At 62.7% G+C, this 229409-nt stretch carries 217 protein-coding genes and 9 pseudogenes (1 of these 226 running past the window's edge); 116 read left to right on the forward strand and 110 right to left on the reverse strand.

The features are described from left to right. Positions 1 to 298 precede the first annotated feature (298 nt). Together DV733_RS09285 and DV733_RS09290 are read left to right on the forward strand one after the other, a co-directional pair. Positions 299 to 1012: a 3-keto-disaccharide hydrolase gene (locus DV733_RS09285; protein WP_079979527.1), complete on the forward strand. Its 714-nt coding sequence runs from the start codon at positions 299 to 301 to the stop codon at positions 1010 to 1012. Positions 1013 to 1280: 268 nt separating this feature from the next. Continuing rightward, positions 1281 to 1481 (forward strand): hypothetical protein, encoded by a 201-nt coding sequence (locus DV733_RS09290; protein ID WP_136342319.1) that lies wholly within the window; start codon positions 1281 to 1283, stop codon positions 1479 to 1481. A 250-nt stretch (positions 1482 to 1731) separates the two neighbouring features. On the opposite strand, the gene DV733_RS09295 is transcribed toward DV733_RS09290, so the two are convergent. Both DV733_RS09295 and DV733_RS09300 read right to left on the reverse strand, forming a co-directional pair. Continuing rightward, a complete protein-coding gene (locus DV733_RS09295) occupies positions 1732 to 3087 on the reverse strand; it encodes a hypothetical protein (protein WP_049994960.1) in 1356 nt (451 codons plus the stop codon). 615 nt (positions 3088 to 3702) lie between these two features. Beyond that, positions 3703 to 4416, reverse strand: a complete 714-nt coding sequence (locus DV733_RS09300; protein ID WP_049994959.1) for a DUF429 domain-containing protein — start codon at positions 4414 to 4416, stop codon at positions 3703 to 3705. Between the two features lie 229 nt (positions 4417 to 4645). On the opposite strand from DV733_RS09300, the gene DV733_RS09305 reads away from it, so the two are divergent. Beyond that, complete coding sequence (locus DV733_RS09305) at positions 4646 to 5329, forward strand: hypothetical protein (RefSeq protein WP_049994958.1); 684 nt, start codon at positions 4646 to 4648, stop codon at positions 5327 to 5329. 208 nt (positions 5330 to 5537) lie between these two features. Next, positions 5538 to 6770, forward strand: coding sequence for a hypothetical protein (locus DV733_RS09310; RefSeq protein WP_049994957.1), 1233 nt, complete (start codon positions 5538 to 5540; stop codon positions 6768 to 6770). Between the two features lie 127 nt (positions 6771 to 6897). On the opposite strand, the gene DV733_RS09315 is transcribed toward DV733_RS09310, so the two are convergent. Together DV733_RS09315 and DV733_RS09320 are read right to left on the reverse strand one after the other, a co-directional pair. Then, a complete protein-coding gene (locus DV733_RS09315; RefSeq protein ID WP_049994956.1) occupies positions 6898 to 7944 on the reverse strand; it encodes a PDDEXK family nuclease in 1047 nt (348 codons plus the stop codon). 120 nt (positions 7945 to 8064) lie between these two features. Beyond that, positions 8065 to 8784, reverse strand: coding sequence for a DUF429 domain-containing protein (locus DV733_RS09320; RefSeq protein WP_161569345.1), 720 nt, complete (start codon positions 8782 to 8784; stop codon positions 8065 to 8067). A 300-nt stretch (positions 8785 to 9084) separates the two neighbouring features. Between DV733_RS09320 and DV733_RS17865 the strand changes: the two are divergent. Both DV733_RS17865 and DV733_RS09330 read left to right on the forward strand, forming a co-directional pair. After that, positions 9085 to 9338: pseudogene (locus tag DV733_RS17865) on the forward strand (calcium-binding protein). Positions 9339 to 9472: 134 nt separating this feature from the next. Continuing rightward, positions 9473 to 10753, forward strand: coding sequence for a PDDEXK-like family protein (locus tag DV733_RS09330; protein WP_049994953.1), 1281 nt, complete (start codon positions 9473 to 9475; stop codon positions 10751 to 10753). Between the two features lie 456 nt (positions 10754 to 11209). Here the strand turns inward: DV733_RS09330 and DV733_RS09335 are convergent, their stop codons facing one another. Next, positions 11210 to 12517: a hypothetical protein gene (locus DV733_RS09335; protein WP_049994952.1), complete on the reverse strand. Its 1308-nt coding sequence runs from the start codon at positions 12515 to 12517 to the stop codon at positions 11210 to 11212. Positions 12518 to 13030: 513 nt separating this feature from the next. On the opposite strand from DV733_RS09335, the gene DV733_RS09340 reads away from it, so the two are divergent. Continuing rightward, positions 13031 to 13672 carry a hypothetical protein gene (locus tag DV733_RS09340; protein WP_136342320.1) on the forward strand — a complete coding sequence of 214 codons (642 nt, stop codon included), beginning with the start codon at positions 13031 to 13033 and terminating at the stop codon, positions 13670 to 13672. 611 nt (positions 13673 to 14283) lie between these two features. Here the strand turns inward: DV733_RS09340 and DV733_RS09345 are convergent. The 10 genes from DV733_RS09345 to dndC form a co-directional block, all read right to left on the reverse strand. After that, a complete protein-coding gene (locus DV733_RS09345) occupies positions 14284 to 15078 on the reverse strand; it encodes a hypothetical protein (RefSeq protein WP_049994950.1) in 795 nt (264 codons plus the stop codon). Positions 15079 to 15578: 500 nt separating this feature from the next. Further along, positions 15579 to 16346: a homing endonuclease associated repeat-containing protein gene (locus DV733_RS09350; protein ID WP_136342321.1), complete on the reverse strand. Its 768-nt coding sequence runs from the start codon at positions 16344 to 16346 to the stop codon at positions 15579 to 15581. 59 nt (positions 16347 to 16405) lie between these two features. Beyond that, positions 16406 to 16708, reverse strand: coding sequence for a hypothetical protein (locus DV733_RS09355; protein ID WP_136342322.1), 303 nt, complete (start codon positions 16706 to 16708; stop codon positions 16406 to 16408). A 173-nt stretch (positions 16709 to 16881) separates the two neighbouring features. Next, on the reverse strand, positions 16882 to 18804 hold the full coding sequence (locus tag DV733_RS09360; protein ID WP_079979524.1) for an AAA family ATPase: 1923 nt from the start codon (positions 18802 to 18804) through the stop codon (positions 16882 to 16884). Then, the gene (locus tag DV733_RS09365) at positions 18794 to 18982 is read right to left on the reverse strand and encodes a CxC ATPase DNA modification system associated small protein (protein WP_049994947.1); all 189 of its coding nucleotides are present in this window, start codon (positions 18980 to 18982) and stop codon (positions 18794 to 18796) included. The genes DV733_RS09360 and DV733_RS09365 overlap by 11 nt, the downstream gene beginning before the upstream one ends. 9 nt (positions 18983 to 18991) lie before the next feature. Continuing rightward, positions 18992 to 20938: a DEAD/DEAH box helicase family protein gene (locus tag DV733_RS09370; protein ID WP_079979523.1), complete on the reverse strand. Its 1947-nt coding sequence runs from the start codon at positions 20936 to 20938 to the stop codon at positions 18992 to 18994. 83 nt (positions 20939 to 21021) lie between these two features. Beyond that, the gene (locus DV733_RS09375; protein WP_049994945.1) at positions 21022 to 22221 is read right to left on the reverse strand and encodes a cysteine desulfurase family protein; all 1200 of its coding nucleotides are present in this window, start codon (positions 22219 to 22221) and stop codon (positions 21022 to 21024) included. Continuing rightward, on the reverse strand, positions 22218 to 22622 hold the full coding sequence (gene dndE / locus DV733_RS09380; protein WP_079979522.1) for a DNA sulfur modification protein DndE: 405 nt from the start codon (positions 22620 to 22622) through the stop codon (positions 22218 to 22220). Before dndE ends, DV733_RS09375 begins: the two co-directional genes overlap by 4 nt. Beyond that, positions 22615 to 24678, reverse strand: a complete 2064-nt coding sequence (gene dndD, locus DV733_RS09385) for a DNA sulfur modification protein DndD (RefSeq protein ID WP_079979521.1) — start codon at positions 24676 to 24678, stop codon at positions 22615 to 22617. Before dndD ends, dndE begins: the two co-directional genes overlap by 8 nt. Positions 24679 to 24685: 7 nt before the next feature. Continuing rightward, positions 24686 to 26179, reverse strand: coding sequence for a DNA phosphorothioation system sulfurtransferase DndC (dndC, locus tag DV733_RS09390; RefSeq protein WP_049994942.1), 1494 nt, complete (start codon positions 26177 to 26179; stop codon positions 24686 to 24688). 136 nt (positions 26180 to 26315) lie between these two features. On the opposite strand from dndC, the pseudogene DV733_RS17690 reads away from it, so the two are divergent. From DV733_RS17690 to rdfA, 6 genes and pseudogenes are all read left to right on the forward strand, one after another. Continuing rightward, positions 26316 to 26687: pseudogene (locus tag DV733_RS17690) on the forward strand (IS6 family transposase); the annotation flags it as partial. A 1001-nt stretch (positions 26688 to 27688) separates the two neighbouring features. Further along, positions 27689 to 28615, forward strand: a complete 927-nt coding sequence (locus tag DV733_RS09405) for a hypothetical protein (protein ID WP_202594324.1) — start codon at positions 27689 to 27691, stop codon at positions 28613 to 28615. Then, positions 28612 to 29502, forward strand: coding sequence for a hypothetical protein (locus tag DV733_RS09410; RefSeq protein ID WP_237560523.1), 891 nt, complete (start codon positions 28612 to 28614; stop codon positions 29500 to 29502). The genes DV733_RS09405 and DV733_RS09410 overlap by 4 nt, the downstream gene beginning before the upstream one ends. Positions 29503 to 29592: 90 nt before the next feature. Then, a complete protein-coding gene (locus tag DV733_RS09415) occupies positions 29593 to 30528 on the forward strand; it encodes a hypothetical protein (RefSeq protein ID WP_049994939.1) in 936 nt (311 codons plus the stop codon). Next, positions 30528 to 31187 carry a 3'-5' exonuclease family protein gene (locus tag DV733_RS09420; protein WP_049994938.1) on the forward strand — a complete coding sequence of 220 codons (660 nt, stop codon included), beginning with the start codon at positions 30528 to 30530 and terminating at the stop codon, positions 31185 to 31187. The genes DV733_RS09415 and DV733_RS09420 overlap by 1 nt, the downstream gene beginning before the upstream one ends. Positions 31188 to 31441: 254 nt before the next feature. Beyond that, positions 31442 to 32071 (forward strand): rod-determining factor RdfA, encoded by a 630-nt coding sequence (rdfA, locus tag DV733_RS09425; RefSeq protein WP_136342323.1) that lies wholly within the window; start codon positions 31442 to 31444, stop codon positions 32069 to 32071. Between the two features lie 104 nt (positions 32072 to 32175). On the opposite strand, the gene DV733_RS09430 is transcribed toward rdfA, so the two are convergent. From DV733_RS09430 to DV733_RS17110, 3 genes and pseudogenes are all read right to left on the reverse strand, one after another. Further along, on the reverse strand, positions 32176 to 35892 hold the full coding sequence (locus DV733_RS09430; protein WP_049994936.1) for a tetratricopeptide repeat protein: 3717 nt from the start codon (positions 35890 to 35892) through the stop codon (positions 32176 to 32178). Positions 35893 to 35948: 56 nt separating this feature from the next. Next, positions 35949 to 36185: pseudogene (locus tag DV733_RS09435) on the reverse strand (IS6 family transposase); the annotation flags it as partial. Positions 36186 to 36422: 237 nt separating this feature from the next. After that, positions 36423 to 36569: a hypothetical protein gene (locus DV733_RS17110; RefSeq protein WP_154019536.1), complete on the reverse strand. Its 147-nt coding sequence runs from the start codon at positions 36567 to 36569 to the stop codon at positions 36423 to 36425. A 264-nt stretch (positions 36570 to 36833) separates the two neighbouring features. Here DV733_RS17110 and DV733_RS09445 point away from each other — a divergent pair, with 264 nt between their 5' ends. Next, a complete protein-coding gene (locus DV733_RS09445; RefSeq protein ID WP_161569346.1) occupies positions 36834 to 38543 on the forward strand; it encodes a S9 family peptidase in 1710 nt (569 codons plus the stop codon). Between the two features lie 674 nt (positions 38544 to 39217). Here the strand turns inward: DV733_RS09445 and DV733_RS09450 are convergent. Both DV733_RS09450 and DV733_RS09455 read right to left on the reverse strand, forming a co-directional pair. Beyond that, on the reverse strand, positions 39218 to 39892 hold the full coding sequence (locus DV733_RS09450) for a hypothetical protein (RefSeq protein WP_136342325.1): 675 nt from the start codon (positions 39890 to 39892) through the stop codon (positions 39218 to 39220). A gap of 71 nt (positions 39893 to 39963) precedes the next feature. Continuing rightward, positions 39964 to 41754, reverse strand: coding sequence for a transposase (locus DV733_RS09455; RefSeq protein WP_161569347.1), 1791 nt, complete (start codon positions 41752 to 41754; stop codon positions 39964 to 39966). An 80-nt stretch (positions 41755 to 41834) separates the two neighbouring features. Here DV733_RS09455 and DV733_RS09460 point away from each other — a divergent pair, with 80 nt between their 5' ends. After that, on the forward strand, positions 41835 to 42524 hold the full coding sequence (locus tag DV733_RS09460; RefSeq protein WP_049994932.1) for a hypothetical protein: 690 nt from the start codon (positions 41835 to 41837) through the stop codon (positions 42522 to 42524). Between the two features lie 55 nt (positions 42525 to 42579). On the opposite strand, the gene DV733_RS09465 is transcribed toward DV733_RS09460, so the two are convergent. Then, a complete protein-coding gene (locus DV733_RS09465) occupies positions 42580 to 43623 on the reverse strand; it encodes an HNH endonuclease (RefSeq protein WP_049994931.1) in 1044 nt (347 codons plus the stop codon). 45 nt (positions 43624 to 43668) lie between these two features. Continuing rightward, complete coding sequence (locus DV733_RS09470; RefSeq protein ID WP_049994930.1) at positions 43669 to 44925, reverse strand: MBL fold metallo-hydrolase; 1257 nt, start codon at positions 44923 to 44925, stop codon at positions 43669 to 43671. Positions 44926 to 45110: 185 nt separating this feature from the next. Between DV733_RS09470 and DV733_RS09475 the strand changes: the two genes are divergently transcribed. Both DV733_RS09475 and DV733_RS09480 read left to right on the forward strand, forming a co-directional pair. Continuing rightward, positions 45111 to 45302, forward strand: a complete 192-nt coding sequence (locus DV733_RS09475; RefSeq protein WP_049994929.1) for a hypothetical protein — start codon at positions 45111 to 45113, stop codon at positions 45300 to 45302. Then, on the forward strand, positions 45292 to 45990 hold the full coding sequence (locus DV733_RS09480) for a recombinase family protein (RefSeq protein WP_079979520.1): 699 nt from the start codon (positions 45292 to 45294) through the stop codon (positions 45988 to 45990). Before DV733_RS09475 ends, DV733_RS09480 begins: the two co-directional genes overlap by 11 nt. A gap of 41 nt (positions 45991 to 46031) precedes the next feature. On the opposite strand, the gene DV733_RS09485 is transcribed toward DV733_RS09480, so the two are convergent. Further along, complete coding sequence (locus DV733_RS09485) at positions 46032 to 46796, reverse strand: hypothetical protein (RefSeq protein ID WP_049994928.1); 765 nt, start codon at positions 46794 to 46796, stop codon at positions 46032 to 46034. 21 nt (positions 46797 to 46817) lie between these two features. Continuing rightward, positions 46818 to 47429 carry a hypothetical protein gene (locus tag DV733_RS09490; RefSeq protein ID WP_049994927.1) on the reverse strand — a complete coding sequence of 204 codons (612 nt, stop codon included), beginning with the start codon at positions 47427 to 47429 and terminating at the stop codon, positions 46818 to 46820. Positions 47430 to 47622: 193 nt separating this feature from the next. On the opposite strand from DV733_RS09490, the pseudogene DV733_RS09495 reads away from it, so the two are divergent. Beyond that, a pseudogene (locus DV733_RS09495) lies at positions 47623 to 47994 on the forward strand (MBL fold metallo-hydrolase RNA specificity domain-containing protein); the annotation flags it as partial. On the opposite strand, the gene DV733_RS09500 reads toward DV733_RS09495, so the two are convergent. Then, positions 47995 to 48696, reverse strand: a complete 702-nt coding sequence (locus tag DV733_RS09500; RefSeq protein WP_049994925.1) for a type 1 glutamine amidotransferase — start codon at positions 48694 to 48696, stop codon at positions 47995 to 47997. Positions 48697 to 48894: 198 nt separating this feature from the next. On the opposite strand from DV733_RS09500, the gene DV733_RS09505 reads away from it, so the two are divergent. Next, a complete protein-coding gene (locus tag DV733_RS09505) occupies positions 48895 to 50007 on the forward strand; it encodes a glutamate-cysteine ligase family protein (RefSeq protein WP_079979563.1) in 1113 nt (370 codons plus the stop codon). A 275-nt stretch (positions 50008 to 50282) separates the two neighbouring features. After that, entirely contained in the window at positions 50283 to 51005 is a 723-nt protein-coding gene (locus DV733_RS09510; RefSeq protein ID WP_049994923.1) for a hypothetical protein, read from the forward strand. A 29-nt stretch (positions 51006 to 51034) separates the two neighbouring features. Here DV733_RS09510 and DV733_RS09515 read toward each other — a convergent pair whose 3' ends face one another. The 4 genes from DV733_RS09515 to DV733_RS09530 all read right to left on the reverse strand — a co-directional run bounded on the left by DV733_RS09515 (position 51035) and on the right by DV733_RS09530 (position 54065). Then, positions 51035 to 51598, reverse strand: coding sequence for a hypothetical protein (locus tag DV733_RS09515; RefSeq protein WP_049994922.1), 564 nt, complete (start codon positions 51596 to 51598; stop codon positions 51035 to 51037). 94 nt (positions 51599 to 51692) lie between these two features. Further along, entirely contained in the window at positions 51693 to 52478 is a 786-nt protein-coding gene (locus DV733_RS09520; protein ID WP_049994921.1) for a sulfite exporter TauE/SafE family protein, read from the reverse strand. A 2-nt stretch (positions 52479 to 52480) separates the two neighbouring features. Then, on the reverse strand, positions 52481 to 53140 hold the full coding sequence (locus DV733_RS09525) for an HAD family hydrolase (protein ID WP_049994920.1): 660 nt from the start codon (positions 53138 to 53140) through the stop codon (positions 52481 to 52483). Between the two features lie 79 nt (positions 53141 to 53219). After that, positions 53220 to 54065 carry a hypothetical protein gene (locus DV733_RS09530; RefSeq protein ID WP_049994919.1) on the reverse strand — a complete coding sequence of 282 codons (846 nt, stop codon included), beginning with the start codon at positions 54063 to 54065 and terminating at the stop codon, positions 53220 to 53222. A gap of 104 nt (positions 54066 to 54169) precedes the next feature. On the opposite strand from DV733_RS09530, the gene DV733_RS09535 reads away from it, so the two are divergent. Next, on the forward strand, positions 54170 to 55501 hold the full coding sequence (locus DV733_RS09535) for a cytochrome P450 (protein ID WP_049994918.1): 1332 nt from the start codon (positions 54170 to 54172) through the stop codon (positions 55499 to 55501). On the opposite strand, the gene DV733_RS09540 is transcribed toward DV733_RS09535, so the two are convergent. Both DV733_RS09540 and DV733_RS09545 read right to left on the reverse strand, forming a co-directional pair. Further along, entirely contained in the window at positions 55502 to 56065 is a 564-nt protein-coding gene (locus tag DV733_RS09540; protein WP_136342326.1) for a DUF7504 family protein, read from the reverse strand. Positions 56066 to 56169: 104 nt separating this feature from the next. Further along, positions 56170 to 56991 carry a TrmB family transcriptional regulator gene (locus DV733_RS09545; protein ID WP_049994916.1) on the reverse strand — a complete coding sequence of 274 codons (822 nt, stop codon included), beginning with the start codon at positions 56989 to 56991 and terminating at the stop codon, positions 56170 to 56172. A gap of 234 nt (positions 56992 to 57225) precedes the next feature. On the opposite strand from DV733_RS09545, the gene DV733_RS09550 reads away from it, so the two are divergent. After that, positions 57226 to 58203 (forward strand): transcription initiation factor IIB, encoded by a 978-nt coding sequence (locus tag DV733_RS09550; RefSeq protein WP_049994915.1) that lies wholly within the window; start codon positions 57226 to 57228, stop codon positions 58201 to 58203. Here the strand turns inward: DV733_RS09550 and DV733_RS09555 are convergent, their stop codons facing one another. Together DV733_RS09555 and DV733_RS09560 are read right to left on the reverse strand one after the other, a co-directional pair. Beyond that, the gene (locus tag DV733_RS09555) at positions 58204 to 58398 is read right to left on the reverse strand and encodes a DUF7511 domain-containing protein (RefSeq protein WP_049994914.1); all 195 of its coding nucleotides are present in this window, start codon (positions 58396 to 58398) and stop codon (positions 58204 to 58206) included. Positions 58399 to 58463: 65 nt separating this feature from the next. Beyond that, positions 58464 to 59147 (reverse strand): SOS response-associated peptidase, encoded by a 684-nt coding sequence (locus DV733_RS09560; RefSeq protein WP_049994913.1) that lies wholly within the window; start codon positions 59145 to 59147, stop codon positions 58464 to 58466. A 122-nt stretch (positions 59148 to 59269) separates the two neighbouring features. On the opposite strand from DV733_RS09560, the gene DV733_RS09565 reads away from it, so the two are divergent. Further along, positions 59270 to 60025: a 2-phosphosulfolactate phosphatase gene (locus tag DV733_RS09565; RefSeq protein WP_049994912.1), complete on the forward strand. Its 756-nt coding sequence runs from the start codon at positions 59270 to 59272 to the stop codon at positions 60023 to 60025. Here DV733_RS09565 and DV733_RS09570 read toward each other — a convergent pair. The 3 genes from DV733_RS09570 to psmA are packed head-to-tail and all read right to left on the reverse strand — an operon-like array spanning position 60001 to position 62178. Beyond that, a complete protein-coding gene (locus tag DV733_RS09570; protein ID WP_049994911.1) occupies positions 60001 to 60906 on the reverse strand; it encodes a class I SAM-dependent methyltransferase in 906 nt (301 codons plus the stop codon). The genes DV733_RS09565 and DV733_RS09570 overlap by 25 nt on opposite strands. Before the next feature lie 18 nt (positions 60907 to 60924). Beyond that, positions 60925 to 61380 carry a hypothetical protein gene (locus tag DV733_RS09575; RefSeq protein WP_049994910.1) on the reverse strand — a complete coding sequence of 152 codons (456 nt, stop codon included), beginning with the start codon at positions 61378 to 61380 and terminating at the stop codon, positions 60925 to 60927. Positions 61381 to 61434: 54 nt separating this feature from the next. Continuing rightward, positions 61435 to 62178, reverse strand: a complete 744-nt coding sequence (gene psmA / locus DV733_RS09580) for an archaeal proteasome endopeptidase complex subunit alpha (RefSeq protein ID WP_049994909.1) — start codon at positions 62176 to 62178, stop codon at positions 61435 to 61437. A 186-nt stretch (positions 62179 to 62364) separates the two neighbouring features. Between psmA and DV733_RS17695 the strand changes: the two genes are divergently transcribed. Further along, positions 62365 to 62493, forward strand: a complete 129-nt coding sequence (locus DV733_RS17695) for a hypothetical protein (RefSeq protein ID WP_257217554.1) — start codon at positions 62365 to 62367, stop codon at positions 62491 to 62493. 25 nt (positions 62494 to 62518) lie between these two features. On the opposite strand, the gene pth2 is transcribed toward DV733_RS17695, so the two are convergent. Continuing rightward, a complete protein-coding gene (pth2, locus tag DV733_RS09585; RefSeq protein ID WP_049994908.1) occupies positions 62519 to 62857 on the reverse strand; it encodes a peptidyl-tRNA hydrolase Pth2 in 339 nt (112 codons plus the stop codon). An 89-nt stretch (positions 62858 to 62946) separates the two neighbouring features. Between pth2 and dcd the strand changes: the two genes are divergently transcribed. The 4 genes from dcd to DV733_RS09605 all read left to right on the forward strand — a co-directional run bounded on the left by dcd (position 62947) and on the right by DV733_RS09605 (position 65832). Continuing rightward, the gene (gene dcd, locus DV733_RS09590) at positions 62947 to 63534 is read left to right on the forward strand and encodes a dCTP deaminase (protein WP_049994907.1); all 588 of its coding nucleotides are present in this window, start codon (positions 62947 to 62949) and stop codon (positions 63532 to 63534) included. A gap of 74 nt (positions 63535 to 63608) precedes the next feature. Then, complete coding sequence (locus DV733_RS09595) at positions 63609 to 64505, forward strand: thiamine-phosphate synthase family protein (RefSeq protein ID WP_049994906.1); 897 nt, start codon at positions 63609 to 63611, stop codon at positions 64503 to 64505. A 2-nt stretch (positions 64506 to 64507) separates the two neighbouring features. Continuing rightward, positions 64508 to 65197 carry a class I SAM-dependent methyltransferase gene (locus DV733_RS09600; protein ID WP_049994905.1) on the forward strand — a complete coding sequence of 230 codons (690 nt, stop codon included), beginning with the start codon at positions 64508 to 64510 and terminating at the stop codon, positions 65195 to 65197. Beyond that, a complete protein-coding gene (locus tag DV733_RS09605; RefSeq protein ID WP_049994904.1) occupies positions 65197 to 65832 on the forward strand; it encodes a hypothetical protein in 636 nt (211 codons plus the stop codon). Before DV733_RS09600 ends, DV733_RS09605 begins: the two co-directional genes overlap by 1 nt. A gap of 25 nt (positions 65833 to 65857) precedes the next feature. Here DV733_RS09605 and DV733_RS09610 read toward each other — a convergent pair whose 3' ends face one another. Further along, positions 65858 to 66619, reverse strand: a complete 762-nt coding sequence (locus tag DV733_RS09610; protein ID WP_049994903.1) for a DUF7001 family protein — start codon at positions 66617 to 66619, stop codon at positions 65858 to 65860. A gap of 46 nt (positions 66620 to 66665) precedes the next feature. After that, positions 66666 to 68129 carry an outer membrane protein assembly factor BamB family protein gene (locus DV733_RS09615; protein WP_049994902.1) on the reverse strand — a complete coding sequence of 488 codons (1464 nt, stop codon included), beginning with the start codon at positions 68127 to 68129 and terminating at the stop codon, positions 66666 to 66668. A gap of 103 nt (positions 68130 to 68232) precedes the next feature. Between DV733_RS09615 and DV733_RS09620 the strand changes: the two genes are divergently transcribed. Beyond that, on the forward strand, positions 68233 to 69798 hold the full coding sequence (locus DV733_RS09620; protein ID WP_049994901.1) for a M48 family metalloprotease: 1566 nt from the start codon (positions 68233 to 68235) through the stop codon (positions 69796 to 69798). 1 nt (position 69799) lies between these two features. On the opposite strand, the gene DV733_RS09625 is transcribed toward DV733_RS09620, so the two are convergent. From DV733_RS09625 to DV733_RS09645, 5 genes are all read right to left on the reverse strand, one after another. Continuing rightward, complete coding sequence (locus tag DV733_RS09625; protein ID WP_049994900.1) at positions 69800 to 70273, reverse strand: HTH domain-containing protein; 474 nt, start codon at positions 70271 to 70273, stop codon at positions 69800 to 69802. Between the two features lie 292 nt (positions 70274 to 70565). Beyond that, positions 70566 to 72263 carry a glycosyltransferase family 39 protein gene (locus tag DV733_RS09630; protein WP_049994899.1) on the reverse strand — a complete coding sequence of 566 codons (1698 nt, stop codon included), beginning with the start codon at positions 72261 to 72263 and terminating at the stop codon, positions 70566 to 70568. Positions 72264 to 72488: 225 nt separating this feature from the next. After that, positions 72489 to 73415 carry a sulfide-dependent adenosine diphosphate thiazole synthase gene (locus DV733_RS09635; protein WP_049994898.1) on the reverse strand — a complete coding sequence of 309 codons (927 nt, stop codon included), beginning with the start codon at positions 73413 to 73415 and terminating at the stop codon, positions 72489 to 72491. Positions 73416 to 73988: 573 nt separating this feature from the next. After that, positions 73989 to 74669: a ribose-5-phosphate isomerase RpiA gene (rpiA, locus tag DV733_RS09640; RefSeq protein ID WP_049994897.1), complete on the reverse strand. Its 681-nt coding sequence runs from the start codon at positions 74667 to 74669 to the stop codon at positions 73989 to 73991. A gap of 42 nt (positions 74670 to 74711) precedes the next feature. After that, on the reverse strand, positions 74712 to 75095 hold the full coding sequence (locus DV733_RS09645; protein WP_136342327.1) for a hypothetical protein: 384 nt from the start codon (positions 75093 to 75095) through the stop codon (positions 74712 to 74714). Positions 75096 to 75213: 118 nt separating this feature from the next. Here DV733_RS09645 and DV733_RS09650 point away from each other — a divergent pair, with 118 nt between their 5' ends. From DV733_RS09650 to glmM, 3 genes are read left to right on the forward strand one after another with little or no spacing between them, the layout of a single operon-like run. Further along, the gene (locus DV733_RS09650; RefSeq protein ID WP_049994895.1) at positions 75214 to 75927 is read left to right on the forward strand and encodes an ABC transporter ATP-binding protein; all 714 of its coding nucleotides are present in this window, start codon (positions 75214 to 75216) and stop codon (positions 75925 to 75927) included. After that, on the forward strand, positions 75924 to 77174 hold the full coding sequence (locus DV733_RS09655) for an ABC transporter permease (RefSeq protein WP_049994894.1): 1251 nt from the start codon (positions 75924 to 75926) through the stop codon (positions 77172 to 77174). Before DV733_RS09650 ends, DV733_RS09655 begins: the two co-directional genes overlap by 4 nt. A gap of 42 nt (positions 77175 to 77216) precedes the next feature. Further along, positions 77217 to 78527: a phosphoglucosamine mutase gene (glmM, locus tag DV733_RS09660; RefSeq protein ID WP_049994893.1), complete on the forward strand. Its 1311-nt coding sequence runs from the start codon at positions 77217 to 77219 to the stop codon at positions 78525 to 78527. A gap of 34 nt (positions 78528 to 78561) precedes the next feature. Here the strand turns inward: glmM and DV733_RS17920 are convergent, their stop codons facing one another. Both DV733_RS17920 and DV733_RS09665 read right to left on the reverse strand, forming a co-directional pair. After that, a complete protein-coding gene (locus tag DV733_RS17920; protein ID WP_449267305.1) occupies positions 78562 to 78720 on the reverse strand; it encodes a DUF7563 family protein in 159 nt (52 codons plus the stop codon). A gap of 195 nt (positions 78721 to 78915) precedes the next feature. After that, positions 78916 to 79500 (reverse strand): DUF7090 family protein, encoded by a 585-nt coding sequence (locus DV733_RS09665; RefSeq protein ID WP_049994892.1) that lies wholly within the window; start codon positions 79498 to 79500, stop codon positions 78916 to 78918. 111 nt (positions 79501 to 79611) lie between these two features. On the opposite strand from DV733_RS09665, the gene DV733_RS09670 reads away from it, so the two are divergent. Beyond that, positions 79612 to 79929: a DUF5789 family protein gene (locus DV733_RS09670; RefSeq protein ID WP_049994891.1), complete on the forward strand. Its 318-nt coding sequence runs from the start codon at positions 79612 to 79614 to the stop codon at positions 79927 to 79929. A 36-nt stretch (positions 79930 to 79965) separates the two neighbouring features. On the opposite strand, the gene DV733_RS09675 is transcribed toward DV733_RS09670, so the two are convergent. Continuing rightward, positions 79966 to 80925, reverse strand: coding sequence for a transcriptional regulator (locus tag DV733_RS09675; RefSeq protein WP_049994890.1), 960 nt, complete (start codon positions 80923 to 80925; stop codon positions 79966 to 79968). Between the two features lie 176 nt (positions 80926 to 81101). On the opposite strand from DV733_RS09675, the gene DV733_RS09680 reads away from it, so the two are divergent. Then, on the forward strand, positions 81102 to 82367 hold the full coding sequence (locus DV733_RS09680; protein WP_049994889.1) for a tRNA(Ile)(2)-agmatinylcytidine synthase: 1266 nt from the start codon (positions 81102 to 81104) through the stop codon (positions 82365 to 82367). 244 nt (positions 82368 to 82611) lie between these two features. On the opposite strand, the gene DV733_RS09685 is transcribed toward DV733_RS09680, so the two are convergent. From DV733_RS09685 to DV733_RS09695, 3 genes are read right to left on the reverse strand one after another with little or no spacing between them, the layout of a single operon-like run. Continuing rightward, a complete protein-coding gene (locus DV733_RS09685; RefSeq protein WP_049994888.1) occupies positions 82612 to 83685 on the reverse strand; it encodes a pyridoxal-phosphate dependent enzyme in 1074 nt (357 codons plus the stop codon). A gap of 31 nt (positions 83686 to 83716) precedes the next feature. Beyond that, positions 83717 to 83920 (reverse strand): hypothetical protein, encoded by a 204-nt coding sequence (locus DV733_RS09690; protein WP_049994887.1) that lies wholly within the window; start codon positions 83918 to 83920, stop codon positions 83717 to 83719. Between the two features lie 43 nt (positions 83921 to 83963). Further along, on the reverse strand, positions 83964 to 84857 hold the full coding sequence (locus DV733_RS09695; protein WP_049994886.1) for an NAD-dependent epimerase/dehydratase family protein: 894 nt from the start codon (positions 84855 to 84857) through the stop codon (positions 83964 to 83966). Positions 84858 to 84947: 90 nt separating this feature from the next. Between DV733_RS09695 and htpX the strand changes: the two genes are divergently transcribed. The 4 genes from htpX to DV733_RS09710 all read left to right on the forward strand — a co-directional run bounded on the left by htpX (position 84948) and on the right by DV733_RS09710 (position 89513). Continuing rightward, positions 84948 to 85832 carry a zinc metalloprotease HtpX gene (htpX, locus tag DV733_RS09700; protein ID WP_049994885.1) on the forward strand — a complete coding sequence of 295 codons (885 nt, stop codon included), beginning with the start codon at positions 84948 to 84950 and terminating at the stop codon, positions 85830 to 85832. Between the two features lie 25 nt (positions 85833 to 85857). Further along, positions 85858 to 86469, forward strand: coding sequence for a PspA-associated protein PspAB (gene pspAB, locus DV733_RS09705; RefSeq protein ID WP_049994884.1), 612 nt, complete (start codon positions 85858 to 85860; stop codon positions 86467 to 86469). 132 nt (positions 86470 to 86601) lie between these two features. Further along, positions 86602 to 86757: a hypothetical protein gene (locus DV733_RS17115; protein ID WP_154019535.1), complete on the forward strand. Its 156-nt coding sequence runs from the start codon at positions 86602 to 86604 to the stop codon at positions 86755 to 86757. A 266-nt stretch (positions 86758 to 87023) separates the two neighbouring features. Beyond that, positions 87024 to 89513 carry a DNA topoisomerase I gene (locus tag DV733_RS09710; RefSeq protein WP_049994883.1) on the forward strand — a complete coding sequence of 830 codons (2490 nt, stop codon included), beginning with the start codon at positions 87024 to 87026 and terminating at the stop codon, positions 89511 to 89513. On the opposite strand, the gene DV733_RS09715 is transcribed toward DV733_RS09710, so the two are convergent. The 5 genes from DV733_RS09715 to DV733_RS09735 all read right to left on the reverse strand — a co-directional run bounded on the left by DV733_RS09715 (position 89510) and on the right by DV733_RS09735 (position 93936). Beyond that, positions 89510 to 90022 carry a DUF3368 domain-containing protein gene (locus DV733_RS09715; protein ID WP_049994882.1) on the reverse strand — a complete coding sequence of 171 codons (513 nt, stop codon included), beginning with the start codon at positions 90020 to 90022 and terminating at the stop codon, positions 89510 to 89512. The genes DV733_RS09710 and DV733_RS09715 overlap by 4 nt on opposite strands. After that, positions 90022 to 90312, reverse strand: a complete 291-nt coding sequence (locus tag DV733_RS09720) for a UPF0175 family protein (RefSeq protein ID WP_049994881.1) — start codon at positions 90310 to 90312, stop codon at positions 90022 to 90024. The genes DV733_RS09715 and DV733_RS09720 overlap by 1 nt, the downstream gene beginning before the upstream one ends. Positions 90313 to 90942: 630 nt before the next feature. Beyond that, positions 90943 to 91893 (reverse strand): electron transfer flavoprotein subunit alpha/FixB family protein, encoded by a 951-nt coding sequence (locus DV733_RS09725; RefSeq protein ID WP_049994880.1) that lies wholly within the window; start codon positions 91891 to 91893, stop codon positions 90943 to 90945. Further along, positions 91890 to 92675 carry an electron transfer flavoprotein subunit beta/FixA family protein gene (locus tag DV733_RS09730; protein ID WP_049994879.1) on the reverse strand — a complete coding sequence of 262 codons (786 nt, stop codon included), beginning with the start codon at positions 92673 to 92675 and terminating at the stop codon, positions 91890 to 91892. Before DV733_RS09730 ends, DV733_RS09725 begins: the two co-directional genes overlap by 4 nt. A gap of 67 nt (positions 92676 to 92742) precedes the next feature. Further along, entirely contained in the window at positions 92743 to 93936 is a 1194-nt protein-coding gene (locus tag DV733_RS09735; RefSeq protein ID WP_049994878.1) for a helix-turn-helix transcriptional regulator, read from the reverse strand. 163 nt (positions 93937 to 94099) lie between these two features. Here DV733_RS09735 and DV733_RS09740 point away from each other — a divergent pair, with 163 nt between their 5' ends. After that, positions 94100 to 95374: a DUF7094 domain-containing protein gene (locus tag DV733_RS09740; protein ID WP_049994877.1), complete on the forward strand. Its 1275-nt coding sequence runs from the start codon at positions 94100 to 94102 to the stop codon at positions 95372 to 95374. 32 nt (positions 95375 to 95406) lie between these two features. Beyond that, a complete protein-coding gene (locus DV733_RS09745; protein WP_049994876.1) occupies positions 95407 to 95868 on the forward strand; it encodes a type IV pilin in 462 nt (153 codons plus the stop codon). Between the two features lie 29 nt (positions 95869 to 95897). Here the strand turns inward: DV733_RS09745 and DV733_RS09750 are convergent, their stop codons facing one another. After that, positions 95898 to 96518, reverse strand: coding sequence for a methyltransferase domain-containing protein (locus DV733_RS09750; protein ID WP_049994875.1), 621 nt, complete (start codon positions 96516 to 96518; stop codon positions 95898 to 95900). Positions 96519 to 96620: 102 nt separating this feature from the next. Between DV733_RS09750 and ahaH the strand changes: the two genes are divergently transcribed. The 11 genes from ahaH to DV733_RS09805 all read left to right on the forward strand — a co-directional run bounded on the left by ahaH (position 96621) and on the right by DV733_RS09805 (position 107671). Then, on the forward strand, positions 96621 to 96953 hold the full coding sequence (gene ahaH / locus DV733_RS09755) for an ATP synthase archaeal subunit H (RefSeq protein ID WP_049994874.1): 333 nt from the start codon (positions 96621 to 96623) through the stop codon (positions 96951 to 96953). Continuing rightward, on the forward strand, positions 96940 to 99252 hold the full coding sequence (locus tag DV733_RS09760) for a V-type ATP synthase subunit I (protein WP_049994873.1): 2313 nt from the start codon (positions 96940 to 96942) through the stop codon (positions 99250 to 99252). Before ahaH ends, DV733_RS09760 begins: the two co-directional genes overlap by 14 nt. A 206-nt stretch (positions 99253 to 99458) precedes the next feature. Continuing rightward, the gene (locus DV733_RS09765) at positions 99459 to 99716 is read left to right on the forward strand and encodes an ATP synthase subunit K (protein WP_049994872.1); all 258 of its coding nucleotides are present in this window, start codon (positions 99459 to 99461) and stop codon (positions 99714 to 99716) included. A 26-nt stretch (positions 99717 to 99742) separates the two neighbouring features. Beyond that, the gene (locus DV733_RS09770; RefSeq protein WP_049994871.1) at positions 99743 to 100330 is read left to right on the forward strand and encodes a V-type ATP synthase subunit E; all 588 of its coding nucleotides are present in this window, start codon (positions 99743 to 99745) and stop codon (positions 100328 to 100330) included. Beyond that, complete coding sequence (locus tag DV733_RS09775; RefSeq protein WP_049994870.1) at positions 100327 to 101403, forward strand: V-type ATP synthase subunit C; 1077 nt, start codon at positions 100327 to 100329, stop codon at positions 101401 to 101403. Before DV733_RS09770 ends, DV733_RS09775 begins: the two co-directional genes overlap by 4 nt. Beyond that, positions 101400 to 101735, forward strand: coding sequence for a V-type ATP synthase subunit F (locus DV733_RS09780; protein ID WP_049994869.1), 336 nt, complete (start codon positions 101400 to 101402; stop codon positions 101733 to 101735). The genes DV733_RS09775 and DV733_RS09780 overlap by 4 nt, the downstream gene beginning before the upstream one ends. Then, positions 101732 to 103504 carry an ATP synthase subunit A gene (locus tag DV733_RS09785; RefSeq protein WP_049994868.1) on the forward strand — a complete coding sequence of 591 codons (1773 nt, stop codon included), beginning with the start codon at positions 101732 to 101734 and terminating at the stop codon, positions 103502 to 103504. The genes DV733_RS09780 and DV733_RS09785 overlap by 4 nt, the downstream gene beginning before the upstream one ends. Positions 103505 to 103506: 2 nt before the next feature. Further along, a complete protein-coding gene (locus DV733_RS09790) occupies positions 103507 to 104922 on the forward strand; it encodes an ATP synthase subunit B (protein WP_049994867.1) in 1416 nt (471 codons plus the stop codon). A 223-nt stretch (positions 104923 to 105145) separates the two neighbouring features. Continuing rightward, positions 105146 to 105874 (forward strand): bacteriorhodopsin, encoded by a 729-nt coding sequence (locus DV733_RS09795; RefSeq protein ID WP_049994866.1) that lies wholly within the window; start codon positions 105146 to 105148, stop codon positions 105872 to 105874. Between the two features lie 46 nt (positions 105875 to 105920). Then, entirely contained in the window at positions 105921 to 106655 is a 735-nt protein-coding gene (locus DV733_RS09800) for a lycopene cyclase domain-containing protein (RefSeq protein WP_049994865.1), read from the forward strand. Beyond that, positions 106643 to 107671 carry a Brp/Blh family beta-carotene 15,15'-dioxygenase gene (locus tag DV733_RS09805; protein ID WP_049995349.1) on the forward strand — a complete coding sequence of 343 codons (1029 nt, stop codon included), beginning with the start codon at positions 106643 to 106645 and terminating at the stop codon, positions 107669 to 107671. The genes DV733_RS09800 and DV733_RS09805 overlap by 13 nt, the downstream gene beginning before the upstream one ends. 24 nt (positions 107672 to 107695) lie before the next feature. On the opposite strand, the gene DV733_RS09810 is transcribed toward DV733_RS09805, so the two are convergent. The 3 genes from DV733_RS09810 to DV733_RS09820 form a co-directional block, all read right to left on the reverse strand. Further along, a complete protein-coding gene (locus tag DV733_RS09810; protein WP_049994864.1) occupies positions 107696 to 108565 on the reverse strand; it encodes an alpha/beta fold hydrolase in 870 nt (289 codons plus the stop codon). Between the two features lie 124 nt (positions 108566 to 108689). After that, positions 108690 to 109184 carry a KEOPS complex subunit Cgi121 gene (cgi121, locus tag DV733_RS09815; RefSeq protein WP_049994863.1) on the reverse strand — a complete coding sequence of 165 codons (495 nt, stop codon included), beginning with the start codon at positions 109182 to 109184 and terminating at the stop codon, positions 108690 to 108692. Continuing rightward, positions 109184 to 111472, reverse strand: a complete 2289-nt coding sequence (locus DV733_RS09820) for an ATP-dependent DNA helicase (RefSeq protein ID WP_049994862.1) — start codon at positions 111470 to 111472, stop codon at positions 109184 to 109186. Before DV733_RS09820 ends, cgi121 begins: the two co-directional genes overlap by 1 nt. Positions 111473 to 111556: 84 nt before the next feature. Here DV733_RS09820 and DV733_RS09825 point away from each other — a divergent pair, with 84 nt between their 5' ends. Together DV733_RS09825 and DV733_RS09830 are read left to right on the forward strand one after the other, a co-directional pair. After that, the gene (locus DV733_RS09825; RefSeq protein WP_049994861.1) at positions 111557 to 111802 is read left to right on the forward strand and encodes a ferredoxin; all 246 of its coding nucleotides are present in this window, start codon (positions 111557 to 111559) and stop codon (positions 111800 to 111802) included. A gap of 63 nt (positions 111803 to 111865) precedes the next feature. Beyond that, entirely contained in the window at positions 111866 to 112570 is a 705-nt protein-coding gene (locus DV733_RS09830) for a twin-arginine translocation signal domain-containing protein (protein ID WP_049994860.1), read from the forward strand. A 60-nt stretch (positions 112571 to 112630) separates the two neighbouring features. Here DV733_RS09830 and ilvA read toward each other — a convergent pair whose 3' ends face one another. The 3 genes from ilvA to citZ all read right to left on the reverse strand — a co-directional run bounded on the left by ilvA (position 112631) and on the right by citZ (position 115837). Then, the gene (gene ilvA, locus DV733_RS09835; RefSeq protein ID WP_049994859.1) at positions 112631 to 113842 is read right to left on the reverse strand and encodes a threonine ammonia-lyase; all 1212 of its coding nucleotides are present in this window, start codon (positions 113840 to 113842) and stop codon (positions 112631 to 112633) included. 182 nt (positions 113843 to 114024) lie between these two features. After that, a complete protein-coding gene (locus tag DV733_RS09840) occupies positions 114025 to 114414 on the reverse strand; it encodes a gamma-glutamylcyclotransferase family protein (protein ID WP_049994858.1) in 390 nt (129 codons plus the stop codon). A gap of 289 nt (positions 114415 to 114703) precedes the next feature. After that, the gene (gene citZ / locus DV733_RS09845; protein WP_049994857.1) at positions 114704 to 115837 is read right to left on the reverse strand and encodes a citrate synthase; all 1134 of its coding nucleotides are present in this window, start codon (positions 115835 to 115837) and stop codon (positions 114704 to 114706) included. A 217-nt stretch (positions 115838 to 116054) separates the two neighbouring features. Here citZ and DV733_RS09850 point away from each other — a divergent pair, with 217 nt between their 5' ends. After that, positions 116055 to 117266, forward strand: a complete 1212-nt coding sequence (locus tag DV733_RS09850) for a potassium channel family protein (protein WP_049994856.1) — start codon at positions 116055 to 116057, stop codon at positions 117264 to 117266. Between the two features lie 16 nt (positions 117267 to 117282). Here the strand turns inward: DV733_RS09850 and DV733_RS09855 are convergent, their stop codons facing one another. Beyond that, complete coding sequence (locus DV733_RS09855; RefSeq protein WP_049994855.1) at positions 117283 to 117546, reverse strand: DUF7536 family protein; 264 nt, start codon at positions 117544 to 117546, stop codon at positions 117283 to 117285. Positions 117547 to 117662: 116 nt separating this feature from the next. Here DV733_RS09855 and DV733_RS09860 point away from each other — a divergent pair, with 116 nt between their 5' ends. From DV733_RS09860 to DV733_RS09875, 4 genes are all read left to right on the forward strand, one after another. Further along, positions 117663 to 118619, forward strand: a complete 957-nt coding sequence (locus tag DV733_RS09860; RefSeq protein ID WP_049994854.1) for a succinylglutamate desuccinylase/aspartoacylase family protein — start codon at positions 117663 to 117665, stop codon at positions 118617 to 118619. A 211-nt stretch (positions 118620 to 118830) separates the two neighbouring features. After that, complete coding sequence (locus DV733_RS09865) at positions 118831 to 119958, forward strand: 60S ribosomal export protein NMD3 (protein ID WP_049994853.1); 1128 nt, start codon at positions 118831 to 118833, stop codon at positions 119956 to 119958. Between the two features lie 55 nt (positions 119959 to 120013). Then, positions 120014 to 120235 (forward strand): hypothetical protein, encoded by a 222-nt coding sequence (locus DV733_RS09870; RefSeq protein WP_049994852.1) that lies wholly within the window; start codon positions 120014 to 120016, stop codon positions 120233 to 120235. Positions 120236 to 120280: 45 nt separating this feature from the next. Beyond that, positions 120281 to 121336, forward strand: coding sequence for a class I SAM-dependent methyltransferase (locus DV733_RS09875; RefSeq protein ID WP_049994851.1), 1056 nt, complete (start codon positions 120281 to 120283; stop codon positions 121334 to 121336). A 292-nt stretch (positions 121337 to 121628) separates the two neighbouring features. Here the strand turns inward: DV733_RS09875 and DV733_RS09880 are convergent, their stop codons facing one another. Continuing rightward, positions 121629 to 122102, reverse strand: coding sequence for a hypothetical protein (locus DV733_RS09880; protein WP_161569348.1), 474 nt, complete (start codon positions 122100 to 122102; stop codon positions 121629 to 121631). Positions 122103 to 122144: 42 nt separating this feature from the next. After that, positions 122145 to 123917, reverse strand: a complete 1773-nt coding sequence (locus DV733_RS09885; RefSeq protein ID WP_049994849.1) for a helicase C-terminal domain-containing protein — start codon at positions 123915 to 123917, stop codon at positions 122145 to 122147. Between the two features lie 82 nt (positions 123918 to 123999). On the opposite strand from DV733_RS09885, the gene DV733_RS09890 reads away from it, so the two are divergent. Continuing rightward, a complete protein-coding gene (locus DV733_RS09890; protein ID WP_049994848.1) occupies positions 124000 to 125337 on the forward strand; it encodes a type IV pilin in 1338 nt (445 codons plus the stop codon). Between the two features lie 86 nt (positions 125338 to 125423). On the opposite strand, the gene DV733_RS09895 is transcribed toward DV733_RS09890, so the two are convergent. Together DV733_RS09895 and DV733_RS17335 are read right to left on the reverse strand one after the other, a co-directional pair. Then, on the reverse strand, positions 125424 to 125636 hold the full coding sequence (locus DV733_RS09895; RefSeq protein WP_049994847.1) for a DUF7561 family protein: 213 nt from the start codon (positions 125634 to 125636) through the stop codon (positions 125424 to 125426). 86 nt (positions 125637 to 125722) lie between these two features. Further along, a complete protein-coding gene (locus DV733_RS17335; RefSeq protein ID WP_237560522.1) occupies positions 125723 to 125896 on the reverse strand; it encodes a DUF5786 family protein in 174 nt (57 codons plus the stop codon). 123 nt (positions 125897 to 126019) lie between these two features. Between DV733_RS17335 and DV733_RS09900 the strand changes: the two genes are divergently transcribed. Next, positions 126020 to 126859 carry a M48 family metallopeptidase gene (locus tag DV733_RS09900; RefSeq protein ID WP_049994846.1) on the forward strand — a complete coding sequence of 280 codons (840 nt, stop codon included), beginning with the start codon at positions 126020 to 126022 and terminating at the stop codon, positions 126857 to 126859. Positions 126860 to 127251: 392 nt separating this feature from the next. Next, positions 127252 to 127677, forward strand: a complete 426-nt coding sequence (locus DV733_RS17120) for an RDD family protein (protein WP_049994845.1) — start codon at positions 127252 to 127254, stop codon at positions 127675 to 127677. Here the strand turns inward: DV733_RS17120 and DV733_RS09910 are convergent. Further along, positions 127661 to 128353: an RNA 2'-phosphotransferase gene (locus DV733_RS09910; RefSeq protein WP_049994844.1), complete on the reverse strand. Its 693-nt coding sequence runs from the start codon at positions 128351 to 128353 to the stop codon at positions 127661 to 127663. The genes DV733_RS17120 and DV733_RS09910 overlap by 17 nt on opposite strands. A gap of 86 nt (positions 128354 to 128439) precedes the next feature. On the opposite strand from DV733_RS09910, the gene truD reads away from it, so the two are divergent. From truD to DV733_RS09935, 5 genes are all read left to right on the forward strand, one after another. Then, positions 128440 to 129801, forward strand: coding sequence for a tRNA pseudouridine(13) synthase TruD (gene truD / locus DV733_RS09915; protein WP_049994843.1), 1362 nt, complete (start codon positions 128440 to 128442; stop codon positions 129799 to 129801). 83 nt (positions 129802 to 129884) lie between these two features. After that, positions 129885 to 130607 (forward strand): DUF2103 domain-containing protein, encoded by a 723-nt coding sequence (locus DV733_RS09920; RefSeq protein WP_049994842.1) that lies wholly within the window; start codon positions 129885 to 129887, stop codon positions 130605 to 130607. Positions 130608 to 131416: 809 nt separating this feature from the next. Beyond that, entirely contained in the window at positions 131417 to 131695 is a 279-nt protein-coding gene (locus tag DV733_RS09925; RefSeq protein WP_049995348.1) for a 50S ribosomal protein L37ae, read from the forward strand. 26 nt (positions 131696 to 131721) lie between these two features. Beyond that, on the forward strand, positions 131722 to 131856 hold the full coding sequence (locus DV733_RS09930) for a DNA-directed RNA polymerase subunit P (protein ID WP_049994841.1): 135 nt from the start codon (positions 131722 to 131724) through the stop codon (positions 131854 to 131856). A gap of 7 nt (positions 131857 to 131863) precedes the next feature. Then, a complete protein-coding gene (locus DV733_RS09935; protein WP_049994840.1) occupies positions 131864 to 132109 on the forward strand; it encodes a KEOPS complex subunit Pcc1 in 246 nt (81 codons plus the stop codon). Positions 132110 to 132128: 19 nt separating this feature from the next. Here the strand turns inward: DV733_RS09935 and DV733_RS09940 are convergent, their stop codons facing one another. Further along, positions 132129 to 133964, reverse strand: coding sequence for an ArnT family glycosyltransferase (locus DV733_RS09940; protein ID WP_049994839.1), 1836 nt, complete (start codon positions 133962 to 133964; stop codon positions 132129 to 132131). Between the two features lie 107 nt (positions 133965 to 134071). Here DV733_RS09940 and DV733_RS09945 point away from each other — a divergent pair, with 107 nt between their 5' ends. The 3 genes from DV733_RS09945 (at position 134072) to DV733_RS09955 (ending at position 135530) form a co-directional block, all read left to right on the forward strand. Then, a complete protein-coding gene (locus DV733_RS09945; protein ID WP_049994838.1) occupies positions 134072 to 134836 on the forward strand; it encodes an aldo/keto reductase in 765 nt (254 codons plus the stop codon). A 64-nt stretch (positions 134837 to 134900) separates the two neighbouring features. After that, positions 134901 to 135290 carry a prefoldin subunit beta gene (locus DV733_RS09950; protein ID WP_049994837.1) on the forward strand — a complete coding sequence of 130 codons (390 nt, stop codon included), beginning with the start codon at positions 134901 to 134903 and terminating at the stop codon, positions 135288 to 135290. Positions 135291 to 135293: 3 nt separating this feature from the next. Further along, positions 135294 to 135530, forward strand: a complete 237-nt coding sequence (locus tag DV733_RS09955) for a DUF3194 domain-containing protein (RefSeq protein ID WP_049994836.1) — start codon at positions 135294 to 135296, stop codon at positions 135528 to 135530. Here DV733_RS09955 and DV733_RS09960 read toward each other — a convergent pair. Beyond that, the gene (locus DV733_RS09960) at positions 135527 to 135775 is read right to left on the reverse strand and encodes a hypothetical protein (RefSeq protein ID WP_049994835.1); all 249 of its coding nucleotides are present in this window, start codon (positions 135773 to 135775) and stop codon (positions 135527 to 135529) included. The two genes, DV733_RS09955 and DV733_RS09960, sit on opposite strands and share 4 nt — an antisense overlap. Positions 135776 to 135932: 157 nt before the next feature. Beyond that, positions 135933 to 136568, reverse strand: coding sequence for a hypothetical protein (locus DV733_RS09965; protein ID WP_049994834.1), 636 nt, complete (start codon positions 136566 to 136568; stop codon positions 135933 to 135935). Positions 136569 to 136795: 227 nt separating this feature from the next. Here DV733_RS09965 and DV733_RS09970 point away from each other — a divergent pair, with 227 nt between their 5' ends. Beyond that, the gene (locus tag DV733_RS09970; protein WP_049994833.1) at positions 136796 to 137266 is read left to right on the forward strand and encodes a bifunctional nuclease family protein; all 471 of its coding nucleotides are present in this window, start codon (positions 136796 to 136798) and stop codon (positions 137264 to 137266) included. A 39-nt stretch (positions 137267 to 137305) separates the two neighbouring features. Continuing rightward, positions 137306 to 137980 (forward strand): HAD family hydrolase, encoded by a 675-nt coding sequence (locus tag DV733_RS09975; RefSeq protein WP_049994832.1) that lies wholly within the window; start codon positions 137306 to 137308, stop codon positions 137978 to 137980. A gap of 27 nt (positions 137981 to 138007) precedes the next feature. On the opposite strand, the gene carB is transcribed toward DV733_RS09975, so the two are convergent. Then, complete coding sequence (gene carB / locus DV733_RS09980; RefSeq protein WP_049994831.1) at positions 138008 to 141223, reverse strand: carbamoyl-phosphate synthase large subunit; 3216 nt, start codon at positions 141221 to 141223, stop codon at positions 138008 to 138010. A 161-nt stretch (positions 141224 to 141384) separates the two neighbouring features. On the opposite strand from carB, the gene DV733_RS17700 reads away from it, so the two are divergent. Together DV733_RS17700 and thiC are read left to right on the forward strand one after the other, a co-directional pair. Then, positions 141385 to 141507, forward strand: a complete 123-nt coding sequence (locus DV733_RS17700; protein ID WP_237560521.1) for a type II toxin-antitoxin system PrlF family antitoxin — start codon at positions 141385 to 141387, stop codon at positions 141505 to 141507. A 294-nt stretch (positions 141508 to 141801) separates the two neighbouring features. Next, positions 141802 to 143250, forward strand: a complete 1449-nt coding sequence (gene thiC / locus DV733_RS09990) for a phosphomethylpyrimidine synthase ThiC (RefSeq protein WP_049994830.1) — start codon at positions 141802 to 141804, stop codon at positions 143248 to 143250. 186 nt (positions 143251 to 143436) lie between these two features. Here the strand turns inward: thiC and DV733_RS09995 are convergent, their stop codons facing one another. The 6 genes from DV733_RS09995 to DV733_RS10020 form a co-directional block, all read right to left on the reverse strand. After that, on the reverse strand, positions 143437 to 144111 hold the full coding sequence (locus tag DV733_RS09995) for a LiaF transmembrane domain-containing protein (protein ID WP_049994829.1): 675 nt from the start codon (positions 144109 to 144111) through the stop codon (positions 143437 to 143439). A gap of 249 nt (positions 144112 to 144360) precedes the next feature. Continuing rightward, complete coding sequence (locus tag DV733_RS10000) at positions 144361 to 144951, reverse strand: DUF7504 family protein (RefSeq protein WP_136342329.1); 591 nt, start codon at positions 144949 to 144951, stop codon at positions 144361 to 144363. Positions 144952 to 145022: 71 nt separating this feature from the next. Then, positions 145023 to 145583: a YqaA family protein gene (locus DV733_RS10005; RefSeq protein WP_049994827.1), complete on the reverse strand. Its 561-nt coding sequence runs from the start codon at positions 145581 to 145583 to the stop codon at positions 145023 to 145025. Positions 145584 to 145634: 51 nt separating this feature from the next. Continuing rightward, positions 145635 to 146690, reverse strand: a complete 1056-nt coding sequence (gene mfnA / locus DV733_RS10010) for a tyrosine decarboxylase MfnA (protein ID WP_049994826.1) — start codon at positions 146688 to 146690, stop codon at positions 145635 to 145637. A 95-nt stretch (positions 146691 to 146785) separates the two neighbouring features. Next, complete coding sequence (locus DV733_RS10015) at positions 146786 to 147676, reverse strand: PhzF family phenazine biosynthesis protein (protein ID WP_049994825.1); 891 nt, start codon at positions 147674 to 147676, stop codon at positions 146786 to 146788. A gap of 39 nt (positions 147677 to 147715) precedes the next feature. Next, entirely contained in the window at positions 147716 to 148834 is a 1119-nt protein-coding gene (locus DV733_RS10020) for an alpha/beta hydrolase family protein (RefSeq protein ID WP_049994824.1), read from the reverse strand. Between the two features lie 124 nt (positions 148835 to 148958). Between DV733_RS10020 and DV733_RS10025 the strand changes: the two genes are divergently transcribed. Next, positions 148959 to 149684, forward strand: a complete 726-nt coding sequence (locus DV733_RS10025; protein ID WP_049994823.1) for a phosphoribosyltransferase — start codon at positions 148959 to 148961, stop codon at positions 149682 to 149684. A gap of 50 nt (positions 149685 to 149734) precedes the next feature. Here the strand turns inward: DV733_RS10025 and DV733_RS10030 are convergent, their stop codons facing one another. Beyond that, positions 149735 to 150301 carry an NUDIX hydrolase gene (locus DV733_RS10030; protein WP_049994822.1) on the reverse strand — a complete coding sequence of 189 codons (567 nt, stop codon included), beginning with the start codon at positions 150299 to 150301 and terminating at the stop codon, positions 149735 to 149737. A 184-nt stretch (positions 150302 to 150485) separates the two neighbouring features. Between DV733_RS10030 and DV733_RS17540 the strand changes: the two are divergent. From DV733_RS17540 to rtcA, 7 genes and pseudogenes are all read left to right on the forward strand, one after another. Next, a pseudogene (locus DV733_RS17540) lies at positions 150486 to 150910 on the forward strand (RNA-guided endonuclease InsQ/TnpB family protein); the annotation flags it as partial. Between the two features lie 240 nt (positions 150911 to 151150). Beyond that, positions 151151 to 152407 carry an RNA-guided endonuclease InsQ/TnpB family protein gene (locus DV733_RS10040; protein ID WP_174876526.1) on the forward strand — a complete coding sequence of 419 codons (1257 nt, stop codon included), beginning with the start codon at positions 151151 to 151153 and terminating at the stop codon, positions 152405 to 152407. Positions 152408 to 152518: 111 nt separating this feature from the next. Then, positions 152519 to 153301: pseudogene (locus DV733_RS10045) on the forward strand (RNA-guided endonuclease InsQ/TnpB family protein); the annotation flags it as partial. Between the two features lie 218 nt (positions 153302 to 153519). After that, positions 153520 to 154254, forward strand: coding sequence for a DUF5518 domain-containing protein (locus DV733_RS17125; protein ID WP_161569349.1), 735 nt, complete (start codon positions 153520 to 153522; stop codon positions 154252 to 154254). 116 nt (positions 154255 to 154370) lie between these two features. Beyond that, positions 154371 to 155351: an ABC transporter ATP-binding protein gene (locus DV733_RS10055; RefSeq protein WP_049994818.1), complete on the forward strand. Its 981-nt coding sequence runs from the start codon at positions 154371 to 154373 to the stop codon at positions 155349 to 155351. Further along, a complete protein-coding gene (locus tag DV733_RS10060; protein WP_049994817.1) occupies positions 155348 to 156181 on the forward strand; it encodes an ABC transporter permease subunit in 834 nt (277 codons plus the stop codon). Before DV733_RS10055 ends, DV733_RS10060 begins: the two co-directional genes overlap by 4 nt. 53 nt (positions 156182 to 156234) lie before the next feature. Next, complete coding sequence (gene rtcA / locus DV733_RS10065) at positions 156235 to 157254, forward strand: RNA 3'-terminal phosphate cyclase (protein ID WP_049994816.1); 1020 nt, start codon at positions 156235 to 156237, stop codon at positions 157252 to 157254. 27 nt (positions 157255 to 157281) lie between these two features. Here rtcA and DV733_RS10070 read toward each other — a convergent pair whose 3' ends face one another. Further along, on the reverse strand, positions 157282 to 157857 hold the full coding sequence (locus DV733_RS10070) for a flavodoxin domain-containing protein (protein ID WP_049994815.1): 576 nt from the start codon (positions 157855 to 157857) through the stop codon (positions 157282 to 157284). 174 nt (positions 157858 to 158031) lie between these two features. Here DV733_RS10070 and psmB point away from each other — a divergent pair, with 174 nt between their 5' ends. The 3 genes from psmB to DV733_RS10085 all read left to right on the forward strand — a co-directional run bounded on the left by psmB (position 158032) and on the right by DV733_RS10085 (position 159909). After that, positions 158032 to 158757, forward strand: coding sequence for an archaeal proteasome endopeptidase complex subunit beta (psmB, locus tag DV733_RS10075; protein ID WP_272913204.1), 726 nt, complete (start codon positions 158032 to 158034; stop codon positions 158755 to 158757). An 84-nt stretch (positions 158758 to 158841) separates the two neighbouring features. Further along, positions 158842 to 159474: a DUF998 domain-containing protein gene (locus tag DV733_RS10080; RefSeq protein ID WP_049994813.1), complete on the forward strand. Its 633-nt coding sequence runs from the start codon at positions 158842 to 158844 to the stop codon at positions 159472 to 159474. A 54-nt stretch (positions 159475 to 159528) separates the two neighbouring features. Beyond that, entirely contained in the window at positions 159529 to 159909 is a 381-nt protein-coding gene (locus DV733_RS10085; RefSeq protein ID WP_049994812.1) for a hypothetical protein, read from the forward strand. Positions 159910 to 159925: 16 nt separating this feature from the next. Here the strand turns inward: DV733_RS10085 and DV733_RS10090 are convergent, their stop codons facing one another. Together DV733_RS10090 and DV733_RS10095 are read right to left on the reverse strand one after the other, a co-directional pair. Further along, entirely contained in the window at positions 159926 to 160585 is a 660-nt protein-coding gene (locus DV733_RS10090; RefSeq protein WP_049994811.1) for a hypothetical protein, read from the reverse strand. Between the two features lie 874 nt (positions 160586 to 161459). Next, positions 161460 to 161873 carry an Lrp/AsnC family transcriptional regulator gene (locus DV733_RS10095; protein ID WP_049994810.1) on the reverse strand — a complete coding sequence of 138 codons (414 nt, stop codon included), beginning with the start codon at positions 161871 to 161873 and terminating at the stop codon, positions 161460 to 161462. Positions 161874 to 161975: 102 nt separating this feature from the next. Between DV733_RS10095 and carA the strand changes: the two genes are divergently transcribed. From carA to DV733_RS10120, 5 genes are all read left to right on the forward strand, one after another. Continuing rightward, on the forward strand, positions 161976 to 163022 hold the full coding sequence (gene carA, locus DV733_RS10100) for a glutamine-hydrolyzing carbamoyl-phosphate synthase small subunit (protein WP_049994809.1): 1047 nt from the start codon (positions 161976 to 161978) through the stop codon (positions 163020 to 163022). A 251-nt stretch (positions 163023 to 163273) separates the two neighbouring features. Beyond that, positions 163274 to 163765 carry a type IV pilin gene (locus DV733_RS10105; protein WP_049994808.1) on the forward strand — a complete coding sequence of 164 codons (492 nt, stop codon included), beginning with the start codon at positions 163274 to 163276 and terminating at the stop codon, positions 163763 to 163765. Further along, on the forward strand, positions 163758 to 164240 hold the full coding sequence (locus DV733_RS10110) for a type IV pilin (protein WP_049994807.1): 483 nt from the start codon (positions 163758 to 163760) through the stop codon (positions 164238 to 164240). The genes DV733_RS10105 and DV733_RS10110 overlap by 8 nt, the downstream gene beginning before the upstream one ends. 41 nt (positions 164241 to 164281) lie before the next feature. Further along, a complete protein-coding gene (locus DV733_RS10115; RefSeq protein ID WP_049994806.1) occupies positions 164282 to 165145 on the forward strand; it encodes an amidohydrolase family protein in 864 nt (287 codons plus the stop codon). A 579-nt stretch (positions 165146 to 165724) separates the two neighbouring features. After that, the gene (locus DV733_RS10120; protein ID WP_079979513.1) at positions 165725 to 171739 is read left to right on the forward strand and encodes a DUF7282 domain-containing protein; all 6015 of its coding nucleotides are present in this window, start codon (positions 165725 to 165727) and stop codon (positions 171737 to 171739) included. 562 nt (positions 171740 to 172301) lie between these two features. Here DV733_RS10120 and DV733_RS10125 read toward each other — a convergent pair. Then, positions 172302 to 173171, reverse strand: a complete 870-nt coding sequence (locus DV733_RS10125; protein WP_049994803.1) for a DUF63 family protein — start codon at positions 173169 to 173171, stop codon at positions 172302 to 172304. A 125-nt stretch (positions 173172 to 173296) separates the two neighbouring features. On the opposite strand from DV733_RS10125, the gene deoC reads away from it, so the two are divergent. Beyond that, positions 173297 to 173935 (forward strand): deoxyribose-phosphate aldolase, encoded by a 639-nt coding sequence (gene deoC / locus DV733_RS10130; protein ID WP_049994802.1) that lies wholly within the window; start codon positions 173297 to 173299, stop codon positions 173933 to 173935. Here the strand turns inward: deoC and DV733_RS10135 are convergent. From DV733_RS10135 to sugE, 3 genes are all read right to left on the reverse strand, one after another. Further along, positions 173932 to 175926 (reverse strand): hypothetical protein, encoded by a 1995-nt coding sequence (locus DV733_RS10135; RefSeq protein WP_049994801.1) that lies wholly within the window; start codon positions 175924 to 175926, stop codon positions 173932 to 173934. The genes deoC and DV733_RS10135 overlap by 4 nt on opposite strands. A 57-nt stretch (positions 175927 to 175983) precedes the next feature. Beyond that, the gene (locus DV733_RS10140; protein WP_237560519.1) at positions 175984 to 177528 is read right to left on the reverse strand and encodes a spermidine synthase; all 1545 of its coding nucleotides are present in this window, start codon (positions 177526 to 177528) and stop codon (positions 175984 to 175986) included. Between the two features lie 62 nt (positions 177529 to 177590). Beyond that, a complete protein-coding gene (gene sugE / locus DV733_RS10145; RefSeq protein WP_049994799.1) occupies positions 177591 to 177914 on the reverse strand; it encodes a quaternary ammonium compound efflux SMR transporter SugE in 324 nt (107 codons plus the stop codon). 676 nt (positions 177915 to 178590) lie between these two features. Here sugE and DV733_RS10150 point away from each other — a divergent pair. Continuing rightward, on the forward strand, positions 178591 to 179874 hold the full coding sequence (locus tag DV733_RS10150) for a tRNA (N(6)-L-threonylcarbamoyladenosine(37)-C(2))-methylthiotransferase (protein ID WP_049994798.1): 1284 nt from the start codon (positions 178591 to 178593) through the stop codon (positions 179872 to 179874). 83 nt (positions 179875 to 179957) lie between these two features. Here DV733_RS10150 and DV733_RS10155 read toward each other — a convergent pair whose 3' ends face one another. The 4 genes from DV733_RS10155 to DV733_RS10170 form a co-directional block, all read right to left on the reverse strand. Next, positions 179958 to 180425, reverse strand: a complete 468-nt coding sequence (locus DV733_RS10155; RefSeq protein ID WP_049994797.1) for a hypothetical protein — start codon at positions 180423 to 180425, stop codon at positions 179958 to 179960. 168 nt (positions 180426 to 180593) lie between these two features. Further along, entirely contained in the window at positions 180594 to 181559 is a 966-nt protein-coding gene (locus DV733_RS10160) for a PfkB family carbohydrate kinase (RefSeq protein ID WP_049994796.1), read from the reverse strand. A 42-nt stretch (positions 181560 to 181601) separates the two neighbouring features. Next, positions 181602 to 181982 carry a CBS domain-containing protein gene (locus tag DV733_RS10165; protein ID WP_049994795.1) on the reverse strand — a complete coding sequence of 127 codons (381 nt, stop codon included), beginning with the start codon at positions 181980 to 181982 and terminating at the stop codon, positions 181602 to 181604. 60 nt (positions 181983 to 182042) lie between these two features. Beyond that, positions 182043 to 182726 (reverse strand): RNA ligase partner protein, encoded by a 684-nt coding sequence (locus tag DV733_RS10170; RefSeq protein WP_049994794.1) that lies wholly within the window; start codon positions 182724 to 182726, stop codon positions 182043 to 182045. A 125-nt stretch (positions 182727 to 182851) separates the two neighbouring features. On the opposite strand from DV733_RS10170, the gene DV733_RS10175 reads away from it, so the two are divergent. Next, positions 182852 to 183982, forward strand: a complete 1131-nt coding sequence (locus DV733_RS10175; protein WP_049994793.1) for an RNA ligase — start codon at positions 182852 to 182854, stop codon at positions 183980 to 183982. A gap of 30 nt (positions 183983 to 184012) precedes the next feature. Here DV733_RS10175 and DV733_RS10180 read toward each other — a convergent pair whose 3' ends face one another. Continuing rightward, positions 184013 to 185740, reverse strand: a complete 1728-nt coding sequence (locus DV733_RS10180; RefSeq protein ID WP_049994792.1) for a site-2 protease family protein — start codon at positions 185738 to 185740, stop codon at positions 184013 to 184015. 156 nt (positions 185741 to 185896) lie between these two features. On the opposite strand from DV733_RS10180, the gene DV733_RS10185 reads away from it, so the two are divergent. After that, a complete protein-coding gene (locus DV733_RS10185; protein ID WP_049994791.1) occupies positions 185897 to 187504 on the forward strand; it encodes a GTPBP1 family GTP-binding protein in 1608 nt (535 codons plus the stop codon). A gap of 15 nt (positions 187505 to 187519) precedes the next feature. On the opposite strand, the gene DV733_RS10190 is transcribed toward DV733_RS10185, so the two are convergent. Next, positions 187520 to 188179, reverse strand: coding sequence for a helix-turn-helix domain-containing protein (locus DV733_RS10190; protein WP_049994790.1), 660 nt, complete (start codon positions 188177 to 188179; stop codon positions 187520 to 187522). 85 nt (positions 188180 to 188264) lie between these two features. On the opposite strand from DV733_RS10190, the gene DV733_RS10195 reads away from it, so the two are divergent. Further along, positions 188265 to 189287 carry an NAD-dependent epimerase/dehydratase family protein gene (locus DV733_RS10195; RefSeq protein ID WP_079979559.1) on the forward strand — a complete coding sequence of 341 codons (1023 nt, stop codon included), beginning with the start codon at positions 188265 to 188267 and terminating at the stop codon, positions 189285 to 189287. A gap of 3 nt (positions 189288 to 189290) precedes the next feature. Here DV733_RS10195 and DV733_RS10200 read toward each other — a convergent pair whose 3' ends face one another. Then, positions 189291 to 190196, reverse strand: coding sequence for a GNAT family N-acetyltransferase (locus DV733_RS10200; RefSeq protein ID WP_049994789.1), 906 nt, complete (start codon positions 190194 to 190196; stop codon positions 189291 to 189293). Between the two features lie 94 nt (positions 190197 to 190290). Between DV733_RS10200 and DV733_RS10205 the strand changes: the two genes are divergently transcribed. Further along, entirely contained in the window at positions 190291 to 190761 is a 471-nt protein-coding gene (locus tag DV733_RS10205) for a carotenoid biosynthesis protein (protein WP_049994788.1), read from the forward strand. Positions 190762 to 190789: 28 nt separating this feature from the next. On the opposite strand, the gene DV733_RS10210 is transcribed toward DV733_RS10205, so the two are convergent. Both DV733_RS10210 and DV733_RS10215 read right to left on the reverse strand, forming a co-directional pair. Then, positions 190790 to 191155 (reverse strand): hypothetical protein, encoded by a 366-nt coding sequence (locus DV733_RS10210; protein WP_049994787.1) that lies wholly within the window; start codon positions 191153 to 191155, stop codon positions 190790 to 190792. After that, the gene (locus DV733_RS10215; RefSeq protein ID WP_049994786.1) at positions 191155 to 191595 is read right to left on the reverse strand and encodes a DUF2240 family protein; all 441 of its coding nucleotides are present in this window, start codon (positions 191593 to 191595) and stop codon (positions 191155 to 191157) included. The genes DV733_RS10210 and DV733_RS10215 overlap by 1 nt, the downstream gene beginning before the upstream one ends. Positions 191596 to 191693: 98 nt before the next feature. Here DV733_RS10215 and DV733_RS10220 point away from each other — a divergent pair, with 98 nt between their 5' ends. From DV733_RS10220 to ppk1, 3 genes are all read left to right on the forward strand, one after another. Then, on the forward strand, positions 191694 to 192065 hold the full coding sequence (locus DV733_RS10220; protein ID WP_049995346.1) for a 30S ribosomal protein S8e: 372 nt from the start codon (positions 191694 to 191696) through the stop codon (positions 192063 to 192065). A 309-nt stretch (positions 192066 to 192374) separates the two neighbouring features. Further along, positions 192375 to 193082 (forward strand): metallophosphoesterase family protein, encoded by a 708-nt coding sequence (locus DV733_RS10225; protein WP_049995345.1) that lies wholly within the window; start codon positions 192375 to 192377, stop codon positions 193080 to 193082. Beyond that, on the forward strand, positions 193082 to 195457 hold the full coding sequence (ppk1, locus tag DV733_RS10230; protein ID WP_049994785.1) for a polyphosphate kinase 1: 2376 nt from the start codon (positions 193082 to 193084) through the stop codon (positions 195455 to 195457). The genes DV733_RS10225 and ppk1 overlap by 1 nt, the downstream gene beginning before the upstream one ends. Positions 195458 to 195485: 28 nt before the next feature. Here ppk1 and DV733_RS10235 read toward each other — a convergent pair whose 3' ends face one another. Continuing rightward, positions 195486 to 196490, reverse strand: a complete 1005-nt coding sequence (locus DV733_RS10235; RefSeq protein WP_049994784.1) for a phosphate signaling complex PhoU family protein — start codon at positions 196488 to 196490, stop codon at positions 195486 to 195488. A 336-nt stretch (positions 196491 to 196826) separates the two neighbouring features. Here DV733_RS10235 and DV733_RS10240 point away from each other — a divergent pair, with 336 nt between their 5' ends. The 5 genes and pseudogenes from DV733_RS10240 to phoU all read left to right on the forward strand — a co-directional run bounded on the left by DV733_RS10240 (position 196827) and on the right by phoU (position 203192). After that, a complete protein-coding gene (locus DV733_RS10240; RefSeq protein ID WP_049994783.1) occupies positions 196827 to 197903 on the forward strand; it encodes a PstS family phosphate ABC transporter substrate-binding protein in 1077 nt (358 codons plus the stop codon). Between the two features lie 78 nt (positions 197904 to 197981). Further along, entirely contained in the window at positions 197982 to 199070 is a 1089-nt protein-coding gene (gene pstC / locus DV733_RS10245; RefSeq protein ID WP_049994782.1) for a phosphate ABC transporter permease subunit PstC, read from the forward strand. Between the two features lie 1658 nt (positions 199071 to 200728). Further along, positions 200729 to 201523: pseudogene (gene pstA, locus DV733_RS17870) on the forward strand (phosphate ABC transporter permease PstA); the annotation flags it as partial. Beyond that, positions 201520 to 202455 (forward strand): phosphate ABC transporter ATP-binding protein PstB, encoded by a 936-nt coding sequence (gene pstB / locus DV733_RS10255; protein WP_394346228.1) that lies wholly within the window; start codon positions 201520 to 201522, stop codon positions 202453 to 202455. The pseudogene pstA and the gene pstB, both read left to right, overlap by 4 nt. 56 nt (positions 202456 to 202511) lie before the next feature. After that, entirely contained in the window at positions 202512 to 203192 is a 681-nt protein-coding gene (gene phoU / locus DV733_RS10260; RefSeq protein WP_049994781.1) for a phosphate signaling complex protein PhoU, read from the forward strand. A 211-nt stretch (positions 203193 to 203403) separates the two neighbouring features. Here phoU and DV733_RS10265 read toward each other — a convergent pair whose 3' ends face one another. Both DV733_RS10265 and radB read right to left on the reverse strand, forming a co-directional pair. Continuing rightward, complete coding sequence (locus DV733_RS10265) at positions 203404 to 204156, reverse strand: class I SAM-dependent methyltransferase (RefSeq protein WP_049994780.1); 753 nt, start codon at positions 204154 to 204156, stop codon at positions 203404 to 203406. Between the two features lie 55 nt (positions 204157 to 204211). After that, the gene (gene radB / locus DV733_RS10270; protein WP_049994779.1) at positions 204212 to 204895 is read right to left on the reverse strand and encodes a DNA repair and recombination protein RadB; all 684 of its coding nucleotides are present in this window, start codon (positions 204893 to 204895) and stop codon (positions 204212 to 204214) included. A 107-nt stretch (positions 204896 to 205002) separates the two neighbouring features. Between radB and DV733_RS10275 the strand changes: the two genes are divergently transcribed. Together DV733_RS10275 and DV733_RS10280 are read left to right on the forward strand one after the other, a co-directional pair. Further along, positions 205003 to 205731: a hypothetical protein gene (locus DV733_RS10275; protein WP_049994778.1), complete on the forward strand. Its 729-nt coding sequence runs from the start codon at positions 205003 to 205005 to the stop codon at positions 205729 to 205731. Positions 205732 to 205800: 69 nt separating this feature from the next. Next, positions 205801 to 206727 (forward strand): DUF726 domain-containing protein, encoded by a 927-nt coding sequence (locus DV733_RS10280; protein WP_049994777.1) that lies wholly within the window; start codon positions 205801 to 205803, stop codon positions 206725 to 206727. Between the two features lie 7 nt (positions 206728 to 206734). Here the strand turns inward: DV733_RS10280 and DV733_RS17705 are convergent. From DV733_RS17705 to DV733_RS10290, 3 genes and pseudogenes are all read right to left on the reverse strand, one after another. Continuing rightward, a pseudogene (locus DV733_RS17705) lies at positions 206735 to 206992 on the reverse strand (DUF952 domain-containing protein); the annotation flags it as partial. Between the two features lie 93 nt (positions 206993 to 207085). Further along, a pseudogene (larC, locus tag DV733_RS10285) lies at positions 207086 to 208540 on the reverse strand (nickel pincer cofactor biosynthesis protein LarC); the annotation flags it as partial. A gap of 61 nt (positions 208541 to 208601) precedes the next feature. Beyond that, positions 208602 to 209042 carry a hypothetical protein gene (locus DV733_RS10290; RefSeq protein ID WP_049994776.1) on the reverse strand — a complete coding sequence of 147 codons (441 nt, stop codon included), beginning with the start codon at positions 209040 to 209042 and terminating at the stop codon, positions 208602 to 208604. Positions 209043 to 209208: 166 nt separating this feature from the next. Between DV733_RS10290 and DV733_RS10295 the strand changes: the two genes are divergently transcribed. Further along, positions 209209 to 210303, forward strand: coding sequence for a DUF373 family protein (locus tag DV733_RS10295; protein ID WP_049994775.1), 1095 nt, complete (start codon positions 209209 to 209211; stop codon positions 210301 to 210303). An 18-nt stretch (positions 210304 to 210321) separates the two neighbouring features. Here the strand turns inward: DV733_RS10295 and DV733_RS17340 are convergent, their stop codons facing one another. After that, on the reverse strand, positions 210322 to 210495 hold the full coding sequence (locus DV733_RS17340) for a hypothetical protein (RefSeq protein WP_170178700.1): 174 nt from the start codon (positions 210493 to 210495) through the stop codon (positions 210322 to 210324). Positions 210496 to 210579: 84 nt separating this feature from the next. Between DV733_RS17340 and DV733_RS10300 the strand changes: the two genes are divergently transcribed. From DV733_RS10300 to DV733_RS10315, 4 genes are all read left to right on the forward strand, one after another. After that, positions 210580 to 211875, forward strand: a complete 1296-nt coding sequence (locus DV733_RS10300) for a M48 family metallopeptidase (RefSeq protein ID WP_049994774.1) — start codon at positions 210580 to 210582, stop codon at positions 211873 to 211875. Between the two features lie 93 nt (positions 211876 to 211968). Next, complete coding sequence (locus DV733_RS10305; RefSeq protein WP_049994773.1) at positions 211969 to 214656, forward strand: LEA type 2 family protein; 2688 nt, start codon at positions 211969 to 211971, stop codon at positions 214654 to 214656. 52 nt (positions 214657 to 214708) lie between these two features. Continuing rightward, positions 214709 to 215008: a hypothetical protein gene (locus DV733_RS10310; protein WP_049994772.1), complete on the forward strand. Its 300-nt coding sequence runs from the start codon at positions 214709 to 214711 to the stop codon at positions 215006 to 215008. Then, positions 215009 to 215515: a hypothetical protein gene (locus DV733_RS10315; RefSeq protein ID WP_049994771.1), complete on the forward strand. Its 507-nt coding sequence runs from the start codon at positions 215009 to 215011 to the stop codon at positions 215513 to 215515. It begins immediately after the preceding gene. On the opposite strand, the gene DV733_RS10320 is transcribed toward DV733_RS10315, so the two are convergent. Next, positions 215512 to 216501 (reverse strand): aldo/keto reductase, encoded by a 990-nt coding sequence (locus DV733_RS10320; RefSeq protein ID WP_049994770.1) that lies wholly within the window; start codon positions 216499 to 216501, stop codon positions 215512 to 215514. The genes DV733_RS10315 and DV733_RS10320 overlap by 4 nt on opposite strands. A gap of 171 nt (positions 216502 to 216672) precedes the next feature. On the opposite strand from DV733_RS10320, the gene DV733_RS10325 reads away from it, so the two are divergent. From DV733_RS10325 to DV733_RS10340, 4 genes are read left to right on the forward strand one after another with little or no spacing between them, the layout of a single operon-like run. After that, positions 216673 to 217905, forward strand: a complete 1233-nt coding sequence (locus DV733_RS10325) for a digeranylgeranylglycerophospholipid reductase (protein WP_049994769.1) — start codon at positions 216673 to 216675, stop codon at positions 217903 to 217905. A 42-nt stretch (positions 217906 to 217947) separates the two neighbouring features. Next, positions 217948 to 219225 (forward strand): purple acid phosphatase family protein, encoded by a 1278-nt coding sequence (locus DV733_RS10330; RefSeq protein ID WP_049994768.1) that lies wholly within the window; start codon positions 217948 to 217950, stop codon positions 219223 to 219225. Between the two features lie 53 nt (positions 219226 to 219278). Beyond that, the gene (gene mutS, locus DV733_RS10335) at positions 219279 to 221894 is read left to right on the forward strand and encodes a DNA mismatch repair protein MutS (protein WP_049994767.1); all 2616 of its coding nucleotides are present in this window, start codon (positions 219279 to 219281) and stop codon (positions 221892 to 221894) included. A gap of 33 nt (positions 221895 to 221927) precedes the next feature. Then, complete coding sequence (locus DV733_RS10340; RefSeq protein ID WP_049994766.1) at positions 221928 to 222641, forward strand: hypothetical protein; 714 nt, start codon at positions 221928 to 221930, stop codon at positions 222639 to 222641. Between the two features lie 12 nt (positions 222642 to 222653). Here DV733_RS10340 and nucS read toward each other — a convergent pair whose 3' ends face one another. The 4 genes from nucS to DV733_RS10355 all read right to left on the reverse strand — a co-directional run bounded on the left by nucS (position 222654) and on the right by DV733_RS10355 (position 224839). After that, on the reverse strand, positions 222654 to 223334 hold the full coding sequence (gene nucS, locus DV733_RS10345) for an endonuclease NucS (protein ID WP_049995343.1): 681 nt from the start codon (positions 223332 to 223334) through the stop codon (positions 222654 to 222656). A gap of 66 nt (positions 223335 to 223400) precedes the next feature. After that, positions 223401 to 223922, reverse strand: a complete 522-nt coding sequence (locus DV733_RS10350) for a DUF6735 family protein (RefSeq protein WP_049994765.1) — start codon at positions 223920 to 223922, stop codon at positions 223401 to 223403. Between the two features lie 86 nt (positions 223923 to 224008). After that, positions 224009 to 224179 (reverse strand): DUF7535 family protein, encoded by a 171-nt coding sequence (locus DV733_RS17130; protein ID WP_154019534.1) that lies wholly within the window; start codon positions 224177 to 224179, stop codon positions 224009 to 224011. A gap of 42 nt (positions 224180 to 224221) precedes the next feature. Next, positions 224222 to 224839 carry a hypothetical protein gene (locus tag DV733_RS10355; RefSeq protein WP_049994764.1) on the reverse strand — a complete coding sequence of 206 codons (618 nt, stop codon included), beginning with the start codon at positions 224837 to 224839 and terminating at the stop codon, positions 224222 to 224224. Positions 224840 to 224935: 96 nt separating this feature from the next. Here DV733_RS10355 and lysW point away from each other — a divergent pair, with 96 nt between their 5' ends. Both lysW and DV733_RS10365 read left to right on the forward strand, forming a co-directional pair. Then, positions 224936 to 225100 (forward strand): lysine biosynthesis protein LysW, encoded by a 165-nt coding sequence (gene lysW / locus DV733_RS10360; RefSeq protein WP_049994763.1) that lies wholly within the window; start codon positions 224936 to 224938, stop codon positions 225098 to 225100. Between the two features lie 108 nt (positions 225101 to 225208). Next, on the forward strand, positions 225209 to 226336 hold the full coding sequence (locus DV733_RS10365; protein ID WP_049994762.1) for a sensor histidine kinase: 1128 nt from the start codon (positions 225209 to 225211) through the stop codon (positions 226334 to 226336). A gap of 282 nt (positions 226337 to 226618) precedes the next feature. Here DV733_RS10365 and yciH read toward each other — a convergent pair whose 3' ends face one another. The 3 genes from yciH to DV733_RS10380 form a co-directional block, all read right to left on the reverse strand. After that, complete coding sequence (gene yciH / locus DV733_RS10370) at positions 226619 to 226912, reverse strand: stress response translation initiation inhibitor YciH (RefSeq protein WP_015761607.1); 294 nt, start codon at positions 226910 to 226912, stop codon at positions 226619 to 226621. A gap of 75 nt (positions 226913 to 226987) precedes the next feature. Beyond that, positions 226988 to 229153, reverse strand: a complete 2166-nt coding sequence (locus DV733_RS10375) for a transglutaminase TgpA family protein (RefSeq protein ID WP_049994761.1) — start codon at positions 229151 to 229153, stop codon at positions 226988 to 226990. After that, on the reverse strand, positions 229150 to 229409 hold the final stretch of the coding sequence (locus DV733_RS10380) for a DUF58 domain-containing protein (protein WP_049994760.1). It continues 757 nt past the right edge of the window; the window shows 260 of its 1017 coding nt (coding positions 758-1017); its start codon lies beyond the right edge, outside the window; it ends in the stop codon at positions 229150 to 229152. The genes DV733_RS10375 and DV733_RS10380 overlap by 4 nt, the downstream gene beginning before the upstream one ends.

The raw sequence follows: 229409 nt of genomic DNA on the forward strand, positions 1-229409 counted from the left end.
TGCACTCATTCCCCACGACTGGACCTCTTCGTTCTGAATGCTACCCGTATGCAACTACACGTGCAGCCTGCGGCGCCGATCTTGACCCGCTGTTTATTCCGGTTTGCTTCCACTGGACTTTCTCGACAGTCCCGACTCGGGCCGCGTATCTATCGGTCCAACAGAAGCGGAGAAAAACACTGTCCCCGCTTCTGGGTAGAAACAACACCTACGCGGCGTTGTGTCACCGCTGATGATATCACCTGAGACGGGGTGTTGTGGACAGCACGTTTAGGGCGGCTGCCGTGCACGTTGCTGTATGAGCGAGCAGCGTCCAGGCTTTACAGACACCCCATATCACCCTGACTCGGACTACCGCGTGCACGATCCTGCACGGCCGCATCCCTCCTCAGTGACGCCAGCCGGCCCAGTAACCCAGGCCCCGCCCTCGGATGCGACCCCACTATTCAATGGCACAGACCTCGCCGGATGGGACGCCGCCGACGGCAGCGACCCTGAGTGGACCGTCGCAGACGGGGAGTTAGTCGTTGAACCCGGCGCCGGCGATATCCGCACCACGACTGCGCTCGGTGACTGCCAACTCCACATCGAATGGGCCACCCCCGCAGACCCAGGCGACGCCGAGTACCCCGGCAACAGCGGCGTGTTCCTCGCGGATCGCTACGAACTCCAGATCCTGGACTGCTCACAGACCACGATTTACGCTGACGGCTGGGTCGGCGCCATCTACGGCCAACACCCGCCAAGCGTGGATGCCAGCCTCCCCTCAGGCGAGTGGCAATCATTCGACATCGTGTGGCGACGCCCACGCTTCGACGACGACACACTCACGGCTCCAGCACGCATCACCGCCTTCCACAACGGCGTCCTCATCCATCGTGAATCCGAGCCGTTCGGCCCGACAACCTACCGCGACTACCTTGACTACGAACCGCACGGCCCAGCACCGCTGCGCCTCCAAGACCACGGCTTCCGGGTTCGCTTCCGAAACATCTGGTCCCGCTCACTGTAACGTGGTTTCCTGCGACACTTATTCAAGCAGTTCTACAACTGTTTCTTCGACAGCATTCATCTCAATTGTTCCAATAGACGTTGTTGTCCCGAATTCCGGAAATCTAGTTATAGATGAGAAGTTTGAGAGGGAGACCCAAGGTGCTCGCTGCTGATGGTTCTGGTATGGACTGTCCAATTTGCGGTGCGTCGATCGGGGAGTCAACGTATCCGAACCAGGTGTGTGAGGCCTGCGACGAGCGAGCTGTGAACGCCGACGGCGACGACCCATGGCACGGCTGGCCACCTGGCGAACGCCCCGACGCAGAGGACGGAACGATCCAGATGCCGCCAGACCGCGGCGAAACCCCGTGTTCATCGACGGCCAGCAATGCTGGCGCCGATACCGCTTCGGCGGCTGGATCACCATGCTCGACGAACACGACTGCGACACCATCGAAGAGTTCTACGAGACGCACGACATCATGTAACTCCGCTGCCGATCGTGGTCGTATCGGTACATCTTAACGAACACAGACTCCAGATCATCTTCTCCGATCACAAGATCATGCCGTACCGACTACGTGGGTATACCGGCTTCAGCACTGACAACGGGATTGTTTCACCGCGTGCTCAGTACAGATGTCCCCGATGTCGAACCTCCGCAACCCTTTAGCCGTTTTCGCTGGCTTTGCGTTCGAAGGTACCCGACAGCTGTGGTGGAGTATGGAGTGCGGTGATTCAATCTCGGATGCGGCGTGTTCGGGTACTTGATGATTGGGATCCGTCGTTGTTTGTATAGGCTTTCCAGTGGCCTTCCAGCGTGAGGTCAGAGTGTTCTGGATGGGTGATGACGGTTTGACCGTCGTCTTGTTCAACGACGTCGTGGCGAGTTCCGTTGAGGTCCTCGAAGTTCGTCGCTTGTTTCATCTGAACGAAAAATATATCGCCTTGCCGGATCACTTTACGCCCTTCCTCACGGTAGTTTTGGACCTCAGCCGGCGTGATGAAGTCCAGTGCTTCATCGACGGTTTCATGCGTTGTGTAGACCTGCTGGCACCAGATTTGGTCGTCATCTTGACCGATCAGCCACGCGCGTTCTGACTTCCCCCGCATGGAGCTTCGATAGTAGCTGGCTTGCCCGAGATTGACCAAGAGCATCTGTCGCTCAGGGTCGAAGTCTCGGAACTCGGTCCAAGCTTTCACGTACCGGTTGCTGTACCCGCCATCACCAGACTGAAGCTTGATGATGTGAGCTTTCTCTTTGGCTTCACCACGCCCAATTGCAACGTCCAGTGCTTCCTTGTCCGAGGACGTGCAGGAGGCGTCTCGAGATTCGACTTCGATCAGACCGGCCTTTGCGGCGATCGTTTCTAGGGGCTGGTGGCTGAATGAGTAGCCCCCTGCATCGACAGTCAGGGTACCGGTTCCGTATCTGGATTCGATGGTGACCGTCGATTCGTCTTCGAGCACGTAGACATCAGGCTGCATGTACTTTCCCGGCAGTTTTCCGCTGTCGGTAGTGGCGTTTTCTATCGAGACGGTTGTGACTGGCTCTGACTCATCTTTTTCGCGCTGAGTGAATGTGCCAGCGTCTCCCTGCCACCAACGCTTTGTGACTGTCTCTCCAGGTTGGCCGAAGAATTCGGCCATGGTTGCGTCGGCGGTTTCATCTAGTTCTGTACTGGTCTCGGCGACGACCGAGTCTGCGTGGTCTTTGATTCGAGTCCTGAGTATCTCTCCGATGAATTCTTTCCGGCGTGCCGGGTGGAGCCGCTGGAGATCGTGTTCCTCCTGAAGGTTACGGACAGTTGATTCGTCGATTCCGACAGCGTCTTGTAGTGTTTTGAGTTCGGCTGTTGAATCGGTTGTCACGCTGAGAGATCCTCGGGCTCCGGCCGAAAGCGCGCTTGACTGGCTCGCGATAGTGTCGGCTTTTTGACTGGCGGCTTGCCGACGTTTGTCTTTCTCTAGGGCGTCGCGCACCCTCGCTCTGATATCGTCGATACTAGTCGTTGTGAGGGTGATTGGTACGTATTTCGCGTTCTGTTCTGCTTCGTCGGTGTTGTCGGCGTTTGGTTCGCTGATGTGTTCCATAGTTGTCACTACTTCTTCGAGCTTAGTTATCACTATGCCGATGCTTTGTCTGGGTTTTCCGTGACTCACCCACGGTCAGTCCGGGGCGGCCCGGACAGGGTCAACCACGGAGATGCATATTCTATAGTTCGCCGACGCCACCAATGAGAGGGCGCACAGCAGGTACCATGCGCATCCTCCAGCCGAGGTCAACGACGGCATCGGGTTGTATTCGGGGGATTAATAAAAGCATAAGCCAGGTTCTGGTCCTTCACTAAGATCCAACAATGAGAGCAGTGTCGATACAGTACTTCCCAAACAGTTTCATCTAATCACAATCTCATACCCCGACTCTAGTTCATCAACGCTAATTTGAGCCATGTAGCTCCTAATAAGCATAATTCCCGATATCATATTCGCCACAGCGCGAGGAAATGACAGGAATATATGACTAATCAAAAACAGCTGTCTGCTCGAAAAGTTGTCCGAAGTCGGTGAAAGTCGTTGATGGCGAAGGAGCTACATCCTAACCCGCTTTCCGCAACCAAGCAACACCTGTTGAATCCATGTCGATCGAGGTAACCGGTGGCACCACTGTCCGGTTCTCATCTCCACAACCGCTCCAACCCAGTACCACTACTCAACATCCACAGTTGCAACTCTGAACTCAGGAAAATAAATCCGCGGCTCATCCGAAGCAGGGTCAGATGGTGCCGTTCTCAGTGACGCACTTCGAGCAGCGTGGGCAAGCACCATCGAGTCCAAGATATCATCGCGACGCACCTCTTTGAGCAGGTATCTCTCTCGAGCCTCTTCATACAGCGCGCCCGCATCACGAAGTACCTCTGTCAAGAGATGCATCCGGACCCCGCGACCGAGGTCCGACGACTTGGGATACGCGACCGGTTGCCCGTTCAACGCCGCAAAACACAACTCCGGATGACTCTCCCTGATCAACCCGTCAAACCGATCGCCGACGACCGATTGGACCTCGATAATCTTCTCACTGATGGCGTATGCTTGCTGGGAAAGCCCGTGCTCCATTTTGTCCCGGTGCTCGTTGTTCGCACTCTCATAATCCGGTTTTGCCGCCGCTGTCTCACACGGTGGAAAAAACACTGACGACCCACGGCAGCCAAGCAACTCGCGCGCCTTCAGGTCACACCGGCGGCGCTCACCCTGGGGAAGACCGATTGGGATATCGACGAATATCTTGTCCGCATCGTCATTCGCTTGCTCTACCTCGCTGAAGGTCTCATAAGTTTTGATGGTAGGGCTGTGCTCATCGATCACGGTCACGACCCAGCCAACTGGACATGCATCAACGCCGACTCCGGTACCCTCGCTCATGCTCATAGGTAGCTCAACTTGGTTGGTGTAGCTATTGATCTCATTCCTTCGTTTGTTCCGGTACAGAGCAACCGGATTGTCCTTGCAGGTACGGTCCGCCCTGAGAATACTCCGGTCCGGTAGAAGCAAAAGAAATTCTGTAGAAGAGAGTGTCTAATTAGAGTCTACTCACGGATGACGGGTTCAACAGTGAGAGGGATATTTACTCATCTATCTGTATTTCCCTCTCATGTCACTCTCTTCAGCTATTACCCAGTTGGATACAGAATTTCAAGCTACACCGCTCAACTTCACTGTTGAGCAGTCACTGCAAGCCCGCCTCCAGCACCTCCTTCGACAGGAACTCGGCGAGACAATCCTCGCTCGAGGCGGCTTCGACCACGACGACACAACAAACTACAAAGAGAAATACATCCGTCGGCTTGCAGAACCACACGAAATCAGCTCTGTACAATCAGAAGTGAACTACGGCTCCCCGAACGCCAACAAACGCCTCGATATCGCCGTTCTGCAACCGGAATCAACCCCGCAGTATAGCGATCTTGACTATGTCCCTTCAGCTGAAACACCGAATCTCACAGTCCGGTTTGTTGACGGAACCAAGTATTTCCCGGCGGCAGCAATCACTCACGCAATCGAAATCAAATACATCAAGAACGTTGATATCGCTGGGTCTCGCCTCGAACGAGACAGCCTTGACGAGTGGCCGTACCTCAATAACGATCTGCGAAAACTCGCCGAACTCCCAGACACAGTCTCACGCCACCTCCTCATCTGCACCAACAAGAACCCATTCCAGCGCGGTGAAGAAGATGTCTACGGGACAACGAAAGCCCAGCGCCGATTTGAACGAGTGCAAACGGAATGTGATGCCCGGGACATCACGCTAACAGAAATCCATCCTCGAGAATGAACAGCATACAGCACAATCTACGAATTACAATAAAATCTGGATGCTTGAGCGCTGGCTGGCGCCTCCAACAAATCCCTCAGCACCGAGATACACAGTGATGTCCACGACCAAAGTGGACTGAGCCAGAATATTTCCTGCCCTAAGCGACTCTTCCGATCTTCACAATGTCCGGTCGTTTGATACCGATCGGCAGTGAACATCTTCAGCAATGGCCGCCACGCTTGCCGAACCCGCGGTGCTCGCTGCCGCAAAAGACACGCTTTACCCGGATAGCGGAAGCGAGACCGCGCAGTACGCCGTCACGGAAACCCAGTTCACCGCCCCGACCTGGGGCGGCTGGGACATCCCAGACAGGGTCCGGTCCCGGCTCGCACCGTACAACACGTTACGGCTTGCCAACGGAGAGCCGGACCTGCTCGGCATCGGCATGCCAGCCTCTGATGTGCTCGACGCTGACGCTGCAACAACCCCAGTTGCAGTCGTCGAAGCGAAAGGTCACAACACCGACCCCAGTGACGCCGACGTCCGCCGCGGCATCAATCAAGCCCACGCCCACCTTGGCGAAGTCAATCTCGGCTACGTTGCCGCACCGATGCCGAGCATCACCGACCACAGCCGCGCTCTTGCACGAGAGCTTAACGTCGGTGTCGTCGGTGTCGAAGGACCGCAGAGTGCGACACTGGTCGAACCAGCGCGCGTCACTGGTGCCGGCGACGTCTCGACAACGATCGACGCCGTCCGCTTTCAAGCCGCCACACATCGCCTCACCGAGGGCAGCTTCCCAGTCAACCACCCGAAGAACTACCTCGGATACCCGCTTGCGCTAACCGCCGACGCTGATACTCACGAGGTCTACGCCGACCACGTCATCAACACCGTGTCCGGCGGTCGTCGTGGGGCACGCCTCCTGAATTTAGTTACGAGTCAGCCGGACGGGGATGCGCTCACGCAGCTCGGCGCGGAAGTCGTTCGCTTTGCCCGTGACCAGCACGGCAGCGTCCCCGCAGCCCTCGACGAATTCGCCGCCTGGAAAGGACGAACCACTCCGTTTACCGAACTCGCGCCGCGGTGGGCACAACTCGCGCGCTCAGTCGCGATCCAGTACGACCCAACCCAGCTCATCATCGACGCACTCGAGCAGATCCACCACCGCGGCACCGACACTGCATCAATCGACACTGTCGCCCACGAAGCCTGTCGCATCAACCAACCACTCGCCGTCGAAGTCTTCTTCACCCAACACCGCCGCGATGATGTCCTCACCGCTGACGGCGACATTGACGAATCAGAGCTGGCTGACCCGACCGTGTACAAATCAGGCATCCACTTCCAATTCAAATACCACCTCTACCACATCGGTCTCCTCACAGACGGCGGAACCGACAACAAAGACGCCGTCCTCACCGACGACTGGGCACTCACCCACCCAGTCCACCCATAGCACGCCTCATACCCAACCCGCTGTGCTACACGATCTGGTCATTGACAAAATGCGTCGAAGATCGCAGCCTGATAACGGACTACAATTTCCTGATTCACTCCTCAATCGGTGTTGAATCGTCACGCTCTCAGTCATCAGCCGTCTCATCTGCTTCACGGAGGTTCAGCAGTGTCCGGTCCCCGAACTCGGGATGCGTCCAGTATGCATAGCCGTTGAGTGGCTTATTCTTGTCCCTGCCAACGAGTCGGTTGAGGATCTCACGCGTCAGGCCGGTAAACGAATACTGCTCACCATTTTCAAGCCACTCGAGGTTGTTTTGCTGCCCCGTCATTCCTGTGACTCGAGCTCGCCAGTACTCGGCCGATGGATCCCATTCACGTTCGCTCTCGTCCGGAACCTTACTCTCGTCAAAAACAACGATGTCGCCTTGCTCTACGACCCCGCGCTCTAACAGTGCCGGCAACGTGAAGGTAACCGATGACTGTTTTTGCTTTTCCTGCTTCTCACGCCGTTTCGTCAGGTACTGTTCAGCCTCTGGAATCGGGATCACCTGCTGACTATTCAAAATCACTCGATCCCGGTGTTCGTAGGCCTGAATCCGAGTGCACGTGATATCCATATCGTATTCCTCAATCAACCACATCACCGGCGACGTAATCTCCGGACCGAAACTCCCGGCCACTAACAGGATTCGAGGCGTATCATCAAGCTCGAAATTCGCCCACCCATCATCCATGTACGGCACCTCATCGATGACACTCTGATTCAGAAACTCGGCAAACGTCTCACCAACCTCTTCGGGTGTGAACTCGTCTTCATTGCGGTCGTTCCAGAAGTCCCGATAATCCTTCTGAATTTCCTCAGCGGTAAGCGTCGCACAATAGCTCGCATACTTGATCGCCTGCAAATCCGTCGTCTGATCAGCTTTATCACGTTTCAGCTCTGCAACTACCAACTTCCCATTCGGGTCAATCGCCAAAATATCGAGTCGTTCACGTAAATCGGCGAACTTCGCGTACTCAGACGTAATCACCAGCAATTCTTCTCCCAACACCTGCGGCTCCTCAATCGCCCACTCCTGAAAATCCTCTCGTTCGAGAATATCAAGCTCACTGAACTCCTCCTCGGGGAGCCGTTCGAGTTCATCGCTGTCTTGATCCACTGAGAAGATCATTCAGCGGAATTACCAACGCAACCACTATATTAGTTCGTTCGAATTGCCGGCGGTTCCTACATATCCCATAGCCACCATGAGTTCTCTCATTCAAGACTCACTCTAACCGGTACATCGTCACTACTCCACGGAGATCGATGGAGTTTCGAAACCAGGGTAGTAGATTCTCGGATCATCAGATACTGGCTCACTCGGGACCGTGTCCAAGGAGCTTTCACGGGCAGCGACGGCGAGCACCATCGAATCCAAGATATCGTCTCGACGAACCTGCTTGAGCAGGTACTCTTCGCGGGTGTTTTCATAGAGGTTTACGGCGTTCTCGAGTACTTCACTGAGCAGATGCATTCGTTGCCCACGTCCACGGGGTGACGATTTCGGGTACGCGATCGGCTGCCCGTTCAGTGCTGCAAAACAGAGTTCCGGATGGCTCTCACGGACCACTCCGTCGTAGTGATCACCAACGACATCACGGACCTCCCGAATCTTCGGACTAATGTTATGGGCTTGTTGCGAGAGGCCATGCCCGATGTGTTCTTGCTGAGCGTCATTGGCATCTTCGTAGTCCTTCAGATCGACTGCGGCCGTACAAGGTGGAAAGAACACTGATGATTGCCGGCACCCAAGAAGTTCACGTGCCTCCTCGTCGCAGGCCCGCCGCATTTTGTCCGGAAGACCGATCGGGACGTCTACGAGAATCTGATGCGCGCCACTGTAGCTTCCTGTTATTTCACTGAACTCCTTATGCGTCTCTATTGTCGTGGATTTCTCTCCGAGTACCGTCGCGACCCAGCCAGCTGGACACGCATCAACCCCGACAGCAACCACAGTATCTGTACTCACACCTACAGTATCGTATGAACGTATCTAAACTCTTGTCGAGAACCCCAGTAAACACATCCAACGACTCTCGAACACTCCAGTTTATACCGCTTCATTTCCACCGATGTTGCCGACCCACTCGCGGGAGTCGATGCGTATTCACCGGTCGGGAGCAACCGGAACAAACTAGCTCGCTCCGGTTCTCAGTCGGCATCCGCCGCGGACGGTTCGACGCCCCAGTAGTCACCGAACGCCGCGAAGTGTTCCTGAAGCTCAGCTCGCCCAGCGGCAAGGTCCGCAGCCGATGCCACTGGCACATACATGATCCCCGGCGCATTGTTGTACTTGATAGACTTTCCCTTCAAGGCGCGCTGTACCACTGACGCGAGGAATCCCCGCTGAAAGAAGGCGAAACGGTACGGGTTGTCGGGATGGCGTCAACGGAGCCGACACCCAGCCAGCAGTATGTGACCGTCGAGTGGATGGACCGCGAACTCGGGGTGCCACTGGAGCAACTGGAACCTCCCGATGTCAACGACGAAACGAAGCAAGCAATCGAAGACTGGCACTACTGACTCGAACGCTGACCTCGATGTAGCCGGTTTCTCGTCCGGCCCATGCAACAAGGGTCCGGGGGTGGAAATCAGTCGAGCCGATAATTTGGTCGAAGGGTGCCGTTTTTTCAGGCGGCGATGAGTATCGTGAGAGTATGGCGACCGGTGAAGAGTTGACAGACCGGTTTCGGGAACTCCGGACCTCGCTTGAAGCCTTGCCAGAGGTGACGGAACCACCGAAACCGATGCTCCGGATTCTCGGCTCCGCACGGGCCGAACAGAAGTGGAATACCTTGCTGGCCTACTTTCTCGACCCGTCCCAGCCGCACGGCTTCGGTGCCGACCTGCTCAAAGCCTTTCTCGACAAGGCGGGCCAGGTGACGAATGAGGAGATCGACTACTACCACCGCGACATCGAGCAAGTCTCGGTCGAAACGGAGGTCACATCGCAACAGAACAACCGGCTCGATATTCTGATTCGCGCCCCTGACGAGTGGTTCATCTGTATCGAATCGAAGGTTGACGCTTCCGAGGGGAACCGACAGACAACGCGGTACGTCGAAGACCCTCACATCGGCAACGAAGAGAAAAACGAGTATCCCGAAGACGGGCGATACTACTTGTTCCTCTCAAAAGAACACGCCCCCGACTCATCGGCCTCCGGATTCGAGGACATCTCGTGGCGAGATGTGGTCGAGGCGTTCCAGACAGAACTGAACCTTTCACACGGCCAGTATCCCGAACGGAGCGTCAGTCAACTCGAAGATTTCCTGTCCACGATAATCACGGTGACCAACATGGAAGAAAACGATTTCGAGCAGATACAGAAAGAGAAGGTCCAGCTTCTCAGCGAGTACCGAAACGACATAGACGAACTGTTTGAGGCGGCAGAGTCACTGCGGAAGCGTGCTGTCGAAGAGTGGGCCGAGCTATTCCGGAGTCAGGTTGAAGACGAACTCTGGACAGATGAGTGGACAACTCGTAGTGAACCCAGAGAATGGGGATGCATTTTCCGACATGGATGGTATCTGGACAACGCAAATCTTGAGCCGACAACCATACACGATGAAACGACTGGCAACCGAGGGTTTAGACTCCATTTCAATCACTTGATTAGAAAACAGGAGTCCTTCAGCAAGGGGCAACTAACCTACAGATTGCGCTCTCCGACAAGGGTGGCCCTGCGTGACGAGTTCCACCGGCTCTACAACAGTGACCGATGGCAAGACGAACTTGAGCCGTTACTGAATGAGCGTGGCATCACAAACAAGGGGAACAAGCAGGACTACATGCTCAAGACATACGATGTGGACCAATCAGGCCTTCCCGAGAGCTATTTCGAGACGCTTGCTGTCGCGTTCGAGGAACATATCCCGGTCGCGGAAGTCATAGACCGGATAGTCGAGGAGGCCGTTGCGAACGTCAAGGACAACTGAACAGCACGGTCTGTTTGGAAAGCATTGTGTACCTGAGACGCTCTCACTACCCACAGGCCGGTCTGACGCGCTGGTGTCCCGACGTTGAAGTACCGGGCAAGACTATTCATCAGCATGACGCGCCGCTCCGAAACATGCCCCAACTGCGGTCACAATTTCAGCTACAACGAAGCAACCGGAACCGGTCCGTCAGAGTTCATGAGTGAAGGCCAATGTCCGAACTGCGGCCATCACATCAGGACACCGCCCGGAACATAGGCCAGTCAGTCTGTCGTCCTGATGTGTATACCCTGTGTCTGAGTATACCTATTTCTCCGTCCCATCAGCCGCCGACATCCACACCGCCCACCAAACACTGCTCAACCACTTCTCAACCTTCGGCGATCAGTACGGGACAGAGATCAACACCACAGACAGTAGATCACAGTAGATAACTCTCCTCACCCACGGTGCGAATCAAGCCTGTTCTTCGTCAGTGTCGTGCTGGAGTTCGCTGACGGCGTCGTCATCAACGACATCCTCAATATCACCATCGAGGTCTGTGTATCCATACGCGGCCCCTGCTGCCCCACCGAGTATGCTCGCCCGACTAGGGTCGTGTAGCTCGCCAGTCTGTTCTGCATAGCGAGCAGCCACTCTATGCCCCTCCATGACGGATTCGATGTCGAGTTCCGACAGCCATTTCGCATATGCCTCATCTACACTGTCATGATCCTGCCGGCTCAAGTATTCGAGTGTGCCCAGCGCAGCACCGGTTCCGTGACCACCAGCTCCGGGAGTTGAATCAAGCTTCGACCCTCTTCTCTTGGCGTCCATAGCAAGGGAAAGTGGATCAATCTTCGCTGGCAGTGAGTTCGGATTGGTACTCGCATAAGCACCGGTAGCTGCACCTCCGGCTAACAGAGCAGCGACCCCAACTGTTGTGGATATTGGAGCCGATACCGCTGCCGTTCCGAATCCAAGTACTGCCCCTAACGAATACTTCCCCACGTCTTTCGGATCAGCACCACGAGCAGTTTGAGTGACTCGCTGTCGAAGTCCGGTCACATCGACTTCCGGAGTAGCTACCAAGGACCTCGATTGCGACTCCGACACTTTGGTGGTCGATTTCTCAATGCCTGGTATCGCAGCCATCTGTTGTTGCAACTCGTCAAGAGAGTCGGCCTCGGCGACTGCTTGGTCGAAGCGTGTCGTCTCAGACCGGTCAGCAAATAACTCCGCAATGGCGTACAGAGCTGATTCAGCATCATCTGCTGCGGCAACTTCGGCATCTATCTGATCAAGGAATTTTACTGCGCTGGAAGCTTCAGAGTCTATCGAGTCACTGAGGTTGTGAGTGATATCAGTAACTGCATCGAACGTATCTTGTTCAGTACTCAAGACGAACTCGTATCGGTATCCTTGTACATCTTCAATTCTGAGTTCGTCGGAGCGCCAGTTTGAGGACTCGCTAACTGATGTGCTATCGGTAAAAGAGATATCGATAAGCTGCGGCTGTTCATCTCTGGGAAAGATCGCAACGACGCGCTCATCAGTGACAACAAGATGCCCCGAGTCGAACATTCCAGCAGAAATTTTCCATGACGTCCCGTCCACGCCTTCGATAATGCACTTCTTTACGTCACAAATGATCTCGGGTTTCTCATCCGGTTTCAAATAACTCCCCAGCGGCCTATCGTAGGACTCGTGTTTCGAGCGAAGCGTGTCGAAAGAGACAGTGTCGTGCTGAGCATCAAGCGCGATATCAGAGAATTTTTGACTCATCACATGATCGTTGACATTCGCTGTTGAGACGGCTCCTAACGGTGAGCCACAATCTGGACAGTATCGTGACCGTGGCACAGTCTTTTCACACTCCTCACAACGAGACCCAGGCATAGTAGGCCATTATCGGCGTACTACTTGTAATTTCAGTAGAACACACCGTGAGTCGTTACCCCACTCAGCTACAAGCATCTCAATCGATGTCTGTTGAGGGCCCACATGTCTGGGTGACGTATCCTGCTGTGACACCACCGAGGATCTGACCGTGCTCATCGTGGCACTGATTGAGTTCTGATGTGCACTCAGCTAGGGTCACTGCATTGTGTCTGGTGTGGGCTTTCCCACGATTTAAGGAAGACGCTTGGTCGTGAAATCTTGAGGATAGTGGCTCTACAGGGCGTCTTCGATCCCTGTTGTTTTATGCCGGCCACTCCCAGCTCCGACAGACAAAATATATTAGATATTTGCCACTTGCCCTTTTAACGCCTCGGATAAGAACATACCCTTGCTTCCATGACAGTAGCAGAAACGGACACCGATACAGCAGCACAGACCGCGTGCCACGTAGCCGTGGCCGTCGAGAAAGACGGATCGTACGAACTGGAGACGACCGAAGCTGAACACCTCGGCGTAACCGGAGACCCAGTCATCCGCAGCGACGCAAAAGCCCGCCCCGTCAAATACGAACTCCATCGCCAACGAATCAACGGGGACACGATCTACATCCTAGTCAAAATCGCCCGATATCGAGAGGATGGACCAGTACGGATCATCATGGGCATCGGCGACCTCGAAATCACGGGGTGCGGAGTTCGCAAGCGCAAGCTCGAAGACCGCCCTGAGCTCACGGATGACGACATCGACCGAATCAACACCTGGGTGGCAGAATACGAAGAAGACTTAGCGGCCTCCCTTGACGAAGCACCGATCGCCGTCGAACCACGGCGCCTCACCATGTGGGAAGAGTACCCGCCCGCCAGCAAATGGCGCGAACTCCGAAGCGAAATCGAGGCCAACCTGACCGATGAGGACTGGGACTACCTCCGCTCCGAAATCAGATCCGCAATCACAGTCTACGACCCCAGCGTCCACATTCCGTACCAGGAATACCAGGCCAAAATCGAGTTCAATCCTGACCTCTTGCTAACCGCCTGAAGCGCCGTGAACGAACACTCCGTACCGAGGTCGCCACCTCTTACTGCACTTTCTCGTCGGAAATACGGCGGAGAGCCACAGCAAACGCCATCGTGTCACGGGTTGAAAAGTCGATACAGATTTGATATCACCGGATAGAATAGGGGTATGTCACGTGTGAGAACCCCTGCGGAAATTCGACACGGACTTCCAGAAGTACCCGGCGAAGTGGCTGGTGTTCCTACAACATACAGAGATACATACAAGCAATTACGAGAGTTAGGAACCCGCGCCTACGATACTCGAGAGATCATCTATTACCGGAAGACCCTGACACAGGCAGAGCTGAAAAACGAACTTCGGAAGTACGGATATCAAATACAGCAAGGCCAAACACACGGCCTCGGAGACATCCTAAAGGTACTTGAAGACATCACGAACGAAATCGAACGAACCGGAGCAAAAAACCAGACGCAGATTACATGGATCGGCGATCGCACTTCGTCGAAATCACCTTCCATCCCCACACCGCCTGGGCACACATAGCCACCCACGTTCAATATTCCGCGCACCCCAGAGTCATTACGACGTGTTCCCGACAAATCGGTCTACTACACTATTGAGCCGATTACTTACTCAGTCGGTTCGACCTCGTGAATCCGGACCGAGTACTGCTCGGGCAACGCCTCGATAAGCACCCGGATCTTCAGCACCCGTTCGTCTGCTGCTAACGCTCGCATGCCGTCAGCCTGCGATCGCTGGAACGACGCCTCCCCCGCCTTGATTTCACAGTAATACCGTTCAAGCACCTCACCGCCCCACCCATCCTTAGCTTCGACAACACAATCCGGAACCCATCCCCCAGTTTCTGGCGCCTCCGCAGCTGACCCCTTCCCGCCCCGATACACATCCACATTCAACCCCCAGTCCAGCTCAGCTTCGTCAATCTCCAAATCCTGCCGCACGAAATACGTAAGTGCAAACGGCTTCGGCCCGGCTAATAGGACAGCCTCTCCGAGCGCCCCGTACAGATTCGCGCCCACATCGAACGTCCACGTCTCCCCGTCCACCGCCGCCGGCTCCTGAACCGACGGATTATGATCCGCCAGCAAGTACGCATCGACATCTCTGGGCTCGTTCGCCGGCGCCGCCTGCACCCTGAGCGCCCCACCCGACGCCGACAGCTCCCGCGCATACGCCTCCGCTTCTTCCCGCGACCCGAACTCAAGCAGTCGCCCCCGCCTTTCGACGACATCACGCACCTCGCGATTCACCTCCAACGCCCCGTCTTTAACCTCAAGACCAAACCCCGTTCGCTCCCCTGGCTCGACTGGCACACGGTCTGACTCCTCATCCGCATTCTCCGACGCAACGACATCGCCATCCACAAACCGCAACTGAAACGACTCCGCATTTCCATCACTCATCACTCAATCACTCACCTATCCTTCTTCACCTGCAATCTTCATGACATTGTCCATCCTCATAGCCGATCACTTTGCTAGCCCCCCACTGGCTTCACCTCCCATTCACGGCACCGTGATTTCCGGGATCGAAGGCCACTCCTGAGCGGTTTAGCAGTTGGCGCCAGATACGGGTGGGCACCCACTCGAATGACCGACACAGCGTCGAGGGAGCTAGGAACGTACTTCAGGCAAACTGCAAAACGGCACGAACCCGGTCCATCTCACTCGCCCAATAGACGATTTCGTGGCACGCGCGTCCATGTGAACACGGAGAAAATGTAGCATCAGGTTCTTTCAGCCGGGTCGCTCACCACCGTGGGGTGGCAGCACGGCGCTTTTGACCGAGCGATACCACTTGCTTAACGAAGCGGAAGAGTGGCATAAATACATACACTCTTCCGCTTCGTTACCACCTTCAGAGCGACGCTATCCTACCGAAGTCACCGGATTCAACAGAGCAGTCATATCTTATCCTCCTCGATAGCCTTCCGAAGCCGATAAGCCACGGAAGAGGAAACCTGACCCAACTCATCAGAGCTACCACTTTTCGCGTCGTTGTCCGATTCAGACGGAGTACCGCTACCGGAAGCAGTCGGATCAATTGAACTTGTGTTGTTTGCTTTAGAGACCTCCTCCTTAGCCTCACTCCAACTACCGAAGAATTGAGCATACATCGTTGCACTGTATGCTCCCAAGTCGTTCATTTCCGACTGTGTTGGGAGTTCTCCGAGTTCGTCTTTGACTCGTTGAAGCTCAGTAAGTAGCTCTGTCCGCTTATTAATTCCAGCCGCAGCTAACGCCTCATTCCATGTTCCAAATTCGTCTTGATAATCAGCATGAGTGAATCGTGATCCGTGTCGCAGATCAGAGGGATACGGTAGTTTACCTTTGTCCGCGAAGATCTGATTAAGTTCTGCAATCATCTCATCACGAGTCGTCTCTTCTTCATTACCATGTGCCGAACCTACGGTCGTATTCTCATCCCCCTTTGTTGGAGAACCAGTTTGAAGTAACTCTGGTAGGTCCCTCCTCGTCGCCTCCTCCGGAAGAATCCCCGCGCTCTGGTATGCTTGAAAAAGATCTCCAAAGGCATCTCGGTAGTCCTGATGAGAGTATTCAGCATGTTCATTGATTTCGGCGGCGGTCAAAAGCCGATCAAATTGTTGGACAAGAGCTACTAATTCGATAACGAGATCCCGCTTTTGTGCATCGAAATCTGGCGAAGTCATATAATCAATCCAGATTGATGATTATCGTATCACTGTGCCTATCTGAGTACACTATTCGATCAGTATCCTTGATCAACTTCTAATAATAGATCATAGTACTGCTCGAGAAATTCACCGAGTTGTGGAGGAGCAGGAATCTCACTCCGGATGATTTTGAAACCACGCTCAGCATAACAATTCAGCACTGTAGCGCCGCGGTCTGAAAGACGGGTAACTGAGGTAGAATCAAGCATCTCAAGCATAAGGCCTTGAACCTCCTGTTCGTTTTCCCAAGGGATCCCTTCTCGCTCAATTTCAGCTACAATTAGCGCCCCGTAGATCTCATATTTCTGGTTATCGTAGTCTTGGATCACCTCAGTCATGAAGGGGTCCTCATCAGGTTCCTCACTTTCAGGAACCCTGCTTCGAGCCTTAATACCTACAAGGGCAGATAGATAGTATTGGTCCCAGAGTGTGTCGAAGGTTCCGCGGGTGCTATTTTTTTGTATTTGTCCGAAATACCGTCGAGCATCGGAGCTAAGTTTGAAAGGCATTGTTAGGCTTCAATTTCCTCCTCTTCCTCGGATTGGAATTCCATGAAAGTGTCTTCTGATGTGTGTTTTACAACTTCGCCGGGAGTATCGGTCTTGTGGACTGTCAGGTATTGGATATCATCTGAATCCAACTCGCTAACAAACCGTTCTCGTTCGGGTGAGATTACGAAGATCACCAGTTGATCAAATAAGTTCGATATTATATGTGCCACCTCTTCCCGTTTATCGTAGTCGATGCTCACGGCGGGACTGTCAATCACAAACGGAACATCAAGCTTTGAGTCCTCGAACAACGTAGAGAGGTATGCGTATGCGATTGATAGGCTCTGGCCTTCGGATGTTCCATCACGTCCTTCGACAATGATCGAATTGTCGATATCCTCCACTTGAACTCGTGAATATCCGAGAATTCGCTCAAGTTTGTGGTTGGTTTCCTCAATCTGTTTATTCTTTAAGGATTCAAGACAACGATCAATAAATTCATCGAATATCTCTTCAAGCAAGTCAGCCTTTTTGCCGAAATGGACTGTTCCGCTGGCCTGGCGAATCTGCTTTTCGTACTTATTTCGTGTATGCTTGCATAGTGGGATATTATCTTTCCAATCAAGGCCTAATTGCTCTTGTAACGCCTTATCATTCGTAGTCAACGCTTCCAGAACCTCTTCTTTCTCCTCCATTTCCTTCTGTTGCTTTTGTATTTTATTAGACAAATCTTCCAATTTCTCGTTTAGATCTTTATCATCAACATCTAGAGATCCACGTTCGTGCTGATAGCCAGCTAACTCAGAACGTTTTCCTTCTAATTTGTCAAATTCCTCCTCAAAATCTTTCGTATCGGGGATTGACCGGAGATGGTCTTTCAATGAATTTAGCACACCAATATCGTCTTCAGAGAGATATTGATCAGCATTCTCTCGGATTGCTTCACGCTCTTCCTCTCCAATCGGTCGGTTACAGATACATTGCGTACTTTCTGCTAGCTCAGTAAAAAATTCCTCAGATGTAGATTTGGGGAGTTGCATGATATTCATGTTCTCTAAAAGTTCCTCTAAATCATCGTTAATGTCTGGGTCCAACTGACTTGGATATCGCATCTCATCTAACAAGGTTTCAGTCCTCACCTCGAGTTCAGACTTGAGTTCGGTGATGTCTTCACCAAGCTCATTATATCGGTCAAGTTGCTCTTGATTCTCCGCTAAGATTTCTTTTCGTGTGGTTTCAAGTTCCTCTATATTTGAACCGTGTTCCTCAATCTCACTCTCTAACTTACGCTTTTGTCTCAGTAGTGCTTCCAATCTCTTCTCAGCATTCTCTAACCGAGTCTTGATATTTTTGAATCCTTTCTCTGTAGTGACGTTCTCGTCATCTTGTTGCTCCTTGACGACCTCTCGAATCTGGTCGCGTTGATCTTCGAGTCGATTGAGAAAGTTCACTATCTTAAGAGCGTTTTCAGCTTCATCACTACCATGCTGAATAAATTCCTCGGTGAGTTCACCATTGAATACGAATAAATCGACAAATGACTCAGTTATAGTATTCTCAAGTCCCGTGGGGAGGTAATGACCGGGGGTGTCACCACCACCAACTTCTTCCGGTTTGATATGTCGATAATCGAACTCGCCCATTTCATAGTCGAGTTCCAACCGTAGCGTAAACAGCTCGTCCTCAAACTCCAGATCGATTTCAAATGCACCCTCAATCGCTTCAAATTCGGGGGGTCGATAAGACCGAACTTCATCTGAAGAGAGATCAGCACCCAACAAGGTGGTTCGGATAAGCTTCATCGTCGTCGTTTTTCCGGTCCCATTAGGCATCTGAACCAACGAAATATGATGTGGTTCATCCCCCTCTGGCGAAAAATCTAATTCCAAATTTTCGAATTCTCGAATATTCTCGTATCGAATCCCCCTGATTTTAAGATTCATCGATTTTGTCCTCCTCGGGTAGTTCTACGTTATTGATGAGCCGTTTCAGTGATGTCTCGCCAATGTTGTTCTCAACAGTGTTCATATAGAAAGTCATGAACCGGTCTTTGAATTGCGCAGGTTGGTCGTATTCATCCATTACCTCGCCGGCAATTTGTCGGAGTTCGGTTTCATCCATGCTAGTATACTACTCCCTTGTTTTCACCTCACTTAAATCTGTCAGCCATTCGTATCGTCCTTTATCAGGTGGTTCGTGATCACTGTCGCTATCATCCTCGAGGTCACTCCCAACGACAAAATCAACAATTGTTGCCGTCTTGTTAGGGTTGTCAGGATCTGTCCTTAGAGCACGACCAATGCGCTGAATTGTTGTCCGTCGCGATCGGTCAGAGGTGAACAAGATTATGTTCTCGACTGACTTTATATCGATCCCCTCCGATATAGCACGACTTGAGACAAGCGTGCTGATTCGGCCATTTGAGAAGTCCTCCAGATTTTGCTCGTCATCAACCCCGTAATAGGTTCGGTAATCCCGAGTGTAGTTGTGAATGATTTCTTGAACTTCTTTTCCATATTCCATAGTCTCTACAAAAATCAGACAGTTTTCGAGGACCTCAGAATTCTTTTGGAGATATTCTCGGAAAACTGGGAGTTTTTCTCGCGATTGCTTGCGAACTCTGGCAAGCATCATGTAGAGGCGAGATTTTGGCGTTGCCGGATTTTCTTCTTTCAACGCTTTATATCGACCGAATGCATCTTTCTGCTTTTGTTTGTCCTCTTCAGAAAGTTCATACAAAAGAGGGTCGTACTCTAGTTCACACAGGATGCCACGTTGAATAGCATCATCCAACCCGAATTCGTAAACGACTGGTCCTACTTCTTCAAGCAAGAATTCATTTCGGGCCTCATCGTACGGATCTAGTGGTGTAGCACTGAGGCCGAGCCGATGGGGAAATACATCAAGCTCCCCCTCCAGAGCCTCCCGGCGAGTCTCTGATCCCATGTTATGGACTTCGTCGGCTATTAGAAGCGTGGAGCCAAGTTTCCCTTTTCGGTCACTTGCGATGCAATCACTGAGTTCGTCATATGAGATGATTAGCGCCTCTACTTTATTCTGATTAGGTGTTAGAAACGACCCCATCTGTTTTTCACCACCATACTGCTTGTAGATCCGCATTTCACTGGGCGAAAATCGGCTTAAGAGTGTTTCATACCACTGGTCAAGCAGATCGTTTCCATAGGTCGCAATAACCACGTTAGAAACGTTATCCTCGCGGAGCAATCGGTCGAGGATTTTTAAAGATGTTCGCGTCTTCCCGGTCCCTGTTGCCATATCAAGAATGCCGCGTCCTTCTTCCATGAAGCGGTCTACAGCGACTTCTTGGTGTCGCCAGCGGTAGGCACTTTGAAGTTTTGTTGATTCAGAAGGTTCTTGATATGGGCGATTCCTATCCCGGAGATCTGCGATTTCCAATGCAATGCTGTCCGGGAGTGAAAGACTATATACACCGCTCTTTTTGTTTTCCCATATTTTGTCAAATCGGTTCTCATGGAGAGTTACCCGCTCATCATCAACTTCTGCTGTCCAATCTTTGAAAATAGTGTACGATTCATAGTTTGCAAACGCCTGGCTGCTGTCATTCTGTGAGCCGTGGAATGCGATCCTATCACCGTGTTTGTCAACGATGATTCCCCACTTGTCATGAAAATCCCCCTGAGGATTCTCGCTTGGAAGAGCGATTCGTAATTCCAATAGCCCATCGGCGATCATCCATGCAATCGTGTTCTTTGTATCTTTCTCAAGCCCTTGTTCGATATCAGTGACCAGATGTGCAAGGCGGTCATATAATTCTTGATCCCGTTTCGCTTTCTCCCCCTTGTTCAGTGCTTCCCAATCTTCCTCCTCCAGATGGGGGCTAATAAGCCACTTCGCAGAGCCGCCGTTCTCTGCCAATCCTCGGAGACCTTCAGCAGCATATTTGAACCAATTGCTGGTAAAATACCCAACTCCTCGTTTATATTCGGTTGCGACACTCAAAACCGGATTATAGAATTCGTTTGCGAAGTCCACTTCAGAGGTTTCAATTATGTGCGGTAGATCAATATTTTGTAACCGCTGATATTCGTTTGACATTCACCAATAAGTCTCTGCCGTAGTTATTCAAGCTTTCCCACAAGAGTACTGGACAGCACTGGACGGGTCACTGGAGAAACCGATTAAAACAGAGATTCGGTTAAGTTCACTTCCTCTACAACAGTATCAGCCACATAATCAATGTCATCCGTTGTGAGATCCTTACCTAAGCCAAATCGTACAGCTCCCTCAATCCGATCCTTGTCGTCGCTGATCGCCTCTAAAACATGTGAGGTATCTTCTCCACTGGAGCACGCAGATCCAAGTGCTGCCATTACTCCATGGTCAGTTAATGACATCCTCACTAGTTCTCTTACATTTACTGTGGGGAAACTTACGTTCAAATTGTTCGGAAGGCGTTCCTCTGGATGACCATTCAATTCAATATTGTCTATTTCAGCTAACAGCTGCTCCCAAAGCCGATCACGAAGCATTTCAATGTGGGTAACACGTTCCTCACGATTCTCTACTGCGAGCTCAATCGCTTTTCCAAGCCCGACAATTCCGGGTACATTGGGAGTGCCTGAACGCTTACCGCTTTCATGGCCACCTCCAACAAGAAGCGGCTCGAGTTTGCCCTTCGTCTTCAGGTTTACGTATAGAGCACCGATTCCCTTTGGTCCATAGATCTTATGGCCGGATATTGACATTAGATCGATCCCCATCCCCTGAACATCGATATTAACGGCGCCGATCGCCTGCACAGCATCTGTGTGAAACCACAGATCTTCGTAATCCGATGCAATCTTTCCAATCTCTTTGATTGGATTGATCGTTCCGATCTCGTTGTTTGCAGCCATAATTGAGATCAAGAACGTCTCGTCACGAATGGCAGCCGCAACGTCTTCAGGATCCACCTGCCCATATTCATCGACAGGTAGGTATGTTACCTCAAATCCTTTATCTTCGAGAATTTTGCATGGTTCAAGGATAGCCTCGTGTTCGATCTCAGATGTAATGATATGTGTACCAATATCAGTCTTTTTTGCATGTTGAGCCAGTCCGCGTATCGCAAGGTTGTCGGATTCAGTGGCGCCACTCGTGAAGATGATCGACTTAGCTACAGGTTCTCCGCCGGCTCGTGCTCCAATCGCGTCTGCTACCGTCTCACGGGCCTGTTCCATCCGATTATTAGCTCTATGCCCGTAGGAGTGATTGGCCTTGCTCGCTGGATTGCCATAGTGTTCAGTAAAGAATGGCTTCATCTCTTGAAGGACTCGATCATCGACCGGCGTAGTAGCATGATGATCGAGATATACTTCTCGAGGTGGGTCCGAACTCATGCTTCTGTAGTAGCCTCGCTTTCTACTTTTAACTCCGAGGGCATAATATCGTAGAGGTCGGTGAGGTCACTAATTCGACCAGAGAGAGTCTCGATACCGCGATTGAGGTGTGCTAGGAAATAATCTTCTAACTGCGTTTCCGGATCATAGCCTTCGTTAATCATCCTTTTTTTAACGAGGGCAATATAGAGCGCGTCGTGCTCACCTAACAATGTATACCGGTTGAATTCTTTTCCGCCTGTATCATATTCCTCCATGCTCGGGGGTTGTTGTTCACCGAGAGAATATGTGAGTCCGATTCGTGCAATATAGTTAGGCGTCATGCCAGTCGCTTTTCCCAAGTTCCGCAGCTTGTAGCTAACACTTTCATCGATCCGGACACGGTTGATTTCGTTAGTCATTGTTGAACGGGAGTTCTGCCTGTTGTTCGACGGCGGTCTCTACCTCGTTGTCACCGGTATCTCTCTCGTCGGTCGTCCAGAAATAGCCTGGCGTGATTTCTGTTCGCCCAGTTTCCTCTTGCTGCTGGAGATGGTACTCATTTGCAATATCATTCTCAAGAATATTATAGTACTCCTCTGTAATCTCGGTGTCAGTGGAAAAGAGAAGAACTTGATGAGCCGCCTCTGGGAAGAATCCTTCGACAAGGTTCTGACGATGCTCCTGATCCAGCCGCCCGAGTGGAGTGTCGATGATGAAAGGAAGTGGACGATCCGAGATTTCTGCTAAGGCCCATAGAAGCGCAGTCGCGAAGATCTGGCGCTCACCTGCCGACAGCTGAGACTGTTCTTTCCGTTCTCCATTTATGGTCTCGATCTCAATCGTAATTTCTTCTGGATTAATTATGACGTTGTCGTAGAACCCGCTCTTGTTCGTAAGTCGGAGATAGCGTTCGGTAAGCGCATCTTCCAGCCGATCCAATTTCTCTCTGACCAGTTCATCGTGATATTCTTGAACCGCTTTCCTTGTGCGGCTCGCAAGTTCGGCCCGTTCGGAAACATCTTCCAAATCTTCTTGTTTCCCATACTTTTTCTCCAGTTCACTTTCCAAACGGCCAATTTTCGTCTCTAGTGTTTCCAGTCGCTCGACGTGATCTTCGATCTCACTCTTGAGTTTTCCCTGTTTCTCGTTTAGTTCATTGATTTCATCTAATATTGGGGATAGGACAGACTGTTCCGGGGCGCGTTTCAGCTGCTTGGTGACATCCTGGCGCTCCCGAGTCTTATCTTCCAGTTCTTCTGTTAGCTCACTAAGTCTCGGCGGTACTCTATGGAGTGCATCTTCAACCACACTGAACATCTGTTCTTGCTCTCGTTGTGAGAAGTCTTTTGAGAGACTTGGTTCCGGCACGTGCGTCTGAAGACTCTCAGAGAGCTTAACTTGCAACCGCTCAATGACCTCTTCGCTCGCGTCATCCGGAATATTAAGATCGCTCCAGACAGTTTCATCGTCGGTTAGTTCGTCAAGCTCAGAAACCACCCGGGCCTGTGCTGCGGCTTCTGTCTCGGCTTCTTGTTCCTCTTTCAGTTGCTCCACAACCTCTCGACAGAGTCCTGGAACGAGAGCAAAAGGATAGCTTTCACTGGCTAATTTCCGAATCTCTTCTCGCACTTCCTCAATCTCTTGGTCGAGGTCTCTTTTCCGCTCTTTTAGTGAGTCGCGTTCGCGAGCGAATCCGCCGCCTTCCTGTGCTAACTCAGTCTCTTTCTTATCTATCTCTTCGGATATTTTATCCACTCGTTGACGCTTCTTCTCGATTTTACTTTCCAACTTATCATATTCTACTTCGAGATCAGCCTTTTCATGGCGGAGCGACTCGATTTCTTCTGCCAGCTGTTCATGTCCACTCTCGTCGAGCTTGCTGGAGAGGTAAACGGAAAGATCAGCGTCAAGTCGCTCTACGAGATCTAGACCCAGCAATGAAAGTAACGATTGTTCGAATTCTTCACCTTTTTCAATTGCGCTCGCGAGCTTCTGGACTTTCTCACCATCGAAAAAGAATAACTGTGATATGCCTGGCGGGATAAGCTCCTTGAGAAAGTCCTGCCACTTATCTTCCTGAAGGTCTGAGAGCTTGCTCCCATTGCGCATGAGCATCAGTGTCTCTTCAATTGATTTCCCTCTATCTCTCCACTGGCGCTCGACGACATATTCCTCAGTATCACCCAGGTTCCCGTACTCAAACTCTAATCGGATCGACGCCTCCGTAGCTTTCTCGCCGTTGGACTCGTGAAGCTTGGATCTAATTCGGTTATGATACTCGCGCTCACTCACGCGCTCATCAAATGCACTCCGACCGTGCAGACAGAGCGGAATTGCATTGAATAGTGTTGTCTTTCCAGCACCGTTCGCTCCTCCAAAGAGCACAATCGGCTCTTCATGCGTAGTATTCAGATTGAATGCATTCTGACCTTTATACGGCCCGTAATTAGTGACGACTAGGCGATTTAATTTCATGAGTGATCTACTGCATCATCTCTTCGTATTTTACGTCGTATTCCCAACGTTCGGGATTTTCACCCTCGATATCGGCGGTGATCTCTTCGATCGAGCGCCAGTCTTCTCGGAATATTTTGTCGATCTCGTTGTAAATCGATGCACGACGTTTCATCCCGTGGTGTTGCAACTCAGTATCAAGTAGACGCTTGACTAGTTTGTCTGGCACATCGTGCTTCTCACAGACCCGCTCCAAGACTTTCGCTTCCTCAGTGCTGAACGACCCCAAATCATCACGAACCCAGTCTAGCTCATCGTCCATGACCTCATTGTAGATCTTCGGAACCGAATCCTCCCAGTCCGCCTCTTCTGTTCGCCAAAGACGGCGAATCTCTTTCAGCTCTTCATCTCGAATGAGGTCAAGATATTCGGCATCATCATCTCGGAGCTCGTTTACTTCTTTTTCAGTCTCAAGCAGTTTCCGGAGCAGATCTTTCCTGAACTCAAGCTTATATGCTCGCGGAATGATACCATCGCCGCCGTTGTTCTTTTCTTTTACACGGCCGTGTTGGCGCCCCTTCGGTTCCCTGTACTTAGGTTTGAGTTCAGGATCCTGAGTTGATTTGAGGAAATTCCTGAACTCCAGGAGTGGTTCCATCCACAAATCACCGCCGTCAACCATATTTTCCATGGCTTTGTCATCTTCAACGACTGTACAGGTCCAACAACCGAAGCGGCTGTTTCCACATGATGGCGTGCTCGTGTCTATCACCATCGGACACTCGTCATCGGCTTCATTATATAAGGCCGCCAGCTCATCATGATCTTTGCCCCATGGACAGTCAACATTCATAAGGTACTTCCAGACGTCCTTTGTGAGCCAGTCCTCAATTGGTGTGTAAACGAAGGCGTTCGCGAACTTGGAATGTCGGGCGAGATTGGTTCCGTCAATGCTGTGCAGGTTCATCACCTGTTCACGTGTCGCACTCTCGGCTTTCCGAGCACCCAGAATGACGACAACCTCACCGTGCTCGGAAACTTTGTCCATAATGAAGTTGTCAGCGGGATCTATCTTCAGGCGCTCTGTGCACCATCGGAATGTTTGATTCGGTGCAGGATATCCCCTGCCGAGAAGATTCACCCAGAAAGAATCACTGACGTCAGGATATACCTTCCTAGCATCAAATGGAAGATTCTCCTTTTCAGCGTATTCATTGACCTTCGCGAGAGATGAGGTAATGTGGTTTACAATTTTAGGAGTCTCAACTAAGGTATCACTTGAGATAACGTAGATCGGTTTATTTTGTTGTTCTTTAGGTAAATCACTAATAGCTACCCAAATGAGTTGAAGAACAGTGGTTGAGTCTTTCCCTCCGCTATAGCCGATGACCCAAGGACGATCATCTGATAGGTATGTCTGTCGGATTTCCTCGTAAATATCGTCTAGGTCTCGATACTCCCAGACAGATGTTTCGTGGGGATTCGACAATTCCTCTGTATCCCCGTCACTTCGAGTACCCATTGTCAAACCCCATGCTCCCCACCGTCTATAAGATTGGGGAAGCACGGTGAAAGTGTAACTAAAAAATCGGTTCCTATACTACATAACTATCAACGAGCACACGTATTTCCTGAAGACTCGACCCTGTTCGGGAGATTCAAGCATCGACACAGAATCGGATCTCTTGCTAAAGGTGGATGTGTTCAGCCGCCGTGGGATTGACCCCGCGGCGGCGTTCCTGCATCGGCTCACCGAGAAACACGATGTTGCCAAGACAGAGTTTCTCGTCGATGTTGACGGCTATCTGACTGTCCTTGCTCGGCACGGTCTGAGCGGTCACCTCGACTACTAAGATCGGAAACACATCGAAAAATGATTCCAGACAGTTTCGATGCAGATCGGCAACTTTCACTCCTTTTGGCGGAGTGGTCACTCCAGCGCAAAACGATGTCTGAGATGCTTCAGATACTACAACAACCGCCACCTAGAGACCCAAACGGGCCCATCTCCAGCTGAGGAGGTGCTGAACTATACAGTGCTATTTTCCCTGATCTCTATTCACCACTATATTCTCTTACTCAGGAATAGTCCAAACCAAGGAATTCCCGACCTTTCGGCTATTAACCCGGTCTTTGTTTTCAAGAGATTTGAGTCGTGTATATGCTGTTCGACGGGTGCATCCGATTTCATCAGCAATATCCGAAGTGCCAGCCATACCCCCTAATTGCTGAATAGCATCAATGAATGCAGAATCCGGATAAGTCGTGGTGTATTTCCCAGACTCCTCTTCTCGATCTTTCCCCGGCACAATAGGCATTTCGTGAACATGGTGTATGTAGGTGATGGGTTGGTCGATACTCCATCACCTATGTGGGTGATGGAAAGTTTTATGCCATTACACAGAATAGGAGATGGTGAAGAAGTCCGGCTCATCTGGGCATCTCAGTGTGAGAAGACGCCCGGGTGCTAGGGACACCCGAGCCGGGTTTCCCACGAAACGTGAGACCCCATGAAAGACTCAAAACTAGCGGTCCAAGAGAGTATCGATCGCGGTCTAATTGAAGACATACCACAAATATTGCAAATTGCGCTCGGGGAAGGGGCCGGGGTTTGCCAGGTGTGCGGCACCTTGCTTCGGGAAGGCAGGCGTGTTGCGGTGTATGCCTTCCGGGCGTGCAGACACACCCCGTGGCAAACGGGGCAGCTGCGCTGTGTTGACCACCCACCCTCGTTGCACTCGTTGGCGACGGTGGGTGTGCGTGAGGTTGTCGCCGAGGGTCGCGTGGGTCGGTGCGTGGATCAGGCGCTTCAGACGGAGTGGCCGGTGTTGCTTGAGCCCGAGATCCGAGAGGTGTCGCCGTGGCGGTCTGATGCGGTACTGGACGTGTCGGAGTTCGATGTCGCGCCACGGACGCGACCGACGACGTCGTCGCCATCTACGATGCGGGCGCGGTGCCGGTGGTGCGGGCCGGACGAGGCGATGACTACCAGCGGGGGTGAGTGGCGGTGACGGTGTTCGAGACGGGCGACATCGAGGTGGAATTTGAGTGCCCAGTGGATCCAGACGACCTCCTGTTCCCGAATGTCTATGTCGGGCTCGAGATCGATTTGCTGTCACCAGGTGACGGCGTCGTCACGGATCGCCACCATGCTTCCGCAGACCGGTACGAGGCAGACGACCCGATGAACCAAATTGGCGGGCAGATTTCGCCGTTCACATTGTCGGGGTGGCTCCGCCATGGGTGTGAAGCAGTCCTTCAGGAGGCGGGCGCGACAGCGTGCCACCCAGGTGAACCGAACGCCGACTACATGCGCGCGGAGACGTACGAACGCGACCTGGAGAGCGGGTATCACGAGAAAGGCGCGTGCACGGATGCGCACGATGCGGGCTGTGTCGTCTATGACCTGTTCGGCGGGTTCGGTGATCAGCCCGGCAAACTCCTGCGGCGGCCGGTGTCGTTTTCGCCGATCCGGCGGCAGGTGGATGTTCTCGACGGCGAGGCGGAAGCCCATTACCGGCAGCTGAGTTCACAGGTCAGGTCGCGGAACGACGAGGATGGCGGGCAGCCGCTGCGGCAGGCTGACCGGGATGTGCTTGGGAACGTCGAGGGGACGTGGAAGTTGACGCTGCGCGAGGTGAAGCCGGAGTTCGTCGGGTTGCTTGTCGAAGCCGTTTCGTTTCTTGACCAGCACAGTCACGAGTTCGCGTTCCAGGTCGGTGGGGCGCGGAATTTCGGGGCTGGGATGGCGGATGCCTGGGTCGTGAATCCGTTGTACAGTGAAGACGAGGTCCGGCGCGTGTTCAACCGGGCGCAGGATGCGACGCAGGCGATGGAGCGGAAGGATGAGATATGGCGGTCGGAGTGCCGGAACGCGTTCGTCCGCGCACTGCAAGCGCGGACGGCGGCGCGTGACGGTGACCTGCCGATGCCGGCCCAGGGCGGTGATGGGTCGTGAGTCAGGGCAGCGAGAGTGACGCGACGCGGCGAAGCGGCGTCAGTGACGGTGCCATCAGCAGCGGTGGCGATGGCGACAGTGGCAGTGACGGTGATACCTCCGAGGTAGCGCCGCTGCTGGCGGTGTACCGGCATGATACGCATAAGCTGCGGAAGCGGTCGCATGACGCGGCGGCTGACGAATTTGCCGGTGTCAGGGTGAACGAGGATGTGCCGCGCGGGGCGGACGCGGATGCGGCGTTGTTGAGTCGGCCGCGCGGGGAGCCTGAGCAGACGGTGGCGAACCATGCGTCGCCGTATCGGTTGTCGTTGCGCACCGGTGACACGGTTGTCGAGGACCGGGTCGGCGCAGGTGAGATGGATGCGGCGGTCCGTGAGTTGGTGTCGATCGCGGACGCGGAGGTGGCGCATCGGGCGTGGCTTCAGTGTGACGTGGCGGCGTGTTTCAACGAGTCGGTGTACTATCCGTACACGTCGGTGAAGTACCACGTGTTGCTGGCGGCCGCGTTGCTGTCGAATTACCGCGCCGGCGCGGGCTTCGACGAGCTGTCCTTCGTCGTTGACGACCCGGACGCGGCGGTGACGCCGCATCGGACGGTGTTTCACTCGGACCGGGTGTCGCTCAGGGTGACGTGTGAGCCCGGGGACAGGCCGGCGGCTGCATTGGGACAGGCGCCGGCGCGGTCGTTTGCGGATACGTGGTCGCGGGTGCCGCGGCGGCCGGCCGGTGTTGATCCGGACGAGCACCGGCAGTGGCGAATCCTGGATGCGCAGTTGCGCCGGATCCGGGCGTGGTCTACGGCGCTGCAATTCCTCGAGGACTCCCTCGCCGCGGTCGAGGCTGCCGGGTCGATGGGCGGTGTTGGAGGTGCTGGGGATGCGGAGTGATGATGCGTGCGGCGTCGGTGGTCGGCGACCCGAGCAAAGTATAATGATTAAACATGTCAATTGGTGCAGCCGAAATAAGGGGGTGTCGGCGTGACGCGGATCCAGCAAGTGTTGTTCGAGGTCGAGACACCGTACTGCGGGCATCCGTACTTCGTCTCCGGGCACGCGTTGTTCAACGCGGTTGCGCGTCGCGTGGACGACGCCGTGGCCCGGGAGCTGTGTGTCAGCACCGGTGTGTTCGTCCCGGGTGAGTACGGGTCGCTGCCAGAGTCGTGCTCAAACTCGGGGTTTGCGGGGAAGGTCGGGACGTCGCTGCCGGCCGTCGAGACCTACAGTGATCTGTTCCTGTTCCGGGACGCGGCGCAGCGCTGGCTGCTGGACTCGCGGCCCCGGGACGCCCACAACGTGCTGGACGTCCAGACGCATGGCGGCCGGCAGGTGTTCGCAGACAAGTGCTGGTTCGGGAAACCGGCTGCGCACCGGAACAATCGGCGGTCGGTGCAATGGTACGTCCATGCGTATCTGCACACGGGCCGCGGTGCCGAGGACGTGCTCCCGGTGTCCGAAGATGTGTTGGACGGGGTTCGGGTTGGCGGCGCGCGGAACTACGGGTTCGGCGCGTTGTCGGTGGCGGACACGCAGGTCGTTGAACTCGACGACCTGTCGTATGCGCAGCTGACGGACTGTGACGCGGTCCTGCTCGACGTGGTGTCGCCGTACGTCCTCGGAAGCGAGTACCCGGGTGCTGATGACCAGTCAGTGCCGTGGTGGTGGGACGTGCCGGACCACGGGGTGCGGCGCCGGCGTTCGCGGCTCGTGGTCGGCGACGAGACCTACGAGCTGACGGCCGTGGATCACGGGCAAGTCGTCAGGTACGCTGGCAAAGACGCGATGAAGACGGCGAAAAACGGGGTGCTGCGCGTCGGGACCCACGCGAAGTACGGGTTCGGCGAACTCCGAGTCCGACCGGCCGACACCGATCGTGTGCCGGAGCGCGCGGACGCAGTGACGGGAGGTGACGCGTAATGCTGGAGTTGGTGGCGTTCGACATTGAGACGACCGGGTTTGACGTCGGTGATGAAGTGACGGTGATCGGGTTTGCGGTGCCGATGGGGGTGCGGGTGTTCGCGCAGACCGGCGGCCGAGACGTCGGTGATGTTGCGGGCGAGGTGGGGGCGGCGACCGACACAGCGGTGCAGGTTTCGACGCACCGCTGTGAGCGCGAGGTATTGACGGCGGTCGCCGGGTTCGCGGCGGACCGGTTCCGCGACGAGGACGTGTTGTTGGCAGCGTACAACGGGGAGCGATTCCGCGGCGGATTCGACCTGCCGTTTCTCCGGACGCGGTACGCGACCCACGATGTGGCGTGGCCGTTCACGGACGTCGCGTACGCAGACGTGCTGCCGCTCGTCGCGAACCGGTTCAACACGACGGTAGACGGCGACGAGAGCAGCGATCTCGAAGCGGCGTACGACCTACTGTGTGACGGCGCGCACGGGGCCCTGGATCCGTTCGCAGACAGCGCAGAAGCCGTCGCCGCGTTCACCGAAGCGCGGCTCACGGATCTCGTGCTGCACAATGTGGCGGACGTGCTGCGGACGCGGGCGCTCGCCAGGGTCGCCCAGCGGTACTGTAGCAAGTCTGATTTCGGGGTGAAATCGTTGACACCGGTGGTGAGCGACTGAACCAGGCGGAGACGAGCGGGCTGTGCGACGGGCGCGTGCGGTATGCGGCTTGAAGCGATACACCACGGAGACACCGCATCGCGTCGGGCGAGAAATCACCGCGTTGCAGTCAGAGATCACAACGATGCAGCAACACAGTTCCAAGACGACGCACACGCACGGACCGGCGCAGTGCCGGAATGCAAGTACCCAGCAGCGGCGGGGCCGATGCGGAGTCGGCCAGCCGGGTGCAGCTGCCACCGGAGGTGGTGGCGATGTCTGAGTGCTGTAAGTGCGGTGCGGTCGCAGAGACGTACGGGCTCGAAGAGTACCTCGAGCGGGTTGAGCGGCGGTGGCCGCGGCGCAATGGGCCGTCGGTGCGCGACATCGAACGCGGCATCGCGAAGCGGGTGCTGCGCGACGAGCTCGCGGACGCGGGATCGATCCGGGTGGACGGCGCCGTGACGGCGCTGGTCGAGGTGTTGACCGGTGACCAAGACGGCGCTTCGGCCTTCGAATGGGAGCAGGCGCGGCACGACCTTCGACACCACGGCGTAGACCCGGACACAGTGATCGGTAACCTGCCGAGTTATCGGACGGTGCACCGGCATCTCACGGAGTGCTGCGGGCAGGAAGCCCCGGCGCCGACAGAGATCACGGCCGACCGCGGCGTCGTCGCCGCTGAAGACCGCATCAAGAAACTCGTGACGCGCCTCGAGCACGTCACGGACAAGACGCTGACGGAGTTGACGACTGCTGGCCACATCCCCGAACCCGGTGCCGTGTCGGTGACGGTGCAGGCCGAGTGCGGCGTCTGCGGCGAGGACCACGCCGTCGAAACCGTGATCTGCGGAGTATGCCCAACCCAAACCTCGACGACACCGCCGACGCAGCCACGGCAATGATGTGGCAGCGCTGACGAGGCGGTGACAGCGGAGCAACCACTCCGTTTCGGGGAGAGCGATAGACGGTGTAGTTGTGACGGTGTATTCAATGGAGCAGGTATAATTTAAGTATCTTCTATTAGTGACGCTGCATTATTTTTAATTTGCACAGCAGAATTGGCACCGATTCCTTTCACTTCTTGTAATTGTTTGGGAGTAAGGTGTTGTAAATCCTTGACTGACTGTACGCCAGCAGTTCGTAACCGGAAACCGATCTCTCGGCCGATTCCGTCAACTTGATACAGAGTGCAGATCGCGTCTGAGTCCGGCCGTTCCTCCAATGGTGACTCTGGGTCTGACTCGAAGGGAGAATCCTCCTGTGATTTCATTAACTCCTCAACAACGGTTGCAGATGCCAGTTGTTCAAGCGTTAGGAGCGGGGTCGATTTGAGGTCGTCAGGTGTCGGAACGAAATCTATATTTCGGGACGTTGATTCAGCGTGGTATCTGAGATCGCCAGGCCGGTAATCAACGTTGCCTTCCTGGAGATACTTCAGCCCCTGATATGGTTCATCAGAGGGGTCATGTGATTGCTTGGCAATCCAATCGAGAAGTTCTTCAGAATCGATCGTCGAGAACCCTAAGCGAGCAAGACAGACGATGTGGACTGCACCATCAACGATGTTCTGCCAAAGGTCATGGGACGAATCGAGTTGGGTTCGGTACTCAACGAGTGATTCTAGGAGATAGGCGCCGGTTTCGTACCGACGATTAATGAGCGAGCGATATGCCAGCATCTGGAGCAATAATGGTTTGGCATCCGCACTGATAACCAATTCCCCGTACGTTTTGAGGGCATGACCCTGTAGGGTTGGCTTATCCTTGGGGATCTTTCTAAGTAAATCGTTTGTCGCTTGGTGTGGTCCGTTCATCCAAGGCTCAGACAAGGGCGCTTGTATATACCAGCTGATGACTTCGCGCACATTCTGACGCATCCCCTCTTCGTCGAATTCGAAGTCAGGAAATTCAGTTGTGAAGTGGTCAAGGAGAAACTCGAGATGATTTTTCTTCAGATTCTGATCAACGGATGGAATGGCCCAGGTTTCACCTTCTAGGTGATCAGAATCGACTGGAATACCTTCAAACAGAATGCGAAGTTGAGTCATTCGGAGTTCGATATCCTCTGGCCGCCGAGTGATTGCTTTTTCATAGGCATCGACTGCGCCATTTGGGTTGTCGTCTTCTATTTCAAGACTCGCGAGACGGATGAATGGAGCTGCTTCGTCAGTGGTTTTTCCGGCAGTGATGTAGCTCTCTCTGGCTCTACTTAAGTTCCCCTTCTTCCTGTATAAATTCCCTAATTGTAACGCTGCGTAGCTATTGTCTTCGGAGTACTCAAGGGCCTGCTGGAACTGGCGGATGGCGTCCTCTATCTCACCCTTGGATTGTGCGAGCCTCCCCAACTCCACGTAGGCTCGTACATGCTCGGGATCGCGCTCGAGCGCCCTTTTGAACTTCTCTTGTGCGGTTTCTTGATCACCCGTTTTCAGAAGTGCTTCTCCCCAATAAACGAAGTCTTTCGCTGTAAGGGCGTGATCCAAACCAGCCCACCTATCGATATATTCGAATTTATCCAGAGCAGGTTCCCATCTTTTACTACGGGCTAACAATACAGCGTACTCAATGACAACATCTTCGTCGAGCCCCCACTCCGGATCGGGATTGAATGGTGTGTCTGGATCGATCGGGCTATGATAGCTTCCGATAACCTCGGCTAAATGCTGAGAAGCAATTTCAAGATTATTTTGAAGAAGATGAATAACACCAAGGTACGCCTGAGAGACAGTTGGCGGAGTCTCTGCTGACTCAATAACACTCTCCAGTTTTAGTTTTGCATCTTTGACTTCTCCTAATTGCATGAGATAGCGTGCTGCTATGGTCTGGGCTATCTGAGTTGTATCTGCCTGCTCGACAAACGCATCCAGACAGTCCCGAATCAGTTCCAATTCCTCTTGTGAATGATCCGATATCGGCGTAACATAACTTTCGAGTCGTTTGTCATTTGGATCGAATCGATAGTGCTTCCTTGGTTTCTGGGCGTTACTTTCCGATAAATAGTCTGACATCCTGTGATGTGAACTAATACGTTTCTGTGGAGGCCCCCCCACAAGATATTCGAGGAACTTGATCCTGACCGCAGATAGATACGATATTTGTGCTTTCCACCGCCATCGAGCGTCAACTTCTGTTTTTCGTAGCTCAGTGCTGCTGACATAGTTTCCAAGCGATTCAATTGCAAATGCGGCGAGCGGTTCATATATCGAATTAACTGGTTCCGGGATGGCCGCAAGTACGGCAGACGAAATATGGAACTTTTCTATATTCTCTGGGGGCGGAACTTCCCACTGCACAAGTGGTTCCCCACGCTGTATCCAACCCGCCTGTTCTAGTGCTTCAAGATGAGGTTCGAGACGATCGCCCGGATTGTCATAGCAAAACACTTCTCGATAGATACCTTCGATGAGGGGTACCGTAGGTGCAATTCCCAAGTCAGAGAGGATTCGAATCGCATCGAGGACGGCCGTTTGTTGTGGATCTCGGTCTCGGAGGTTCTGGTAGTGATAGGACCAGATATCGATATCTGCGGCGGTTACACCGTCATCATCGTCCGACTGAAGTTCTTGAAACTTTCTGACAATTGATAACGGTGTTGCGGAAGTATACCCGATAGACTGACTAGAGTCAACTTCTATGTCCAGTGATTCCTTGACGTGCATCCTGAACTCGCCGAGAGCGGCGTTATCTTGGAATTGCTGGAGTTGTATCTGCTCAAACTCTCTCCAGAACCCTTCCGGATCATTGACGTCACCGGGCATTTTTCGAAGTTGCTCCGATCTGGCGGTTATGAAAATACTGAGTGATGTTTTGGTATCCTTTAGTTGGTCATCGAGTTTTAGTACTGCATCCCTGACAACCCGATTATTTGTTGTTGGGTCTACGCCGTGAACATCATCCCAAACAAACATGATATGTCCTTCGAACGATTCGTCAACGAGCACATCTAGCTCGCTCGTATCGGTCAATGATGGTCGAGGAATGACAATCTGATCAACATCAGAGGACTGACGAATGAATTCGATGAGTGTCCTGGTTTTTCCGACTCCTTTCGGCCCAGTTATCAGTACCCGGTCACTCGGCGCTATCGGAGGGACGCCCTCACGGTCAAAATAGTCGATCTCCGGGAGCCCATCGGCCAGTACCCGAACCGCCCGCTCCTTGCCTCTCCTGTCACCGTCGAAAAGATGATAATATTTTGTTCGCTCGAGACGAGCCTGGATTCTCTCAATTTCAGCATCGACCTCTGAAACCTGGTCACGAAGGTTATCCATGGAACGATAACCGAGCAGGGTTGCTCTATCTGTCCCAGCGATACGGTTCTGAAACGTGTGAATCGCCTGAGCGTACGATTCAGAAACTGCCTGCATCAATTGACGGTGCAGGTCGGGGTGTTGCGCTGGGTCGATCCGATGCGCGCGCTCTATAGCGCCGACTATTTCCTCAACAGCGTCTGCTTCGTCCTCGAACATCACCTCATCAATATCATCTAGTTCCTCTGCGACGGGGGTCCAATCATCTGTAATTACCTCTAGTTCAGGGAATTGACTGTAGTCAATCTCTCTCTGTATCGACTTTTGTAGCGTTTGATTGAATTCAGTTCCAAGAGCTTCGATATCTCCAGAAAATTTCTCTTCTACAAGTTTCTCACGATACTTTTTGACACCCTTTTCTGCCCCCCGTTCCAATCCCGCTGAGGCGAGAGCGACAGCAAGTGATCCCAGCATGGTAATCTAACGGATATCCTCATATAAAAAACTCCACTCCATTGAAATGGTAGTGTTCAGATTAGCTGATTCCATGCGACGGCGAACGATCGAAACCAATCATCGGCTATCTCTGCTTCGCCGTTGCTGAACCAGTGTGAGAACGAAAAAGTACGTCGTTTTCACTCACGAAAGACACGTTCGACACTATTCCGATTTCCATGGCGTTCGTATCTGAAATCGAGGCCGTGTCGTGAGCAGGCGTCTTTCAGTGAGAGCGACCCGTCGATGAGAAACAGGGCGTCATTGACGTCGCGGAACGTAGCGGCGGTGAAATCTACGGCGACGAATTTCTGGTAGCCAATGGCGGCGTCGGTCAGGTCGGCGTTACGGAAGGAGACTTTAGAGAGGGTGTTTCCGGTACCGGTGAGGGTTGCGTGGATGAGCGCTGTGTCGTCGAAGGTGGCGCCGGTGAGCAGGGTGGATTCGAAGCCAGCCCAGTGGAGATCGGCGTCCTCGAAGACGGCGTTCTGTAGTGCTGTGTCTTGGAACTAGGCGTGGCGGCCGTCGATATCGGTGAGGCCGGCAGCTTCGAGTTCATAGTCGTGCAGCGTAGCGTGGAAGAGTGACTGCTTGGTGAGGTCGGCACCGTCATTGTGTCGGTGCAGGCCGAGTGCGGTGTCTGCGGGGAGGACCACGCCGTCGAAGCCGTGATCTACGGGGTGCGCCCGGCCCAGACGAATGCGGCGACGCTGGAGTCCTGAACGTCGTTGAGTGGGCTTTCTTTCGTTTTTTTGCAGCCGGTGACTGCCAGGAGGGGTTGTGGGTGGCTGTGTTTCGGTGGTGTTGGGTTGTGGTCGGTTGGTGGGTTGTTGTCGCGGGGGATGGTGCCCACCGGGAGTCAGGTGATAGTTGTCGTGAGCAGTATTTTGAAGTCAGTGACATGTGTGGTGTTGTCGTGTATGCCGGAGTCGATTGCGCAGTATATTGAACAGGTGGCGGGGACGCATCGGCCACGCGGGCACACCGTGTTGCCTGACGGGACAGTCGTGGTTGCAGTGTATCGGGACGGTGCGTACGAACTCTGGACGCCTGATGGGTGTCTCACAGACACTGATGAGGACGTTGTGTCACCGCGCTGGGATTCGAGTCGAGAGGTTTTGCTTGCGTTACGCGATGAGGAGGGTGCTGAACGATACGACTTGGTGGAAGTAGATCCGGAAACCGGCGCTGTCACGCCGATTTTGGCCGACGAATTTCTCGTGACGAATCCGCAGTCACAGCCAGCGAAAGGTGAGAAAATCGCGTTTGTGTCGAACCGAGATCAATCACTTGACCTGTACACGGTCGATCGCGACGCTGGAGGTGTCGTGAAACACTCCGAAACGGCCGAATCTGTCCGTGGATACGCGTGGGCGCCGGACGGCAAGCAGCTGGTGTATCAAGCTGGCCTGATCGACGGGGCGGCCTTGCGTCTCGTGGACCTGCGTGCAGGCACTGACGAGGTGTTGTTCGATGAACCAGAGTCAGAGCAGTCACTCGCGTATATTGACGGTGGCCGCGGTGCGTGGTCGGACACCGGGATTGTATTCACCACAAACCACGCGACTGGGTACCGGGAAATCGCGGTCGGTGACACTGACGGTAGCTACGATGTCGCGTTTACGAACGAACGGGATAAATACGACCCACGGTGGACCGCGACGGGGGACATCGCGTTTGTCGAAAGCCGGGGTGGGAATCGAGTACTGCGTCGGTTCAACGGCAGCGATGTCACGACACTTGAAGACCACGGGATGAATATAGATCTGACTGCCACCGCGGACGGCGTGTCGTATGTGCATCTCTGTACGGCGACAGCGGGAGATATTCGTCGGAACGGTGCTGTCCTGCGTGAAGATGAGCAGGTGACATTCCCGACAGCAACTCCGCAAGAGGTTACCTACGACACACGGGATGGTGTCGAGATTGCCGCACGGTTGTACACGCCAGCTGAACAAGCGGATGCGGCCATTGTCTTCCCGCACGGTGGGCCGCCTGCCCAGCACTACAATTGGCTGAATCCCGTGCCGCAAGCGCTGGTATACGCTGGGTTCGAGGTCTTGGCACCAGATTACCGCGGCAGTATCGGGTACGGACGTGCGTTCCGGAAAGCCAGCGACGGCGATCTCGGTGGCTGTGATCTTGACGATGTTGTGGCTGGCGCCGAGTTTCTGCGTGCCCGGGGTCACGACAGCGTCGGGATCGCTGGGATGTCCTATGGTGGCTACCTGACGCTGATGGGGGTTGGCGCGACCGACGCGTTCGATGCCGGGGCGAGTATCTGCGGCGTCGTCAACTGGGAAACCGCTGCTGAAAACGCTCGCCAATTTCTCGGTGACTACTTAATCCGGAAACTCGGCGGGACGCCTGCGGAGAACCCGGACCTGTACCGCGAGCGCTCACCGATCCACTACGTTGCCGAGATCCAGGATCCGTTGTTCATCGTGCAAGGACGCAACGATCCACGGGTCCCTGAAGGGCAGGCTGAAGAACTGGTGTCATCGCTCCGCGATCGCGATATTCCGCACGAGTACCTGCTATTCGAAGACGAGGGCCACGAAATCACGTGCACAGAGAACCGCGTCAAGATGGGTAATCAACTCGTCTCCTTCTTCGACGCACACCTCTGACACCAGTATCCAGCGTCACAGCCAGAGCAGACCGGATTTCCGCACGGTATTATAACCCCTGAACAAGCCTCAATCCCTCCTTCAGATTCGATCCCGGTCACCGCTGGAAGCCGGCCTTGTGAACCAGACGCAGTCACCGGTCGGTGCAGGCCGAGTGCGGGGTCTGCGGCGAGGACCACGCCGTCGAAACCGTGATCTGTGGAACGTGCCCGGTCCAAACCACGGCGGCGACGCCGACGCAGTCACGGCAGTGACGTAACCGCGCGGACACGGGGCTGACAACGGAGCAATCACTCCGTTTCGGGCGAGTATATCGAAGTTTGGCGATGTCGCCATGTGGATCTGCATCCGCGACATCCAAGATTTGTGTTGTTATTTTTTCATTATGTGGTCCGGATTCAGAGCTGTATCTGGTATGGAGTGCTCAATCATGGCCTAATCGGCGGCAGAAAGTTAGCTGTTCAAGTCTCTTATCCATATTGGTAGAGGAACTAATATTCTCGGAAAGGGGTCGAGATTAGTCTGTGAGAATCTTTCGTCGTGTCACTCGAAGGATGTGAATGTGTGCGACGGAGGTGGATTCAGGAATTCTAGTTGATGACACTGGGAGTCAAGAGATTCAGTGATTGCCCTGATGAGAGTTCCGATAGTACAGGGAGCAGGAAGGAAGGTAGCTATTTACTGCGCTGGTAGTGGTGTAGACTCCCGACATTGTTGCTGAAGCTATATCGGAATCCGATCAAATTCTCGTTGATAAGCAGTTCTATCTCGCCCACTGATGGGAATTTGCAAATCACTTCTGTGAGTGGATAGAGATTGTATACCTGCTCGGTTTCGGCACGATCTGGGGAGGAGGTTAGATACTTTGTAAGGTCAAATATCGCCTTTGTGGTTACTCCCTTTGTAACGAATTTCACCGTATGCTCACTGATTTTCAGTGTGAGTGGCCCCGACGGTGCTAGTTGGAAGTATTTCCGCAAGGTATCTGAGGGGATGGACGCTTTAAGTTTGATATCGTTCATCGGCAGGTACTGTTGTTTAAGAACGATATCTGGCGCCCCTATACTCTTCGACATATGATAACGAAGAGTGTCACTTTGGATTGTTATATGGTCTTTCTCTGGGTTGATTTTGATTCTGACGTCACGTCCATCGGTGCTAGCACCAAAGCCTCTAGTCTTGGGTACCTCAGTTAAGATATCAGGATGATTGCCACCGGTAGCTACGTTGGCATTCAACCGGACAACAGACAGCCTGGTCGGAATGGCTGGCGAATCTTGTCCATATAGCCGGATTTCTTCACCGATCTCCCATTTGATGTGGCCAGCGATACCCTCAGCTCGGCTCATCTCGGAGTAGACTGACAATGGCCGGATCATTCGTCGGTACGATGTCAGATCAAGTTTGGTGGTCATTGGGTTCATATGTGGGGCTGAGGGCGACGAGCAAACGTTGATTCAATGATGCCTGTTAACACGTCGTAGTGTTTTGGTTGAAGTGGCAGTCCAAGGTTTGGGGATACAGATTGGCTAATTATTTTATGTATATTATAAAATGCGGATGCTATATTGAGAATGAATGTCTGTTCCAGGCCGGACAGATGCGCCATCTCAGGTGAATGATCATGTTTTAATTGTCTGATGTGTGTTTCAGCTGACCATCGGTCAGGGTATTTTGCGGCAAGCTGAGAGATCGTTGTTTTATCCATCGGCATGCCGCTGATGAGCATAAATTCATCATCCTCTTCTTGTAACACATGTCTTTGACTATCTCTGTCAATCTCTTTCCAAAATGCGTTTACCTCGGATTTGTCGATCGAGATTACTGCTTGCCCGTCTTTTTGTAACTCGTGATATTCCTCTTTCTCGACGATGTCGCGGTGGTTTTTTAACCGAATAATCCATGTCTCTTCAGCAGCGGTGCGGAACAAATCGATGATTTCAGCGCCATTAAATTCCCTGTCAGCGAGAACCCACCCGATCTCCGAAACATCCTCTATGAGAGCTATCATCTCCCAAATAGACTTCGGTAGTGCCGACTTCTCGGTTAATAAATCCACCCCGAAGGATAGTCTCGACATCGGGGTGAAACTAACTCCTGTGGAGATGTAGAAGCCACCATTCTCCTCGACTTTGACAGTCCCCATCGCTCCTGGGACATCTTCCGGTTCAGCACCTTCATCGATTGGAATCCAAGTCGGATCGAAAGTAAGATCCAGCGGGGTCGAAAAGAAATCCAATTCTTCGTCAGCAAATTGGATCAGATTCTGGCATAGCTTTGTGCCGATACGATTAATTCTTTGTTTTGATTGATAGAAATCCCCTTTCGCAATATTGTCGCGGATTACCTGCCGGAAGCGACTATATGTTATGAGGTCATCTTGGAATTGTAATTGCGCGCGACGCTCACCTTTGTTGAAAGTCCCGTCTACAGCCCACTTTGCAAGTGCAGCAATAATCTCTCGAATTGAATACTTCGCATTTTCTGCCCTATTAAACGAGATATCCTCTGTCAGATGAGCTAATAGTAAGTCACAATAATTCACAAGTGCGCGGTATCGGAGATCATCGGGTAGGCTCTCTCCCAGAGGTATCGCTTGATTGACCGTGTACTCAGCGCCTGACAGGGTCTCTGTTAATAACCCGTTACGGTATAGAGCATGTTTGAGGCGGCGGATCGCGTTTTGTACTGATGGTTTATTTAGTCCGTATTGTGTGCGAGCCTTCGAGAGGGTGCTTTCACTGAGACCGTGATTGATATCGAGTCCATATGCTTGGCGTGAGCTGGGGTTATCTCTGAAATATTTGAGTAAATTCTTAGTCGATCCAAGTTCTCGTGTCTGCCCGAAGATCAACGCAGACACACGGGCAGCAAGGATCGGGTCTTCTGGCAGTGTTTCTTCCTCCTGCTCAAGATAGACCGGTATCACGTCTTTGATGGCTTCGTCTATCAACTCTCTGTCAATATCATCAACTGCATTGTGCGCAGCAAATTGTGACTCGATCAACCTAATGTCATCAAGTGAATTAATTGACTTCACTGGATACTCGATCTCGATGCAGTCACCGTACACGCGATTAATTTGACGGATATCTACTCTATCTCCTATCTCGTACAGCAAGTCAATCGATTGCTGTTGATCGATATCTACTGGGAGCTGAGAGACGATGGGATCGTGCTTGGTCGCAGGTACGCCAGTAGTCTGAGTCATCCGGAGTCGGTTATGTGATACATAGGGTTCGTAATCCATAATATTAATGTATTTAAAGAAGTTATGCCTCAGCATAACGCATGACCTTGCTCAATGCGACGGATCGTCCGAAAGGTGTCCTGACCACTGAGGACCGGCAGTACTTGTTCGGAGACCTCGATATGAGTTCGTACAGTGACCCCGAAAATGCAGTCAAACAACGACGCCATCGGATTCGGCGGCGACTCGAACACGCGCTCCTTGATTTAGTTGTAGTGAATAACCTGCTCTCAGGTCGCGACCAAGCCCAGATCTTCAACTCGATCCAAGAGTCAACGGAGCGAGAGCAGTTTGAACATATTATGAGTGAACTCTTCGACTTCTTATACGCAAACTTGCCGGTAGGCCACCGAGAGGCATGCGCATCACTTGGACTCGCTAAAGCGTATCACCGCGGGACTTTGATCGGGACTGGCGGCAATTTCAACATCCGTCCCACAGTCAACATCGAAATATCTGATCAGATGTCACCTGCTGAATTTGACCACGAAGCAAATATCGCCCGCTACCACGCTGACATAGAGCGGGTCTCGGAAGCCACCCCCAACGCTGTAGAGGCATCATCTGAGACACCTGAAAATGAAGAGGAACGTCAGAATTCTGCTGATCTATTTCGTTCACCAATGAAGAACCATGGGTATGACCCCGAAGAAGTACGCCATGACAATCGCGCGACGGTCTACCAACAGCGAATCGAATTCCTCGACGTCCTCGACAAGTGGCAGGTCTAAAATAACACCCAGATTCCGACTCCCTGTCTATTCGACTAAGTGAATCGATAGAACGTTACAGCCACGAAAGGCCAGTGTTGAGGTCCTCGAGGAATGATGCCCGGATCTGGGCGTCAGGGGGGAACGAGAGTTGGTCGCCGTCCCGGTCGAGGATGGTTTCGCGGAGGAAGGGATGTGCTGGGTCGAAAGAGGGGCTGGTCTGTATTCGGTAGTTGCTGTCGATAGTGAACAGGGCGGCGTCGAACGCGCGGTGATGCAGCGCGTTCAACACGAGGACGTTCTCAGGGTGTTCGGCTAACTCGGGGCGTTGACTCCGGGGAAGGACGTGCGCGAGATCCAGCAGGTCCGCTTCTTCGATCCCGGTCATGGTGCATGCGTGACCGTAGCGGTCGAAGGTGTCCGCTCTGAAGGCGTCACTCACGCCGGTCTCAGTAGTCTCGTAGCGGCGAACCCGACCGCTTTGCTCGAGGATCTCTCCGGTCGGCCACTGGGCGACGTCGCCTGTTTCGACCCAGCGCTGCCAGACAGCCGGGGCGCGATCATTGTCGTTCATTTGGGCGCGGTCATGCAGCCACGCGACCGGGACCGACTGGGTGTTTAGAACCGAGAAATGGAAGAGGTAGTTCGGAATCTGTGTGCCGGTGTCGTCCTGGTAGGAGCAGACCTCGAAGCGATCCGGGACGCACAGCCCGCAGAATTCGACGACGCCTGATTCCGGTTTCCGGAAGACCAGGACTGGCGGGACCTCCTCACGCTGACCGGCAGCGGCCCGGTCGAACGCGGACTTGATTTTCTGGTTGTTCGGGGAATCATCGTACGGGTTGTCAGCTTTGGCGTCGCCCCAATAGCTGATGTAGCCGGCGTTGACGGCCAAGGTATCCTCCCAGGGATCGTCGTGCTGGGAGATACCGCTGTCGTTCGAGATGAGCACGAGCGCCGCAGGGATCTCAGACCGATCCGCACCGAGGTCACGGATCCCGCCCGTGTTTTTGATGCCGCTGTCGAGTGAACCGCGAATCCATCGGAGGAATTGGTCATCAGGGTTCCGGTAGCTCCCGGTGTCGCGGTATTGCTGCCCCACTCGAAAGGCATGCTGCATGATACCACGTTATTTCGTCCGGCAGTAACTAATAGGTCGGCCCAGTTAGCACGTCCACGAGTCACGCAGGTTCCGTCGCCACGTCTCACCGAGGTCAGGTGCCATCGCATCGTAGCCTTTCTGGCGCAACTCCGCAGCGAACTCGTTGCAGCGGTCGCCGTGATTGACGAGGATCTCGGCGCTGCGGTAGTCATCCAGAAAACTCCGGAGCCCTCCGCGGTCAGCGTGCGCGGAGAAATCGTAGGATTCGACCTGCGCAGCGACAGGCATGTGGTGCCCATCAATCTCAGCAGACCCTGTATCGAGGAGTTCCCGGCCGGGCGTGCCTTCGACCTGATAGCCGGTGAGCGTGATTTTGTTCGTTGGTCGGTCAGCGATCTCCGGAATATAGCTCATGGCCGGACCACCGGATAGCATGCCGCTGGTCGTCACGATTGCTGTGTTCTCCTCGGCGATCCGCCGTCGCTGCCCATCCCGGCCGGAGACGAACCTGGCATGTGACTTTGCGCGTTGCAGCGCATCGGCGTCACGGACGAAACCCGGATACTGGCGCAACATCTGGGTCACCTGTTGTCCCATACCGTCAACGTAGCACGGGATATCGTAGCGATCGCAAATCAACAGCATCTCCTGCGTACGCCCAATCGCGAACGCCGGGATAACGACGGTCCCGCCTTCCCACAGCGTCGTCTTCGCACTTTCCGCGAATCGCTCTTCAACCACGCCTCTAGCATCGTGGTCAACGTCAGAATACGTGCTTTCACAGATCACGACGTCCGCGTCCGGACGGGCTGTCGTCCCTGTGACGAGCCGTTGGTCATCAGTGTGGAAGTCTCCGGTGTAGAGGAGTCGTGTTTCACCGTCATCGACGAGAACGTGTGCGCTTCCGGGGATGTGTCCGGCGTTGAAGAAGGTGATTTCGTGGCCAGCGGCCTCAAAGGAGTCGCCGTAGCCGTGGGGATGCGAAACTTCGCCGATTCGGTGGACATCTTCCTCAGTGAACGGGCACTGCATTGTCCCACCATGTAACTTCAAAGTGTCCCGAGCAAGCGTGCGCGTAAGATCACGCGTCGGTGGTGTCCAGTGAATCTCTGGCCGGTCGTCCCCCGAGAGCAATGTAGGGACCGCTCCGGCGTGGTCGAGATGCCCGTGGGAGACGACAACGGCGTCGGGAGCAACGTCGCCGACAGGATACTGGGTGGGCGTCTCGGTTTTCAGACCGTAATCCAGTAACAGCGAGTCGTTGACGAGAACGGCGCTCCGCCCGACCTCGCCGGCACCACCAAGGAACTGGATCTCCATCTGTGGTCACTAGCAGGCTGAAACGTTTGGCTTCGTCGGTACGATTCGACTCTCGAACCGACCCACTGCTGTGAGGAGCGAATTATTGCCTGTTACAGTTAGGTGGCTTTCCGTAACAGCATTTGAGTGGCCGATATAGTACTTATTGTAGCGCAACTATTAGTGCTAACTAGTGAGGACGACTCGTGCCCCGAACAAAGATCACCAAGACGGTCACAGAGCGTGACGATCGTGATGACATCGAACAGTATCGGACAACAGTCCCCAAGCAAGTCGTAGAACTACTCGATTTGGAGGGCGCCAGTCTCGACTGGGAGGCAAAATCTCGAAACCGGATCGAGCTCACGATCACTCGCAACGAGGACGATGAGCAGTGACAAACCAGTCGCCGCGGGATACGTTCGCCTCTCACAAGATGGCGAGAGCCTTCCGGACCAGCGCGCGGCCGTCAACGAATATGCAGAGGCTGAGGGGTTCCAGCTGGAGCTGTACGATGAAGGCCGGTGGGAAAGCGGATTTGATTCGGAGCGTGACGAATATCAGGAGCTTCTCGACGATGTGCGCAGCGGACGGATTGCGGCGATCATCGTTCCGAAGCTTGACCGACTGTCCCGCGATCGGAAAGACCGACTGCGGGTGCTCCTGGAAATGGATTCACTCGACGTTCCAGTACACTCGGTACGCTTAGGGCGCGCAGTAGATCTTGACGACGACCATGCGCTGATTGTCGAAGCTGCGCGAGCTACTGGTGATGACGTACAGAAGCGAGCCGAAATCGAAGCAGCGACAGCAAAAACCCAACAGCGCGTGGCACGGGGTGCTTGGCATGGACGGCCCCCGCACGGCTGCCGCGTCACTGCGAACGGGGAGAGCATCACTCACGGTGACGCTTGGAGCGAGACTGAAGAGATTCTCGCACTGCGCGAAGCCGGCCTTTCATACCGGGAAATCGAGGGAATCACAGGAGTGAATTACCAAACAGCACGACGAGTTTGTAGTCGATGGGGGATCCTATCGCTCCTGCGAGGACCACTTGAGGAGTATCGACCGGCGGTTGTGAAATAAGACCTACTGTCTGATGGTATCATAATATTGGTAATAATATTTCAGTTCCAGTACGCAAAGGAGTCGATATCTGCCACATTTATCTCGCGGGTTCCCTCGTCGGAATGAGGGAGTCGTAGAAGATTCTGTGCAAGCTCACGCTCTGCATCGCGGCGCTTAGTCCGAGCGTCGGTGACACACTCTTCTACAGCGGAAAGGCTGTAGTCGTCCGCTAGTTCAGCTGCTTCTTCAAGAGTGACTATTGTGCGCGAGTTCTGAATGCATTCTCGGAGCTCACGCAACTCTGTAGCTTTGGTATTTAACTTGGCTTCAGTTCCGACACCCATTGAGGCGGCAAGCTCCCGGGCAGATTCTCGAGAGTCGATGTCGTCAGCGAGAGCTTCGACTATCCTTTCTTTAAGATTCTGTGGATATTGCTGTCTGATTGCTACCTTTTGGACTGTAGCCTCGGCCGTGAGGTTAGATCCCGTCCCAGATTGATGTTCGTTTAGACGAGAGTTGAAAGCCTCTGTACGTCCGACGTAGTAAACAGTGTTCGCGGCGTCAGCGAATACCTTCCATGAGGGAATGTGCTCCCGTTTCTCTCTCGGTACGGCTGCGTCGTATACCGTCGCCTGGTGATAATATCGATGGCGAAATGCGTATTTCGGAACCTCAGTGAGGGGGTAATCTCTAGACTTCAACGAGAGACGGGGTTCGTACAGCAGGGGGAGTTGCCACTCAGGTTCGCACTTGAGCGCGTATACCTCGTAGATACAGTCGTCGAGCGTGTGCCGAAAGGTCGATCGAATGGACTCGACATTCATAGAAGCAGAAGCCACGAAAATTCACCCCTGGTTTTCGAATCCATGTTGGACTGATTCGACGAAATCGACGGTTTGTTTTGCCTGCTGGATTTTCGGCCGTACTTCGTTACTCATCTTCCCACCGTAGGTTCCCCGAGCAATCCGCATTCGGTCGGAAGCATCGTCCCACGTGTATCGGGGGTTTTCGGACAATACGAACGCGACGAATTCCCGAGGTGAAAGAACGGTTTCCTGTTGTAATCGACGAATCTCACCTCGGATGGCGCGGAGGTAAGCGTCTGCCCAATCGGAGAGGGCGTTCTCGTAGAACTCTTCTCGTGGATAATCCCCCGTGAGCCCGACCTCAAGATTCCCTGTCAATTGAGGTGGTTCGTCGCCGAAATCACGTAATGGATCAAGCTCGCGCATTTTGACGTATTCTTCTCCGAAATGTGAACCGTACGACGCTAGGTCGTCTTGGAGATTCTCGACGATGGGTTCGCCGTTCCAGAGCATGACGAGTTCCTCGTCTGCTTCCTTACGAGCATCTTCTTCGATGTCGCTCTTGACGTTCTTTGGGAGTGCTGCGAAGACGAGGTCCGCATCATAATTGCTCATATTGGTCGCCTCGTCCGCGTTGCCAGTCTCGATCATAGCACAGGTTTGGCTATGAACCAAACCAACTTTAGTTTTGCCCTGAGCAAAACCGCGTGGATTAGTGACCGTATCTAGATACCCGATCTCCAAACGCCCCCTTCGGGCTATGAGAGTGGCGCTTTCGGCCTAGAGAATAAAAAAGAAATCATATGAGAGGAAATAGCGATGTACTAGCAGATCTTCATTAGTGATGCTCTCGGGCGGCCCGGCGATGACCTACGTCCCCGAGATCGCGGACCGACCCGTGAACAAGATCGCCTTCACGGGCTACCAGGTCGAAGGCACGCCCGGCCGGGAGTTGCTCGATACGGGCAGCGCCGAGATCGACGGCCGTCGGATGCCGGTCGCGGCCCAGGTAGAATCGTACGACTTCTCGGCGCACGCCGATCGCGACGGACTGCTCGACTTTCTCGACGCCTATCGAAACGCAGAGATCCTCGTCAATCACGGGGATCGCTGCGGGGACTTCGCGGCCGAGTTACGTCAGAAGGGCTACGACGCGACGGCTCCGGAACTGGGCGAGACGTGGCGGCGGCGTTTCCGGGATTCCTGGACGTGCTGATCACTCGTTCACGACTGCTCGGCCCGGGTGAACCTGCTCGACGAACGCCAGGAAGTTGTCGAACAACTGTTTGGTCTCACAGGCTGCCCGGTAGTTTTCCCCGGTGATCCCCTCGAGGACAGCGTCGATTCGTTCGTCGTCGAGGTCTTTGCCTTCGGTGACAGTTCGTGCCATCTCCCTGTCGTACTCGGGATGGAACTGTACGGCGAAGACACGACCTTTCCGGAATCCGTGGATGCCGTAGTCGTTGCGTGCGAACACCGTCGCACCCGGCGGTGCTCGACGGACGTGGTCGGAGTGCGTCGTGAACGCGGTGAAGTCCTCGTCGATACCCGCAAGCAGCCGACTCTCGTCGGTCCGGTGGATCGTCCGGTAGCCAATCTCGTATTCGCCCATCGCCTCGACCTGCCCGCCGAGGACGTTCGCCAGTAGCTGGTGACCGTAGCAGATCCCGAGGAAGGGCAGGCCGGCCTCGACGGCCTCGCCGACCCACTCCTTCAGCCGTCCGATCCAGGGTTTATCCCAGTAGACGGAGGCACTCGACCCCGTGACGACGCAGCCGTCGAACGCGAACGACGAGGGAAGCTCTCCGCTGGGCGCGTGAAACTCGACGAGTTCGGCGTCGACCTCCCGCTCGAAGTTGCGCCGGGTGTCGGCTGCCGCGTGCGCGGCGTTCAGTAGAGCGATCCGCGGCTCGTCCATTGTTGGATGAATTTGGGGCTTCTGACTAATAACTTCGCAATCGTTCCGTTTCAGACACTTTCAGTTCGGCTTTGAACTGGAAAACGGTGCAATTTTTGCGCATCTCCCTATCTTCTTGTACCGCCTATCGAGATATCTGTGTGTAGTGATACCACACTTTCCCTGCCGACTGGGGGTGTGGTCGAACAACCGAGGTCGGTGTCAATGACCGAATCAGGACAGATCAGGCGGAGTGTCGAAGTCGAGTACTGGGTCGTCGACGACGACGGGCATCTCGTCGAACCGGGAGCACTCGTCGCCGCCACGGCCGGCGCCGAGCGTGAGTTCGTCGAGCCGATGCTGGAGATCAAGACCACACCGTGTGCCTCGACACGGGACCTCCGCGCCGAACTGCTGGATCGGCTCTCGGCCGTTCTCGACCGCGCCGAGGACCTCGGCAAGCACCTGGTCCCGCTGGCGACACCCATCCACGCCGACGAGATCGCCGAGATCCCCAGCGAGCGGACGCGGATCCAGAACGAGGTCGTCGGTGACGACTTTCGATGCGTCCGTCACTGTGCGGGCACACACATTCACGTCGAACAGCAACGGGGCCGAGCGATCGACCAGCTCAACACCCTGATCGCGCTCGATCCGGCACTCGCGCTCGTCAACTCCTCGCCGTACTTCGAGGGCCGACGACTGGCCGCCGGCGCCCGCTCGAAGCTCTATCGGTGGATGGCCTACGACACCGTCCCACATCAGGGGCGGCTGTGGCGTTATGCCCAGGATAGGGACGACTGGACGCGCCGGCTCGAACGCCGGTACGAGGATTTTCACACGGCGGCCAGTGAGGCCGGTGTCGACCGCCGAGCGTTTCACGCGGACTTCGACCCCGAGAGTACGGTCTGGACACCCGTCCAACTCAGAGCGGCCTTCGGGACCGTCGAGTGGCGCTCGCCCGACACTGCCCTCCCGAGTCAGATCCTTCGCCTGGCCGACGACATTGCCGGCGTCGTGGCCGGACTCGACGGCACCGAGGTCCGCATCGAGGGCGACCGCGGCTACCGGAGTGACACCGAGATCGTTCTCCCGGAGTTCGACGCCCTCGTCGAGTACGTCAACGCGGCGATCCGCGACGGCCTCGACTCGGTGGCGGTCCGGGCGTACCTCGACCGCATGGGTCTGGATATCAGTGCGTACGACCCGACCACGGCCGAGTTCGCTGGACGGGACGTCGTCTCCCCGGCGGCGGCTCGACAGCTTCGCCTGGAACACGCCCGCCGCCTCGAAGCCGACGTCCGCCAGCAGACGACCATCAGTGCGGATTGACGCTGTCATCGCCGGCTTCTGCGAACCTTATATTCCTTGTTCGGTCCCGGATGCCTATCGACCCTCTTAGGGGCAGATATAAATACAACAATCTGGAACGTATAGGTGTAATATGAGTTCGAAAGCAAAACCCAATGCCGATATCGAAACCGAATCGTCCGAAAAAGTCCTGTGTTTCTGGTCGAAGACGGATCCGGAATGGGCACACGAGTAACACATCTGTTTCTGCGCTTCGAATCGGACGCGTTATCCTCGCTGACGCCTGACAGCGGCGTGTGACTGACTGGCCGCCGCGTGACCCCACGGACGCCACCGAAATCGCCGAGCAGCGCGACGATCTCGTCGCGGCAGTTCGAGACCACGCCGGACAGATCGCCTACCAGCTCGCTCGGCTCAAAGGTGGCGACTACGGACAGGCCACGATCGAGACCGACCGCGGCGAGTGGACTGTCAAGTACGAGGGCGGGGATCTGGAGTATCTGCGGTTCGACCCGAAGCGGGGGTCCGAAATATACGTCGTCTCGACCAAGCAGCCGCCGGAACCCGATGCCCTGGCCGACGCGATGGTCGATTACGACGCGTTCGTCGCCGGGTTCGCTGACTACGTCGCCTCACTCTCGGGCGTGCTCGATGACGTCTCGACTGACTTTCCCGAGGTCGCGAGCACCGACACGGTCGTCGCCGAGCGCGACCGGGTGCTCGATCGAATCCGCGAGGTCTGTGATCGGATCGCTGGCGAACTCCACCGCTACGAGGGCGGCGACTACGGCACCTACACCACGCGAGTCGAGGGCACGCGCTGGGAACTGAAGTGGGACCGCGACGGCGTCTCCTATCTCCGTGTCGGCGGCACTGGTGGCGTCTACCTCCTCTCGCAGTACCAGCCACCACCGGCGGCCGAGATCCGCGAATACGCACCCCAGTTCCGTGAGTTCGTCGCCGCCTACAACGACCACGTGGCCGACCTCGAATCTGATCTCGCGACGATCGAGTTCTGATGGGGCCGGCTGACGGGTTCGCCGCCGACTCACCCGCCCCGCCTCGTCCTGATCACGCCGATCAGGAGTCTGTCGAGTGCGTACGCCGCCACGCCAGCGCCGACGAAGAAGCCGACCATCCAGAGAGCCTCTCCGACGGCGAACTCGCTGGTATCCTGGGTCGCGACGAGACGAATCGTCGACGCGAGCGCCGTCATCGCGCGTTCGAACGTCCAGGCCGCCAACAGGCCGCTGACGAGACTCACGGCGAGATACTGGATGGCGAGCCGATCCGAGAGCGTGGCCGGTCCGCTGGTGAACTGCCACCCTGGGTCGGCGTCCACGATTCCGAGCGCGGCCAGTTGTCGCCGGGTCTGGTCGATGATGGTCACCGCGAGGACGAACCACAGGAACGACGCCAGACCGAATCCGACGGCCGACGCCGATAGATCGGAGACGGCGTCGGTGAGCACGTCGACGACAGTCGGCGTCACGCGATCGAAGACTGCGTAGAAGACGACGAATCCGACGGCTGCCTCGATCGGCCCGTAGGCCGGCACGGCCGAACGGCGCTCGCGCACTCGGTACGTGCTGTCACTGGTCGGGATGCTCATGCTCACCAATACGTCGGCTCGGCGCTTGAACTAGCACCCCCGTTTTCAGACTCTGAGACTTTCTACTGTGTAGTCTGATGGGTGCTTCGCTCCCTCATGCGACTCCGAGGCCACCGACGACGAGTCGCACGCCGATCACCGTCAGGAGTCCGAGCACGACCGCACGTCTGTGGCGCTCGGTCACGCGCGAGCGGAGGCGGGAGCCGATTGCGACGCCGAGGACAGCGGGAATCGCCGCGGCGACGGACGCGAGCAACAGCGTCGCCGAGGGATACAGCCCGAGCGCGCCGGCCGCCAGCAGTCGGACGCCGTTGAGTCCGAGGAATATCATCGCGAGGATGCCGACGAACAGGCCGTCCGGGAGGTCCCGGCTCCGGACGTACGCGACGAACTGGACGCCGACGTTCGTCCCGCCGAACAGCGCGCCCGAGACGCCGCCGATAGCGACCATCGCCGGCGTCGTCTCGACGAAACAGGTCCGCTTGAGACGGTCGAAGCCGGGCAGGGCGACCGTCTGCTGGGCGGTGAGGACGAACGCCAGCGAGAGGAGACCGAGGCCGACTTTCAGCGGTGCCTGCGGTAAGCGATCGATCACGGCCAGTCCGAAGACGGTGCCCACGAGTGCGGCGCCCACGAGCGGCCCGAACCGCTTGCCACACGATTGCAGCTGCGAGAGCGAGAGTTCACGGACGAGCGAGACGTTCACCGCCAGAATCGGCGCGATCATGAACACGACCGCAGTCGGGGGATCGATCACCGTCGCCAGCGCCATCGTCCCGACCAGTGCGAATCCGAAGCCGGCGAGGCCGTTGACGGCCCCCGCGAGGAGGACGACCGCGACGAGGCCGACGAGCATGACGGGAGACGACGCGACGACCACGGTCAGTCGTCCAGCAACGCCGGCAACTCCGCGAGCGATTCGATGTGGAATCGCGGTTCTTCCTCGCCCGGTGTCGGGTCGCCGCTTCGCGTCAGGAGTGCGGCGTCGATTCCGGCACGGTGGGCGGCCTCGACGTCGGTTCGGCGGTCGCCGACGAACAGCGCGTCCTCGGCGCCGAGACGGTCGAGTTCGCCCAGCAGCAATCGGGGGTGCGGTTTGAGGTGGGCGAACTCCTCCAGCGTCGGGAAGCGACCGCGGACAGCGTCGACGGGCCACTCGAAGTGTGCGGCGACGAATCGAACTGTTCCGTGGCGATTGTTCGAGACGACGCCGATCGTGCAGTCTTCGGCGAGCGTTTCGAGGACGTCGGCGTCCGGAAACGCGGCGCGGTCGCCGGCGACGATGGATTCGTTTTCGATCGTCGTCGCCGCACGCTCGCGGTAGGCCCAGGCGGGCGCAGTCGGGAGGTCGAGGTCGTCACAGGTCGCCCGGATGTCCGCGACGGTGTCAGGCGCGACCAGATCCGGCGGCGGGTCACCGCCGTGGTCGATGCCGAAGTCCGCCAGCGTCGCCGCGGCGGCCTGTCGATACACGGCCCGGTCGGTGTGGTACCCTTCCAGCAGGACGCCGTCCATGTCGAACAGGATCGTCTCGTAGTCCACGGTCGCACTGCGGCCTCCAGCGCCGAGTAGTTATCGCCGGCCAGGGGAGAGCGCGACGTCAGCGGGAAAATCAGAACCGTCAGGCGCGCAGGGAGATTCCGCCCGAGGACTCGCCGTCGCCCTCGACCGAGATACCGTCCTCCTCGTCAGTGTTGGCACTCGACTCGGTGTCGGCGTCAGCGCCGGCGTCCGTGTCGGTTTCGGCAGTGGAAGCCGCCTCGGCGTCGCTGTCGGATTCGGCGTCCGCGTCACCGTCAGCGTCGGCGTCCGACTCGCCCTCACCGTCGGCGCTCGCTCCCCCGTCACCGTCCAACTCGGCCTCGGCGGTCGCGTCGGCGTCGCCATCCGACTCTGCGTCAGCGTCGAAGGCGAAGCCGAGGTCGAGCCCGAACAGGCCGTCACTGTCTTCGTCCGACTCGCCGTCTCCCTCGGCGCTGGCCGAGCCGTCCTCGGCGTCGGCTTCGAAGCCGAGGTCGATCGGTAGCCAGGCCTCGAACTGGGCTACGATACCGGCTTCGGCCTGCGTCTCGATCGTGACGGTCGTCTCGTACTCGCCCGTTTCGGGCGCCGTCAGCGTCACGACCCCTTCGCCCTCGACAGACTGGCTTTCGAGATCGACCTCGACAGTCGCCCCACCGTCGGGGACGGGCAGGCGAACTTCACCGTCGGCGTCGAGTTCGTACTGGCCGCTGCCCTCGTAGGTGGCATTCCCGACCGACTCGACGACGACCGAGCCGTTCGAGACGGCCTCACCGTCGCTCTCGACGGCGAGGACGGTCGCGTTCTCGGTCACTTCGACGTGGACTGTCGCCGAGGCGGCGGCCGATCTATCGGCCTCGCCGCCGGCGGCAGCGGTTGCTGGGACGACACTCCCGATCAGTAGCAGCACCGCCAGCGCGGCGGTGAGTCCCTTCTTTGCGAACATCGCACCTGCATGTGGCCGGGACTCTTCAAAGGGGATTCTGGCAAACTCGTCCAAACCTTTCGCTCGGGCTGGCGCTTATCCCGCTGGATCCCCGATAGACACTGATGGCTCCGAGTCCCCCTCGTCCGAAAGGTGACCCGCTGTTCGGGAACGCCCGCCAGTACGCCACCGACCCGTTTCGCTTTCTGACGGCCTGTGAGCGCGCCTACGGCGACGTGGTCCGTCTCGATCTGGGGCCGCTGGATACCTACATGCTGAGCGATCCCGACGACATCCAGCAGGTGCTGGTCGCCGACGCCGACAGCTACGTCAAACCCGATTTCCAGGACGACGCCATCGGCGACCTCCTCGGCGAGGGACTGCTGTTGAGCGAGGGCGACACCTGGCGCCGGCAACGTGACCTCGCGAACCCGGCGTTCGCGATGACCCGCCTCGGCGAGTTCACCGACACCATCGCCGGCCACGCCGAGGCGATGGTCGACGACTGGGCAGATGGCCAGCGCCGGGACGTCGAACTCGACATGACCCAGGTGACGCTTGACGTCATCTGTGACCTGATGCTCGACGTCGAACTGACCGACCGCCAGCGCGAGATTATCCGCGAGAACCTCGAACCGATCGGCGCGCGCTTCGAACCCGACCCGATCCGATTCATCACGCCCGACTGGGTCCCAACGCCCGAAAACCGGGAGTATCGGGCCGCTCTGGAGCAACTCGACGACGTGGTCGAACAGCTGATCGCGAGCCGCCGCGGGACCGAGGGCGACGAAGACGACCCCGAGAAACCGATGGACGTCCTCTCCATCCTCTTGCGCGCACGCGACCGCGGCGAACAGTCGTACCGCCAGCTCCGCGACGAGGTGGTGACGATGCTGCTTGCCGGACACGACACGACGGCGCTCACCCTGACCTACAGCTGGTACTTGCTGGCGAACCATCCCGAGGTCGAGCAGGCGGTGCAGGCCGAGGCCGACGCTGTCGAGGGACCCGTTACGTTCGAAACCGTCCGGGAGTTCGACCTGATCGAGCGCGTGATCCAGGAGGCGATGCGGCTGTATCCGCCGGTGTACGTCATCTTCCGGCAGCCGACCCGGGACGTCGAACTCGGCGGCTACGACATCCCGGAGGGGTCGGCAGTCATGCTCCCACAGTGGGCCGTCCATCGCTCGCCCGAGTGGTGGGACGACCCCGACAAGTTCGACCCCGATCGGTGGCTCGATCAGGGCGATCGGCCACGGTTCGCGTACTTCCCGTTCGGTGGCGGGCCGCGCCACTGCATCGGCAAACACCTCGCGATGCTCGAAGCACAGGTTATCCTGGCGACGGTCGCCCGCGAGTACAGCCTCGACACCGACCGTTCGGGGCGACTGCAGTTGCGTCCGTCGCTGACTGCCCACCCCCGTGACGGCATGCCGATGACACTCGCCGAACGATGATCAGCGGACTGAGACGTCCGAGCCGTCGGGACTGAGATCTATCACGCGGTCGGTGACCGTTCCGAGCAGCTCCACCGTCTCCTCGTCCTGGCTCGCGTCGAGGTGATAGTGGGCGTGTGCGTCGGCCGATTTGACTTCCTCGGCGAGCGTGTGGAGCAATTCGAGGGCGCGCTCGCGTTCGACGAAATCCAGGATGTCCGTCACCGAATGAAAACACATCGACGTCCGACCGTCGGCCGCTGTCAGCCGTTCGCCGACGGTCCGACCGAGCGTCGACAGGTCCGTCGGGTCCGCGACAGTCGTGATCTGTCGTGTCGGCTGTGTGTGTTCAGCGGCGCTCGCTGCCCGGGTGTCGGTATCGACGTCGACGAACTCGACGTCGAACTCCTCGAGCGAGCCGTGGTCGGTCCAGCGACGGCGGCGGTCCGACGGCGATTGGACGACCGACACGCCGAGGATCGAATCTGCCGGCTGGACGTCCGTCAACAGTCGCGTGCAGAGTTCGTCGGTGACGTCGCCCACGGCGGGCCCGACCACGAGTACGTTCTGGGCAGTTTCACTCACGGTAGCCCCCACCGTGGAACTCGCCGGTGCGTCTTCTCATCACTGTGCCTGCTCGGAAATACACACCGGCCGTAAAATGTCTTTCCGCTCGTGTAGTTCTGGGATCATCCACCTGCGGGGTCGACCGCCCGTGCGACCAGCGGCTGCATCATCTTCACGAGCGGTGCGCGCTCGCTGTCGGTCCAGACGGCTCGATGTTTGTTCACGCCCGGCAGCGAGGTCGCCGCGTCGGCGCTGACGAGCATCGACTGCCCGTCGACCAGCAACACCGCGCTGATCGCGCCCGGCCGGACGGGGTACTCCTCCCACCACGTCCAGGTCTCGACGACGCGGGCGGTCGCGGCCGTCTCGCCGACGCGCTCGCGGATCGGTTTCCCCGGCGAACCCACGACGACGTCCACACCACGGGCGGCCGCCGAATCCAGTGCGTCCAGTAGCGACTCGGTGAGCAGATCCTCGCTCGCCAGCGCCAGCAGCACCGCCTCGTCGGCCGCCGCGACCAGCTCCCTGAGGCGCTCGCTGACCTCCGTCGACCCTTCCATCACCCACACGTCCGCACCATCGCCCTCTCGAGTCGGCGATTCGAGCCGCGGGAACAGCTCACGGAGCCTGTCGAGTCGCCCCTGACAGCGCCGCTCCAGTGCCCCGACGGCTGCCTCCGTGTCGGCGGCGCGAAATCGACGCGGTTTGGACTGCTGGATCGAGACGATTCCCCTGTCGCTGAGCGTCTCCATGCAGTCGTAGACGCGGGCCTGGGGTATCCCGGCGACCTCGGCGACCTCTTTTGCCGTCCCACTCCCCAGCCGTGACAGCCCCACGAAACTCTTGGCCTCGTACTCGGTGAGTTCGAACGACTGTAACACCTCGACGCATTCTTCGACGATCGCGTCGATTCCGGCCTCGTTCGGCTGTATCCCTCTTGTCATTGCTATCTTCGGAACGGCTCCCGTTGATCTGCACGCCCTTTCGGAATTGATACCTAAAGTCGTTCGCCTTTTCGATCATTATCAAACGTATTCTATTCGGCGGGTTGCTCTCGCTCTTCCCTCGGCCCCAATCAGTTTGGTATGCAATTCTTGTAGTAGCACGTCTTTTTCTACGATAGTAAAAACACAACACCACCCGGGGCCCCGGCCCTGTGGTCCAGCGGCACTAACACAATGTCCGAAACCAACACGCGGTTCAGAACCCACGATCGCAGCCGAACAGCACCGACCGAGCCAGTCGCGGAAGAGACCGACGAGCTCACGTGCCCCGAGTGCGGTGCGGACGGCGTCACCGTCGAGAAGCGGGGTGAGACCGTCTGTGAGGCCTGTGGCGTCGTCATCGAAGACGACATGATCGATCACGGGCCGGAGTGGCGGGCGTTCGACTCCCGTGAGCGCGACCAGAAGTCCCGCGTGGGTGCGCCCTCGACGAACACCCTCCACGACAAAGGGCTCTCGACGAAGATCGACTGGCAGGACAGCGACGCCAAAGGGTCGGCGCTCTCGGCACGGAAACGCTCCCAGATGGTCCGCCTGCGGACCTGGGACGAGCGCTTCCGTGCCCAGAGTGCCCGCGAGCGCAACCTCAAGCAGGCACTCGGCGAGATCGATCGGATGGCCTCTGCCCTGGGGCTGCCCGAGAACGTACGCGAGACTGCCAGCGTCATCTACCGCAAAGCGCTGTACGACGACCTGCTTCCTGGGCGCTCGATCGAGGCGATGGCGACGGGGTCGCTGTACGCCGCCGCCCGGCAGGCCAACACCCCGCGGAGCCTCGACGAGTTCCAGCCCATCTCCCGGGTCGACCGCCAGGAGTACGCCCGTGCCTACCGCTATCTCGCCCGGGAGCTCGGCCTCGCTGTCGAGCCGGCCGACCCCGCGTCGTACCTGCCGCGGTTCGCCTCCGCACTCGACGTTCCTGAAGAGGTCGAACGCCGCGCTCGCGAACTGCTGAACGTTTCCAAGCCCAAGGGCGTCCACTCCGGAAAGTCGCCCGTCGGGCTCGCGGCCGGCGCGCTGTACGCCGCCGCGTTGCTCACCAACGAACAGATCACCCAGCAGACCATCGCCGAGGAGACCGAGGTCAGCGAGGTGACGATCAGAAACCGCTACCAGGAACTGCTGGAAGCCTACGACCAGGACGCAGCCTGACTACCGCATCTCCGCCAGATCACGGAAATCCGCGACGTCGGCGGTGAGCCAGTGCGTCGAGCGCGCGTCGTCGCTCATCCCCGGCGCGTCCAGAAAGAGCGTCGCCCGACCGCCGTCCCGTACCACCCGCACCGCGCCAGCCGACTGCTCGCTCTCGAACGACCCCTCCTGCGGTGCGTGGTGGATCTCGCTCATACTCGACTATCCTTCAGGAACTATGATAATAGTGTCGAAGTGCGTTCGCTCCAGTCCGACCGATGTCAAGCGAATTCGTCCAGCCCCGTCTGGGTATCGGGGTCGATCTCCTCGACGATACTTGGATCGTCGTTGCTCGGGTCGTTCACCCGGGCCGAGACCGGATAGGAGCGCCACTCCTCGGCGGGAGCAGGATCGAGCAACTCACGGTGGGTCTCTGAATCAGCATCCGACAGCCACGTCGCCGCTTCGTCTCGGTCGAGGACGACCGCCATCCGGTGGTGCAGTGGTTCGACGACGGCGTTCGGTTCGGTCGTGACAACCGTGACGGTCTCCGCTGTCTCACCGTCTCCCTCCCAGCGCTCGAACAGCCCTGCCATCGCGAACGGCGCCCCATCCGTACGCTCGACGCGGTAGGGCTGTTTGCCCCCGCGCGTCTCTTTCCACTCGTAGAAGCCGTCGGCGAGGACGAGACACCGCCGCTGCTCGAAGGCCTCTGCGAACGACCGTTTCGCCGTGACTGTCTCCGCGCGGGCGTTGATCGGCCGGGGCGCGTCGGCGGGATCGGCCCACGACGGGAGCAGCCCCCACTCTAGCAGGTCGATCTGTTCGGGTGAGTCGTTACGGATCACTGCGAGATCCTCCCGCGGTGCGATGTTGTACCGCGGCTCCAGCGGTTCGACTGCCGTCGCGTCGAAGCGCTCCTCGACGACCGACTGGGGCGCAAATAGCGATGTCCGTCCACACATGCGAACGCGTTGGCGGTCCGTCCCAATAGGGACACCGCCACTCAGGTTGTCAATTGTTCACACAGCATGGGTAATATATAGATTCTTGCGTGTCTCGATAGCCACTCCGAGTGAGGCCGCCCATGTCACGATCAACGCCGGTCGCCCCGTCCGAACTGGAGGTCTATCCGACAAGGGAGTCCCTCCCCCAGAATCCACCGGCGGGGACGTACGTGGTCGTGGACGTGATGTACTTCTCGACGACGGTCGTCGAGTTGCTCGCTGGCGGCGCGAGTTGCGTCCACGTCCCGCTGGCCGGAAGTGACCCGACGGCGTTCAAGCGGGTCAATCCCGAGGCACACGTCGGGGGCGAGGGGACTGGCGACGGTCGTCCGCTGGCGCGATACGACTTTTTCAATTCTCCCAGTGACACGCGTCGACTGGACCTCGCCGGCAGGCCAGTCAGCATGACCTCCGACAACGGGGGACGAACGGTCGCAGATCTTCGGACCGCCGACGGCTGTACCGTCCTGGTCGGATCGACCACCAACGCCGCGGCGGTCGGGAGCGCGCTCCGCCGTGCCGACGGCCCGCTCGCGCTCGTCTGTGCGGGCAGCGGCGGCGCGCACGCACCGGAAGACCACCTCGGCGCGCGCTTGATCGCCCACCACGCGACCGGCCACGGTGTCGACTCGGCCACGCGCGAGGCGTTTCGCGATCGTCTCACGGAGTTGCGTGGTCCGCTCGATTCACTTCCACGTGTCCGTCAGCGCGACATCCTCGAATACGTCGCCGCGATCGACAGCCGGTCGATCGTCCCCGAACTCGACGGCGACCGACTCGTCGACACCTCCGACCGCTTCGAGCGCGTCTGTCACTCGCCAGCGATACCTTCCTGATCGTCGAGTCGTGCCGTCACGACGTAGTGTCGCAGATCCGCGAGCGCGGGCCGTGTCGCTTCGACTTGCTCGGTCACGGCCGCGAGATCGACCCCGGCACGACCCAGCACGCGGTCGGCGACGGCTCCCAGTGGCGTCCGCGAAAGCGCGAGAAACAGCTCCGCCCAGAATCCGAACCGCCCGACGCTGTGGGCCGTCACGTCCTCGTATCGCCGGGCGACGAACCCACACTCGGGGACGACTTCGCGGTAGTGTTCGAGCGTCGTGAGCGGGGCCATATCCCACGTCTCCGTGAATCGCTCGACGGCCGTCGCGTCGGCGTCCTCGATCTGGAGGAGATCCGACATGGCGAGGACGCCGCCCGGTTCGAGCACGCGCGCGACTTCCGAAAGCAGCGCCTCTTTGTCACTGATATAGGGCGCGGCGTCGACGAGGACACAGACTTGCACGCTGTCGGTCGCGACCGGAAGCCGGGTTGCACTCCCGACGAGAAATCCGGCGTCCACCCTTTCGGTCGCGGCGGTCCGTCGTGCGAGTTCGACGTTGTGGCCGACGAGATCGACACCGGTCACATCGAAGCCGAAGGTCCGGAGGAGGTCGACGCTCGGCCCGCCGCGGCCACAGCCGACGTCGAGCAATTCGACTCCGGCGGTGTAGCCCAGGCGGTGGCCGAGACGGCGACCGAGCTGGAGGGCCATTCGACGCTGGCTCGACCCGACGGCGTGAGGGAGATACCACGGCGAGTATCCGAGATTCAGAAACCGCTCGGTGTCGAGCAGGAGGTCGAAGGCCTCCCAGATGGCTGCGGCGTTGCTCTCCCCGCTGGCAGTCCCCTCGCCGAACTGCGCCCGCAAGCGGTCGGCGCGCTCGCGATCAGTCATAATGGTCGCTGTACCGATTTACCGCTCCGACCGCCCGGCTCCGGGCGGTCGATCCGGAACAGACGTACAGCGACCACTATCATCCATCGTCGTCACCGCGGAGTAGCAGGACTCGCTCTCACAGAATCCCGCGGCGTCACAGTCCCGCGGCCGCTGATAGTCGATGTTTCGGTGACGTGCGAGGTAGGTCACGTAGCCGTCGTCGACCCGGTCCAGCTTCTCGTGACAGAGCCACTTCGCGCCGAAGCGATCCGCGCCGAGCCGTCGATAGGGACATCGAAAGACGGTGAGCTCGCGCTCGTCGACGGTCGTCGTGTCGGTGATCGTCACGCCCACGACCTGGTAGGCCCAGCGAAGCCGACTCACGACCTCTTCAGGGGTCTGTGCGCCGAAAAAGAGGACGTGAGCGGCGACGTAGCCGAAGGCGTGGAGGGCGCGTTCGACGATGCCGGTCGGCGGGTCTTCGGGAGCCATACCCGAGTGCTCGGCCGCCGGGGGCATAACGTTCGGGCCCTGTTGAGGTGCGCGCTACTCTTCGTTCTCGTCGCCGAGGCCGTGTTCCGCGATGTGTTCGGCGATCGCGTCCTCGGGGACCTGGCTGACGCGGCCGGACTCGACGTCGATCGTCGTCATCTCGATGCCGCTGGCTTCGAGGCCGTCCTCTGCGGGCTGGGCGAGTCCTTCCAGTGCGAGGCCGATGCCACCGTCGAGGTCCATCTCCGCCTCGTAGTTGTCTTCGAGGTAGCTCTGGATCTCGTCGCGGCCGCCGCCGATGGCCGTCGCCTTCCACTCGTAGGGCGTGCCCGAGGGGTCGGTCTCGAACAGTCGGGGCTCGCCGTCGTCGACGCCGCCGACGAGGAGCGCGACGCCGAACGGGCGGGCGCCGCCGGTCTGGGTGTACTCCTGAATGTGGTCGGTGACGGACTTTGTCAGTGCTTCGACGTCGATCGCCTCGTCGTAGCGGACGTGATCGACCTGCCCGCGGCGACGGGCGAAGTCGATCAACTGGCGGGCGTCGGCGACGTGGCCCGCGCTGGCGATGGCGACGTGATCGTCGATGCTGTGGATCTTCTCGATACTCTCGCGCTCGATCAACGTCGACCGGGCGCGTCGGTCGGCTGCCAGCACGACGCCGTCTGCGGTCCGGACGCCGACGCTTGCGCTGCCGCGTTTGACCGCTTCACGTGCGTACTCGACCTGATAGAGCCGGCCGTCCGGCGAGAAGATGGTGATCCCGCGATCGTAAGCCTGCTGTTCGTGATCTCCCTGCATTCTGTGTTCACTCCGGGTTAGGGGTCAGCGTATTTAAGCATTTTAGCAAGGCATAAGTATTTGGTTGGGTTGCGGTGCGGGCCGACGCGGAGAGTCGACGGTAACACACCACAACAGTGACAGGGGTTGCCCCGAGAGTAGTTGTCGACAGATGTCTCACGAAACCGCGAGCCGACGGAGGAACCGATGAGCTTCGACATCCCCGACGCCTGCCCGGAGTGTGGCGGCGACGTCGAATTGGCACAGGGCTTCGGCGGGACGAGCCCCTATGCGTGCGTCGACTGTGGACACAATTTCAGCAAGAGCGACACGTAGTGTCAGCCTGCGGTATCGTCGGCGTTCAGTACAGCGAGAGGTCGCCAGTGACGGCGTCGACGCGGTCGTCTGCCGCGGGACCGACCGCCAGCGCGGTCACGGTCCCGGGATCGAGCTGGGTGTGGCCGGCGTCCCTGACGATGGCGTGGGGGATTCCCTCGGTCTTGGCTTTCTCGGCGAGTGCGAACAGTTCGGACTCGCTGTTGGCCTCGAGGACGATCTTCTTCTGGCCGCTGCCCTGCCACTCCTTGCGGGCGCTGGTGCTCGCGTCCTGGAAGGCTTTGAGCGAGGCGTGGGCGACCTGGGCCGCCAGTTTCCCCTCGCCCATGCCGATGTCCGCGCGGGCGACGATGGCCTGTTTCATATCCCTGTCGAGGGTAGCGGGGCCTATATCGCTGGCTACTCGTGACCGGTTTCGGGACTCTTTAGACCACCGGGGTTCCGAATTGAGGTATGATCCTCTCGGACGCCGACATTCTCCGCCGCCTCGAGGAGGGCGATCTCGTCGTCGAGCCCCTGGATGACCCGGATATCCAGATCCAGCCAGCGAGTATCGACCTCCGTCTCGGGCGAGAATTTCTGGAGTTCCAGCGCACGAACATCCCCTGTATCCACCCGAATAGCGAGCAGGAAGTCGACGAGTACGTCGATTCGACTCACGTCGAGGAGGGCGAGGAGTTCATTCTCCACCCCGGGGATTTCGTGCTCGGGACGACCCACGAGCGCGTCGAGATTCCGCCGGACCTGATCGCCCACGTCGAGGGCCGCTCCTCGCTGGGTCGGCTCGCGATCGTGGTGCACGCCACTGCGGGGCTGTGCGATCCCGGATTCGAGGGGAAGATCACCCTGGAACTCTCGAACCTCGGGACTGCACCGGTCGCGCTCACGCCTGGGATGCGGATCTCGCAGTTGACCTTCACCGAACTCAAATCGCCGGCAGACCGCCCCTACGGGAAAGAGCGCGGCTCGAAGTATCAGGACCAGAAAGGGCCCCAGGCGTCGAAGATTCAGGGCGATCGGGAGTTCGGAGGCGACCAATGAGCGAGTCTCGTCTCGCGGGGATTTCGCCGAGAAACGACGTGGAATTTGGTGGTGACCAGTAGGAGGACAGTGTCATGCGCTTCATCGAAGAAGTCGTCGTCGACGAGTTTCTCCCCACGTTTCGATCACTACTTGCGGAAGCACTGCGCGAGCGCGGCCTGACTCAGAGCGAGGTCGCCGATCTGCTGGGGATCTCCCAGAGCGCCGTCTCGAAGTACGTTCACGGCGAGGTCGACCGCAACGCAACGCTGCTCGACGACGAGCGCCTGCACGAACTGGTCGAAGACCTCGCCGACGGCCTGGCCTCCGGGGACATGACGCCCGTGCAGGCACTGGTCGAAGTCGAGGTGTTCGTCCGGCGTCTCGAACGCGGAGACGTCCTCGCCAGTCTCCACGAAGCGGCCTTTCCGCCGCTCGCCGAGTACGAGGACGACTTCGACATTCACGACCCGGAGAGTCACCTCAGGCAGTCCGAACGCGTCCGTTCCTCGCTCCGACGTGGGCTTCGCGTCCTCGAAAATACGAGTGGATTCGCCGGCCTGATTCCGGCCGTGGGGTCGAACCTCGTCGAGTGTCTGCCCGACGCCGAGGGGATCGACGACGTCGCGGCGGTTCCAGGGCGAATTCTCGATCTGAAGGGGCGGGCACACGTCCCCGGCGAGCCGGAGTTCGGCGTCAGCGAACACGTCGCGGGGATGCTGCTGGCCGCTCGCGAGGCCGGTAGCGACGCCCGCGCCGCACTCGACGTCAGTTACACGCCCGAGACCATCGAGCAACTCGAAGCGCAGGGACTCACCACTGTCGAATTCGACGCCGAGGCCGACCCCGACGCAGCCGTCGCCGACGCACTCGCTGGCGGTTCCGACGTCGACGTGCTCTTTCAAACTGGGGGATTCGGCGTCGAACCGATCGTCTACGTCTTCGGCCCGGACGCCCCGACGGTCGCGGGCGTGATCCGGGACCTCCTCTAGGTATGCCCGCCGACGACTCCAGCGCAGTCACCGACTTCTACGACCGACTGGCCGCCCGCTACGATCTGCTCGCCACTGCGCCCGTGGTTCGAGGCTGGCGCGAACTGGCTGCCGACGCCCTCGAACTCGAATCCGGCGACACGGTCGTCGAAATGGGCTGTGGCACGGGCGCGAATCTCCCGTATCTTCGCGAACGCGTGGGCAGCGAGGGCCGGGTGGTGGGGATCGATCTCACTTCGGGGATGCTCGCGCAGGCGCGCCACCGCGTCGAGCGCGCGGGCTGGACGAACGTCGACCTCGTTCGTGGTGACGCCACCCGACCACCTATCGAGCGCGCCGACGCCGTGCTGGGCTCGTTCGTGGTCGGCCTGCTCGACGATCCGGGAGCGGCCGTCGATCGCTGGCTCGACCGTCTGACTCCAGGGGGTCGCGTGGCGATTCTGGAAGCGGGCCGGAGCGACCGTCTCGTGGCCGCACCGCTCAATCTCGCCTTCCGGGTGTTCGTCCGATTCTCTTCACCCGGCGGCTGGACGCGCGTCGACTCGCCCGCGAAGGAACTCGATCGCCGGATCGCGGCTGCACGGGCCGCGCTGAACGACCGGACGGTCGATCGGCGAGACGAGACGGCTGCACTGGGGCTGGTGCAGGTCGTCTCCGGGACGTATCCGCCCGATAATCCCTCGACTGCCTGATGGTCTCGACAATTCTGATGGTTTCTTACCGCAACAAGTCTGGATTCTCCCAGTACGCCACTGCACTGTACCACTACGGATTACTCTACTTCGAGAACCGGGTCGACGAGACGCAGTCGCTCCCGGACGTCTTCGACCGCGCGCCGCTGACCACCGAACAGCTGCTCCACAACGAGACGCCGGCGAGCGAGCCACGCACGCCCCTCTCGGTCTCGGTCGCGGGCGAGGAGTCGCTCTCGCGGTACGGGACCTACACGAATCGAGGGACCGTCGGCGAACTGTTCACCCGGATCGCGCTCGATCAGGAACTCGGCCGCGAGCGGGCGATCGAGGCCGCCGCCGGCTGGGGTAACGACACGCTCACCACCGTCGCAACGGACGACGGCCCCGGGTTCGTCTGGGTCACCCGCTGGGACGCTGCCGAGGACGCCGACCAGTTCGAGGCGGCCATCGAGGACTTCGGTGACCGTCGCCCGGAGACGGTGACGTCTGGTGATCGGTCGCTTTCCACGACGTTCGAGGTCGATCGCCCGTCTGCGGACGTCGTCGTGGTCTATATCGGTTCGGAATCGCTGTCCGAGACGCTGTCTGCCGACGCCGACGGGGAGCACGTAACGATCGACCCGCGCGACTGACCTCGACTCCCGAATTGCTCGTCCCCTACCGATACCGTTCGGCGTGTTCAGGACAGAACTCTGGCTCGGTCAGTTGGGCTTCGACGACCCCGGGCTGGCGGTGGGGGTTCGAGAGGCGGCAGCGATCGTCGTCACAGAAGTCTTCGCCCGTTTCGAGGTAGTGGTACGCTTGCAGGACGTACCCCTTCAGTGCGTCGGTGGTCCGGGGGTCGTTCTCGACGAGGAACTGCCCGTCGACCTGATTCTCCAGGACTTCGCGCGGTGGCGCGCCACCGCTGAGGAGGGCGTGTTTCTGCTGTTCTTTGTAGTACTGTTCGGGTTTGGCTGGGGCTTCGTACAATCCCGGAACAGACAGAAGGGCGGGTTGGCCCAGCACGTTCACGCGCTTGTGCCAGCGCCCGTCGTGCTCGCCCCAGGTCCCGACGACCCGGTCGAGCAGGGGAATGTGCAGGTGGTCCAGCCCGCGTTCCTCATCGGGAATTCGTCGGCTGAGGGCTTGCTGGACGGCGAGACCGTCGTAGATGACGCCACCGGCCCGCTCGGGATTTACCAGTGCCCGCTCCTCGTAGCGGACGATCCCCAACATGGCGTTGCCAGTCTCGCGGTCGTAGGGGTCGAGGACGCGCGCGGCGGCCAGTTCTTCGGGCAGGTCGTCGTCGGCATAGAGCGACAGAAAGCGGTCGCGAACCGTGACCGTCGCGTCGACCCGCTCGTCGAGCCACGCCGCGGTCTCCTCGGCGTCGGCCTCCGTCGTCGGCGCGCGGTAGAGCGTGACCTGGTCGACCATATTCGTCGGTTGTACTACGGGATAAAACGACTTGCGATCAGCGGGATCACTCCCAGACGCGCACGCCACCACCGGTGTGTTCGAACAGCGCGCCGTCGGCGACGCCGAACACACGGGCCTGATCGATTTCGGCGTCGGCTCCGAACGAGCCGCGGATCGCACCGTCGGCTTTCTCGATCACGTACCACCGGGTCTGTGCCCCTTCCGCCTCGTCTCCCAGCCCGAATTTGGCGTAGAGGTTGGTGTCGTCGACGACGAGATAGGGCCACACCTGGGCAGCAGTGCCGATCTGGGCGTCCCACTTCAGTGATCCGTCGGCGCGGTCCAGCGCGAGAAGATTCCGGCCGGTGTAGACGCTGTCTTCGAGACGGTCGCGGTCGGCCGACGACGCGTCCGGACCCAGAATCTGTGACGCTGTGGGATAGAACAATCCGGCGTAGACGGTGTCACTGTCGACCGCGACCGACGTCGTACCGCCGGCCATCGTCGGATCCTCGCTGGCGTCGACGTAGGTGTACGACCACTGTTCGCTGCCATCGCTGCCGTCGAGAGCGCGAATCCGACGCGCCGGAATCTCGCCCCGTATTCCGCCGAGCAGACTGATTCCGAATCCTTCGGCGACGAATATTGTTCCGTCGGCGACGCTCGGCAGCATTGCTGCCCCCCGGGTATCGGGCGTGGGAACCGACCATCGCTCACTGCCGTCCGAACGGTCGAACGCCGTCAGTTGCATCGTCACGTCTTCGTCACTTTCCCCGAATCCCTGGTTGTAGACGGCGACCACGTTCCGGCCGACGCTTGGGGCGCGCTGGTAGTACCTGAACCTCTCACTAGTCCAGCGGTCGCTCCCGTCTGCGGTCGCGAACGCTCGGAGGGCCCCGTCCATGAGCACGAACAGCGTGTCACCGCGGACGACTGGCTGGCGGGTATTGACATCCCACGTCTCGATCGAGCGGCTCCACTGCACGCTGCCGTCCGCGCGAGACCGGCGCTCGACGTGGTCCAGATAACCGTTGCCGCGCCCCTTGTCTTCGAGCCAGTAGACGTACAGACCCTCGGGACCGAGACACGCACGTGGCGGCTCTGTGAAGAACCCCAGATTCTCTTGGCCCTCTCTGATCGCGATCTCCCGCCGCCACATCTCGCGACCGTCTTCACGGGAACACTTGAACGCGTAGGCTCCGAAGGTGGGCGGCTCCGTGTCGTAGGGCTCGGCGGCTTTCCCGACGCCGTAGATTCCGTCCGCGCCGATCAGCGGCGCGGTGTTGCCGACGTTGATCCCGTTTCGGAACTCGGCCGTGAACTGTTGGGTCGCTTCGGGGCCCGGGCCGCCAGCACTGCTCTGGCCCGTCATCCCGGCCGTGCCCCGCAGTTGAGCCCAGTCTCGGGCTCCCTGCTGTCCGTCGTTGCTCCCTCCGTCACCGAGGAGCGGGATACTACACCCTGCCGTGGCGACGACACCGCCGGCCGCGACAGTCGTGAGAAACTGTCGACGTCCCGATCGTTCCATGAACTGTTCTTTTGATGTCCGTCCTCGGTAAAATATGTTCCCCACGAACCGGCGCGCTCAGGATACCGGGGCATTGAAATATTCCGCGTCGGTGCTCGACCGTATGGGGTTGGAATCGACGTCCAAGGGGTGGAGAGAGACGCTTGCGACGGTCTTGCTCGCGGTCGTGGCGATCGGATTACTCGGATTCGTGTTCTGGATATTTCGGACCGGTATCGAGTTGGTCGTGGCTACGGGTGCGACGCCGCTGGCGATCGGGGTAGCCGGCTCGATCGCGGTACTGGGGTTCGTACTCGGGCGTTCGGGCGGTCTCTCCGTGGGGCTACGAATCACCGCCTACCTGGCGGCGATCGCGTCGGTGTCGCTGCTGTTCGTCGGGTTCGTCTGGCTGCTCGCGGTCGTTCTGGTCGGGCTCACGCTCGGTGTCGCGACGGGATTCACGGTCGCCAACGCCCTCGCGCTCGGGATGGGCGGGCTGGCCGCGTTCGTCCTCCTCGGTGCGATCCTCCACGGCGATACCGCCGAGAGCTGGGCGCTGAACCTCCGCATGGTCGCCGCCATCGTACTGCTGTCGTTGTGTTCGATCGTGTTCTTCGCGCTCGTCTGGACCGCCGTGCTCCTGGTGGGGATGATCGTCTTCCCGGGCGACCTGGCCGCCGTGCTTGCGACGGTGGTCGCGACTGCGGTCATCGTCTGGGCCGTCTCCCGGGAGACGGGTCAGTCAGCACTGGAAGAACGGGCTGACGCGCGCACCGTCTCTGCCGAGGAGTATCCGGAACTCCACGATCGGGTCACGCGGGTCGCGACCCAGCTCGGAGTGCCGGTTCCGACAATCGCGCTCTCTGATCGCGACGCACCGGAGGCGATGGCCGTCGGCTTCAGACCGTCGACGGCACACCTCGTGCTCTCGACGGGGACGCTCGACGCCCTCGACGGCGAGCAACTCGACGCCGTTCTGGCGCACGAACTCGCCCACGTCAAGAACCGCGACGCGATGGTGATGACGCTGGTCTCGACACCAGTCGTCGTGCTCGATGGCATTCGGGCGAAGCTGCTCGGGAATCTTGAACGCTCGGACGGGACGTACAACGGATTGAGCGAGACCGAACTCTGGGGCGACGACGAACAGTGGCGCATCACCGAGCCCGGTCCGATCGAGCAGCGACTCTCGAATCCACGCGTGGGCGTCCTCGCCTGGCTGGCGGCGGCGGTCGGCGGCTGGATCGCGATCGTCACGTTCCGTGATGGTGAGACAGACAGTCGTGAGGGCTTGCTGGTGCGGCTCGTCGTGGCCGTGTTCGTCCTCGCGCTGCTGGTGACGTGGTTGGCGAGCCGCGCCATCGTCGCGGTGTTCTCTCGTGCTCGTGAGATCGTCGCCGATCGAACGGCTGCGGAGGTGACGGGATCGCCCGCGGCCCTCGTGAGCGCGTTGCAGGCTCTCGACGACCAGATCGAGGCCGCGCCGACCCGGGACCTTCGGCAGGTGTCGAGCGTCTCATCGCTGTCGATCATCCCGCTGGATCGGGGTGTGCTGGCTGTCACCCACGGCCAGACCGAAGCCCCGGACCTCGTCCAGCGTCTGCGGCAGAAACTGTTCGGGACCCATCCGACGACCGAGTCACGGATCCGGAAGCTGGAAGCGATGGATGCCGAGCAAGAAGCCGCGTGAGCTACACGCCCGGATCGACGACAGCTTCTCCCTTCGTTTCACATTGATCCAGAAACGCTTCGACGGTCACCGTCCGATCGCCGTCTGAACACGGGTAGACGCCCGCTAGCCCGTCCGCGTAGACGACCAGCGTTAGCATCGGCAGTGTCAGTACCTCACGTGACTCGCCGATCAGTGGCGAGACCGTCCGGCGCTCGAACGGGGGCCTGAGGCTCACTCCCTGCTCGCTCGCCCACTCTTCGAGGTGCTCGACGAGCCGTGGAATCGGCTCGTCTCCGTCGTCGAGGACGACTTCCTCGGGCCAGGTCTGGACTTCGAATTCCTCGATGATACCCTCAGACTGGAGGCGGCCCAGTCGATCGATGACGCTCGCTCGTGCACCACAGACTGGCCGTCTGGCCCACACCTGCACGGTCACTCCCTCGCTCGACTCCGGCTCGATTGTTTCTGACGTCCGTTTTGATATTCGGCTCATTGTGCTCGATCATGTGTGTTATTATCTCACAATCAGATATTTGATTATCAAACGGTAAGGTTTGCCAGTCAATACTATATTCTGCTCTCCTCACTGCTGTGGGCAGATTAGCATAGTATAGAACACATAACAACATCATGGATGGGCGTTTCGAGGTTTCAGATTCGTTTCTGTTCGTCGATCGAACGTTTCAGGAGTATTGCCGGCTGTTCGGGCTCGATCAGGTCGGTCTGGCGGGACGATCGGTGCTTGACTGTCCCGGCGGCCCCGGCTCGTTCAGTGCCGTTGCGAGTCAGCTTGCCGATCGCACTGTGGCCGTCTTCTCCGACGAGTACGCCTGGCGGCTGGCCTGATTCTGTCCGGACACGCGAACGAATCGTCGAGCATAGATCCCCTGTGAACGCACCGTTTCGACGGCTGTGTAGTTCAGCGATCGGAGGTGGTCGCCGAGCGTCGTCCGCCCGGTCCAGGAGCGAACGACCCAGACGCTTCCGCGATCGCCGACCGCCTCGCTGACGGTCTCGCGGGTCGCGAGACGCTCCATCCCGACGACGGTGTCCGGTGGGCGGCGGGCGTAGTACTGGTAGGTCGGGACGAGGTGTGACTTGGTGACGAGCACGAGATCACCCCGATCGCCCGACGATTCGATCGATTCGACGGCGTCACGCCACTGGCGCTTCTGATCGGACTCGTAGTAGCCCGACAGCGGAGCGACCAATCCCAGGAGTAGCACGCCGACCAGTGCGACCCGGACGGCGGCGGGCGCGTACGGCCGGAGTGTCTGTACGCCTCGCCCGACGAGCAAGAACAGCGCCAGCGACGCGCCGATGGTGTACCGAGCCACCATGATCGGCGCGACCACGTGCGAGAGGACGAACGGGACGACGATAGGCGTCAGCAACCACACCAGGAGGAGGAGTTCTCCCGACCCGGGCCGGCCATCGCCGGCCGCGAACAGGCCGGCTACTACGAGTCCGCCGGCCAGCACCATCACGAGGAGGAACGCCTCCGCCGGGATCGGGCTCACCGTCTCCGGGGCCCCACAGTAGTAGAAGTACCGCTTGAGAATCGACACGGCGCCGGCTGGCGTGGATTCCGGGATCCAGGTGATCCCCGTACATCCACCCGCCGATATGGTCGGCAACCGGACCGTGAGTGCCACCCACCATGGAGCGACCATCAGCGCCAGCAGCGCCTGGACGCGGAGCCAGCCCCGTAACGACGTCGCTGTCGTGCCGACCCGACCGATCACCGGCACGGTCCCACCCGACAGCGCCACGCGCGAGAGGAGGTACGCGTTCTGGGCGAGCACGATGAACGTCCCGAACAGGTGGGTGTACGCGAGTAACACCGTCGAGACGAGGTAACCGAGGACCGACAGCCGGCCGTGTGACTCCTCGTCCGCGATATCGACGAAGAAGTAGAACGAGACGACAGTCAGTGCCGTCATCAGCGTGTACATCCGTGCTTCCTGTGCGTAGTAGAGGTGAAACGACGAGACGGCGAGCAGGGCGGCCGCAATCGCGCCCGTCGACCGATCGAACACCTTCACGCCGAACAGGTACAGCAGTCCGACCGACGTGACGCCGAACACTACGGAGGGGAACCGGAGCGCGCTCTCGGACGCACCGGCGACCGACGTCCATAGGTCCATCAAGAGAAAGTACAGCGGCGGATGGACGTCCTCGAGCGGCAGGACGAACAGTATCTCGACTGTGGTGTACTGCTCGGTGACGCGGTACCAGGTCAGCGCCTCGTCGAGCCAGACACTCTCCTCGCCCAGGCGATAGAGACGAAGCACGGCGGCGACGACCAGAAGCGCGAGGACTGCCCAGTCAGCCCGCTCCAGCTGTCTCACGACACCACCGACGCGATCGAGCAGCCTTGCCCAGTGGCCGCGCACTCGCGCCGACCGGGACCGGCTGTCCCGACCGGCGGCTGACTGGCTATCGGGCTCGTTCGACTGGCCGGTTTCGGCGCGGTCTCCCATAGTCGCTACGTCTCCAACAGTCGACGTACGTAGCCCGGAAACAAGAAGCATATTGTGAGTGGTATTCACACCCACGAAATGTCGGAACTTGGTCGGTGTCAACCGCCGCTGAAAAACGCGGGATTCATAGGAAGTAGCGTAGCCGGTCGGAGGATGTCTCACTCTGACCGGGGGCCGGAAATCGATTTCCGCAGCGAACTCTATGGATGTCTACGCTAATCCCTATCAGTCGTCCGCGCTCGCGGCGGCTTCGCGACTCGTCAGGTCGACAGGGTCGGCCTCTACTTCGAGTTCGTCCAGCGCGACCTGTGCGGCCCGTTTCCCGGAGACGAGCATGGCACCGAAGGTCGGCCCCATCCGCGGGAGGCCGTAGGTGGTCGCGGTGGCCATGCCGGTCACGACGAGGCCGTCGTGGGCGAGGCCGGTGTGCTCGACGACGGCGTCTTCGGACTCGCCGACCCACATCGAGTCGTGGCCGGGCGAGTCGTGGCCGGGCGCGCCGTAGGAGTCGTCGCCGGTCTGGTCCATGCCGCTGGCCTCCTCCTCGAGACCGGGGGCGTTCAGGACGCCGCGCTCGTCGAGTTTCTTGACGGCCATCGCGTCGTGGCCGGTGGCGTCGATGACCAGGTCGGCTTCGACGGCGATGGGGTCGACGCAGGTGATCTCGCGGGGCAGTGCGTGGACCGGCGTCCAGTTCATGACGATTCCCCCCACTCTGTGGTCCTCGCGGATGACGATGTCGGTGAACTCGGTCATGTTCTGCATCTTCGCGCCAGCGTCACAGGCCGCCTTGATGAGGCCCGAACACGCCTCGGGGCCGTTGGCGACGTACAGTCCCTCGCTGTCTTTGGACTGCTTGTAGTCCACGTCGAGTTCGTCCAGGACCTGCTGGGCCGGGTCCCGGACGGTGACCTTGTTCATCAGGAAGCCGCCGAGCCAGAACCCGCCGCCGAGATAGTTGTTCTTCTCGACGACCATCGTCTGGACGCCCCGCTCGGAGAGTTCCTTGGCTGCCATCAGCCCGGAGGGGCCGCCCCCGACGATGATGACATCCGAATCGGAGAAGTCCATGAACTCCTCGGTCCACTCCTGGCCGATCGCTCTCGTTACTTCTGCCTCGCCGACGTCGCTGAACTTGTCGAACTCGCTCATACCACCTAGTGATACCACTCAGTAATTTATATAGGTTCTGGAACGATATTTCTCTCACTTCGCAGGTGAAAAGCAGTCTCAAGTTGGAACAACGCAAGAAAACCCTCGACCCGCTGGCGGTCGCTGAGCAGGATATCCTCACTACGTTCGGATAGGGCCTGCTCAGCGACCGCCACCGAGTCTCGCCCTTTCATCCACCAGGGGACAGCACAGCAGCCTGCCCTTCCCCGGGTCGCAGCATAAACGCTGCTCCCGGCCACTGCGGGGCGGTCAGGAAGCGTGTCGCTCGTCGAACGACGAGCGACCGGGGAGGAGTGGGGCCACAATATTGCGGTTGTGGTCGCGGGCCTGGCGGAATGAAAGGGCGAACCACGGTCGCGCCGGAGGGGAGTCGCCTGAGCGACCCCTATCCGAACGTAGTGAGGATATGTCGCTCAGCGACCGCGAGCGTGGTGAGGGCTTTCGAGGAGGTGGAATCACTAGTAGCTGCGGAATCGTTTCAGGCTCCTAGCGAGCGTGGTGAGGGCTTTCAAGAGCGGGTATTCGTTGCTTTAGAATCGATTCCTCCCCAAATCACAGAGTCTCAACCCGCACACCCTCGTCGGTCCCACAGTGAATCTCGTCGGCCAGACCGATGAACAGCCCGTGTTCGAGCACGCCCGGAATCTTCGATAGATCGGTCGCCAGCGCGCCCGGCTCGGCGATCGCGCCGAAGTCACAGTCCAGCACCAGATTCCCGTTGTCAGTCACCACGGGGCCGTCCTTGCGCTCGGCGGCACGGAGTTCGGGCTCACCACCGAGTTCCCGAACGGCGTCGGCCACCGTCTGACGCGCGTCGGGGATCGTTTCGACTGGAACCGGGTGATCGAGCACGTCCGCTTCCTTCGTCGGATCGACGACGACCAACAGCCGGTCGGCCGCCGCATCGACCACCTTCTCGCGAGCGTGTGCGGCCCCGCCACCTTTTACGAGCTGGCCGTCGGCCACTTGGTCCGCCCCGTCGATCGCCACGTCGGGCCTCGCGTCGTCAAGCGTCGTCAGTGGAATTCCCGCCTCCCGCGCCAGCTCTCGGGACTGGAAGGAGGTCGGAATACCCTCGATATCGAGGCCGGCGTCGACCTGCCGGCCGAGGTCGCGGATGGAGTGTGCGGCGGTGCTCCCGGTCCCGAGTCCGACGATCATGCCGTCGGAGACGGCCTCGGCCGCTGACTCGCCGGCGGCGCGTTTCGCGTCGTCAGATCCCCCGCGTTTCATGGCTGTAGGGGCGTGGGCCGGGCGTAAAAACCGTTCGCGTCGTCATCGCACTGTGCGCATCATTCGGACCCTGTCCTGCTCTACCATCACGTAGAGACCGACAGAATTCGATTCTGTCGTCCAGAACACTTTCGAGTTCGTACGATTCCCCACGGCGACAGTGACGTTGAACTCGCTCCCGTCGTCGAATCGAGTGTACTCTCTGGATTCGTTCCGTTCGAGGGTGAGTTGTTCCTCGTGGATGACGTCACCTGTCGTGTGATTTCGAACGAGTAGGTCGACCGTCGTCTGCGTATCGAGACTGTTGGCGATCGTGAGGTCCGCGATTTTCGTGGATTCGTCGCCCGAATCGCCAGGAGTACCGATCGCTACACACCCCGAACACAGAACCGCGAGACAACACAGGATCACCAGTAGAGTCCGCACATCGATGGGTTGTTCCGAAGACGTTTTTATTTTTCTCCCACGAATCCCCGATAGAAGCAGGATATGACGGGGCCCCCTTCTCGATACCCTTTTTGAGGAGCCGTCCTACCGTCCAGCCATGAGTGGGTCATCGAATAGTGAAGCGGCCGTCACACTCGAAGACGTCCGCAAGACGTACCAGGTGGGTGAGCCGGTCCACGCCCTGGACGGCGTCTCCCTGGAGATTCCCCGCGGCTCCTACACGGCGGTGATGGGCCCGAGCGGCTCGGGCAAATCGACGCTGATGAACCTCATCGGGTGTCTGGACACCCCTACGGAGGGGTCGGTCGTCGTGAACGACCAGGACGTGACGACGATCGGGGATCGAAAACGGACGAAGATACGCGGCGAGGAAATCGGCTTCGTCTTCCAGACGTTCAACCTCATGCCGCGGCTGAACGCCCGCGAGAACGTCGCCCTTCCGATGGTGTTTCGCGGTGTCGACCGAACTGAGCGCCGCGAGCACGCAGCGGACGTCCTCGACTCCGTCGGACTGGGCGACCGACTGGGTCACCTACCGAACGAACTCTCGGGCGGGCAGCGCCAGCGGGTCGCCATCGCTCGCGCGCTGGTGAACGACCCCGCCATCCTGCTGGCCGACGAGCCGACCGGCAACCTCGACACCGAGACGGGCGCGCAGATCATGGGGCTGTTCGAGGATCTCTACAACCGCGGGAACACGATCCTGATGGTGACCCACGAGCGCGACATCGCCGAACACGCCGAGCGGATCATCCACCTGCTCGACGGTGAGATCGAGGAGATCGAGGAGCTGTCGGGGGTGGGCGTATGAACCCCATCGAGAGCCTGCGGATCGCCTGGCGCTCGATCAAGGGCCACAAACTCCGGTCGACGCTGACGACCCTCGGGGTGATCATCGGCATCGCCGCGGTGATCACGTTCGTCACGCTCGGGGCGGGCCTGCAGGAGGGGATCATCGGCGACATCAGCCCGGACGACCAGCGCAACGTCTACGTCTGGTCTGCCCCACCGGAAAACGCCAATCAGGGGCCGCTATCGGGCGCTCAGCCGGTGTTCACACAGCAGGACGCGGCGGCAATCTCGAATCTCTCGGGCGTCGAGGACGCCTACGTCTACTCGCCAGTTCCGGCTCAGGGGGTGACATACGCGGGACAGACCTTGCCCAGACAGGACGGGATCATCGCGACTGGACCGGGGTATCTCGACGAGAGCGATCTCCGGGACGGGAGACAGTTCCAGAGAGGCGCCCGTGAGGTCGTCGTCAATCCCGCGATGGCGAGCCTGTTCGACTCGAACGTCACTCTCGGCTCGAACCTGACCATCACCGTCGTCGGCGGCCAGCAGGTGACCGCGACCGTCGTCGGCATCACCACTGACTCGGAGAGTTACAGTCCCTTCGAAGGCTTCGGGGCGTCACCCCGGCTCTATCTCCCGGCCGATCCCTACTACGAGCGCATCGCTCAGGGAGCGACCGAGCGCGCCCGGTACATCTCGCTGGTCGCCGAAGCCCCGACGAAGAACGCTGACGACATCGAGCGGGTCAAGAGCGTCACGAACGAGTACCTGAGCAGTGACCGCTCGGACGCGAGCGGGCCGGCCGAACAGGGCGGACTCACGTTCTTCCTCAAGACCAGTACCGAACTCCTGGGTCAACTGGAAAGCGTGCTCAGCCTCCTGCAGAACTTCATCGTCGGGATCGCGGCAATCTCGCTGCTCGTCGGTGCGATCGGCATCGCCAACATCATGCTCGTCTCCGTGACCGAACGCACTCGCGAGATCGGGATCATGAAAGCCGTCGGCGCCCAGCGCCGCGACGTCCTCGGGCTGTTCATCGTCGAGGCGGTCATCCTCGGATTATTGGGGGCGATCCTCGGGACGCTGCTCGGGTTAGGCGCGGGCTACGCTGGCGCGCAGTTCATCGGCATCCCCTGGGTGTTCCCCTCGACGTACGCCGCGATCGCGATCGTCGTCGGTATTCTCGTGGGCGTGCTCGCCGGACTGTATCCGGCCTGGAATGCCTCGCGAACGGACCCGATCGACGCGCTGCGCTACGAGTAAGCGACCGCCTCCTTTTTGGCGCTGCCCCGCGCCGCTTCGCGTATGTTCGGAACCAGCGGTATCCGCGGGCCGGTCGGCGAGGACGTGACAGCCGACCTCGCGCTCCGGGTCGGCCGCGCTCTCGGCGTCGAGACCGACCGAGTCGTCATCGGCCGGGACCCCCGCGAGAGCGGACACCACCTCCGGGACGCCCTCTCGGCCGCCCTGCGAGAGTCAGGAACGGACGTGATCGACCTGGGGATGGCCGCGACGCCGACGGTCGCCCGCGCTGTCGCCTGGAAGGACGCCGACGCCGGCGTCTCGGTCACGGCGAGTCACAACCCTGCGCCCGACAACGGGATCAAGCTCTGGCAACCGTCCGGGCAGGCCTTCGACGACCCCATGCAAGACCGCCTGGTCGAGCGTATCGAATCGGGCGAGACCGACCTGCAGCCGTGGGATCGACTCGGAACCGAGACGACTGTCGACGCGCGAACGCGCCACGTCGAGGCCCTCGCCGCGGCGGTCGAGATCGAGGACCCGCCCGAAGTCGTCGTCGACCTCGGCAACGGCGCGGGCGGCGTCAGCGTCGACGCTTTCCAAACACTGGGCTGCGCAGTCGAGACGCTGAACGCCCAGCCCGACGGGTCGTTCCCGGGACGGCCGAGCGAACCCACGGCCGAGAACTGTGAGTCGCTGTCGGAACTCGTCGGTGCTGGCGACGCCGAGTTGGGGATCGCTCACGACGGCGACGCCGACCGGATGCGTGCGGCCACGGGCGAAGGCGAGTTCATCTCGGGGGACGTTCTGCTGGCGATCCTCGCGCGGGACGCCGCAGAACCGGGCCAGCGGATCGCCGCGCCCGTCGACACGAGCCTCGCGGTCGACGACTATCTCGCCGAGATCGACGTCGAGGTGACGCGAACGCGGGTGGGCGACGTCTACGTCGCCGAGCGAGTGACCGATCCCGACGTGGCCTTCGGGGGCGAACCCTCGGGCGCGTGGATCTGGCCCGACGCGACGCTGTGTCCCGACGGCCCGCTCGCCGCGGTAAAACTCGCCGCGCTGGCGGGCGAGCGCTCGCTCGCCGATCGCGTGGCCGACGTCGAGACCTATCCGATCCAGCGCGACAGCATCGAGGTCGCGGACAAAGCGGCCGTCATGGAGCGGATCACCGACGCCGTGACCGACGAGTACGACGACGTGACGACGCTCGATGGAGTCCGAGTCGGTCTCGAAGACGGCTGGTTCCTGCTGCGGGCCAGCGGGACACAGCCGCTGGTGCGCGTGACCGCAGAAGCGCGCGACGCCGATCGCGCCGAGACACTATTCGAGACTGCGCGGTCGATCGTCGATCGGGTACGCCGAAGGTAAGAAGGGGAAACCGCTGGTCAGTGGTCTTGTACGCCTATCCGCGTCGGGTCGACCGGGCCTCGCGGACGTCTGCACCGTCACGGATCTTGTCTTCACACTGCGGACACACTCGGGGGTTTTCGAGCCCATTCGGTGTAAAAACACGCGCGTAGGCTGCCGTTACAAATGAGCCACAGTTCTGGCATTCCGGCATACACCCGTCTGTTAGTCTGACGCACCTTAACCATTGGTGGTTTGGTACAACCACTCATGCGTTGCTGGCGCGGGCCGATTCTCGTCCGTGCGTGACTGCGTCTCTCGGTCACGCGACGACCCGTCTGGCCCGGATACTGCTGCTGTATCCGGTCGCTTTCCGGCGTATCCACTGGTATGTGGTTTCTGACAGGAACTAGTCGTCGAAGGAGGCGTAGACCGTGCCGTCCTCGGCGAGGTCGATCACGCCGTCGAACAGGTCGCGGTAGCCGTCGACGACGGCCTCGTCGTGGACGCCCTCGGCCAGGTGGAAGAGACCGACGGCGTCGTGGTCGACGAGCAGTTCGAGCAGCGCTTCGACGGCTTCACGGGCGCGGTCCTCGTCGGCGTAGTAGGCCATCTCGGTGACCGAATCGATCGAGACCCGGAGCTTGCCGTCGTGTTCGGCGAGGAAGCGCTCGGTCTGTTCGACGATCTCGTCGAGATTATCGGGTGCGGAGACGTACCGGACGTTGTCGGACTGGCGGCGCGTGTAGCCGCGCTCGACCGACAGCGTGTCGAGGATCGTCGCTTTCGACTCGTCGACGGCGTAGTGTTCGAGCTTCTGCTCGACCTCGCGGGCCGTCGTCCGCGTCGAGATGATCAGCATGCGATCGGTGTCGGTGCTCAGAAAGTCCGTGTCGATTCGGTCGGTCTCGCCGGTGCTCGGGTGGACCAGAAGAATACCGGTGCCGCTCGGGATCGTCTCGGGCGCGCCCTCGATCGCCAGCGTGTACTCCATGCGTGGCTGGGAAAGCGGTGCAGACGCTCTTAAGCCTGCTGGGTTCGGACCCTCTAGTAATATAATGATTAATATGGTGGAATACTTGTGTGTGGGCTCGCCAGGTCACGTATGGCACTTCCGATCACCGATCGCGAACTGGGCGTGTACTTCGGCGACTTCGGAGAGACCCTCTCAGAGCAGGAGTATCCGATGACGGCACGGCGATTGCGCGAGAAGTTCGCCGATCAGGAACTGGAGATATCTGGTGAGTCGGTCAGTTTCGCGTCGTTGCTCGCGCCAATCGAGGAGACCTTCGAGTCGAGCGAGCAGTTGTTGGCGACGATATTGATGATGGTCGGGATGGACGCGGTCGGTCGCAAGCGCTACACTGACCGCGGCGGCTCGGCAGCGATCGATCAGGAGGTCGGCCCGCAGACGTCACTGTGAGGCGTCCGTTCTTCGTCAGTGAATCGTCCACCTGAATCAGGCGGGCTCGCCGCCGCGCTCGCGGATCAGGTCCCGGAGCTCGTCGGCGTCTTCGATCTCCTCTAGCTCGGCTTCCTCGATCAGTGCCGTCTCGTCGACGGACTCGCGGGTCGCGCGCTCGACGACGTAGACCGACGTGGTCTCGGTCACTTTCCCGACCGAGGACATGATCCGGGCGCGTTTCTCGGCGGTCTTGGTGAATTCGGAGTGGCCGGTCAGCATCTGCCGACGGCGGTCGGCGTTCTCGCTCACGGTTTTGAACGGTGCGCGCTCGGTCGGGTGGACGTCGAAGCCCACCCGGGTGAGCACTGTCACGATCGGCTCGTCTTCGGGGTCGACCGCTGGATCGTCGGGCGTCGGCTCGCCGTCTCTGACTTCGTCGGCTCCGTCGATGACGTCGACGGGCGAGGTCAGCGGCGCTTCGAACAGCTCTTCTAACTTCGCCGCCACCTCGACGGAGGCGTCCATGCCGTCCTCGTACTTCGAGACCGTTCGGCGAGAGACGCCCAGTTCGCTGGCGAGTTTGCCGAGACTCCACTCGCGGTCCTCGCGGGCGTCGGCGAGGATCTCGCTGTCGATGTTGACGTACAGCCCGCCGGGCGCGGCGTAGATCAGCGGCGGTACCTCCTCGACGAACAGGTCCATCGCGGTGTCCGGCGAGAGGACGGGCACGCCGTGACGGAAGTACACCACCCCGGGCTTGAGGTCCTCGTCCCGCGTTCTGAGGCCGATGACCATCGGCGTCGCCCGCAGATACTCGCCCAGTCGGCGCATCTCCGCGCCGGTCTGACCGTCGAAGGCGTCGATGTTCCCCAGAATCTTCACTAGAACCGTGTCCCGTCCGCGGCGGGCTGCCACGTCGAAACTCTTCGGGCGAATCGCACACCGCTCGCTGACGAGAAAGCCAGCGTCCTCTAGCATCGCGGTGACGTTCTCGACCAGTGCGGATCGGGACATCGCTAGTTCACTGTCATGGTAAGTACCTCATCGCATAAATGGTTTGCGGCGGCCGCACACGCCTCGTATTGCGGTTTCTCCACGATCGACCCCGTAAATTGATATAGAAGTACCGGTGCAGGTGGTGACAGTCGGTTTCGTAACGCGTTACTCCGCGCCGCTACGAGGGGGGTATAGTGACACTCGTCGGCCTCGACGACACCGACTCCCGCGAGCTGGGGATGTGCACGACCTACGTCGCCGCGCGCCTCGCCGAGCGACTGGAGTCGGCCGGCCACGCCGTCGAGCGGACGCTACTCGTGCGGTTGAACCCCGCTGTCGAACACAAGACCCGGGGTAACGCCGCGCTGGCGATCCACACCGACGCCGATCCCGGATCGGCGCTCGGACTCGCTCGCGACCTTCTCGATCTCGCCGAGGTCGACGATCCGCGAACGAATCCCGGCGTCGTCGTCGCCGACTGCGAGCCTGACGACGCTCCGCAGGCCGTCGCCGACTTCGCCCGTGCGGCCGTCCGGGACCACCACGAGATTTCGGCGGCCCGCGAACTGGCCGCCGAGTCGGGCTTCGAGACGCTCGCCCGGGGTAACGGCCGGGGGCTGATCGGCGCACTCGCGGCCGCCGGGGCCTGGCGAGCGTTCGGCGACTGGACCTACGAGCACATCGCCTACCGCGAGCGCGAGCGCTGGGGCACTGATCGCGAGATCGGTCTGGACTCGGTGTTCGACGCGGCCGAGGCGGGGTATCCCGAGGCCTGGGACACCGTCGACCGGGTCGAGGGCGAGGCGGTTTGCGTGCCGCACACGCCGTGTCCGATTCTCTACGGGATTCGGGTCGACGACCCCGACGTCGTGGGTGACGTGGCCGGGGCAATCGCGAGCGAGTCCGTCGCTCGCGAGCACCTGTTCGTGACCAACCAGGGCACCGACGCACACCTTCGCGACGGGACGGTCGAGAGCGTCGCCGAGGGCCGGGCCTACCGTCTCTCGGGGACGGTGCTCGCGGCTCCCGAGACGCGCGAAGGTGGACACGTCTTCTTCGACCTCGGTGACGACGACGCTCGGCTGGAGTGTGCGGCCTTCGAGCCGACCAAGCGATTCAGGGATCGGGTTCGGGCGTTGCGTGTGGGCGACGAACTCACTGTGTGTGGCGAGGTGAGTGCGGAGACGCTGAAACTGGAGAAGTTCGCCGTCCGGGACCTCGTAGAGACGGAGCTGGTGACGCCGGACTGTCCCGACTGTGGGCGGTCGATGAAGAGTGCGGGCCGGGACCAGGGCTATCGGTGTCGTGCCTGCGGGACCAGTGCTGGCGGGAAGGTCGAGCAGCCGATCGAGCGCGATCTGGAGCGTGGCTGGTACGAGGTCCCGCCGTGTGCCCGCCGGCACATCGCTAAGCCACTGGTGCGTGGGGGGTTCGACGGTGCTACGCACCCGGAGCGGTGAGACCTCACTGCGATACTGGTGACGCCTCCAGAACGCCGAAAGCCCCGGGCGCCCCTTTCGATCCCACCCACCGCACAGCCACGGCCAGCCACACCCTCCCAGCCGATTCCCTCGGTCGCTTCGCTCCCGTCAGTCATCCACTCAGAGAGCAAGCTCTCTCAAGCATTCGCTCGTTGGACTCGCGAAGACCTCGCGCGGCGCTGGCTCAGAATCGACGCTTCGCCAGCGCGCGCCGGTTCTCGAATCAGCCTTTCAGCCCGCTCCCGGTCAGCGCCACCACTACGTCGTCAGTGTCGTCGATCACGCCGCGCTCGCGAAACTGCCGGAGGGCCGCGGTCGCGGTCGCACAGGTCGGCTCGACGTGAAAGCCGGCCCTGGCGAGCCGGTCGTGCTCGCGCTGGGTGGCGGCTGTCGAGACGGCGACGGCGTCGCCGTCCGTGGCCTCGATGGCGTCGAGGATCTGTTTCATCCTGACGGGTTCGCTGATCTGGATGCCGTCGGCGGCGTCGTTACGACTCCCGCCTGGATCGCCGCCCAGGGCTTCGACGACGGGTGCGACGCCGGCGGCCTGGGCACCCAGAAGCGTCGGGATCGAGTCGATCCAGCCGGCCTTCTGGAGCGCCCGGAAGCCGCGATAGGCGCCGAGAAAGAGCGTCCCGTGGCCCAGCGGCGTCACGAACGCGTCGGGCGCGGTCCAGTCGCGCTGGGCGGCGACTTCCATCGCGGCGGTCGCGGTGCCGGCGAAGAAGGCGGGGTCCCAGGCGTGGCTGGCGTAGTAAGCATCAGATTTATTGACGGCTTCCACGCAGGCGTCGGTGACGTCCTGCCGTGAGCCCTCGATCTTCCGGAGGGTCGCGCCGGTTCGTTCGATCGCGTTCAGTTTCCCGGGTTTGGCGTCGGCGGGCACGAATATCTCGGCGTCGATCCCGGCCCGGGCGGCGTACGTCGCGATGGCGAGCCCGGCGTTGCCCGAGGAGTCTTCGACGACCCGGTCGACGCCCAGTTCGACCGCCCTGGAGATCGTCGCGGTCGCACCGCGGTCCTTGAAACTCGCGGTCGGAAAGAGCGATTCGAGCTTGAACTGGACGTCCCACTCGGGAGCGTCGACCAGCGGCGTCCATCCCTCGCCGAAGGAGACGCGACGCTCGACCGGCAGGAAGTCCGCGAACGCCCACAGCCCGTCGTCACGAGAGCCGATCGCCGGGGTGTCACTGTCGGGTAGCGGCTGTTCGGCGAAGTCCAGCGGATAGCCGCAGGTGCAGCGCCAGGGACTGTCGGCGGGATACTCGCGGCCACAGTCACGACAGACGAGTGTCATGCGCGAGGCTACAGCGGCCAGGTACACGGATCTATCGGCGTGGGGCCGCTTTTCGCGCTCGGAGCGTCCGCACCAGCGTCGCGCTCAGCAGACTCACGACGCCCGCGAGCACCAGGAACAGCATCCGCAGGGCAGGATTCGGGGGGACCAGCCACGGCTCGGCGATCGTCAGCGCCGCGGCGACTACCAACAGGACGCCGAGTTCCAGCCGATCGAACGGGGTCCCGAGAGCCATCGTCGGCTCTCACGGCTACGACGACAAGACCGTTTCGGCCCGCTCACGCCACCAGTTGCGGTGGCTCGACGGCTTCCTCGGACGCTGTTCGCCAGCCGTGCTCGGGCTCCCAGTCGAGCAGGCGGCCGGCCTTCTCGATCGACAGGGCCGACGCCTCCGAGTCAGCGGCCAGCGAGCAGTCCTCGGGCACTGTTCCGAAGTACTCGCGGACGGCCTCGACCGTCGGCCGGCCGAGGTAGTTGTTCGCGGCGGCGGCGTGGACTGCCTCGTGGCCGTCGACGTCGGCGGTCAGTGCTGCCGCGACCTGGGTGGCGATATCCCGGACGTCCACGTACGACCAGCAGTTGCCCGCCCCCGCGTCGAGACTCTCGTAGTCCAGACAATTGTACTCGCCGGGGTACTGGATCCAGGAGGGCCTGATCGAGACGACCGGGACGTCGTAGCGTCGCGCGACCATCTTCGCGACTTCCTCGCCGGCGACTTTCGAGACGCCGTAGGGGTCCTCGGGACGCATCGCGTGATCCTCGGTGGTCGGGAGCGCGTCCGGCAGTGGCGTCTCCTCGGCGAAGGCCATGCCGTAGGCGCTCTCGCTGGAGGCCCAGACGATTCGGGATCCGGCCTGTCCGGCCGCCACGAGCGCGTTGTACGTCGCGGTGACGTTAGTCTCGAAGACGCGCTGGCCGGCGTGGCGGACCGGTGCCGGAAGTGCTGCCCAGTGGACGACCGCCTCGGGTTCGATCTCGGCGATCAGTTCGAAGGTCTGGCCGGCGTCAGTGAGATCCACCGCTCGGAAGTCCACGCCTTCGCGCGAGTCGATCTCCCAGCCGGGGTGGTCCTGATCGACGCAGACGACCGTCCAGCCCTCGCTTGCGAGATGGTCGACGATCCAGCGTCCCGACCGGCCGCGGCCGCCCGTCACGACGACAGTTCGTGTCATGACTCGATGTTTGTCCGCACGGCTGAAAACGCCTCTCCTGCTGGCAGAGAGGGAAGTATATCAGCGTGAGGAACCTACGATCAGCTATCAATGCAGTGGAACGCAGACTGGGGACTCCGCTGGCGGATGCTCCTGACGATGATCTTGCTCGGCGTGCTGTACGTCTTCTTCATCGGCGCGCTTGCGACCGCTGGCGTCGGCCTGCTCGGAATCGTCGTCGTGATGGGGCTGTTCAGCTTCGTACAGCTCTTCTTCAGCGACAAGCTCGCCCTCCGGAGCATGGGTGCACACGTCGCTGACGAAGACGAGTATCCCGAACTCCACGACAGCGTGAGTCGGCTGGCCCAGCAGGCCGATCTACCGAAACCGCAGGTCGCGGTCGCCGACTCGCAGGTTCCCAACGCCTTCGCGACCGGGCGCTCGCAGAAGAACGCGACCGTCTGCGTGACGACGGGGATCATGGAGACGCTCGATCAGGACGAACTCGAAGGCGTCCTCGCGCACGAACTGGCTCACATCAAGAACCGCGACGTGATGGTGATGACCATCGCCTCCTTTCTGTCGACGATCGCCTTCATCATCGTGCGCTGGGGCTGGCTGTTCTCGGGTGGTCACGGCCACGGCCGGGGCAACAACCAGGCCCCGATCTGGGTCGCCATCCTCGTCTCGCTGGTCGTCTGGATCGTCTCGTTCCTGCTGATCCGCGCCCTCTCGCGGTACCGCGAGTACGCCGCCGACCGCGGCGGGGCGATCATCACCGGCCAACCCTCCGCACTCGCGAGTGCACTGATGAAAATTTCCGGGCGGATGGACAAAGTGCCCAAGGAGGACCTGCGTGAGCAGGCCGAGATGAACGCGTTCTTCATCGTCCCGATCACCAAGGGGTTCATCGGTAATCTGTTCAGAACGCACCCTGGCACCGAAAAGCGGATCGAGCGGCTGCAGGAACTAGAGCGGGAGATGGAAACTGTCTAACGCCCGGCGGCCGAGAATCTGAGACATGGGACTGCTGGACGGCCTGAAGCAGGCGCTCGGACTCAAAGCCGAGGCAGACGCCACCCGGGACGCCGATCCCGACGATCTGTGGGGGATGAGTACGGCTTACGTGACGATGGAGGCCGATCTGGATTACGAGCCGACCGGCCACGCCGCGCTGTGTTTCGCCGCCGTCGACAGCACTGACTTCACGGACGCGCTTCGGGAGGTCGAGGAGATCCTCGATGCCGGCGAGGTCGAGACTGGGACGACCGCGGTGTTCGTCGAGGACAGCCACGGCTACCACTGGGTCGTCCTCGAGGACGACACCTTCGAGGATCTGGTAACCTCGATCCACTTCGCGGCCGACACGCTCATCGAGCGCGGCTACGGCTCGCGGCTGCTCGCCGCCCTCTTTTCGTTCCAGCGCCCGAGCGCCGCCAGTGCGGTCTACTGGATCTACTCGTTCCGTCGGGGCGCGTACTATCCCTTCGCGCCGAAACCTGGCGAACGCGAACGCGACTCCGGTGCGGAGTTCAAACTCCAGAGCGTCCTCGACGGCGAACTCGGCATCGAGGACGACAAGGAGTTCTGGTATCCACTCTGGCCGGAAGACGACGGCCACCCCTGGGAGTAAGGTCTTTTCAGCCCGAGAAGGAAGCCGTATTCGGACGGTAGAGACACCGAAACTCGAATATTAGGCGCGTCACACCCACCAGGATAAACGGTCGCTCTGTTTTAAGTGGCCGGGCCGGGGAGTCACGACGTGATGGCAGATCTGTTCACAGTTGCGGGGGGATTGCTCGTCGCGCTCCTGATTGTCGGTGCAGTGCTCTATCTGACGATCGGTCGGGAGATGGAGTGGGACGAATCGACTGACAGCGATAATGGCGACCGCGTCAGTGAGTTCGGAACCGAAGACTGACTCGTGGTCGCTGGCATTCACGCCCTTCATTCCGTGCCGCGCTCTTCGTCGTGGTGTGCGTCATAGATCGACACAGTAGCGTCTGTCACAACCCGACAGTAATCGAGGACGGCGAGGACGTGGCAATGGCTGTTCACGCGTTCACACGCGTGGCGCACACGCGCCTTGTCCTGCCGCAGTCTTGCGGTTTCTCGCCGAAAGACTAATGAGAAGGTCGGGTCGTAGGGGGCCACAATGAGCTATCACGTTCGTCGGGGTGATCGGCGATGCAGTTGATCATCACCGAGAAGGACAATGCCGCGCGACGGATCGCCGAGATCCTCTCTGATGGCGGTGCCGACGCCGAACGACGCAACGGCGTCAACGTCTACAAGTGGGGTGGCAAGCGCTGCGTCGGCCTGTCGGGCCACGTCGTCGGCGTGGACTTCCCGCCCGAGTACAACGACTGGCGCGACGTCCAGCCGGCCGAGCTGATCGACGCCGACATAGTCAAATCGCCGACCAAGGAGAACATCGTCGCCGCCCTTCGGAGTCTGGCTCGCGAGGCCGACGAGGCCGTCATCGCCACCGACTACGACCGCGAGGGCGAGTTGATCGGCAAGGAGGCCTACGAACTCATCCGGGAGGAGACCGACGTCCCGATCCAGCGCGTCCGCTTCTCCTCGATCACCGAAAACGAGGTCAAGCAGGCCTTCGGAAACCCGGACGATCTGGACTTCGATCTGGCCGCTGCCGGGGAAGCGCGCCAGATTATCGACCTCATCTGGGGCGCCGCACTCACGCGATTTCTCTCGCTGTCAGCCCGGCAACTGGGCGACGACTTCATCTCCGTCGGGCGGGTCCAGTCGCCCACGCTCAAACTGATCGTCGACCGCGAGCGCGAGATCGAGGCCTTCGATCCCGAGGACTACTGGGAGATCGTCGCCGACCTCGCGAAGAACGGGTCGGGATTCGAAGCACAGTACTTCTACGACGATGACGGCAGCGAGGCCGAGCGTATCTGGGACGAAGCGGAAGCCGACCGGGTCTTCGAGGGGATCAGTGGGCAGGAGTCGGCGACGGTTACGTCCGTTCGTCGGCGGACCCGGACGGACGCCCCGCCTGCGCCGTTCAACACCACCGCCTTCATCCAGGCCGCGGGGTCGCTTGGCTACTCGGCCCAGCGGGCGATGTCCATCGCCGAGGAACTCTATACGGCGGGCTACGTCACCTACCCGCGGACGGACAACACGGTCTATCCCGACGACCTCGATCCGGAGGAACTGCTCGACGCGTTCGTCAGTACGAGCCCCTTCGGCGACGACGCGATGGCGCTGCTCGAACAGGACAGCGTCGAGCCGACCCGTGGCGAGACCGAGTCGACCGACCACCCACCGATCCACCCGACCGGGGAGTTCCCCGACCGCAACAACCTGAGCGAGGACGAGTGGGAGGTCTACGAACTGATCGTCCGGCGGTTCTTCGCGACGGTGGCCGAACCCGCCACCTGGGAGCACCTGCGCGTGGTGGCCGAGGCCGACGGTGCACAGCTGAAAGCCAACGGCAAGCGCCTGCTCGAAGCTGGGTACCACGAGGTCTACCCCTACTCCAGCGCCAGCGAGACCCACGTCCCCGACGTCGAAGAGGGCGAGCAGTTGCGGATCGACGACGTGGAGATGGAGGCCAAGCAGACTCAGCCACCGCGCCGCTACGGCCAGTCCAGACTTATCAGTAAAATGGAAGACCTAGGGATCGGGACCAAGTCGACCCGCCACGGGACCCTCGAGAAACTCTACGATCGGGGGTACATCGACGGCGATCCGCCACAGCCGACGGCGCTGGCAAAGGCGGTCGTCGACGCTGCCGAGGCGTTCGCGGACCTGATCGTCAGCGAGGAGATGACCGCCCAGCTGGAGGCGGACATGACCGCCATCGCCAACGGCGAGGCCACCCTGGACGACGTCACCGACGAGTCACGGGAGATGCTGGAACGAGTGTTCGCGGAACTGCACGACTCCCGGGAGGAAGTCGGCGAACACCTTCAGGAGTCACTGAAAGCCGACCGCACCATCGGTTCGTGTCCCGAATGTGGTGACGACCTTCTGATCCGGCGCTCGCGCCACGGCTCGTACTTCGTCGGCTGTGACGGCTACCCCGACTGTCGGTACACGCTGCCGCTGCCCTCGACCGGCGAGCCGCTCGTGCTCGACGAGGTCTGTGAGGACCACGACACCAAGCACGTCAAGATGTTGGCCGGTTCGGACACGTTCGTCCACGGCTGTCCACGCTGTCAGGCCGAGGCCGCCGACGAGAGCGAGGACGAGGTGATCGGCGAGTGTCCGGAGTGTGGTGAGGAGCACGGGGGCGAACTGGCGATCAAACACCTCCGCTCGGGCTCGCGACTCGTCGGGTGTACGCGCTACCCCGACTGTGACTACTCGCTGCCGCTGCCCCGTCGCGGCGACATCGAAGTGCAGGAGCAGCGGTGTGAGGAGCACGACCTGCCGCACATCCACATCCTCGACGGCGCGGACGACGACGATCCGTGGGAACTGGGCTGTCCGATCTGCAACTACGAGGAGTATCAGGCCAGAAACGCCGTCGAGGACCTGGAGGATCTGAGCGGCGTCGGTTCGAAAACGGCGGAAAAGCTCTCGGCTGCTGGTGTGGAGTCGCCGGACGACCTGGCCGCGGCCGAACCCGACGCCGTCGCCGAGCAAGTGCAAGGTGTGAGTGCGGATCAGGTTCGAGAGTGGCAGACTGATCTGGAAGCTTAGTCGTCGATCGAGTCCAGCTTCTGGACGATTTTCGTGTAGACGCTCGGTGAGCAGTACCACCCTTTTTCGACCATCGCGTCGATCGTCGATCGGGCCTCGGACACGTCGATCGCGCCCGATTTGGCGAGTGAGAGGACAAGATACGCCGTTCCCCTGGTCGTGATCCCTTCCACGTCGGCCACGTCGCGGCCGTAGGCTTCGTCCATGACGGCGACGCCGTCGTGTGCCGCCGCACAGATCAGTACTGCGACGTCTGCGTCGCTCAGATTTTCGTTCGCACGGAGGCGGTCGAACAGTTCCGTCTGCTGGACGTCGATGACCTCCAACAGTCCGTTCTCGACAGCGTGCTCGATTCGCCGAGCGTCAGGGTATCCCTCGTCGAGCCCGTCCTCGACGACCTCCTCGCACACCAGTTCGGGGACGACACATTGCTGGTCGAGTGCGTCGACGAGGTCGAGTCGATCTACTTTCGCGAGATAGATCAGCGGCGTCGCGTCGAAGACCCACATTATAGCTCGTCGAGGTCCGCTTCGAGGTGACCCTCGTCGACCCAGGTGACGTCGCGCTCATCGACGAGGCTCGCGAAGTCCCAGACTGACATCCCGGCCAGTTCGGCCGCCTTGCTGAACGTGACCTCACCCGCTTGCAGCCGTTCGAGTGCCTGGTCACGCCGCCACTCTTCGAGTCCCTCCCCGAGGAGCTTCCGAATCGCGGTACTCCGATCGAGTCGCTCGGCTTCGAGATAGGTCTCTAGCTCGTCTTCGAGTTCGTCCGGCACCCGCGCCGAGATCGTTCCCATGATGTTTGCTATGTTTTCATCGTATACAAACCCTTGGACCAGGACCGTCCCCGACTCGCTGGCTAGGAAACGGTGACAACAACGCGACCAAGCAGGGAAAGCCCTCGACTCGCTGGCGGTCGCTCTGCCGGATATCCTCGTTCGCTTTCGCTCCCTCGGATAGAGCCGGACAGAGCGACTCTCTTCCAGCGCCAGCGAGTCTCGCCCTTTCGATCCGCCAGGTACGCCCCCGCACAGCGGGCCTGCCCTTCCCCGGGTCGCGCCACGAGGGCGCTCCCGGCCACGGCAGGGCGGTCAGGAAGCGTGTTCCGCGCGATCAGCGCGGAACCGGGGAGGGGTGGGGCGACAACAATGCGGTTGTGGTCGCGGTCCTGGAGGACTGAAAGGGCGAACCACGGTCGCGCTGAACAGGGAGTCGCTATGTCGGCCACTATCCGAGGGAGCGGAGCGACTGAGGATATGCCGCGTAGCGACCGCGAGCGTGGTGAGGGCTTTCGAGGAAGTAGCTGCGGTGGTGACTGTTCCTAGCGAGCGTGGTGAGGGCTTTCGAGGAAGTAGCTGCGGTGGTGACTGTTCCTAGCGAGTGTGGTGTGGCTGTTCCAGAATTGTCGTCGAAAACGGAACGAGGACCTAGGAGAACTGTTCGGTCAGCGCGGGCACCACGTCGAAGAGGTCGTCCTGAATCCCGTAGTCGGCGATGTCGAAGATGGGCGCGTTGGGGTCGTTGTTGATCGCGACGATCGTGTCGGCCCCTTTCATCCCGGCGACGTGCTGGACCGCACCCGAGATTCCGATGGCGATGTAGACGTCCGGCGTCACCACTTTCCCGCTTTGCCCCACTTGCCGATCTTTCGGGAGCCAGCCGTTGTCGACGATCGGCCGGGAGGCCGACACCGTGGCGTCCAGCGCCTCGGCCAGATCGTGGATGATATCTAGATTGTCTTCCTCTTCGATCCCGCGGCCCACCGACACCAGCACGTCAGCGTCGCTAATGTCGATGTCGCCGCCGCCGACCTCCTGATAGCCCGTCACCGTCGACCGCACGGCCGACTCGTCGATGGCGGCGTCGAAAGCCTCGACTGTCGCGTCACCGGTCCCCTCGGCTTTGGGCCACTCGGCAGGTCGAACTGTCACGGCGGCCTGCGGAGCGTCGACGTCCATGGTGGTCTCGACCTTCGAGCCGTACATCTCCCGGGTCACGGTCAGTCCGTCGCCATAGTCGAAATCGACGGCGTCGGTTACGAGCGGGATGTCGAGTCGCTCGGCCACGGCTGGCGCGTAGTCCAGCCCGTTGACGCTGTTGGGTAGCAACAGGACCGTGGGCTCGACGGCCTCGAACAGCTGTTCGACTGCCTGGGTGTAGACGTCGTGGTTGAACTCCTCGCCGTCGGCAACGGTGTGGATCGCGTCGACGCCCTCACGATTCAGCTGGTCGGCGTAGCTCTCGACGTCCCCGCTCACGACCGCGACGTGAAGCTCCCCACCCGTGGCGTCGGCGAGCTGGCGACCCGCCGTGAGGAGTTCGAGACTGGCGTCCCGCAACTCGCCGCGGCGGTGCTCGGCGACCACGAGGACCGTCATTGTGCCACCCCCTGCTCCCGCAGGAGCTCTGCGAGGTCCGCGGCCGTCTCGTCGGCGCTGCCCTCGTAGATGGTGGCCTCGCCCTCGCTCTCGGGTTCGTACAGCGAGGTCTGCTCGATCGGCGAGTCGAGGACGTCCGAATCGAGCCCGACGTCAGCCAGCGACTGCACGGCCAACTCCTTCTGCTGAGCCTGGCGAATCCCCCGCAGACTGGCGTAGCGCGGATCGTTGATCCCGGTCTGGATCGTCAGCACGGCCGGCAGCTCGACGTCGGTGAGTTCCTCGACACCGCCTTCGAGTTCGCGGTGGACGGTCGCGACGTCGTCGCCGAGTTCGAGGTCGTTGACGACGGCGGCCCACTCCCAGCCCAATCGCGATGCAAGCGTCACGCCGGTCGCCCCGAAGGCGTCGTCACCGGCCTGCACACCGGAGAGGATCAGATCCGGCTCTTCGGTGGCGACGACTGCTTCCAGCAACTGGGCTTTCGTCCCCGGGTCGAGCAGGCCGGCCTCGGCGATCGCGTCGTCCCAGACCCGAATCGCCCGGTCGGCTCCCTTGGCCAGGGCCTGTCTGATGGTGTCCTCGGCGTCTTCGGGGCCGACGGTGACCGTGACGACTTCGACGTCCTCGCCCGCCTCGGCGATCTGGACCGCCTCCTCGATAGCGTACTCGTCCCACTCGTTGAGGTCGTAGGTCAGATACCGGTCGTCGATGGCGAGCCCGTCGACCTCGAACTCGTCGTCGACGGCGGCGACTTCCTTGACCGTTACCAGAATCTTCATGACAATTGATGACTGACGCTCGGCGCCCCGTTAAGCGTTTCCGAACTTCGAGTCCGTGGGTCGGCGTTTAGACGTCGGCGTCGTCGGATTCCTCGTCGGGGAACGAGATGAGGTTCTCGCGGCCGATTCTGAGTTTCTCGATGCGGCCGTCCTCGTCCATCGCCGACAGCAACTGCGAGACTTTGGCGTTGGACCACCCCGTTTCGGTGACGATGTTCGCCTGTTTCATCCGACCGCCGTTGGCTTCGAGCAGGCGCTCGACGCGCTCCTCGTCGCTCAGGAGTTCGACGTCGACCGGCTCCTCGTCCGCGGCGTCTTCGGACTGATCGTCCGCACTTGCGTCCCGTTCGGCCGCTTCGTCCGCACCCGTCGCTGTCTCTTCCGCTGTCGTCTCCTCGATGTCCGTCTCGGTCGCTGGTTCGTGATCGGGCTGTTCGGGGGCGGTGGGGGTCTCGTCTTCTGTGGATTCGTCTGCGGGAAGTAGCGGACCGTCCTGTCGGCGAACGACGTAGGCCACCGCGGCGAGCGCCCCGACGAGGACGATGCCACCGACCGCGTACAACATCGTCCCCGTTCCCTCGACGTCGCCGTTACTGGGCGTGTCGGGCGGCGGGATCGGCGTGAAACTCACGTACGGTTCGTTCGCGCCGAACGTGTACGGTCCGTCCCACCTGAGCACACCGTCCTGGATGTTGGTACTCGCGCTGTTGAACTGATAGCCGTCCGGTCGCGTGAGGATCAGTGTCTCGTCCGTTGCGAGCCCGGACAGCAGCCGGTCGTCCGTCCGGAAGACGTCGTCGACAAATAGCTGGTCGCCCTGTCGATAGCCGAAGTTCGTCCACGTGAACGAGAGGACGAGCCGGCCGCGATCGGCGGTGGTGTTGACGCTGCGGGTCACGTCCGTGATCCGCATCGGTCGTCCCGTCGTGTCGCTGATGCGACTGCTGACCTCCTCGAACGCCGTCACCGACAGGAACTCGCCCTGCTCGAATCTGTCGGCGACGACGTCGAAGCCCTCGCGCTGGGAGTCGTTCGCCAGCGGAAACGAGACGGCGATGCCCCAGTCGGCGTTTCCGTTGGCCCGCATGTCGATCTGATAGGTCGTGTTCGACTCGAACCCGACAGCCGTCTCGACCGTCGACGTGCTGCCGTCGGCGGCGGTGGCTGGCGGCGGGGCGACCGTCGTGGCCATCGCTGGCCCGACCGTGAGGAGGAACGCCACCAGCGCGACGGCGAGGGAAGCGCGGGACCACGCGGGCATGATCTACGCTGAAATCGACACCCCTGGCGGAAAACCCTTTCTATAAGTAAAACGGGCGATAGCGGCGGTAAAACAAGTATATATCCCTTTCTTACCGGGTCAGGCTGGGTGGGTGAAGGTAGGTGGATTTTTCCCCTCTCGGACAGTAGCGAGCCACACTAGGATGTCCCCCCACTCCGCGCGCCGCCCGCTCGCCCTCCTCGTCGGGATCGTCCTCGTCGTCGGCGCCGTGCCTGTGCTGAGCAGTGGTGCGCTCTCGCCGCAGCCCTCGGACGTGACAGCCGACCCTGCTGCGAGTGCGGTTCCGCCGTCGATCGCCCAGTCCAACGAGACGACCAACTACCTCCAGGTTCCCGATGGCGATGTCCGGACGAGTTCCATCGAGCGTGCGTCGGTCGACGTCACTGCAGCGACGCGGATCGGAGCCGACGAACTGGAAGTTCAACTGGCCGTCGAGACGTTCCGGGAGCGATTCGATAGCGCCGAAACCGAGGCCAACCGGACCGCGGCCGTCCGCGACCTCGTCCAGTCGCTCGATCGACAGACCGAACAGCTCCAGCGCACGCAAGCCACGGAGCTCGAACGCTACAACGACGGCGAGATCTCCAGCAAGCAATTTCTGAGCACGCTGGCTCGACTCGACGCGACCGCCGAGGAGATCCGCGCTGCCGCCGACGCGGTCGAGGCCGAAGAGGAGAACACGCTCGACTACACGACGCCGCCAGCGCTCGGCAATCGGCTCCGGAGTTTCGACGCTCGCCTGTTGCCGGTCGAAGGAAAGATCAGAAACGTCGAACTCCAGTCGGCCGTTCAGGGGTCCACGCAGTCGCCACCGTTGTACGTCGAAACTGGTGATCGCGGGGTCGTATTGGCGACGATCGTCAACAACAACTACGCCCGCGAGGCGTTCAACAGCACCGCGTTCAACCCCGGCGGGCAGTCGAACCTGACGATCTATCGCGACGCGCTCGACCGGATGGACGTCCTGTATCCGTGGACCATGGATCCCGCCAACCGCAACGGCGCGCCCCGAGTCGACACGCTCTGGAACACGTCGGTGTTCAGCGTCACGACCCAGCACCGCCACGGTTCGCTGAACGTCTTCCTCGACGCCTCGACGACCAACGTCTTCCGCGAGGACCAGACGCGCGACCTCGACGCCATCCCCTCCGAAACCGTCGCGACGAATACGTCCGTCATCGTCGAACTCTCGGTCAACACGACCCACGAGACGGGACCACTACGGGTCGATCTCACCCGGCCAGGCACGACCAGCCCCGTCGACGGTGAGGTCTACGTCGACGGAACCTTCGTCGGGACGACCGGGTCCGACGGGACGCTCTGGACCATCGACACCCGGGGCGAGACGACCGTCCGCGTCGAGACCGACGACGGCGTCCTCTCGGCACGGATCCCCGTCAACGCGACCGCGGGCTGAGATTCAAATACGATCCCGCCCCACCCGGGGGCGTGACCCGCGCACTCTCGCCCGTCCTCGGCACCGTCCTGTTGCTCGCGATCACCGTCGCCCTCGCTGGAACGGTTGGTCTCGTCGTCTTCGAGGACGCCGCCGCCGAACCGAGTCCACGAACGACCTTCTCGCTCAGTGCCGACGCCGCGGCCGATCGGATCGTCCTCACACACGAGGGCGGCGACACGCTCTCGACGACCGATCTCACGATTCGGGTAGCAGTCGACGGCGACCCCATCCACCATCAGCCCCCGGTTCCCTTCTTCGCCGCCAGTGGATTCCACGGCGGGCCGATCGGGCCGTTCAATCCCGCCACCGATCCCGAGTGGTCAGCCGGTGAGGACGCCGGATTCGAACTCGCGAGCACGAACGCGCCGTTGCTCGATCCGGGGGACGCGGTCGAAGTGACGATATCGAGCGAAGGGAGTGTGATCGCCCGTCTCGAGACGACTGCAACGTGAAACGATTCGCCCTGCTCGTCGTATGCTCACTATTCCGGGATCGTCGCCACCGTCGTGATCGCCCGCGGACTGCCTGGCCGCGCCTGCTGGATGTGGTGCTCGAACTCGGTGAAACCGGCCTCGCGGAACATCCGGTCGGCTTCCGCCTCGTCGTAGAACAGCATGATGGCGTCGGCCATCTTCTGGAAGAGGGTGTTGTTGGGGTAGTCGGGGCCGACGATCAGGACTCTCCCACCGGGTTTCGTGATGCGACGGATCTCTTCGAGGGCGTCGACGGGGTTGGGCCAGTACTCGATCGATCCAGAGGACCAGACCACGTCGAAGCTGTCGTCTCTGAACGGGAGTCGTTCTGCGTCCCCGCGATGGAACTTCACGGGACCGCCTCTCCCGAACTTCGCGTAGGCCTTTTCGAGCTGGTGAGCGCTCTGGTCGAGCCCGTAGACGGTGTCGACCTGTGCGAGCAGTCCCTCGGTGGCGAAGCCGGTGCCACAGCCGACGTCGAGAATCTTCTCGTCGCCGTCGAGTTCGAGCCAGCCGATGGCTTCGTCGCGCATCGCTTCGTTCCAGATGAAGGGGTTGATCCGGTCGTACACCTGCGAGAGGTACTTGTAGAAGATCCGTGCCCGACCCTTGTGTTCGAGGATGCCCATCGGGCACGACTTGGTGCTTGGGTGGCATAATCCCCCGGATTTGAGCGAGGGGACTTCGCAACTACCATATAGGCCCTGGCGTTACGAGCAGACGACTAGACAATGCCACGGGAACAGGTTCTGAGGGACATCAAGTCGGCCGAAGACGAGGCCGAGAAGATCGTCGCCAACGCCGAGGCCGACCGCGAGCAACGCATCGAAGAGGCTCGCGAGCGGGCCGAAGAGATCCGTGCGGAGGCCCGCGAGGAGGCCGAGGAGATGGCCGAACAGCGGCTCGCCGAGGCGCGCGAGGAGATCGAAGACGAGCGCGACCGCATCATCGAAGAGGGTGAGCAGGAGTGTGAGCGCCTCGAGTCGCGTGCCGAAGCGCGCGTCGACGAGGTCGTCGAGAACGTGGTGACACGCTTCGAGGAGGAGGTGCATGCTCAGACCTGAGCGGATGAGCCGGGTGTCGATCACCGGCTCACAACGCGTCATGGACGACGTGATCGAGGCCGCCCACAGCCTCGACCTGCTCCACATCAGTGAATACACCAACGAGATCGACGGCTTCGATCCCGGCAGCCCGATCGAGGGTGCCGACTCGGCTTCGAAGAAACTCGTGACGGTCCGCTCGCTCAAGAGTATCCTCGGAGTCGAGGAGGACTACGAGGGGCCGACACACGTCGTCGAGGACGACGAACTCGAAACGGAACTCGAAGACGTCCGCCAGGAGGTCAACGAACTCGACGACCGCCGCGACGAGATCGACGCCGAGATCCGCGAGATCGAAGAGGATATCGAACAGCTGGAAGTGTTCGTCGACCTGGGAATCGATCTCGACCTGCTCGCCGGCTACGACTCGCTGGAAGTCGCCGTCGGTGAGGGCGACGCTACCGAGGTCGACGCCGCACTCGCAGACAGCGAGATCGAGCAGTACGCCGTCGAGAGCGGCGAGGACGCGGTCGCTGTCTTCGCCCGCACCGACGATCGCGACCCCCTCGAAGAAGCGCTCGTGGGTGCGACGTTCGCTGCCGTCGAGATCCCTGAGGCGTCGGGTGATCCCGCGGCGTACATTTCCCAGCGCCGACAGCGCAAAGACGAGCTCGAAGACGAATTCGAAGACGTCGAGGACGAACTCGAAGACCTCGAAGAGGAGGTCGGCGGGTTCCTCCTGGCAGCCGAGGAACAACTCACGATCGACGTCGAAAAGCGCGAAGCGCCGCTGTCCTTTGCGACGACGAAGAACGCCTTCGTCGCCGAGGGGTGGCTGCCGACCGAGGACGTCGAGACGCTTCGGACCACCCTCGAAGAGGCTGCCGGTGGCAGCGTCGAGGTCGAGGAACTCGAGCGAGCCGAGTACGACGAGGACGGCCACGTCGAACACACCGAGGAGGTCGAAGGCGACTCGGGGTCGTCCGGTGGGCCGCCAGGCGGCGGTGACGTCGACCGGACCGACGGGCCGATCGCCCGGGAGATGGCCGACGAAGAAGAGCAGCCCGAAGCGGCGGCCGACGGCGGGTACGTCCCGCTGGCCGACGACAGTCCGCCGGTCGTTCAGGACAATCCGCGTGGCGTCAAGCCGTTCCAGGCGCTGGTCGACGTGATCAACCGCCCGAAGTACACGGAACTCGACCCCACCGTGGTCCTGTTCCTGACGTTCCCGGCCTTCTTCGGGTTCATGATCGGCGACGTCGGCTACGGAATCCTGTACCTCGGGATGGGCTACTGGATCGTCTCGAACTCCGAGAGCGACGTGGTCAAGAGCCTCGGCGGCATCGCGATGTGGGCAGGGGCGTTCACGGCCATCTTCGGCGTCCTCTACGGGGAGTTCTTCGGGTTACACCAGTTCGGCTACATCCTCTGGGGAACCGACAGCGCGACCGGTATCATCGACATCGGCGGCGCACCGATCCACAAGGGCTTGCAGCCCCACTACATCGCCTACGCCCAGGCGTGGCTGCTGGTGAGCGTCATCGCCGGCGTCCTCCACCTCGTCGTGGGTCGGGTCTTCGACTTCTTCAACAAACTCCATCACGGCGTCGTCGAGGCGTTCGTCGAGAGCGGTTCGTGGATCATGATGACCGCTGGGCTGTGGGTCTGGATCTTCAGCACCCATCTCACGGGTCCCAAGCCCGACTTCATGTTCTACGTGTTCTCCGCGAAGGAGACGACGATTCCGTTCCTCACCGATCCGGCGACGGGCGAAACGCTGGTGACCACCAAGGACATGGTGGCGCTTCCGCTCGGATTCACCGGTTTCCCCGAGACTGTCGGGTTCGTCGGGCTGGCGGCGTTCTTCGTCGGGCTCGCGCTGGCCATCTACGCCGAGGGCGGCATCGCGCTGATCGAGAGCGTCACCCAGGCGTTCGGCCACGTCGTCTCTTACACCCGGATCGCGGCCGTTCTGCTGGCGAAAGCCGGGATGGCGCTGGCGGTGAATCTGCTGGTGTTCGGAGCCTATCGAGAAGGCGGTGAGTTCCACCTCATCTTCTTCAGCGACGGCGTCCACGGCGACGTGCTCTTCCAGGGCCTGCTGAACCTCGACGGCCCAGTCGGGCTGGTCTTCGGTGTGCTCTTCGGAGTCGTCGTGCTCCTGTTGGGCCACCTGCTCGTGCTCGTGCTGGGGATCACCAGCGCCGGCCTGCAGGCGGTCCGCCTGGAGTACGTCGAGTTCTTCGGGAAGTTCTACGAGGGTGGCGGCACAGTCTACAACCCCTTCGGCTACGAGCGAACCTACACGGCCGAGGAGTAATCCGTCACCACCGGAAATTGTTGCACCAATTGGTGTGATATCTCTTCGCACGAGGTCGTGATAACTGGTCACATCCGGGGAGTCGAGACGCCGTAAAACGGCCGGACAGCGTGCTGACGAACTGTTTTGGGAAGCTTTATGGGGACTCTGTGGTGAGTAGCAACCGTTCGGATACGCGAACAGCGGTCGGAGGCACGAATCCAACCATGATTGAACCTACCCAGATACTGAGCGTTGCACTGCAGCTCCAAGGAAACCCTGAGCCAGCGATCCCCGGTGCCGCTGCCGCGGCGCTGGCCGTCGGACTCGCGGCACTGGGCGCCGGCTACGCCGAGCGTGGCATCGGTGCCGCCGCTGTCGGGGCGATCGCCGAGGACGACGACATGTTCGGCCGGGGCCTGATTCTGACGGTCCTGCCGGAGACACTCGTCATTCTCGCGCTCGTCGTCGTGTTCATCACATAATCGCCCCTCCCTCTCGTCACACATTCATGAGTCTAGACAGCGTAACAGAGGACATCAGAGAACAAGCCCGCGCACGTGCGGAGGAAATTAGATCCGAGGGCGAAGCCGAGGCCGAAGAGATCATCTCAGAGGCCGAGGCCGAGGCCGAAGAGATCCACGAGCAGCGCGAACGCGAGGTCGAACGCCAGATCGAGCAGGAGCGCGACCAGCGACTCTCCAGTGCGAATCTCGAAGCCAAACAGAAACGGCTGGCGACTCGCCGGGAACTGCTCCAGCAGGTCCGCGACGACGTCGAAGCCGCGCTGGTCGACCTCGATGGGGACACTCGAGAGGAACTGACACGCGAACTGCTGGCGGCGGCTGCCACCGAGTTCGAGGACGCAGATACCGTCGAGGTGTACGGCCGAGCCGACGACCAGGACCTCATCGAATCGATTCTCTCCGAGTACGAGAACTTCGAGTACGGCGGCGAGACTGACTGTCTCGGCGGTGTCGTCGTCGAGAGTGACGCCTCGCGCGTCAGAGTCGACAACACGTTCGACTCCGTGCTCGAAGATGTCTGGCAGGAATCGCTCCGCGAAATCAGTGCCGACCTGTTCGACGAGGAGCAATGAGCGCACGGTACGGCGACCGCACCGGCGAAGCGAGCAACTACGAGTACGTGACCGCTCGGGTCAGTGCTCGGCGAGCGGCGCTGTTCGACGAGGACGACTACCGGAAACTCGTCCGTATGGGAACCAGCGAGATCGCGCGGTTCATGGAAGAGACCGAGTACAAGCGTGAGATGAACGAACTCGGCTCGCGCTACGACGGGGTCGACCTCATCGAATACGCGCTGAATCGCAACCTCGCCAAGCACTTCAACGATCTCTTGCGGTGGGCCGACGGTCGGCTGTACGACTACATCGCCCGCTATCTCCGAAAGTTCGACGCCTGGAACGTCAAGACGGCGCTCCGTGGCATTTACTCGGAGGCCGGTGCAGACGCGATCAAGTCCGATTACATCCGGGCCGGTGAGTTCGACGACGAACTGCTGGACCGGCTGGCGGCTGCCGACTCGATCGAGGCAGCTATCGACTTGCTCGATTCGACGCTGTTCGGCGACGCCCTGGAGGCGGCCTACGAGGACTACGAGCAGACCGATCTGCTCGTGCCGCTCGAAAACGCCGTCGATCGGGTGTTTTTCGAGGACATCGACGAAGGGCTCCCGTCACGAGAGCGTGCCAGTCGGGCGACAGAGCTGTACATCGATTACATCACCGCCGAGATCGACTTCCGGAACGCACGGAACGCCCTGCGGATCGCCCGCAGTGGCGCCGACATGGATCCGGCGGCCTACTACATCGACGGCGGCGAGCTGTTCGACGCAGAGGAGCTTCGCCAGCTCGTCGCCAACCAGGAACAGCTCGTCGAGCACATCCGCCAGAGCAGTTACGGCGGGGAGCTGTCGGCGGCGCTGACGGCGCTCGAGGAGGCCGACGATCTGATCCAGTTCGGTCACGCGCTCGACGCCGCACTGCTGGAGTTCGCCGACACGCTGGCAAATCGCTATCCCACGTCGATCTGTTCGGTCCTGTCGTATATCCTCGCCAAGGAACGTGAGGTAGACAACATTCGGGCGATCGCTCGCGGCCGTGAGGCCGAGCTGTCGCCCGAGGAGATCGAGACGGAGCTGGTGATGCTATGAGCAAGGAGATCGCCGTCGTCGGCACACCCGACTTTACGACCGGGTTCCGGCTAGCTGGCGTCCGCCGTGCGGTCAGTCTCACTGACGAGGAGATGGAAGCGGAACTCGACGAGACGATCGGAGAGCTGCTGGCCGACGAGGAGATCGGGATCCTGGTCATGCACGACGACGATCTGGACTATCTGTCACGGAATACTCGACAGGCAGTCCAGCAGAGCGTCGACCCGGTGCTCGTCGCACTGGGCGGCGGTGCCGGCAGTAGCGGCCTGCGCGAACAGATCAAACGAGCGATCGGTATCGACCTAATGGAAGAAGACGAACAGCAACCATGAGTCAAGCAGACACATCCGACGTCCGTGAAGACGGCGTCATCGAGAGCGTATCGGGTCCCGTCGTACAGGCGGTCGACCTCGACGCCCGGATGAACGACGTGGTCTACGTCGGTTCGGAAGGGTTGATGGGCGAAGTCATCGAAATCGAGGGCAACATCACGACGATCCAGGTCTACGAAGAGACCTCCGGGGTCTCCCCGGGCGAGCCCGTCGAGAGCACCGGGCAGCCGCTGACGGTCGACCTCGGGCCGGGTATGCTGGACTCCATCTACGATGGTGTCCAGCGCCCGCTCGACGTCCTGGAATCGAAGATGAACAGCGCCTTCCTCGACCGCGGTGTCGACGCACCGGGGATCGACCTGGAGAAGACCTGGGAGTTCACTCCCGAGGTCGAGGACGGCGACACGGTCACCCGTGGGGACATCATCGGGACCGTCCCCGAAACCGAGAGCATCGATCACAAGGTGATGGTCCCGCCGGACGTCCTCGAAGAGGGCGAGACCGCCGAGATCAGCGCGATCGAGTCGGGCGAGTTCACCGTCGAGGAGGCGGTCGCCGAACTCGACGACGGCAGCGAGATCACGATGCACCAGGAGTGGCCGGTCCGTGAAGCGCGACCGGCCGCCGAGAAGGAGACCCCGACCGAACCGCTCGTGTCGGGCCAGCGCATCCTCGACGGCCTGTTCCCCATCGCGAAAGGTGGGACGGCCGCCATCCCCGGACCCTTCGGCTCCGGGAAGACCGTCACCCAGCACCAGCTCGCCAAGTGGGCCGACGCGGACATCGTCGTCTACGTCGGCTGTGGCGAGCGCGGCAACGAGATGACCGAAGTGATCGAGGACTTCCCGGAACTGGAAGACCCCAAGACCGGGAAGCCGCTGATGAGCCGTACCTGCCTCATCGCCAACACCTCGAACATGCCCGTCGCGGCCCGTGAGTCCTGTGTGTACACTGGGATCACTATCGCGGAGTACTTCCGCGACATGGGCTACGACGTCGCGCTGATGGCCGACTCCACTTCGCGGTGGGCCGAGGCCATGCGCGAGATCTCCTCGCGGCTCGAGGAGATGCCCGGCGAGGAGGGGTACCCCGCCTACCTCGCCGCGCGTCTCAGCGAGTTCTACGAGCGCGCCGGCTACTTCCAGAACGTCAACGGGACGGAGGGCTCCGTGTCGGTCATCGGGGCCGTCTCGCCGCCGGGCGGGGACTTCTCGGAGCCGGTGACCCAGAACACCCTGCGGATCGTCAAGACCTTCTGGGCGCTGGACGCCGACCTCGCCGAGCGTCGACACTTTCCCTCGATCAACTGGAACGAGAGCTACTCGCTGTATCGCGACCAGCTCGACCCGTGGTTCGTCGAGAACGTCGAGGACGACTGGCCCGAACAGCGCCAGTGGGCGATCGACACGCTCGACGAAGAGGCCGAACTACAGGAGATCGTCCAGCTCGTCGGGAAGGACGCCCTGCCGGACGACCAGCAGCTCACTCTGGAGGTCGCCCGCTATCTCCGTGAGGCCTGGCTCCAGCAGAACGCCTTCCACGACGTCGACACCTACTGTTCGCCCGAGAAGACCTACCTCATGCTCGAGGCGATCAAAGTGTTCAACGACGAGGCCTTCGACGCCCTCGATGCGGGCGTTCCGGTCGAGGAGATCACCGACATCGACGCCGCACCGCGACTGAATCGTATCGGCGTCCAGGAAGACTACGAGGAGTACGTCGCGGAACTCGAAGACGACATCGCGAGCGAACTCCGGGAGAAATACTGACCATGCAGAAAGAATACAAGACGATCACCGAGATCAGTGGCCCGCTGGTGTTCGCCGAGGTGGACGAGCCGGTCGGCTACGACGAGATCGTCGAGATCGAGACGCCCGACGGTAGTGTCCGTCGCGGGCAGGTCCTCGAGACCACGAGCGACCACGTCGCCATTCAGGTCTTCGAGGGAACAGGTGGAATCGACCGCAACTCGTCCGTCCGGTTCCTGGGCGAGACGCTGAAGATGAAACTTACCGAGGACCTGCTCGGGCGCGTGCTCGACGGGTCGGGCCAGCCGATCGACGGCGGTCCCGAGATCGAACCCGACGAGCGCCGAGACATCGTCGGCGAGGCGATCAACCCCTACTCCCGGGAGTACCCCGAGGAGTTCATCCAGACGGGTGTGTCGGCTATCGACGGCATGAACACCCTCGTTCGTGGCCAGAAGCTGCCGATCTTCTCCGGGTCGGGCCTGCCGCACAACGACCTGGCGCTGCAGATCGCACGTCAGGCGAGCGTGCCGGAAGAGGAAGAGGAAGGGGAAGACGGGTCGGAGTTCGCAGTAATCTTCGGCGCGATGGGGATCACCGCCGAAGAGGCAAACGAGTTCATGGACGACTTCGAGCGCACGGGCGCACTCGAACGCAGCGTTGTCTTCATGAACCTCGCGGACGACCCCGCCGTCGAGCGGACGATCACGCCGCGACTCGCGCTGACGACCGCCGAATACCTGGCGTTCGACAAGGGGTATCACGTCCTGACGATCCTCACGGACATGACCAACTACTGTGAGGCGCTGCGCGAGATCGGGGCCGCCCGCGAGGAGGTCCCGGGCCGCCGTGGCTACCCCGGGTACATGTACACCGACCTGGCGACGCTGTACGAGCGCGCCGGCCGGATCAAGGGCCGTGAGGGCTCTGTCACGCAGATTCCGATCCTCACGATGCCTGGTGACGACGACACCCACCCGATCCCGGACCTGACGGGATACATCACCGAGGGGCAGATCTACGTCGACCGCGACCTCAACAGCCAGGGCGTCAAGCCGCCGATCGACGTGCTGCCTTCGCTCTCGCGGCTGATGGACGACGGGATCGGCGAGGGACTGACCCGCGCGGACCACGCCGATGTCTCCGACCAGCTGTACGCCGCCTACGCGGAGGGTGAAGACCTGCGCGACCTCGTGAACATCGTCGGTCGCGAGGCTCTCTCGGAACGTGACAACAAGTATCTCGATCTGGCGGATCGCTTCGAAGAGGAGTTCGTCCAGCAGGGTTACGAGACCAATCGCTCGATCGACGAGACGATCGAGATCGGCTGGGATCTGCTGAGTACGCTCCCCAAAGAGGAACTCAACCGCGTCGACGAGGAGCTTATCGAGGAACACTACCGCGACGAGGACAGCGAACTCGTCGAACTCGACGCATAGCGCGCTGCTTTCGTCTTTTTCGAAGACGGAGGACTGCTCGAACTCGACGCCGATCAGTCGGTGTTCCGGTTTCGTCTCCCTGGCCCAGTTGGTCTAATCCTATTGCAGTTTACTTCGGGCCCCAACAGTTTGGGATATCGTATATTATCAATTCTTCCTTATGATATAATGTACCATGGCGCAAGGCAGCGAAACCACATGGCTCTGGATCGGTACGGCAGGAATGCTCCTGGGGATGCTGTACTTCATCGCCAGGGGGTACAACGTCAAAGACGAACGCAGACAGAAATTTTACATCGTAACGACGTTCATCGCAGGGATCGCGTTCACAAATTATCTGGCGATGGCGACCGGGTTCGGGGTGATCGATCTCACAGATATCGCGCCGTGGCTGGTCGGAACCGAGTTCCTCGGTGACAAAACCGAGTTGCTCATCTACTGGCCGCGGTACACTGACTGGATCCTGACGACGCCGCTGTTGCTGTACGACCTCGCGCTGCTCGCAGGAGCCGACCGTAACACGATCGCGACGCTGGTCGGGTTGGACGTGATGATGATCCTGACCGGTCTGGTAGCGACGTTGACGGTCTCGCCCGTCAACGACAGTATCGGTATCGGTGCCCACCGAATCATCTGGTGGGGGGTCAGCTGCGGGTTCTTCCTCGCGCTGATCTTCTACCTGTTCCGTGGGCTCGCAGACAGGGCGTCACAGCTGTCGGGGCAGACGAAGAGCACGTTCAACACGTTGCGGTACATGATCGTCGGGATCTGGTTCGTCTACCCGGTCTGGTGGATCGTCGGCACCGAGGGACTGGGTGTCGTCGGCCTGCCGATCGAGACGGCCGGGTTCATGGTGCTGGACCTGACCGCGAAGGTCGGCTTCGGCATCATCCTGCTGCGCAGTCACAGCGTCCTCGACGATGCGGGGACCTCACAGGCCGCGCCTGCGTAAGGCGTATCCCCACCCACTCGAATTGTGAGACGACGGTTCAACCGACATGGTAGGTTTCACGTACGCCGGTTTCCACGCCGTGTTCGTCGTTCCCGCGCTGGTCGCGCTCGCCGTCGTCGCTAGCCGGCGTCGTGGTGATCCGCGACAGGTCGTCCGCGCACTCCCGTTTTTCGCGATCGTCCTGCTGGCGCTGGTCTACACCACGCCGTGGGACAACTATCTCATCCATCGCGGCGTCTGGTGGTACGGCGAGGGAACGGTCGCCGGACGGCTCTGGCTCGCACCGATCGAGGAGTACCTCTTTATACTGCTGTTGCCGATCGTCGCGACGCTGTGGTTGGCGATCGTCTCGACGTCGTTCGAGTGGCCCGACGACGCCATCACGATGACGGTCCCGGATCGCTCGCTCGGCGTCCTGGCTGGAATCGCTGTCGGGACGGTCGGCCTGGCGATGCTCACGCGGGACGCCACCTACTACATGGGTGCGATCCTGGCGTGGGCCGGGCCCGTCCTCGCGCTCCAGTGGGCTGTCGGGTGGTCGTATCTGCTGGCTCGCTGGCGACTCGTTGCCGTCGGGACGCTCGTGCCAGCCATGTACTTCGCGGTCGCAGACCGCATCGCGATCGAAGAAGAGATCTGGACGATCTCTGAGCGGTACACGACCGGCTTGGCCGTCGGTGGGCTCCCGATCGAGGAGGGGGCCTTCTTCCTCGTAACGACGCTGTTCGTCGTCCAGGGGATCGTCCTCTATCCGTGGGTGATCGAACGATGGCAGCAGTGAACGTCCGCAGAGACGTCCGGGACCGCTTGCTGGAAGTGACGGCCCGACCGATCTGGGTCGTCCTCGCTACGGCCGCGGCCGTTCATCTTCTCGGCGTTCGACTCCCCACGGACGTCCAGTACGGTATTCTGCTGGCGACGGTCCTGCTCCTGGGACTCCCGCACGGCGCGCTCGATCACCTCACGCTCCCACGAGCGCGCGCGGAGTCGCTGACTGCCCGCCGGTTCGTGGTCTTCTGCGGCTGGTACCTGCTGCTCGCAAGTGCCTACGGGGTCGCGTGGCTCGTCGCTCCAACGGCGTCGTTCGTCGGGTTCGTCCTGCTGACGTGGTTTCACTGGGGGCAAGGTGATCGGGCACATCTCGCACTAGTCACCGACGCTGCGCATCTCGAGAACCCGTGGGTCAACCGCCTGACGCTGTTCGTCCGCGGCGGCCTTCCTATGCTCGTGCCCTTGATCTGGTTTCCCGACGCCTACGAGTCGGTCCTCGCGACCGTGGTCGGGTTGTTCGGGTCCAGCGGCGACTGGATCGCCTCGCTGTTCTCCTCGGAGGCTCGACTGGCGCTGGGCGTCGGGTTCGGCCTGCTGACGCTTGCCACGCTGGCGTGGGGGTATCGCGTCGCCGGCGATCGGCCGGCCTGGCGGATCGACGTCGTCGAAACTATCCTCCTGTGGGTGTTTTTCCTGAGCGTGCCGCCGATCCTGGCGATCGGACTCTATTTCGTCGTCTGGCACTCGCTGCGCCATCTCGCACGCCTGGTCGCGATCGACGACACCGCGGCGTCGGCACTAGCACGTGGGTCGACGACCGGCGTACTGACCCGTCTCACCAGGGACGCACTCCCTATGACTGCCGGTGCGCTGGTGCTGTTCGGTGCCATCGCAGTACTGGTACCCACCGAACCCGGCACGGTCGCAGACGTCGCCGGCGTCTACCTCGTGTTGCTGGCGGTCCTGACGCTCCCGCACGCGGTGGTCGTGACCGTCCTCGATCGGATCCAGGGCGTCTCGCCCTGAGGACCGATTTCGAGGCGGACCCTGCTAGTCGCTCGCCGGCCCATCGGTCGCGAGAAACGAGGCGAGCAGGCGGTTGACTTCCTCTGGTCGCTCCCTGGTCGGCCAGTGGCCGACGCCCGACAGCACGTGCAGATCGCTGTTCGGCAGGTGACGATGCGCCGCTCGCGACCACGACGGCGGCAACAGTGGGTCGTCCGCTCCGTGAATCAATAGCGCTGGGACGTCGAGCTCTTCCAATCGAGCCGAGTGGTCGGTCTTCAGCCCCGTGGGTTGGAACTCGCTGCGCTGCCAGGACCTCATCGCCCGCACTGTTCCGCGATCCTGGACGGCCTCGTAGACGTCGCCGACGAGCGCCTCGCTCGGCGTCCCGCCGACCAGGCCGGCGACGCTCGACCGGACCGACGTCTTCGAGGAGCCGACGCCGCTCCAGAGGTGTTGTCCGAGTCCGGGCGTCCACAGCACGCCGGTCGCCGCCGGTCGCCAGTAGGCGTCTCCGCCGAGTCCGTAACTGTCCAGCAACGCGAGTCGCTCTGGCGTGCCGCTGTCGAGTGCGTAGCCCAGCGCCACCGCACCGCCCATCGAGACACCGACCAGCGGTGCACTGTCGAGACCGAGATCACTGAGAAATGCGTCGAGCACGTCGACGAAGTAGTCGGTCGTGTACCGGGTCCGGGGCTTGTCGCTATCGCCGTGGCCGGGGAGATCGAGTGCATACACTGTCCGGTGGCCGGCGAGAGCAGGAATCGTATGTCGCCAGGAGACGTTCGCAGCGTCGAGACCGATCCCGTGGAGCAAGACGACCGGCGGGCCCTCGCCCGCCTGTAGATAGTTGACCGACACCGGATCGTGCCCGTCCGGCGTCAGATCGCGCGTTCGCGACTCGGCTTGGGTCATCAACCCTCTTTATGGACCCCGCCGCTATGACGTTTCGGGACTCATAATGGTTACTGTCGGTCTGTTCCACATCGACCCCCTGCCGTCGTTCGGTCGCAGTGGTACATCGCTACAGTAATCACTATCACTTCTCGACGACCAGCAAGGCCACTCGCTCGCGGACCAGTTCCGACAGGTCCGCCCCGGTCGCGAGTTCGGGCTCGCCGAGGTCGAACCACTCGCGGACGCGATCGGGGTCGTACTCGCCCAGCGTCGCGGCGGATTCGTAGACGTCGAGTCTTCGAATAGCGTCGGCGGCTGCCGCCTCGTCGCCTGCTCCGTCCACGACGACGACTGCCGGGCATTCCCCGGTGTCGACGCCGAGTTCGAGCGCGCGGTTGATCTGGCGCCGACCCGCGGCGTACAGCAGGATCTCGACGGCGCGGTCGTCAGCGATATTTTCACCGCGTTCGAACGCCCGATCGGTCAGTTCGACAGCTTTTTCGAGGTGTGCGCGGTCGACGACGTAGCGGGCGTCGAACGCCTGGATCGTGACACCGTGCTGGTCACCGATCTTCCCGAGTCGGGCGAGGAAGCCATCGAGATCGTCGACGTTCAGGATTCCGTCGACCAGCTCCATCAGAAATCACCCAGGCTGGCCTGGTCTTCCGCGGTGTCGTCTCCGGCGGCGTCCCCACTGTTCTCGACTACCGGTTCGGCATCGGGGTCCGGCTCCACGCCCTCCATCGAGGGATCGCGGTGGCCGACGTTCTCCAGGATGTTCTCGGCTGTCCCCTCCCGTCCGCGCAGCGCCGCGAGGACGATCGATTTGTCGGCCTCTCGGAGGTCCGAACGGTCCTCGATTCCGGCCTCGAACAGCCGCCGCGCGCGTTTTCGACCGACGCCGCGGACACCTGCCAGATCGATCAGCTCCTCCTTGACGCCGTCTTCGACCCGGGTACGAGCCTCGCGGATCGCCGGCGTCCACTCCAGCCCGAGTTCACCGGCCAGGGATTCGGCTGCGCCGAGCAACCACGAGGCGGCCTCGACCTTCCCGCGGATGTCGCCGGGCCCGACGCCGTAGCGCTCGGTGATCTGGTCCTCCTCTACCTCGCTGGCCCAGTCTTCGAGCAGGCGGGCGGTCTTCAGCGCCGACAGCCAGTCCTCGAAGCGATTGTCCTCGAACTCGCTGGGCATCGCTCCCAGAAACTCCGTCTCGCGCTCGTAGGCCAGCATCGTGTACTCCTCGTCCTCGCCCGAACGGAGGTAGAGCTGGTACATGTCCGGCGTCCGCGAGACGAGATGGTAGAGGCCGAGCGCACTCGGGCGCTCGTCGGCGGCCTCCAGCCCGTCGATGACTTCCGCGGCGCTCATCGGATCGAGGTAGAGTCTGGAGACGGTGTGACCGAGGTTCGTGGCCGTGAGCGTGTCTCCCTCCCGTTCGAGGAAGTCGTTCCGTTCCAGGTACTCGATCATCTCGTCCGCGACCGTCTCCAGGCGGCCGCCCTCGTCGGTCTGACTCGCGTAGAGGGTCGCCTCCAGAAATTCGAGCAGGCCCTCGCGCGTGCTGGCGAACCCGGAGGCCACGGTTGCGAGAATGTGCGTCCGCAGGGCGGGTTCGGCCGCCAGTTTCGAGCGCACGGGTTCGGGATCTGCCCAGACGTATCGGTCGAACAGCTCGTCCAGTTCGTCGTGACTGTTGGCGAGGAGGACGGCCTCGCCGTAGGGGTCCAGTCCGGGCCGGCCGGCACGCCCCATCATCTGGTGGACCTCCAGTACCGAGAGGGGCTGCATGCCACCGGCGGTGCCGTCGTAGCGTCGCCAGTCCCGGACGATGACCCGTCGCGAGGGGGTGTTGACTCCTGCAGCGAGGGTCGGCGTCGCACAGACCACTTTGAGCAGGCGGTCGCGGAAGGCCTCCTCGACGAGTTCGCGATGGCCTCGAGCGAGCCCAGCGTGGTGAAACGCGGCCCCACCTTCGACGGCGTCGGCCAGATCGTCGCTGGTCTCGGTATCGCTGACGTCGCGGATCTCGCTTGCGACCCCCTGCAACTCGGCACGCTCGTCGGGACCGAGGTGGTTCGCGACCGTGTTCGAGAGTCGGCCGGCCGCGGCTTCTGCGTTCCGGCGAGAGTTGACGAACACCAGCGAGGAGCCGCCCTCTTCGACCACGTTACCGTCGGCGTCGCGGTCGTCCTCCAGGGTGTCCCGGACGATGGCCGCCGTCGCTTTCTCGCCGTCGCGAACCCGGAGTTCGCGTTGGCTGCCGTCTTCGAGGTGGAGGGCCTGCCCGTAGTGGACGCCCTTCTTGAGGTCGATCGGCCGCCACTCCGAGTCGAGCAGTTCGGCGTCCAGCCACGCGGCGAGTTCGCCGGCGTTGCCGATCGTGGCCGAGAGCGCCACAGTCTGGAGATCGGGGTTGATCCGCCGGAGTTTCGCCAGCGTGACTTCCAGGGTGGGGCCACGTTCGGCGTCGTCGACCAGGTGGACCTCGTCGGCGACGACACAGGTGAGATCGTCCAGCCAGCCCGCGCCGTTGCGCACGAGTGAGTCGACCTTCTCACTCGTGGCGACGATGATGTCCTTGCCCGAGAGCCACCCGCCTTCCGACTCGTAGTTGCCGGTCGAGACGCCGACGTCGAGTCCGTACTGTTCGAACTGCTCGAACTCGGCGTGTTTCTCGCTCGCGAGCGCGCGCAGGGGGACGATGTAGAGAGCAGTCCCGCCGCGGGCGACGCTTGCGAGCATCGCCAGCTCCGCGATGAGGGTTTTGCCACTCGCTGTGGGAATCGACGCAACGAGGTTCTCGCCCTCGGTGACGCCGCTGTCGACGGCCTCGGCCTGCGGCGGGTACAGCGATTCGATACCCTCCGCTTGCAGGTGCTCGGGGAGCCACTCGGGGACCGCAGGGATGTCCGCGACGTCCATTGAACCGTCGTTGGGCCTTCTTGAGGTTTAAATTGTCGCACTCCGGCCCGCCAGTGCTTTGTGTCTCTCGGTCGAACGCCCGGTATGAAAGTCGAGTACGACTACGACACCTGTATCGGGATGTTCCAGTGTGTCGCCGAGTGGGACGCCTTCGAGCGAGACGAGGACGCCGGCAAAGCCGTCCTGACCGACAGCGAGGAAGTCGAGGAGGATCTGTTCGTCCGCGAGGTGCCCGACGGCACGGAACTCGACGCGAAGTTCGCCGCCCGGGCCTGCCCAGTCGACGCCATCACGGTCTACGACGACGACGGCGAGCAACTGATTCCCTGAACGGATCAAACGGCTATTTGAGCATACGTCGACACTTTTTGAATCCCGTGTGTCGGTACGAGTGTGAACCGACGCCACTTCCTGGCTGGTACGGCCTCGGCCGCCGCGCTCCTGGCCGGCTGTGCTAGCAGCGGCGAATCGCCTCCGAACACCGACGATCCGGCGACCGACGACCCACCGAGTAGTGATCCGACGACCGAGCCGCCGACCACCGAACCGCCGACGACAGAGCCGCCGACCACCGAACCGCCGACGACAGAGCCGCCGTCGGATCCGGCGGACGGTGCAGCGCTCGTCAACGGGAGCTTCGAGTCGGATCTGGAGGGCTGGACGAAGGGCAAGGATCTGCCGGCCGACCCCAACAACCCCGACCAGAAGGTCGATTCGGAGATCAAGGTGACGACCGACCGCGCCTCCGAGGGCGATACTGGCCTGTTCGGCTTTCTCGACGGCAGCGCCGACGACGGAACCATCTGGGTCCAGCAGGAGGCCGACCTCTCGGAGGTCTCGACGCTCAAGGTCGACGGCTACAGCGAGCAGGAGTCGTTCAACACGGTCCTGCAGGTCGCGACCTACGCCGGCCCCGTCCCCGAGGACGGCCTCGTCGAGAGGGACTTCGACCGCAGCAACTCGCTGTGGGACCACGAAGGATGGAAGACCTACGAGTACGACGTCGACCACGACGGCGAGGGCCTGATCGCCGTCGGCCTCAACATCGTCTGGGAGACCAACGCTGCGGGGGTCCTCGACAACGTGCGGCTGGAGTAGTCGCCCCGGAGAAAACCGACGGTAGCGGAGTCGACGAATCCATTGACATGGTCCCCCTTCTCACACCAGCACCTCCACCTCGTAGCCGTGTCTCTTCAGCGCGTCGATCAACTCATCGACGTGCTCCGGCCCCTTGGTCTCCAGATCGAGTTCGACCTCGGCGTCGTTCATCGCGATGTCCCGCGACGCGCGGTCGTGCTCGATCGCGTAGATGTTGGCCTGCTGCTCTGAGATCACTTCGACGAGCTGTTCGAGCGACCCCGGCCGATCTTTGAGCACCGTCTTCAGTCGGAGATACCGCCCCGTCTCGATCAACCCGCGCATGATCACCGTCGTCAGGACGTTCAGGTCGATGTTACCACCACAGAGCGCGGGAACGATCACCTCGTCCTCCTCGAAGTCGAACTTCTCGAACAGCACCGCCGCCAGCGGGACCGCACCCGCCCCCTCGACGAGGGTCTTCGAGCGCTCCAGCAGTTTCGTCAGCGCGACCGCAATTTCGGAGTCGCTGACGGTGACGACCTCGTCGACGCGCTCGCGGATAATCTCGAAGGTCTGGGTTCCGACCTTGCGGGTCGCGATCCCGTCGGCGATTGTCTCGACGCCCTCGCGCTCGACGACCTCGCCTTTCTCCAGGGACTGGGCGACGCTGGAGGCCCCTTCGGCCTGCACGCCGATCACGCGGATATCCTCGTCTTTGCCTTTCAGCGCCGTGGCGATTCCCGAAATCAGGCCACCGCCACCGATCGGGACGACGACGGTTTCGACGCCCGGCAGATCTTCGTAGATCTCCAGACCGATCGTCCCCTGACCGGCCATCACCATCGGGTCGTCGAAGGCGTGGACGTACGTCCGCCCTTCTTCGCGGGCGATCTCGTGAGCGCGCTCGGACGCGGCGTCGTAGTCTTCACCCGAGAGAACGACCGACGCCCCGTAGTTGCGGGTGGCCTCGATCTTCGAGATGGGGGCGTGCTCGGGCATGACGATCTTCGAGTCGACGCCCATCCGCGTGGCCGCCAGCGCGACGCCCTGGGCGTGGTTGCCTGCGCTCGCGGTGACGACGCCGGCGTCTTTCTCGGCCTCGCTGAGCGTCGCGATCCGGTTGGTCGCGCCCCTGATCTTGAACGCGCCCGTCCGCTGGAACGTCTCTAGCTTCAGGTGGACAGTCGCGCCTGTCATCGACGAGAACGTGTGTGAGTAGTCCAGTGGCGTGTGCCGGGCGGTCTCGGCGACCCGATCGCGCGCAGCCAGCACGTCCGAAAGCGACAGCATGGGGGAGAGTTGCGCCGCTGGGCTGTTAGGTGTGTGGGAAGGAGAGGGTGAAACGTGTGACAGCAAATAGAGACACTGCCGGGATGAACATAAACCCGATGGAAGCAGACTGAAAGTGAAAGTGCAAGACTGAAGTCGGATGAGGCACGCGTCAGACGCGCGGCGAACGGCCGTCTGATAGATCAATTAATCCTGATAGATGGCTCGCGGGAGTCGAGGTATCGCTCCACGCAATCCGGGAATGGCGCGGCGCTCGGCCAGTCGGCGTCAGCCGCGAGCGCGTCCGGGTCGCCGACGTAGACGGCGGCCCGCGTCGGTGTCTCGGCCCCCTCGACAGGCACCGAGACGCGGATGTAGAGTCCGCGATCGACACCCTCGTATGCGTCGAGGCGCTCGATCTCGTCGGTTTCGAGTAGCCGTCCGCCGACGCTGCCGCCGGGTGCGAGCGTCGGGTACTCGCCGTCGACGCGGTGGAGGCCCGAGAGGGTCGCGGTGCCGGCGTACGAGAAGTCGTCGAGAATCTGTGCGACGCGTCCGCTGTCGGTCAGCGTGCCGTAGACGAAGACGAGCATCCCCCTACCGTTCGTCGACGGGGACGAACTCGGCGTCGCTCGGGCCGGTGTAGCGCGCTCGCGGGCGGATGAGACGGTTATCTACCACTTTTTCCTCGTCGGGTATCCTCGCTCACTGTGTTCGCTCGCGGGTCACTTCGCTCCCCGCTCGCGCGTACGAGACTCTCACTCCGCTCGAGTCTCGCGCTCGCTGCGGGTACCACTCCTCGCAAAAACTTGGGGAAAAAGGCTGCCGTCTCACGCTGTTCGACGGCAGTGAACCGACGGCTTCGCCGTCGGATATCTTCCATTACCGTTCGTCGACGGGGACGAACTCGGCGTCGCTCGGGCCGGTGTAGCGCGCTCGCGGGCGGATGAGACGGTTGTCCTCCTGATATTCGAGGACGTGCGCGATCCAGCCGCCGGATCGGCTCATCGCGAAGATCGGAGTGAAGAGGTCGATCGGGATGCCCATCTGGTAGTACGTCGACGCCGAGTAGAAGTCGACGTTCGGCGCGAGGTCCTTGTTCTCGGCCATATACTGCTCGATGGCCTGACTCATGGAGAACCACTTGTAGTCGCCGGCAGCCTCGCCGAGGTCGCGGGACTTCTCGCCGAGGATCTTCGCCCGTGGGTCCTTGACGTTGTAGACGCGATGGCCGAACCCGGGGACGCGCCGGCCGTTTTCGAGCGCGTCGTCGACCCATTCGACCGCCGACTTCTCGCTGTCGTCGACTTCCTTGAGCATCCGCATGACGTTCTGATTGGCCCCGCCGTGGAGGCCGCCCTTGAGCGTTCCAATCGCACTCGTCACCGAGGAGTAGATGTCCGACATCGTCGAGGCGGTGACCATCGCGGCGAACGTCGAGGCGTTGATTCCGTGGTCAGCGTGGAGGACGAGGGCCATGTCGAACACCTCCGCGAGAGTATCGTCGGGCTCCTCTCCGTTGAGCATGTACAGGAAGTTCGCGGCGTGGCTCAGGTCTTCTCGCGGTTCGACGGGCGCTTCGCCGTCGCGCAGGCGTTTGTACGCGGCGACGATCGTCGGCATCTTCGCGGTGATCCGCATTCCGCGCGTGAGATCGGCCTCCCGGTCCCCGGGCTCATTGCCGGCGTCGTCGTAGGCCGAGAGCATCGACGTGGCGGTCCGGAGTGCGGCCATGGGGTTCTCTTCGGCCGCTGCGAGTTCCTCGACCGTATCGAGAACGCCGTCGTCGACGGCGCGGTAGCCGGCCATCTCCTCGGCGAACGTCTCCAGGTCGTCTGCGGCGGGCAACTCCCCGTGCCAGAGGAGATAGAGGACCTCCTCGTAGCTGGCCTCACGTGCCAGGTCCTCGATCGTGTAGCCCCTGTAGATGAGCCGTCCAGCGTCGCCATCGATGTCGCTCAGTGCTGATTCGGCGACGAGGACACCTTCCAGACCCTTCTTGAGGTCGTCTGACATACCTTCTAGGTCTCGACCTTGGGGGAAAAACATTGTCGTTCGCCCGTCTGGTGACTGTCTGTTTCGGATCGAAACTAACACAATTTCGGCTATTTCTCCGACGATCGGGCAGAATCGAGGGTGATATCTCGTCGAGTGGCTGGATTTGGCCGATTCTACCCCCCGATGCCGGCGTCCGGCCGAACGCTTTTTTCTACTGCCCGCGAATCGCCATCCTATGGACGAGGAGGTCGGTTACGAACCGGTCAGCGTCAAGGACGTGCTGGCCGAGATGAAAGACACCGCCGAGCTGCTGATCGATCTCTCCTACTCGGCGGTGTTGCTGGGCAGTGACGACATCGCCGAGGAAGTGCTCGACCTCGAAGCCAGGATGGACGTGCTCCACCTCCGCGCCCGGATGAGCCTCTTGATGGCCGCGCGCAATCCCGAGGACGCGGAGGCGCTCGCGCCCGTTCTCGGCGTCGTGGGTGCGGCCGAAAAGATCAGCGACGCTGCCGGCGATATCGCCAAGATCGTCCTCGAAGACATCGGCCTGCCCGAAGCGATGCGGGCTGCCCTTCCGGAGGCGATCGAGACACTCGTCCGGGCCACAGCCGTCGACGACTCTGCGTACGTCGGTCGAACGCTCGGAGCGATCAACCTCGAAACCGAGACCGGCGTCCGCGTTATCGCGATCCGCCGCGGCGGCGAGTGGCTACTCAACCCCGACGCCGAGACGACGATCGAGGCCGGCGATGTCGCGCTCTTGCGGGGACCTACCGACGGACTCGACAGGGTCTACACCGACGTGACCGGTGAGACCTACGAGACGCTCGAGCCGCCGACCGAGGAGTTCGACGACCTCGAACGCGCGGTCGACTCGATCGTCCTGATGAAGAACATGAGCGAACTCGCGGTCGATCTGGCTTACGGATCGGTCCTGTTCGACAGCGAGGCCGTCGCCGAAGAGGTCCGCGAGCTAGAGGCCGAGGTCGACGCCCTCCAGTCGCGCTTCGAGGCCTGGACCCTCCGCTCGGCGAGTCGTGTCGACGAGCCGATCAACCTCCGGGGGTTGGTCCACCTCGGCCGCTCGACCGAGGTCATCTCCGACGCCGCCCTGGAGATCAGCGAGGGCGTCCTCATGGGGATCGGCACGCATCCAGTCGTCGCCGCGGCCGTCGAGGAGAGCGACGAGGTGATCGTCCGGGTATCGGTCGAACCCGACAGTGACCTCGCGGGCACGACGCTGGGCGAGACGGCAGTCAAGACAGAGACGGGAATGCGTATCATCGCGGTCCGCCACGCCGGCCGCGAGAGCCAGCGCACCGGGCGCGAAGGTAGCGACTGGGTCATCTCGCCGACGGCGGCGACCGAGATCGAAGGTGGAGATATCCTTCTCGCGAAAGGCACTCGAAGCGGCGCGTCGCGACTCTCGGAACTGGCGTCGTAGGCGACGCTCGCTGCTATCAGAGATCTTTTGCCAGACGTCGCGCTCGGAGCGCGACCAGGATCGTCGTCACGAGCGCACCGAGCGCCAGCAACAACGACAGGGCGAGCCCGACGTACCAGACACTCGATCCGAACCCGGCCTCGCTGGGGAGGCCGACGAAGGTCGCGAAGACGACGATCGTGACGACAGTCGCGAACACGAATCCCTGAAGCGCGTGCTTGCGGACGTTCAGTGCGTCCAGAAAGCGTGCCCGACCTGACTCGGCTCGATCGTTCGACACGCCCGCTCGTAGGAGCGACAGCGTAAAAATCGCACCGATACAGCGTCCACGCGTGCTTGCAACCGCTACAGACGGAACCGAACCGCCTAAGACGGTCCGTCTGCCCAATTTTAGTAATGACGAGTCTCGGTACGGCGAGTGCGGCCCCGGGTGAGATGGACACGGGGCGGCTGTGGGTCGGCGAGACGCGCGACGGGACCGACGTCGGGCTGCCAGTGGCAGTGATCAACGGCGCTGATTCGGGCAAGACTCTCTACGTCCAGGCCGCCAGTGATGGCGACGAACTCAACGGCGTCGGCGTCCTCCAGCGGTTCGTCCCGCAGCTCGATCCCACGGAGCTGTCGGGGACGATCCTGATCACGGGGATCGTCAACTACCACGCTTTCCAGGTCGCCGAGCACCGCAACCCCATCGACGACACCAAGATGAACCGGGCCTACCCCGGTGACGCCGACGGGACGTCGACCGAGCGGATCGCCGCCGCGACCTTCGACGCCGCCACGCGGGCGGATCTGGTGGTCGACCTCCACCAGGGGTCGACCAGCCGGATGATCAACGAGGTCCGCGTGCGGTGTGGGCGGCGCCACCGTCGCCACCAGGCCTGTCTCGAACTTGCGAAGGTCTTCGACTGCGGCCACGTCCTCGATCAGAAAGGCCCCGACGGCCAGCTCGCCCGCGCCGCCCCCGACGAAGGAATCCCGACGATCGACCCGGAACTGGGCGGCTGTGTCGGCTGGGACGAACAGAGTATCCAGTACGGTGTCCAGGGGCTGTGGAACGTGCTCGACTACTACGATTTCCTCCAGGGAGAGGTCGAACTCACCACGCAAACGCGGGCCAGCGGCTTCGACCAGTACGGAGCGCCCGCCGGCGGGCTCGTCGACTTCAAAGTCGATCTCGGTGAGGAAGTCACGCGCGGCGATACCCTCTATACGATCACCGACGTCTTCGGCTCCAAGAAGGATGTCGTGACCGCCGACTCGAACGGGATTCTCTGGCGGACTCGGCGCCTTCCGCAGGTTGCGACCGGCGAGTACGTCTGTTCGGTCGGGACGAACGTGGACACCTACTAGACCACTTAGTTTCCACTTTTTACTGCGTCGGGTTCGAGTCCCGCCTCCGGCGCGCTCGAACCTCTCCTTGCAAAAACTTGGGGAAAAACGACCTGCTGACTCAGCCTTCGGCTTCGTCAGCAGTGAAACGCCGCCTCCGGCGGCGTATGCTGGTCCTGATGCCGCCAGCAGAACACGCCGCTTAAACGCGCCAGCCACGTACGACGGGCCAATGAGTCGATCGGGCGAGTTCTGTCCCCGCTGTGGCGACCCCATCGAGCGCGAGTCCGGGGTCGAGTTACCGGACAGCCCCGGCCAGCGCGACCCCGACAGCGTGCTCTGTGACGCCTGCTACTTCGACGAGTTCGACCTCGTGGACGCGCCCGACCGGGTTCACATCCGCGTCTGTGCCCGCTGTGGGGCAGTCCACCGCGGGAATCGCTGGGTCGACGTCGGAGCCGAAGACTACACCGACATCGCGGTCGAGGCCGTCTCGGAGGCCCTCGGAGTGCACGTCGACGCCGAGAGCGTCTCCTGGCAGGTCGCCCCCGAACAGGTCGACGCCACGACGATCCGGATGCACTGCCAGTTCTCGGGCGTGATCCGCGAGACGCCGGTCACCGAGGAGGTCGTCGTGCCCGTCAAGATCGCCAAGGAAACCTGCAAGCGCTGCGGGAAGATCGCCGGCGGCTCGTTCGCGAGTATCGTCCAGATCCGCGCCGACGAGCGCACGCCCACGAGCGATGAACTCGAACGCGCCCAGGCGATCGCCGAGGCCTACGTCGCCGAACGCGAGGAGACCGGTGATCGGGACGCCTTCATCACCGAGGTCGGCGAAGTCGAGGAGGGCCTGAACATGAAAATTTCGACCAACAAACTCGGCCAGGGGATCGCCCAGCACGTCGTCCGCGAACTCGGCGGCTCGTTTTCGGACTCCGAGCGGCTGATCTCCGAGGACAGCGACGGCAACGAACTCTACCGGGTGACGTACGCCGTCCGCCTGCCCAGATACCGCTCGGGCGAGATCATCGACCCCGAAGACGGCGACGGTCCGGTGCTCGTCAAGAGCGTTCAGGGGAATCTCAAGGGGCTTCGACTGGCCTCGGGCGAGCAGTACGAGGCCTCCTTCGAGGACGAGGACGCGCCTGATGCCGAGCGCCTGGGGATGGTCGAGGATGGCGTCGAGACGACGCTCGTCGCGGTCGAGGACGACCACGCCGTCCAGGTGCTCGATCCCGAGACCTACGAGACGAAGTCGATCCCCCGACCGGACTACCTCGATACCGAGGCCGATCAAATTCCGGTGCTGAAGAGTCGTGCTGGACTGCACGTGCTCCCAGCTGACGACTCGACGGTCTGAGTCGGGCCCGAATCGACCCGCCATGATTTAGTACTGAGCCGATCGTTCTGGTACTATGGCAGAGAATCCGATAGAACAGGGCCTGCTCACGCGGACGATCTTCGGTCTCGTCATTATCTTCCTCATCTCTCTCGGTGGCGGGACTGTCGCGACCGTGTTCCTGGAGTGGGACGTCCCGTACGGTGCGTGGATCGGCGTCGTGGTCGGCGGTGGGCTGGTTCTGATCGCGTTTGTGATACTGTACAATCGATACGATGCCCAGTTCGAGAGCCAGTAGTGCCGTATCGAAACCGTTTCTCTCTGTGATCCCGTTGGACCGATAATGAACGACGACCGGCTGGCGATCGTCGTCGCCAAGCCCCGCGCTCAGGACGTCATCGACGCCCTGCAGGAGGAGGGCGTCTACGACGCCGACCGCAGCGTCGCCGAACACGGCGCGGACGCCGTCGCGATCCCTGTGACGGAAGCGCCCGAGACCGTCGCTTACCGCGAGGTCGTCCAGCAGGTCGGCCAGCCCCGCCTCCGCACGCTCGAAGACCACCTTCGAGAGCGGGGCTGGACCGACGAGGAACTCGACACTGCACCCGGGTCCTGGGCGGTCATCGGCTCTGTGGTTCTGGTCGACATCGGCGACGCACCCCGACCCGAGGAGGTCGGCGCGGCCCTCCTCACGATGCACGGCGAGGCCGACACGGTGCTGGCTCGCGGCCCCATCTCGGGCACCCACCGTGAACCCGACGTCGAGGTCTTGGCTGGGGAGGGCGACACCCAGACTGTGCACCGCGAGCACGGGATCGCGTACGGACTCGACCTCGCCGAGGTCATGTTCTCGCCGGGCAACAAGGCCGAGCGCAAACACATGGGCGACACAGTACGGAAGGGTGAGCGCGTCCTCGACATGTTCGCGGGAATCGGCTACTTCACGCTCCCGATGGCCGCCGCGGGCGCGGAGGCGATCGCCATCGAGCGCAATCCGACAGCGTTCCAGTTTCTGCTCGAAAACGCGATGCGAAACGGGGTTCAGGACCACGTGCAGGCGTACCGCGCGGACAACCGCGACGTCCTCGCGGAGGGGCTCGACTCGTTCGGCGAGGCTTCGACTGTGGATCGGATCGTCATGGGCTACTACGACGCGACGGAACCGGACGACGAGGGCGGCTACACCTATCTCGATCCCGCCATCGACGCGCTCGCACCCGGCGGGATCATCCACGTTCACGAGGCGACGCCCGAGACTCTCGTTTTCGAGCGCCCGATCGAACGGATCGAGGCGGCCGCTACGGCCCAGGACCGAACTGTGGAGGTTCTCGATACCCGCCGCGTCAAAGGCTACAGCGAGGGCGTCGCCCACGTCGTCGTAGACGCTCGACTGGAGTGACACTGAGCGCGAGGCTTCGTGTCGTCGCGAAAAACCTAATTGTGCTGCTCTCGGACTGCCCGTATGGACCGTCAACAGATCGTCGCGATCGTTCTGGTCGTGCTCATGCTCGGCTCGTCGATCGCGTACGCCGTGACCCTGATCTGACACTGCTCGACGAACTCGGGCTGGTTTCGAGTTCCGATTCATCTCGGATCGGAATTATCGTCCTCCGGTTCGCGACTCCACTCCCGTCTGACCAGAATCCGGCCTTCTTCGACGCGATCCTCGAACAGCGATCGATCCTCCTCCCTCAGAACAGTCCAGCGACGCCGCTGAGGACGGCTCCAAGCCCGAACAGCCCGACGATCGCTCCGACGCCGAGCGCGAGCTTCTGCCAGCGCGTCCACCGGAACAGTTCCGACTCCGAGAGCGTCGAGACGACGAACAGCCCGTCACCTTCGGGTGGCTGGATCACGCCGTCCGACGGTCCCGTGACCGTTCCGCCCTCGGCCGTCGGGTGCACGTCGCCGAGGACGTACACCGAGTCGCCGTCCTGAACCGTCCCCTCGTAATAGCGCCGGTCGCCGTCCTTGTTGCCCATATCGACACCGACCGACTGGTCGAACTGCGGCCGGAGATTCGGCTGCTGGACGACGAAGTCCTCGATGTGATCCGGCGTCGACTTGATCGCACGTGCCACCCGGAACTTCCCGTATCCATAGTACCCGATTCCACCCCCGATCAGGAGCAGCACACCACCGATAACGATACTTGCAACAGACACGCCTGTGAGCATTCGGTCCCCGGACGTGAACGTTTCTGTTCGCTACTCCGTGTCCCAGACGTCGGCCATCGGGCTCCGTTTCGAGCGACTTCCCGACCGTGACGAGCCACCCGAACTGGAGGATTGCGATCGCGTCCGCGACTGCCCGCGTGAGCGTCGCGACCGCGTGCTCGTCCCGGCCGTCGCTGCACCGGGATCGAACTGGGGGAGATCCGGGGCCGTCATGCGGTCGACCTGCTCGGCGAACCACTCGGGCATGTCCGTTCGAGCGCGCTCGAACAGGTCCAGCAGCGAGTCGTCCCCGAGGTATGTCGCCCCGTAGTCGTCGGGCGCACGAACGACCCGTCCACAGGCCTGGATCACGGTTCTGAGGGCCGAGCGGTAGTACCAGCCCCACTGGCCGTCTTCCAGTCGCCGGGCGACTCTTGAATCCCGGGTGTTCGGATAGGGGGCCTTGCAGAGCAGTTGCCAGCGACAGAGATCACCCTCCAGGTCCAGGGCTTCTTCCATCTTCACCGAGAGGAAGACGTCGGGGTCGTCGCTGCGCTGCCAGGCCGCCAGTTGCCCGTCCCGGTCTTCTTTCTCGTGGCTTCGAATCCGTGAGCCGACACCGAACTCCGACAGCAGGCGCGCCAGTTCGTCTTTGATCGCGTAGGAGTGGCAGTGCACCAGCCCTTTCTCGTCGGGGTGGTGGGCCATGATCCGCACCAGAACACGAGCGATCTTCGGCAGCGTCTCCTCGCGGTGTTCGTAGGTCATCTTTCCCTGGGTGACGTCGTACAGCGGCCGGTTCTCGACGGGGAAGGTGTGGGGAACGTCCACCAGCGCAACGCGTTCGGGATCGAGCCCGACGTTCCGGCAGAAAGCGTCCTTGTTGAGGATCGTGGCAGAGAGGAGTGCGAATTTGTTGCCACGATCCCAGACAGTATGGCCCAGGAAGCGCTCGGGGTCGAGTGGTTTGATCGTTACTGACGATCCTTCGCCGTCGGGCTGGTCGACGACCCACGTCGTCGCGGCCTCGGGGTCGCGATACTCCTCGCGGAACCACTTCAGGTCCGACCGCAACTGCTGGAGGCGGTCGCGTTCTGCGGCCTCTTCGGGGTCGATCTCGGCGTTGCCTCTGAGTTCGGAGAGCCGGCGGTCGGCAGCTTGAATCAACCCTTGCGCGTAGGCGGCGGCGTCCTCCAGATCCTCGACGTTCGGGGGTTTGCGGGCGTCCCACACGGGAACGGTATCGGGTCGCAGGTCGATGGTGGCGTACATCTCGGCCCACTCGCCCAGACCGTGGGCCTCGTCGATGACGACGACGTCGCGGGTGCCGAAGACATCGCTGCCGGCGGTCTGCATGAAATAGGCGAGGGTCATCGCCGCGATCCGGCGGTTGGCCGCGATCGCCCTGTCAGAAAAGTACGGACAGCGGTGCTTGACCTGACAGTCGAACTCCCGCTCGCGGACGCAGGGTGCCTGGTCGACGGGAGTGTCGGTCTCTCCCGGCAGAATACAGTCGTAGTTGTTCTTCCCGCGGATGATCGACAGATCGTCGAGCAGCGAATCGGAGGCCACGTCGTCCAGTTGCGAGACCTGCGGCGTCGTGTAGAAGGCGTCGATCGGCTGGCTCGCGGAGGCCTGACTGCCCTCACGAGCACAGCCGGCGATGGCCCGCGCCAGGAGGGACTTGCCGCTGCCGGTCGGTGCGCGAACGAGGACGACGTCGTTGCCGGCCTCGAACGCCGCGCGGATGTCCGACAGGGCCTGTTTCTGGGCTCCGCGGTATTCGGGCGCAGGGAAGGCTTCCTCGATACGAGACGGGTCCACACTCAAGTGGGAGAGCGGGGCCGCCCTAAACGTAGCGGTCGTCGGCGTAACAGTTTTATTCCTACTCCGGGCTGCTTCTTGTATGGCAGAACGACGCGTAACGAGGCGGACAGCACTCAAGACTGGGGCCGGAGCAGGCCTTCTCACGGCACTGACTGGCTGTCTGGACAGTGGGTCGAGCAGCGACAACGGCGACGGCCCGAGTGGTGGTGGCGGCGGCAGCGTAGACGTCGTCCCGTCGAACGCGAGCGCGGTCGTCTCTCTCGACACCGGGGCGTTGCTCGACGGCGAACTCGTCCGCCGGAGCTTCGACCGGGCACTGGAACTCGTCCAGCAGCAGCGCTCGGCCGAGCTCCCGATCGAGAGTTACGAGCAGGCGCTCTCGATGGCCGAGTCGGAGATCGGCCTCGATCCCAGGGGTCTGCAGTGGGCGCAGTTCTTCTCGGATCCGTCTGGATCGACTGCCGGACTGCTCTTCGAGGCCGACTGGAGCGAGGAGGAGATCGTTACGGCTGTCGAGAGTGAGGGGCCCACGCTCACCAGTCGCTCCGAGAGCGGTCATACGATCTACGCCGACGAGGAGGGGAGCGAGGGGATGGTCGCGCTCGCCGACGGCCGCTTCCTGCTGGCCGAGAGCGCGACGATCGACTCGGTCCTTGCGGTCCTCGCAGGTGACGCCGAGCCAGTCAGCGGGGCGCTCGCGGACGCCTACGCCGACACCGCTGGGATGATGCGTTTTGCGGCTGACGTCAGTGACGCCGATCTCGGTGGGGACGAGCAGCTGTCCGCGGTCGACGACGCAACGATGGTTTCGGGCTCGCTCACCGCCAGCGGTGACACGCGAACGTTTCGGATGGACGTGTCGATGGCCGACTCGGATTCGGCCGCCCGGATGGCCGAGCAGGCCAACGCCGCGCTCACGCTCGCCGAAGGGCAGCTCGACCAGTACCCGGAAGTCGAGCAGTACATCGAGAACCCAGAGCAGCACCTCGATGCAGTCGGGGTTACACAGTCGGGCTCGACCGTGACGGTCACCTACGGCGGGAGCGTCGACCTGGTCGCCGAAGGTGGGATGCTCATCCTCGCGGCCGTCGTCGGCTCGTTCGTGCTGGGGATTGGCGAGAGCACTGCGCCCGTCGCTCCGCAAGCGTCGTTCAACTGGGACTACGACGGCGAGTCCGTGACCATTACTCACCAGGCTGGCGACGTGATCGACGGTCCGAATCTCTACGTCCGCGGATCCACCGGGAACGGAACCATCGACAGGTCGTGGGCAGCGTACGGCGTGACCGAGGTCTCCGCGGGGACGAGCGTTACCGTCGAGGACGTTTCCGACGCGTACGAACTCATGCTCGTCTGGGTCGGTGATAGCGATGGGAATTCTGCAGTTCTCTCCGAGAACCTGGGCCCCGACGCCTGATAGTGATTATTGTAGGTCTGTTCCGGATCGATCGCCCGACAGCGGACGGTCGTACCGGTAAATCGTTACAATAATCACTACGACCACTACTCGACTGTCAGTGCTTCGACGTCCGCGGCGGTCGCCTCGCGGTCGTCGGGCAGTCGCTCGACGCAGTCGAAACAGAGGAAGTGCTCGCTGCCGTCGGCCAGTTCGAGGTCGACGCCCCCGCTGGAGCCGCCGGCTTGACTCCAGAAGTCGCTGATTCCGCCGGCAATACGGGTCCGCTCGTCACAGCCGTCACAGCGCTGTGTCGACATTCGGACGTGCTTGGCGCTGGGAGTGGAAAAGTCTTCTTCGCGGGTAGTGTTGCCACTCACGAACTCGGGCCGAGACCGAATTCCCGTCAGGACGATTTGATCTCTTCGAACTGATCGAGGAGGTCCTCAGTCGACTCGCCGCTGTCGTACTCGACTTTGCCGTGGTAGGTCGTCCGCTCGTCGTCGAAACTCGCGTCGACCTCGCTGTTTTTCCGCTCACGGCGTTCGTATTCGTCTTCGTCGAATGCACCCATCGACATAGTGTACCACACTCACGCTTGTTCGTTCTCATTTATGAATGTAACGCCCACTCATGGCTATTGTTGGCACACCACTGCCGATGCCACGAAATTTATACGGGTCAGCGCCCAACCCCCGGTACAATGAGACATCCAGGCCTGAAACTCCGAATGGCGGTCGTCGGATCGATCCTGTTCGGATTCTACGCCCTCGTTGCAGGGTTGCTCTACCTGACCTTCGGTGGGACGATGACCGTTCTCGCGGCCGTCCTGGTGGGCAGCGTCCTGCTGATCGGTGCACAGTACAAGATCGGCAAGTGGGGCGCCCTCAAGAGTGTCGGGGCACAGGACATGCCGGAAGACGACCCGCGCTTCCGTGAGATCCACCGGACCGTCGAGGAGCTGAGCGACGAGATGGGGATCGACAAGCCCCGGCTGATGATCGCGGACATGGGCGTCCCCAACGCCTTCGCCGTCGGTCGAAAGGGTGCCGGCGTCGTCGTCGTCTCCTCACAGCTCATCCAGTTGCTCGACAAAGAGGAACTCGACGGCGTGATCGCCCACGAACTGGCCCACATCAAGAACCGCGACGTCGTGATGATGGTCATCGGCCAGGGGATCGCGACGATCGTCGGCCTCGTGGCGCAGTTCGCCGTGATGTTCGCCGGCGACAACGACATCGCCGACCTCTTCCTCGGTATGATCGTCGGGAACATAGTTCAGTTCCTCGTCATGTTGTTCGTGCTGGCGATCTCGCGCTACCGCGAGTACGTCGCCGACAGTGACGCTGCCGGTGCGATCGGCCAGGGCGACCCGCTCGCCCGCGCGCTCGAGAAGATCAGCAACACCGACCACAGCCGGAGCAAGGTCAGTGAGGAGGCCAGCGCGCTGTGTATCTTCGGCGAATCGAAGAGCTTCCTCTCGAAGATCGTCTCGACGCACCCGCCGACCGAAAAGCGGATCGAGAAACTCCGTTCCTACTAGGAACCACTTTTTCCGCCTCGGGTTTCCTCGCGCGCTTTGTAGAGCGCGCTGCGGGAACAGCGTTGCGGCTTCGCCGCAACGGCATTCGGTCGCGGGCGTCGCCCGCGACCCGCGGCGCAAAAACTTGGGGAAAAAAGCCGGAATCGCCTTGGGAGGGCGATTCCGGAGAAACGGCGACTCTGTCGCCGTATGCTGGCCAACTCTACAGCAGCAGGCCTGCCCTTCCCCGGGTCGCGCGCTCACGGGTCACTGCGTTCCCCGTTCGCAATCGAGACGCTCCCTGCGGTCGCGTCTCGCACGCGCTCCCGGCCACCGCTGGCAGTCGGACGTGTCGAGGGCATACCCTGGCGTCCGGCGTCACGTTCAAATCGTTGCGGTCCCCCGTCAGAGACGTGTCCGAGACACCGTCGCCAGCACCGTTTCTCCCGCGGACGGCCGCGTTTCTCTGCGATCAGGTCGTCGTCCTCGTGCTCGTCGTCGGGCCACTCGCCGTGGCTGGCGTCGATGTCCTCGCACCCGCGAATCGGACGCCGATCTTCCTCGCGCTAATGGGCGCGGCCTTTACCTATCACTTCCTGCTAGAGTGGCTGTTCGGGACAACCCTCGGCAAACGGGGATTCGATCTCAGAGTCGTCGCCGACGACGGTCAGCCGCTCGGACTCTGGGGCTCGTTCGTCCGGAACGCCCTCAGACTGATCGACGGCCTGGGCTACTGGACGGTCGCGACAGTGATCCTCTTCTATCGCGGTGACGGCAAGCGTCTCGGGGACGTGCTCGGGCGGACGCTGGTCGTTCGAGCGACTACCGACGCTCGATGAATCTCGGGGGGACGCGATCGGTCGTGAACACCTCGCGGCCACGCTTCGTAATCTCGTGACCCGTTTCCTGCATCGCGGCCGCGTCCACTTCCAGAATCACGGGCTCGTCGGCGTGTCTCGACCCCACTTCTCGGGCCGCTTCGACCGTCCCAGAGAGGTGGACCTGCTGGCGATTCATCGGCTTGAGTCCCTCGGCGAAGATCGCATCGAGGTTCCGCGGTGCGGTCCCGTGATAGAGCGTTTCGGGAACGGGCATCTCGCCGGCTTCGAGATCGACCGCGACGGAGTGGCCGTAGGCGGCGCGGATTCGATCGTCGCTGCTCACGGGCCGGCGCGCTCCCCGTTCGCGATCGCGGTTTCTCGCGCCGCTCGAAACCGTGCCTCGTTCGAATCGCCCTTTCGGATCGGTGGTGACGACCGCCCGGACTGCCGCTCTGTCGGCCCAGTCGTACTTGCGCTCGACGGCCGCCACCAGCGAGTCCGAGTCGGTCCAGCCGCCCTCGTCGAGTTCGATTCCGACATCGTCGGGGAAATGTCGGAGTGCGCCGCTGAGGAACTTCGAGAGCTGTCGTCTGCGAGCGCCCGAGAGTACGGGCTCGAGCGATCGCTCACAGACGGGACACGTTTCGCCCTCGCAGGGGCCATGCTCGGGACAGACGGCGACGGGACTCGTCATTCGGGGGAGCGTTTCGGGTCGAACGGGAAAAGCCGTTCGTGACGACAGGGCTTTACTCCTCGCCCGGCAGGGTTTGACCAACGCAGATGCGCGAGGCTCATCCACTGGAGCAGGCCGTCGGGATCGACTACTACGTCAGCGACGCCGACGGGATCGGCGGGCGTCTCCGGCAGTCGCCCGAGGACTTCCGCGTCGAGGAGATCGAAGCCTTCGAGCCCGAACCACTCGACAGTGATCCCGGCGGGTATCCGCACGTCCTCCTGCGGGTGACCCTCCGGAGGTGGGACACCAACGACTTCGCGAGCGCGCTCTCGGATCGGCTGGGGATCAGTCGCGAGCGCGTCGACTGGGCCGGCACCAAGGACAAGCACGCCGTCACGACCCAACTGTTCACAGTTCGAAAAGCCGATCCCGACGCCATCGCCGCCGTCGATCTCGACGGTGCGGACGTCGAGATTCTGGGGCGCACAGGTCGCAATATCCAGTTCGGCGATCTGGCGGGCAACCGATTCGAGATCACCGTCACAGGGCCCGACCAGACCGAGACGATCGAATCTATCACCGCCGATCTCCGGGCGTTCGGTGGCGACGAGGATTCGGGTGGTGAGGACGAGCGAGTGGGCGTGCCCAACTTCTTCGGCCAGCAGCGCTTCGGCAGCCGGCGTGCGGTGACTCACGAGGTCGGACTGGGGATCGTCCGCGAGGAGTGGGAGGACGCAGTACGAACGTACGTCGGCAATCCGAGCGAGCGCGAACGTGAGAATACTCGCGAGGCCAGAGCGACCGTCGAGGAGTTGTGGGACGACCGGGAGTGGCAGGACGCTCTGGAGACGATGCCGAGCTATTTGGGCTACGAGAACGCGATGCTCCAGCGACTCGTCGAGAACGACAGCGACGACCCCGAGGACTTCCGGGACGCCCTGGAGACGCTGCCCTCGAATCTCCAGCGGCTGTTCGTCAACGCCGCTCAGTCGTACGTGTTCAACCGGATCTGTTCCGAACGACTTCAGCGGGGGCTGCCGTTCGACGAACCCGTCGCGGGCGACGTGATCTGTTTCGCCGAGTCGGACGCGCCGGAGGGAGTCGAACTGCCAGATACCGACCGGACGCAGGTCGTGACTGAGCGACGGGTCGACACGGCGCGTCGGCACGTCGAACGCGGGCGGGCGTTCGTCACCGCGCCGCTGGTCGGCACCGAGACGGGGTTCGGCGAGGGTGAGCCCGCTGACATCGCCCACGAGGTGCTTGCCGACCTGAATCTCGAACGCTCGGACTTTGACCTCCCCGGGGAGTTCGATTCTTCGGGGACGCGACGGGCGGTCCTGGTTCGGACGGATCTCGATGTCTCGGGTGAGGATCCGACCTTCGCCTTTGCGTTGCCGAAGGGGTCGTACGCGACGGTGTTGCTCCGGGAGTTCATGAAGGCGGACCCGGACGACCTGGCGTAGCGCCCGGACGACCTCGCGTAGCGCCAGGGCATACTGGCCCCGAATCGTCCGGCTTATTCGCGCCGAGGCCCGATACACTGCCAATGGAGTGCCGGCAGTGTGCCTCGCCGCTCGATCGCCCGGGCGACTACTGTCTGGTCTGTCGGACACAGAATGCGGAGGCCGTCCTGCTGGATCTGAGCCGCGATCGCGCCCGGATCGTCGCCCTCCAAGACGATTCGGTGGTCGGCGAGCGAACGATCACGACGACGCCCGAAGACGGCGACGAGACGGCCGTCATCGAGTTACGAAACTTCGCGGGGCTGATCGCCGACGAGGTCCGGCGCAAGCGCCCCGAGGAAGTGTACGTCACTGGCGATCGCGAAGTCGTCGACGAGGTGCGGGGGCAGTTGCACTATCCGTTCTACCGGGTGCGAGCCGAGGACCCCGTCGCGCACGTCATCGAGCGCCGTGGCGAGCCCGCCCTGGACGTGGTCGAGACCGCGCCCGCCGACAAACTCGGCGGCAGCCATTCGACGCTGATCGGCGGTCGCGACGGCCAGCGCGCCATCTACACGGTGGCTGGCCATCCCCACGTCAAGAAAGTTATCCCCGGGCCGATCGATGCCGGCGGTGGCGGGTCCCGAACTGGCGTGCGGGCGAAGGCGACCCGTGCTGGCGACGACGGGAACGTCCGACTCCTCATTCGAGATGGGTCGAGTGTGCAGGAGAACCGCGTGGTGACGACGGCGGGCGAGCGGGAACTCGGCGAGCACGTTCGGGCCGACCTGAACGAGGCCCTCGAAGACGAAGATCTGCAAGACTGATTCTCTGATGGACGTGCTTCTCGCAGGCTAGGACACAGGGATTCTACTGCGAACAAGCAGGGAAATCCCTCCAATCGCTGGCTAGGAGACAGAGACAGCAACGTGAACTCCGCGGGAAAGCCCTCGCCTCGCTGGCGGTCGCTGAGCAGGATATTCTCGCTTCGCTCGAATAGAGCCTGCTCAGCGACTCCCTTTCAGCGCCAGCGAGTCTCTCCCTTTCAATCCACCAGGAACAACAACAACAGCACCGCCACCGCACAGCAGGCCTGCCCTTCCCCGGGTCGCTCAGGCGCGACTCTTGTCGCGCCACTCGCTCTCGGCCACCGCGGGGCGGTCAGGAAGCGTGTCGCGGCGTCCTGCGGAGCGAAGCGACGCAGGGCTCGCGAGAGCTTGCTCTCGCGGCGCGTCCGCGCCGCGACCGGGGAGGTGCGGGAGACGTGACCGAAGGGAACGTCTCCGAATGAACGAGCGGGGAGAGCGAGGCGCGAACGAAGTGAGGGCCTCGAATGCGAACGGCGCAGCCGTGAGCGAAGCGACCCGTGAGCGAGTGGAGTCGCTCTGTCGGATATTCTCGCTTCGCTCGAATAGGGCCGACAGAGCGGCCGCGAGTGTGGTGAGGGCTTTCGAGACGTAATCATCCGCGTGATTGCTAGCGTGGTGAGGGCTTTCGAGACGGTGTTGATAGTTGTGTCGTTATTTCCTAGCGAGCCTAATGGGGATGTTCCCGAGCCATCCCGTGTGTCCCAATCACAGATTCCTAGCCGTGACTCGTAGGGTTTATGAATATCGTCGGCCGAGAGTACGGTACTATGGCCGAGAAAACGGGACGCACCGGGAGCGCAGGGCGCTTCGGTGCGCGCTACGGGCGTGTCGCCCGGCGTCGCGTCGCCGAGATCGAAGCAGAAATGAACGAGGACCACACCTGCCCCGAGTGCGGCGAGGACCGCGTCGACCGCCAGGGGACGGGCATCTGGCAGTGCCAGGCCTGTAACTACGAGTTCACCGGCGGGACCTACCGCCCCGTCACGCCCGCGGGCAAGACCGTCCGGCGCTCCATCCGCGCGGCGCTGGCAGAGGACGAAGAATAAACCGTCTCCAGACCTCAATCACAGATATGAGCTACAAGTGTTCTCGCTGCAAGCGCGACGTCGAACTCGACGCCTACGGCGGCGTTCGCTGTCCTTACTGCGGGCACCGCGTCCTGCTGAAAGAGCGCGCCCCTGACGTCAAAGAAGTCGACGTCCAGTAACGCGGCGATGGCCCACGAGGCTGTTTTCACCGCCGACTATCCGACTCCCGAGGCTGCACGCCGCGTCCAGCGAAGCGTCCACCTGGAAGCCGGCGACATCGAGGGCGATCGCACCCAGGCGACGGTCGAGCGCGACGAGGCGACCCTCACCGTCACCATCGAGGCGGCGGATCTGATCGCCCTGCGAGCGGGGATCAACACCTGGGCGTCGCTGGTCGAGGTTGCTGAACGCTGTAGCGGCGCAGACGCATAGCGTCGAAAAGCGGCGTTTCTCAGGGCGGCCCGGCGACCCGGACCGTGACGTTCGTGGGTCGCGGTAGCGGCTCCGCACAGGAGCCGGTGTGCTCCAGCAGGATCACGAACTGGTTGGCCTGCAGTTCCTGCTCGTCGCCGTACTGGTCGCTGTGAGGGTAGATCCCGAGTTCGAGCAGGTCGACCAGCGAGCCAGCGGCGGGCCGGTCGGGGACGTAGTTCGGCGGCTGCTCGCCGAATTCGGCGGCGATCTCGTAGCCGTAGGACTCGTTCAGCAGGCTCCGGACGTAGGCGGCGTGGACGCTGGTGTTGTCGCGCGTGTAGGTGCTGCGCTCGTCTTCGGGGATGTCACGGAGGTACAGCAGATCACGGTGCGTCAGTTGAATATAGTCGGGGCAGGGTTCGAGCGTCTGGTTCGTGTTGGCGACGTAGGGGTACTGGACGTCCATCCAGTGGGGGACGGCGGCCTCGTCGAACCCGCGAACGTACAGTTCCATGGTGGCCTCGCGGTCGACGTTGTCGTCCATCCAGGCGACGGCCTCGTCGCGGGGCATCGACCCATATTGAACCACACCGACCCCGGCGTAGAGCCCGCTGCTCACCAGCAGGAGGGCGACGACCGCACGCGTAATTGTCGGCCGTTCCTCCCAGAGGGGGGCGAGCCAGCGGGCCAGGAACACGAGGATCAGCGGCAGCGTCACGAGCAGGTGGTGGGGTCGAAAGTCCCGCCAGTTGGCCATCACGAGCACGTGCAACAGCACGTAAGTCAGCAGGACGACCGAGGCGTCCAGCTCGGGCCAGCGCTCGCGCACCCGGAGGATAGCCACGCCGACGCCCGCGATCCCGGCGAAAAACAGCGGGAGGCCCAAGGCCTGGAAGTACCCGCGGAGCAGCCACCACCAGGCGCCGGCGTCGGGACCGTTGCCGTCGATGACCCGGTAGGCCGGGCTGCCGAACAGCCGCGTAATGAACTCGACGACCCCACCCACGAGCAGCGTCGGGAACGAGAGCACGATCACCAGCGCGCCCAGCCCCATCCCCTTCAACAGCAACTCCCGATCCGCCAGGGCAGTCTGGATCGTCCCGCCCTCTCGATAGGTCCGGTAGAGGTGGGCCAGCCCGATGGTCGGGACGATCAGCGCGGTCGTGAGTTTCAGCCCCATCGCGAGCGCGCCGACCGCACAGGCGACGTAGAACCGCTGGCGATCGCCGGTGTCGACGTACTGGACCAGCATGTACAGCGCCACCAGCAGGAGAAAGAGGCTGGGGATGTCCTCGCCCACTTCGTGCGTGAGCGTCACCAGTCCCCACGTCACCGACATGAAGGCAGCGGCCAGTCGCCCTGCTCGCCGGTCGTGGAGGTAGGTTCCGATCCGGTAGACCAGATAGACGACCCCGAGCGCGAAGGCGACGCTCGTCAGGCGGCCCAGGATGATCGACCAGTTCCAGATCCACGCTGGCGTGGCGTGCCACAGCGGCCAGAACCCGAACTCCTCGATCGGGATACCCCAGCCGGTCAGCGCCGAGGCCTCTCCCGTGAGGACGGCCGCGACGACGACCGGCAGCAGGACGAACCCGTAGAGATACAGCGTCGCGCCGAAGGGTTCCCGACCCCAGATCACTGCCTCCTGAAGCGTTCCCACTCCGGGATCGGCCAGCATCGCGCCGTAGACGACCAGCGGGTCGAGCAGCCGGTCGCGGCCGTCCCAGGTCGCGAAGTTGGGTATGCCGTGCCAGATGTAGGTGACGCCGAGCACCAGCGCGACACCGAAGATAGCCAGCAGATACGGGTCCTCGCGAACGTCGGCGACCAGTCGTCGCTTCGCCTGCCCGGCCAGCGTCCGAACGTGTCCCATCTAGCCCTACAGTGCCCAACTGCAGCCTAAAGGGTTGCTCTTCGCACTCGGCTCCGAGTAGAGCGGCGTCGACAGTGGGAAGGCAGACGGCACCGAACCTCGCGGACATGGACCTGCCACCAGTCGGCCTCGGCACGATGGGCGTCGACGACCCCCACGTCGTCGAGACGGCGCTCGACGTCGGCTATCGCCACCTGGACACCGCACAGATCTACGAGAACGAACGCGTCGTCGGCGAGGGCCTCGCTTCGAGCGACGTCGCCCGCGATGAGGTGACTCTCGCCACCAAACTCTGGATCGATAATCTGGCTCCCGAAGCTGTCGAATCCGGGACCCAGGCGAGTCTCGACCGACTTGGCGTCGAGGCGGTCGAGCTGCTGTACGTCCACCGTCCCCGTGGCGGCTACGATCCAGCGGGAACCATGCGGGCGCTCGACACCGTCCGCGAGCAGGACTTGACCACGCACCTCGCGGTGAGTAACTTCACGCCCGCGCAGTACGAGACCGCCCAGGCCCACTGCGAGACTCCGATCGTGGCCAACCAGGTCGAGTTCCACCCCCTGTTTCAACAGCAGGACCTCCTCGACCACGCTCGCGAACACGACTACACGATCGTCGCGTACTCGCCGCTGGCCGGCGGAGAGGTCTTCGACATCCCGGAGGTGCAGTCGGTCGCCGAGAAACACGACACCTCGCCGGCGGCGGTGGCGATTGCCTGGGCACTGAGCTACGACAACGTGGTGACGATTCCGAAAGCGAGCAGTCGCGCGCACCTGGCGGCGAATCTCGCTGCCGCCGATCTCTCGCTCGATCCCGAAGACGTGCGGCTGATCGAGGGTATCGACCGGGAGGTCGAGTTGTTCCCGGAGTGAGCGGCCAGCCTCGTTTCGAACACAAAAACGTGGGTTTAACACGGCGGGTCTCCACGGTGGGGATATGCAGGGTAATCTGCCGCCGGAAGCACAGGAGAAGCTCGAAGAGCTACAGGATCTGCAGGAGACAGCCCAGAACGTCGCCACGCAGAAACAGCAGGCCGAGACCCAGCTCGCGGAAGCCGAGAGCGCCCTCGACGCGCTCGAGGATATCGACGAGGACACGGGCATGTACCGCCAGGTCGGCGAACTGCTCGTCGAGAGCGACTACGACGACGCCTACGACGACCTCGAAGAGAAGGTCGACAACCTGAGCGTCCGCGTCGAAACTCTCGAGAAGCAGGAAGAGCGCGTCCAGGAGCAGTTCGAGGACCTCCAGCAGGAGCTCCAGCAGATGCTCGGCGGCGGCGGTGGCGGCGGTCCGATGGGCGGCCCCGGCGCTGGCGGCGACTGAGCCATGCCCGAGGACGCCGAGGTCGTAGAGACGGCCGCCGAGGCGGCCGAGAACGTGATCTTTTCGCGGTGTGATAACTCGGCAGTCACCGACTTCGACGTCACCGTCACCTTCGAAGACGGGATTCTCGAAGTCGACGTCTACCTCAACGTCGACGATCCGACGGTCGACGAAGGTCGAGTCGCCGACGACGCCGCACTGGCCGCTCGGAGCGCCGTCGACGACCTGTTCGACGACTAGGCGAGTTCGTCACCGGGTTCGGGTGACTCTTCGCCCTGGTTGCGGATGAACCCGGTCCGGAAGGCGATCCAGCCGAGCACGCTGATGAAGAGGATCGGGGGGAAGATCATGAAGCCCCACAGCGGATCCAGGCCCCAGAAGAGCAACAGCACGAGGTTCGCGAGGCCGAGCGCCAGGAACGGCGCGACCGCCAGCGCCGCCTGCTTGCGGTTCAGCGTGACCTCGGTCTCGGTGGGGGCGCTCATGACTTCCAGTTAGGGTCGCCGATAGAAAAGCGCGACGTTACGTGGGGAGGGCCGAAGTGTCGGGAGCACGGAGTGCGTTCAGGGGTTCGGCGGAGGGCCGATAGATCCGGGGAACCCGGTAGAGGGCCGAAGCGTGGGGAGCGTCAGATCGTGGGGATCAGGCCGCAGTCGCGGTCGTCGTGGTTTCGGTGCTGTCGTCGTCCTGTTCGTCGTCACTGTCGTCGTCAGTCGTGGTCTCCTCGTCGCTGTCGTCGGACTGCTCGCTGTCCTCGGCGTCGTCGCTGTCTTCAGTGTCGTCTTGCTCGTCGGTGTCGCTGTCTTCAGTGTCGTCTTGCTCGTCGGCGTCACCGTCTTCACTGCTTTCACTCTCTTCGTCGCTGTCCTCGGGCGTGATGTCGGCGATGGCGTCGCCGAGGCTGCCGTCGAGTTCACCGTCGAGGAACTGGTTGATTGTCTGGTGGATCTCGGTCACGAAGTCCGGGACCTGTTCGGGCATGTCCGTGGGCGGGCCACGGCGGTCGCTGTCAGGGCCTTTCTCGGCAGGCGGGCCAGCGTGAGCGGGCGGTCCCTGAGTTTCGTTGTCGTCAGTTTCGTTTTCCATCACGGCATCCGGAGTCTCGCCGGGCTCGTCGGCATCGCTCTCGTTGTAGCGATCGTCGGCTGCCGTCTCGTTCGCGTGATCGTTCGCCTGTGTCGGTGCGTCCGTGGGTGCGTTGCCTGGCAGGGCTGCCGCCGTTCCGCCGGCGACGAGCGTCACTGCGAGCAACACGCCTATGATCTTGGTGAGTTTCATTGGGTCGCTGCCTCCAGGCCAGGCTATGCAGAGACACCCACATTAACCGGGAACTCGCCGAAGCCGGTTCGACCTCGATTGGCTCCGATTGGCTCGATTTCCACGCTGAAACCGGGTTAAGCGACGATGGATATATGTAGGGGGAACGAATCCCAGGCCACGTCGCGATCGAACTGGCTCCGCTGCGCGCCCGAGTACTTTTGAGCGTTCCCGTTCAATCAGGCGGTATGGAACACGAGGCCACAGTCGAAGGTGTGGGTGTCGGCGTCGGCGACGGCGGTACGGGTGCGCCAGTCGTCCTCCTGCGGGTGCGAGAGGAGCTCGTGCCGATCTTCGTCAGCGCCGACCAGGCCCAGTCGATGCAACTGGCGATCGACGAGGCCCCGTTCGAGCGTCCGCTGACCCACGATCTCCTCATCGAGATGGTCTCGGAGTTCGGCGCGGCGATCGACCGGGTTCGGATCGACGATCTGGCCGACGGGACCTTCTACGCCAAGATCGACGCCGAACAGTACAACGGCGGCGAGCGCAAAGACGCCGTCTTCGACGCCCGCCCCTCCGACGGGATCGCGATCGCGCTCCGGGTCGACTGTCCGATCATCGTCACCGATACGGTCGTCGACGAGGCCGGCCAGCCGCCCGAGGCCTTCGAGGTCGACGCCGACGACCCGGAGGATCTCGGCGACTTCGATTTCTGACCGCAATCGTCACGGCGCTGGGGCGCCTTCTCTCACGTGATGTACGACGCGGTCGTCTTCGACAACGACGGGGTCTTGCTGGAACTCACCGAGCTGGAACCACACTACGACGGTGCTCGGGAAGCTTTCGCCGCCGTCGGGATCGAGGAGCCTGCCGACAGCGACGTCGAGGCGATGAGCATCGGCGTGACGCCGGCGAAACTCGATGACGTCTGCCAGCGCTACGATCTCGATCCAGCCACCTTCTGGCGCGAGCGCGACCGGGCAATCGCACAGCGCCAGCACGAGGAGATGCGCGCCGGGCGAAAGCGTCCCTACGACGATATCAACCACCTCGACGCTCTGGAGTGTCCGCTCGGGGTCGTCAGTTCCAACCAGGACGCGACCGTCGACTTCGCCTTCGAGCACTTCGGCCTCGACCACCACTTCGAGACGGTCTACGGCCGCCCACCGACGGTCGAGAGTCTCCACCGGAAGAAACCTGAACCCTACTATCTCGAACGGGCGCTCTCGGATCTGGGGACTCGCGAGGCGCTGTACGTCGGCGACAGCGAGACCGACGTCGAGGCCGCCCACGCCGCCGGGATCGATTCGGCGTTCGTCCGGCGACCGCACCGTGACGACACCGAGCTGTCGGTGAGTCCCGACTACGAGATCACGGGCCTGGACGAGGTTGTCGATCTGACGACTGCGGGGCGGGCGAGCGACGATTGAAGTTGGCGAAAAAACAGCGGTCGGTGGCTACTTGCCCCACTGACGCTGGTCTTTGGGTCGGTCACCGATAGCCTGGACGTTCAGCGGCTGGTCGGCGCTGTTGATTGCTTCCAGAGCCGCTTCGGCACTTTCCAGCGTCGAGAAGTAGGTAATCGTCTCCTCGACACAGGCTTCGAGGATGTCGCGTTCCCGGGAGACCACGAGGTCGATCTCGCCGTTCTGAATCGCATCGACGATCTCCTCGGTGTCCTCGAAGTCCTCCAGGTCGACGGTCTCGAAGTGCTCCTCGAAGCCGATCACGGGCAGGTCGACTAAGGCTGTGCCTTCCAGGGGAATCGCCTTGCCGACGGCCATCTGGGCCTTCTGGTAGGCCTTGCCGAAGCTCCCGGCGGTGCCCATGACCTCACCAGTCGACTTCATCTCGGGGCCGAGACGCGGATCACTCCCCGGCAGGCGGTCGAACGGCAGGACGACCTCCTTGATCGAGACCTGATCCGGGATCTGTTCCTGGACGTCGAGTTCCTCCAGGGACACGCCGGCCATGACCTGGGCGGCGAGTTTCGCGATCGGGACACCCGTCGTCTTCGAGATGAACGGCACGGTGCGCGAGGAGCGCGGATTGGCTTCGAGCACGTAGACCTCGCCATCGCGAACTGCCAACTGGACGTTCAGCAGGCCGACCGTGTCTAGCGCCTGCGCGATGTCCTCGGTCACCTCGCGGATGCGGGGCATGACGTCTTTGATCTCCTGAGAGCGCGGCGGGATCATACACGCCGAGTCGCCGGAGTGCACACCGGCAGTTTCGACGTGTTCCATGACGCCGCCGATCAGTACGTCCTCGCCGTCGGCGACGGCGTCGACGTCGAGCTCGACGGCGTCGGCGAGGAAGTCGTCGATGAGGATCGGCTTGTCCGGGCTCACTCGTACTGCTTCCTCGATGTAGGTCTTGAGGTCCTCGTCGTTGTAGACGATGTCCATCGCGCGGCCACCCAGGACGTAGCTCGGGCGGACCAGCACGGGATAGCCGATCTCCTGGGCCAGTTCGAGGGCCTCTTCCTCGCTGGTGGCGGAGCCACCCTCGGCCTGGGCGATGCCCAGGTCGTCCATCAGGCGGTTGAAGCGGTCTCGGTCCTCGGCGAGATCCATCGCGTCCACGGACGTACCCATGATTTCACAATCGAGATCCCGGCGCTGTAGCTCCTGTTCGAGCGGGTGGCCGATGTCGACGGAGGTCTGGCCACCGAACTGGACCATCACGCCGTCGGCGTCGGTCGCTTCGATCACGTCGGCGACTTCCTCGGCCGTGACGGGCTCGAAGAACAGCCCGTCGGAGGTGTCGTAGTCCGTCGAGACGGTTTCGGGATTGTTGTTGACGACGTGGGCTTCGATACCCATCTCGCGCAGCGCGCGGACGGCGTGGACCGAACAGTAGTCGAACTCGACGCCCTGGCCGATGCGGATCGGACCGCCGCCGACTACGACGACGCTCTCGACGTCGCGATCGACGAGTAGTTCGTCTCGATCCATCACCGAGTGGGGGTCGCGCGAGGAGTAGTAGTACGGCGTCGTCGCCTTGAACTCGCCCGCACAGGTGTCGACCAGCTTGAAGTCCCGATCGGTCGTCTCGGCGGCGACGGTCTCGACCGTCACGGTGTCCGGAATCGTGGCTCCTCCATCCGCAGCCGCTTCGACTTCCTCGTCGTCGCCGTCTTCGACGTCGGCGGGCAGCCAGGAGTGGTGCGTGTCGTTGAACTCGCCGCCGGCGATGGCGGTGATCTCCTGGTCGGTGAACCCGGCCTGGCCGGCGATCTCGAAGTCGCCATTTTGTGCGGCCTCGGCGGCGTCGGCGACCTGCTCGAAGCGTTCGAGGTACCACTCACGAATTTCGGTCAGGTCGTTGATCTCCGAGACCGTGTAGCCGCGAGAGAACGCCTCGAAGATGGCGTAGGGACGGTCGGGACGTGGCGTCTCCAGATACTCGGCTTCGAGTTCCTCGTCGCCGATGTCTTCCCAGTCGACCGCCGGGTTGTACTCGCTGGAGCGCAGGGCCTTCAGTAGGCTCTCGGGAAAGGTCCGGCCGATGGACATCGCTTCACCAGTCGATTTCATCGCGGGGCCGAGTTCGAAGTCGACGTCGCGGAACTTGTCGACGGGCCAGCGCGGCACCTTCGTGACGATGTAGTCGATCGCGGGCTCGAAGGCGGCGGTGGTCTGGCCGGTGATTTCGTTTTCGATCTCGTGGAGGCGCTTGCCCATCGCGACCTTGGCGGTCACGCGGGCGATCGGGTAGCCAGTCGCTTTCGAGGCCAGCGCGGAAGAGCGCGACACCCGAGGATTGACCTCGACCACCCTGTATTCGCCGCCGGGCGTGCCGTCGTCGCGCCAGGCGTGCTGGATGTTACAGCCGCCCTCGATCCCCAACTCTCGGATGACCTTCAGCGCGGAGTCGCGCATCTCCTGGTGGCCCTCGTCGGGGATGACTTGGGAGGGCGTGACGACGGTGGATTCGCCGGTGTGGATGCCCATCGGGTCGAGGTTCTCCATGTTGCAGATGATGATACAGGAGTCGTCGGCGTCGCGCATGACCTCGTATTCGAGTTCGACCCACCCGTCGATGGACTCGGTGATCATCACTTCGTTGTTCCGCGAGAGGCGCAGCCCCTTGCGGACGGCCTCTTTGAGTTCGTCCATGTCGTCGATGACGCCCGACCCCGCGCCACCCAGCGTGTAGGTCGTGCGCATGATGACCGGCAGCCCCCCCACCTGTTCGACGGCGTCCTCGACCTCGTCCATGGCCTCGATGGTGATCGACTCGGGGACCGGCTCGTCGATCTTCTCCATGCGGTCGCGGAACTGCTCGCGGTCCTCGGTCGCGTAGATCGTGTCGAGGGGCGTGCCCATGACCTCGACGTCGTGCTCTTCGAGGACGCCTTCCTCGGCGAGTTCGGCGGTGACGTTCAGGCCAGTCTGCCCACCCAGCCCGGCGATAACGCCGTCGGGCTGCTCTTTCCTGATGATCTCGGAGATCGCTTCCGTGTTGATGGGTTCGAGGTAGACCTTGTCGGCCATCTCCGGATCGGTCATGATGGTCGCCGGGTTCGAGTTCACGAGGACGACCCGCGCACCCTCCTCCTGGAGCGCGCGACACGCCTGTGCGCCGGAATAGTCGAACTCCGCGGCCTGTCCGATCTGGATCGGCCCACTCCCGATGAGCAGGATTGTGCGGTCTTCGTCGTCTGTCATTGTGCTTCCCGAGTCCGCACATCGTAATAAGCCCGGCGAAGTGTTACGATACTCGTAACCGAATTTCGGAAATCGTAATGTGAACGGGTGGCACGGCCGTGGTCGTCCGTACTGTGAAAGGTTACCACAACCGCGACAACCTACCGTACGTGTGATCTCACGTGAGATTTATCGACGATCCAGTCAATCGTGCGATCACGACGACCAGAGAGTCGACGGTCACGGATTACGGGAAAACGACGATCCCCGCGGAGATCCGTGACGCTCTCGATATCGATCCCTGAGACAAGATCAGATGGACGATCACCGATAATGGGGGCCTGTCGGTCGCGGTCATCAAACAGGAGACCGGAGTTTTCGAGGACTTCGAGCCGGTGTCGCTCGGCGGCGACGGCACTGAGGCCCACAATACGACCGGGGCCGAGCGGTAACCGTTCTTGAGGTATTCGGCGATTGAACGCTGCTGTCGATCCGTTCGATTCGGACTGATGGTGTTTTTCGACGCAATTGCGCCACTTCTGTTGTCGATCGACTGATCCGCGACGGGTTTATTACCTAGTGATATTACTAGGTTATCGATGTCAGCGACCCAGATCCAGCGCGCACGCGACGGCGAGATCACCGCGGAGATGGAGCGCGTCGCCGAGCGCGAGAACCGCAATCGTGAGTTCGTCCGTGAGCAAGTCGCGGCAGGCCAGGCCGTCATCCCGGCCAATCACGGCCACGAGTCGCTCGATCCGATGATCATCGGCCGAGCGTTTTCGACGAAGGTCAACGCCAATATCGGCAACAGCGAGGAGACCAGCGACATCGAGGGCGAACTCGAGAAGCTCCACACGGCGGTCCACTACGGTGCGGACACGGTGATGGACCTCTCGACGGGGAGCGACCTCGACGCGATCCGCGAGGCCAACGTGGAACATTCACCTGTGCCCGTCGGCACCGTCCCGATTTACGAGGTCGTCAAGCGGGCGGGTAGTGCCGCGGATATCACCCACGAACTCCTGCTGGACGTGATCGAGAAACAGGCCGAGCAGGGGGTCGATTACATGACGATTCACGCGGGCGTGCGTATGGAGCACCTTCCGCTGACGGACAGCCGCAAGACGGGGATCGTCTCCCGCGGCGGGTCGATCCTCGCCCAGTGGATCGAGGAGAACGGCATGGAGAACCCCCTCTACACGAAATTCGAAGAGATCTGCGAAATCTTCGCTGAGCACGACGTGACGTTCTCGCTGGGTGACGGTCTGCGTCCGGGGAGTCTGGCCGACGCCAGCGACGAGGCCCAGTTCGCGGAACTCGAAACCCTGGGGGAACTCACTCGAACCGCGTGGGACCACGGCGTGCAGGTCATGGTCGAGGGGCCGGGCCACGTCCCGATGGACGAGATTCGGGACAACGTCGAGAAGCAACAGGAGGTCTGTGACGGTGCGCCGTTCTACGTGCTCGGGCCGCTCGTGACGGACGTCGCGCCGGGCTACGATCACATCACCAGCGCCATCGGTGCGACTGAAGCCGGCCGCGCGGGTGCGGCGATGCTGTGTTACGTCACCCCCAAAGAACATCTCGGGCTCCCCGAACAGGAGGATGTCAGGGATGGGCTGGCGGCCTACCGGATCGCCGCCCACGCCGCCGACGTGGCCAACGACCTTCCAGGGGCTCGGGACTGGGACGACGCGCTCTCGGAAGCGCGGTACGCTTTCGACTGGACCGAGCAGTTCGACCTGGCACTCGACCCCGAACGCGCGAAATCGTTCCACGACCAGACGCTGCCCGGTGACAACTACAAGGAGGCCCGTTTCTGCTCGATGTGCGGGGTCGATTTCTGTTCGATGCGGATCGACCAGGACGCCAGAGACGTCGCGGACGGTGAGATGGACGTGATCGACGAGGAGACCGATCTCACGAACTCGTCCGCTGCCGAAGTGAATTTGCCGCCCGTCGGCACTCACGACACGAGTGGTGTCCCCGAGACGATCGAGATCGACGGCGTGACGTTTACGCCCGAGCGACACGCAGACGACTAGCGTGTCGACGGCCGGTTCGCGAGCGCTCTCGTGCGCGAGTAGTCCAGCCGGGAGAAGCAGTGTCGACGGCCGGTTCGTGAGCGCTCTCGTGCGCGAGTAGTCCAGCCGGGAGAAGCAGTGTCGACGGCCGGCACGGCCGCGCGTTGATGCGCGGCCAGCTCAGCCGGGAGACGTGAATTGTCTTCGTCAGTCTTCGATCGCGACGCCACCGAAGGCGGCGAAGCCTGTGACCACGAGATCGACGTGCTCGTGTTCGTCCTCGCTACGGGCCCGGTCGTCGCTGGCCCCGCCGAAGATCGGGAGCACGTCCAGTTGGACATTCCATTCCCGTGGAGCGACGATTTCGACGCCGCCGAACAGTGCCGTCGTGGAGACGTGGACTGGATGATCTTCGGGGTCAGCGTCGCGGAGATCGAGCGACGCGCCGCCGAACAGCGCGGTCAGATCAGCGCCGGTGAACGCGCCCGACGCGCGTTTTTCGGAGCCGCCGAAGATCCCCAGTGCACTGACGTAGGTTCCTTCGACGCTCTTGGCGCGCGAACGGTACTGACCCAGGATGATCGAGAGCCCGAGCAGGACGATCAACAGCGGCCAGAACTGGACGACCTCCTCGGCAGTGAGGTATTCCAGGGCCACGAGTTGCCAGGCACCGGCGACGCCGACGATGATCAACGGGCCGATCACGTTCCGGAACCCGCTCGCGACGAAGGCGTACACCCCCAGCAGAATGAACAGCGACGGCACGTACGTCCAGAAGACGTCCACGTCCGCGTATCCCGTCGTCTCTGTCAGGAGGACGATCCCGACGACGACGACCAGCGCTCCGAGGACGACCTGTGATGGGAGTCGGCGAGTTTGCATACTTACACCGACGCGCGCTGTTATGATAAATATATGTTAGCGAGTGAGACAGTATCTCGCCAGGTGGGTTCTTCGCCGCCACAGGCCACTGTGGCGGCGTGGAGATGGGCCATATGTCGCCGCGGCGAAGGCCGAACTCGTCTGCCGGATCGCCCGCCGGGCATTCCTCGAAGTCGTGCCACTGGGAACGCAGTTCAGAGCGATCAGCAACCTCGTGAACGTGGTCACCGGCTCGGCCCCGGCGTCGTGTTAATCCTCGATCGTCCACTCTCGATCCCGGCGACACAGAATCCCGTCGAACAGCGATTCGAGCGTCGTGACGGTCTCCTCGTCGACGGCGTCGGGATCGAGGTGGGCGTGGACGTGCCCCTCGGTCGATTCGAGCCGGCTGATGGTCACCTGCAAGAACTTGAACGCCGTCTCGGGATCGACGTACTGGACGAGCGTGGTGAGCGATCCCAGGCAGACGTGTAGTGGTTCCTCGTCGACGCGATCGATCGCGTTGGCAACGTCGATCCCGATCCCCGTCAAGTTCGACGCCGATTCGCGCTCGACGACGACATCCGATCCGAGGGACGCCGGCCGGCTCTGTCTGTGGTCGTCCTCACAGAGATCGAGGATCGTTAGCGACTCACAATCGCTGTCGGCGTGCTCGCGGACGTGTTCGGTGACGACGCGCGGCCGGCGGTTGTACGCGAACACGAGCAGGGAGGGTGGCGCATCGCTTGTTCCGTCGAGCAGCGTGCTACAGGCGGCTTCGCGGTCGGCGTCGAGCGGATCGGCGAACACCAGCAGCGGGGAACACTTGCTGGCGCGTCGTCCGGGACGTTGTGCTAACATGCCACTCGATATGTGTTACCTCTTCCAGGATCCAGATTAATCCTTCGGAATCGGACGTGAAAGAACCACTCCTAGAACACGGTCGCGGCCCCGAAGACGCCGACGAGCGTGACCACTAGCCGGCCAACGCTGCCGACGAACGTCGCTGCGGCGAAGCGATAGTAGTCCTCTTCGAGGACCGAGAACGCGTAGATCGAGATCGTGTCGGGGAAGAAGGGGACACAGAGCGCGAGCGCGAGCCCCACGTAGCCGAATCGCTGGGCGAGCTGGACGGTCTTCTTCTCGGACCACGCGATGATGTCGAATCGTGACTGTCTGACGAAGCGAATGACCGGGCCGGACTGTTTGGCCTCCTGGCCGATGTGGAACGCGAAGACGCTGCCCGCGGCTTTGCCGATGCCGCTGACGAGGATAATGAGCACCAGCGTCACCTCCGTCGAGAAGCCGAGCCGCATCTGGCTCGCTGGCGCGAGGACGACCTCGCTCGGGAGGGGGAGGACGAACGCGATCAGAAACGAGTAGATCCCGATGATACCGAGGCCGAGCGGTCCCGTCGCCGTCTCGACGGCGTCTTTGAGCGTGGCGAACAGACCTTCGAGGAAGCCACCCGAGAGGACCAGTTCGATGGGCACTACCTATCTCTGGGTCAGACGGGGTCCTAAAGCTTCATATTTCGGTTGCGATCAGTACCAGTCCAGATCGGCGACGAACGAACGCAACATCGACCGGGTGACGTGGGGCATACAGACCACGCGCAATTCCCCGGCCTCGGTCTTGGCGACGCGCCAGCCCCGCTCTCGCAACTCCTCGACCAGCGCCACGGAGACGTCGGCCGCGACCAGCGGTAATTCGGGTTCGACGACGTCGTAGCCGCGTTCGCGGAGTTCGGCCGCCAGCCACTCGGCGTTGTCCATCGATCGGTGGTACTGCTCGCGATAGCCCTCGGGCCACAGCGCCTCCATCGCGGCGACGGCGCTGGCGACGCCGGCACCCGAGCGCGTCCCGGTCAGGGTCACCTGTTTCGTCGATTCGAGATACGGCGTGTCGATCGCGAGTTCGTCCAGCAACTCGGGCGAGCGAGCCAGGAGGCCGCCCGCCGGGACCGCGGCCTGGCCGACCTTGTGCGGGTCGATCGTCATGGTGTCGACCGCGGCGTGGCCGAAGTGCCACCGGTGGTCGCTAAAGGGCAGGTAAAAACCGCCCCAGGCGGCGTCGACGTGGAAGAGTGCATCGACGCTGTGGGCCACCTCGGCGAGTTCGGGAATTGGGTCGACGTAGCCGTACTCGGTCGTCCCGGCCACGCCGGCCACGAGGACGGTATCGGCATCGACCAGCTCCGCCATGACGTCGGGGTCGGCCCGGTAGTCGCTGGGCGGTGCGGTCCGGAGTTCGACGCCCAGGACGTCTGCGGCTTTCCAGAAGCTGAAGTGGCCGTGAGTCGGGACGACGACGTTCGGGTCGTCGGTGTCGGCGCGATTGCGGGCGATCCGGACCGCCTGGATGTTGGCCTCCGTGCCGCCGCTGGTGACGTAGCCTGCCGGGTCCGGCAGGCCCGTGACCGTCCCGAGCATCTCGACGGCCTCGCGTTCGAGGTCGGCGACCTCCTGGTAGGTCGCGGGGTCGCCGGGATTGGTCGCGAGGAAGCGCTCGGCTGCCTGGCGGGCCATCGGATGTGGTTCGGTGCACATCGAAGAGAGAACCCGATCGAAGTCCTGTGGCGCCGGCTCGACCCGCTGCATGCTGAAGAAGTATTGGGCGTTCTCCCGTTTAGGGATTGCGCTATCAACTGTTTTCCATCGAACGACCGTTGCAAACCGTCCGTGGCTCGCGCCGTTCAGGCTTCGAGAATCTCGTCGTCGTCGCTCTCGGGCACGACGATCGACCCCGAAAGCGTCGTGACTGCACGCCCGCCGACCTTGACCTCGGCTCCGACGCTCACCGACACCGTCCCCGGCCGGTCGAGAAAGTGCCCCTGTTCGAACGTCATCGCCGCGGTATCCTCGAGCGCGCCCTGGTGGTCGAGATACGCGCCGACTGCACCGCTGGCCGTTCCGGTCACGGGGTCCTCGTCGACCCCCGCGCCGGGCGCGAACATCCGGCCGTGCAGCGTCGAGTCGCCCGCGAGCGTGTCGAACGTGAACGCGTAGATCCCGGTCGCGCCGTGCTCGTCACAGAGGGCTTCGATCGCCCGGAAGTCAGGATCCAGTGAGGAGAGATCCGAGAAGTACTCGATGGGGACTGCGAGGAAGGGTAGGCCGGTCGAGGTCCAGGCGATCGGCAGGCCGACGGCGCTGATCGAGTCGGGATCGACGCCCAGGGCCTCGGCGACGCGCCCGAGGTCGACGTCGAGTTCGCGCACTCGGGGCGCGTTCTGGGTCATCCAGACCATCCCGTCCTCGGAGATCGAGATGTCGAGCACGCCGGCCTCGGTCTCCATGGTGTGCTGGCCCGATTCGATCACTCCCTGCTCGAAAAGCAGCGCGTGGCTGGCGATGGTCGCGTGGCCACAGAGGTCGACTTCTGTCTCGGGTGTGAAATACCTGATCTGGCGGTCGGCTTCGTCGCTCGACCGGACGAACGCGGTCTCGCTCGCGCCGAGTTCGTTCGCCAGCGCTTGCATCTGTTCGGCGTCCAGCCCGTCGGCGTCGGGGACGACACCGGCGGGATTGCCACAGGTCGGCTCGTCGGTGAACGCGTCGACGAGATAGGCGTCTCGGGTGTCCATACCGCCTGCTGGGTGGGCCTGGTGGTTAACGGTTTGGCGTCACGCCGCTTCGACGACGCCTTCGATCCAGTCCGCGAGGTCTGCGATCAGGCTCTCTGCCACGAATCCGTCTTCCGGCTGTCCGCCGGTTTCCAGCGCCCCGGCACCGTCCACGAAGTAGTGGTTCAACCCCGGGTAGGTGTGGATCCTCACGTCCGTCCGGTCACCGAGGGTGTCGCGCCAGCGCGACAGGTCGTCTGCCACCGTGACCTGTCTGTCGCGTTCGCCCTGGGCGAGCAGTATCGGTGTCTCGATCGCCGTCGCCGTCTCGACCTGGTCGTACTCGGCGAGGCTGCGCCAGAACGGCTCCCCGCCGCCTGCCAGGACTTCCTCGTCGCCGATATCGGCAGTTCGGAGTCGCTCGGCCAGCGCTCGTGTCTGTTCGAGTCGTCGTCGCTCGGCGTCGGTGAGTTCCCCGTCGCGTTCGAGTGCGTAGCGGGTCTGGTCGACGATCAGGTCCGGGAGCGGCCGGGCGTTGGCCGCGAGCAGAGCGATCCCGGCCAGGCCGCCGTCCCGACTGGCGACCCGTGGTGCGAGCGCACCGCCGAGACTGTGGCCGACCACGACGATGTCCTCGCGATCGACGCGGGGCTGCTCGCGCAGGCGCGAGACAGCTGTCAGGACGTCCTCGGTCACGACGTCGTCGATGGTGAACGCCGTCGGGTCGATCGACTGCTGGCAGGCGAACGTCCGCTTGTCGTACCGCAGGACGGCGATACCCCGACTCGCGAGTCCGACTGCGAGGTCGCGATACGGTTGTAGCGGTCCCACCGTCCCGTCACGGTCGTTCGGCCCGGACCCGTGGACGATGACGACGCCGGGAACCGCTCCGTCCCCCTCCGGGAGCGTCAGCGTCGCTCCCAGCGAACACTCCTCGGTCGCCTCCAGAGATAGCGACTCCTCGGTGTAGGCCGCGCGGTCGGCGTAGCTCGGCAGGTCACCGCCCCGGGTGTCTGTCTCCGGCCGGTCCGTCGTCCCGTCGGTCGTCGGTTCGGAGACTCCGGGCGTGGTCGTGACAGCGGGGGTTTCGGTCGGCGATTCGCTACTGCTACAGCCCGCCACTGTCAGTACCGTCGTGGTGGCGAGGGCCGTGAGGTAAGTGCGTCGTGTCGGGGACATCACGGTTTCGAGTACGGGCGCCCGATTTAAACAGGGGCGGCCCGACTTTCCGGGCCTGAAACTCGGTCGAATCCGCCCCCTTCTTGGCCGCGCGGCTCGAATCGCCGGGTGGTGACCACCGCGAATGAGTGACTTGCCCGAGGAGTTCCCCTGTACGATCACGAACTGGGAGTACATCTACGGCCTCACCCGGAACGTCAGCGACCAGGTGAAAGCCGCCGAGTTCGAGCCGGACGTCGTCGTCGCGCTGGCCCGGGGCGGCTGGTTCGCCGGCCGCTGTCTCTGTGACTTTCTCGGCCTGAACGATCTGACGAGCCTGAAGATCGAACACTACGTCGGCGCCGCCCAGGCCACCGGCACGCCCGAGATTCGCTACCCCATGCCGGAGGGTTCCGTCGAGGACAAAGACGTCCTGATCGTCGACGACATCGCCGACACGGGCAAGTCGATGGCTCACGCCAAGGAGTACGTCGAGGAGCGCGACCCCAACGAAGTGCGGACGGCGACGATCCAGTTGATGGGCGAGAAGAGCGAGTTCGAACCCGACTTCGTCGGCGAGCGCCTCGAAGAGTGGACCTGGGTCGTCTACCCCTGGAACTTCGTCGAGGACATGGTCGAGTTGATCGCTGGCGTCATGGAGAAATCCGAGCGCGAGATCTTCGATCGAACCGCCATCCGTGCAGCTATGCGGTCGTTCCACAACGTCGAACGCATCGAGATGGAGATCGCCCAGCCCAACCGGCTGGACGAGGTCCTCGCGGAGATGGAACGCCGGGACGTGATCGTGCCGGTCGGTGTTCCCGCCACCGAGGCCAGTCCCGGTGACGGCGAGTGGCAGCTGGTCGAGTAACTGCTGTCACGAACGTCTCGGACCGACTGGTCGTTCTGTTCGACGTCTCCCTACTCTTCGAAGTCCCGTCGCATCGCAATCTCGAACCAGGGACAGAGCCGCAGTTGCCGGTAGTATTCGGGGTTGTCGTGCAGTCGCCGGTAGGGAACCCACATCAGTCCGTCGACTTCCTCGGGGTTGGGGTCCAGCGACGTATCCGTCAGCGTGGCCTGCAGGACCGCACAGACCTCGTATTCGACGCCCGCGTTCTCGAAGTAGCGCTTGTACTCGAAGCGATCCGTGACGCGGAGGTTCTCGTACTGGTCGGGCGTCACTCCCAGCTCTTCTTCGAGGCGCTCGCGCGTGGCCTCGACCTGCGTCTGGCCGGCCCGGGGGTGAGAGGCGACGGTGCCGTCCCAGAAGGTGTCCCACAGACGCTTGGTGGCAGCCCGCTGAGCCAGCAGGATGTTGCCCTCACCGTCGAACAGCAGCGCGGTGAACGCGCGATGGCGGACCCCGTCGCCCGTGTGGGCGTCGAGTCGATTCACGAGTCCTTGCTCGTTGTCGTCGGCGTCGACTGCGATGACGTCCTGCTCGGCGTTCTTGTGATTCGTGTCCGCGTCGGCGTCAGCACTCATTAGCTATCACGTCGGAAGGGTGGTTCAAAAGAATACCGAGGTGGATTCCCCGCCCTTCCGAAAACCGTCGGTTTTCGGCTTTCGCAAACCTTCGATTTGCGTCAACACCGTGGGCGGGGTTGAAGCCGACGCGCTGTGACACAAATCACTTGCTATTAAGTACTTCTCTTGTTTATTGAAGGGTGTGGAAGACGATGAGTATCTGAGACGTACAGCGATTACCCGCCCTACCCTCACTGACAAGCAACAGGAGTTGCTTGACGCGACAATCGGCGAGTGGAAGACTGCCTGCAACATCAGTAGCCGAATCGGATGGGACCACGAGGAAACGCGGAAAACCTATCTCCAGGACCTCGCATACGATGACGTGCGCGAGGAGACATATCTCGGGAGTCAGCACGTCATTCTCGCCACCCACCAAGCCGCAGCCGCGCTTTCGGGTGTCGATGAAATCGAAGATCTAGACGAACACTACAAAACATCCCGACCAACGTTCACCAGCAACACGGTAAAATACGACACGCGGACGATGACGGCTCAGTATCACTGTCCACTGTCGATGGCCGGATTCGATGTGGCCTGAACCTCCCGGACGAAGAAGATGGCTATCTTGATTCAGCGAGAGAATCCCGCCCTTCCCGTGAGTGACGAGCGTTCCGACGCTTAGTCGGAACCGAGGACCGAACAGGGGCATGGCAAGACCGGAGGTCTTGCTGCACCCGAAAATCTTCGATTTTCGAGGACGGGAGTGAATCGCGTACGCTCCGACACCCAACCGACAGTGTTTCTCCCGGCAGGATATTTCAGCCGACCCGAAAGAGTAAGTCATTGTGCTGTCATAGGCTATGTATAGTGAATCTGGTCACGACACGTACCATTACAGCGGCACTCACCAACGACCGTGAGGGTGTCGTGTGCGACCTTGATTCGCTCGCTCGTTCCGGCAGTAAAATCTGGAACGTTGCGCGGTGGACTGCTGGCCACATCTGGGACGAAACCGGGGAAATACCCGATGAAGGACCGCTCAAGTCCTACATGAAGAACCAACCGTGCTGGAAAGATTTGAACGCCCAATCAAGTCAGGCAATCATAGAAGAATTGGCTGGCGCTTTCCAGTCCTGGTTCGAACAAGACAACTCGGACGCCAACCCACCGGGCTACCGCAAACACGGTGACGAACGGCCACGCTCGACAATCACGTTCAAAGAAGACGGCTTCAAACTCGATACAAACCACCAGCAGGTCCGACTGTCGAAAGGCAAGAACCTGAAAGACGGGTGGAGCGACTTCGTTCTTTGCGAATACGATACCGGTCCAGACGCAGACCTGACTGCTGTCGAAGACGTCCAACAGGTCCGCATCGTCTGGAACGGTGAGCAGTGGGAACTGCACTTCGTCTGCAAAGTCGCCATCGACGCCGCTGACGCGTCTGGCGAGAAGACGGCTGGTGTTGACCTCGGCATCTGTAACACGGCGGCTGTCTCTGTCGGTAACGAGACGCTGTTGTATCCGGGCAACGCCCTGAAAGAAGACGCGCACTACTTCCGACAGGAAGAATACGACACGGAAGGTGAAAACGGTCCCAGTACCCACGCTGAGTGGGCACGCCAGAAGAAATCACGGCGGCAGACCCACTTCCTGCACGCACTCTCGAAAGACATCGTAGAGCAATGTGCAGACCGTGGCGTGGAGACGATAGCAGTTGGACATCCGAAGGACATCCGTGCGAATGCAGACTGGGGGCGGCACGGGAACAAGCGTCTGCACGACTGGGCGTTTGACACCGTACTGAGTCACATCGAGTACAAGGCCGAGGAACGTGGTATCGAGGTACAGCGAGTCGATGAGTACGAGTTGGCCACGTCAATAACCTGCTGTGCGTGCGGGATGAAAGCCGAGTCGAGCCGTGTCGAGCGTGGCTTGTACGTGTGTGAGAGCTGCGAACTGGTCGCTAATAGCGACCTGAATGCGGCGGAGAATATGCGTGCGACGGTAACTCCGAATCCCTCACGGGATAGGAGTAACGGCTGTCTGGCCCAGCCATCGGTGCGCCTGTTCGACAAATCCACGGGGCGAGTCGCCCCACAAGAACAGGTCTGCCCGTAGACCAGCAAATATCCCAACGCTTGCGGTGCGGTTCGGGAAGCCTCGCCGTCGTCGGGCTACGCCCGACTGCCTGAGGGATCTTCGATCCCTCTCCGTTCACGGCGAGGAGGAGGTCACCAGCACGCCTACCTCGAAGACGACGACTGGGAGATGACAGAATCCACGCTCTCGAAGCGTGACGGGGAGTACTATTTGCATCTCGGTTTCAGAAAGGACAAACCGCCGAAGCAGGTTGCGGTGCAAGATGACGACGAGGACAGGACAGTTCTCGGCGTTGATCTCGGCATCGTCAACATCGCCACCACCAGTACAGCGTACTTCGCCTCCGGTAGAGAACTCCGGCACCAGCATCGAGAGTTCGAGCGGATTCGCGGCGAACTTCAGCAGACGGGGACACAGTCGGCCCATCGAACTATGCAGCAGATGGGTGGCCGAGAGTCACGGTACGTCCGCGATCAACTGCATCAGGTTGCGAACCAGATTCTCGAAGAAGCACTCGACCATGACTGTGAGTACATCGCGTTCGAGAATCTGAAACATATCCGAGAGCGCGCGCCGCCCGTCAAAGAGTTCCACCAGTGGGCACACCGTCAACTCGTTGACCTCGTCGAGTATAAGGCCGAGGCCGAAGGCATCTGTGTGGAGTTTGTGTCACCTCGAAATACGTCGCGGCGGTGCCCTGAGTGCGGGCATACGAGTGAGGGGAACCGTGTACGGCAGGCCGAGTTCGAGTGTGAATCGTGCGGTGCGACGCAGAACGCGGATTACGTGGGTGCGAAGAATGTCGGATGGCGGTTTGTCCGCCGGGGCCTACAGTCGTCTCGGCGGACGGGTGACAGTCAACTCGCCCTGAAGTCAGGAACAGTGACGTCCTCAGGTTTCGTAGAAACCTGATGTGCGAACGAGACGCGACGCGTCTCGTCAACGCCGAATCGGGGATTTGTCCCGTCCGACTGAGTGTTGGCAGAGGCCGAGTTCACTGACAAGTCCCGCGCACCCGTGCGCGGGATAGTTGACACAGTCTTCGACTTTGTGTGTCCTTCCGTCGCCTGTCCCGTGCCAGAATGTGTCAGTACTACTTTATCTATTCGCTCTGCGTATATCTAAGTGAGATGACACTGACATCGAACGATGGAGCGGCTGTACAGCCGGAGCGAACGCCCGAACCACTCGGTCGGATCGTCGACTGGCTGGTGACGGCAGTGCTCGTCCTCGGCGGTCTTGCCGTCACGGCTATCGGGATCGCCGTCTACAGCGCCGCCGACCGCGCGTGGATCGCCGAACTCGTCGCAGACGGGACGATACAGTCGGCCGACCTGACCAACGCCGAACTGATAGACGTCACTTACGGGCTGGCCTGGTGGGGGGGACTCGGTCTGCTCGTCACTGGCGGCTTGCTGGTCGTCGCTGGTATCGCGTTCCTGGCGTACCGGCGTCGCTCGCGCGCACGCCGCGAAGCACAGGGAATCACCGGCCCGGACACCACGGCAAACGCCATCATCGGCGCTGTCGTGACTGGCGTCACGTCGTTCGTGCCGTTCTCGCCGGTCCTAGGCGGCGTGGTCTCGGGCTACCTCCAGGGTGGCGACCGCGCCGAGGGCGCACGCGTCGGGGCCTACGCCGGCATCGTCGCCGCCGCGCCACTGGCCGTGCTGTTCGGCTTCCTCGCGGTCGCGTTTGCGGTCGTCGCGACCGAACTGAGTCTCGCCGGCCCGATGGCCATCGGCGTCGCCGGCCTGTTCGTCGGCTTCCTCGTCGCCGTCGGCTATCTGGTCGCGCTCAGCGCTCTCGGTGGCTACCTCGGCATCGTCATCGGCGAACGTCGCGACGCCGACTCGACGGCCTGATCGGCGTTTCGATCGATCACGACACTCCCTATTCCCCCGTCTGAGGATTTCTCGACGGTGATCTGTGCTATGATTCCTCAGTACGCGTTTATATTCTAACACGTCGTAGTTTGCGTATGGCTTCAGCTATCGAACTCACAGGCCTGACCAAACACTTCGGCGAGGTGGTCGCACTGGAGGATGTCGATCTCACCGTCGAAGAAGGGGAAATCTTCGGCTTTCTCGGGCCCAACGGGGCGGGGAAATCGACGACGATCGACACCTTGCTGGACTTTATCCGTCCGACCAGTGGCTCTGCCCGGGTTCTCGGACTGGACGCGCAGCGAGACAGTCTAGAGATCCGGCGCCGAACTGGTGTCCTCCCGGACGCCTACCAGGTGTACGACCGGCTGACCGGCCGCCAGCACGTCCAGTTCGCCATCGACTCCAAAGGGACCGACGACGATCCGCTGGCCCTGTTGGAGCGGGTCGGTATCGCCGACGCCGCCGACCGGAGAGCGGGCGGCTACTCCAAGGGGATGCGCCAGCGACTCGTCCTCGCGATGGCGCTGGTCGGCGCCCCCGAGATCCTGATCCTCGACGAGCCTTCGACCGGCCTCGACCCCAACGGGGCTCGTGAGATGCGCCAACTCATCCGTGCGGAGAACGAACGCGGTGCGACCGTGTTCTTCTCGTCGCACATCCTCGAACAGGTCGAAGCGATCTGTGATCGCGTCGCGATCCTCAACAAGGGCCGGATCGTCACCGTCGACACCATCGAGGGGCTGCGCGACACCGCCGGCACGGCGACGCAACTCTCGATCAGAGTCGACGCAGTGCCCGAGGGAGCGATCGAAGCGATCGAGGTCCTCGACGGTGTCCAGAGCGTGAACGCTTCCGGGACGACCGTCATCGTCCGCATCGAAGACGGATCGAAGACCGCGATCCTCGACGTCCTCGAATCCGCGGGCGCAGAAGTACTCGACTTCTCGACCGCCGAGACCTCCCTCGAAGAGCTGTTCGCGCAGTTCACGACCGACTCACAGCGCAACCGGCCCTCGGAGGCTGACGCACTGGCGTCGGAGACCGAGGCCGAACCCGCGGAGGTGGCCCGATGACCTGGGCCGTCGTCGCGCGCAAGGACTTCAACGACGCCCGCCGCTCGCGCTCGCTGTGGGGACTGTCGGCGGCGTTCCTCGTGCTGGCGTTGCTGTTCGCCGGGCTCTACGCGTTCGTCCCCGAGGTCACTGCCGACGAGGAGATGTCTACGGTCGGACTGATGACGTTCCTCGCGGCCCCGATCGCGTTGTTCGTCGCCGTCGCGTCGCTGGTCGTCGCGTACAAGTCGGTCGCCGGTGAAGCCGAGTCCGGCTCGGGCAAGCTCCTGTTGGGTCTGCCCCACACCCGCCGCGACGTCGTCCTCGGGAAGGTCGTCGGCCGCTCGCTCGTCCTCGCGGTCCCAGTCCTCGTCGGGCTGGTCGCGATGCTCGCGATCGTCTTCGTGGGCGAAGTGACCTTCTCGGCCGCCGACTACGTCCTGTTCGGGCTGGTGACGATGCTGTTCGTTCTGGTCTACATGGCGTTCTTCGTCGGCATTTCCGCGAGCACGACCTCGACCGCCAGAGCGGCCACGCTCAGCGTGCTCGCGCTGGTGATCCTGGAGTTCGCCTGGGACGTCGTCCCGATCGGTGCCTGGTTCGTCGCCAACGGCTTCGTGGTTCCGCCGGGGCTGTTCAGCGGTGCCGCGATGCCCGACTGGGTCGCGTTCCTCGCGAATATGCCGCCCAGTTCGGCCTATCTCAACAGCGTCGGTGGCGTCCTCACCGGCTCGATGAGCGGGGCCGGCCCGTGGTATCTCTCGCAGTGGTTCAGCCTGGTCGTCCTCGCCGTCTGGGGGATCGTCCCACTCGTCGTCGGCTACCTGCGCTACAACCGCGCGGATCTCTGATCGCTCGTTTTCGCCAGCGAACCCTTTCCTGACTGGCATCTGTAGCACTCGACATGCGCACCATCGACGGCTCGGACGGTGGCGGCCAACTCCTTCGGACGGCGCTGACGCTCTCGGTGCTCACCGAGGCCCCGGTCCGGATCGAGTCAATCCGCGGCTCCAGACCCGACCCCGGGCTTCGCCCACAGCACTTGGCGGCGGTCGAACTCGCCGCCGACTACTGTGACGCGACCGTCGAGGGCGACGTGATCGACTCGGAGACCGTCACGTTTCGGCCGGGGGAGGCGCGCGAACCGACGCTCGACGCGTCGATCCCGACTGCCGGAAGCGTGACGCTGTTGCTCGATACGGTGTTGCCGTTCGCACTCGACAGCGAGGAGCCGATCACAGTCGCGGTGACTGGCGGGACCGACGTGAAGTGGTCGCCGCCGGCCGCGTCCCTTCAGCGGGTCAAACTCCCGCTGCTCGCTCGGTTCGGTCTCGACGCCGAAGTGGAACTCGAACGGACGGGCTTCTACCCTGCCGGTGGCGGCAAGGTAACACTTCGCTGTCGCTCCTCCTCGTTGTCGCCGATCGAACTTGACGATCGGGGGGCGTTCGAAGACGTCTGGATTCACTCGAAGGCCTCAGAGGATCTTGCCGACCGAGACGTGGCCGATCGCCAAGCTGAACAGGCCCGACAGCGGCTCCACGCTGCCGGAATCACGATGCGAGAGCCGACCGTCGAGTACGTCGAGACCCGCTCGACCGGCTCCGTGATCCTTCTTCGAGCCGAGTACGAGCGATCGCTGGCGGGGTTCGACGAACTGGGCGAACCCGGCCGAACCGCAGAAGCCGTCGCCGATCGCGCTGTCGACGCTTTCAGGGCGTTTCACTATACCGACGCAGCAGTCGACGAACACGTGGCCGACCAGTTGCTAGTCTTTCTCGCGCTCGTGGGTGGCCGGGTCCGGATACCGGGCGTGACCGACCACGTCGAGACGACGCTCGCGCTCCTCGATCGCTTCGACTGTGACGTTCGGATCGACGATCGAGACGACACGTCGGCTTCGATCGTCGCTTCCCCACTGTAGCCCCTTCGAGCAGGCTCGACAGTCGGCTCAGTCCTCACTCGCGGGTGCGGTCGCTCCCACCCGACCCTCGACGAACGCCGCGAAGTCGTCGGTGAACGCTTCGACTTCTTCCCAGTCGGTGTACTCGTAGTCCCGAGAGGTGTCGGTGTCGCCGGTCGCATCCTTCGCAATTCGCTTGAGCATGAGCCGCTTCAGGAAACCGTACTTCGAGTAGCGCAACGCACCGCCGAACAGCCCGATCCGGTCGGGGTGAAAGTCCGTTTCGGCGATCAGGTCCTCGACGTACTTCGCGGCTTCGGCCTGCCCTTCGGGATCCTCGACTGCCGAGGAGAGCGACACCTGGAAGAAGCCGCTCGGCACCGCCGCGAGCGCGTCGTGGTGGCCCGTTACGAACTCAGTAATAGCGGATTGGTGTTTCCCGACGTGGATCGACGACCCGACGAGGACGGCGTCGAAGTCCTCGACTGTGTGTCCTCCGAGACCGTCGCCGACGTCGATTGTCGTCGTTGCGTGGCCACGCTCGGCCAGGGTCTCGGCGATCTGGCCGGCTACTTTCTCGGTCTGTCCCTCGCTGGTGCCATAGACGATCAGGAACGACGCCATAGCCCTAGTACGTTCAGTGACGTGATAAATCTGGGAGCGACGCGTGTCAGCAGGAGTCCCAGCGCGAGTTTTGGCGGCCGGATTTTCGGCGTTGCCGAGAGATTTATAGTGCTCGAAAGCGGCGCTGTGGGTCAGTGACACAGGGCTTATAACGAGTGACTGGCTAAGGGAGGTATGATGCAAAACAACGGTTTCAGTAGTGGACCTTCGATCCACGGCGACGGCCGGGCCGACGTGACTGGTTCCGAGCTGGTCGATCTCCCGGACGCACAGGACAGCACGCTCGACGTCGATCGCGAGACGCTCAAGACCGGAACGACCACGGTCGGCCTCAAAGCCGAGGACGGCGTCGTCCTCGTGACCGACATGCGCGCCAGCCTGGGCAACATGGTCTCCAGCAAGGCGACCCAGAAAGTCGAACAGGTCCACCCGACCGCCGCGATGACTATCGCTGGCTCGGTCTCTGCTGCTCAGAGCCTCCTGTCGACCATCGAGGCCGAGGCGAAACTCTACGAGCTTCGCCGGGACAAGGAGCTGTCGATCAACGGGCTCAGCACCCTCCTCGGGAATCTGCTCCGCAGCGGTGCGTTCCTGGTCGTCGTGCCCGTGCTTGGCGGCGTCGACGACGACGGCCCGCACATCTACAGCTTCGACGCGCTCGGTGGCAAGTCCGAAGAGGACTACGCCGTCAGCGGCTCGGGGACGCAGTTCGCGCTGGGTGTTCTCGAAAACCGCTACGAAGAGGGTATCTCGATGGACGACGCCGAGGACGCCGCGATCGACGCCGTCTTGACGGCCATCGAGCGTGACACCGCCAGTGGTAACGGGCTCACCGTCGCCCGGATCACGGCCGACGGCGTCGACATCGAGAAGCACGAGGATCTGGCCGAACTCCAGTAAGCCGACCCGTTCGTTTCTCGTCTGTCGAGAATCAACGTCGTCAGTTATCGTCTCGGCGAGCGTTGTTGTTCTCGGTGCGTATCTATGCCTGAGACACTGTCACAGCCAGTTTCGATCGGTGAGACGACGATCCGTCCGCGCCGACTCGCCGGCGTCCTCCTGTTCGCGCTGTCGGCGCAGTTCATGACCGTCATCATGCTCGCTGCGGCGATGGCTCCCGACTACGACTTCGGTGCGTCGGCGATCAGCGACCTCGGGACGATCCCCGAGACGGCGCTACTGTTCAACGGGTCGCTGGTCCTCGTGGGTGTGCTCAACATCGCTGGCGGCTATCTGCTCTACCGGAGTGAGGGTGCCCGCTGGCTGTTGGGAATCTACGTCGCCGCCGGGATCGGCGCGATCGGCGCGGGTCTCGTCCCGCTGGACGTCGCGGACGTTCACGGCCTCTTCGCACTCGTTGCCTTCCTGGGGTTCAACCTCGAAGCCCTCGGGACTGCCACCAGGCTGACTGGCGTGATGCGCGTCCTCTCGATCCTCGCGGGCGTGCTCGGTCTGCTGTTCGTCGTCGTGATGATCGTCGGCGACGCCGGCAACACGTCGGTGTTCGGTCCGATCGGCCACGGCGGAGCCGAGCGCATGATCGTCTACCCGGTCATGCTCTGGCTGGTCGCCTTCGGCGGATATCTGCTCGGGCGCGATGTCGGTGCTGGACTGTGATCCGGCTGTCGAACGAACCCGAAATATACCTGTTTTCCCGTCGAATCGATTCGTATGCTCGGCCGTGACATGGTCTCCGGGTTCGGAGCCGGGATCGCTGTCGCGCTCGTCGTGTCCGTCATCCTCATCGAGGCGCTTCCGTTCGAGTTCTCGGCGATCGTCGCCCTCCCGGTCGGCCTGCTCGCGGGAATCGGGACTGGCGTGCTGGTGGCCCGGCGCTACGAGCAGGTCGACCGCTCGACACGCGCGCTGTTCGACGGGAGCGCCGGCTTCGGCTACACCGTCGTCCTGTTGGTCGCAGCGCGATACGTCGGCCGGCTCGGTCTCCGATCGATCGTCACGTTCCAGCGACTGCTCGTCGCCGCTGTCGTCGTCGCGCTCCTGACAGCGATGGCGTCCTGGCTGTTCGCTCGCTCGGCTGTTGCCGGCCGTTGATCGCTCCTGGTCGGCGTCACTCGACTGCTCGAATCAGATCCAGCAGTTCGTCGCGGTAGGTGTTCGGGTCGGTCGGTGGGCGCTCGTCTTCGTCGAGACCGGCGAGCAGGCCGTCGAGGCCACCTGTCGGGTACACGCCGCCGGCGATCCGGAAGCTACCGCCTGTCGACCAGACGGCCAGCCAGCCTTCCACGTCGAGGGCGTCGGTCGGCGCGTTCTCGAAGGGGTAGCTCGCGGTGTACTTGACCAGGCTCGCCCGGTCGCCCGACTCGGTGCGGGCGCGCTGGCTGGAGCCGCGCTCGACGTTCTCGAAGCCGCGGGATTCGAGGTCTCCCTGGAAGGATCGCCGTGCCTCGGCGACGACGGTCGGGCGCAGTGACGCCGGGCCGATCCCGGGGGTGAGCGGCGGGCTGAAGGTGAGTGCCGTCGCGAAGACGAAGCGCCAGTAGTCGCCTCGGCCGTTCGTCTCGACGATCCGATCGTCGCTCGTCTCCTCGGCGAGCAGGTCGGCGACTCCCGCCCGTTCGAGCGCCTCACAGAGGGCCGCGTCTTCGTAGAGCACAGTGTGGCCGACCACCGAGACCGTGGACAGTCTGAACACCGTCGACTCCTCGCGCACGCGCTCGTCCCACCCGTCGAGTAGCGCCTCCGGGACCACCGGATACCCGTCTGTCATCGTCCTCGCTTCGGGTTCTGTCTCCTTGCTCTTTCTGCCGTCTCTAACCTCTTTGGAATTTGTTCGTAATGGTTGGGTCGAAATTTTGGAGACTGGCGTGTGCAGTCACGACGTCGTGTCGTGACGACTTCACGCGAGGGATGAGTGAGCCGGAGGCGAGCGAATCGGCTGGGGAGGGTGTGGTGCGGTTGGAATGCTGTTGCAGTGTGGTTGCGGGTGGGGCTTTCTGGATCTGCTGAACTGTACAGGAGGCCCAGAAAGCCCCGACAGACTCGGAGTCGTCGGCGCTACGCGCCGACTGCTTGAGGGACCTCCGGTCCCTCTCTGGCTGCGACTCGCTGCGCTCCTCGCCTCGCTACGCTCGGCGGCGGTGTCGTGCGGGCGACCCGTGAGTCGCCCGCACGGCCAGAGGGACCTTCGGTCCCTCCCTGCTTACGTCGTGGTTCGAGAGAGCGGAGCTCTCTCGTCATCACGAAAGACCTCCGGTCTTTCGGACGATCTCGCTCTCCGAGCAGGGAGGCCGGTTTCACCGGCCTCCTATAATGTGGCGGCTTCGCCGCCACGCTTGTCACCCCTTTCAGTCCCACCCACAGCAACGGCAGCCACACCCTCCTCACGGGTCGCGATGCTCCCCGTTCGTCCAGTCGGCGGCGCTCCCATCGGTCGCGCCGCCCGCTCCCCAACCGACTGCGTTGCTCGTCGCTTCGCTCCTGCGCTACTCATCCCTCGCGCAATTCCGGCTCGCGACGGCACGCGAGCCAGCGCGCGCCGGGTTGACTGGTACTGAGCACAAGTACAATACAGAGTGCCCGGGCGGGCACTAGAGACCTCTCGGAAAGAGCGGCGACAACGGAACAAAGGGGATAGACAACTCCTAGCCTACTCGCTCGTCCAAAATCAGCCTCGTCTTCGTGTTCACGACCTCATCGAGTTCCCGGGCCTGCGTGATCAGGTCGTTCACGCCGGCCGTGTCTGCGGCGTCGACCACCAGCACGATGTCCTCCTCGCCGCCGACCTGCCAGACGAAGTCGACCTCCGGCCACTCGGCGAGACGCTCGCTGACTTCGCTGGTGTCGACGTTGACGTCGACGCTGAGCTCGATCATCGACTTGATGTTGCCCGTCCGTGTCGCCACGGTGAAGCGCTCGATCACCCCGTCGTCGACCAGCTGCTCGACGCGGTTGCGGACGGTCCCCTCCGAGGTCCCCACGGCGTCGGCAATCTCCGTGTAGGGCGTTCGGGCGTCCTCCCGGAGGATGCCGAGGATCTGCTGGTCCAGCTCGTCCATTGAGATGTGACCCTACTCCGGGTCCGTACTTGAGGATTACGAAATTCGTAATCGAGCTTCGAAAGCAACGCTTATCAGCCGGTCTTTCATACGCATCTCGTAATGACCGACGCCTACGTGGCAGTCGAAGGTGACCGCATCATCGAGGCCCGCGCTCGTGCACCCGGCGAGACACGCGGCGAACTGGTATTCACGACAGCGTACACCGGCTACGAGGAGAGTCTGACCGACCCCTCCTACGAGGAGCAGATTCTCACGTTCTCCTACCCGCTGATCGGCAACTACGGCGTCCGAGAGGAGCGTTTCGAGTCCGATCGCGTCCAACCCAACGGCGTCGTCGCCCGCGAGCTGACCGACGACGTCGCCGAGTGGCTCGAGTCGGAGGGCGTGCCCGCGGTCGACCACCTCGACACCCGGGACATCGTCACCGAGATCCGTGACGAAGGGGCGATGAAGTGCGGAATCGCGGCCGGCCCGGACGCGACCGAGGAAGCCGCGCTCGAACAGCTCCACCAGTGCAAGCACATGTCCGAGCATCGCGACATCGGCGCGCAGGTCAGCGTGGCCGAACACACCGTCTACAACGAGGACGGCGACGGCGTGTCGGTGGCCCTGGTCGACTGCGGTGCCAAGGGCTCGATCATCGACTCGCTCGTCGAGCGCGACGCCGTCGTCCACGTCCTGCCCTACGACGCCTCCGAGGCGGACGTCGCGGCGGTCGATCCGGATCTCCTCTTTATCTCGAACGGCCCCGGCGACCCCGAGAACTTCGAGGCCGCGGGCGAGGTCGTCGACACCTACGTCGGCGAGCTCCCCATCGCAGGCATCTGCCTGGGCCAGCAGGTCGTCGCCAGCGCGCTCGGCGGCGAGACCGAGAAGATGGAGTTCGGCCACCGCGGGGTCAACCAGCCCGTCCGTGACCTCCGCACCGACCAGGTCGTCATGACGACCCAGAACCACGGTTACACCGTCGCCGAACCCGGCGAGAACCTCGAAGTCACGCAGGTCAACGTCAACGACGACACGCCCGAAGGCCTGGAAAACGACGATCTGGAGATCATCACGCGCCAGTACCACCCCGAGGCCAATCCGGGCCCGCACGACTCGCTGGGCTTCTTTGACGACGTGCTCGATCTGGCCGAGAACTAGGGAGACGTTGAGCGAAGCGAAACGTCTCCGAAAAGAGCGAACGGTGAGCGAAGCGAGCCGTGAGGACTAGGGTGGGGCGCGCGAAGCGCGGCCCACCGAGAAATTGAACGGGGAGGGCGAGGCGCGAGCGAAGCGAGCCGTGAGATAGGGAGACGACCAGACACGCTGTATATTCGGCGCTCAGATGGTTGAACCGACCGATTTATACTACTGAATTCGAGAGTAGTACGTACTCGAACCGAGTGGGGCACATGCGAGGGTTGATCACTGACAGTACAGCGGGTAGTATCGCGTCCGGCCGTGGGGGGCTGGACGACCGAGCGGCCAGTCCGATCATCGGCGTCATCTTGATGCTTGCGATCACCGTCATCGTCGCGTCCGTAGTGGCGGTATTCGTCTTCGGATTCGGCGTCGACGAGCCGGGGCCGTCGGTCACGTTCGAGTACGGCTACGACGAGGACGGCGAGCGCCTGCTCGTCCATCACGTCGGCGGCGACACCTTTCAGTCCGATCGGGTGACGTTCAGCTGGGACGACAACGAGGCGACCTGGACGGACATGATCGTCTATCTCAACGTCGAGGTGACAGTCGGCGACGGGGGCTGGCTCGGCGATTCGGATCCAGCCGATGGCGAACCGGACAGCTGGGCGATCGAGCCGGACGACACCGTCACGGTCAGCTGGGAGAGCGAAGACGGCGAGCAGAGTACCGTGCTCGACACCTGGGAGGGACCCGATGCGTAGTCACCACCCCCGGAGCGAGGGCAGCGAGGACCGGGCGATCAGCCCTGTCGTCGGCACAGTCCTGTTGGTCGGGATCACGGTCGTTCTGGTCGGTGTCGTCGCCGTGACGGTGCTGGGTTTCGGTGATGGTCTCGATCGCTCGACGGCCCAGGTCAGCTTCGAGTACGAATACGACGATGGTGCCGATACGCTCACCATCACACACCGTGGCGGGGAGACGCTGCCAGCCGACGAAGTCTCCCTCAAGTGGGGCGGCAAGACGGTCGTCTGGGGGGACGTGACCGGGGCGAGCGATCTCTCCTCCGGGTCGAGTATCGTGCTCGGGCAGGACGGACTCGACGCCGACGGCAACGGCGTCGCTCCGCCGGCCGACACCGACGATCTGGTCGGGTCGGAGGAGAAGGTGTTCGTCGTCCACCAGCCCCAACCCGAAGAGGCGATGATCCTCGGCCGCTGGCAGCTGGTCGACGACTGATCGGCCACAGCTATACAGTCCCGCCACCCCACTGCGCAGGTATGCGACTGGTCGATACCCACGCCCACACCTGGGGACCGGACACCCGGGACCTCCCGTGGTACAGCGCCGATCTCCCGCCCGAGTGGTCGGGCCCGTACACGCATACCGATCTGATCGCCGATATGGACGCTGCCGACGTCGACGAGGCAGTCCTCCAGCCGACGACGATCTACGGGCGGGGTGAGCGGGCCAACGAGTGCACGATTCGAGCGATCGAGGCCCACCCAGAACGGCTGTGGGGTGTCGGTGTCGCCGAGTACTTTCAGGCCGAATCTGACCTCCGTCAGGCGGTCCGGCGCGTCACGGGCCACGAGCGAATGCTCGGGATTCGGTTTCACGCCGCCTTCGAGTACGGAGAGACGCCAGGCGAGATGGATCGACAGGCCGACTGGATTGCCGACGAGACGCTCGCGCCGCTGTACGACGAACTCGCGACCCAGGGCGCGACGGTGTTCGTCCTCGCGAAACCGGAGCAGTACTCGACGCTGGCCACACTCGCGTCCGCGCATCCGGACGTCTCGTTCGTCCTCGAGCATATGGGGTGGCCGGACCAGGGCACGACCGCGACCGACGAGCTGTGGACTGACGTCGAGGCGCTGGCCGAGTACGACAACGTCTACGTCAAGGTGAGTTCGATTCCACGGACGTCGGACGACGCCTGGCCATACGAGACTGCTGGCGAGTTCGTCAGAAATCTTCTGTCGTGGTTCGGCCCCGAGCGACTGCTCCTCGGTTCGGACTATCCCTGGCTGGACGACTGGGCGTCCTACCGGGAGTGCCTCTCGTGGATCGAAGCCGCCGAGTACCTCTCGGCACGGGATCTATCCTGGCTCTCGTACCGGACGTTCGAGACGCTGCGGTGATCGGCTTCTGTTCGCGTGCCCGTGAAATATTATATGCGAGGAGTGCGTACTTCGCTGTGTCGCCTGCCGGAGGCGCGTACGAAGTATTCGGCCACGGAGATTGCGTCCCTGTTCCCGCCCACTGGTGGCGGCAATGACCAGTACCAGCCTCGAATCGCGATCCCGTTTTTTCGACTTGGCCTCCCGAAACAGCCGTACTGATTGCGTTTGATTTTCGTGTGTGACACACTACCAATCTGGCGGCGATCTCGGTAATTCAGCCCTACCGTTGCTCCCCGGTGCGACTAGCTACCACACAGCGTTTCTATCCACTAATTCTGTCATAAACTCTGGTCCGACGGAGAATTCAGATCGAAAATACAGCTCTCTGGTTGCGGTTTTCCGAAACGCACTGCTGCCGATAGCATTGGTATGGAATCTGTAAATAGACACTATCCGAGGACACAAAGTATTTAACGACACCGTTAGATTGTATCCTCTGTAGCCAGAACTGAGGCTGGTAAACTCAATGACATACATAACGGCAAACGCATCGGCTCCCCGCACTTGCGTGCGCGGTAACGACTCCTATGACAATTCATGACAGGAAACAATACGTCTCCTGGTGAGAAACTGCGTGCGGTGTTCCTCGCGGCACTGATGGTAATGTCAGTGTTCGCGGTGAGCGTCGCCTTTACGGGTTCAGCGGCTGCTGGCAACTCGAGTACTGCCAGCAACCTCGCGGTGAGCCCGAACAGTGGAGCACCAGGTTCTACGGTTACGGTTACAGTTGATACAGCTACGACAGGCAAAGACGTCGTCTTCGCGCTCGATTCTGACCAGAACGGCACGATCGAGGCCGACGAGGTCCTCGGTACCATCCAAGACGGTGGCACCGACGACCTCGACGACTCCGACAATCAGGTCGAGGGCGAACTGACGATCCCGAGCGGCCTCACCGACGGCACGACGTACGGCATCGTCGCCATCGAAGAGGACGGGACCTACGGCAGTGGCAGCACTGAAAACGGCCAGGACGACACGAACAAGCCGTTCTCGGTCTCCGGTGCTGACACAGTCGCGACCTTCACCGCCGACGACGGTGACGGTCCCGAGCTCGACTCGGCCTACACCAAGGACTACGACGACGACGGTCAGGTCGACAACATCGAAGTCTACTTCGACGAGGCTGTCGACGCCTCGTCCGCGACGGCTGGTGACTTCATGATCACCCTCAACGGTGAGCAGATCGACGTGAACACCGTCAACAACAACGGTGGCGCAAACAACGGCGTCATCGTCGAGCTCGACACGACCGACAACAGCCTGCCGGACATCGACACGGCCATCACGCCGAACGTCGAGGTCGATCAGGGTTCGATCGACGACCCGGCCGGCAACTCCGGTCCGGACAGCGACTCTGTCGTGACCGCGGGCGACGGTGCTGCGCCGGTCTACCTGAACGCGTACTCCGAGACGGACGGCAACTTCACCGGCGCTATCCTCCGGTTCAGTGAGCCGCTCCAGACCGGCGACGGTGACGGCCTGCAGCTCAGCGAAGTCGGCATGAACGCCGATAGCCTCGGTGGTGACGGTAGCGAATCGATTTCCTCCGTCACTCACTCCTCGACCAACACGGTCGCTGTCGTCGAGTTTGCAGCCGGTAGTGAGCCCGAGGTCGACTCAAACGACATCGGTAACGACGAGATCTGGGTCGACACGAACGCGAACCCCCAGGACGCCAACGGCAACAGCATGGCGTACCCGAACTCCGTGTACGTCACTGACGGTCTGGCTGGCCTCGACGCCGGTCCGAACCCCGGCTTCAACCCGGCCACCTACGACAACCAGTCCGAGCAGGTTGGCGACAACATCCACGTGATCTCGCCGATCGCGGACGTCGACGGTGCGAACGTCGTCGCCGAGCACCTCTACAACGGTGACACGACCGAGCTCACCGACCTCAACGGTGACGGGACGACCATCGAGGCACCGATCCCGGCCGCGAAAGACGACGGTGTTGGCGCTGACGAATCCCAGATCGGTTACTGGGTCAACAACGTCAACATCGGTACGTTCGACTACGAGACCGACAACTACGTCGTGAAGCTGGACGAGGACTCCCGAGAGGTTCTCCACGGCCAGACCACGACCATCTACGGTAGCATCTACGAGTACTGGACGGGCGACAGCGGCAACCTCGAAGACGACGTGACTGTCGACTACTCGCTCCAGTACGACGGCGACCTCTCGAGCTTCGACGGCGTCGGTGCGGCCGAGACGCAGATCCTGGCCGACTCCGACACCGGTAACGGCGAGTTCCAGGTCCGTCGCACGTTCAACGTCGTCGACGACGGTGCGGGCAACTTCTCGCACGACTACCCGACCGACGACGCCGAGTACGGTGTCGACTCCCAGCCGAGTTACATCGTCTACGTCCGCGAGGAGTCTGCGAACACGCCGGCCGACAACAACAACAACGGCTGGGCCCAGATCGACACGCGACTCAGCGTCGAGGGCGAAACCGAAGTGAACGGCACCATCGTCGATCAGCCATCCTACCGTGACACGGTCGACGTCGTCAACGGGATGGTCGAAAACTTCGACGGCGGTCTCAGCAACTACGGTCTTCGCGTCATCGACCCCGGTGGCCAGACCCGAAAGACCACCGAGTCCGCACAGGACGGGTCCTTCGGCTTCACGCTCCAGATGAACGACGCCGGTGACTGGAACCTCGGTACTGACGAGGGCGGCTTCATCGGCTACCAGAACATCACGGTCGGTCCGCAGACCGCTGACTTCGAGTTCACCACGGACTCCGGTCAGCAGGTCGCGAACTTCCCGACCACTTACAACGTCCAGCTGAACGACTCCCAGAACGGCGACGCGCTCAACCTGGGTCAGGCTGGCGACACCGACTACGACGGCTACATCAACGTCACTGGTGAGTTCGACGCGTCCTCCGTCTCCGTTGGGAGCCCCATCATCGCGGTGGGCCCGACCAACGACGACGGTAACGTGGAGTACTTCCACGTGGAGACCGACGCTAACGGCCAGGCCAGCTTCACGGTCACGCCGATCAGCACCGAGGTCAACGCGCACCTCGAGAACGCTGAGGACGAGGGTGCCGACGGTGTCGAGAACAACAACGACGCCGCCGACACGCCCAACTCGCCGGACTACGAGGCCTCGGAGACGATCACCTCCGCCGGCACCGACCCGGTCAACTTCGTCAAGAAGAACATCTACGACGACAACTCCGGTCTCGACATCCTGCAGGATGATGGACCGTCCGTCATCGAGGTCCTGCCCCAGCCCGAAACTCGGGGCGACGCCGGACAGTCTATCGAGAGCGGCTACCGCGTCGGCTGGGACGGTAACCAGCAGCTCGACGAACTGCGTAACTACTACATCCAGTTCAACCTCGTCGACGACGAGAACAACGCTATCGTCCCGCAGTCCGGTCAGGGCAACCTGACTAACTTCACGGTCTCGGGTCTCGAAGCTAGCGCAACTGTCTCGTCCGACAACGACGGTACCGTCTCGCTGTCCAGCGACAACGGTATCGCTACTGGCGCGACCTACCTCGGTAACGGTCGCTACCAGGTCACGCTGCGACCGCAGGAAGCGGTCAGTGAGGACCCGACGGTCGACATCACGGCCAACGTCGAGGGCGAGTCGCCCGCGACGTGGTCGATCGACGCGACGGGTCTCAACATCTCCGAGTTCCAGATCGACGGCGAAGTCGTGACGGAAGTCATGGGTCGGACGACCCCGAACCTCACCTCCGTCCTCACCGCACCGTACGAGGACGGCGTCCCGATCAACAACGGCCGTATCCGACTCGCTCGGACCTACGGCACTACGAGCAACGCGCTCAACGAGACGGACGCTCGAACGTCGAACGTCAACGACGGCGAGTACGAGTTCTCCAACGTTCAGGTTGGCCCGCGCGGGGTCGACCAGAACAACGACGGTATCGGCGAGACGCTCGCCGACCTGACGTTCACGGGTTACCAGTACATCGACGCTGACGGCGACCAGGCGCTCGAACGCGACGAGGTCGACCGCGGCGCACTGGAGACCCTGAACATCGCTCCGGGTCCGATGAACATCATCTTCGATCCGGAGAACACGAGCGAATACTCCGGCCGCCGAACGAACGACTTCGGTCAGCCGGCGTTCACGATGACCAAAGGGATGGAATACGAGCAGATCGCGTTCCATCTCGAATACGACAACGGCACCCCGGTCGACCTGACTGAGGGTATGGGTAACACCACCGTTGGCCTCAACGAACTCTCCCAGGAAGGGCTGGTCACGCTGACCGGTCCGGACCAGGAGGGTATCCCGGCTGAAGCAGCTGTGCTGTTCGACGAGGACGCCAGCAACGCCAGCCAGGGCTACTACGTCATCGACGACATCGAGAGCACCTACTGGACGGACTCCGACGCGAGCACCCAGGTCGGCTGGGGCACTGACCTCAACGAGGGCGGTGTCTTCGCGTTCGACGATCCGAACGAGGCCGACAACCCAGAGCGTGCGATGGACACCTACCGACTGAGCATCGAGACGGCCGACCGTAGCCACGCCTCGTGGCAGAACGAGTCCACTGGCTACATCGACGTCGCCGAGCCGAAGGTCGAGACGGAGATCCTCGCAGCGTCCGACGCTGACGACTCCGACATCGATCACGTGCCCGGTGAAGACGCCTTCCAGACCGTCACCGACGTCGACAACGTCACGGCCGAGATCGACCGCTGGTACCGCGTCAACGCGACGCTCACCGACTACTTCGGTACGCCGATCAACGGCTCCGAGTTCTCGGAGACGACCGTTGACGAGGCCTTCAGCTGGTCCGGTGTCGACGGTGACGGCAACGTCTACAACTTCGACGCCGACGACGCTGAAGTCGTCTTCCACGACACGCTCGGCAACGACCTCGGTGAGGGTGACGCCGACAGTGGCGCACTCGCGCTGAACAACGAGGACGGGATGTTCCAGTTCGACGTCAAGCCGACCGACGCTGACGTCGACGCTGCGGACTTCCAGTTCGACATGCAGTACAACGTGTCCATCCAGGACGCGGCTGACAACCTCTGGGCCGACGGTACTGGCACGGGTGCACCGAACGCTGTCTTCGAGGACAGCCCGGTCGGTACGCGCCCGCTGGTCGAAGTCTACGACCAGTCCGGTGCGAAGCTCCCGATCAGCGAGGAGACTGGCAACAAGATCCTCGCCAACGACGTGACCCAGACGATCCGGATCGAGGCGTTCCCGGCCGACGAGAACGACCTCGTGCTGCCCGAGCAGACGTTCCGGGTCAACACCACCTCCGATCCGGTCAACGAGAACACCATCAACACGCTCACCGAACTGCAGAACGCGAGCGTGCTGGTGACGGACAACGAGGACTACCTGAACATCCCGTACGAAGCCGGCCAGGTCGGCTACCTCACGCTGACCCCGACCGGTACGGGTCAGGAAGTCATCACGCTCACTGACACGGACTTCAACGCAGTCCAGAACATCTCGGGCGAGACGATCCACTTCGACGTCCTGCGTTCGAACAAGCAGGCCAACCTCGCCCTCAACACCGAGTCGGTCACGCCCGGTAGCTCCGTGACGGTCACGGTGACCGAAGCGGCAACCGGCGACGCGATCGGTCGCGCTGGCGTCACGCTGTCGGACACTAACGGCAACGCGATCTCCGACGTGACGACCAACGCCAGCGGTATGGCGACCATCAGCGTGCCCGAGAGCGCACAGCTCGGTGAGTACAGCCTGGAGACCCGACCGGCTGGCTACCAGCCGATCGTCCAGAGCTTCCAGGTCCGCTCGCCGGCCCAGCTCGACACGGACCTCGAACTGTTCGCCCAGAGCGGACAGGTCGTCTCCGGCACGAGCTCGGCTGACGAAGGCACGACCTACACCATCGAAGTCAGCGGCCCCGGCTACCTCGAAGACGCCGAGGCCGAGGTGCAGGCCGACGGCACCTTCTCGGCTGAGTTCGACCTGAGCTCGCTGAGCGCTGGCGACGAAGTCACGGCGCGAATCGCTGGCGTCGACTCCGTCAGCTTCACGCTGCAGTCGCCGCCGACGGCGACGGTCACCATGAACCCGCAGGTTAGCCAGAACGGTGAGATCGTCACCGTGGACGAGGTCTTCCTGCCAGAGGGTGGCTACGTCGTCATCCACAACGTGAGTTCCGGCGACGTCATCGGCCACACGGCCTACTTCGAACCCGGAACCTACGAGGACGTTGACGTCCTGCTCGACCAGCGCCTCGCTGGCGGACAGAACAACGTCCAGGCGATGCCGCACATGGACACCAACGGCGACGAAGTCTACGACTTCCCGGACGCTGACGGCCCGTACACGGCCGACGGTGCCCCGGTGACCGACAACGCCATCGTGTCCGTGCAGCGACAGCCGACGACGACGACGCCGCCGACGACGACGACGCCGCCGACGACGACGTCGACGGACACGCCGACGGACACCACGACTGACGACGGCGACACCGGTGACGGGGACGGCCCCGGCTTCGGTATCGCTGTCGCACTGGTCGCGCTCCTCGGCGCTGCCCTGCTGGCGGTTCGCCGCAACAACTAAGTCGGCCTAGCCGACTCCTGACGTTCTTTATTTTTTCACGCCCCACAGCAGCAGCACTCTCCTGTCGAGTACCGCAGCGACGTGATGGCACGGTTGGGCGAGTGCCGATGGGAGCAGTTGGACGCGTGTCGTCTACTCCGTGAGTGTCACGGGGACAGATCCGTTGGCGATCACCCAACGATTGCAGAGGGAAGTCACGTAACTCTCAAGGTCGGTGTACGGTCGACTCTCGATGCAGCCTCAGCTACTCGAAGACGCCGCCGACGGATACCCCAGTCGCGCCTCACTGGCGGTTCGTTGCACTCCGCGCTTCGTTTTTCGAGACGCTCTTGTGGCTCACTCTTCCATTGACATGTCGGCCACCATCGTCCACGTTAGAGACACCTTTCAGTCGCGTCTCGTACTTCCCCAGCACGAACGCCTCTCGTCTCGCGGCGGCAGTGGCCAGCCGACCTCCTATCGAGCGTATCGGTGGTACTGGAGGGAGGACGACGGCGGGGATCGTCGAATCGGCCACGTGAACTGTCGTGGGTGATCAGCGCGGTGTGATAGAGACCCGAAATCAGGAGGCGACAGTCGCGAGGGCGGCGCTGTCTCGGAGCGCGAACAGCAGGAGGTTGTTGACGGCGGGTCCGAGTCCCAGCGCGATGATGGCGGCGAACGCGAGGTTGCCGCGGACGGGGTCGGATTCGAGATAGTCGGCGAAGGCGACGACGACGATGACGGCGATCGCGAGCTTGACGAGGACGAACAGCCAGCCGACGCCGATCGTCTCGGCGACGGGGAGCTGGCCGGCCAGATCCATGATCGTCCGCGGGAGCGGTGAGCGCTCGCTGGTTTCGAGGATGTCGATACCGACGGCGGTCGTGATCCCGTCGAGGGCGTGCGCGAAGATGACGAGGCCGCCGAGCAGCTTCGCCCGGGCGACGACGCCCGTGGCAGTGTAGGCGATCGTGAAGTAGACGCCGATCGTGACGGGGACGGTGATCACCAGCGCGGCGGCCGACCAGAACGGCTCGACGCCGACGAACGCCTCGCGCCAGGCGGCAACGCCGAGCAGTCCGAGCAGGACGGCAGTGCCGGCCAGTCCCAGAAAGAGCGCGACGTTGTCGTTTTCGTCGGGGTTGACCGAACTCCCGAACGCCAGGAACGTCCAGACGGCCCCGAGCGCGACGAACGTGGTCAGGTAGACCATCGGTGCGCCAAACAACGGTTCGGCCCAGGCAGGGTAGACGTCGACGGCGGGTTCGAGCTGGTAGAAGACGTGCGCGCTCGCGCCGACGGCCATCCACGGCGTGAACGCGAAGACGTGTTGTTGTTCGACGCGCGGCGCGAGCGAGACCAGAAAGGAGGCCACGGTCGCGGCCGCGACGACGACGGCGATTACGTAGGGAAGCGGGGGTACGACGAGCCCACTCGGGAGCAGCGGCATGTACACTGACGCGCACGCGACGGTGGAAAGGATGTCGGTTGGACGTGAGACGGGTGTGGTTGGCCGCCCAAACAGGGCGACTGACCGGGCGAGCGTTTTTGCTGGCGGCGGTCGTCGGTTGCAGCATGAACGAGTCCGAGGTAGCGGCACGGATCGAACACACCGTCCTGGGGCCGACGACGACTGACGAGGACGTGCTCACCGTCCTCGACGCGGCCATCGACGAGGGGATGCGAGCCTGTGTTCCCCCGTGTTTCGTCTCGATGGCGAGCGACTACGCTCCCGGCGTTTCGCTCTCGACAGTCGTCGGGTTTCCTCACGGCCAGCACACCTCCGAGACCAAGGCTGCGGAGGCCGAGCATCTCTCCGAGGCCGGCGCGGACGAACTCGATGTCGTCTGTAACGTCGGCTATTTGAAGGTCGGCGACGACGAGGCGTTTCGTCGCGATCTGGAGGCGGTCGTCGCTGCTACCGCACGCCCAGTGAAGGTGATCATCGAGACGCCGTTGCTCGAGGAGAGTGAGAAACACCGTGCGTGTCAGGCGGCAGTCGACGTGGGCGCGGACTACCTCAAGACCGCGACTGGATTTTCCGATGGCGGCGCGACCGTCGACGACGTCGAGTTGATGGCGTCGTATCTGCCCGTGAAGGCCTCGGGCGGGATCGATACGTGGGAGAAAGCGAGAGCGATGTTCGACGCGGGGGCCGAACGGATCGGCGCGTCTTCGGGTGTGGCGATCCTCGAAGCGTTCCGGCGCGTCTAGAGTCGACGGAACAGGACGACCCCACCGCCAGCCGCGGCGGTGACTGCAAGCCCGCCACCGGCCAGCACGACGACTGGGAGGTCGTCGCTCCCGTCGTCGCTCGATCGCAGTCCGAGGTAGCTCTCGACGTAGTCGACGTCGAGCGAGTCGAACGACCAGTCACCCTCACCGCCGAGGGTGATCACGGTCTCCTCGTCGACGAGTGCGAGTTCCTCGACGTCGCTGACGTCGGCGTCACTCGGGACGGCGTTTTCCATGCGAACGATCGTCTGACTCCCGTCGAGGCTGGTGTAACTCCCGTCGATCGACGCGAACGGTTCGGGGAGCCGAGCGGAGAGTGCTGACGCGTTCTCGACAGCAACTGCGCCCTCGTAGGTCACGCGATCGTCGACCGAGAGGTCCATCCGGGCGCGCGTGAAGTTGGCCGCTTCGACCGCGTCAATCGTTTCGGTGAGTCGAGCCGTCTCGGCACCGTACTCGCTGAGCGTCTCGTTGTACGATTCGAGCGCGCTCTGCAGGAGATCGTCGTCGGCGACGGTCATCGAGCCGTCGATCTCGACGCGATCACCGGTCGTCCCGATGTCGAGTGAGGCTGCCGTCGAAGCCGGCACGGGACCGTCGCGGGCCTCCAGTTCGTCGACGTAGCTCGCCCAGTTGGTCGTCTCGCTGTCGACTGTCCCGTTCAGCTGGGCGGTCGACCCGCTGGTGGTGAACGCGAGATCCCACTGGGTCGACTGCTGGAGGTTTGCGGCGCGACTCGCTTCGACCTGGGTCTGTAACTGTTCGGCCAGTTCCTCGGGCGAGGAGCCGAACGGACCACCGACGGCCATCTCGGGACCGCCCGGCATGCCGCCGCGCTCGTTCGAGACCTGCCCGAGCAGTTCGAGGAAGCCGGCGTACGCCAGCGTGAGGTCGTCCCTGCCCTCGAGGCTGACGTTCCACGTGGCGCTCGTCTCGCCACCCGCCGAGACCAGCTGGGCCTCGACTCGCGAGAGAGTCACGTTCTCGACGTGTGCGGCGAGGTCGCTGGCCTGCGCCTCGCTGACGTTCGCGCTGGACATCGTTAGTCCCCGGACGATCGCCTCGGATATCGCCGCGTCAACGCCGTCGTAGGTGACCGTGTAGGAGAGATCGAGACGGTTCTCGTCGCTCAGAGCGTAGTTCTCGACCGTGACCGAACAAGAGGTATCATTTGCGGTGCAGAACTCACGTTCGAGCGTCTCACGGGCGGTGTCGCGGCTGTCCCATCCCTCGGTCGGGTCCTCGCCGTAGCGATCCTGGAGGACGTACGATTCCTCGACGGCGAGTGTGTAGCTGCCGTCGGATTCGGTGAGGACGACGTGGTGGTTCCGATCGGCTCCCAACCCGATTGCCGTCTCGATGCCGGCCGAGCCGTTCGACTCCAGGGTGGTGGGCGTCGTCTCGACGAACCCGCTCGTGCCGGCGTACTGGACCATCGAGAGTGCCCTGGCCTCGCCGTCGAGAGCCATCGTCGCGTCGACGGTCAGCGATCCTCGGTTTTCGGTTTCGTTGCTGACGCTCTCTATGTCGGCGTCGAGACTGGTGAGCCAGTCCGGCTGTGGCGTCGAGAGCGTGCCGTTGGCGGCGATCTCGTCCGGGCTGGCCCACAGGGTCACCTCGCCGGTCGTGTTGGCGTCGACTTCCTCGCCGTCGATCCGGACGTGTGCGAGGCCTTCGGAGACGTCGACGCCAGCGTGGCCGCTCGGGATCGAGTGGTCTCCGGTCGGCTCTTCGTAATTGTAGACGAGCACGACGTCACCGTCGTCGGTGACATAGGCCTCGTCGGCTGCTGTCGCGTTGGTCGTTTCCGTCTCGTTGGTTGCGTTCGTCTCGTTTGCCGCCTGCGCGGCGGTGGACGGTGCGCCGCCACCGTCGCTGGGGCCGGCGGCGGCGACGCTCGCGATTCCGCCGACCGCCGACGCCAGCAGGACGGCGACTAACAGGAGGGCTGTCACTCTCTTGGACGTCATACATTCCGACAACTTCGCTCCGACAAAATAATGGTTCCGTTCTGTCAACCGCGTCACTCATCCGGTGGCGGTCGTCCCGTTCCAGCCGGTGATGACGTATGGTTTGTCGACCTGCTCGTCCAGCAGCGAGTCGACGGGCGCGTAGTCGTCGGTCAGGATCGGAACGTCACCGGTCGGGACCGTCTCGGCCCGCCGGTAGCGTTCGATCTCCTCGCTGAGATCGAGACCGATATCGCGGCGGTCGTTCAGCCGCTGGAGGTCAGCCTGGGTGAAATCGGCGTGCTTGGTGGCGACCAGTTCGATGTTCTGGAGGTTCGGGGTATCGGCGGTCGGGAACGTGTAGAGGTGGGGGTAGGTGGTGTCGACGGTCTTGATCATCGCGCGGTAGAACGCCGAGCCCTCGCCCGAGCGCGCGGAGATGATGTTCGCCATGAGGACGCCGTCCTCGTCGAGTTTCGAGCGTGTGAGTTCCACGAACTCTCTGGTAGTGAGGTGGAACGGGACCTTGTCGGCCTGGAAGGCGTCCAGAATGATCACGTCGTAGGTCCGGTCGGTCGACTGGAGGAACTCACGGCCGTCGGCGACGTGGACCTGCAGGCGGTCGCTCTCCTGCAAGCCGAAGTATCGCTCGGCGGTGTCGACGACCTGTGGGTCGATCTCGACGGCGTCGATGGTGACGTTGGGATACTCTTCGACGTAGCGCTGTGGACCGGTGAACCCGCCGCCGCCGATGAACAGCACGCGGTCGACGTCGTCGGTCAGCAACATCGGGAGGTGCATGTACGGCGCGTAGTCGAAGACGTAGCCCTCGCGGCCGTCGACGTAGGTCGCGCTCTGGGGGACGCCCCCGATGTACATCGTTCGAACGCCCTCGTCCTGGCGGACTTCGAGGTCGGAGTAGGCGGTCTGGGTCTCGTAGATCGTGTCGCCAGTCATCGGGGGACCGGCGACGACGAGAAATCCCGCGAGACCGACGGCGACGACCGCGAGACCGACGGCGGCGACGGTCGGCGGTTCGGTATCGCCGACCAGCACGGCGACGACGATCAGCGGCAGCGCGAGCAGTAGCGCGACTTCGCCGACCGGGAACGCCGGGATGAGCAGAAAGGTCGCACCGAACGCGCCGACGATCGAGCCGATCGTCCCCACGGCGTAGACACGACCCGATGCGCTGCCGTGACTCTCGGCGGCCGACTGCTCGGCCGCGAAGGGGCTGATCACACCCAGGAGGAACGTCATCGGGCCGAACAGCAGCGTCACGGGGAGGATCGCAGCGTAGCGCGGCTCGACGAGATTCAGCGTATCGAACCACGTGATGACGACGTCCCCGCCGACTGCGACCGCCGCCACCGAGACCGCTGCGACTGCCGAGAGGATTGCCAGTGCCTGATTACTCGCGTGAGTCGCGGCGTAGCGCCCGCCGAGTGCGTAGCCCAGGCTCAACGCTGCGAGGAAGACGCCGATGATCGATCCCCAGGTGTAGACCGACGAGCCGAACGCGGGCGCGACCATCCGGCCCGCCAGGATCTCCAGGCCCATGCTGGCGACCCCGGAGGCAAAGACCGCGGATTCGGGTCGAATCTGTGGATACCGGCGGGACACGTCGGTGTGTAACGGCCGGGACTGTTTATACTCAGTGTGCTAGTGGTCGCTCTCCCCTCGATTCAGTGCGTCGGCGACACCAGATGGAGACCGACGATGCCGACGACGATCAGCGAGACGAACAGGAGGCGGGCAACCGTCGCCGGTTCGTCGAACAGGGCGATCCCCAGGAGTGCCGTGCCGACCGCGCCGATTCCAGTCCAGACCGCGTAGGCCGTCCCGATCGGGATGGTCTGGGTCGCCTTCGCCAGCAGGACCATGCTGATCGCCAGGGCGACGACGGTCGCCACGGTTGGGGCGGGCTTCGTGAGGCCGTCGGAGTAGGCCAGTCCGATCGCCCACGCGACCTCGAAGAGGCCGGCGACGACGAGGAGGAGCCAGGACATCTACGTTTCGTGTTGTGGGTCTGGGCGGCTATGGGTTGTGATTTCGTATGGAGGGATTGTGGCGTGTGCGGTCGCGAGTCTCGTCTCGCGGCGACTTCACGCGAGGGACGAACGAGGGAGCATCGCGACCGAGTGAGTCGGCTGGGGAGGGCGTGGCGCGGTTGCGGTCCAGTGGGGTGGACTGAAAGGGACCGGACTCTCGACGAACCCCGGCGACGTAAGCACTGGAGCGAGCGAAGCGAGTGAAGCGCGCAGCGAGTCGCGGGAGGCGAGAGTCCGGGGGCTTTCTGGACCTGCTGGACTGCGGAGCACAGCCAGAAAGCCCCGGCCGGCTCGAAGGCTGCGGCTCGCTGCGGTCCTCGCCTTGGGGCTGCGGTCCTTACGTCGTGGTCCGAGAGAGCAAGGCTCTCTCGTCATCACGAAAGGCGCTTGCGCCTTTCGAACGACCTCGCTCTACGAGCCGGCCGCCCCTTTCAGTCCCACCCACAGCAGGCCACGTCCTCCCCAGCCGATTCCTTCGCTCGCAGCGCTCGCTCAGTCATCCCTCGCGCGCTGCTGGCTCACCACGACCGGTTCGCCAGCACGCGCCGGATGATTAGTCTGTTCGTATTGCAGGCCAATCCGTCGCGCTTTTGGCCGCGCACACGTTGAGAAGAAACAACAGAGACGTTCCAGCATGGCCCGTTATCACATCGAGACGTACGGGTGCACCTCCAATCGAGGTGAAACCCAGCAGATCGAGCGCGCACTCCGCGAGGGTGGCCACCACCCCGCCGAGGGACCCGAACAGGCCGACGTCGCCATCCTCAACACCTGCACGGTCGTCGAGAAGACCGAGCGCAACATGCTCGCGCGGGCCGAAGAGCTAGACGAGCAGACCCCGGCGGACCTGGTCATCACGGGCTGTATGGCCCTGGCCCAGGGCGAGGAGTTCGAGGATGCGGGCGTCGACGCCGAGATCCTGCACTGGGACGAGGTGCCCGACCACGTCCTCAACGGCGAGTGTCCGACCGTCACCCCGGACACCGACCCCGTGCTCACAGGGGTGACGGGCATCCTCCCCATCGCCCGCGGGTGTATGAGCGATTGCTCCTATTGCATCACCAAGCAAGCGACGGGCAAGATCGACTCGCCCACAGTGGACGAAAACGTCCGGAAGGGCCGCGCGCTGGTCCACGGCGGCGCGAAAGAAATTCGAATCACAGGCCAGGACACGGGCGTCTACGGCTGGGATATCAATCAAGGCGAGAGCCTGCTGCCCGAACTCCTCGATCGCATCTGCACCGAGATCGAGGGCGACTTCAGGGTCCGATTAGGAATGGCCAACCCTGGCGGCGTCCACGGGATTCGCGAGGAACTCGCCGCGGTCTTCGCCGCACACGAGGAGATCTACAACTTCCTGCACGCGCCCGTCCAGAGCGGGTCGGACGACGTGCTGGCGGACATGCGCCGCCAGCACCAGGTCGCCCAATACCGCGAAATCGTCGAGGCCTTCGACGCCCATCTCGACTACTGGACCCTCTCGACGGACTTCATCGTCGGCTTCCCCACGGAGGGCCCCGAGGACCACGAGGCCAGCATGGACCTCATCCGGGAGACGCGACCCGAGAAGCTCAACGTCACGCGCTTCTCGAAGCGGCCTGGCACCGACGCCGCGAAGATGAAAGGCCTGGGCGGCACGCTCAAGAAGGAGCGTTCGAAGGCCATGAGCGAGCTAAAGATGGACGTCGTCGGCGAGGCCTACGAGGCGATGGTCGGGACCGAGCACACGGTCTTGCTCACCGAGGACGGGACCGACGAGTCGCTGGTCGGTTACGACGAGGCCCACCGCCAGGTCGCGCTCCCGAACGCACAGTTACAGGGCTTGGAGATCGGCGATTTCGTCGACGTCGAGATCACGGGCCACAACACCGTCTACGCGATGGGTGCGCCGAAGCAGCCCGACCTGATCGAACAGTAGTCACAGATCCCGATACGGCCGTGTCTCGACGGTACGAGGAACGAAAAAATCGTGTCGATTGAATCGTCCACCCCAGCAGACACTTACTCGGAGATCCACTCGATGTTGGCGTCGATACAGCCACTATCGAGAGCACTGGATGCCGCTGCGAGCTCCTTGACGCTCTCTTTGTCCGGGCCGAAGATCTGGTAGAGATGCGTGTCGGCGACGATCTCGCCATGGACCTCGTCCTCGGCCGCGGTAGACGTCTCGCTCGTTGAGACCGCGTCCGGGTTCTCGAATTTGTTGATGTTGAATATGTAGACAGCCCCGTCTGCATCTTCGAACGACGCACTGACGCTCGAAAATCGCTCACTCTCGGACGTCGCCGCTTCACCGATCTGCTCGTAGTCGTCGCTGTCGGGCAGCGCGCCCTCCAGGTCGTCGGGCGTACCGCACCCGCCACCGCCGTTTCCGTTGCCGTTTCCACTACCGCTACCCCCACCAATGCAGCCAGTCAACCCGACGACCGTCGCCGAGCCTACTGCTGCGATGAAGTTACGTCGCTGCACATCTCACACTGATCGGATTTTGTTATTAACACTTTCGAACTACAAAAAAGATACGAAAAGATAATTTCCAATCCCGATAGGCGTGGTGTTCACGAGATCGTATATAAATTTCTTCCGGTAAAACACTGCGAGAAATGGCCGGGGGCAGTGTCTACACAGCGATCTGGTCTACGTCTGGAGTTGCCAGACGCGCACGTCGTCGATCGTCTCCTCGATGTCGAGATCGCGGACACTGGTCCCGCTGGTCGTGATGAGTTTGCGGGCGGCGGCGACGCCGGCTTTCAGTGCCGTCTCGTCGCTCCAGCCCTGCTGGTGGGCCCACAGGATCGCTCCGAACATGGCGTCACCGGCGGCGACGACGTCTACAACGTCGACGTCGGGCGCGGGCGCGAACAGCGTCTGCTCGCCACTGACGATCATCGACCCTTCCTCGCCCATCGTCGCGATGACGCGTTCGAATCCGCGCTTCTGGAGTTCGATGGCGGCTTCCTCGCAGGCGTTGATCGAGTCGATCTCGATTCCGGTCGCCTCCTGCAGATGGGTCTCGTTCGGCCGGCAGTACTCGTAGCGCTCTTCGAGCTGGTCGAGAATGTCGCCGTGGACGTCGACCGCTGTCTCCCAGTCACCCGCGGCCGCGATCCGATCGACGTCGGCGGCGTCCATGCCCGGTGGCAGACTCCCGCCGATGTAGACGGTCTCGGGGTCGTGTTCGACGACGGTCTCGACGAGGTCGTCGATCAACTCTTTGGAGGCGGCCGGACCGCTCTGGGTTAGCTGATAGCGGACGCGTTCGGTTTCGGCGGGGTCGTCGACGCGGTTGGTCTGGATCGCCTCCTCGCTGTAGGCGTGGATCGTCGTGTTCAGCCGCGTCGGTCCGTCGGTCGTCTCCTCGAAGTCCGTCGGGACGTCGAACTCGGCGAGGTTCTGCTCGATGAAGTAGCCCGTGAATCCACCCACGATGCCGGTCGCGAGTGTCTCCCCGTCGAGTGCGCGAACGAGCTGTGAGACGTTGACACCGTTGCCGCCCGAGTCGAAGCGTGTCTCCTCCCCCCGCTGGACGCTGTCGGGTTCGAGTGGCTCCTCGAGCGTGATGACCTGGTCGACCGCCGGGTTCGGCGTGACTGTGAGAATCATTGGCAGTACTATCTTGTTGGGACGAACAACGATTAAACCTTCTCAGGCCGCGTCGTCGGTGACGTCCGTCGAGGAGACCATGCCGACGTAGTCGCCGTGGTCGTCGATGACGGGCAGGTGTTTGATCCCGTAGGTGGTCATCATCGCCGCCGCCTCGCCGAGTTCGAGGTTGGTCGCCACGCGCTCGACGGGCGAGGTCATCACGTCGGCCACGGTGACTTCGGTGGGGTCGCGGCCGTCGGCGACCACGGTCACGACGTCAGAGTTGGTGATGATCCCCGCCTGGGAGCCAGGGACGAACAGGGCGTTGATGTTCTGCTCGGAGAGGTGTTCGGCGGCGTCCTGGACCGTGGCCTTCTTCGAGATCGTCTCCAGCGGCGTCGACATGACGTCCTCGACGCGCGTTCGCGTTTCGGGTGACATACAACGTCCGTCGGTGGCCACCGTGTTCGGTGTTTCGCTCTCGCTCCCGGCCGGCGCACGTCAGGAGTCGGCGTCTTCGACGCCGGTCGCGCCGATGTACTCCTCCAGCAGTGTCGGGAACTGGCCGCCGCGGACGTATCGCAGGCCGAAGCGATCGGCCCACGAGATGATCCCGCGGTCTTCGGTGACGACGCCGGCGTTCAGTTCCTTGGCCAGCACCAGCAGGTCGAAGTCCTCCCGGGAGTCGAGCACGCCCTGTCTGAGCGCCCGGCGATACTTGTCCCGCATGTCCGAGAGCACCTTGTCGGCCTCGGTCATGTATGCCGCCGAGTCGTCCTCGTCGGTGTCCAGATCCTCGGGGTCGAGTTGCTCGACTTTCCGGAGGGCTTGCTCGGAGACGCGCAGGCCGCGGTCGACCCGGTCGCTCATCTCGTCGACGAACTCGTAGACCAGGTCGGCCGGCAACGTGACGCCGTAGCGGTCGGGGCTCTTGCGGACGACCCAGGTGTCGAGTTTCGAGATCGTGTCCGCCGAAACGTCACGATCGCGGAGCATCGTCACGAGTTCGTCGTGGATCGACGGCGGCATGTGACAGGAGATGTTCAACTCCAGGCGCGCCGTCGCGATCAGCTCCAGCAGCCGCACGATTGCGTCTTCGAGGTCTTCGCCATCTGCGCGAATCTCCTCGGTGAGAAACAGCGACGTGTCGAGCACGAACTGCTGGCGCGGCGGTCTCTCGCGCATGGCCGAGTATTGACGGCCGAGGGATATATGCCTACCACCCTGTTCGATCCGATTCTGAATCCTGGGGGCTGCGTGTCACCACCCGCGCCCCCTCTTTTTTCGTCGCAGCGCCCCTCAATTCAGGTATGGACGACCAGGAGTGGTTCGACCGCCTGGAGACGGCCGCCGACGAACCCGGCGAGCTGTTCGAACACTTCGAGACGCGGTCGGCCCGCGGGCTGACCTTTCAGGTCCTGTCCGACGCGCGCCACGGGCTCGACCGCGGGACGGTACTCGTCGAGGAGACCGGCGAGGTCGTTCCCGGGTATCCCTCGATTCCCCGAATCCTCGTCCTCGATCCGGGCGTTCGATCGTTCTTTCCCGACGCCGAGCGGATCGCCGTCGAGGAGAAACTCAACGGCTTCAACGTCCGCGTTGCCAGGGTCGACGGCGAGGCGCTGGCGTTCACCCGCGGCGGGTACGTCTGCCCGTACACGACCGCCCGCGCCCGCGACCTGCTCTCCCCGGCAGCGTTCTTCGACGACAGCCCCGATCTGATCCTCTGTGCGGAACTGATCGGTCCCGAGACGCCCTACACCTCCCACGACTACCCTGACATCGAGTCCGACGCGATCCGGGTGTTCGACGTGCGTGAGCGCCACTCGGGCGACCCACTGCCCGTCGAGCGCCGTCGCGAACTCTGCCGGGAATACGGCTTCGAACAGCCTCCGTTCTTCGGGTGGCACGACCCGGCCACGGCCGCCGCGGCCGTCGAAGATGTCCTCGCCGATCTCGACGCGGACGAGCGTGAGGGGATCGTGATGAAAGCACCCAGCGGAGCCCGGATGGTGAAGTACACGACGCGGGCTCAGCACCACAACGAACTCGCCTTTGCCTTCTCGCTACCCTACGAGCACGGGCGGGACTTCCTGTTCTCGCGACTCGTCCGGGAGGGATTCCAGGCGGCCGAGTTGGAGGACGACCCCGAGCGTCTGCGCCAGCGGGCCCGGGAGCTGGGCGAGTCGATCCTGTTGCCCATGGTCGAGACGATCGACGCGATCGCCGACGGCGAGACCGTCGGCGAGGACCACACTGTCCGGGGCGACCCCGAGCGGATCGACGCACTGCTCGACCACCTCCGGGAATTTTCCCTGACGCTGGAGATCCTCGAGGATCGCCGCGAGGACGGCGAGCGCGTCCTCACCTTTCGGAAGGTCTCGCCGTCGACGGTCGATCGGATCGACTACTACCTCGACGGCGGCGTCGTCGACGAGTGACCGCCCTCCGGTGCGCAAGGACACTCCGCTCTATCCGAGCGCGACAGGGACGAAGATCACCGCGAGCAACAGCACCACGAGGGAGGTCCCGACGCTGGCCGTGACCGCCCAGCCGACCGTTTCGGTCGACTCGACGCCCAGTCGGTCGGCCGTGTCGGTCGCGCCGAGGCGGAGGATTCGACCGCCGTCCAGCGGCCACAGCGGCAGGCAGTTGAACAGCGCGACCTGCACGTTCAGCCAGGTCAGCCAGTAGGCGACGTTCGCCAGCGTGAACGTCGCCCCGCCCAGCACTGCGAGCGGTCCCTCCAGCGTGAACGCGGCGGTCGTCGGGTCCAGAAAACCCGCGAAGTTGTACGGCGCGACCCCGACCAGCGCCGCCAGCGGAAGGGTCAGAAACGTCACCAGTCGCCCAAGGAGCGAGCGCTCGCCCGAGATTCCGCCGCCGCCGAGCACCGAGAGGTATCGATCCGCCGGGTAGGCCCCGACGCCGAAGTCCGTCACGAGGAGGCCGCTCGTCCCCGGATCGACCGCGATGCCGAGCAGGAGATCACCACCTGAGCCGCGCTGTGGCCGGACGTCGTAGCGCTGTCGAGCACCGCCGACGTAGGCCGTCACCTCCAGCGAGGCGTCCGCGCTGGCGTTTTCGAGCACTGCCTGTAGATCGTCCAGATCCAGGATCCGGCGTCCCTCGATGCTGGTGAGAACGACTTGCTCCTCGGCGGGTGCGCCTGCGGCAGCCAGCCCACCGTCGTCGAGCACCGTCCCCGAGAGGCCGATCGGCGACGTGACTGGCCCCGCGTCGGTCGAGAGTCGCGCGACGCTGTGGTTTCGCAGAGCTGCTCGGAATTCCCGCTCGGTCCGGACGGTGGTTCCGTTGACGGCCGTGATGATCGTCCCCCGAGAGCGGTCGAGCGGCCCGCTCGCGCGAACGACTGTCACGCGCCGCTCGATCGTAACGGAGGGTTCGTCGGCGCGTTCGACCTCGACCGTCGGGCCTGCGGTGTCGAGTGTGCGTTCGAGGTCGCTGTCGTTCGTGATCGGCTGGCCGTCGATGCCGGTGATGACGTCGCCACGCTGGAGGTGGCCGTCGGCGGGTGCGTCGGCGAAGACGCCGCCGACAGCGACGCCAGCGACGGGTGTGATCGCGCCGAGCAGGACGACCAGCAGTCCGAAGGTGGCCGCGGTGACGACCAGATTCGAGGCCGGGCCGGCCGCGAACATCCGGATCCAGCTCGCGGGCTCGCCCTCCCGCTCTTCGTCGGGCTGGACGAACGCACCGATCGGGAGGACGGTCGCCAGCACCAAGCCGACGTCTCTGACGGCGATGTCCTCGACGCGACAGAGCACGCCGTGACACCCCTCGTGGACGACGAGTCCGACGAGCAACGCCAGCACGAGTTCGGGTGCGGCCGCCAATGGGAGAAACTCGTTCACCCCCGGGACGACCAGGATCGTGGTCGGCTGTCGGACCGGACTGCCTCCGGGATCGAGGATCGTGACGACCGCGGCAAGGACGACCCCGAGCGCCATCGCGGCTCCCAGCAGCGCGACGACGACGCTCGCGACAGTCCCGAAGATACGCCAGATCCGCCGCGGCCGTGCGAGAACGTCCAGCGCCGCTCGAAGGCGCGTCGATCGGAGCGTCACGAACGGGCCCGATACCTCGATCCCGTCCGGCAGACGCCCGGTTCGGTCGAGTGCGACGGCGACGACGGTGAACGCGACGACACTGCCCAGGACCCACCACAGCAGTTCCATCGAGCGTGTGCTCTCGGTCCCGGGGCAAAAATCCGCGGTGTTCGAGGTCAGCTAGAATATCGTTCCACATCACTCTGGATCGATATATAGCGATACAGCGATTCAGGCTCTCGAACCCGGAGAAAGTTTATCATCGATGGCCCGCTACGCTCGCCCATGAGCCGGGACCGAGCCGTCCTCGAACGCGCGATCGAACGCGGCGAACGCGAGGGCGGCAGCGTCGAGTTCAAAGAGCGGCTCAGCAAAGACCTGCACGCCGCTGACGGTCGCTTCGAGAGCCTCGCAGCGCAACTGCGCCACCGCGTGCTCTCGGGTGACGGCGAGGCCACCTACGTCGTCGGCGTCACCGACGACGGCGGCATCGCCGGGATCGATCCCGACACCTTCTCCGAGTCGATGGACGTCCTCTCGCTGTTGGCCGAAGAGGCCGGCGCACACATCGAAGACGTCCAGACCTGGAGCGCCGACGAACGGGGCGGCATCGTCGGCGTCGCCGAGATACGAGAGGGAACAGTGTTGACTGACGACGAGCACATCGTCGTCGGGACAGCGGGCCACGTCGACCACGGCAAGTCCACGCTCGTGGGCTCGCTCGTCACGGGCCAGGCCGACGACGGCCAGGGCGGCACTCGCTCGTACCTGGACGTCCAGCCCCACGAGGTCGAGCGCGGCCTCTCGGCGGACCTCTCGTACGGCGTCTACGGCTTCGACGACGACGGTCCGGTTCGGATGGACAACCCCGACCGCAAGACCGACCGCGCTCGTGTCGTCGAGGAGTCGGATCGACTCGTGAGTTTCGTCGACACCGTCGGCCACGAGCCGTGGCTGCGCACCACGATCCGGGGTATCGTCGGCCAGAAACTCGACTACGGCCTCTTGACTGTGGCCGCCGACGACGGCCCGACCAAGACGACACGCGAGCACCTGGGTATCCTGCTGGCGACCGACCTGCCGACGATGGTCGCGATCACGAAGACCGACCTGGTCGACGATGATCGACTCGCCGAGGTCGAACGCGAGGTAGAGCGACTCCTGCGCGATGCGGAGAAGACACCCCTCCCCGTGGAACGCCACGGCGTGGACGCCGCCGTCGAGGAGATCTCCGAGACTGTGGTCCCGATCCTCCGAACGTCGGCGGTCGAGGAGGTCGGGCTCGACCAGCTGGACGAACTGTTCGAGCGTCTGCCGAAGACCGAGACGGCCGCCGACGGGCAGTTCAAGATGTACGTCGACCGCTCCTACAAGGTGACCGGCGTCGGCGCGGTCGCCTCGGGGACGATCAAGTCCGGACGCGTCGAAGCCGGCGACGAACTCTTGCTCGGGCCGATGGCCGACGGCAACTTCCGGGAGGTCGAGGTCCGCTCGATCGAGATGCATTACCACCGCGTCGACGAGGCCCAGGCCGGCCGGATCGTCGGCATCGCGCTGAAAGGGGTCCGCGAAGCCGACGTCGAGCGCGGGATGGTCCTGCTCCCCCGGAAGGCCGACCCCGACCCTGTCCGGGAGTTCGAGGCCGAGGTGATGGTTCTCAATCACCCCACCCGGATCGGCGACGGCTACGAGCCCGTGGTCCACCTCGAAACCGTCAGCGAGGCCGCCGCCTTCTACCCCGAAGGTGGTCGACTCCTCCCCGGTGACAAGGGGACGGCGAGAGTGCGATTCAAGTTTCGGCCCTACTCAATCGAGGAGGGCCAGCGGTTCGTCTTCCGCGAGGGCCGGAGCAAGGGCGTCGGGACTGTGACAGATATCACGGGCGTGGAGTAAGTCAACCGTTGTCTCTTACTGACGGAATATCGTCGAGATGAGCGTCGACTCGGCCTTCCGGAGGTGCTCGGCGGCGGTACTGGGTGCACAATCGATGGCCTCGGCGACGTCCTCGTGACTGGCGTGGCGTGGAATCTCGTAGTATCCGATCTCGACTGCGGTCGTGACGGCTTCACGCTGACGCGTCGAGAGCGCGGCCGCGCCAGTCTGTGCCGTCGCCTGGAGGCCACCGACTGCCTCGATCGTCACGTCGACCACGTCGGGGACAGCCTCGACAGCCGCCTGAATCTCCGCGTCCGGGCCGAACAACGAGAACGTTACCGTCCCGTCCTCGTGATAGCGAATCGGCGGGACGACGATCAGCCCGCCCTCGGTGATGGGTCCGAACAGTTCACCGAGTGCGTCTGTCGTCGCGTCCCGAACGTACACGTAGAAGGCGTCTTCACCGACCGGCAGCAACTCGTAGCCGATCACCTGCGGGATGTCTTCGACGGCGACTTCCAAAGCCTCGGCGTCACCGATAGCGTAATGGAGCATCCCCAGCGCGTCTCCGGTAAAGTTCCACTGGAGTGCGTCGGATCGCTCGACGAAGTCTGCGTTGGTCCAGAGGTCGTACATCGGGTGGATGTCTCCCTCCCGACCATCCGCGGTGATCCGGGCTCGGACGTGCTTCATGATCGGAGCCACCGGAGGAATCGGCTTAAACCCCCCGCGCGAATCCGGCAGCAAGTGTTCGATCGTCGCGGTCGAACGAGTCTGTATGAAGGTCTTCATCGCTGGCGCAACAGGCGTTCTCGGACACCGACTCGTCGACTCGCTCGCCGACCGCGGTCATGAGGTTCACGGCCTTGCACGTGACGCGGAGGGCGAACAGATCGTCGAAAGATACGGTGGGATCGCGAGACGGGGCGACGTCCTCGAACCCGGGTCGCTCGATCGGGTGATCGACGACGATGTCGACGTGCTGATCCACGCTGCGACGGCGATACCGGACTCGACCAAACCCAGCGACGAGGAGTGGGTGCGAAACGATCGCGTCCGTCTGGACGGGATGACAAATCTGCTTGCTGCCGCGCCCGAGACGCTCCAGCAAGTCCTGTTCCCGAGCGTCGTGTGGGTGGTCCGGCAGCCCGACGGCTCGGAATTCGACGAGACAGCCGCGTACAATCCAGACCGAGCGACCGAATCAGCTGCCGAAGTCGAGGATCTGCTTCGCGAGCGCGCCACGCAGGCAACGTTCGATGCTGCGATCCTCCGGTGTGGATTCTTCTATGCGTCCGATGCCCGGGACACTCGCGAGTGGGGCAAAGACTTACTCGACGGCGACCTGCCGATCGTCGGCGGCGGACTTCTCGGTCGCCAGGACGGGACGATGTCGTTCGTTCATATCGACGACGCGGCCACAGCGTTCGTCGCGGCCGTCGAGCAGGGCGCGAGTGGGGTCTACCACGTCGTCGACGACCGGCCAGTGGCGCCGGCAGCGTTCTTCGAGACCTTCGCCGATCTGCTCGATGCACCTGAACCGGGACGTGTCCCGGGCTGGCTCGCCCGGTTTTTCGTCGGGAAGATCGCCGCCGACCTGCTCACGAGCGAGTGGCGAACGACCAACGAGAAGGCGCGCCAGGAACTCGACTGGGAACCCACCCACCCTACTGTCGCGGAGGGATTACAGCAGATCGTCGAGACGTGGCAGTCGGAGGGACAGCTCGTCGAGACAGATACCGGCATCGAGTGGTCGGGCGATGACGTCAGGCAGGCCGACACTCCGGGGTCGACGGCCTGACTCTCAGACTGTCAGATCCGCTTCGAGCACGAAGATCGGTTCGTCGCTGGCGTCGGCTCGCGCGGCGGCCACGTCCGAGACGTGCCGGCAGGTCTCGGGGACGAGCACCCGGGTTCGATCGACACCCAGGTCGGCGGCGTCGGCGGCGACGGCGTCGAACAGCGCCCGTGCGCTCTCCAGATCGTCCCAGACGCTGAATCCGTAGACGGCGATGGACTCGACGCCGTCGTCGGTCTCGCGTTCGCGAACGCGGACCCGAGCAGTCGACGCGCGCGTGCCCGCCCCGTCCTGCACTGCGAGCACACGCTGGCTGTCGGCGAGGTCGCCCAGTCGCTGGCGGGTCACCTCCGAGAGCGACCACGACTCCCCGGGATCGATCCCCAGCCCCGAGAGCCGCCGGCAGGCCCGACTGCGCTGCCAGCAGGCCCAGGCCGCGTCTGGATTCTCGACCACGTCGAGGGCCGGATCCGCATTCGGATCGGGCGCGGGCTGGGCCCAGCGGGCTTCCGCGGCCGGCTCGAATCCCGCCGCCCGGGACTGGCCGAGGCCGGCGTCGTTCCAGGAGAAGACCATATTTCTGGCGAGTGACGCGCCCCGCTCGCGACACCACGCGAAGAGGTGCTCGACCATCGCGAGGCCGTAGCCTTCTCCGCGGTAGTCGGGGTTGACCCGCATGCCCTGGAGCCAGGCCTCGTGTTCGGAGAGGACGACCGCCTGGCAGATGCCGCCGATGTCCTCATCGCAGTCCACGACGACGGTACGCTGGTCGGGACCGTCAGTTTCGATCCACTCGGGGAAGACGTCAGGGATGTAGTCGCCCACGTCGCGGTCGGCCCAGGTGTCGCTCGTGAAGGCCGCGACTGCGTCGTGGTCCTCGAGTCTGGCCTGGCGGATGTCGGCCTCGGTCATACCTCGGGTGTCGCCCGCCGGCGACAAAAGACGAACGGCGGCTGCGATCGGCCGAACCGGGACACCTTTGATCAGTCCTCGAGAACGGCCAGCCATGCCGAGCAGCCGTGCCTTCGCCGCCTCGACGACGGCGATCGGACTGATCGCGCTCGCACACGCCGTCCTCACGTGGCCCCTGGAAGCGACCCTCGCGTTCTTCGCGGGCGGCGCAGCGATCGCCTTCGTCGCCGAGGCAGCCGTCATCAATCTCGATTGGCTCGACCATCACGTCGGGCCCAAAGTGCTGGGCGTCCCGATATATGTCCTCTTCGGGTGGACCGGTGTCGTCTATCTCTCGTTTCGGGTGGCGTTGCTGGCCGTCGACGGCGTGCCCGCTGTCGCGCTCGGGGCGGCGATTGCGACGACGTACGATATACTCACCGACCACCGAGGGGTCGCCGACGGCCACTGGACGTATACCGACGACCTGCCGGGGCCGCGTCTCCGGGAGGTTCCGTGGTGGAACTTCGCCGGCTGGGTCGTGATCAGCGCTGCCACTGCGGCGTTCACGTTGCCGTTCCTGTGAGTCTCCGCCCGTCGCGGGTCCGTTCTCTCTATCCGCCGACGGCGTCCCCGATCAGATCGATTGCCTGCTTGACTGCCGCGCCGCTCTCGACGCGCAACACGACGGCGTCGTCCTCGCGACGGGCGGGGATCCCCTTGCTGGCAGACGACTCGGCCACGGCGCGGGCTCCGACGGTGAGTGTCACGCGAGCGTACTCCGGAAAGAGCGAGACGACGCCGATCTGTCTCCGAGCGCTGGCGATGGAATAGGCGGGCGTGCCGTCCTCGCTCGGGGTCGCGTCGCGGTCGGCGTCGACGACTGATAGCTCCGCCAGGGGACCGCTCTCGCGACCCGACAGCTCCGAGGCGAGCAACTGTCCGATCCGCTTGCCGTCGGTGATGCAGTCTTCGACCATCAGTACTCCCCCAGTGCGCGCGTGGCGTGGTCGGTCACGGCCAGTCCCTGCCGGCGGGCGTAGACGACTGCCGCGGCTTCGAGCGTAACGCCGAGGTCGCTCTGGAGGCCGTTGATCGCGGCGACAGCGGCCTGTTTCTCGGTCCCGGCCTCGACGACCGCATCGAGGACGCGCTCGAAGGTCGTCCGCTGGCGGAGGATCGACTCCTCGGGCACGAAGTCCTCGGGGATCGACACCGACCCGACGTCGAAGGTCGCCACGACCTCGCCGTCCTCGGTGTCGAGTAGCCCCTCGCCTTCGGCGACGTCCAGCAGCCGCTTGGCCTGGTCGGGGGAGAACCAGTCACGGTCGAGCGACAGTGCGACGACGAAGTCGCTACGTCCCAGTCGATCCGTCCCCGACTGGACGAACGGGGCTGCCACGGCTGTTCGCAGACTCATTATTGTCAACTGGAGTGCGTTATCGGCCTAAAAGTGCCGGTTCGCCCGTCTGTGTCGAAGTCGAGAGGTTCAAGTACGCCCTGGTGCTTGGATCGGATATGAAATTCCAGGGCCGCTCCACTCGCAAACGGACCGGTGGCCGCCGCCGCCACGCCCGAAACAAGCGCAAGTACGAACTCGGCGATCAGCCGACCGAGACCGAACTCGACGAGCCGCGCCTGAAGGTCGTCGACACGCGCGGCAACACCACGAAGATTCGTGCGATCAGCACCGACATCGCCAGCGTCGCCGATGGCGAGGAAGTCGTCGAGGCCGAGATCGAGAACGTCGTCGAGAACGACGCTAACCCCAACTACATCCGCCGAAACATCATCACCAAGGGCGCGGTCATCGAGACCAGCGCGGGTGAGGCTCGCGTCACCTCCCGCCCCGGCCAGGACGGGCAGGTCAACGCGGTCCTCGTCGAGTAGCTACCGACTACTATTGCGATCTGGATAGCCCTCTTAGCGACGCTTTTGTCCCCATCATCCTGATTCAGAAGTGGTGCGTGACGGGCGTTACCTGGCTCGGTCGACGGCCGTGCCACTGGTCCCGCACTTCTGGCCGTCGCATCGCGTCCCTGGAACGACCGACACGCCGCCGCTCACCCTCTCTGTGTCCTTTTTGCTATCGGTCTTGACGGCTACATAGCCGTCAGTAGATATCATATAAAGCCCCTCTTTAGGGTCCACTCTACACTCGGATAGATTGGGTCGGATCCGTCGGCCCTGTGAGTGATCATGCACGCGAAACCGACGTTCGACGACGCTGTTGTGCACCGGCGAATCGACGCCAGCGAGTGGCGCGGCATCTACGTGATCGGCGACGTCCACGGCTGCCGGGCGACGCTCGATCGGCTGCTGGAGCGTCTCGATCCGGCCGAGGCGGACCTCCTCGTGTTCGTCGGCGACCTCGTCAGGAAGGGGCCGGACAGCCAGGGCGTCGTCGAACGCGTCCGGCAGATGGACAACGCCGTGAGCGTTCTGGGCAACAACGAGGCCAAGGTCCTCCGCGGTGACAAGACGCTCCCGGAACTGACCGACGCCGACCACGACTACATCGAATCGATGCCCGTCGTGCTCTCCTGGGAAGACTCGATGGCCGTCCACGGCGGGATCGACCACCGCAAATCCCTTGCCAACCATTCCAGAGAGGATCTGCTGAACATGCGCTCGCTGACCGATTCCGGCGGCTACACTCGCCCGTACTGGTTCGAACAGCGCCGTGAGCGGCCGCGCGTCTTCTTCGGTCATACCGTTCTCGCTCACCCGTTCGAGACCGACTGCGCCGTAGGGCTGGATACCGGCTGTGTCTACGGCGGCCAGTTGACGGCCTACGACTGTACGCGCGCGGAATTCATCGCCGTCGACCCTGTCGAGACCCACGTGTCACGATCCGAGGACAGCATCGTCGAACCGACACCGGGGTTCGAGTGTCTCGCCGACTGATGCCAGGGATTCCCGACGCCGCCGTGTCCGATCCACTGGAGCACGATCCGACGACGCTCGCGCTGGACGATCCGGACCTGTATCTCAACCGTGAGCTGAGCGAACTGGCCTTCCAGCAGCGGGTGCTCCACGAGGCGCTCGACGACCGGAACCCACCCTTGGAGCGCGTCCGATTTCTGGCACTCTTTACGAAGAACATGGACGAGTTCTTCATGAAGCGTGTCGGCGGGCTCGAACAACAGGTCGATGCCGGTGTGACGACCCCGACGGTCGACGGGCGGACACCTGCCGAGCAACTCCGGGAGGTCCTCGACCGTTCCCGCCCGATGTTCGAGCGGCAGGCGGCCTGCTACCGCGAGACGATCCGGCCTGCGCTTGCCGAGGCGGGGATCGAGATCGTCGACTACGACGACCTCGGCAGCGCGACCCAGGAGGAACTGCGGCTGTACTTCGAGCAGGACGTCCTGCCGACGTTGACGCCGCTCGCGGTCGATCCGGCACACCCGTTCCCGTTCATCTCGAATCTGAGCCTCTCGCTGGCGGTGTTGACCCGCCGTGACGACGCCGAGGAGCCGACGTTCACGCGCGTGAAGATCCCGCAGAATCGCCCTCGGCTGATCGAGGTCGACGATCAGCGGTTCGTTCTGCTCGAAGAGGTGATCCGGGCGAACCTGGATCTGCTCTTCCCGCAGGTCGAGATCGTCGACACCACGTTGTTCCGGATCACGCGCAACGCCGAGGTCAGGCGCAACGAGGAGGTCGCCGAGGACCTCATCGACGTGATCGAGGACGTCATCGAACAGCGTCGGTTCGCGACGGTCGTCCGTCTGGAGGTCGAGGCCGACGCGCCGGACCGAATCGTGGATACACTGGCGTCCCAACTCGATCTCGACGATCGCGAGATCTACACTGTCGACGGGCCGCTGGATTTCCGGGATTTCATGGAGTTGACCGACCTCGATCGGCCGGCACTCAAACTCGACCCGTGGACGCCTCAGCCTCATCCCCGGCTGCAGGGTGACGAACACGGCTACGACCACGAGTTCGACCTCGCCCAGAGCCACGACGACATCTTCAGCGAGATCCGCAGCGACGACGTCCTCTTGCACCACCCATACCACTCCTTCGACCGGACGGTCCAGCGATTCCTCGACGAGGCCGCCAACGACCCCGACGTCCTGGCGATCAAAGCCGCGATCTACCGGACTGCCAGCGACTCCCAGGTCATCCAGACGCTGATCGACGCCGCCGAGAACGGCAAGCAGGTCGCGGTGATGGTCGAACTCAAGGCCCGCTTCGACGAGCAGAACAACCTCGAATGGGTCCGCCGTCTCGAAGAACACGGAATCCACGTCGCCTACGGAACGATCGGCCTGAAGACTCACACCAAGACGGCACTGGTCGTCCGCCAGGAATCGGATGGCGTCCAGCTGTACTCCCACGTCGCGACCGGTAACTACCACTCCGAGACTGCCAAAGGCTACGTCGACCTCGGACTGCTCACGGCTGACCGGGACATCGGACAAGACCTGGTCAAGGTGTTCAACTTCTTCACCGGCCCCTCCTTGGACGATCAGTTCCGGAAACTACTGATCGCGCCCGTCACGATGCGTGAGTCGTTCACCGAATACATCCGACGCGAGGCGGATCTGGCGCGCAACGGCGACGCTGGTCGAATCGTCGCGAAGGTCAACGGCCTCGAAGACCCCGAAATCGTCAGGGAACTGTACGAGGCCGGACAGGCTGGCGTCGAGATCGATTTGATCGTCCGGGACATCTGCCGGCTCCGGCCGGGCATCGAGGGACTCAGCGATTCGATTCGAGTTCACAGCGTCGTCGGGCGTTTTCTCGAACACTCACGGATCTTCTACTTCGAGAACGGAGGCGATCCCGAGTACTACATCGGCTCGGCGGACTGGATGACGCGCAACCTCGACTACCGTGTCGAGGCTGTCGCACCAGTCGAGGACGTGACGCTACGCGAGCAGTTGCGATTCGTTCTGGAAGTGATGCTGACGGACAACGTCAAGCGCTGGGAGATGCAGCCAGACGGGACCTACGAGCAGTGTACCCCTGGCCCGGACGAACAACCGCGGAACACACAGGAAATTCTGATGGCGGCCGCTCGTCAGGCAGCCGAGCGGCGGGAGGTCAACCACGGCGTCTTCGAACCCTATCCCATCACCGGCGACCTCCTGGTCGAACCGGCCGACGAGGATCGCAATCTGCCGGCCGCGCTCCGCGAGCATCGCGACGTCTGGTATCGACCGGACAGCCGCCAGTACGCCTTTGCTGTGCGGACGCCTGACGGCGAGCGCGCCTATCGGGAAACTGCGGCGGGGGCCGCAAGCGTGATCGAGCGCTACTACGAGTGACGGACGATCCAGAAACGGCGCTGGTCGTCTAGTTCGGTCGCGGCGCGGCCTTCTGGAGGGCGCTTTCGGCGATGTTGCTCCCGTAGTCCGCGGTTCGCGAGAGCGAGTCGACAACGAGCCCGAGTCGCTGGGCGCGCTGGGGGTCGTCGAGTTCGCGGATCTCGTTGTCGACCTCGCGGGCCTGGGCGTCGATCTCACGGATCATCGCCCGGGCCTCGTTGGCCATCTGCGTGGCCTTCTCGGAGTCGTCCTCCAGCAGCGCGTCCATCGCCAGTTCCGGGACGCCGACGGCGGCCTCCTGCAGCCCGATCAGGGCCTCACCCTCGACGTCGCTGCTGCCCTCGACTTCGAGGGCGATCCGGGCGATCTTCGTCGAGTGATCGGCGATCCGTTCGAGCTGTCGTGCTGCGGACTGGTAGTCGAAGACCGTCTCTCGCGGGAAGCCGATGTCGTTGGCGGCGGTCGGATTCCGGAGGACGGTGCGGAACACGCGCGAGACCATGTACCAGAGGCGGTCGACGTCGTCGTCGCGCTCGATGACGTCCTGGGCGAGGTCGTCGTCGTCCTCGACCAGTGCCTTGACGGCGTCGGCCAGCATCGTCAGCGACACCAGTCGCATCCGCGTGATGGCGTTGTGGACCGACAGCTCCGACGAATCCAGCAGGTCCTGCAGGACGACGCGGTCGCTGGTCTCCTCGATGACTTCCAGCCCGACGAGTCCCTGGGTCGCGTTGCGAATCGTGCGCCGCTGTGTGGCGGTGATCCGACTGGATTCGAGCGTGATGATGTCGAAGCCGCTGACGTACATCGTCATCACCGCGCGCGTGAGTTCGTGTTCCTCGTCCAGTCCAGTAATATCGAGTGTCCCCTCCGTGCGCTCCTGTTCGTCTTTCGGCGAGAGCAACAGGAGGTCCTCTTCGGAGTGGAATTCGACGATCGAGCCCGCGCTGACGTCGTTTGCGGTCGCCCAGTCTTTCGGCAGCGAAACAGTATACGTCGAGCCGCCCGTGACCTGGACCTTCCGTGTCTCCATGCTTCATGCTCTTTCCTACGGGAATATAAATTGTACCCTATCTATGTAGAAACCCTTCTTACAGTTACAGGTGCGAAATCTTACGTCGAATCGACTACTAACTCGGGGCGACCGAGATGGCATTCACTTGGAGAGCAGTGATTTTCGCCAGACGGGCCCTGGTAGGATATTGGACCTTTGGTACCGTGTACGGTCACTTAGAGCGTGTGGGCGGGGCGATCTCAGTCGCCCAGATATCCTAGTGAAAAACTCACAAAGACATATCTATATAGTCTACATAGATATAGATAGTTGTAATAGTAGGGTATTTACTTACTTCCCTGTTGCTCTGGAGTGATGAGCGAAGAGACGGGAGGTGTATCGCGGCGTGCGTTCCTTCTCGGTTCCGCAGTAGTCGGCACAGCGGGGCTCGCAGGGTGTGCGAGTCAGCGAGCGATCCAGCCTGGTCGCGCTGCCGGCGGCAACGGATCCAGCAACGTGTCGGCGTTGACCGCCGACGGCTCGTCGACGGTGTATCCGATCGCCAACACCGCCGCCCAGCGCTGGAACGGGAACCCACCTGCGACGGACACCGAATACTGGCCGCACGGGGAGTTCGGTATCGACACGACCCAGAACCTCGCGGACTATTATGCGTCGACGTACGGGTTCGAACCGACCGAGACGCGGTCGACGCCTCCCTTCCGGGCGAACATCGCACTCAGCCACTCCGGGACCGGCGTCAACGCTGTCAGGGAACAGCGTGTGGACATCGGCAACTCCAGCGCGCCCGTCGCCGACGAACTCCCGGACGCCAGCGAGGCGACGCTGGACAGCTTCGTCAACCACGTCGTCGGCGTCGACGGCCAGCCGATCGTCGTCAGCGAGGAACTCTACGAGGCGGGCGTCACGGGCGTCACCGCCGAACAGCTCCGCCAGATCTACCGCAAGGAGATCACCAACTGGTCGGAAATCGGCGGTCCGGACAAGAACATTCGTGTGATCGGCCGCGCCGAGGAGTCCGGGACCGACACCGCGTTCCGGGCGAACCTCTACGGCGACCCCGACGCGCCGATCAGCCCCGACGTCCGCAAGGGGCAGAACCAGCAGGTCGCCCAGCTGGTCGAACAATCGGACAACTCCATCGCCTACCTCGCGCTGGCGTTCGTCAACCAGAACGGGCCCGTCCGACCGATCTCCCTGGAGGTCGACGGGACGGTCTACGAACTCGGGAAGAACCTCGGGGCCAAGGAGTACCCCCTCAGCCGCGACCTCCACATGTACACCTGGGAGGGCACCTCCCGCAAAGAGGCCGCCTTCCTGGATCTGATCCTTTCGGACTTCGGTCAGGAGGTCTGTGTCGCGGGGAACAACTACTTCAAACTCCCAGCTGATCGCCTCGAAAATCAGCGCTCGAAGCTCCCCGAACCCTGAGCCACACATGAACACACGTACAACAGACGCACGTGAGCGCGGCCGGCACCCGCGCACGTCGTCACTGGAGGGGCCACGATGGCATCGATAACAGAACTCCCCGTGCTGACGCTCCGATGGCTCAAACCCACCGTCGTGGACGAAACGGATCGGCTCGGTCTGGCACTCATTACGATCCAGACGCTTGTTCTTGTCGCGACGGCGGCCGCCTTCGCGACCCAGTCGGTCTGGACCATGCCGCTGTTGCTCGCGTTCTTGTTCGTCAGTGCGACCGTGTGGGTGACACGCCAGGCCGCCGCCGCCCGAACGCTCACCTTCTTGATGACGATTTCGACGGTCGTCACGCTCGGTCTGATCGCCTTTTTCCTGTTCGCAGAAGCCATTCCCGTCTTCGAGCGGATGGGCGTTCGCATCCTCCTCCCGCTCGAAGGCGAGATGTGGGATCCCAATACGAACACGTTCTCGCTGGTTCCGATGATCTGGGGGACGGCGATCACGACGATCGTCGCGATTCTGGTCGCCGGCCCACTCGGGGTCGCCGGCGCGCTGTTCATCAGCGAGATCGCACCCGAGCAAGTCCGCGAGATAGTCAAGCCCGGCGTCGAGATTTTGGCCGGGATCCCCTCGATCGTCTACGGGTTCATCGGGTTCACGATCATCAATCCATACGTGAGTTCCGAACTCTCGACGGGCTTCGGCGCACTGCTGCCGATCGGCGTCGTCATCGGCTTCATGGCGCTGCCGACCGTGGTCTCGGTCGCCGAAGACGCCATCTCCACAGTCCCGGAATCGATGAAAAGCGGCGCGCTCGCGATGGGCGCGACCGACTGGCAGACGATGAAGAGCGTCACCGTTCCGGCCGCCTTCTCGGGTATCTCTGCTGCCGTCTTGCTCGGACTCGGCCGGGCGATCGGCGAGACGATGGCGGCGACGGTGATGATCGCCCACGTCAAGGAACTCCCCCAGCCGGCCTACGACGTCTTCGACAGCGGTGAGACGCTGACGACGCTGATCGCAGGCAACTTCGGCCCGGCAGTCGGGACAGAGTACCTCCTCAGCGCACTGTTCGCCGCGGGGGTCGTCCTGTTCCTGATCGTCACCGCGATCAGCATCACGTCCCAGTACATCGAGGAACGGATGAAACGAAAACTCGGAGGTGAGGTATGAGCGAAGCGTACGACAGACAGCTCGTCGCCGAGGGATCCTCTCCGTACGAGCGAGTCGCCGCCGGCACAGTCGCGATCGCGTTCCTGGTGATGTTCGGGGCGATCTTCGCGCTGTTCGGTCGCCAGCCTGTCGACGCCGCGTTCGCGGGCCAGCCGCTGTATCGCTGGTTCGGTCTCGGCCTGCTCGCCCTCGGCGTATCCACGCTGGGGCTGGGTGTCATCTCGCGGCTGGAGTACGTCGAGACCGCTCCCAGCCGCGTTGGCGGTCTCTTCACGGGACTCATCTTCGGCAGTCTGTGGGCGGTCGCGGCCGGGTTTGCCGCCGCGAACACGCTCGGGCTGGGGCAGGGCGGCTGGCTCTTCGTCGCCCCGCTCGCGGGGCTCACTGCTGTCGGATTCTCGATCGTGACTCGCGAGGACCTCTCCTCGACGGTCCCAGTCGGCCTGCTGCTGGTCTTCGCCGGCGTCGTCGTCCTCGCCGGCTTGTTCGGGCCGACCTGGACCTGGTCGCCCCCGGACATCTCCGCGACGTTCCCGGCCGGCATCGTCGTCCCCTCGCTGTCGTTCCTGTTGGTACTGCTCGGCGGCTGGACCGCCGGCAAGGCCTACGCTGGATTCGGGACGCGTGGCCGACAGACGGGCGCGTATCTGCTGATCTCGCTGGTCGTCGTGGCCGTCCTCGGCGTGCTGGTCGCGTTGATCGCGTACATCACTTCGAAAGGCCTCGGCATCACCGTCGAGAACCTCTCGCTCGGGTCCGCGACGGGGCTGCTCGTCGCGGTGACGCTGTTGGTCGCGCTCGCGAGTCGCGAGGCCTGGACGGTCGAGTTCGACCTCACGTCGCCAATCGCGTTCGTGGGTGCCGTCCTCCGAGTCAGTATTCTCACGGTCCTCAGCCTGCTCGCCCTCCTGTTCACTGGTGTTCTCGCCGCTGGACAGTCAGTCACTGCCGGTGGCGTCACCCTCACGCCCTCGACGCGGATCGGAACCGGGTTCGCGTTCCTCTCCGTGTTGCTGTTGTTCGTCCTCGCTCGACGACAGTACGACGGCATCGACGTCCTGAGCGAACGGGACACGCTCCCCGAAAATCTCCGTTCCGGGCTCCTGATCGGGTGGCTCGTGCTGGCAGGCGTCGCCGGGTTCGGGCTGATCACTGGCGTCGCCGACGAGCCGATCGCCTTCGTCGGGACGACGCTCGTCTCCGCCGTCGCCGTCGTCCTGGCTGCCTATCCGCTCGTCCTGCTGGGCCAGCGTCTCGCAGCCGGCGAGTCGATCCGATCCGCGGCGGTCGCGCCAGTGGCCGAACTCCGACTCGCGGTCACTGCGGGACTCGGCTATCTGGTGTTGGCGCTGTGGATCACTGTCACGACCGGCGTCGTCGCGGTCGCGGGGACACAGCTCGGCCCGCTCGTCGGCGTGGTCGCGCTCGCGACGGCCGCACAGCTCGTCGCGCTCTGTTTCGCGATCTACGCCGTCGTCCTCGCTGCCGAGTACGTCCGTGGCGAGCCTGCCGGTGAGACGCGAGACGACGCGCTCGCGCAGGCACAGCTCGCGACTGTCGGTCTGACCGGCGCGTTGACGGTCCTGCTGGCTCACACCGTGCTGACGATGAACGAACTGGTCTTCTTCGATCTGGTCACGATCACGCCGTTCGGCGCGCTGGACTGGCCGTTCGTGATGAACGTCTCCAGCGGCCTCGGAATCCAGCCAGGCGTCCTGCCCGCCATCGTCGGCACGGTCTGGCTGGTCGCTGGCGCGGTCCTGTTTGCCGTCCCGCTCGCGCTCGGTGCGGCGGTCTACCTCACGGAGTACGCCGAGGAGAGCCTCCTCACCCGGATCGTCGAGATCGCCACCAACGGCCTCTGGAGTACGCCCAGCATCGTCTTCGGGCTGTTCGTGCTGGCGTTTATCGTCCCGCGATTCGGTAACACGCCGTCGCTGTTCGCGGGCCAGCTCGCGCTCGGATTCATGCTCATGCCGCTCGTGCTCATCACGAGCCGTGAGGCGCTCAAGAGCGTCCCCGACGAGTACCGTGACGCCAGCGCCGCCCTCGGCGTGAGCAAGTGGGAGACGATCCGATCCGTGGTGATTCCGGCCGCCATGCCGGGTGTCATCACCGGCGTCATCCTCGGCGTCGGTCGGATCGCTGGTGAAACCGCACCGATCCTGCTGGTGACTCGGGGGCCGAACTTCCCGAGTCAGGCACCGCGAATCCTGGAGAGTTTCCAGGTTTCGACGAGTCTCCAGCCCCCGTTCCTCCACGTGACTAATCCTGCGCTGATCGAACGGGCGAGCGCCCTGCCGTATCAGGTCTATGCCGTCATCTCCGCCGGCGTGGGCGAACGCGAGGCCTTCGGCTGGGGGACGGCGCTCGTCCTCCTCGCCGTCGTCCTCTCGTTCTACGCGATCGGCATCGTCTCGCGGCGCTACTTCAGGAGGAAACTCGAACAATGACAGAGATGAACATCGACACCGCGACCGAGGAATCGCAGACGACCGACACCGACCAGACGGCAGAGACCGCGACGGTCACCACCAGCGGCGAGAGCGTCGAGGAGACCCGCGACGCCTGGACGGACTACCGCGTCGCCGGCACGCCCATCATGTCCGCCGAGGACCTGAACGTCTATTACGGCGACGACCACGCGCTCAAGGACATCTCGATGGAGATTCCCGAGAAGAGCGTCACCGCACTCATCGGCCCCTCGGGCTGTGGGAAGTCGACGTACCTGCGGTGTCTGAACCGGATGAACGACCGGATCAAGGCCGCTCGTGTCGAAGGCTCGGTCGAGTTCGACGGCCAGAATATCTACCAGCCCGGCACGAACCTGGTCGAACTCCGCAAGCGCGTCGGGATGGTCTTTCAGGAGCCCAACCCCTTCCCGAAGTCGATCCGGGACAACATCGCCTACGGCCCGCGCAAGCACGGCGAGATCAACCGCGGGCTCGTCGCCCGGATGCTCGGTCGCGACGAGAAGGACAAAGAAGACGAACTCGTCGAGCGCTGTCTCCGGCAAGCGGCCCTCTGGGACGAAGTCAAAGACCGGCTGGACGACAACGCGCTGGGCCTCTCGGGTGGCCAACAACAGCGGCTCTGTATCGCTCGCGCGCTGGCGACCGATCCCGAAGTTTTGCTGATGGACGAGCCCGCCAGTGCGCTCGACCCCATCGCGACCTCGAAGATCGAGGACCTCATCGAGGAACTGGCCGAGGACTACACGGTCGTCGTCGTCACCCACAACATGCAGCAGGCCGCCCGCATTTCCGATCAGACCGCCGTCTTCCTCACCGGCGGCGAGCTGGTCGAGTACGACGACACCGAGAAGATCTTCGAGAACCCCGAGAGCCAGCGTGTCGAGGACTACATCACCGGGAAGTTCGGGTAACTGCAACGTCTGCGAGAACACCAACTTACATCACCACCCCCATCGGACTCAAAACCATGCCACGAGAATCCTATCAGGCGAAACTCGACGACCTGCGCGAGGACGTCCTCTACATGAGCGAGGTCGTCCTCGACCGCGTCCGCCAGGGACTCGAAGCCCTGCAATCGAAAGACGAACAGCTCGCCCAGCAGATTATCGACGGCGACAGCGAGATCAACCAGCTCTATCTCGACCTCGAACGGGACTGTGTCGACCTGCTGGCCCTCCAGCAGCCAGTCGCCGGCGACCTGCGATTCATCGCCGCCTCGTTCAAGATCATCACCGATCTGGAACGCATCGGCGATCTGGCGACGAACCTCGGCGAGTACACGCTGGAGGCCGACCGCGAGATGTACCCCGAGGTCGACATCCAGGCCATCGGCGACGCCGTCGTCGAGATGGTCGAAGAGTCGATGGACGCCTACGCCGAGGAAAACATCGACGCGACGTTCGACATCGCCGCGCGCGACGACGAGATCGACGACCTCTGTGCGAACGCCTCCGACGCGGTCGTCCGAGACCTCATCGAACGCGAGATCGACGACCAGACCTCCGAGGAAGAGATCGAACGCCTCATGGCCGACGTCTCCCGTCTCCTGCTGACGATCCGGGACCTCGAACGGATCGGCGACCACGCCGTCAATATCGCCGCCCGGACGCTGTATATGGCCGAGAACGACGACGAACTGATCTACTAAGAACCCACTTTTTACTGCGTCGGGTTCGAGTCGCGCCGGAGGCGCGCTCGAACCACTCCTTGCAAAAACTTGGGGAAAAACGACCTCGACCTCACGGCTTCGCCGCTCGGTCGAGTGAAACGGCGCTCACTGTCTCGCGGTTTCACCGCTCGACTTTCCGAAATCGCGCAGCGACCTCGCTACCGCCCGCGCCGTATGCTCGACTCTTCTGCTACCGCTCTTTCTCCAGCACCGCCACGTACTGCCCGCCTTCTCCGCGATAGGTTTCGGTCCGGGTCCACGCCGTCCCCGCCAGCACGTCGTCCATCTCCGCGGGCGAGACCAGCAGGTAGTCGAACCACTCCGTGCTGTGGGTCTTGTACCGCGTCCGGATCCGGAGCGCACCGGGGAGCAGGCCGCGCTCGCGGTTATACTCGTGGTAGCTCCGGTGGTACTCGTCGATATTCTCGTAGATGTCGCGACTCTCGGCGATAATCCGGGCGTCCTCGGTCGTGACCGTCGCCAGCGCGTCGAGCACCTCCGGAGCTGTGTCGGCCGTGCCGACCAGCCCGAAGTTGTTACCCAGCATGAGCACCGTCTCGAAGGTGTCCGAATCGAACGCCTCGCCCACGTCGGCCACATCACACGCCCGAACATTCTCGACGCCGCGCTCGCGGCTCACTTCGACCGCACCGGCCGAGACGTCGATCCCGACCATGTCGTGGCCCTGTCCCTGGGCATACAGCGCGTGTCGGCCAGCGCCACAGCCGACGTCGAGGACGCGGCCCCGGAGGTGGTCGAGGCCAGCGTGCAGGTGATCTCCCCACTCCTCGTACTCGCTGAAGTACATCTCCGGCCCGCCCGAGGGCGCGATGAATCCGTCGTCGCGCTCGACGATCTCGAAGCCCTCCTCGTCCTCGTAGTAGTCCCGTATCGCTTTGCCGTAGGCGTCGCCTTCGTCTGGAACCTCGGCAGTGTCGTCCATACACTCGCGTCTCGTGGATTGCTGAAAAACATCGACGGTGGTGTGAGACTCGCTCTCAGACCTGTTCGACGCCCTCGAGACCGTCGCCGGTGATCTGGAAGCGCGCGGTGTCGCCGGCGGCCTTCGACTGATGTTTTTCCAGCGTCGCCCGCCGGTTCCCGCCGCGGAAGCGATCGAGCCGCAGGATGACGGCCGACCAGTGATTCAGGGTGTGCCCGCCCAGCGCCCGTGTTCCGTCGCTGTCGGGATCGGTGTAGACCTGATTGGTGAACGCGACGCCGATGTCGTGTTTGCGGGCCTGACCGAGCAGGTGGGTGAGCTGGCGGGCCACGTCCCGCAGGGCCTCGCCACCGTCCTGGTCGTCACGTTCGAGTCGATAGAAGCCCGTCGCACTGTCGAGGACGATCACCTCGACCTGACTCGCGAGGTCGGCGGCGTCCTTGACGGCCTGCTCCTGCTCTTCGAAGGTCGTCGCCTCGGAGATGATGATGTTCGAAGCGATCTCGTCGACGTCGCCGCGGGCGCTGGCGAGTTGCTCCATCCGGTCGGGCGAGATTCCTTCAGTGTCGATCAACAGGGCAGAGTCGCCCGCGGCGGCGACTTCGATGGCGGCTCCGAGCGCGAGGTTGGTCTTGCCGGCGGCTGGCTGGCCGTATATCTGGGTGACGGCGCTCCGTGGGAGCCCCCCACCCAGTAGCTCGTCGATCGGCGAACAGCCTGTCGAAATCGGCTCTGTCACGGCTGTGGATTGGGTGGGCCCGGTCAAAAACACTCGTACTCGCGGGCACGGTCTTCGCTCCTGCGGACAACGGCTACTGGTAAGTACGAGCGCCCGAAAGATCGGGTGTGATCGTCGTCGCGACCTCGGACTTCGAAGTCTATCACGGCGTGGTCCAGGCGCTGCGGGACCGCAGCGTCGAATTCACCACGATCGAACCCGACGACCCGCTGCCGGAACGAACCTCGCTGGTGATCGTCGGACCCGAAGAGACAGTCGATGCGCCCGCAGACGTGCCCGTCGTCACGGCCCGACCGGGCGCCCCGCGCCGCGCAGTCGAGGACGCGCTCGCACGGCTCCGCGGGGGCGACGGCCGGACAGTCGTCGGGATCGATCCCGGTGAGAAGCCCGGGATCGCGGTACTGGTCGGTGACGTGGTGGTCGCGGCTTTCCAGGTCCCGCCGAGCGACGCCGCCGAAGTCGTCCACCGCGAAGTCGAAGACGCCGTCGACCCCATCGTTCGGATCGGCGACGGCGCGCGACTGATCGGCGGTCGGATCATCGACGACATCGATGCGCCCGTCGAACTGGTCGACGAGACGGGGACGACGCCCTATCTCGGGACCGGCACCCGCGGCATGGGCGACGTGCTCGCCGCGGCCAACATCGCCCGGATCGAGGGCGAACCCACCGACTCTCGGGAGATCGAACCCACCGCTGGCGAGATCCAGCGAATCAAAGACCGCTCGCGCGAAGAGAGTGAGAAAAACCGTGCGATCGACGAGACACTCGCACGCCGCGTCGCCGTCGGTGACCTCACGATCGAAGAGGCTCTCGCCGAACACCGCGACGAGTAGACAACTCCTTGCACACTCGTTTCCGGTTCACTAATCACTATTAAACGTGAATGAAATGGTTTCGGTGTCATGGGGCACGATGACACACTTCGTGGCGAGGACACAGCACGGGGCACAGATCGACGTGACTTCCTCCGGACGGCGGGGGCGACGGCGCTGGCGGCCGGCGGGCTCGCGGCGACGGCTGGACAGGCGGCGGCGTTCGACGGCGACGACGGTGACATCCAGGGCGCGCCGGACTATCCGCGAGCGACGACACGCGGGCACTTCGACATCCACTGGTGGTACGGCGACCAGCTGACAGACGGGCACAACGCAGTCGACTACGATACTGTCGGGGCCATCCCGGGCTTCGACACGTCGGGATCACCGAGCGAGGTGGTCGTCGCGGTCCACGGCTGGCGCACTGCTAAATCCGACGCACCGGATCACTTCGCCACCGTCTCGGCCTCGCTGTCGAACAACGGCTACGACGCGCCGGTCGTGGGCTATAGCTGGGACTCGGACACGAGCACGACCGACTGGTGGCCCGCAACCGACATCGCCGAGCGCAACGGCCCGAAACTCGCGCACTTCCTGTTGGACTACGCGGCCCGGTGTCCCGGCACGTCGTTCCGCCTGACCGGGCACTCGCTCGGGGCCCGAGTGGTGCTGGAAGCGATCAAGAGTCTCAATTCCTGGGGGTATCGTGACGTCCTGACGTCAGCGACGCTGCTCGGTGGTGCCGCGGACAACGATTCGGTCTCGACCGACGGCGAGTACGGCGACGACATCGCAGCCGCTGTCGGGCGGTTCGACAACTTCTGGAAATCCGGCGACGACGTATTGAACTGGGCCTACTCGACGGGTGAGTTCGATTCGGCGGTCGGCGAGGAGGGCTGTGAGGGCGCTCCGCCTGTGAACTACACCGACCACAACGTCGACTACGTGCCGGATCACTTCTCGTATCACGAACCCGGCGACGGCTGTATGCCGGCAGTCGTCGAGACGTTCTGAGAGCGCGCTACGACAACTTCTCTGGTAGGACGAACCGGCCGTCTTCCCGGGGAAAGTCGAGGACGTCGACGATAGCGCCGGTGTTCAGCGGACCGTAGACGTGGGCGTAGCTGCGGCCGTCGGGCTGTTCCTCGTACCTGATCTCGCTGTCGACTCGCTCGGGATCGATCACGAGCAGCCGCGGCTCCTCGTCGTCAGCGTGGTTGTACTGGGCGACGGCGAGAATCTGCTCGGGCGTCGCACAGTGGACGACCCCCTCTGCGTCGAGACTCGGATGGGTGTACGTCTCGCTGTCCTCGAACTCCGCCCAGCGCGCTGCCTCGCAGACGTGGACGAGCCGGTCTGCACGACCGTCCCGGACGGCAGCTTCCGCACGCTCGACGACGTCCCTGACTGGCAGATCGAGGTCCCGAGCGACGTCGAGTGCGTCGTCGAACTCCGCGCTCACGTCGAAGATCGACCCCTCAGAATCGGCCCCCAGTTTCACGTCGACAGCGCGGCGCTGTCCGTCTTCGAGTAGCGTCGCGGTGACGATCGAGCGCTCGGCGACCCAGCGATGACCTGCGCCGTGTTCGCGGACGCCCAGCGTCCCGGTCTCTGCGGCGAGTTTTCGGGCCACCCTGTCGGCGTCCTCGGGGCGGACGATCACCTTCAGGAGGTGGCCCGGGCGGGACTTCTTCATCGTCGCCGGCAGGATCGAGACGTCCCGTGCACCGGCCTCGAGGAGCGTCTCCTGCAGGCCGCCGAGCGTCTCGGGCGTCGCGTCGTCGAGATTCGTCTCCAGTACGGTGATCGGCTCCTTTCTGAGGAGACCGTCGGTCTCGCCGACGAGTGCGCGCAGAACGTTCGGAATACCGTCGAGATCGATCGTCCCTGCGCCGTAGCCCGAGGTCTCGACGCGGATCGACGGCAGCGAGTCGACGCCCTCGGCGACGTGGGCGAGGATCGCCGCGCCCGTGGGGGTCAGCAGTTCGCGGTCGACGGGACCGCCCCGGATCGACCAGTCGGCGCGTTCGACGATCTCGGTCACTGCGGGGGCGGGGACGGGGTAGGTCCCGTGGCTCATCTCGACCGTGCCGCCTCCGGTCGAGACTGGCGTCGTGACCACGCGCTCGACGTCGAGGTCATCGAGGAGGAGCGCCGCGCCGACCACGTCGGCGATGGCGTCGTCGGCCCCGACCTCGTGGAAGTGCGTCGATTCGAGATCCGTGCCGTGGACCGCGGCCTCGGCCTCGCCCAGGATCTCGAAGATGGCCAGCGCGTCGCTCTCGACGTCGGCTGGCAGCCCCATCCCTTCGACGATCTCGACGACCTCGGGGTACGTCCGGTGCGGGCCGTGGCCCTCGGCGTGGTGTGTGTGCTGATGATCGTGGTCCTCTGCGTGGCTATGATCGTGTGAGTGGTCGGCGTGGTGGTGGTCCTCTGCGTGGCTATGATCGTGTGAGTGGTCGGCGTGGTGGTGGTCCTCTGTGTGGCTATGATCGTGTGAGTGGTCGGCGTGGTGGTGGTCCTCTGTGTGGCTATGATCGTGTGAGTGGTCGGCGTGGTGGTGATCCTCTGCGTGGCTATGATCGTGTGAGTGGTCGGCGTGGTCGTGATCCTCTGCGTGGCTATGGTCGTCGTCCCCGTCGAGAAGCACGTCGACCGCCGTCGCGGAGATTCCCGTTTTCGTCACCTGGAGGATATCGTAGGAGACGTCGAGTGCGTCCTCGACGGGCGAGAGGACGTCTGGATCGGCCCCGGCCGCCAGCAGCGCGCCGAGCAGCATGTCGCCGCTGGCACCCGTTCGGCCGTCGAACGCGAGCGTGTGCATATCTGCGAGACGGTCGGGCAGCGTGAAAACTGCCCCGGTCCACAGGAATCGACGATCCCGCCTAGCGGCCGAATCGTCGGTATCCCGCGACGCCGAGTACCATCGCGCCGAGTGCCAGTGTCGCGAGTCGCGGCAGTTGCTGGGTGGCGAAATCGACCTCGAAGGAGAGGTGTTTGACCTGCAGCAGATAGAACTGGCCATCGCGTTCGACGTTGTAGATCGCGATGCCGTCTGGTCCCGGTGTCAGGCGCTCGGGTGCCTCGCTGACGGACCGATTGAGATCGTCGGGGCTGGCTTGCAGGGCGGCCTCGAAGACCGCGCGTTCGGCGCCGCTGAAGTTCGCGTACGCCAGGGTCTGCTGGTCGGGGTTGTTCATCCAGTCGCCCTCGACGTAGAACTCGACGCGGTCGTCGGGGACCTCGGGCGCAGCGAGCACCGGGAGCGCGACTAGGCCGAGGCCGACGACGACGAGCGACAGCGTCAGGAGGCGAGAGCTGTCCACGGGCGACGCTGTGTCCGCCTGCACCAAAGGCCCCGGGGTCGATCAAAGAGACGCTGTACCTTCGGCGTCGTTGATGTGCGTCGCGTACGATGAAACGTCTGTGAGTCGAACCGTCACGGAGACCAGGCCGAAAACCCATATGCCGGGATAGCGTACGACCGACTGAATGCTGCTGGTGCTGTGCATCGACCTCGACGACGACATCGGCCGCAAGACCGGGATCGAGACGCCCGTGGTCGGCCGTCAGCACGTCGAGGACGCTGCCGTCGAGTTCGCCACTGCAGACCCCGAAGACAGCGACCTCAACGTCCTCTTCGAGGGGCTGCATATCTACGACGACCTGCAGGAAGACGGCGAGACCGTCGAGATCGCGGCGATCACCGGATTGGAGGGCAGCGACGTCGCTGCAAACCGGGCGGTCGGGGAGGAACTCGACGAAGTGCTCGCCCGACTCTCGACTGGCGAGGACGTTCGGGCGCTGCTGGTCACCGACGGCGCACAGGACGAGAGCGTCGTTCCCGTGATCCGCTCGCGCGTCCGGATCGACGGCGTCCGCCGGGTCGTCGTCCGGCAGGCTCAGGACCTCGAATCGATGTACTACACCATCAAGCAAGTGCTGAACGACCCCGAGACTCGGGGGACGATCCTCATCCCGCTCGGGATCGTTCTCTTGATCTATCCGCTGGCGGTACTGGCGGACCTGCTGGGGATGCAGGGGGACATGTTCGGACTCGCGTCGGGACTGGTGGGGCTGTATCTGCTCTCGCGCGGACTGGGGCTGGAAGACCGCGTCGACGGCGCGATCGACCGCGTCCTCTCGGGACTGTACGCCGGCCGGGTCACGCTGGTCACGTATCTCGTCGCCGGCGTGCTGTTTTTGATCGGCAGCGCCACCGGCTACCAGACCCTCGAAACGGTGCAGGCCGACGGCACGCCACTGGACATCCTCGAAGTGATCGCCGCGGTCATCTCGGGGGCGATCCCGTGGTTCGCGGCCGCGGGCGTCACGAGTAGCCTCGGCCGGGTCACCGACGAGTACCTCTCGGGGCGCTTCGAGTGGCGCTACCTCAACGCGCCCTTTTACGTCCTGGCGATCGCGGGCATCCTCCACGCAGTCTCGGTGTACTTCCTCGGCTACGACTACGCCGACCTGTCGTATCTCGCGCTGATGCTCACCGCGGGAACGCTGCTCGGACTGGCGAGCACCCTGGCCTTCGCCGTCGCCGAATCCCGCCTCGGCAAGCGCGGCAAACCCGCCTGATCTGGTGTCTCGGCCGCGTCACTTCGTAATCTGATCGAGCGGCACGAGTCTGTGTTCGAGCATCGGCTTGGTGTAGCCCGACGATTCGTTCGTCATCCCGGCCGTGTAGACCGTGACTTTCTGCTGGAGGACGTGTGGTTCGCCCTGCTTGTTCTTGATGACGTCGACCGAGCGCCAGGCTTCCTCTTCCATGGCCGTCGCGTACAGCGGCCACGAGTATAAGTCTCGGCCGTCCCGTGCGTAGCTTACTCGTACCTCCGGGCTCCAAGGGTGGACATGCTCGAACTGCACGTCGCCTTCCTGCTGGTGGTGGTCGGGACTGAGGCCTTCTTCAGCGGGCTCTCGATCCTGAACGTCCGCTACGGCGCCCAGACCGTGGCCGAGCGTTCGGAGTGGGTACGCGACCGTCTCGGAATCGAAGACACCGACAGGCTGCTGGACTATCAACGAGCGGGGACCGGACTCTCGCTGTTGCAGTCGTGGCTGAGCATCGCGTTCGTCCTCCTCGTACTGTATTCGGGACTGTTCGGCGACGCCGTCGCCTGGATCGAGTCACTCTCGCTCCCGCCGCTCGTTCAGGGAACCGTCTTCTTCGTCGGCCTCGTCGCCGCCGTTCGGATCGCTGGAATCCCCTTCTCGCTGTACGAGACGTTCGTCGTCGAGGAGCAGTTCGACTTCAATCAGCAGTCCCCGAAACTCTGGCTCCGGGATTTCGTCGTCGGGACTGTCGTCGCGCTCGTGCTGACGGCACTCGTCGCGGGGGGCGTTCTCCTGGCGTTCGAAATCCTGCCCAATCTCTGGTGGGTCGCTGCCTGGGGGCTCTTTATCGCCTTCTCGCTCGCTATGTTGGTACTCTACCCGCGGGTGATCGCACCGCTGTTCTACGACTTCGAACCGATCGACTCCGGGGAGTTGCGGGAGTCCGTCGACGACGTCTTCGAGCGCGCGGGCTTCTCGTGTGAGCAGGTCTACGAGATGGACGCCTCCAGCCGCTCGGGCCACTCCAACGCCTACTTCATCGGGTTCGGCCGGACCAAGCGCGTCGTGCTGTTCGACACGCTGATCGAGCAGATGGACCGCCCGCAGATCGAGAGCGTCCTCGCCCACGAACTGGCCCACTGGAAGAAATCACACATCTGGAAGCAGATGGCCAGTTCGTTCCTGCGGATCGGGATCGTCCTCGCCATCTTCTCGGTGCTGCTCGAACAGGCCTGGCTCTACGACCTGTTCGGCGTGCCCGCTACTCCCTACGCAGGGCTCGTGCTGGGCGCGCTGTGGGTCATGCCACTGTTGCGGTTCACGGCGCCGCTGGAGAACAAACTCTCGCTGAAACACGAGCGCGAGGCCGACAGCTTCGCCGTCGAGGTGATGGGTGGCGGTGGCCCGATGGCGAACGCGCTGGCGAACCTGACCAGCGAGAATCTCGCAAACCCCTTCCCGCATCCACTCTACGCGACCTTCCACTACACGCATCCGCCGATCCCCGAGCGGATTCGTTACGTCGAAGGCGAGAGCGACGCGAGCGACAGCGACGTGGACCGCAAGGACGGGGGTTCGGGCCAGCCAGCCTGAATCCACTGGGCTGACCTGACGCCACCACGGCCGGCGTGACGCGACTCGATCGGCCGGTGGTTTAACGCCGCTCGCCACCGTACCCTGCTCGCAATGGACGTCCCTCCCCGCGCGATCAAAGCGGCCAAAGTGACTGCTGTCGCGCTCGTCGCGCTCGTCGTGTTACTCGGTATTCTCGTCGCCACGGGCGTGCTCGCTGCACCCACCGTCGAAACAATCGACAACGGCTGGGGCGAGGTCACCGACGACGCGACCCAGATCGAGACACAGGTCGTCGTCGACAACCCCAATCCGATCCCCGTCCCCGGGATCATCGACGTCTCCTACACCGCGTCGCTGAACGACGTCACGCTCACGCAGAACACCCGCTCCGGGATCGGCCTCTCGCCGGGGACCAACACGCTCAGACTCTCCTCGGCGATCCCCAACGACAGGATCGCCGACTGGTGGGTCACCCACGTCAACAACGGCGAAAGCTCGACGCTCAGTATCGACCCGAAAGTGAGCGGCCCCGGCTTCAGCCAGTCGCTCGCGGGGCGGACGACGCAGATCGAGACCGACCTTCTGTCGTCGTTCGGCGGCCAGGGCGCAGAGACGGTGCGCGTCGACGGCGAGCCGTTCGTCGTCCTCAGCGACCAGCAGGCCAGCTGGGGCGAGGCCACGGCCGAGACGACGCCGCTAACGTTCACGACGACGGTCGAAAACGTACACGACTATCCGGTCACCTTGGACGGTGTCGAGTACGTCGTCAGCATGAACGACGTCACGCTGGGGTCGGGGCAGACGACCGACGGCGTCGAGATCGAGCCGGGCGAGTCGGGAGCGCTGACCGTCGACGCGTCGCTGAACACCTCGGCCTTCGCCGACTGGTGGCCGACGCACGTCCTGAACAACGAGACGAGTCAAATGGAGGTTCAGCTGTACGGGATCGTCGAGCGCGACGGCGAGCGAACGCGTGTGCCGCTGACGCTCTACCAGCAGCGTCTGGAGTTCGAGACTGACCTGCTCGGCGACGGCGCGACTAGCGTCGAATCGCTGCCGAGCGAGCGCGAGGACGTGACCGTGCCGACCGTGGCCGAGACTGAACGACGCTGGGGCGAGATCAGCGCCAGCACCGCAGAAGTCGTCACGACGGTCGAATTCGCCGACACGACCGATCTCTCGAAACTCCGTGCGGTGACCTCGCTCGTCGTCGATCGCTCGACGTCGATCAACGGCGTGACTGTCCTCGACAGCACGACGACGCGCGGCTTGCCCCCGGCGGGCGAGGCGCTAACGATGACCAGTGAGATGGACAACGACGCCTTCGCAGACTGGTGGGTCCGCCACGTCAACGACGGCGAAACGTCGGCGGTCGTCACCGACGCCAGCGCCACCGTCGACGTGGGAATCACGAAGTTCGACCGCCCCCTCAGCGACGAGCAGACGCAGTTCGAGACCGACATCCTGGGCGCCGTCGGGAGCGACGGGTCCCAGACGGTAACCGTCGCCAACGAGACGATCGCCGAACTCGGTTCTCAGGAGGCCGCCTGGGGCACTGCGGACGCCGAGACGACGCCCTTCATCTTCTCGACGGCCGTCGAGAACCGCCACGACAGCCCCCTGGAGTTTGCGGACTTCCAGTATACCGTCGAGATGAACGGTGTCACGGTCGCCAACGGCACAGACGGCGAGGCGCTGACGGTCCAGCCGGACGAGACGCGCGACCTCGACGTCCGCGTCCCCCTGTCGACCCCGAAGCTGTCGGACTGGTGGGTGACCCACCTCCGGAACGACGAGCGCTCGAACGTCTCCGTCCGGCTGTACGGGATCGTCGAGCGCGACGGCCAGCGCGAGCGGGTCCCAATCGCGCTGGTCGAGGATCGCTTCCGACTCACGACGGACCTCCTCGGCGACGGCTCCTCGTCTGTCGACGCACTGCCGACGGATCGGCCCACGATCGAGCGTCCGAGCGTCCAGAACACGACCCGCCGCTGGGGCGATGTGACCGAGCAGACGACCGACGTCGAGACCGACGTGACGGTGTTCAACCCCAATGGCCCGGTGGTCAACGACTTCATCCGGTTCCGGATGGCCAGCGAGACGTCGATCAACGGCGTCGTCTTCGGCAGCGGCGAGCGGACCGAGGATCGACTGGCGGAGGGCACGAACCTCGTGAACTACACGAGCGTGCTCGACAACGAGCAGGTCCCGGCGTGGTGGGCGCGCCACCTCAACGACGGCGAGTCCTCGACGGTGCGGACGACGACCACGACGACCGTCGACGCCGGGTTCACGACGCTGTCGGTGCCGACCGAGAATCGAACCTCGACGTTCGAGACGGACTTGCTGGCTGGTCTGAACAGCACGCAGGAACAGCCCATCGAGCAGGACGGTGAGACGTTCCTCGTCGCCGAATCGACGTCTGCGGCGTGGGAGGAAGCGACCCCCCAGACCGCGCCGCTCTCGGCGGAGAGCACCCTCCGGAACGAACGCCAGTTCCCGATCACGGTCGAGCGGATCGACTACACCGTCTCGATCAACGAGATCACGCTGGCCGACGGCAGCCATCAGGAGGGGACGACGATCCTGCCGGGCGCGAGCGAGACGGTCGAACTGCCGATGGAACTTGACAACTCGAAGATGGATAAGTGGTGGGTCACCCACGTCCCCGAGGAGACCTCACTGCTGGACGTCGACGCGACGGCGACGATCAACGCCGCCGGCCAGACCCGGACCGTGCCTCTGGAGATGTTCTCGAAGAACCAGACCGTCGAGACGGATATCCTCGCCGACGAATGAATATGTGTCCTGACACGAAAGGCTAAAGATTCTGGCTCACAATGTACACACGATGAGTTCGAAAAAGCGGGTCCAGTTCCGCGCGCCGGATCGGTTGATCGATCGGACGGACGCGCTCGCGACAGTTCTCGGCGAGGACCGAACCGACGTCCTCGTCACCGCACTCCGGGAGTATCTGCAGGACGCGACGCACGACGACACGCTCGTCCAGGAGATCGCGGCCGCCTACTACGACGACGAGATTACTGACGAGCAGCTCCAGGCGTTGCTCGGGGCCGAACGGGCGGCGAATTTTCGGGTTCTGAAACAGCAACTCGACGAGGCATACGTCGAGGACGTCTCGGAGGCCTGAATGGGCACAGTCGTCGCCGACACGTCGGGACTCGTGAGTCTCGGGATCGCCGCCGGAGACGACCCAGACCCCCTGGCAGACTGTCTCGACGAATACAACGTCGTCGTCCCGTCGATCGTCTTCGACGAACTACAGGAGATCGCCGACTTCGAGGACGCCCACGGCCGGGCCGCAGCGGCGGTCGTCGACAGCGACGCAACTGAACGCAGACACGCGGACCTCGACGAGGAGTTTCCGCTCGACGACGGGGAGAACGCAGCCGTGACGCTCGCAAACGAAATCGACGCCGACCTCTTTCTCTGTGACGAATTCAACAGCCTCGGCTTGATCCATGCATCGCTGTCGAACACCCGTCTCGTCACGACGCCGACGTTGCTCTCGGTGCTCGTCCGGCGTGGACGACTCTCGACCGCAGAGGCCGCATCGGCGCTCGAAACGATCAGCCGTGCTCGAAGTTGGGAGTCGAACAGCTACGTCACGCGGGCCCGAGCGCTGTTCGACGACTAGATCCCGTCCAGCGGCGACGCTTTCGACTCCGCGAGGCGCTCGAACTGCTCTTCGCTCAGTGTGACCGCTGCGGCCCCGAGATTCTCCTCCAGTTGCTCGACGGTCCGTGCGCCGACGATGGGGGCGGCGACCTGCTGGTGGTGCATCAGCCACGCGAGGCTGACCTGGGCGGGCGTGGCGTCGACTTCTTCGGCGACGGCTTCGACCTCGTCGACGACGTCGAAGTTCTCGTCGGTCAGGTAGTACTCTTTCCAGCCGTCGTCCTCGGAGGCGGTGGAGTCGGCGGCGCGGTCCTCGCGGCTGTACTTCCCGGTGAGGACGCCCTGGCCCAGCGGGCTCCACGGCACGAGGTCGATGTCGTACTCGGCGCACATGTCCAGATAGGTGTCCTCGACCTCGCGGTTGACGAGGTTGTACCGCGGCTGGGACACAGTAAAGGGCTCGAAGCCGTAGCGGTCTGCGATCTCGTTTGCCTTCGCGACGTGCCAGCCGTCGGGCACGTGCGTCGAAGCGCCGAGGAAGTTGACCGTGCCGTCTTCGACGAGGCCGTTCAGTGTGCGCATCAACTGCTCGGCGGGGGTGTCGTCGTCCCAGCGGTGGACGTACAGCAGATCGAGGTAGTCCGTGCCGAGCCGATCGAGTATCTGGTCGATCTGACGCCGGACGTGCGTCCGGGAGAGCCCCGAGAAGTTGGGGTTGTCCTCGCGAGTGGGCCAGTAGACCTTCGAGGCGACGACGTAGTCGCTGCGGTCTCGCTGGGCGAGCCAGTTGCCGATCCAGGTCTCGCTGTCGCCGTCGCCGTAGATGTCTGCGGTGTCGATGAATCGGCCGCCCGCCTGCTCGTAGGCGTCCAGCAGTTCGTAGGCCCGATCCTCGCCGATCTCGACGGTGCCCTGGTCGGTCTCGCGGCCGAAGCGCCAGGTCCCGAAGGCGAGTTCGCTCACCTGCAAGCCGGTGCGTCCCAGCGGGACGTACTCCAGTTCCATGTCACAGTCGGGGACCGGCGAGCGCTTGAAAGTACCGTCGCCGCCCTATTCGTGTCGAATATCTGTAAAGACGTGCGTCCGGGGTGCTAGTCGAAAGCGGATACACCGGCAGGGGCCAGCCGTAAAGAAGTGGAAAGGGTTATCAACCGCTCTGTGTGGATTGTATAAGCAATGACCGACCACTTCGACGTGGTAATCGCCGGGGCCGGGCCCGCCGGTGCCCAGTGTGCCCGCGACGTCGCTTCGAGGGGGTACGACGTCGTCGTCCTGGAGACCGAACCGGAAGCCGAGTTCCCGCGCGCGAGCAACAAGTCCACCGGTGGAACGTTCCCGTCGATGATGTCGTCGTTCAACATCCCCGACGACGTCGTGATGCACTTCACCGACAACGTCGTCCTCGAATCCCCGAACCACCACTTCGCCCAGAAACAGGCCGGTGCCGTCCTCGAATTCGCCGATTTCAAGCAATTCCTCGTCGAGGACAGCCGCGAGGAAGGCGCGGAGTACTACTTCGACGCTCGCGTCGCGGGACCGATCGAAGAGGGCGGTGCGGTCGTCGGCGTCCGGTACAACGGCGATCAGGAAGTCTACGGCGACGTCGTCGTCGACGCGACCGGGCCCTCCGCGGCGCTGGCGAAACCGCTCGGCGTGAGCGACCTCGAACGCGAGAAGCAGGCCATCGGTATCGAGTACGAGTTCGAGAACGTCGACCTCGACCATCCCGACTACGCCGACCTGCACGACGCGATGATGCTCAGACTCGACCACGAGTACGCGCCCGGCGGGTACGCCTGGATCTTCCACACCGGCGAGGACACCGCCAAAGTGGGCTTGTGTTACATCCAGAACGAGGGCTACCGTCAGTACTCCGACGAGCAACGGACGATCGACGGCTATCTCGATCACTGGATGGAGACCGACCCCCGCTTCGAGAACGCAGAGAAGGTCGCGGGCAAGCAACACCGCGGGTCGGCACACATCCAGTCGCCCGGGCAGTTGAGCACGGACAACTTCATCGCGATCGGCGACACGGTCCCGACGATCGATCCGCTGTGGGGCGAGGGGATCAACAAGGGGATGCAGTCGGCGCGGGCCGCTGCGATCACCGTCGATCACTGCCTGACCCCCGACGAGCCTGACACCTCCGCGGAGAACATCTCCGTCTACAACGACCTCTGGCACGAGAACGTCGCGCCGAACATGGAGTCGCGACTGTTCATGACCGAACTGATGTACTTCGCGCCGAACTCCCGCTACGACACGTTCATGCGCGACCTCAACAACCTCGACCTGCAGACGATGCGCCGCGCCAACGAGGGCAGCTGGCGCGCCATCTCGAAGCTTATCCACCTCAAAGACGTCCCGCTGCTGGCGAAGTTCGCGGCCCATCGGTTTCGGAGCTAGGCAAGCACAACCTATTCCTCCCCGTGTTCGGTATCGACATTCATGACTGACGACTCCGGACGGACCAGTCGTTTCCCGACTCGCCGTCAGATTCTGGGAACGACGGCGGCCGGTATCGGCGGCCTCACCGGTTGTACCGAACTCCTCGGAGCCTCGACCGAGACTATCGATCCGCCGTCGACACTGATCGCCACCTGGCGCACGAGTGATCCCACCCACCAGGTCACCCTCCAGTGGGTCGTCGAGTCCGACGAGCAGCCCGACCCCGTCGATATCGCGCTCTCTCCCAGTGCCAACAGCAAGGCGACCAACGAGACAGCTGTCGCGCGGTTCGGCCCGGTCGACTCGTACCCTCCGATGTACCGTCACCGGGCGACGTTCGAGGCGCTCGCGCCGGACACCGACTTCGAGATCGAACTTCGGGGCAAGCCGACCGGATTGACGGTCCGGACGGCACCCGAATCCATCGACGAACCGCTGACGTTCGCCCAGGGTGGCGACATCGGGACCACGGGATTCGTTCCGGACCTCCACCAGCAGGCGGCCTCGTGGGACCCGCTGTTCGCGCTTGTCGGTGGCGACCTGGCCTACGCCGATGGGGTGAGCGTCTCGCCGTGGATCACGTTTCTCGAGCAGTGGCACGAACACATGCGCTCGGACGGTCGTCTGATCCCCATCGTCGCGGGGATCGGCAACCACGAGGTCCAGGGCGGGATGCACGGCAGCCCCGAGGACGCTCCCTTCTACTACGACCTGTTCGACAACGAGGTGCGCGACCAGGCGTACTGGGCGATCGACATCGGCGACAGCGTCTCGTTCCTGATCCTCGACTCGAATCACACTACTGAGGTGCCTGGTGAGCAGACCGAGTGGCTCGAATCGGCGCTGGCCGAGCGAGCTGACTGGGAGCACGTCGCGGCCGTGAGCCACGTTCCGGCCTACCCCTCCTCGAAACCGATCACCGGCGCTGGCCGAGACCGCGTCGACGTTCGGGATCACTGGGTGCCGCTGTTCGAAGCATACGACGTCGACGTCGTCTTCGAACACGACGATCACACCTACAAGCGGACGCACCTGCTCGAAGGCGGCGAGCAGGCCGATGACGGCGTCCTCTACGTCGGCGACGGAGCCTGGGGCAAGGGCGGTCGGGAGGCGGCCTCGACCGAAGAGCGACCCTACCTTGCGGTGAGCAAGAGCAAGCGACACGTGATTCGGACCACGTTCGCCCCGGATGGCACTCGGCAGTACCGGGCGGTCGATCCCGACGGCGAGACGATCGATCGCTTCGACGGGAATGGGCAACCGGTGGCCGAGAATTGAGAGTCGCGGCCAAGCCGAGGGTTCTTTGATTCGTGAGGGCGTCCCTTCTCGGTATGGACGCGGCACTCGGAGCGCCTCAGAAGATGCGCGAGCGGGCCGAGGACCTGACGCCGATGATGGCCCAGTACTTCGAGTTGACCGACCGCTACGACGACTCGCTGGTACTCTTTCAGGTGGGCGACTTCTACGAAGCCTTCTGCGAGGCAGCCGAGCGCGTCGCCCGGCTCTGTGAGATCACGCTCACCAAACGCGAGGACTCGACCGGCGAGTACCCGATGGCGGGCATCCCCATCGACAACGCCGAGAGCTACGTCGAAACGCTGCTCGATGCGGGCTACCGGGTCGCCATCGCCGATCAGGTCGAGGATCCAGACGAGGTCTCCGGCGTCGTCGAGCGGGCTGTCACGCGGATCATCACACCTGGAACGCTGACCGAAGACGAACTGCTGGGCGGGGCGGACAACAACTACGTCGCGGCACTCGCTGTAGAGAATGGGCGATACGGCCTCGCCCTGCTCGACGTCTCGACAGGTGACTGCTACGCGACCGGCAGCGACTCGCTGTCGACCATCGAAGACGAGATCAGCCGGTTCGGTCCCGCCGAGGCGATCGTCGGCCCGGAGATGTCACCAGATACCTTCGACGGAAATTGCATGGTGACGCCCTACGACGAGACTGTCTTCGAGCACGAGCGGGCCAGTGATCTCGTCGGCGAGTACTTCGGTCCCCCGGAGCGACTACTGGCCAGCGACGTCGAGGTCAGGGCCTGCGGCGCGCTGCTGGACTACGCCGAGTACACCCGCGGTGGAGCCGGCGTCGGTGAGGACGGCCAGCTGGACTATCTCAATCACCTCACGCGGTACGACCCGCGGGAGTACATGGTGCTCGACGCCGTCGCGCTCGACAGCCTGGAGGTGTTCGACCGCCGCGCCGTCAGGAGTCCCGAGGGGCTGACGCTCGTCGAAGCACTCGACGAGACCGCCTGTGCGCTCGGCCGCCGAAAACTGACCGATTGGCTGCGCCGACCCCTGCTCGAACGCGACCGCATCGAGCGGCGACACGAAGCCGTCGGCGAACTCCACGGCGACGTCCAGACTCGTGAGCGCCTCCACGACCGACTGCGTGAGGTATACGATATCGAACGGCTGATCTCGCGCGTCTCGCGCGGCCGGGCCAACGCCCGCGACGTCAACTCGCTGGGCGCGACGCTGTCGGTCGTCCCCGACGTTCGCGAGCAGTTGGCCGACGCCGACAGCGCGCAACTCCAGTCGTTGCACGATCGACTGGACGACCTGCCCGAAATCAGGAGGCTGATCGACGACGCCATCGCCGAGGACCCGCCGCCGGAACTCACTGAAGGCGGGATCGTCGCCGCGGGCTACGACGAGACGCTGGACGAGCTTCGAGCGACCGAACGCTCGGGGAAAGACTGGATCGACGACCTCGAAGCCAGGGAGCGCGAGCGGACCGGCATCGACTCGCTGAAGGTCGGCCACACCGCCGTCCACGGCTACTACATCGAAGTGACCGACGCCAACCTCGATCGCGTCCCTGAGGACTACCAGCGCCGCCAGACCCTCAAGAACAGCGAGCGCTACTACACGCCCGAACTGAAAGAGCGCGAAGACGAGATCATCCGGGCCGAACAGCGCGCCGACGACCGTGAGTACGACCTGTTCGTCGACGTTCGCAACGAGATCGCCGCCGAGTCCGAGCGCGTGCAAGACCTCGCAGACGCGCTGGCCGAACTCGACGTGCTCGTCTCGTTTGCGACCGTCGCGGCGGAGTTCGACTACACGAAACCGGAAATTGCCGACGAAGGTATCGACATCGAGGGTGGTCGCCATCCGGTCGTCGAGCGCACCGAGGACTCGTTCGTCCCCAACGGCGCACACTTCGACGACGAGCAGCGGTTCGCCATCGTCACGGGACCGAACATGAGCGGGAAGTCGACGTACATGCGCCAGATTGCGCTCGTCTCGCTGCTGGCGCAGGCGGGGAGTTTCGTCCCGGCCGAGCGGGCCAGCCTCCGGATCGTCGACCGGGTGTTCACGCGGGTCGGGGCCAGCGACGACATCGCGGGCGGACGCTCGACGTTCATGATCGAGATGACCGAACTCGCCGAAATCCTCGACCACGCGACCGAGCAGTCGCTGATCTTGCTCGACGAAGTCGGTCGCGGGACCTCGACGACCGACGGCCTCGCGATCGCACAGGCAGTGACGGAGTACGTCCACGACGAGATCGGTGCGACCACCCTCTTTGCGACCCACCACCACGACCTGACCGCGGCGGCTGACGATCTGCCGAGCGTGTTCAATCTCCACTTCCGGACCACTCGCGAGGACGGACAGGTCGTCTTCGAGCACGCGGTCGCGCCCGGCGCGGCCGAGGCCTCCTACGGCGTCGAGGTCGCCGGCGTGGCCGGCGTTCCCGACGCCGTCGTCGATCGCGCGGCCGACCTGTTGGCCGAAGAAACGGCTGCGTCGGACGCGAGCGTCGACCCGGGGACCAATGGTCACGAGGTCACCCCGGCAGTCCACAACGGTGCTGGAAGCGATACCGAGACGGACATTCGTGCGGCACTCCGCGAGGTGTCGATCGCCGAGACGACGCCGCTGGAAGCCCTCCAGACGCTGGCGGACCTGAAATCACGGGTCGAGGACTGACACTTTTGGTACAGGCCCCCAAAGATAGAGAGGATGACGTTCCTCCGCCGGTATCTCGGGGTCCGCCACCGGATCCTCGTCTGGACACTCGTGCTCGTTGGTGGGGGCACGCTGGTGATCCAGCGGGTCGATGTCCAGGGCGCCGTTCGAGACGTCGCGCCCGACCTCGCGACCTACGCTGGCCTGCCGACCCAGGCCGCGATTCTCGTCGTGGTCTGGCTGTTCGGTGTCGTGCTGTTCCGGCGGGGTGAACGGCTCTCCTGGAAGCGGCTGCGGACGAAATCGCCGTTTTCGGCCCAGCGCGAGGACAGACGACGGCCGCCGCTGCAGAACGAGTACAAGCGTAAGACCGTCACGGCCGAGGTGATCGGCCGCGGATTCGTGCGCCAGCAGGGCGTCCGCGTCGAGACGCTTCTCGACGGGCTCTCGAAACCGCTCGCGCTCGAACTACAGTACGTCGGTAGTGGGGGACGCGAGGAGGGGATTAGAACCGGCAACGACGCACTCGACGACCAGTTCGTCCTCACCGTCGAGGCCGGGTCGAACCTCCGGGAGGTCTTCGATCCGGAGGTGCAGTCGGCGCTGATGGACATTTCGATTCCTGGAACGCTCCGGGTCACGAACGAGCGCGTCGTCTACGACGTGCCATTCACGCGGGTACGGCCGGAGGAACTCGGCGCGGTCGCGCGGGCAGTCGCGACCATGGCGGCTCGACTGGAGCGACTCGCGCGCAAGGGCCACCGCTAGGATGCATAGGGACTAGGGTTCCAGCGAGACGAACTCCAGGCCGCGTTCGGCCAGCAACGTCCGCGCACGGTCGGTCACCGACGGGGCGACCAGGATCCCGCGAACCTCGGCCTCGTCGTGGAGGTCGCGTTCGAGCGCCTCGACGTAGCGGGCGAGTTGCCCCACGGCGTCGGGCCCGACTCGCCGGCGTTTCAACTCCACGACGACCGAGCGACCGTTGGCGTCCTCGCCGTAGATGTCGACCGCGCCGGCTGGCGTCTCCCGTTCGGTCGACAGCGGCGTGAACCCGGGTTCGATCAGTTCGGGGTCGTCGAGGACGCGCTCGCGCAGGTCTTCCTCGGTGCCGGACAGCGAGAGTTCCTCGGGATCGGTGACGTCGAACGCGGCGACGTGTTCGACGTCGCGAAAGCGGACGAGCAGTTCTTCCTCGGGTGTCGAGCGCTCGCTGCGGAGCACGAGCGCGTCGTCGACCGAAACCTCGTGGGTGCAGCCCGGTGGTTGCCAGTTCACCGGCTGGTGACCCTCGTCGGTGTGGACCAGTACTGTGCCGTCGGGCTTGCACATGACGTGGCGGTCGCCGGGGCCGAGCGTGCTCTCGGCCCGGCCCTCGTAGTCGACGGTACATTCCCCGAAGATCGTCACGAGTGCGTCGCTGTCCAGCCCCGTCTCGACGACCGAGTGGGCCGTCTCGATCGAAGGGTTCGTCCGGGCACGGACGCTCTCGGTCGTCGTCACGACAGCCCGTAGCCCACGCCGACACTAATACTCGTTCGTTTCTCCGTTTGTCCACGGATCGAACAATTCTCGACCCGTCCCGCGTTGGCTGACTGCGTCGGCGAGCACCGCCCGTGCGTCGGCTCGTGAGAGATACCCGCCAACGACTGCCTCGGCGACGGTGTCTTTCGCCGCTCGAAACCACTCCCGGAACGCGTCGGCGTCGGCTGGCGAGTCCACCGCGACGACCAGTCCGTCGGGTCCGCGACCGAACGCCGGCTCGCCGAGGTAGTGGGCGAGGCCGAACCACAGTGGCAGGTAGGTGTCGACGACGTACTCCGAGCTGACGCAGTAGAGCGCCTCGTGGCGAGCGGGGTCGACCATCGTCAATACGTCCGCGAACGGGCGAGCGACCACTCGCGGGACGGGGTCGACGGCCTCTCCGGCGTACGGGTCGGCCGGACTGATCGTTTCGGCGAGGGAGAGGTCGAGACCACCCCACCGGGAGGTGTGGACGTCGTAGCGGCCGCCGGGACGCTCGTAGGCGACCAGTGCGCGGTGGGCCACGAGTCAGTCTCGCCTCCAGTCGTCGCGAGTTCGGATCACACCCTCGGCTGGGTCGGATTCTGATTTAAACCTCGGGCCGTCGTCGACTAACTCGACTGTTCGCCGCCGCCTTTTCTGATGACATCGAGCAGTTTCAACCCGACCAGAAGCGGCAACAGGGGCAACATAACCAGCACCAGACACGCACCGATGACGTATCCGGTGAGGCCCATGTGCATGACCTCTTTCTTGCTCGTGGGTGGTGTCACGGTGTCCATACGTCGACCTACAGAACGATCCCCTGTAGTTATTGGGCCAAATTATCGGCCGACGAGACGACCGACGAAGCCGGACTCGGGTTCGCCCTCTTCCTCGCCGGCATAGAACCGAAGGTAGCCCCAGATGCCGACCTGGACGGCGATCCCGGCGACGAAGACGCCGTAGAGCCACGGCGAGACGAACGCGTCCACGATCTCGCGAACGTTGGTGACGTCCTCGACGGCGGGGGCCATGCCGACCGAGACCAGCGAGGCACCCCAGGCAGCCGAGACGACGAGGACGATCACTTTCCGGAGGAGCCAGCCCGCGAGCAACCCGGCGAGGAGGCCACCGCCGACGAGCGGATCGACCAGCGTTCCGGGCGAGGTGAGCGACGCGCCAGCGGCGTAGGCGCCGACGGCCAGCCCGGTGATCGCCCCGGCGGCCAGGACGGCCATCCGGTAGGCCGTCAGCACCAGATAGATCCCGACGACGGCCCCGATGACGATCGCGCCGACGAACACCAGTAGGTCGGCGCCGATCCCGATCCCGACGAGTGCGCCGGCTGCCCCGCCGAGCAGTCCGCCGAAGCCGAACAGTGCCTTTCGATAGATGAACACGCCGGTCGTCGCGAGGACGATCCCGAGGACGATCAGTAGCGGCTTGAGTGGGACTGCCATACGAGACGTGGCGGCGACCAGCCACATAAGCCTACCCGCCGCTGACGAACTGACTTCGGTCGTTTGATAGTGGGCCGTCTCGATGTCCCGAGTGCTATGGCAGACTGTCCCGAGTGCGGCGCAGACGTCGCGCTGCACGACGACGCAGAGATCGGAGAGATCATCGACTGTGCGACCTGCGGTGCGGAACTGGAAGTCGTCGGCGTCGACCCGGCGGAACTGGATACCGCACCCGAACTCGAAGAAGACTGGGGCGAATAGGCCTCCAGAGGGCGCTTCCGGCTTTCTGAAGCGCCCCCTCCACTTCGAGTGCAGATATGTTACACTATCGAGAATAGATTATTATATCGGAAAATACAATGTGAATCTATGGCTGCCCACTCGCGGTCGCGACCGCGGTGGGGTGGCGCCTGGGGCGTGAGTGTCATCGGCGCGGGGTTGCTCGTCGCCGCGCTGGCCTACGGCGGTCGCCAGTTCTCTACGGACGCGCTGGCGCTGTATCCGCTCGTCGAGGTCGGAATGGTGGTCACGCTTTGCGGAACGATCCTGGGGACGGGCTACTGGTTGCACGATAGCGAGTTCACCGACGGTGACCTCTGGCGGATCGCGATCTGGGTGGGTCTGGGGATCATCCTGCTGGTCGGGCTGACGGTCTGGCAACTGCTGACCCAGGTCAGCGGCGGGGTCGAACTCGAAGACCCGCTGTTGACGCTCGTGGTCACCCAGACTGTCGGGGCGACGGCAGGGTTGTTAGTCGGGCTCTATCACGTCCAGTCGCTTCGCAACGCCCGCGCCGCCGAGAACGCGGCCGCTGCGGCCGAGGAAGCCCAGGCCGTCCAGGAGCAACTGGCGTTCGTCCACGACCTCGTTCGCCATCACCTGCGCAACGGCATGCACGTCATCCAGTCGTACACGCGTCTGCTGGACGAGCACGTCGACGACTCCGGGGCAGCGCACCTGGAGACGATAGAGCGTCGGAGCCAGCGACTGGTCAGGCTGGTCGACGAGATGGCGCCGCTCGCGACGGCGATCGACCCCGACGATCGACAGTCCTCTGTGAACGTCCGGGCGCTGCTCGAACGCGAGACCTCTCACTTCACAGTCACCCATCCCGACTGCCGGATCGACGTCTCGGGACCGGACGACGTGCTGGTGCGGGCCGATTCGCTGCTGTCGGCGGCCATCGAGACGCTGTTGCGAGGTGTGATCGAACGGAGTACGGTCAGCGGCCCGACGGTCGACGTCGAGGTTTCGACAGCCGACGGGCAGTGTCACATCGAGATGGCCGCGATCGGCCCCGCAATCGACGGCGGGATCGATCAGCACCTTCTCACGAGTTCCCAGCGCGGACCGACAGCCGACGAGTCGGCCGGTGACACTGACCTCCACGTCGCCCGTGAAGTCGTCGAACGCTACGACGGCGAGTTGACTGTCGACGACCGGACGAGCCGGCCTCGGTTCGTGCTCACAGTACCGATCGACGACGCAGACCAGTGAACGGACTGCCGGTCGATGACGCCGAGCCGTGAGGCGGCTGTCGAGAAGACGTTTGCAGGTGGTGGGTCGCGACCGCCGACTTTCTTGTGTCGACCCGCCTAACTGTCGCCCGATGACCGAACCAGTCATGTGTCCGGAGTGTGGGTGGACAGGGACCGAGCGTGACCTCGACGTCGAGGCGGGCGTGAAACAGTGTCCAGTCTGTGACACGAACGTCGAGTTCGTCGACTAGGCCGTCGCTGTCGGAGCGAACGCAGGTGGGCGTCCCGACGAACGAGAGAATCAGGCGACGTTGAACCCTTTGTCGCGGAGGAAGTCCTCGACGCGACCGGTGTGGTTGCCCTGGAGCTCGATCTGGCCGTCTTCGACGGTGCCCCCACAGGCGAATTTCGACTTGAGATCCGAGGACAGGCTGTCCATGTCGACGTCACTCGGGTCGAATCCCTCGATGATCGTTACCTCCTTACCGTAACGGCGCTCGTCGATGCGGATGTTGATCTCCTGGGACTCCTTGGCGACGTCCTCACAGACGCAGAGCTCCTCAGGCAACCCGCACGTCGAGCAGACTTCCGACATTACACTTTCGCGTACGAAATCAACCTATTAAACACTGTCGGGACTTGCCACGTCCGGCTCGCGTTTCGAACGTGGTCAGCGATCGGCCACGATCGAATCGACCAGTTCGACCGCTCGATCTGCGGCCGCCTGGTCGACCTCCCCGCCGTAGCGAGTCCGTTCGTAGATCGCACCGACCTCTCGTGCCCGCTCGTTGGCGTCGACCGACTGGAGATACTGCCGGCGGGTTTCGCCGGCCCGCCGGGATCGGTGTTCGCGTTCGAGTACGTATTCGAGGCGGTCGTAGGCTCGCGTGACGTCGGTCTCGGGATCGGATCGCCGTTGCCAGCGAACCCAGACGGCCCGGTAGAGCCGGCCGGTCGCGCCCGAGCGTCTGGCGGTCGCGACTAGTCCGAGCCCGGCGATCATCCCGAGCAACAGCTCCTCCCGCGAGGGCAGCTCTGGCACACCGCTGCCGCTGTCACCGTCACCGCCTGGTGACGGGGCGGGCGTGGCCGTCGCGGGCGTCGACGTCGGCGTCCCGTTCGGCTCGGGCGTCGGCGTCGGTGTGGGCGTCTCGGTGGGCGTCGGCGTCGACGGCGTGTAGGAGGGATCGGAAGGGTCGACGTTCGGGTCACCACTCTCCCGGGCTCCTTCGAGCTGTTCTTGCTCGGCTTCGACTCGCGGTCCGGCCGGGGTCGGGTCGAACTTGACCCAGCCGACCTCGGGGAAGTACACCTCGACCCAGGCGTGGGAGTTGTAGCCGCGGACGACCCACTCGTTCTCGCCGACTTGCTCGCCCGGCGTGTAGCCGACGACGACGCGGGCCGGAACCCCCTGTGAGCGGAGCATGACGGCCATCGTCGTCGCGAAGTACGTACAGTAGCCCCGATCCATCTCGAAGAGGAACGTGTCGGCGACGTTGTCCGAGGGGCGCGGGACGTCCAGCGAGTAGTTGTACTCGGATTTGAGCCAGTTCTCGACGACGACTGCCGTCTCGTACGGTGTCTCGGCCCTGCTGGTCAGCGTCGTCGCCCGACGTGTGACCCGATTCGGGGTGCTGTCTGGAAGTTGGGTGTATCGGTCGGTGATCCGCTCGGGATAGTCCGTCCCGGCCTGCTGGAGTTGTCGTGGCGACGCGTCGACGGGCGCGCTCACGACGGTGTAGGAGTCGCCCGCTTCGAGCGGTTGCTCGGGCTGTAACCCACCGAAGTCCGTCACGAGCGTGTTCGAGCCGACGCCACCGTCGACTGCGGTCGGTCGCCAGGCCGCCGGCATCGTGTTGATCCGGCTCTCGGCGACGAATCGCTGCCGGATCTGCCCTCGCGACGACAGGGGTGAGCCGAGGGCGTTCCGATCCTGGCGCGCCTCCGCGCGTCGGACCCAGCCGTCGCCGGTGTAGAGGTCGTAGGCGGCGACCCGCCAGTACCGTGCGCGCTCGCTCTGGACGGTCCAGCGAACGGTCGACGACAGCTCCATACTCCCGGCGATCGACAGTCGCTGGTCGGCCGAGAACAGGCTCGTCTCCAGCGCGTTCTCGTCGTCGTAGGAGAACGCTTCCGAGAGGCCGGTCTGGGGTGAGTACGTCATCGCTGCTCCCTGCGGGACGACAGACACCGACAGCGAAACCACGATCACCATCGTGAGGAGGATCGCGACGACTTCCGCGGCAGCCAGATCGGCGTCCGCGCGATCGAGCGCGCCGAACCCGAGCAGCGCGAGCGTGCCGACGGTCCCGACCATCGCGACCGGGAACGTCGCGTCGCCCGTCAGGACGAAAAAGCCGACGGCGAATCCACCGATGACCGCGGCGGCGGCGTATCGTCGGCGGAGCGCCAGATACCACAGCAAGAACACCGGTCCCGGCGTCACGGCCAGCACCCACGCCCGAAGGTTGACGATCTCCAGCACCGAGTGTCCCGCGAGCAACGCGATGATGTACTCGACGTGGGCGACGAACGCCAGCGCTTCCTCCGTCGGCAGGACGGAGAGATACCAGACGATCCCGACCGCGAGCAATCCCGACGCCAGGAGCGTCGCAGATCGAACACTGAGGACTCGCGACAGCAGTGTCGCCGCGACCAGCGTCCCGGCGACGACGTAGATGAGTTCGGTCGGATCGCCCACGATGTCGACGACGTAGTAGACCGCCGTCAGGAACGACCCCATCACCAGCAACGCGGAGACGAGTGCGCCGAGTCGAAGCGCCGAGAGATCGACGTCGAACTGCGTCGCGCCCTCGCGGACGGTGGCGTGGCTCACGCTGCGCGCACCCCCCTGCTGGACGCAGGCTCGTCTGTGAGGGGATTCGCGTGCCCGTTGCACCACTGCCAGAAGCTACTGGTCCGACCGTCGACCGTCACCGTGACGTCTCGACTGGATCCCGAGACGTGGACGTCGGCGCCTGCCCACACCTCGTCGGCGACCTGTCCGTCGCCGGTCCGGGCGAGCAGCCCCAACATCGCGTGTTGATCGCTCCGGTCGTCGGTCGTCGAGACGTCGCCGTCGGGCGCGTAGA

This window comes from Halapricum salinum (genome assembly GCF_004799665.1).
GTDB lineage: Archaea > Halobacteriota > Halobacteria > Halobacteriales > Haloarculaceae > Halapricum > Halapricum salinum.

Coding starts and splice junctions, on each gene's coding strand:
- DV733_RS09285 (WP_079979527.1), top strand. CDS start 299: ATGAGCGAGCAGCGTCCAGGCTTTACAGACACCCCATATCACCCTGAC.
- DV733_RS09290 (WP_136342319.1), top strand. CDS start 1,281: ATGGCACGGCTGGCCACCTGGCGAACGCCCCGACGCAGAGGACGGAAC.
- DV733_RS09295 (WP_049994960.1), bottom strand. CDS start 3,087: ATGGAACACATCAGCGAACCAAACGCCGACAACACCGACGAAGCAGAA.
- DV733_RS09300 (WP_049994959.1), bottom strand. CDS start 4,416: ATGAGCGAGGGTACCGGAGTCGGCGTTGATGCATGTCCAGTTGGCTGG.
- DV733_RS09305 (WP_049994958.1), top strand. CDS start 4,646: ATGTCACTCTCTTCAGCTATTACCCAGTTGGATACAGAATTTCAAGCT.
- DV733_RS09310 (WP_049994957.1), top strand. CDS start 5,538: ATGGCCGCCACGCTTGCCGAACCCGCGGTGCTCGCTGCCGCAAAAGAC.
- DV733_RS09315 (WP_049994956.1), bottom strand. CDS start 7,944: ATGATCTTCTCAGTGGATCAAGACAGCGATGAACTCGAACGGCTCCCC.
- DV733_RS09330 (WP_049994953.1), top strand. CDS start 9,473: ATGGCGACCGGTGAAGAGTTGACAGACCGGTTTCGGGAACTCCGGACC.
- DV733_RS09335 (WP_049994952.1), bottom strand. CDS start 12,517: ATGAGTCAAAAATTCTCTGATATCGCGCTTGATGCTCAGCACGACACT.
- DV733_RS09340 (WP_136342320.1), top strand. CDS start 13,031: ATGACAGTAGCAGAAACGGACACCGATACAGCAGCACAGACCGCGTGC.
- DV733_RS09345 (WP_049994950.1), bottom strand. CDS start 15,078: ATGAGTGATGGAAATGCGGAGTCGTTTCAGTTGCGGTTTGTGGATGGC.
- DV733_RS09350 (WP_136342321.1), bottom strand. CDS start 16,346: ATGACTTCGCCAGATTTCGATGCACAAAAGCGGGATCTCGTTATCGAA.
- DV733_RS09355 (WP_136342322.1), bottom strand. CDS start 16,708: ATGACTGAGGTGATCCAAGACTACGATAACCAGAAATATGAGATCTAC.
- DV733_RS09360 (WP_079979524.1), bottom strand. CDS start 18,804: ATGAATCTTAAAATCAGGGGGATTCGATACGAGAATATTCGAGAATTC.
- DV733_RS09365 (WP_049994947.1), bottom strand. CDS start 18,982: ATGGATGAAACCGAACTCCGACAAATTGCCGGCGAGGTAATGGATGAA.
- DV733_RS09370 (WP_079979523.1), bottom strand. CDS start 20,938: ATGTCAAACGAATATCAGCGGTTACAAAATATTGATCTACCGCACATA.
- DV733_RS09375 (WP_049994945.1), bottom strand. CDS start 22,221: ATGAGTTCGGACCCACCTCGAGAAGTATATCTCGATCATCATGCTACT.
- dndE (WP_079979522.1), bottom strand. CDS start 22,622: ATGACTAACGAAATCAACCGTGTCCGGATCGATGAAAGTGTTAGCTAC.
- dndD (WP_079979521.1), bottom strand. CDS start 24,678: ATGAAATTAAATCGCCTAGTCGTCACTAATTACGGGCCGTATAAAGGT.
- dndC (WP_049994942.1), bottom strand. CDS start 26,179: ATGGGTACTCGAAGTGACGGGGATACAGAGGAATTGTCGAATCCCCAC.
- DV733_RS09420 (WP_049994938.1), top strand. CDS start 30,528: ATGCTGGAGTTGGTGGCGTTCGACATTGAGACGACCGGGTTTGACGTC.
- rdfA (WP_136342323.1), top strand. CDS start 31,442: ATGTCTGAGTGCTGTAAGTGCGGTGCGGTCGCAGAGACGTACGGGCTC.
- DV733_RS09430 (WP_049994936.1), bottom strand. CDS start 35,892: ATGCTGGGATCACTTGCTGTCGCTCTCGCCTCAGCGGGATTGGAACGG.
- DV733_RS09445 (WP_161569346.1), top strand. CDS start 36,834: ATGCCGGAGTCGATTGCGCAGTATATTGAACAGGTGGCGGGGACGCAT.
- DV733_RS09450 (WP_136342325.1), bottom strand. CDS start 39,892: ATGAGCCGAGCTGAGGGTATCGCTGGCCACATCAAATGGGAGATCGGT.
- DV733_RS09455 (WP_161569347.1), bottom strand. CDS start 41,754: ATGACTCAGACTACTGGCGTACCTGCGACCAAGCACGATCCCATCGTC.
- DV733_RS09460 (WP_049994932.1), top strand. CDS start 41,835: ATGACCTTGCTCAATGCGACGGATCGTCCGAAAGGTGTCCTGACCACT.
- DV733_RS09465 (WP_049994931.1), bottom strand. CDS start 43,623: ATGCAGCATGCCTTTCGAGTGGGGCAGCAATACCGCGACACCGGGAGC.
- DV733_RS09470 (WP_049994930.1), bottom strand. CDS start 44,925: ATGGAGATCCAGTTCCTTGGTGGTGCCGGCGAGGTCGGGCGGAGCGCC.
- DV733_RS09480 (WP_079979520.1), top strand. CDS start 45,292: ATGAGCAGTGACAAACCAGTCGCCGCGGGATACGTTCGCCTCTCACAA.
- DV733_RS09485 (WP_049994928.1), bottom strand. CDS start 46,796: ATGAATGTCGAGTCCATTCGATCGACCTTTCGGCACACGCTCGACGAC.
- DV733_RS09490 (WP_049994927.1), bottom strand. CDS start 47,429: ATGATCGAGACTGGCAACGCGGACGAGGCGACCAATATGAGCAATTAT.
- DV733_RS09500 (WP_049994925.1), bottom strand. CDS start 48,696: ATGGACGAGCCGCGGATCGCTCTACTGAACGCCGCGCACGCGGCAGCC.
- DV733_RS09515 (WP_049994922.1), bottom strand. CDS start 51,598: ATGAGCATCCCGACCAGTGACAGCACGTACCGAGTGCGCGAGCGCCGT.
- DV733_RS09530 (WP_049994919.1), bottom strand. CDS start 54,065: ATGTTCGCAAAGAAGGGACTCACCGCCGCGCTGGCGGTGCTGCTACTG.
- DV733_RS09535 (WP_049994918.1), top strand. CDS start 54,170: ATGGCTCCGAGTCCCCCTCGTCCGAAAGGTGACCCGCTGTTCGGGAAC.
- DV733_RS09545 (WP_049994916.1), bottom strand. CDS start 56,991: ATGACAAGAGGGATACAGCCGAACGAGGCCGGAATCGACGCGATCGTC.
- DV733_RS09550 (WP_049994915.1), top strand. CDS start 57,226: ATGTCCGAAACCAACACGCGGTTCAGAACCCACGATCGCAGCCGAACA.
- DV733_RS09555 (WP_049994914.1), bottom strand. CDS start 58,398: ATGAGCGAGATCCACCACGCACCGCAGGAGGGGTCGTTCGAGAGCGAG.
- DV733_RS09560 (WP_049994913.1), bottom strand. CDS start 59,147: ATGTGTGGACGGACATCGCTATTTGCGCCCCAGTCGGTCGTCGAGGAG.
- DV733_RS09565 (WP_049994912.1), top strand. CDS start 59,270: ATGTCACGATCAACGCCGGTCGCCCCGTCCGAACTGGAGGTCTATCCG.
- DV733_RS09570 (WP_049994911.1), bottom strand. CDS start 60,906: ATGACTGATCGCGAGCGCGCCGACCGCTTGCGGGCGCAGTTCGGCGAG.
- DV733_RS09575 (WP_049994910.1), bottom strand. CDS start 61,380: ATGGCTCCCGAAGACCCGCCGACCGGCATCGTCGAACGCGCCCTCCAC.
- psmA (WP_049994909.1), bottom strand. CDS start 62,178: ATGCAGGGAGATCACGAACAGCAGGCTTACGATCGCGGGATCACCATC.
- DV733_RS17695 (WP_257217554.1), top strand. CDS start 62,365: ATGAGCTTCGACATCCCCGACGCCTGCCCGGAGTGTGGCGGCGACGTC.
- pth2 (WP_049994908.1), bottom strand. CDS start 62,857: ATGAAACAGGCCATCGTCGCCCGCGCGGACATCGGCATGGGCGAGGGG.
- dcd (WP_049994907.1), top strand. CDS start 62,947: ATGATCCTCTCGGACGCCGACATTCTCCGCCGCCTCGAGGAGGGCGAT.
- DV733_RS09595 (WP_049994906.1), top strand. CDS start 63,609: ATGCGCTTCATCGAAGAAGTCGTCGTCGACGAGTTTCTCCCCACGTTT.
- DV733_RS09600 (WP_049994905.1), top strand. CDS start 64,508: ATGCCCGCCGACGACTCCAGCGCAGTCACCGACTTCTACGACCGACTG.
- DV733_RS09605 (WP_049994904.1), top strand. CDS start 65,197: ATGGTCTCGACAATTCTGATGGTTTCTTACCGCAACAAGTCTGGATTC.
- DV733_RS09610 (WP_049994903.1), bottom strand. CDS start 66,619: ATGGTCGACCAGGTCACGCTCTACCGCGCGCCGACGACGGAGGCCGAC.
- DV733_RS09615 (WP_049994902.1), bottom strand. CDS start 68,129: ATGGAACGATCGGGACGTCGACAGTTTCTCACGACTGTCGCGGCCGGC.
- DV733_RS09620 (WP_049994901.1), top strand. CDS start 68,233: ATGGGGTTGGAATCGACGTCCAAGGGGTGGAGAGAGACGCTTGCGACG.
- DV733_RS09625 (WP_049994900.1), bottom strand. CDS start 70,273: ATGAGCCGAATATCAAAACGGACGTCAGAAACAATCGAGCCGGAGTCG.
- DV733_RS09630 (WP_049994899.1), bottom strand. CDS start 72,263: ATGGGAGACCGCGCCGAAACCGGCCAGTCGAACGAGCCCGATAGCCAG.
- DV733_RS09635 (WP_049994898.1), bottom strand. CDS start 73,415: ATGAGCGAGTTCGACAAGTTCAGCGACGTCGGCGAGGCAGAAGTAACG.
- rpiA (WP_049994897.1), bottom strand. CDS start 74,669: ATGAAACGCGGGGGATCTGACGACGCGAAACGCGCCGCCGGCGAGTCA.
- DV733_RS09650 (WP_049994895.1), top strand. CDS start 75,214: ATGAGTGGGTCATCGAATAGTGAAGCGGCCGTCACACTCGAAGACGTC.
- DV733_RS09655 (WP_049994894.1), top strand. CDS start 75,924: ATGAACCCCATCGAGAGCCTGCGGATCGCCTGGCGCTCGATCAAGGGC.
- glmM (WP_049994893.1), top strand. CDS start 77,217: ATGTTCGGAACCAGCGGTATCCGCGGGCCGGTCGGCGAGGACGTGACA.
- DV733_RS17920 (WP_449267305.1), bottom strand. CDS start 78,720: ATGCCGGAATGCCAGAACTGTGGCTCATTTGTAACGGCAGCCTACGCG.
- DV733_RS09665 (WP_049994892.1), bottom strand. CDS start 79,500: ATGGAGTACACGCTGGCGATCGAGGGCGCGCCCGAGACGATCCCGAGC.
- DV733_RS09670 (WP_049994891.1), top strand. CDS start 79,612: ATGGCACTTCCGATCACCGATCGCGAACTGGGCGTGTACTTCGGCGAC.
- DV733_RS09675 (WP_049994890.1), bottom strand. CDS start 80,925: ATGTCCCGATCCGCACTGGTCGAGAACGTCACCGCGATGCTAGAGGAC.
- DV733_RS09685 (WP_049994888.1), bottom strand. CDS start 83,685: ATGACACTCGTCTGTCGTGACTGTGGCCGCGAGTATCCCGCCGACAGT.
- DV733_RS09690 (WP_049994887.1), bottom strand. CDS start 83,920: ATGGCTCTCGGGACCCCGTTCGATCGGCTGGAACTCGGCGTCCTGTTG.
- DV733_RS09695 (WP_049994886.1), bottom strand. CDS start 84,857: ATGACACGAACTGTCGTCGTGACGGGCGGCCGCGGCCGGTCGGGACGC.
- htpX (WP_049994885.1), top strand. CDS start 84,948: ATGCAGTGGAACGCAGACTGGGGACTCCGCTGGCGGATGCTCCTGACG.
- pspAB (WP_049994884.1), top strand. CDS start 85,858: ATGGGACTGCTGGACGGCCTGAAGCAGGCGCTCGGACTCAAAGCCGAG.
- DV733_RS17115 (WP_154019535.1), top strand. CDS start 86,602: ATGGCAGATCTGTTCACAGTTGCGGGGGGATTGCTCGTCGCGCTCCTG.
- DV733_RS09710 (WP_049994883.1), top strand. CDS start 87,024: ATGCAGTTGATCATCACCGAGAAGGACAATGCCGCGCGACGGATCGCC.
- DV733_RS09715 (WP_049994882.1), bottom strand. CDS start 90,022: ATGTGGGTCTTCGACGCGACGCCGCTGATCTATCTCGCGAAAGTAGAT.
- DV733_RS09720 (WP_049994881.1), bottom strand. CDS start 90,312: ATGGGAACGATCTCGGCGCGGGTGCCGGACGAACTCGAAGACGAGCTA.
- DV733_RS09725 (WP_049994880.1), bottom strand. CDS start 91,893: ATGACGGTCCTCGTGGTCGCCGAGCACCGCCGCGGCGAGTTGCGGGAC.
- DV733_RS09730 (WP_049994879.1), bottom strand. CDS start 92,675: ATGAAGATTCTGGTAACGGTCAAGGAAGTCGCCGCCGTCGACGACGAG.
- DV733_RS09735 (WP_049994878.1), bottom strand. CDS start 93,936: ATGCCCGCGTGGTCCCGCGCTTCCCTCGCCGTCGCGCTGGTGGCGTTC.
- DV733_RS09740 (WP_049994877.1), top strand. CDS start 94,100: ATGTCCCCCCACTCCGCGCGCCGCCCGCTCGCCCTCCTCGTCGGGATC.
- DV733_RS09750 (WP_049994875.1), bottom strand. CDS start 96,518: ATGGGCATCCTCGAACACAAGGGTCGGGCACGGATCTTCTACAAGTAC.
- ahaH (WP_049994874.1), top strand. CDS start 96,621: ATGCCACGGGAACAGGTTCTGAGGGACATCAAGTCGGCCGAAGACGAG.
- DV733_RS09760 (WP_049994873.1), top strand. CDS start 96,940: ATGCTCAGACCTGAGCGGATGAGCCGGGTGTCGATCACCGGCTCACAA.
- DV733_RS09765 (WP_049994872.1), top strand. CDS start 99,459: ATGATTGAACCTACCCAGATACTGAGCGTTGCACTGCAGCTCCAAGGA.
- DV733_RS09770 (WP_049994871.1), top strand. CDS start 99,743: ATGAGTCTAGACAGCGTAACAGAGGACATCAGAGAACAAGCCCGCGCA.
- DV733_RS09775 (WP_049994870.1), top strand. CDS start 100,327: ATGAGCGCACGGTACGGCGACCGCACCGGCGAAGCGAGCAACTACGAG.
- DV733_RS09780 (WP_049994869.1), top strand. CDS start 101,400: ATGAGCAAGGAGATCGCCGTCGTCGGCACACCCGACTTTACGACCGGG.
- DV733_RS09785 (WP_049994868.1), top strand. CDS start 101,732: ATGAGTCAAGCAGACACATCCGACGTCCGTGAAGACGGCGTCATCGAG.
- DV733_RS09790 (WP_049994867.1), top strand. CDS start 103,507: ATGCAGAAAGAATACAAGACGATCACCGAGATCAGTGGCCCGCTGGTG.
- DV733_RS09795 (WP_049994866.1), top strand. CDS start 105,146: ATGCTCCTGGGGATGCTGTACTTCATCGCCAGGGGGTACAACGTCAAA.
- DV733_RS09800 (WP_049994865.1), top strand. CDS start 105,921: ATGGTAGGTTTCACGTACGCCGGTTTCCACGCCGTGTTCGTCGTTCCC.
- DV733_RS09805 (WP_049995349.1), top strand. CDS start 106,643: ATGGCAGCAGTGAACGTCCGCAGAGACGTCCGGGACCGCTTGCTGGAA.
- DV733_RS09810 (WP_049994864.1), bottom strand. CDS start 108,565: ATGACCCAAGCCGAGTCGCGAACGCGCGATCTGACGCCGGACGGGCAC.
- cgi121 (WP_049994863.1), bottom strand. CDS start 109,184: ATGGAGCTGGTCGACGGAATCCTGAACGTCGACGATCTCGATGGCTTC.
- DV733_RS09820 (WP_049994862.1), bottom strand. CDS start 111,472: ATGGACGTCGCGGACATCCCTGCGGTCCCCGAGTGGCTCCCCGAGCAC.
- DV733_RS09825 (WP_049994861.1), top strand. CDS start 111,557: ATGAAAGTCGAGTACGACTACGACACCTGTATCGGGATGTTCCAGTGT.
- ilvA (WP_049994859.1), bottom strand. CDS start 113,842: ATGCTGTCGCTTTCGGACGTGCTGGCTGCGCGCGATCGGGTCGCCGAG.
- DV733_RS09840 (WP_049994858.1), bottom strand. CDS start 114,414: ATGCTCGTCTTCGTCTACGGCACGCTGACCGACAGCGGACGCGTCGCA.
- citZ (WP_049994857.1), bottom strand. CDS start 115,837: ATGTCAGACGACCTCAAGAAGGGTCTGGAAGGTGTCCTCGTCGCCGAA.
- DV733_RS09850 (WP_049994856.1), top strand. CDS start 116,055: ATGGACGAGGAGGTCGGTTACGAACCGGTCAGCGTCAAGGACGTGCTG.
- DV733_RS09860 (WP_049994854.1), top strand. CDS start 117,663: ATGACGAGTCTCGGTACGGCGAGTGCGGCCCCGGGTGAGATGGACACG.
- DV733_RS09865 (WP_049994853.1), top strand. CDS start 118,831: ATGAGTCGATCGGGCGAGTTCTGTCCCCGCTGTGGCGACCCCATCGAG.
- DV733_RS09870 (WP_049994852.1), top strand. CDS start 120,014: ATGGCAGAGAATCCGATAGAACAGGGCCTGCTCACGCGGACGATCTTC.
- DV733_RS09875 (WP_049994851.1), top strand. CDS start 120,281: ATGAACGACGACCGGCTGGCGATCGTCGTCGCCAAGCCCCGCGCTCAG.
- DV733_RS09890 (WP_049994848.1), top strand. CDS start 124,000: ATGGCAGAACGACGCGTAACGAGGCGGACAGCACTCAAGACTGGGGCC.
- DV733_RS09895 (WP_049994847.1), bottom strand. CDS start 125,636: ATGTCGACACAGCGCTGTGACGGCTGTGACGAGCGGACCCGTATTGCC.
- DV733_RS17335 (WP_237560522.1), bottom strand. CDS start 125,896: ATGTCGATGGGTGCATTCGACGAAGACGAATACGAACGCCGTGAGCGG.
- DV733_RS09900 (WP_049994846.1), top strand. CDS start 126,020: ATGAGACATCCAGGCCTGAAACTCCGAATGGCGGTCGTCGGATCGATC.
- DV733_RS09910 (WP_049994844.1), bottom strand. CDS start 128,353: ATGACGAGTCCCGTCGCCGTCTGTCCCGAGCATGGCCCCTGCGAGGGC.
- truD (WP_049994843.1), top strand. CDS start 128,440: ATGCGCGAGGCTCATCCACTGGAGCAGGCCGTCGGGATCGACTACTAC.
- DV733_RS09920 (WP_049994842.1), top strand. CDS start 129,885: ATGGAGTGCCGGCAGTGTGCCTCGCCGCTCGATCGCCCGGGCGACTAC.
- DV733_RS09925 (WP_049995348.1), top strand. CDS start 131,417: ATGGCCGAGAAAACGGGACGCACCGGGAGCGCAGGGCGCTTCGGTGCG.
- DV733_RS09930 (WP_049994841.1), top strand. CDS start 131,722: ATGAGCTACAAGTGTTCTCGCTGCAAGCGCGACGTCGAACTCGACGCC.
- DV733_RS09935 (WP_049994840.1), top strand. CDS start 131,864: ATGGCCCACGAGGCTGTTTTCACCGCCGACTATCCGACTCCCGAGGCT.
- DV733_RS09940 (WP_049994839.1), bottom strand. CDS start 133,964: ATGGGACACGTTCGGACGCTGGCCGGGCAGGCGAAGCGACGACTGGTC.
- DV733_RS09945 (WP_049994838.1), top strand. CDS start 134,072: ATGGACCTGCCACCAGTCGGCCTCGGCACGATGGGCGTCGACGACCCC.
- DV733_RS09950 (WP_049994837.1), top strand. CDS start 134,901: ATGCAGGGTAATCTGCCGCCGGAAGCACAGGAGAAGCTCGAAGAGCTA.
- DV733_RS09955 (WP_049994836.1), top strand. CDS start 135,294: ATGCCCGAGGACGCCGAGGTCGTAGAGACGGCCGCCGAGGCGGCCGAG.
- DV733_RS09960 (WP_049994835.1), bottom strand. CDS start 135,775: ATGAGCGCCCCCACCGAGACCGAGGTCACGCTGAACCGCAAGCAGGCG.
- DV733_RS09965 (WP_049994834.1), bottom strand. CDS start 136,568: ATGAAACTCACCAAGATCATAGGCGTGTTGCTCGCAGTGACGCTCGTC.
- DV733_RS09970 (WP_049994833.1), top strand. CDS start 136,796: ATGGAACACGAGGCCACAGTCGAAGGTGTGGGTGTCGGCGTCGGCGAC.
- DV733_RS09975 (WP_049994832.1), top strand. CDS start 137,306: ATGTACGACGCGGTCGTCTTCGACAACGACGGGGTCTTGCTGGAACTC.
- carB (WP_049994831.1), bottom strand. CDS start 141,223: ATGACAGACGACGAAGACCGCACAATCCTGCTCATCGGGAGTGGGCCG.
- thiC (WP_049994830.1), top strand. CDS start 141,802: ATGTCAGCGACCCAGATCCAGCGCGCACGCGACGGCGAGATCACCGCG.
- DV733_RS09995 (WP_049994829.1), bottom strand. CDS start 144,111: ATGCAAACTCGCCGACTCCCATCACAGGTCGTCCTCGGAGCGCTGGTC.
- DV733_RS10000 (WP_136342329.1), bottom strand. CDS start 144,951: ATGTTAGCACAACGTCCCGGACGACGCGCCAGCAAGTGTTCCCCGCTG.
- mfnA (WP_049994826.1), bottom strand. CDS start 146,690: ATGCAGCGGGTCGAGCCGGCGCCACAGGACTTCGATCGGGTTCTCTCT.
- DV733_RS10015 (WP_049994825.1), bottom strand. CDS start 147,676: ATGGACACCCGAGACGCCTATCTCGTCGACGCGTTCACCGACGAGCCG.
- DV733_RS10020 (WP_049994824.1), bottom strand. CDS start 148,834: ATGTCCCCGACACGACGCACTTACCTCACGGCCCTCGCCACCACGACG.
- DV733_RS10025 (WP_049994823.1), top strand. CDS start 148,959: ATGAGTGACTTGCCCGAGGAGTTCCCCTGTACGATCACGAACTGGGAG.
- DV733_RS10030 (WP_049994822.1), bottom strand. CDS start 150,301: ATGAGTGCTGACGCCGACGCGGACACGAATCACAAGAACGCCGAGCAG.
- DV733_RS17125 (WP_161569349.1), top strand. CDS start 153,520: ATGACACTGACATCGAACGATGGAGCGGCTGTACAGCCGGAGCGAACG.
- DV733_RS10055 (WP_049994818.1), top strand. CDS start 154,371: ATGGCTTCAGCTATCGAACTCACAGGCCTGACCAAACACTTCGGCGAG.
- DV733_RS10060 (WP_049994817.1), top strand. CDS start 155,348: ATGACCTGGGCCGTCGTCGCGCGCAAGGACTTCAACGACGCCCGCCGC.
- rtcA (WP_049994816.1), top strand. CDS start 156,235: ATGCGCACCATCGACGGCTCGGACGGTGGCGGCCAACTCCTTCGGACG.
- DV733_RS10070 (WP_049994815.1), bottom strand. CDS start 157,857: ATGGCGTCGTTCCTGATCGTCTATGGCACCAGCGAGGGACAGACCGAG.
- psmB (WP_272913204.1), top strand. CDS start 158,032: ATGATGCAAAACAACGGTTTCAGTAGTGGACCTTCGATCCACGGCGAC.
- DV733_RS10080 (WP_049994813.1), top strand. CDS start 158,842: ATGCCTGAGACACTGTCACAGCCAGTTTCGATCGGTGAGACGACGATC.
- DV733_RS10085 (WP_049994812.1), top strand. CDS start 159,529: ATGCTCGGCCGTGACATGGTCTCCGGGTTCGGAGCCGGGATCGCTGTC.
- DV733_RS10090 (WP_049994811.1), bottom strand. CDS start 160,585: ATGACAGACGGGTATCCGGTGGTCCCGGAGGCGCTACTCGACGGGTGG.
- DV733_RS10095 (WP_049994810.1), bottom strand. CDS start 161,873: ATGGACGAGCTGGACCAGCAGATCCTCGGCATCCTCCGGGAGGACGCC.
- carA (WP_049994809.1), top strand. CDS start 161,976: ATGACCGACGCCTACGTGGCAGTCGAAGGTGACCGCATCATCGAGGCC.
- DV733_RS10105 (WP_049994808.1), top strand. CDS start 163,274: ATGCGAGGGTTGATCACTGACAGTACAGCGGGTAGTATCGCGTCCGGC.
- DV733_RS10110 (WP_049994807.1), top strand. CDS start 163,758: ATGCGTAGTCACCACCCCCGGAGCGAGGGCAGCGAGGACCGGGCGATC.
- DV733_RS10115 (WP_049994806.1), top strand. CDS start 164,282: ATGCGACTGGTCGATACCCACGCCCACACCTGGGGACCGGACACCCGG.
- DV733_RS10120 (WP_079979513.1), top strand. CDS start 165,725: ATGACAGGAAACAATACGTCTCCTGGTGAGAAACTGCGTGCGGTGTTC.
- DV733_RS10125 (WP_049994803.1), bottom strand. CDS start 173,171: ATGCCGCTGCTCCCGAGTGGGCTCGTCGTACCCCCGCTTCCCTACGTA.
- deoC (WP_049994802.1), top strand. CDS start 173,297: ATGAACGAGTCCGAGGTAGCGGCACGGATCGAACACACCGTCCTGGGG.
- DV733_RS10135 (WP_049994801.1), bottom strand. CDS start 175,926: ATGACGTCCAAGAGAGTGACAGCCCTCCTGTTAGTCGCCGTCCTGCTG.
- sugE (WP_049994799.1), bottom strand. CDS start 177,914: ATGTCCTGGCTCCTCCTCGTCGTCGCCGGCCTCTTCGAGGTCGCGTGG.
- DV733_RS10150 (WP_049994798.1), top strand. CDS start 178,591: ATGGCCCGTTATCACATCGAGACGTACGGGTGCACCTCCAATCGAGGT.
- DV733_RS10160 (WP_049994796.1), bottom strand. CDS start 181,559: ATGATTCTCACAGTCACGCCGAACCCGGCGGTCGACCAGGTCATCACG.
- DV733_RS10165 (WP_049994795.1), bottom strand. CDS start 181,982: ATGTCACCCGAAACGCGAACGCGCGTCGAGGACGTCATGTCGACGCCG.
- DV733_RS10170 (WP_049994794.1), bottom strand. CDS start 182,726: ATGCGCGAGAGACCGCCGCGCCAGCAGTTCGTGCTCGACACGTCGCTG.
- DV733_RS10175 (WP_049994793.1), top strand. CDS start 182,852: ATGGACGACCAGGAGTGGTTCGACCGCCTGGAGACGGCCGCCGACGAA.
- DV733_RS10180 (WP_049994792.1), bottom strand. CDS start 185,740: ATGGAACTGCTGTGGTGGGTCCTGGGCAGTGTCGTCGCGTTCACCGTC.
- DV733_RS10185 (WP_049994791.1), top strand. CDS start 185,897: ATGAGCCGGGACCGAGCCGTCCTCGAACGCGCGATCGAACGCGGCGAA.
- DV733_RS10190 (WP_049994790.1), bottom strand. CDS start 188,179: ATGAAGCACGTCCGAGCCCGGATCACCGCGGATGGTCGGGAGGGAGAC.
- DV733_RS10195 (WP_079979559.1), top strand. CDS start 188,265: ATGAAGGTCTTCATCGCTGGCGCAACAGGCGTTCTCGGACACCGACTC.
- DV733_RS10200 (WP_049994789.1), bottom strand. CDS start 190,196: ATGACCGAGGCCGACATCCGCCAGGCCAGACTCGAGGACCACGACGCA.
- DV733_RS10205 (WP_049994788.1), top strand. CDS start 190,291: ATGCCGAGCAGCCGTGCCTTCGCCGCCTCGACGACGGCGATCGGACTG.
- DV733_RS10210 (WP_049994787.1), bottom strand. CDS start 191,155: ATGGTCGAAGACTGCATCACCGACGGCAAGCGGATCGGACAGTTGCTC.
- DV733_RS10215 (WP_049994786.1), bottom strand. CDS start 191,595: ATGAGTCTGCGAACAGCCGTGGCAGCCCCGTTCGTCCAGTCGGGGACG.
- DV733_RS10220 (WP_049995346.1), top strand. CDS start 191,694: ATGAAATTCCAGGGCCGCTCCACTCGCAAACGGACCGGTGGCCGCCGC.
- DV733_RS10225 (WP_049995345.1), top strand. CDS start 192,375: ATGCACGCGAAACCGACGTTCGACGACGCTGTTGTGCACCGGCGAATC.
- ppk1 (WP_049994785.1), top strand. CDS start 193,082: ATGCCAGGGATTCCCGACGCCGCCGTGTCCGATCCACTGGAGCACGAT.
- DV733_RS10235 (WP_049994784.1), bottom strand. CDS start 196,490: ATGGAGACACGGAAGGTCCAGGTCACGGGCGGCTCGACGTATACTGTT.
- DV733_RS10240 (WP_049994783.1), top strand. CDS start 196,827: ATGAGCGAAGAGACGGGAGGTGTATCGCGGCGTGCGTTCCTTCTCGGT.
- pstC (WP_049994782.1), top strand. CDS start 197,982: ATGGCATCGATAACAGAACTCCCCGTGCTGACGCTCCGATGGCTCAAA.
- pstB (WP_394346228.1), top strand. CDS start 201,520: ATGACAGAGATGAACATCGACACCGCGACCGAGGAATCGCAGACGACC.
- phoU (WP_049994781.1), top strand. CDS start 202,512: ATGCCACGAGAATCCTATCAGGCGAAACTCGACGACCTGCGCGAGGAC.
- DV733_RS10265 (WP_049994780.1), bottom strand. CDS start 204,156: ATGGACGACACTGCCGAGGTTCCAGACGAAGGCGACGCCTACGGCAAA.
- DV733_RS10280 (WP_049994777.1), top strand. CDS start 205,801: ATGGGGCACGATGACACACTTCGTGGCGAGGACACAGCACGGGGCACA.
- DV733_RS10295 (WP_049994775.1), top strand. CDS start 209,209: ATGCTGCTGGTGCTGTGCATCGACCTCGACGACGACATCGGCCGCAAG.
- DV733_RS17340 (WP_170178700.1), bottom strand. CDS start 210,495: ATGGAAGAGGAAGCCTGGCGCTCGGTCGACGTCATCAAGAACAAGCAG.
- DV733_RS10300 (WP_049994774.1), top strand. CDS start 210,580: ATGCTCGAACTGCACGTCGCCTTCCTGCTGGTGGTGGTCGGGACTGAG.
- DV733_RS10305 (WP_049994773.1), top strand. CDS start 211,969: ATGGACGTCCCTCCCCGCGCGATCAAAGCGGCCAAAGTGACTGCTGTC.
- DV733_RS10310 (WP_049994772.1), top strand. CDS start 214,709: ATGAGTTCGAAAAAGCGGGTCCAGTTCCGCGCGCCGGATCGGTTGATC.
- DV733_RS10315 (WP_049994771.1), top strand. CDS start 215,009: ATGGGCACAGTCGTCGCCGACACGTCGGGACTCGTGAGTCTCGGGATC.
- DV733_RS10320 (WP_049994770.1), bottom strand. CDS start 216,501: ATGGAACTGGAGTACGTCCCGCTGGGACGCACCGGCTTGCAGGTGAGC.
- DV733_RS10325 (WP_049994769.1), top strand. CDS start 216,673: ATGACCGACCACTTCGACGTGGTAATCGCCGGGGCCGGGCCCGCCGGT.
- DV733_RS10330 (WP_049994768.1), top strand. CDS start 217,948: ATGACTGACGACTCCGGACGGACCAGTCGTTTCCCGACTCGCCGTCAG.
- mutS (WP_049994767.1), top strand. CDS start 219,279: ATGGACGCGGCACTCGGAGCGCCTCAGAAGATGCGCGAGCGGGCCGAG.
- DV733_RS10340 (WP_049994766.1), top strand. CDS start 221,928: ATGACGTTCCTCCGCCGGTATCTCGGGGTCCGCCACCGGATCCTCGTC.
- DV733_RS17130 (WP_154019534.1), bottom strand. CDS start 224,179: ATGGACACCGTGACACCACCCACGAGCAAGAAAGAGGTCATGCACATG.
- DV733_RS10355 (WP_049994764.1), bottom strand. CDS start 224,839: ATGGCAGTCCCACTCAAGCCGCTACTGATCGTCCTCGGGATCGTCCTC.
- lysW (WP_049994763.1), top strand. CDS start 224,936: ATGGCAGACTGTCCCGAGTGCGGCGCAGACGTCGCGCTGCACGACGAC.
- DV733_RS10365 (WP_049994762.1), top strand. CDS start 225,209: ATGGCTGCCCACTCGCGGTCGCGACCGCGGTGGGGTGGCGCCTGGGGC.
- yciH (WP_015761607.1), bottom strand. CDS start 226,912: ATGTCGGAAGTCTGCTCGACGTGCGGGTTGCCTGAGGAGCTCTGCGTC.